Origin of the sequence: Pseudoalteromonas shioyasakiensis, from assembly GCF_024518675.1 — a bacterium.
GTDB classification, from domain to species: domain Bacteria; phylum Pseudomonadota; class Gammaproteobacteria; order Enterobacterales; family Alteromonadaceae; genus Pseudoalteromonas; species Pseudoalteromonas shioyasakiensis_B.
Genome location: NZ_JANIGL010000001.1, coordinates 115,343 through 346,028 on the forward strand (window position 1 = coordinate 115,343; position 230,686 = coordinate 346,028).

The window sequence follows — 230,686 nt, forward strand, 5'->3', positions numbered from 1 at the left end:
AATGAAGGTGCCAGAAGAAGACTTTAACTCATACGCAACACACCGAGGCGATCACTTAACGGCGCAGCGTGCTACGTTTGCAAACCCGAAATTGCTCAACGAAATGGTAATTGAAAACGGCGAAGTTAAACAAGGCTCTTACGCGCGAATTGAGCCGGAAGGTCAAGTGAGCCGAATGTGGGAAGCAATAGAGACTTACATGCAGCGTAAACAGCCACTTATTATTGTAGCGGGGGCTGATTACGGCCAAGGTTCGTCACGAGATTGGGCCGCAAAAGGCGTACGCTTAGCCGGCGTTGAAGTTATCGTAGCTGAAGGTTTTGAGCGCATACACCGCACTAACTTAATTGGCATGGGTGTGTTGCCACTTGAATTTAAAGCAGGCACTACACGTAAAACACTGCAACTTGATGGTAGCGAAAGCTATGATGTTGAAGGTGAGTTATCACCTGGCGGCGAGGTGAACCTTACGATTACGCGTGTAAATGGTGAAGTAGTTACTGTTGCAACTAAGTGCCGAATAGATACACAAGAAGAGCTATCTATTTATTCTGCTGGTGGCGTATTGCAACGCTTTGCCCAAGATTTTTTAGAAGCCAGCCAAAGCGCCTAAGGAGCAATCATGACATTTAAACAACAAATTAAAGTGCCAGCAACCTATATGCGCGGCGGTACAAGTAAAGGGGTATTTTTTAATTTAACGGATTTACCAGAGGCCGCCCAAGTGGCGGGCTCTGCCCGTGACGAGCTATTACTTCGTGTCATTGGCAGCCCAGACCCTTATGGCAAACAAACCGATGGTATGGGTGGGGCGACGTCGAGTACCAGCAAAACGGTTATCTTAAGTAAAAGTGAACAAGCCAATCACGATGTTGATTATTTATTTGGACAAGTAGCTATTGATAAAGCATTTGTCGATTGGAGCGGTAACTGCGGTAATCTCACCTCAGCAGTGGGGGCCTTTGCAATCAGTAACGGCTTAGTTGATAGCGCACGTATTCCACAAAACGGAATAGCGATAGTACGTGTGTGGCAAGCTAATATTAAAAAATCTATTTTAGTTCATGTGCCTATGACCAATGGTGAAGTACAAGAAACCGGTGACTTTGAACTCGATGGGGTGACATTTCCAGCAGCGGAAGTAAAACTGGAGTTTATGGACCCAGCAGATGGAGAGGGGTCGTTATTTCCAACAGGAAATGTCGTTGATGATCTTGAGGTGCCGGAGTTTGGCACACTCAAAGCGACGATGATCAACGCAGGTATTCCTACTGTGTTTGTTAACGCACAGGATATTGGCTACACCGGGACAGAGCTACAGGACGAAATCAACAACGACGAGCAAGCATTAGCAAAGCTTGAGTCTATTCGCGCCCACGGAGCCGTAAAAATGGGGCTTATCAAAAATATTAACGAAGCCGCTGCGCGTCAACACACACCTAAGGTGGCATTTGTGAATAAGCCTACCTCATATACCGCCTCTAGCGGGAAAGTGATTGAAGATAGCAGTATTGATTTGGTTGTACGTGCTATGTCTATGGGAAAGCTTCATCATGCCATGATGGGCACAGCCGCTGTTGCTATTGCATCAGCAGCAGCCGTACCTGGCACTTTGATTAGTAAAGCAGCTACAGAAGCAAAAAACCATATAACATTTGGTCATCCATCTGGTGTATTAACGGTTGGTGCTCAGTCATCTTTTAGTGACAAGGAGGACTGGATAATAGAAGTGGTTTCTATGAGTCGAAGTGCGCGAGTAATTATGGAAGGGTGGGTTCGAATTTAATTTATATTTTATCGATATTAACTAGGTAACTTTTATTATATAAGTAAAGTAAATACAGAAAATTTGTCATAATCCTTGTGTAGTTTAACTGAGCAAAGAACCTTTAAAATTGTGGTTTCTCGATTTAATAAGGTAATTAATAACTTGCTTTTGTTAAGCATACAAGGAGATTTACATGGGAAAAAAAATAATAAAGATTAACCCAATCACTGCTTCGGTTGCGTTAACTCTTAGTCTAACAGGCTGTGGTTCGGATAATGATAACAATGATTATGTTAACCCTGATCCTGCCACAGTGTATAACGCCGAGGTCTCTAGCAACTTTAATACGCAAGTATCTGGTAAAGCGGTTAAAGGTGCTTTAAGTAAAGCACAACTGAGCGTAACAACGCTTAACGATGCTGGCGAAGAAGTCCCTGTCGCGTTTCGTTTAGAAGCCGCTGATGAAAGTTTTACTGCTGAATCAACCACATCTCAAGCTGATGCCGATGCAAGTGCACAAGCTAAAGTTTTAAAATCTAACCCAGAATCGGTGATGACCGGGGTAAATGGTGCGTATAGTATCTTTATCGAAGATGATTTTACCGGACCTCTTACTATCACAGTAACTGCTGCAAAAGAAGGTGATGAAAGTTACGTTAAGTGTGACTCTTTTGTTGGTTGTGGAGATTACGCAGAAGCGCCAGCAGCATCTGAAGAAGCAGGCATGGTAAATAATGGTGATGCAAGCATTGATTTTGGCGAGTGGTATAAAGATAATTTAGCACTGCAAGTTGTTAAATATATTAAAGTGCCAGAAACAGCGACGGCTAGCAATGTACGAAGTGCAAGTTTTGCAGAAGGGGACGCATCAGGCAACTCATATTTTGCAAACGTGACGTTATACACAAGTATTGCTGCGAAAATGCTACTTGACTCAGCAAAAGAAGGAACGGCTGTATCAGATGGCACTATTGCAGCTGCGAGCCTTAAAACCTTAGTGCAAGTACTCGGCCCAGATACGGCAATAAAGGCATCTGCATTACTTGCTGATATTTCACTGGGTGGTGCAGTCGATTTTACTAATATTAGCAAAGGCGATGCGTTAGATGCTGGAACTTTAGCACTTGTTCAGACAGCTGTATCATTGCAGTCACTTGCAGGTGCAGGGGCAAATGGCTCGTTGAGTGATGTTATTGCGAATCTTTCAACAGCGGTGCAAGAAGGTAAAGTAGCAAATAATGATGATGACGCGATAAAACAAATTGCGGCTGAGCTTCAAAAAGCCGTTGAGAATACAAGTTTAATTTTTGCCGCAGTTATTACTGGTGAAGGTGTTGATGAAGCGTTTGCTAAAGTTGCAGAAAATATGGGGATCACTGACCCTGAAGCGATTGCTAAATTGAAAAGCAATGCCACCGCTGCCGTAGAAGAAGTCAAAGCGAAAGCGACTTCGGCGGGCGTAGGCTCAGAGCTTGCTGATACAGCTGAAGAAGTTAAAAGTGCGCTTGAGAAAATCGGTTGTGAAGATAACTGTGATGTAGGCGAAGACTTTGATGCTCAAGTAGCTGACGAAGTAACAGCACAAATTATCGCTACCCAAGATTTTATTGAGTTAGTTGCTCCTCAGGTAGAAGGCGCAGAAACATCATTAGCGAAAGTTGTAGAATTAGGTGATGCAGGCCTTGAAACGTCAGAGCAAGCGTTAACTTTTAACGATGCAGTTTTTGCTTTGTCTTTTAACTTACCACAATATAATGATTGGCAGCTTTTAATTCAAGCAGCTTTAATAAAAGCTTCTGGCTTAGCTAAAACTGCGCAAATCCTTGCGGATAAAAACGATAGCTATGCTCAGCTACTTGCTACCGCACAAAGCCTTGAAACTGATTTAACATCGGGTCTTGCAGAAGTAAACGCGATAATTGCAGGTGTTGAGGCGCAAGTAACTCGTGCCAGCGATGCGGTTAGCGCACAGGGGCTAGAGCTCGATGTAGCTATTGTAAATGCGACTGCCGCATCAACGAGCATCGCTACAACGCAAAGTTCAGTTGAGACTTCTGCTGCTGCATTAGAAACAGCGATGATAGCCGTCGATGCTGCTATGCTAACAAATTCTGAGACATCAGAATCTGCAGTTGAAGTTGCTAACACTGCGATTATAGTGGCGCAACAGCTAGCAGCTGATGCTGAGCAGCTTGAACTTGCTGCTACAGCAGGTTCATCTGCAGCAACTACCTTAGCAGCGCTTGCACAAGAAGATGCAGATAAAACCTTGGCAACAGAGTTACAGGCTGCTGCGTCAAGTGCGATGACTTCTTCCACTGAGTTTACAACTCAAGCTGCAGCTGATTTATCAACTGCTCAGTCATTACTTGATAATGCAGCCATGGCGGTTATCAAGTTTGAGCTCCTAGCTCAAGTTAAAGCGGATACAGCAACTATAAACGACGTTTCACTTGTGACTAAAACAGGTGGTAAAGCTGCATTTGACGTAGGTGAAATAGTATATGACGTTTTAGATGAGGCTTATGACTTAGGTGATGAAGCCACTGATGTTGTATCAACTCGTTACCCACAATGGACATACAGCTTTAATAAGACAAACCAAGGTGAGCAACGCTTGTTCTTATCACTTAGTCACGAAGATGGTGAGCAGTTTGTTGAATTAAAAGGTGAGTATATTTATGACTCAAGTAAAACCGAAGCCCCAGCTCGTTTAGCGTTAGCTTATAATGGTTACCTTGCAGTTGATGTGCTTGATGACAACGATGAAGTTACTCATACAGTAATGGCATCCTTAGGTAATTCAAATGATGACTTATCAATAGTTGCATCAGCGTGCTTAGCCGGTAATGCAGAGCAAGGTGATACCTGTACTATTTTTGATTTCAGTGGTGATGTGTCATTTGATGATATATTCAACAGCTCACTAGTGGGTGTTGAATCACAAAATGAAGTCACTTTCACAGATGGTGACGTAGGCTTTGTTGGCACTGTGACAGCTAGCGGTGATGATATTACTGAAATGGGTAACATTACAGCCACAGGCGTGACTGGAGATTTAGATTTCACCGCTATGGTTTGGTTGGATGACTCTGTTGAAGATGAAGCATATGGCGTCGAAGTGAAGCTTCATAATGAAATTAGCTACAGCATTTCAATGTCGGCTACGGATAGTAATGATGAATTTACTGGGTCTGTAAATGCGACTTATAATGAAATGATGATGCAGTTTGGTACTGTTACTGAAATCACCAATGGAATTTCTGTTGAATACATTGATGGTGAAGTAATCGACTACACTGATATTACATTTTTAGACGAGTCTAAGTAATGTAAAACTAAGAGGGAGAAATGTTCTCCCTCTTAACTACAATAATAACAAGTGATAAAAGTATGAAAAAAAAAATTCTTACGTTAGGATTTTCCACATTACTAATTTCCCCATTTAGCTACGCAGATAGCGATTTCCAAATTTTCTCAACGTTTGATTCTGTAGTTTATACCGAAGCACAACCCGTTAAAGCATTTATTGATGATTTTGATGCACCGTTAACCTCAGGTGATAGCGCATTTACTTATAATATTTTTGAACTTGGTGTTGGTTACGGCAATTTTAAAGTAGGTTATCAAAGCCGTTTTGATTATGTGTTAAGTTTTGATCCAGACACAGCCAATTATCTGCATACAGAAAAGAATGACCTGCCATTTGAAGAGCGCGATTATGTTTATTATTTAGATGGTAAACAATCGACGACCAATGGTTTATTTGTTTCTTATGATTTTAAATTTTTAGAGTCAGATGCGCTTACAATCACCCCTAAACTTACCGTGTTCGCCAGTACTCATTTTCAAGATGCAAATGTCGAGGGCACGGTATACAGTGATGAAATCCAAGGCGCGTTAGAAGTTGATTATTATTTTTCAAAAGATGTGTTATTTAAGCGTTTTACCCCCGATGAAAACCCATCTGGTGTAGGTTACAGCTTTGATTTAGCGGCTGATTGGAAGGTCAATCAAGATTTAACGCTAGGATTCTTAGCGCAAGATCTGTTCTACGAAACAGAGTATGAAGACAGCGGTTTTGTTAATGGTTATACCACAGAGGTACCATTTACCGAGACCTCAGACGGTGGCATTGCTACAGAACCTACCATACGTTTAGCCACATCTGAACTGGGCCACGAAAAAGCACATACATTTGAAATGCCTGTGCGAATAAAAGCCTATGTGGATTACCGTATCAATTCACAGTTCTCTAGTGAAATTATGATAAAGCGTTACGATCAAGATACCTTTTCACAACTGAAAGGACGTTTTCACTTTTGGGATCATTGGGCTTTAATTGGCGGTTATGAAACTAATAGTGAATCATTTTTACTTGGTGTAGAAAATGAGTACTTTGGATTAAATGTACAAACAGATAATCTAAATATTGATAAAGCCTATTATGCCAATTTGAATTGGTATATGAAGTTAGCGTTTTAAGGATCACTTATGTTGAAAAAAATATTGTCAACCTGCTTAATTTTGGCGCTAACTGGTTGTGGTGGTTCTTCTGATGATTCATCTGAGAACGAGTTAACGTCACTTGCGGTTGAAACATCATCGACGGTTAGCTTTTATATTGCTCCGTGGCAAAGCTCGGCAGGTACTTTAATAATAAGTAATGAAGACTCATCACAGGTTCAAACACAGATAGTTGACGACATTAACAGCGTTACCTTGGCATTAGATAGTTTAGACTTTCACCGAGTAGAGTTTATCTCTGAATCAACAAGTTTAACGTGCCCAAGCTTTGATGGTTGTGGCCGTACTCTGCGAGATAACGAAAATGACCTTAACGGAAATCGCTTCATAGACTTTGAAGAAGTTATGCCGTTATCTTTAAATTATAAGGCTGTATTTTTTAGTGCACCTGGGGAGAATAAAGTTTACCTTTCGCCAGTGAGTTCATTGGCTTTTGATGAAAGCTTAGATATGAGCCTTGCAAGCTTGAGTGCAACGCCTTTTTACCATCTAACTCATAGTCAATTGAATGATAACCTGGAAGCTGAAATACTGACTAATGCGCTGACTTTTGGTGTCATTTTGCAAGCAGCAAAAGAGATCGAAGCAAATCTTGGCACAGATATCGAACCGCAAACCACCATTGCGGCTAGTTTAACTGGCATCACAGATTACGCTACTTATGCACAGCAATACGCCAGCGAAAACTTGCTAAATATACAAGGTAACCAGCTGATTCAAGCGGTCATTGGTGATGTCAAACAACGGTTATTTGCAATCGGCCAGATGAAAAGCGCGCAGCCTTTTGCTACCACCGAGCAAGCGCTTGATTCGCGGGTATTGCTTGAAGATGTTCGTGATGTAATCGGTGTTATTCGACTACAAGAAAAAAAATATAGCGATGAGCTTGAAGCAAAATTAACTGAAGTTGAAACTTTATTAGATACTGATTCGCAACAGACAGTGCTGACCCTTAGCAATGTTTTATATGATGTACTTTCTAACTTTTCACCCATATCAAATGAAGATGCGGGAACTTATAGTCTAGGTGACTTAAGCGTTGTGTATACGGATTCTCCTTATATCTGGCAAATCACAGGCACTTATGATGGACAAGACGTTTTTATCGACATGAATGTACCAAAGTGGCAAATAAGCAGTGTACTCGGTAATCAAATCATCGGTGAACTAAATGCAAAAATCAGTAACGAGACGACGGTATTAAGTGTCGATGTAAGTGAGCTGATAATTAGCTTTGACGGTACAGATGATCCATTTGAGCTGGAGCAAGATGAGGTAACGGGTATTGGCACAATCACAACCGATATTTTACTTGAAAAGAATAACGCTCAGCTTGCAGGGACAATAACAGCGTCAATCGATCGATTTGTCAGCCCGTTTGAAGAGTTGTTAACCGTGGTGTCAGGATTTGACTTTGATGGCGAAATTAGTTCAGAGCTACAAAATATAGGGATTATCATTCAGGCTATTGAAACGACACCTTTTATTAATGAAGAGAATGCAAATATCGCTTTTTCATTGCAGTTAGCTATGGCTTTAAATGGGGCTCCAGGATTTAAACTAGCCTATGTTGGCGAGCTTGATGAGCTAGATAATGTAAGTAATGGAGATGTGTTTTTAACGTTGCAAAACAGGGCATTAGATCTCAATATTCGCCAAGTCGGTGAAAATATCAATGCGGTAATAAAAGGCCAATATGGCCGTTGGCTTGATATTAAACAAAAGGGTCGAAATTACAGCGGCGGTTTATATTTCGGTGATACCCAAATTGCTGATGTGACCGCGGTTAGAGGTGTTCCGGGGATTTTATTTCCTGATGGCACTTTTGAATCGTTGTTTTAAACGTGTTTTGGCTGCCTCACTGGGTGAGGTGGCCATAGGCTTTTTAGCAGTTAATTCCTATAACCACTATTCATACCCTAAGCTTATTTTAAAGGCATATTTTAACTCCAACAATAGTTGCTTTTTCGTTTCTGATTAAGGGAAAGTTGTTGTTTTAATGTATATTTTCGGCTTTATTCCCGCATTAAGATTGACAATATCACCGTTGATATTATTATGCTCAATTGCTGAGCAGTTTACTGGTTTTTTATATTCGCTTAATATTAAATTATGACTTGCCGTTGTTAGTATTTTAATTTTATAGGCCACCCATTGATAACCCACCCTAGTACACACAAAGTACAAGCTGGATTTACTCTAGTCGAGATCTTAATTGTTATAGCCATTATTGGTATTTTGTACGCAGTCGCAATGCCGAGCTATTCGTCTTATATTCAGCAAAGTAGACGAGCAGATATTCAGCAAGTGATTTTACAGCAGGCAGCAGTACTCGAGCGGCAATATACACGAGTGGGGGGTTACCCGCACAGTTACACTTTCCCCGATTCAGAGTTTTATCAGTTAAGCTACCAATCAGATGCAACGAGCGGGGAGTCTAATGGTTCCGAGTTTTATATTCAGGCTAAGCCTATAGCATCTCAAACCGCGGATTCATGCGGTAAGCTTGGGTTAGATCATACAGGGACTAAACACTCTGAGGATGTGGGCTGTTGGTAAAAAAACACCTTGGGTTTACGTTATTAGAAGTTTTAATAACCATTACAATTATTAGTATTTTAACTGCTGTTGCAGCGCCATCATTTATTGATTTTATAAAGCGCGACCGATTAGTCACAAGCTCAAATCAGCTACACAGTGTTTATAAACTTGCACGTAGTGAAGCCATTAAGCGCGATCAGAGTGTACAGCTTGAAGCGAGTCAATCACAGTGGTTAGTTAAAACTCAAGTCGGAACATCGCAAGAAACATTAACAACCTTTACTCCCACTCATCAGAGCATCACGGTTGAGCTTACCACCATAACAATTAGTAATACCGGTGAACTAAATAACACCTTTGAATATTTGGTTACAGATAACGACACTTCTACAACAGACTTTAAACTCTGTTTATTGCAAAGTGGGCAAAGTTGGATAGTTGAAGGTGCCCAAACATGCTGAGTAAAGTGAACTCAGGATTCTCTTTATTAGAAGTACTTGTTGCGCTTATTGTAGCAACCGTTGCCTTATTAGGCTTAGCAACCGCGCAACTTAAGTCATTGCAATACGTCACAAATAGTTTTAATTACACAGCATCCATAGTACAAGCAAATAATGTACTTGAGCGTATTTGGCCACGTTTATGTGAATTACAACATACCAACCCCGCACTCTATAATGATGCTGACTTTAGAGCCAGCCTAGCACCACAAATTGATGCTTATACCCTGACACTGCCTGCTAGTTTTTCTAATGATCTATTGGTTGAAATAAGCTGGGAAGATAAACGCTTAACAGATAACCTAGAAAACCGAGTTGCTATTGTTGGCAGTTATCCAACACTACCAGTAGGTTGCACGCCATGAGTTTTACACTACCTAATCAATCCGGTTTTACACTCGTGGAATTAATGGTAGCCCTTGCTGCAAGTATGTTTTTACTAGGCGGGGTTAGCCTGGCTTATTCATCAATTAATAGCAGTACCAATACCGCAAAAGAATTAGAAAACGCCTTGGATGTAATTCGCTTTAGCAGCAAAATGTTTACTCGCAGCCTTAAACAAACGAAAGTACAACCTAGTTTTAATAATGGGGTGCTAACTGTACAGCAACAAGCTGGGGCTAAAGCGTGTACAGGGGATATAAAAGCCGCTGATTTTACCGAGCTTTATAGTGTGACTGACGATGCACTGTTTTGCGATGCTGGTGCAGGAAACGTAAAAGTACTCAATGGTATTCGTGCGATTAACTACACGATTTCAGAGCAGCTAGTTTCGATTGCAGTACAGCCTACAAATTTACCTGCTCAGTTTAATAATCAATTTGTTATTGACGTAGCTATGACACAAATAGCGATGAATAAGGCGTTTCAATAAATGAATAAGAATACAGGCTTTACCTTAGTTACTGTTCTTATACTGACTTCAATGGCAACACTTGTTGTACTGAGTACGTTACGAGATAGCGTTATTCAGGAGCGCCTTAGTGGTAACTTTCAAAAGAAATTAAATGCGCGTTTGATGTCAGAAAAAGGCGTTTACGCCAGTATTGAAAGTTTAACAAGTGATATATTAGCGGATCCAAATACCACAATAGACGATTTAGTGGCTGCAAATAGTGAACTCAGTGGCACCGGTGAATTAGCATCGAGCAGCTATAATGCGTCAATCACCCTTGATGATGAGGGTAACCTAGTGGTCTCAAGCCAAGGCAACCGTTTTGAAGGCGAAGAGCAAATGCAAGCGGTGTTTGAATACGTTCATGGCACCAGTGGTGGCAGTGAGACGTCTGCATTCTCACAGGGAGTAACAGGTTGTGCAGGGGTGGCTGTAACGGGTAGTGGGGTTATTGATAGTTATGATTCATCACTGGGTGATTACGGCGATACCTTGGCTGATGGTAATACCAATATTAGTGATACAGCCTTTGTAAATACTTTGACTGATACTGGGCACATTGTTCTCAGTGGTGGTGGGGCAATTAGTGGAGATGTTTTAGCGTCGGGCGATTTAACCACGCGTGTTGATATCACAGGAAATGTTCATACAAATGGTAACCTGGTTGCATCAAGTAGCGTTGATATCGGTGGCAACGCAAGTGCTTATTTATCTTATACACATCAAAGTTCTGGTACAGTTGCTGGCAGAGTTTCAGCCAATGATACAATTTCCATTAGCCAAGTGCATATTTATGGAGGAGTGCAAACGGTTGGCAATTTTGAGCAAAAAGGGGGCAGTGTAAGTCAAGGTGTTCGGGCTTTAGGGAATGTTTCACTTAACCAGTGGGGTAGTGTAATTGTTGGCGATGATTTGCAATATGCAGGTTCTGGTTCATTTAAAGGTGATACCGAACATTATTATTATGCTCCTTATAAAGTCTCTAGTGCGAGTCTGTCTTGGATCTCGCCTGTCGAAAAAGTGGAATTAGGCAGTGAAGCGCAACAAGGCATGACAACATGTGATCCATTTGACTTAAAACAAGCCATTGATGCAATAAGCCTTAGTACAACAAGTCCTGATTTATTCATTAATAACAATAGTTCAAAAGGCGATCTACTTGAGCTTGAAACCACTCTTGCGACATTTCTAGTAGATTACGGTAGTACGCCAGATGGCGATATTACAGCTCAATCGGCGGTATTTTTAGATTCGGCAACGCAAATTTTATATTTCGATGATGTAACAATTAGTGGCCGGATGACGGTAAAAGAAAACCACAATGCAGTGATGTTTGTTGCTGGCGATTTCACGATGAATGGTGCAAGCTCGCTGACCATCCCTGACAATAGCAGTTTAACCATTATTATTGAGGGTAAGTTAAAAATAAGCTCAGGAGCACAGGTTTATACTCCGGATAATGGCATAACACCCCAAGGCAGACCTGTTTTTAGTATTTATAGTGCTTACGATGGTAGTGGCTCTGGCATTGAGTTCTCTGGTGGCACGCGCGAAGTTTACGCCGTGATTTATGCGCCTTATTCACATGTTGATGTGGCCTCGGCAGTTGGCTTTAAGGGCTCTATCCTTGGTGAAACAGTCAGTGTTAGTGGTGCTGGTGGCATTCACTACGATACAGCTCTGGGTGAAGCCAGCTTTGGTGGTACAACAGGCGGAACTGGCTCATCAGGGCGGTTAATTTTTAAAGAATGGCGGTTTGTAACAGTGGATTCTGAGCCTGAAACATAACGTGGCCTTTGCTTACTTTTGTTTGACTCGAACCACCGACCTCTACCATGTCAAGGTAGCGCTCTAACCAACTGTCGTATAATAGAGTTCTTAAATTAAACTTATTACAGGGAGTATTAAATTTGGTACGACCGAGTGGATTCGAACCACCGACCTCTACCATGTCAAGACGTTAATAAATGAATTGTTATTTTGTTTTTAAAACAGCAATTTCCTATATTTCATATTGTTAAGTGTTGTTTATGTTTTTGATCCGGCGTATTTAGTGAGATTTTTAACGTAGTTAAACTTGATAAAGGCGCTGTTTAGGCACAAACTTAAAAAGTCATTATTACCACTATTGTGTTGATTATCTATGTTGCCGAACAAAATAAAGAAAGCCTATTCAAAAATTAATTTGCTCCTTGGCACGGCCAAGTTAAGTAATGTGGATGTATGCTCGCTCGCCTTAGATAGAACTATCAGTACAATAATTTTAGAAACGAATATAGTGTCTTTTTTAAAATCCAGTCATGATGATAGTTTTGATGATTTAGACTCTTTTTATTTAGATGCATATCAAGCTCCGATGATTTGTTATGAAATCGACGGTCAGTATTATGTTGTATCAGGGCTTTTTACTTACACTAAATTACAGCGAACTAAAATATTAGACGAAAAAAATTTTGTTCCATGCTTGGTTATTTCATCAAGGCCTAAGCCCTCTGAACGTAAACTCATATTCTTAAATGATGTTTTAAGAATTATGCTTAAACAGTATTTTAATGTAAATGGTACAAGTATATCTGCACTACTTAAAAGTCTCTTTTCAGAGGAACCTAGTGTTTTTAAAACTCAATCTTGGAAAATGCTTTTTCCAAAAATTAAAACAAAAACTGAATTGTGTACATGGCTCAAAATTAGTACAAAAGTTGTGAAATTATGAGCTCTTTGAAAAGCGAGATACTAAATCATATTTTTTCGGTTTGTAAGATAAATCAAATAAATTTGGAAAGAGAAGACTTACAAAATGACTTAGATGAGTTTTTACGCAAAATAAAAGCACCAAAAAGTGATTTACAGGGATTATCTTGGGTCTTTTGGTTAGTTGAAGAAATATCAAGGAAACTACCAGGATACTTACCCAAATTACTAAACCTTTTGAACTTAAAGTCATATATTTTTGATGCTGTAAAGCAATATGAAGTCCGCCTTTCAAAGATTAATTCAAACCTATATCACTCAAAATCTTATAAAAAAGGTTGGTGCGAGTTGTATCCGTTTTATGTGTTTTTAATAAAGTCGCATGATTATAAGCATGACGAACAATTTTTGTTTCTTATTTTTCATTTCATAGAGCATTTTTTTGATGTTGAAGATGTCTTAACAGATCCAGATTTAGCAACTAAGTCAGCTACAAGAGAGAATGAAGTCTGCTCAAAGTTTAGGCACTTGATATCTCATAATAATACTAATTTTCATCCAAAACAGAACGCCTTTCTTTTATCTCATTCTAAGCAAACAATCATAGCTAATTTAGAAGAAATACAAAGAGAGAATGAAGATAAAAATACTCGAGCCTATATCAATAGTTTATTACATTTTTATTTTAACGATTGGTCCCCAGCAAAGTCATATAACCGGCATGGAAGAAGAGGTGATTTAAGGTTTAAACGTTATCAGAAGCCAAAGTATGAAAACTTATTAAGCAGTGATAGCATAAAAGTTCTTAAACCTGAAAAGGAGATTCTTCATGACGGTAATGGTATTTTCATTGATGATCTGTATGAACAAATGCCATATGTTTTAGTTAACAATGAAGGTACGCTTGAAAATTTTGAGATTAAAAGTGTCGAAAAAGTATTCAGTAAAGATACACGTTCAAAAAGAAAAGTTGATGTTACAAGCAATGTTATTCGCTCCCATAATATTGCCAAGCAAGATACTCGCTTACTTCGAGAAAAAGATTTAGGGATCTTATTTACTACTTTAAAAGCTATGGCTTTTCAAAAGAAGAATAAACCGTTAGCGATAGCTTGTTGGTGTATGTTCCTATTAAGTAAAAGTTGCGAAGAAGTAATGGAACTAAACTTCTCCTATGAGCTAGAAGATGCACGTACAGGACTTTATGTTGATAAGTATGATGATGCTTGGTGGGTCTTCAATATTAGCCAATCCTTAAAATCTTTGATCGAACATCAAGGTCTTCACACCGTTGAAGACCTTGCTATAACTCGGTGCCCAGATTTTTTAAGAGAGTTGATCCTAGATAATTTGAAGGATAAAACACAACAAAAAATTTTCTCTAATGAAGATATTATAACTTTAAAACATCGACTAATACATAAACTTAAAAAAGTGTCAGAAAAATCAAATTCTTCTCGATTAAGCATTTCAACAATTAGTAACTTCGTTGTTAATTATTTAAATGCAACTGAAGTCATCGACCCTATATACATCGATTTCAGTTACGATGTGCAGCTGTATATGACGCGCGTTGCTAGAAGCTACAGTAATATTGAGGATCATTTGCGTTGTTATATGCTTAAAAGGCTTTGGCAAGAAGTTAAAAATGACTATAAAGCGTATTATAAAGAAGAGTTAGAGCTTAAGCTTTTTGAATTTAAACCGTATAAAAAAGAGCGTGTTTCACTTGGCTCTAAACTGACTGTTAGAAACGAAACACTTTCAACACTCATTAATAAATGTGTGGCTAGAATTGAAGAACTTAGCAAACTGAGCAATAAGCATTCAATTGATTGGTTACTAAATTTTCATAACTCTTATGTACTGTATGTCACATGGATGCTCATGTTTGGTACAGGGTATCGAGCTGTATGGAACCCTTTACCCACATTATCGCTATATGTCCCAAGTCTAAATTTATTAGGAATAAGTGATAAAGATGATAGTGATTTTACCCATTCAAGATTAGTATGTATTCCAAGCAAACTGAAACAACAAATTAATGATTATATAAACCATTTAGAATCCTTACGAGGTCTCATCAGGGCTCAAAATTCAGCGCTAGCATTAAAAATTGATCAATTTACACAGGCACCTTCATCAAGCTTAAATATGAAATTTAATGAATCAGCTTCTTGGTACGCAGACATAAGAAATTCCAGAAAAAATTTTGGCCCCCTTTTTATTTTCGAAAAACAAATAACAGGCTGGAAAGTAAAGCCATTATCTCCACAAAAGCTTATTGATAATTTGCCTAAAGGCATGTCGATTCCATCTAATGCAGGTAGACACTGGCTTAAAAGTCAGCTCTTAATACAGGGAGTGAGAAGTGAGTTAATTAATCTACAAATGGGTCACTGGCAAGTTGGTGAGCTGCCATTAGCTAAATACTCTTCATTACGATACAACAGCGTAATAATGGAGCTATTACCACATTTAGACAGTATTTTTGAGAAGGTAAAATGGCGAAAGGTAAAATCGATTCTTACTTAATAGATTTAAAACAACGAAAGACATTACATCCTTGCTTTGAAGAAATAAGAACAGCTTATTTAAAATATAGTGGTGATTTTGATGAAAGCTATACTGAGGAAGGCCTTACAGACCTTTATAACAAAATATGCGAGTTACTGTATCAACATTTTAAAGGCTGTAAAAATGATTATTCGAAGCATCAATTTAGAAAAATAGAGAAAAAACTTAAAAGTGACTTACCAACTAGACAGTTACAACTTAAAGTAATTGATGCCATTTTTAATTATGGCGAAGAACATTTTAAAATAAAGGCATTACCTGTAACTTCGATCGTAGAATTAAAAAAAGAGAAACCGATTATTGTTCCTACAAGCATTATCAAACTTCCTATAGCGCTAGATTTGTATGAAATTCTACAACAAGAGTTAAAAAATCCAAAAAAAGATCTGGTTGATAATGCTGAATTTGGTCGGCTTATCTTATTATTGTATTTCACAACAGATATACGGTCATTATATGAATTACAGGCAATTATTAATAACCCTAGTAATTTGTTTTATGCAAAAGGGATCAGTTTCTGGTCTGGGGAAATAAAAGGCGAAGTGGAGCGCTACCTCTTATGTGATGCAGCTATTTTGTTGTTATTTAAATTACAAAAAAAAATGAAAACCCGTAGTATTATTTGCTTCAAAAAAGAAAAATTAACCAAATACCTGCAATCATTTTTAAATTGTTATGAAGACCGAGAGGAAAAATGGTCAGGATTAACATTGGCAAAATTACAAAGGTTACGAGAGTTAATTTATGTAATATATCTAAGTCCTTTTTCATATTTAACCTACTTTCAGCCGAACCTGTCGGTAAAGCTACCTGAAGCTTGTTTTTTTAGAATTATTACTGGCAAGGCTATACCACCTGAAGAGCTGCTTGAGCCAGACTTAAAAGAAAATAACTTTTCTGATCGAAGGTTAATTTTAAACGGTGCCATGAAATATTCAGCTCCAAATGAAATTATCGGTGAGCTAGAGACAATTTATGTTGCTTTAAAAAAGAGAGATATACAGAAAGTGCCAAGAAATGAGATTGTAAAATATATGCACAATGTATTGGAGCAATCTAAATGTCAAAATGTATATAAATTATTATTACTAACGTGGATGTATCATCTTTTAAAAAACGGAGGTGTGCATAAGAAGAAGCTAAGGCTTAGAACTGTAATTGATTATGTTAAGAGTATCAGCCATCCTTTTTTGACAGTGTTTACCCTGTGCAACTTTAAAGAGCTCCAAGCACCGGACTGGGAAACTAAATTGAATGAAGCTGCGCAATACTTTACATCAGGGCAAAGAAGGAAATATTTGTATTATTTTGCAGAGTATTTAAAAGAGAGTAGGGCAGTTCAGCAGCTAAATACAGATAATTTAGATATTTCATCAACTAAAACAGAGGTCAGTGCAAATATTATATCCGCGTCTCATACGACTGCAATCCTCGAATATATACAGCAACGCTATTCGGATCTACGTGATAACTCAGATCAACTAGTCGGCTATGAATATCAATATGCTTATTTGTTACTATGCCTTTGCTTTTATAGTGGTTTGCGGAGAAGTGAAGCAGGGAAACTGTATATTAGCGATCTCGATTTTTCTCCTGCATTACCAAAAAGTGACGAATTTGACTGGTGCACATTAAGTATCAGACCAAATAAACTTAGAGCACTGAAATCAGCCTCTGCACGCAGGGATTTACCCCTTGATGGTCTATGGCCTAAAAAGCATTTAAAAGTATTAAGATCGTATTATCAAGAGCAAGATACTAATCATCACAAAAATACATTACTTTTTAATTGCCAAAATTCAGTTGAGCGTGCATTTGATCTGATAACTCGATTGATGCAGTACTACTGTAAAGACCATTCATTAAAAGTACATCATCTCAGGCATAGTTTTGCTAATTGGGCTTGGTGTAAACTGAATACTGAACTGCTTGAAAAAATGAGATTAAGATTTGATTGTGTTGATGATGAGTTGTTTTGCAATGAGCTAAATGAACGGTTATACCATCGATTAAAGTTGAAAAACAACACGCGCTCGAAAATGTATATTTTATCTCATTTATTAGGGCATAAGTCCGTAACAACAACTTCATCTAGTTATCTGCATTTAAGAGATATATGGCTATATACAGAGATAAATAGTCAATATACGGTTAGTAACAAATTGCTTAATGTATGTGTTGGCAGAGCTAAACTTACATCACAAAAACAATGTCTAAGTTTGATAGAACGCATAACATTTTTCACATTACAGCAAGAGTCATCTTGCTGTATTAGGCTTTGGAATAAGCACTTTACTTCCTATATTGAGCAATTCCCAAATCTACACTCATTTGAAGACAGATTTCACCCTATCAAACTAAAAAAATTGTTAGATTATGCAAAAATACTCGCTGCATGTAACTCAAAGAGCCCAAGCGAAATCTCACAGTTATATGGATTATCTGTTGGTTATATAACGATGTTATATGAGAATGCAAAAGCTGTTCATCGATCTTATCCAGAGTTTGGGGATAAATTGCCTGCAGTTCCCCATTTTCCAAGCTTTAAAGGTATTGGACTTAACGATGAGTCAAAAGGAAAAACCTCTCAGGAAGCTTTTAAGTATTTATGCAACAAAGCAGATAGTTTATTACAAACTGGTTATATCAATCTACGTGAAGTTTATGATGCTGTAAAAATACTAAAATATGCAGCCGCAGGTAAAAATTTTGCGATTAGATCACCAGATGTGACTATGAATAAGGACTTCTTAAGATTATGTCGAATGTTAGAGCTGAAAGATAGGCACCTTCATTTTAAATTTCACAGAGGTGAACTTAGTTCTACTGACGCTTTAGAAGCCAAGCAAAAATGGGAAACTTTGATAAAGGATGTGGGCTTTTATAACTCATTAGTGAATGAAGCTCCTGAATCTGAGGGGCGGTTTTTAAGAAACAGTTCAGGGCTAGGATACCTTGAGATATCGGTTTTAATTAGTAAGAGAATGTGCTTCAGACGTGTTCAACGTCATTATAGTTTATTCAGCTTTTTTCATTTGTTATTAATACTCAGCTTTCAAAGCGATTGATATGGATATTTCAAAACCTTAATTTTGCAACATGCAGGGAAGCAATATTATTAAATTTAAATTTATCGATTTTGAAATGTTGGATTAAAAGAACTTGAGAAAATAGGGTCATCAGTATTGGATAAGACATTTGATTTTACTAAATAATAAAGTACAACTTTTTTGAGAAAGTAAGCTTTATCGATTACCCTACAGGGAAAAATCAAGCTGAATTTTTAATCATTGCTCAATTGTCTAAAGTACTAAGGATGATTTCACGCCAAGAAATCAATAAAGTTCAATTTTATTTGTACAGAAATGATGAATGTTGAATTTCAGTGTCAATTAAGCGATGCTGTATTCAAAGTGCTCATGACTAAAGAGAGTGTTGTTCAACTGAAAAAGGTAAAAGCTTACACTTGAGCAATAATTTTTAGATGCATTAAGTTAAGTATACAATTAAGTACACCACAGAATATATTTTTAGCACTGCAAAAGAATAGATAAATTTTATCCAAAAGCAGCCCGGGCAAAGTTTTAACGTACCGGGCAATTGATTCATTCAAATGCTCTTAGATTCATTTGTAACCTTCTCCGCTAATAACAACACCTTCTGAGCCGGGCTGTATTCAGTCTTCTTTGCGCTTTTTAGGGTAAGCATTTGTGTTACATTTCGAAGTAGAGCAGTATCCATTGTCGCAAGTTTAGCCAGAGGCTCTGCAAGTATAGCAAAGTTAAAGTTGGCATCACTTTGGTATTTAGCCGCCTTTTGTTGATTAAAAATTAAGGTGAATATATTACCAATATCTTGAAATAGTGCTGAAATTAAAATTACTTGGCAATCTAGTTCGTTATAGTGAAGGCGGCGAGCGTTACTGTATGCCATTTCAGCCACTTCAATACTGTGTTCTAGCAAACCATGTTGGTACGCATGATGTTCGTCAGCTCCATTTGCTATCAGAAACTTATCTAAAATATTTTGACGTGTGAGTATAAAGTCAGAAAAAGGTGTGAGAGTAGGTAGTGTGATATAGCTTAACAATCTCAAAAACCGTCCAATAAGGTTTGACTTATTTTCAGCCATTTTTAACATCATAGTTTCAAATAATTCTAAATTACAATTTGCATCAATTGTTTTGATACGACAAAGAATGATATTTCCAAATTTATCTTTAGAAAGAGTCGCATAAGCAAGTCCATAAATAAAGTTACTGGCTCTTGCAACCTCTATAGATGTAATGGCATGCACTAGTCTCTGATTAATTATCAATGCATAATGAGCTATCGGCATTGAATCAATAATAGTGATTTTTTGAACCCATACATAATTTGTATCCATCATTTTAAACCTCATTGCTGGTGATATTGACGTTCTGGAGTAGACGGTCGAAAGCACTACCATCTTGTCGAGTGTTATTAGGTACGTAACGGCTATAAACTTCAAAGAGCATTTTAGTTGTACTGTGCCCCATTTGTTTAGCTATCCATTCAGGGTTTTCTCCAGAAGCAAGCCATAAAGTGGCGCATGTATGTCTTGTTTGGTAGGGTCTACGTTTTTTCAGTCCTAATTGCACAAGTGTTGGGTACCACACTCTTTTTGTTATATTGCGATGATCAAGTGGCTTATTTTTTGAATTGCAAAATACGTAAGTATTTTTACCCGTAACCTTATGTTGTTCTTTTAAAGCATCAACTACCACTGATGACAATTGGATGTTTCGATAAGATGCGAGTGTTTTAGGTGTTTCTGTATTTCCATCAACTAAAGTTTCGTGGATTGTTATTTCATTTCTGTCAAAATTAACATACTCCCATTTCAAGCCATCGATTTCTGCGGTGCGGATTGCTGTAAAAAATCGAACAGTGTAATAATTATGAAAGTCAGCTCGAACATGCTTTAAAAAGTGTTGTACTTCTTTTAATGAAAAGGGTTCGATTTTAGTTTTTGGTATTTTTAAAGGTTGAATATTAATAAAAGGTGTTTGAAAGTCATAGCGTAATGAAGCTTCTTTAAGCATTTTTCGCAGTGGGGTCATTATGTGATTGATCCAATCATTACTAAGCTTTCTCTTTACTGATATGTTTCGTTTCGGCTCTAAAATACTCGCACGATATTTAATAATATGCGTTCGATTAATTTCATTTAACCTAAATTGGCCAAACTCTGGGATTAAATAACGTTCGAAAATCATTACAACATTTTTGTAATGGCTAAGCTTCCAGTGTATTTTACTTTCTTCTAGCCACTCGTAAGCAAATTGCTCGAATGTCAGCGTATTAACTACGATCAGATCGCTTTTATTTATCGTGGTCTCTTTTAGTGTCTGTATTTGGTCATCATATTTTTTAAATACAGAGCATCGAGTGCTTTTAGGAAATACATCACGATAGACAAATCTATCAAGCATTATTTGAGCCTCAATATTTTCTAGCACTTTTTCAAGCTTATTTCTGTTTGCTTTAGTATCGAGTAAAAGAGTTTGCTCACGACAGCGAACGCCTTGATAATAAAAATCAAAAAAGAGCTTTCCTGAACGATTGCGAATACTAGCCATTACATACACCTCCTCGGGTTAAGGGAATCACAAATTTTTGCTCCTGAGGACTGCTTGCTTTATACATTTCTTTTAAAACACTCTCTAAAATGTAAAATACTTTGCGTGAGCCAAATGGTTTTATGTAATGTTCGCCTTCATAAAAAACTGTGTCTTTTAACTTACGGTTAATGTAATCTGGGCTGAACTTAATGAAAGTAGAAAGCTCTTTAGCTGTAAGTAAAGTCGAATTTATATCAGTCATATTTGTGTCCTCACAAGAAACTGAATTCATTAGAACATGGGAGAAGTTTCTTGTAAAGAAACTTTAAATACCGATTGGTTATACTAAAATGATTATTTATAATTTAAAAGAATTGATAGACGCTAAGTCAGAAAAAGAAAACCGCAAAATACCTTTAACAGAAGTTGCTGAAGCGGCTGGGGTACAAAAATCCGCAATATCAAAAATGGCAAAAAATTCAAACTACTCAACGACGACAAAAACATTAGATGCTCTTTGTAATTATTTTGATTGCAAAATTGAAGATATTATTACCTACAAAAGTAATTAAGTAAGCCGGCTTTGTGCTTAATGATTGGATTGTTAGTATGTAGCATGAGGGTTACCTCTTTTTATATTTTGATTAGAGATTCGACACCTTTACCAAAACGAGTAGCTCTCACTTTTTCAAGCGAATTGTCAGATCTTGTCTGAACTAATACATATTAAATTGTTAAATTGGGTAAGCTGTTATTGTTCAAATTTTTATTATATTTTTTTAAAGTTTCCTTGGACTATTCGTTTTGGCGTAATCTAATTTTAATATTACGCACCAACTGGCAACTCCTAAGGAAGCTATTTTTCGATTTAACTACTTCATTAAGAAATTTTTTGTGGAAGTGCTCAGTAATACAATGAATTAAATCAGGCAGCCCTTTGCAATTTACATATCTGTATTTATTTCTGCCATTTTAATACATCATGTTCAGTATTTTGAAGGCTACAGCACTGAACATAATGTGTTTTAGTTGTTATAGTCAGTGATGGGATTCGCTAATATTCAAAGGATAAATATTAACATCGTTCATTGTGCCATCACTGGATACAAACGAAGCACGCAATAAGTAAAAATGTCCTTCAGGAAGTTCTGCGCTTGGGATTACTCCATCAAGGGAAAAAGTCATTGAAGATTGTCCAGATTGCGTATTTAAAACGCTTTTATCTGTTAGCACGGTGTCTTTTACTGGGATCCACTTTGATTTGAAGTGCCTTAGCCAAAAGCGAATTCCACCTTCATCTGAGGCTATAACCTGATTATTGCTACCTGCATGGTAATCAACGCGAACCGTTATATCATCACCGACCGTTAAGTTGTTTAACGCTGATTGGTTGGTAATGGTTATATACGGTTTGATCACGGGCTTTATTACAAGTGTATAACTATCCATAACTTGATTGTTACTGCCGCCAAGCGCTGATAGGGTTACCGTGCCAGATTCTAAAGCTTTTATTTGTCCCTTGTTGTTTATAATGGCAATCGCAGGCTTATTACTTTGCCATGTAATTTGTTGGTTATCGGCTATACCAGGTGTTAGCTTGGCACTAAGCTGTAACGATTGGCCGACAAACAATTCATGGGGCAGTGAGCTTTTAGCGTTATTATCATCAGCAGTAATTGTGATTTGTGTAAGTGGTGCAGGTACAAACTCGCTAATATGCAGATTTTTCTCAGCAACTAATTGGTTAGCTGCGCTGGTGACACGAATGGTCGCATACTCAGTGGGTTTTCCCACGGCTTTTACTTGACCGGCTTGGTTTACAGTTAATACAGCTTCATTAGATGACGACCAGTGTAATACTTGACTACTTTGCTTGGGTAAAAATTGCGGTATTAATGTCATTTTTGTGCCAGCGCGAATACTCTCATGAGCGGCTTTTAAAGTAATAGCAGTGGGGTCAAGGCGAGATGTTGAGTACACTTGGTTCGCGGCTTTATCACTAAACTCGACGGTTTCACCATTTCGCCATCTTACCGTTATTTTTTTGATGGTATTTTCTTTAGCTAGACCAAAATGAACGGTGTTAAGTAAGCTTTGTGAAAATACAGCACCCGCTGAGCCAACCCGTTTATGAAAGGTTTGTGTGACGGTTTCAACGGTTACTAATGCCGATGTAGCATCAATATGATTTTTTGGTGAGTAGCCAACGTTAATAAGTACATAATTATTTTCAGATGCTTCGTTTTGGCTATTTGCATATAAATACCACTGGCCGCCTTCACTCCCGTTAAGAAGATCAATGTCGCCATCTAAATCAAAATCAAAAGCCTGACCCATATCACCGTTGCCATGATCGCCCGATGCATTTGCTCCATGTGCTGTAACAGCATGAAACTGTCCATTACCATTATTAACTAACATCAAATCCGCAATGCGTTTTTCAATATCTCCCCAACGATAAATAAACAAATCTTGGTGTGTATCATTATTAAAGTCACCGCGTGTTACTCCCATTGAATTACCTCCTAAAGGGATATTCCATTGCTTAGATACGTCAGTGAATGTGCCATTATCATTACGTAATAATATATCTGCCATGTTGCGGTTTTCAGGAGTAAACGCGGTTTGTACGTTATCAACGCCTTTAAGGCTGAATTTATAACCCCAAAAAATATCATCATTACGTACCAATGCAGCTTGCCATTGGCCGTTACCAATATGGCCAAAATAAACCCCATTTTCTGACATGTCATCTGTAAAGCCTTGTGCTTGCTCTTTAGTAAATGTCAGTTCTCCACCATTTTTAAGCACCACCGGTGTTTTATTCCGACCTAAAAATAAAGGGTAGTCTTTGCCCCTAAATGCGCCCTGGGCCAGATAATAGTAGTTATGAAGCTTTATTTGATTTTCAGCAGTAAAGGTAAACTTATCGATACCCTTGTAGCCTCTGGGTTTAATTGAAAATGTTTTATCAAGAGGGTTGTGATCAACAAACGGTGCCTCACCTTTGCCGGCTTCAAACTCTTTACCCCTCGCTAGGTATAAATCAAGGTCGCCATCGTTATCTATATCAATATCAGTCACGGCCATGATGCTATGCGTATCAATGATTTTTGGAAACTGCGCGGTAACATTAGTAAAAGTAAAATCACCATTACCCTGCCATACAGATAAAGGCCCATACAGAATTATGTCGTCTATGTGATCATTATTTATATCGGTTACTAATGCGCGCGAGGGGTGTTGATCTTCAATACCCTTTACTCTTTTACGAACAAAACCATTTTTTCCGGTGTTTTCATAAAAATAATGTTGTGGTTTAGTGCCCGCTAAGCTGGCTTCATTTATAAGTATTAGATCTAAATCGCCATCTAAATCCATATCAGACCATTTTGCGCCGCGTCCACGACCGCCTTTATCAATATTGACATCACCAGTTGTTAGCACCAAGGTGCTATTGTTATTAGTATAAAAGTTGGCTTTAGAGGGATTTTTTCCATTACCGCCACCTTGTGTTACCACTAAATCAAGGTCGCCGTCATTGTCATAATCACCTACAGCGGTGCCGTGTAAATCATGCATAAACCAACGGGCTAAGTTTTTATCATGTTTTGTTACGGTTCCATCACCATTGTTCCAATAAAGTTTACTGCTTTCTTGGTTATGATTATTTACGATAAAATCATAATCACCATCGTTATCTAAGTCAGCTACGGTCGGTCCACCGTATTTAATTGAGTTCACGCTATCAAGTCCTGCCGCTTTGGTAATGTCTTGATAGGCGGGCAATGTTAAATCTGCAATATCTACAAATGAGACGCTGTGAACCGTGATATCGGTATTGTTGACTTTGAGGGTGAGGATAGTGTCACCATGTTGAGGAAACTCCACTAATGCATTAAACGTGTGTTTACCAGTACCAGCGATGTTGAGGTTCTCAAATAATAAAACATCGTTTGCATACAAATCTAAGGTGGCATAATTGCTAGGATTAGTGATGGTTAAGTTTAATTGCTTGAGCAAACTACCCGTTACTAGGTAGTCAATGTGCAGTGGCTTAGTTGTTTTAATAAGGCTCGTTTTTAAGGTTTGAGGGGAGGTTATATTGACAGTATTTTTCGTACCGTTGCAGCCCGTTATCAGTAACGCGCTTAATATAAGCATTATAAACCGCAGTTTCTCTGTGATTATTAAATTATTGAATACCATAAGATCCCTTGCATTGCTGTTATTTAATTTCGGATTGAGGCACGTGTAATAAATAAGTAAAACAAGGCCTAGTGCAAAGTTGAGCATAACGCAAGCAAGGCATTGTTAAAAGTTTTTTGTTAACAATGTGTTTGTTTTGTTTCTTATTTGTACTAGTCTGTATTGGTCACAGTGTGTGACCAAAATGACAACATTAATTTAAAGAGGCAAAAATGAACAAAACAACATTGTTTATCGGCTGTTTACTCACTACTACCAACTTGTTTGCAAATGATTGGGACTCAATTCCTTTACCGGTTACTCCCGGTGATGGCAAAGTCTGGCAGCTACAAGAAACATACTCAGACTCATTTAATTACACAGGTAAACCTGCTGCATTTACCAGTAAATGGAATGATACTTACTTTAATAGTTGGACAGGTCCAGGTTTGACCTATTGGCAGCAAGATGAGTCATGGGTTTCAGACGGCAACCTTATAATTAGTGCTTCGCGTCGTGCCGGTACAGATAAAGTTAATGCAGGGGTGATCACCTCGAAAACAAAAGTTAGCTTTCCAATCTTTTTAGAGGCAAACATTAAGGTAAGTAATCTGGAATTATCTTCAAATTTTTGGCTGCTAAGTGACAATGACGAACGAGAGATAGATGTGCTCGAGGTATACGGTGGGGCACGTGATGATTGGTTTGCTAAAAATATGTCGACTAACTTTCATGTATTTATTCGTGATCAACAATCTAACCAAATAATTAGTGATTACAATGATCAAACGCATAATACGCCTAGTTGGGGAACGTATTGGCGTGAAGGTTTTCATCGTTTTGGCGTGTATTGGAAAAGCCCAACAGAAGTCACATTTTACATTGATGGCCAGCAAACGCCTGATGGTTCGTGGGCGCAGGTGGTGATGAAAGATAAAGACTATACCGGTGCGACGTTAAACAAGAACACACATAATATGGATCAATCTGCTTATATTATTATTGATACAGAAGATCACGACTGGCGTTCAGAGGCAGGAAATATTGCTACAGATGCCGATTTGGCAGACGGTAGTAAAAATAAAATGTATGTCGATTGGGTGCGAGTTTATAAACCTGTTAATGCGTCCAATACAAACAGTGTTAGTAATGGTGCACAGATCAAAGCTAAGCATAGTCAAAAGTGTATTGATATAACAGCTGGCGCAATGAGTAATGGCTCTTATTATCAGCAATGGGATTGTGGCTCTGATAATGCGAACCAACAATTTAACCTTGTTGAGTTAAGTAATAATGAATATGCAATTAGCTCACAGTTAAGTGGCTTGTGCATGCAGATTGAAAACGCCAGTACAAGTAATGGCGCTAAGTTGGAGCAGTGGGTTTGTGATCATGCAAAAACCAGTCAACGCTTTACTCTCAATAGCACGGGTGATGGCTACTTCGAGCTCAAATCAAGTTTAAGTAATAAATGTGTTGATATCGCAGGTAAACTGCAAACAAATGGTGCTGATATTGTACAGTGGCAGTGTTATAACGGCGACAATCAACGTTTTCAATTTATTGAATAAAACGATTAGTAAAGTTTTTTACATTAATTAAATTGTTAACAATTAATTGTTATTTATTTTGTGTTGTGTAATTATTCAACATAGTACCTAACCGCTTTTTTACAAAAGCGGTTCTTTAATAATAAAAGAATAGGCTTGCTATGAAACACACACATAAAATCATTTATATCCCAATAGCTCTATTGTTAGGCACTGGGCTTGTCGGCTGTACTAATAATCAACCAGAACAAAGCACACAGCTTAGTAATACTACACAAAAAGAACACATGCTGTGGGATTTTGAAAAAGCTGACTACCAACCTTTTTTAAAAAGCCACAATGCCACTACAAGTCTAATTGAACAGCAAGGCAACCATAAATTAAAGGTTACATTTGCTGCAAAAACGCATCACGAAAGTGATATTGAATTTGTAAATAACCAAACTTGGAATTGGCAAGCTTTAGGTAATTTCGCTTTTGCTTTAGATATTGAAAACCCTGATAAAGTGTCTACCCAGTTATATATAAAAACAATTGATAAAACTGGCAAAGCGCAAAGCCGCAGTGTAGTGGTACCCAGCGAATCAACTAATACTTATTATATTGAATTAAAAGGCGCTGATTTAAATATAGAGTCGGGTATACGCTCTAACCCTCCAAGCTGGCAAAGCAGCTACACACCGGTATTGTATCGAGGTGGTGCAAAAAATATTGATGTCAGCGGAGTAACAAAAGTAAGCTTTGGCACAAAGGGCTTATTAGAAGACAAACACTTACTCATTGATAATGTAAGGCTAATAAAACCGACAAACTTTGATACTGAGTACCTAGCAGGCTTAGTGGATAAGTTTGGCCAAAACGCCAAGCGTGACTTTGCCAATAAAGTATCTTCAACTGAGCAGTTAATTGCGGTTTCAAAACAAGAGCAAGCCAACCTTAGCAAAATCCCTTTAGCTGGTCGCTCTAAGTTTGGTGGATGGCAGCAGGGGCCAAAACTTCAGGCTACAGGCTACTTTAGGACCGAAAAGTACAATGGAAAATGGAGCCTAGTTGACCCACAAGGCTATTTATTTTTTTCAACCGGTATCGCCAATGTACGCTTAGCCAATACCACTACCATTACAGGTTACGATTTTGATCAAAAATACATAGTACAAAGAGAGCCCGGTGATTTAACACCTGAAGATTCGATTGGTTTAAACCCTGCGCCGAAATCGGCATGGCCATCACGTTATATTAGCTCAGAATTAAGAGCAAATATGTTTAATTGGCTACCGGCTGTTGATGATCCGCTCGCAGATAATTATGGATATCGCCGTGAAGTTCACAGTGGTGCGTTAAAAAAAGGCGAAACATTCAGTTTTTATAGAGCTAATTTACAACGCAAATATGAAACCCAAAACGAACAGGTATTGATGCAAAAATGGCGAGATACCACCATTGACCGTATGCTCACATGGGGTTTTACCTCGTTCGGTAACTGGATTGATGAGGATTTTTACCAAGAAGATCGCATACCCTATTTTGCGAATGCTTGGATCATTGGTAACTTTAAAACCGTTAGCAGTGGCAACGATTACTGGAGCCCACTACCAGACCCCTTTGATCCCGCCTTTATTAAACGTGCTGATGTGACGTTAGCAACGTTAGCCGCACAAGTTAAAAATAACCCATGGTGTGTTGGTGTTTTTATAGATAACGAAAAGAGCTGGGGCATGATGGGCTCAGTTAATTCACAATATGGTTTAGTGATCAACACATTAACAGTCAATGCAAAACAAAGCCCGACAAAAGCTGAATTTGTGTCCCTAATGAAAGAAAAGTATCAAGACATATCAGCATTAAATGTAAACTGGCAAACTGATATTTCATCTTGGCAGGAATTTGCCTCAGGGGTGGTTATCCAAGATATCAACGAGGCAGTACAAGCCGATTTTTCAGTGATGTTATACCACTACGCAAAACAATACTTTGCCGTTGTTGAGCAAGCGACAGCCAAGCACTTGCCTAATCATCTATACATGGGCGCGCGATTTGCAGATTGGGGCATGACACCTGAGATCCGCCAAGCTGCGAGCGAGCACGCAGATGTAATGAGTTATAATTATTACCGTGAAGGCTTAAATGATGATTTTTGGGATTTTTTAGCCGCACTTGATAAGCCCAGTATTATTGGAGAGTTTCATAATGGGGCGTTAGATTCAGGGCTATTAAACCCTGGCCTTATTCATACTCAGTCACAACATGAGCGTGGCGTTAAATATCAACAATACATGAAGAGTGTGATCGATAACCCATACTTTGTTGGCGCACATTGGTTTCAATATATAGATTCGCCGTTAACTGGGCGCGCTTATGATGGTGAAAACTATAATGTTGGCTTTGTTAATGTCGCAGACATTCCGTATCAGCCGCTTGTCAACGCCGCGAAAGAAGTTAATCAGCAACTATATCAACGCAGGTTTAGTCATGAAGATAACTAAAAGCTTGGCCTTTAGCTTATTTTTAGTGATTACCTTATCTGTATATGCAGAGCAACACGAGGTTAAGCCGCTCATAACGCAAGGCCCCTATGAGATATACAATAAAAAAGCGTTACAGGTTTTAGATTTAGATGCAACGATTGAGACACTCGCATCAGGCTTTGATTGGTTAGAAGGGCCTGTGTGGGTGAATGATGGCCAGTACTTATTGTTTTCAGATATTCCCACGCACCGTGTGTATCGGTATCAAGAAGGCGAAGGAGTGCAGCTATATTTAGCACACAGTGGTTATTCAAATGGTCTATTGCTGAATCAGCAGAACGAGCTGGTGTTGTTGCAATCGCGCTCACGTCAAGTAGTTAAAATGGTCGCGCCATTAACGTCAGCTAAGGCAAACTATCAACAACTTGTTAGCAAATATAAAGGCCAGCGGTTAAATAGCCCTAATGACGGCGTATTTAATCGCCAAGGCCAGTTGTTTTTTACCGACCCTCCTTATGGTTTAGCCAAGCAATTGGACGATCCCGCTAAAGAGCTAAACTTTCAAGGTGTATATAGCCTAACAACGACAGGGCAGTTACAGCTGTTAGACAAGACACTGATTTACCCAAATGGCATTGCGTTATCAAAGGATGAAAGCACCTTGTATGTAGCCGCATCCAATCCGCAAAAGCCTGCATGGTATCAATACAAATTGCATAAAGACGGGACGGTAATAAATAAAACGTTACTGTATCAATTGCCTGCTGTTACATCAGATAGTCATGGTTTGCCAGATGGCTTAAAAATACACGCAGCTAGCGGGATTATTTTTGCAACCGGGCCTAATGGACTTTGGCTATTTGATGAACAAGGCACGTTATTGGCACGGGTAAGGCTGCCTCACATCAGTGCCAATTTAGCCTTTAATGCTCAGCAAAATCGGGTGTATATCACTGCACATCAACACTTGCTGGCGCTCTCATTAAAGAATTAAGCTAGTAAGGTTCACCATTACAACTCATCGAGCAAGTCAAATCAGTTGATTAACTTGCTCGCGCTTTACTTCAAAGCAAATTTCCGCGTTAAGTTATTTTCATTTTATTAACTATATATCCTTTACAATAAATTTGCATTGTTGTAGATTGTTAACAATAGACAGTATCATGTAAACTAATTTGGTGGCTAGATGAGAAATTCATTACTAAAAATAAAAAGCGTAAAGGTGGAGTATTATCAAATTCCTCTGGCTGAGGTGTTAAGTGATGCTAAACATGGAGATCATACCCATTTTGAAGTGATTGCTGTGCGCATCATGACTAACGACGGCTATGAAGGCATGGGTTATACCTACACCGGTGGCAAAGGTGGCCGTGCTATTTATTCATTATTAAATGATGAAATTAAACCAGGCTTAATTGGCGCCGACTCATCAGCCATCATGTCAATTTGGGATAAATTACAGTGGGATCTGCATTATGTTGGTCGCGGTGGTTTATTAAGCTTTGCTATTTCTGCAGTTGATATTGCGCTGTGGGATATCAAATGTAAGCGGTTATCAGCACCACTGTGGCAAGTCGCTGGTGGTCATAGCGATAAAACAGCGTGCTACGCTGGCGGAATCGACCTTAATTTTGATGAGAAAAAGCTGCTGGCGAATATTCAAGGCTATCTAGATCGTGGCTTCAACGCCGTTAAAATTAAAGTTGGTAAAGCAGACTATAAAGAAGACGTTGCTCGTGTTGAAGCTGTCAGGCAGTTGATTGGTGATGACAGAATATTAATGGTCGATGCTAATTACTCAATGAACGTAGAGCATGCAATTCGTTTTGCCAAAGCGATTGAAAAATTTGATATTACGTGGTTTGAAGAACCAACCATCCCTGATGACTACAAAGGTTTTGCTCGTATAGCACAGGCGACATCTATTCCTTTAGCGATGGGCGAAAACCTGCACACTTTACATGAATTTGGCTATGCAATTGATCAAGCCAAATTAGGCTTTTTACAACCTGATGCCTCTAACATTGGCGGTATCACTGGCTGGCTGCACGTAGCAAGCCAAGCTTATACCCACAACTTACCTATTTGTAGCCATGGTATGCATGAATTACATGTATCGCTTCTGGCTTCACAACCTCATGCGGGATTTTTAGAAGTTCACTCGTTCCCGATTGATGAATACACAACGCGACCGTTACAAATTGATGATAACGGTAAAGCCTGCGCCCCAGATATTATCGGTACTGGCGTAGAGTTTGACGCGCAATTAGTTAAACCACATTTAGTAAAACAATCATAAGGTATCACTATGCAAGCAGCAGAATATATTGGTAATAAATCGTTTCGTATCGTTGCAGGTCAAGCGATAAAGCCACAAGCAGATGAAGTTCGTTTAGATGTTGGTTTTGTTGGTATTTGTGGTACCGACATGCACATTTACCACGGTGTAATGGATCAACGTGTAAACCCACCACACACTATAGGACATGAGATTTCAGGTGTTGTCGCTGAGCTTGGCAGTGAGGTTACTAACCTACAAGTAGGTGATCGTGTTGTTGTACGCCCACTTGATTATTGTGGTGACTGCCCAGCCTGTAATGCAGGCCATAGCCACGTGTGCCATAACCTTAAATTTATGGGGATTGATTCAGTTGGCGCATTCCAAAATTCATGGACCGTAAAAGCCCGCACTATCCATAAACTACCAGAGAACGTGTCCCTTGAGCAGGGTGCACTGATTGAACCGTTATCGGTTGCATGCCACGATATTTCTCGTTCTCGTTTAAAAGCAGGCGAAAAAGCCGTAGTCATTGGGGGTGGCCCAATTGGTCAGCTTGTCGCATTAGTGGCAAAAAGTGTGGGTGCAGAGGTATTGATCTCAGAGGTTAATAACGAACGACGTAAATTTTCGTCACGCTACGATATTGAAACAATTAATCCGCTGGAACAAGATTTACAAGAATATGTGTCTAAATGGAGCGATGGAAAAGGCGCTGACGTTGTGTTTGAAGTATCTGGTGTGCAGCCTGCAGTTGAAGCCATGACCCAAATTGCTGCTGTGCGTGGCCGCATCTGTATGGTTGCTATCCACTCACAAAAACCGCCAGTCGATTTATTTCAGTTTTTCTGGCGTGAGTTAGAGCTGGTTGGTGCACGTGTATACGAGGACGCTGACTTTGAAATGGCAATTGATTTGGTAGCCAGTGGCAAGATTGACTTAGCACCATTTATTACTTCTGTGAGTGAACTTGCTGATATTAGCTCTGCATTTGCCAGTATGGATAACAATCCAACGGGTATGAAAGCACTTGTCTCTTGCCAAACTAAGTAATGGAACAAATTATGTTAGATAAATTTAGCCTAAAAGGTAAAACAGCGTTAGTCACAGGGTGTAGTCGTGGTATTGGTAAAGCAATGGCACTGGCATTAGCAGAAGCGGGCGCCGATATCATCGGCGTATCAGCAAGCCTAGCAAAGTCTGGCTCAGATGTTGAAACCCAAGTCTTGGAGCGCGGTCAGCTGTTTCATGCTTATCAATGTGACTTTTCATCACGAGAAAGCTTGTATACTTTTATTGAGCAAGTGAAAAGTGATCACCCTAAAATAGATATTTTGGTTAATAATGCAGGCTCAATCTTGCGCGATCCTGCGGTTGAGCACAGCGATGAATATTGGGATAAAATCATTGAGATTAACTTAAACTCACAATTTATCTTAAGTCGCGAACTAGGAAAAGAAATGGTCTCGCGTGGCCAAGGTAAAATTATCTTTACTGCGTCATTGTTAACCTTTCAGGGCGGGATCACCGTACCTGGCTATGCGGCAAGTAAAGGGGCAATAGGCCAATTAACTAAAGCACTTGCCAATGAGTGGGCGAGTAAAGGTGTTAATGTAAACGCTATTGCACCGGGTTACATTGCAACAGATAATACCGAAGCACTCAGAAATGACCCTGAGCGTGCAAAATCGATTTTAGAGCGTATTCCGCAAGGTCGTTGGGGAACACCAGACGACTTTAAAGGGCCAACTGTATTTTTAGCATCAGACGCCTCAAACTACATGAACGGCAGTGTATTGCTAGTTGATGGCGGCTGGATGGGACGATAAAAAATGACAATTAAAAATAACGTAAACTTTATCAATGGTGAGTATGTAAGCTCATCAAATAGTGACACCATCAGCGTGCTCTCGCCAAGTACCGGCGAGCAGGTGGGTGTTATTCCTAAAGGCAGTGTTGAAGATGCACAAACAGCCCTTGAAACAGCGACGGTTGCACAAACTGCGTGGGCACAAAAAACGCCACGTGAACGTGCCACAATCCTACGTCGTTTTGCACAAGGTATTCGTGATAATAATGAGCGCTTAGCTGAGTTATTAGTACAAGAGCAAGGCAAGCTGATTGATGTGGCCCGTATGGAAGCCAATGTCACTGCAACGTTTATCGAATATGCATGTGATAATGCCTTAACAATCAAAGGGGATATCATTCCTTCTGATCACGAAAACGAAAAAATCTATATTCATAAAGTGCCACGTGGTGTGGTTGTGGCAATCACAGCGTGGAATTTTCCGCTGGCGTTAGCAGGTCGTAAAATTGGCCCTGCATTAATTACCGGTAACTCTATCGTTATTAAGCCAACGCAAGAAACGCCATTAGCAACCATGGAACTCGGTGAAATTGCTAACCAAGCGGGTGTTCCTGCTGGCGTACTTAACATTGTTAATGGTACTGGCTCTGTGGTGGGTCAACATTTATGTGAAAGCCCGCTGACAAAACTGATCACCATGACCGGAAGTACCCGTGCAGGGCAAATTATTCATCAAGCCAGCGGTAAGCATTTAACTCCTGTTATGCTTGAGCTTGGCGGCAAAGCACCGTTTATCGTAATGGAAGATGCAGATCTAGATAAAGCTGTTGACGATGCTGTTACAGCACGCTTTGCAAACTGTGGTCAAGTGTGCACCTGTGCAGAGCGTTTATATGTGCACAGTGATGTATACGACAGCTTTATAGAAAAGTTCATCCCTAAGGTTAAAGCCTTAAAAGTGGGGGATCCGATGGATCCAACATCAGAGATGGGTCCTAAAGTAAATCAGAGTGAAATTAATAATATTCACTCAATTGTTGAAAAAGGCATTGCTCAAGGCGCGAAGCTTGTCACTGGCGGCAAAGTCGCGACGGTGGCAGGATTTGAAGGCGGAAACTGGTATGAACCCACGGTACTTGTGGATGTTGACCAAGATAATATTTTAGTGCACGAAGAAACCTTTGGCCCAATATTACCTATTATTAAAATCAATAGTATTGATGAAGCGATTGCATACACGAATGACAGTGAATACGGTCTATCAGCTTATTTATACACAAAAACATTGGATTACATTCACCGCTCTATTGCTGAAATGGAAGTAGGCGAAGTGTATGTAAACCGTGGTTTAGGTGAGCAGCATCAAGGTTTTCACAATGGTTGGAAACTAAGCGGTATGGGCGGTGAAGACGGCCAGTACGGGTTAGAGCAATACCTTGAGAAGAAAACAGTATATTTAAATGAGAAGTAATTAGGCAGGGTGGATTCTCTCACATTTGCCCACCTAAAGCCGATGCAGTGCATCGGCTTTTTTGTGCTTGTGTGTTTTTTAACAAAACACAAATAGGACATGAAATTACCATTTTTAAGCGTTAGTTGTGTATTTTGAGCAAAAATAACGGACTAGTATGGTTCATCAAATTTATATTTTACGGTGAAGGTACTAAGTCATGACAACAAAAAACACAAAGGTGAGTGAATTTGCCGATGCATTTAAAGGGCAACGTACCGCAACGGGCATAGGCCAAATGGATGACCAAAATGATCCCGTAAAGATGATATTAGGTTTAAAAGAAGTACGAAAAGCCGCGCATAATTGTACCCTGTTTCAATCAGGTGCCAAACCTGGCCGCATTGTTATCCCTTCTGAAGTTGCAATTAGAGAAACCCGGCAAATTCCCTTTGAAGTTGATCCACCTGAGCATGGCGGTTTTCGTGAGTTACTAAACCCGTGGTTCAAACGCCCGCTAGAAGAACAATACCAAGCGCGTTTGCAACAAATCATAGATGACACTATTGAACATGCTCTGAATACCGAGACGATTGAAATTGTCAGTGAATTTGCACTGCCACTGCAATCGAAGGCACTGACATTGTTACTTAATACCCCAATGGATACAGCACAAACGTGGATTGATTGGGGAACACATGTATTTCGCAGTGAAGACAGTAATCTAGATGGTGATAAAGCCAACATTCTGTACGACTACATAGATCATCAAATTGATAAAGCAGTGGCGCAACCTAGTGATGATTTGTACTCAGTATTACTGGCAGCCAAGGTTAATGGTCAAACCATGACCAAGGAGCAAGTCAAAGGGGTTATGATCCTAACTTTTGCAGGCGGCCGCGATACCGTGATCAATGCTATCACCAACTCAATGGCTTACTTTAGCGAACACAGTAGCGATTTACAGCGTATTTGCAATGAACCAGAAATCCTTAATCGTGCGGTGGAGGAGCTGCTTCGTTATTTTTCACCCTTAACGCATATGGGGCGAGTAGCCACACAAGATACACAGGTTTGTGAGCATGCGATAAAAGCCGATAGTCGTATCTCTTTGTGCTGGGCATCAGCAAACCGTGATGAAAACATCTTTAAAAATCCAAACCATGTAGATTTTGACCGTAAAGTAAACCCCCACGTTAGTTTTGGCTTTAGTCACCATACCTGTTTAGGAGCCACTCATGCGCGACAAATATTACGTCAATTGGTGTTATCTCTGGCTAAAAAAGTTGCCAGCATAGAGACAGTTAAAGCCAACGAAAATATTGAACAGCTTGGTGAATTTTCAAGAAAAGTCGGCTTTAACAGCCTTCACGTTCGTTTAACCGCTAAATAATTAATCGATAACAAAGCGCACTGTAGCAAGTGTCAGTAAAAAGTAGAGGAATAATCATGGCTAAAGTAATTTTTATGACCCAAAGTAATGGCGCAATTGCAGTGGAAGGAAGTGGTGGTTCGTTAATGGAACTTGCGGTGGCAAATGGTGTATCAGGCATTGATGGTGATTGTGGTGGTGTGTGCTCTTGTGCAACCTGTCATGTTTATGTTGCCCCTGAAGATTTTGAGAAAGTAGGAGCCGCGGATGAAATTGAAAGCGATATGCTCGAACTTGACGATAACGTGACTGAATATAGTCGATTATGCTGTCAAATTGAGGTTTCTGATGACATAGATGGCATGACATTTGTGGTGGCAAATTAATCGGTAAATTCTTATGCAACATATAAATACAGAGCAAAACGACATTGATTTAAATGTAGTCGTCATAGGTGCCAGCCACGCAGGTGTTAACTTCGCGTTTAATTTACGCCAACAGGGCTGGCTTGGCGCTATTACACTGATTGATAGCGACCCTGAATTACCTTATCACAGACCGCCGTTATCAAAAAAAACCTTGCAAGCAAGTGACACAATTGCCAGCCCATTGAAAGCAGAAAAAGCTTATAAAGATAACAATTTATCGCTGTATTTAGGGCAAACGGTTACAGCCATCAACAGTGAAACAAAAACAATCACATTAGCATGTGGGCGGTTAATTACCTTTGACAAACTTGTTATTGCCACGGGCTGCTCGGCGTTTATTCCTGTGATTAAAGGCTTAAATGAGACTGTTGATGCTCAAGGAAGTCGTCAGTATTTTGCTATGCGAACCTTTGCTGACGCAAAGGCGATAAAAGCTGCGCTTAATAACAGTCGCGATAAACAAGTCGTGATTATTGGCGGCGGGTATATTGGGCTTGAGTCAGCATCGTCATTTGTTGCATTAGGTGCCAATGTCACTGTGATTGAAAAGCAAGACAAAATATTATCCCGGGTGACCTCTGCGGTGATGTCTGACTTTTTAACTGATTTACATCAAAGCAAAGGGGTAAATTTACAAACCAGCAAGGACGTAGTCGAAATAAAGCACCAAAGCAATAAACACATCGTGGTATGCAGCGACGGCAGTCAATACCCCGCTGATTTTATTCTAGTGGGTGTGGGTGTAAAGCTAAATACCCAATTGGCAAGTGCTGCAGGGATAGAGGCCGAGCAGGGAATTAAAGTAAATGAAGCGTGCCAAACATCCCATCCTGATATATTTGCTATCGGTGATTGTACTCGTCATTTTAGCAAAATTTATCAGCGATGGATCCGTTTAGAATCAGTCCAAAATGCGGTTGATCAAGCCAAATCGGCGGCCATGTTTATTGCTAAGCAACAGTACACGCCCGCGGCTGTGCCTTGGTTTTGGTCTGATCAATATCAATACAAGTTACAAATTGTGGGCTTAGCAAATGGATATAATGAGCTAATAGTGCACAAAGAAACAGCAGAGCAGTTTTCTGTTTGGTATTTTCATGATGACACCTTGTTATGTGTTGAAGCTGTTAATAGTAGTAAAGCTTATGTACTTGGGACGCAAGCGCTAAAACAAGGGCTATCAGTCAATAAGGGGTTATTAAGGATCACAACAGGGTTAAGTAAAACCTTATTACAGAGCACATAATTGCGCTTATTAGCGCAGTTGTTGACGATACTGTAGCGGCGTGACTTTGAAGTGAAACTTAAACTGTTTAATGAAGTAGGAGGGACTGGAAAAGCCTAAATCATAAGCAATATCGGTGACTGATATATCAGTTTGACCCAATAATCGCGCAGCGTTATATAACTTATGTTGAATAAGGTAATCGGAGTAGGGAACACGAAAGTGTTTTTTAAAAACCCGAGAAAAATACGACGGCGATAAATGACACATATCAGCGGCTTGCTCTAACGAAACGTTAATACCGTTATGGGTCTTCAATTGTTCAATAATCGGCGTTAACTTTTTAAAGCTTGCTAAACCAGAGCGCGGTTTATTGAGCGTTGCCGCGCCATTTTTACCGTACTCGCAAACGAGTGTTATAAGGCTATTAAACAACTGCTTACAGGTTTTGCTTTTAGGGTTTTGGTTGTATTCGCTTAGCATCCAGGCTAATAAGCAGTGCAGCCTTTGTTGTATTTCGACACAGAAACTAAGGTGCATTCCCGATTTAAGCAGCTCGGTAAATTCGTTTAAAGCCGGGTCATTTAGTTGCTCAGGCATAAATTGCACTATATACCAAGATTTAGACCGCGGGTTTAACTCAAAGTCATGGGTTTCCATAGCTGGTGTAAATACGGCCTCATAATCAGATAGCTTTGACTCGCCCTGATGATAGAAATAAGTGCCATCGATGCGCTCAAAAAAGATGAATTCATGGACCTGATGAAAGTGCATAAAACAGGAATAAGCATCATGCTGCAAGTAACTGACATGATGAATTTCAAAATCGTAGCCATCCTTTATGGTAAATGGCTCGCAATAGATTGCAGGTTTAGACATATGGTTTATTGTTAACAAAACTTAGTTAAAGTGTATCGCGCCTTATTAAAAGCTGCAATGTCTGATAAGCCAAATTGAATATTAGATACCCTAAAGGAGAAAATATGGAATTAAAGTTTTTATGCCCTTACTGGGGTTGTGAAGGAATAGCCGCAGAGCAGTTTGTTGCCCGCGTACTCGCTGCGGGTTTTGATGGGGCTGAAATTAACTTCCCTGATGACGATGAGTTTATTGCAACCATTAAACGTGCAGCTCGTGAAGATAACTTTGTTGTGGTTGCTCAACAGTGGCTGGCTGCTAAAGCAGAATCGTTTGCACAGTACCGAGCTAGGTTTAATGCGCGACTACGCTTTCTTGCTGCACTTAACCCTGTGTTTATAAATTCACATACAGGGAAAGACTTTTATAGTTTTGCGCAAAACAGCTTATTAGTAAAAGATGCGTTAGCGTTAGAACGTACTTTAGCAGTGACCATTACGCACGAGACTCACAGAGGGCGCTTTAACTATGCCGCTTTTGCTACTGAGCCTTACCTTCAACAATTTCCAGAGCTAAAATTAAATGCTGACTTCTCCCATTGGACTAATGTAAGTGAAAGTTTGCTTGAAGAGCAACAAGATGCCCTATTAGCAGCGCAACAGCAGAGCTACTATATTCACGCAAGAGTCGGGCATACTCAATCCGCGCAAGTAAATGATCCCTTTAGTAGCCAATGGCGAGAAACATTAAATCTGTATGTACAATGGTGGCAAACGATTATCGACTTAGCAAAAGCACGAGGTCAGCAAACATTTTATATTTGCCCAGAGTTTGGTCCTTGGCCTTATATGCCGAATGAACTCAATTCTAATAAACCAATAACAGAGCAATGGCAACTGAATGTTGCTATGAAAGATTACCTAAAGCAGCACTTGGTTGTGTAACTAGAGGGTATATTTTATAACCGGCTTTAATTAAAAAAGCCGGTTATATCAGCGTTTGTACTATTTACCGTAGCGTTTTTCGTACATGGTCGATGTGACGTCTTTTACCGCCTCAATCATTTTAGGATAAGGAATATCGGTGCCCGTGACAAAGCCGATATTGGCATTTTCACCATCAAAGGCTCGCCCAGATACCGGTTCATCAACATACTGAAACCAATGCGCGCCTACCATATAAGGTTTTTCGAGAACGCTTTGCATGTATTTTTTATACATGGCTGCACGGTCAGTTTGATTCGCTGCATGGACAATGCCTGGGTTGAACAAGCCAGAGTCGGTTGCAGTTCCGATATGAAACTCGCCAATAACAACGGGTAAATCGACATCTTCTAAAAATTGCCAATAATGATCTTGCATGCCTTCTTCGTAAATATTAAAGCTTAAAACATCTGAGTATTTTACAGAGGCTTTAATAATTTCATCGGGCATACCCCAATTAGCCATACGAGCGCCCATATATAAGTGATTAGGGAGCTTTTTAGCTAAGGTGCCATTAACCACTTTAAAGTATTGCTCGCCGAGCATTTCTAGCATTTTAGAAATATCAGCTATTTGTGCATCGCTGTAAGTGGTAAATGTTACGCCCTTATCGAGCTCATCCCAGTTAGCGATATCACTTTGCCATGCTTTATTTAATGCAGTAATTGAGCTGTATTTTTGTTTAAGGTGCGTAGTAAAAGCATGCTTAGCAGGGCTATTAGCTGCATTTTTAGAAAGTGCATCGAGTATGATCCCATAACGCTTTTCAACACTGCCTTCACGCTCGCCCCAACTTTTCTCGTTATCTATAAAAATACCGATACACCAAGGCGATGCTTTAATTTTTTGTGCTATTGCATCGATTGTTATTTCGGCGCGTTTTTTAAATTCAGGGTCGTATACGTCAGGCATTAAACCCCAGTGGTTGGTGTGGCCAGAAAGGGTTTTAAAATCACCAATAATCCAACCGTTAGCAAAATAGGGCACCGATTCTTTACCATAAAAAGCTGGGTCGACCCAGTTACCAAACGATGTAAACCCCCAATCCTTCATGCGGTCAAGTGTTACATCATGCCATTTATCTATGTACGATTTAGGTGATGTTTCGCCGTAGCGACGTTGTAAATTTGCACGATAAAAGCTATATGTTTCGCCATGTGCCACAGGGCCTTTATGGGTTGAGCGTCGGTAGCTGTAATGCTGGCTCAGTGGCTCATTGTAATCCGGCAGCCATTGGAACATATTATGACGCAGCTCAGAAGTAATAAAGCGGCTCTGGCGAGCTTGCTCTGAGACTTTTACAATGCCCATAGAATCTTCGGGGGTGATTTCATCACTGCTGCGATTACGTACTGAGTCGTCTTTAAAGTCTACCCCGGTAATTGTTGTTAGGTTAGCCATACGGACATTAGCGGGACCATGAGAGAAAAATAAATACCCGTCAGGGTCGACCATCCACCATTTACCGTCTACTTTTTCAGTTCTGAAATAGCCTGTAGCCTCTAACTTAGGACCATTGGCGTAACCACCAAATCGTGAACGGTCGCTCATGCCTTTGGATTTTGCAAGTTCAGCTAGTTCAATATCAGCCAAACGTTTAAGCTGCTCATCTGAGGTGATTGTCAGTGCATTGGTTTGTTTACTGTATTGACCATATTTGTCGATGATATTAACCATCCAATTTGGATCAGACGGTGGGTTTTCTCTTAGTTTGATATCGCCAATTAATATTGACTTATCTTCTAACACGCCGATAGTGAACAGGTTCATTGCGCTAATTTTAGTAAAGTCGCCACCATCATCACGCCAAGAGCGCCACACCATTAAGCGATCTTTTGTTTGCCAAGGTGGCGCATCTCCCCACATACCGGCATTTGTTTGTGCTTCTTTGCCAGCTAAAGGAAAATACACCGTCCCTTGGTAATTAGCAGGTAAACTCACTGAGCGACTTTGTAGTTTACCGTGTGGGTTTTCTAATGACAGGTAAACATGTATAGAGTCTGAGCTGGTGTTTTGTACATCAAATGCCAAATTATAGTTATTATATGCTGACACATCCCACGGGCTCGGTGGAGCTATTTTTAGCTCAGAAATATTTCCCTCAGCTGAAAAATTTAACGCTAATTGTTTATTATTTGCGGACTCAATCAGTTGATGAGATGTATGACTATCAAAAAGCCAACTTTGCTGTTGTTGATCTGAAAAATCAACCAGCTTGGTCAGTGTTTCTACCTCAGTAAATGGGTCTGCTTGTGAGATAACTGATGGCTCTTGCACAGGCGCTTTATGTGTATCGCTGCAACCATTGGCAAACACACAGGCTAAGCTTAGCGCAATTAAATTAAGTGTCATTGAAGGGCGAGGTGTTGTCATTATAGTTTGATCCTGTTGTAAACTAGAATGAATAACATACGATCATTGTTAACAATAAACAATGATCGTATTCATATTTATCACTTTTAATTCTGTTTTATTAACTTCATTGGGTAGCTGTTGGACGAATTCCATTGGCCAACATATAAATTGTCATCTTGATCCACACAAATACAGTGCACATGATTAAATACTTGCCAATCAGTTTGCATCGGTTGTAGTTGACCGTCCTGATAAACAGGTTGTGGTGCACCCACGTTAGCGATGATTTTATTTGTTTCGTCAAAAATACTAATAAAACCTGAATCATCGGCATTGCAATTATCAACGTGTGACCAACACACCGGCGCATAAAAAACGGATCCCTTGAATACGGGACCACCAATGTAGGCGCCATTAGCACTGATTGTTTTAAGGTATTGGCCATCTAAAGAAAATACTTTTAAACATTGCTCAAACCGAGAGCTTACGAGCAAAGTCGGGTTATTTTCATCACGTAAGTCAATTTCAATCCCGTGCGTATTTTGTAAGTTGTAGTGACTATCGCTGTTATCGTGTCCTCCCCAGTGTTTTATATAGCGGCCTTGTTTATCAAAATGAAGTAAAAAGTCGCTACCGTAGCCGTCGGTTACATACAAATCGCCATTCGGGGCAATGGCGATATCAGTAGGGCGAAAAGGTTGCTCAGGTGAATAAGCGCCATAAGTTTGTGGGTGGCCAATTGTGTAAATGAGCTTGCCGTCTAGGGTCATTTTGGCAATAAAACCAGCTTGTGGTATTACATTGTTGGTAGGGCTGTCCCATTGTTCTTTGCTGTGACCATCCCAATGTCGGTTAACGACCCAGCCACTATCGACAACATATAAATACTCTTGCTCGCCTTCTTGCACAATTTTAATGGCATGGCCACCTGGGAACAGGGTACCAAATGCATCCAGTAACTCACCTTGTTGTGAGTAAACTAAAATGTTATTGCGCGTGTTATCAGTGATCATAAAAATACGCCCTTGCGAGTCCATCACCATGGCGTGACAATTTTCGATGGGGTAGTCTTCGGAATCTAATTTACCCCAGTGCGCATCTATCTTGTATTGGTAGTTACCATGACCCACTATTTTGCCATGTGGGTCTTGTCCGTTTTTTGGTATTGCGTGAGCAATTTGTTGTTTTTGTTGTAAAGTTAACTGTTGGATCATTGTAATTTCCAAATAAAAAAACCAACTCAAAGTAAGGGCTAACAATCTTTGAGTTGGTTTGGCTAGAAAAGGGTGGCTATCCTGGGTGATTTAAAATCGCATCATCATCAACCCGATCGAGAGGGTAGTAAATCGCTTCATTTTCTTTAAATGATTGATTGCTGACGGCGTTATAGGCACAAATCATTGACCAACGTGGCTCAGACGCTCTATTTTGGTTAGATTTATGTAGCAAATTACAGTGGAAAAACAACACATCGCCAGGCTCAAGCTCAACGTTAACCAGCTCATGATATTTCATGGCCTCTTCGACAAACTCTAAGCACGCGCCTTTTTGATCGCCAGTTTTACTGTGATCTAAACGCCCTAAATGATGAGAGCCTTTTAAAACTTGTAAGCAGCCATTTTCAATCGTTGCTTTATTAATCGCCACCATACAACTGATAGCTTTAGGGTAAAGCATATAGTTATCACGATGCCAGTAACCAAAGTCTTGGTGCCATTCCCAAGCACCGCCTACAAAGGGTTCTTTCATCATAATTTTGGTGCTGGTATGGTAAACCTCTTCACCGATGAGGGTTTCACAGACATCAACTAAACGACGGCCACGGGAAAACATACTGTAAAAATCATCACCGGTTTTTTGCCACAAACACACTTTACTTACTGCACCATCGGCATCTTTTTTATGCCATGCTCGCTCGTATAGCGAATCATCATTAAAGGCGGTGTGCTGTAAGCGGGCAATTTCTTGTTCGTCGTAATAGCCTTTTGCAATAACGTAGCCGTCTCGATGAAAGTCAGCAATTTGTTGTGGTGTGAGTTGTCTGTTGTTCATAACTGGGTGTCCCGTTAGTGACTATTTGTTGTAAATTGTTGACAATGATGTATCGATTTATTTAACCGGTCAAGCTGTAATTTATATGAAAATATGGTATTTATATATGAATGGCGGTGAAATTAATTAACTAATTGTTTCTACATAAATTCACTGTAAATACAGTAGAAAAATTATTTTTTAATTCATATATGAAGATGGCAAATTGATTCATTCTTGCGCTGATGGTGGCTTATGAACACAAAAGTAAAAAATAAATACGCTGTTCCCGCGTTAGATAAAGGTCTCGATATCCTTGAATATTTGGCGCACAAGGGCAGTGCATGTTCACAAAGTGAAATAGCGGCTGGGCTTGATCGCAGTGCAAATGAAATTTATCGGGTTTTGGTAGGCTTAGAGTCTAGAGGTTATTTAATTCGGGATGAGTTTTCTGGCCGGTATAGCTTATCTTTAAAGCTTTATAACTTATCCCGTTCTATTTCACCTATAGATCAAGTGCGCCAATGTGCTATTCCATATATGGAAGACCTAGCAGTCAGTTTAGGGCAATCATGCTATTTAACTATGCTATATCAAAGCCAAGCTATGACGGTGGTACAAGCTCGCAGTCACAGTGCAATGCACTTAAGCATTGCAGAAGGATCATTATTTAAGCTAAGTAAATCAACGGCGGGTCAATTATTATTAGCAAATAGTAATGAACAAGTTCGTGGCATGTTGATTGAACATGATGCAAGTTATAGTACGTTAAAATCTAAAGCGCTAAGCCAGTTGCAATATGAACTCGATGTTATTTGTACACAAGGCCACCTTGTACAGAGTAACCCTTTGATCACCGGTGTCGATGATTTTTCTGTGCTGATTGGTAAACCACAGGCAAAATTGATAGCTGCACTAACTATTTCATCTTTTGATGCAGAATTAACATCAGCAGTGAATGCCCAAGCAATGGTCGTAGAGCTTAAAAGTACCGCAAGCAAGATCACTGCTTTACTAAACAATTAAACTGATGAGGGAATTTACCGAGTAAATTGCTTGCGCTTTATTCCCCTGCATTCGAAACACCATTAAAAACCATGCTAATTTAGTTAGTTACCAATACTAACTCCCCATTTTTAAATCACCTATACAGTACTGTTAGTTTAAGTTGCCAGCGTAGTTGTAAAATTTTTGTTCGATTTAATTTGACTTAACAAGCTGTGTTCTATTATTGTAAAGTTAATTGTTAACAATATTTTGATAACAATTAGGGCTAACCAAAATAAAATCATTACTGGCAACGTCGGCTAAACACAATATTTAGGTGTAAAAATGATAAATACAAAATTTAAGTTAAACGCAATTTGTATCGCTATGTTGGTGTCAACACCACTGGCTTATGCAGAGCAAGAAAATACAACTGATATAAATAATGATGTAGAAGTTATTCAGGTTACGGGGATCCGTAGTGCATTGAGTAAATCAGCATCCATCAAGCAGGATTCATCAGGGGTAGTTGATGCTATTTCAGCAGAAGACATAGGTAAATTACCAGATACAAATTTAGCTGAGTCATTACAGCGTATCAGTGGCGTATCAATTGATAGAGCCAACAATGAAGGTAACCAAGTGACAGTGCGTGGCTTTGGCCCGAGCTTTAACTTAGTGACGCTAAATGGTCGTCAGATGCCAAATTCTTCAGTCATTCAAGAAAAGGGTGTCTCACGTAGCTTTAACTTTAGAGAGATTGCTGCAGAGAGTGTCTCAGGCGTATCAGTTTATAAAACAGGTAAAGCGAATGTCGCATCTGGTGGCATTGGTGCCACGATTGATATCAACACTGCCAAACCGTTTGACTATGATGGCTTTAAAGCGTTTGCCAATGTAAAAGCAATTAATGATACCAGCTCTGAAAAATCAAGTGTAACACCCGAAGTCTCAGGTATGATCAGCCAAACGTTTGCAGATGATATGTTTGGTGTGCTGTTGTCTGTTTCACATTCTGAGCGTGAAAGTGGTCGTGAACGTGTGGGTACATCACAAGGTTGGGTGAAAAATCGCGCCAACCCTGATGGCGTTGATAGCAGTGCTATTGATACTTCAGTCAACCCTACGGGTACGTACTGGGTGCCGTGGACACCAGAAATGGAGCGTTTTGAAACTGAACGTACCCGTGATAATGCGCAATTAGTGTTACAGTTTGCACCTACAGATAACATTGTTGCCACACTTGATTATACTCTATCGCGCTTTGAAGAGGTCAGTGAAACGAATAAAATGTCTTTTTGGTTTGATAATCCAGGTGGTACGGCAGATCAAAATGGTACTGTGGTCGATATTACTAACCCAAATGATGAATTGAATTTTTGGGCATGGGAATTATACGAGAAAAAAGAAAACGATTCTTTAGGTTTAAATTTAGCTTGGCAAGCAACAGATTCACTAAAATTAAGTTTTGACGCGCACGATTCAACATCACATTCTAATCCTGATGGTAACACGGCTGAAACCATCGCCAACCTGAAAAACATTCCTGGTTCAGTTGCCATGATAGGGGCTAATTTCTCTACCGAAGTACCTAGTATCACCATTGATGATTCGACTTTACCCGGCGGTGCATACGCGCAAGAAAATATTGTATCTGATTTATACCAGCGCCGTGGTTATGAGATGGAAAATAATATCAAGCAATATCATGCCAGCGGTATGTGGGAAAACTTAGAAAGTGGGGCTATATCGGCAATTCATTTTGGCGCAATGTATACCGATTATCAGATTGATACCTATTTGTCTGAGCAATTTTCATTTGTTGATATTCCATTAGATAATTTAGGCATGACATTTGATGATGCGACAGGCTTTGCTGACGAGTTTTCAGGCTCGGACCAATTGTTCCCATATATGCCAAGGTATAGCGCTCAAGACTTTGTTGATATAGTTAGAGGTGAAGGGTTATTTAGAGAGCCAGATATTTCAACCAATGGTGTTCAAGAGCAAACCCTTGCATTTTATGTTTCGTTAGATGTAAACACCGAATTTAATAACATTCCTATCGATATGAATGTGGGTGTTCGTTATGAAAGCACAGATGTAACTGGTTATTCTGTAAAACCGGCAATTATTGCCCTTAATTATCGCCATGCTGAAGAACTTCGTCCTGTATATGCAGCTGAAGCAACACCGCAAGAGCTGGAAGGTGAATATACGCGTATCTTACCTAACCTTGATTTAAGCGCTGATTTAGATAATGGTTACAAAGCACGTTTTTCATATAGCCGAACGCTAGCCCGCGCAGGTATTGACGCTATGTTCCCGTCTACAACGATAAATGCACGCCCTGATGGTCCATACAATGCTTCACAAGGTAACCCAAATTTATTACCAATAACTTCCGATAACTTTGACTTCTCCTTTGAATGGTATGGTAACGATGGCAGTTATGCATCGGTAGGCTACTTTAAAAAGTTTGTTGAAAACTTTATTGGTGCTGGTGTAGTACAAGGTACGTTAGATGATATAAACGGTGATCCGCTGCGCGATCCGAGTGTAAACCCGCGACCTGGTTGTCCAGATAGTTCTGATACACCTAACCCTGCTTGTATGAGCCAGCCGTCAGATCCAATTGTAACATTTGATATTTCTACACCTGATAACTTGCAAAACCGTGAAGTTGATGGTTGGGAGTTAAACGGTCAATACATGATTGAAGATACTGGCTTTGGTGTGGTTGCTAACTATACCTTAGTTAATAGTGATGAAGAGTTTGAACCCTATAACTTTGATCAAACGATTGCTCTGGCGGGCTTGAGTGACTCAGGTAATTTGGTTGGCTTTTATGAGAATGATGATTTTCAAGTTCGTCTTGCATATAACTGGCGCGACGAGTTCTTACTTTCGCTTGGCACAGAGCCTACGTTTACTGAAGCCTATGGTCAGCTAGACTTTAACTTTAATTACACCATTAATGAATCGTACTCAGTTAATTTTGATGCGCTGAACTTGACTGACGAAACAGTTCGTCGCCATGGTCGCTTTAGCGAACAGTTGATCTCTGCTGAGCAATATGGTCCACGTTATAGCATAGGTTTCACTGCTAAGTGGTAATAAGCTAAGTTTAAAGAGCAAGGCACTGCTACTCTTGCTCTTTTTATTGGTTATATAGCAATAATAGAGGTTGCTATGAATGACACATTAAAATCAATTGTAATAGTCGGTGGTGGAACCGCTGGTTGGTTAAGTGCGGGGATTATTGCAGCCTATTTAAAAAAACATCACAGTCTTAATTACCACATTACATTAGTTGAATCAGCTGATATAGCAACGGTTGGCGTTGGTGAGGGCACATGGCCCACCATGCGACGTACATTACAAAATATGGGCGTTGATGAAGCCGATTTTATCAACCAATGTAATGTGTCGTTTAAGCAAGGCGCAAAATTTTCAAAATGGCATACAGGTAAAGAAAACGACTTTTATTACCATCCACTGATGATGCCGCAAGGCTTTAATGACACAGATTTATCCTCTGCGTGGTTTAACTTACACACGCAACCAAATGGGCAACTACAACCCAGCTTTGCCAATTACGTATGCCCCCAACAGGCATTATGCGAACATAATCTCGCACCCAAATTAATTACAACCGCACAATATAGTGCTGTTGCCAATTATGCCTATCATTTAGATGCAGGGCTATTTGCTACTTTCTTAAAAAACCACTGTGTTAATAAACTTAATGTAACGCATGTAGTCAGTACGATTGAAGCGGTAAATAATCATAAAAATGGTGATATAGCCTCATTGAGTTTGGACAACAACACGACGTTGGCTGGTGATCTATTTATTGATTGCAGCGGTTTTAAATCATTACTACTGGGTGATAATCTCAAAGTCGGGTTTAAATCATGTAAAGATGTATTATTTGCTGATAGCGCGCTGGCTGTGCATGTTCCTTATGATGAAAATCAACCCATCAACTCTCATACTATTTCTACTGCACAAAGCGCTGGTTGGATTTGGGACATTGGCCTACAAACGCGCCGTGGAGTAGGACATGTGTATTCCAGCCGTCATATCAGTGAGCAAGAGGCAAAAAACCAGCTATGTGACTATTTAAATATAGCCCAGCAAGATAGAGCTTCACTCGCAGTTAAAAAAATTACTTTTGAGCCAGGACACAGAGAAAAGTTTTGGCACAAAAACTGTGTGGCTATTGGTTTGTCGGCTGGATTTTTAGAGCCATTAGAGGCGTCGGCCTTATTGCTGGTGGAAATATCCGCTAACTTCATTGCTGAGCAATTACCAGCAAACCGGCAAGTTATGGATATCACAGCGGCGCGATTTAATCGTACCTTTAGCTACCGTTGGCAGCGAATTATCGACTTTTTAAAACTGCATTATATGCTCAGCAAACGCACCGACAGCAAGTTTTGGCTGCAACATTGCGCCGCTCAAAGTATTCCAGAAAGTTTGCAAGATAGCCTCGCAATTTGGCAAACACATGTCCCTAATGACAGCCACTTTGACTATTCTGTTGAGGTTTTTCCCGCCGCAAGCTACCAATATGTTTTGTATGGCATGGGCTTTAAAACCGCGATTACACATTATGGTAATAATCCACACTACCATAAAAAAGCGCACAGTTTAGTAATTAAAAATGCCAAAGATACGGCCTTATTAGTTAATAAATTACCGGGTAATCGGACATTATTAGATCAAATAAAACAGTTTGGTTTAGCAGCAATTTAGCGCATTTAAATGAGCAACTTTATGATGACAAACGCAACATTATTAGATAAAAAAACACACGCAAACTTATACATAAACAATGCGCCAAGTGCTGAATTTGGTGACAATATTAATTACATTCCCATAGTGGCTGATGAGCTAAAACAGCTAGTGCTAGATTACCCTGTTTATTTTATGAAAAACCCACAGACAGGCCAGTTTGAACTGTTTGTTTTAACCGGCTTTACAGCAGGAGAGAACCTATTTTTGCAGCAAGGACGTTGGCGAGCACAATACATTCCGCTGCACATTAAGCGCCAACCGTTTAAATTAGGCCTGCGTGATAATTCGCTTACAGAGGCTACAGATAACGATTTAGCTGTTCTGATCGACCAGGAACATCCGCGAGTAAACAGCGACACCGGTGAGCGGATTTTTGATCAGCAAGGAGAGCCCACAGCTTACTTAAATGCTGTTTGTGAGCAGTTAATGACATTAATGCACGGTAATAAGCGCACTAGCGCGTTTATTACAACCTTGCTAGAGCATGAACTGCTAGAAGCCGTACAACTGAGCCTGACTCAACATGGCGAAAAGCAAACGTATAATGGCTTATACGCCATTAACGAACAGGCATTGGCGCAGCTTGATATACAAGCACTTAAGTCATTACACGAAATGAGATATCTCCAAGCCTGTTATATGATCATCGCTTCAACAGGTCATATACAGAAGTTATTAAACTGGAAGAGCGAACTTTAAAATTACAGATGTAATAGGCCGTTTTGAGTGATAACCAGTCATTGAGATTGGATAAATATCATCGTTAATAGATTGGTCAAACTGCTCTTTGCGCATATATTCATGGAAATGAGCGACGCGCGCATATTGTTCTATTTAATAACTTTACTTTAAAGCTTAAAAAAACTTATTGGTAGTAATGCTTTAGGTTATTTGTTAAAACTATATAATAAGGTAGATAAATGAGCGTTAAGTCGGCAGAAATATGCGCGACGAGCGCACTATAAAATTGTTAAATGGCTCAAGAAGCTAAAAAATTATTAATGATTTATCCAGCCGGTAATCAGTATTAATCGGCAGTCAGCCACAGGGATTGTGCGTATTTCAAACGCATCATGTTCGTTCCTGTCGCACTGTCAAAACTCTGGTAATATCGGTTAAATATTATTGCGCTAGCATTGGCTCATTCTAATAGTTTGGCTACGCTTGCGCTTCGCATAGTGGTTGCCGTTGTGTCTGCACGTCGCCACTTAACAAAACCATTAATGCGACCGCCTTACGCTCCGCTTCAGTTGGCGCATTATGGTGGCGTTATGTGTACAAGGACAATTGAGCATTGGAAAACACTCCAGAATATCCTATTTGCATCGTTTATGAGGACGAAACAGAAAATGTTGTGTTAGCTAACGCAATGGAGGTTATGACTCACCTCGAATGGTTTGACTCTGATGATCCTGAATCTTGTGCTCAAGTAACAGATGCAAAAAATAAAGCTGTTAGCCTTAAAGTTGAAGCTCTGGAAATTATAGAGCTAAAGTACACATAACAAGGCAAATTAAAAAGGGCGGACAAAAACCAGTTGGCTTTGTTCGTGCCTCACAAACTATAGCCAACTAATTTTTGCCGTTTATTTGCGGCGTTATACGGCATCAAATCTATACCGAGTTGAATTTCCAAGTTACCTGTAAAGGATTGCAATTGACAAAACAAGAAAAAAAAATAGCTAAGCTGTTGAAAGATATGGAAGAAACGGCTGAGAAAATACGTGTTTTAATAAATGGGATGCCACCAGAAGATCTTCTTGGGTACATATATGCCCAACGTTTGATGACAAGTAACAATACTACTTCGCCGGAACTTGAGTCCGAAATACCTAGAGATGAAATCAATGAAGTCCAATTCTTATTAGAATACGTGCATGCGGTTCTTGCATCAGATGTAGCTCCAGACGACATGGTATTTGATGAAAGTAAATGTGGAGAATTGTATACTCTTAGCCGGAGTTTACGAGAAAAATCCATGTTTTTTGCGATGGCTTCTTCTGCAAATACTCAGAATAAAGACTTCGGTTCTAATACAGCTGATATTGAATTTCATGCCAAATCATCTTGGCTTATGCTCAGAGGAAATCGCTATCAGGTTTTAGAAGGTGAGTTTTATCAATATGTTCTTGCACCACACGATGATGTTTTAAAAGATATTTATGGTGTTGGGGCTATTGATATTGCTGAAGGGTTTCAACAGTTAGCCAATGCAACGCGTGTGGGCCAAGCTAATGCTATTGAAGAAATGATGAAGCAGTTTCAAGCTGCTCAAGATTTCGCTGCAAAGCAGAAAAAACCGCTCGAAGACGTTATGGAAGAATGGGTCGAAGCAAACGCGCAACAAACGAAAAATGCGGGCTTAGCCGTGGATGATATGCTAAGAGGTGGTATATCCAATGTCAGTAGGCATACAAAACTACCTTCAGAATTTTTAGCTGACTTGGCATACCAACGAGGTGAGGAGCTTGATTTCTTCAGTGAAGGTGATTTTTCTGGCACACCATACAGAACATTACCTGCCCGTAAGAAACCTTTAATAAAACTTGGTGAAGACTATTATGCTGTAGATCCCTGTTTTATCCGGGACGCAGGCTATCGTTCGCTTCTTTTTAATTTGTTGCAAAAGAAACCTGATTACAAAGAAGCTTTTAAAGAACGGCAGAAAGTAATGAGTGAAGGTGCTTTTCCCGAAATACTTGCTGAACAACTGAGTGGAGCTGTAGTCTATCAAGAAGTCTATTATAAAGACCCCAAGACTAGACAATGGGCTGAAAATGATACGCTAGTTTTAATTGATGATGTACTTTACCTCGTTGAAGCTAAAGCTGGCGCAGCTGCGACCATTGCTTCACCTGAGCTTGATTTTAAGCGTCATTCACAATCAATAAAAGATTTGATAATAAAGGCTTATAATCAGTGTGAGCGTTTCTTTGAATATTTAAAATCTGCCGACGAAGTCTCACTATTCAACCTCATAAATGGAAAATATGAAGAAGTTGGGAAAATCCGGCATTCAGACTATCGTGTCATGCTCCCAATTGGATTAACAGTCGAGTCATTCTCTCCCTTTTCAGCATTTTCTAAAAACTTACCTCAAGTAAAGCCACTGCTTGGGCAGTATAGTTTTGTATCAATTTCAATTGATGATCTTTTTGTTCTAAGACGTATGCTACCTACTCCCGGAGTATTTGCACACTATATGGAAGTGCGACAGGCAATCGCAGGTATTAAACAAGGGCTTCTTTTCGATGAATTTGATCATCTCGGTGCTTACTTAACTAAAAATCGCTTTGATCTGGATATTATTGACCAGTCTATGGACGAGAATTCTGGTTTAGTAATATGTAATGGCATGAGTGGCATTGTCGACCAAGCTTTCGAAAGTGAACAATGGGAAACCGAGCCAAAACCTACTCAAAAATTTCCTTCTGTAGTTTTAAAGGTACTTTCAGCACTAGATATTTCACGTGAACCAGGTTGGCTCTCTGTGGACAGCCTTATTCGAAATTTTGGCGAGGAAGCACGTAATAATTTTGCAAAATACCTTTCTAGTCTAGACAAAACAATCGAACACCATCCCGCTCGTTATTTCGCATTTGGTGGCGAGGGTGAACCAATTTTTGTTTGGATGCAAAACTCAAAATATGAAGTTGAATGGGAGAAGGTAAATGATAAAGCAAGTGCTGTTGCTTTATCTATTAATGCTGAAAAATTAATGGGGGTGTTGCTTAAAGTTGATAAAAAAGGTGTTTATGAAGCGGCACAACATCTAGAAATTAATGTTCCAGTGGAACAGACTGAAGAAAATATACTCATATTTGAAGATGCGAAACGGATGAGTCAGCAAACAAAATCTAGAGCCGTTCATACCGTTGAGGAAAAATTAGAGCCAAAACAAAAACGAAAAGTCGGCCGTAATGCTCCATGTCCTTGCGGAAGTGGTAAAAAGTACAAAAGATGTCATGGCCGTTAGGTAATTAATTACTTGAATGGGGTGTTTCGGTGCAAATGCCGTATAACACATATGAGCCTTAACTCTGTCAATAGGCAATAGTGTTTTTTTGACCGTTTTTATAAGTTGACGGTCAATTAAAAATCAATAAACAAATTCGTTTACTTCGTCTGTCGATGCGGCTGTTAAGCAAGTAGCTTACGGCAAACACATATAGAGGCTCTCTTATTGCGATCTCATCGCAGCCAGATTTTTCCCATATCCTTTTGGGGTTGCTGGGGCACTAGACATTCATCGGTTAACCTAATCATGGCACTATTCAAGGCGGCTGGTTTCATCATTGTGATCCAGTTAGTTTCAGGCTCAAGTCAGGTGTAAGCGACTTTGTTTATTGTATTAATGCACGCGTACTGAGCGTCTAATCAAGGCAAGTGGCTTTGCTCTGTCGGCATATAATCAGGTAAACCTTGTTGGTTATTAACTCACCCAATTGATTGATGCTCAGCCTTATATCCAGTTAGATGTTCAGCTCACTCAGTACCGTGACTAACTCTTTAAGAATTTTTCTTCATCGAATACCGTCTCTTTTTTAAGCATAAAATAAACACAGCGACCCAGCTTATGCGCAAGCGCTGACAGTGCTTTGGCTTTGCTCATTCGCTTTTGTAGTTTTTCAAGGTATTTGTTGGCGTTGTGATTGTGACGCAGCAGTAATACGGCAGCTTCCGAGAACGCCCATTTTAGATGTGCATTGCCAATTTTATTACCTTGGGTGCCATAGGTTTTGCCAGCAGACTCCGCTTTGCATTTGACTAACCGACTATATGAAGCGAACTTTTGTACGCTTGAAAAGCGATTGATGTCACCAATTTCGTAAATAATGGTGAGTGCAAGAATGCGGCCTATACCATTAATTGTTTGCAAAATATTAAGGTGAACAGGGTTGTGCTGTTTTGCCATTTGTTCAATATAATGCTCTAAAGGCTTAAGCTCTTTGTGATAGCAATCGAGTATGGCCATATTTAAATTGATAGATCGCTGCACAACGGGATCAGGAAAGTAATAGCGCATTTTTTCTCTGTCGCAGACGTTCTTTAAATTCACGTTGTGGGCAGGTAAATTGTACTGGCTTGCAGTATTGGCAACATGGGCTTTTAAATCAGCGCCATGACGAACAATTTTGGTTCTTCGGCGCAATAAATCGCGCGTAGCACGCATATCTTTGTCATAGACATAAGCAAGAGGAAAATTACCACCACGGATGAGTTTAGCAATTTTGTGTGAATCTATTTTATCGTTTTTGGCTTTGCCGCCATGAATCGCTTTCATATACAAAGCATGACCGAGAATAAAGTCGATAGTGTGTTCTTTGCAAAAATCAGCGACCCAATACCAGCAGTGCATGCACTCTACGCCAACCACAATGTCACCGATGTAAGGTTTAAGTAGTTTTAGTAGTGCTTCTGGGTCATCTTTAATTTTCTTGTGAACAAGGATAAGTCCTGTATTATCAATGATACAGACGTAAAGTAATCGCGCGTGTAAATCGATTCCACAATAATATGGATGCATGTTATTGTAAAAGTTCATTGAGCTTTCTCCTGTAAGGTTGGTTGCCTTTTCAGCGTAGCGAATAATCGCGATGCTGGGGAGGAGGCTCAATGAGTATCAAGTCATTTCAGCAGGACAAAAAACAGCTGGTTTTTGCTCGTGCATCGCTAATTTTAACCAGCTATTTTATTGCCTCTGAATGAGGCGTTATATCACTAAGGAAAGTATGTCTGACCGTTCTATTGAATTAGCAAAGCAAAGTTTATCCGGAAGAAGTAAATACGACTATTTTATTGTAGGTATTGCAGCAGCAACTTTTGCTTATTTTGCCAAAGACTTTGAGTTTGATAAATTTGGCAACAATGAAGAATCATTTGTCCTAATTGCATTGCTATTACTTATTATATCAATTATTTCCGGTTTGAAAAAAATCGATGTTAGTAATTTCTTTGTTGAAAAAAATGGTAAACACCTAGATTTTCAAGAGTACCTAGCAAGCTATAAGCAATGCGCTCTTGAATGCAAACCTTTTATAAATATGGAAACAGGAGAAACTTGTACTCCTGAAGAAGCAAAGGTAAAAGCTTCGCGATTACAGGTTACTTTAGATAAATGGGATAAAGTTTTGAAATTTACGGAAACTAAACTTCAAATTTACTATGTCATCAGAGATTACAGCTTAGTCGCATCATATATTCTGCTAGGGCTAAGTAAATTCTACCCTACTTTGTAAACGTGATATAACAAAGCAATAATGAAAGGGACGCAAAAAGCTTGGCTGCGTCACTTCGTTCCTATTATAGCCAAGCTTTTATGCGCCCAATATTGCGGCGTTATGTTTTTCTCAAGTGTTGTGGAATAAATGGATTTAGCTAAATATCAAAAAGTAGAAGTAGCAGTGTTGGGTTTAATAGCTCCTGTATTATTACTCACTTACACTATTTTATTGCTACTCTCCGGTGAAGCTGTTTTTTGGGGGCGTAGTTCAACCGTTATCTATCACTCAAATGATGCATATTTTGTATCACTGCTTTGGTTTGGTGTTGCGGGTAGTATGTTTAGTCATTTCTTCCTCCGCTCATTAAAATTTTTATCGAAAGCTTCGCGTAAGTTAATCTTATATATTTCAATGCTTTTACTTTGTTCTGGTTTATTGTCTGCAATAGTTTTAGTATAAAAAGCATAATCGGGTAGCCGGAGGTCTCTAACCTCCAGCCCCCACACCACCCATCATGCACTTTTTATGAGCAGGAAGTGCAATGGGCGGTTCATCTCCCGTAATAAATATTGATCCAAATATCTCTCAATGACACTAAACCTTGTGACGCTAAGTAGTTATTGCCTAGCGCAATGTTAATTCCTTTTGTTTTTGAGCTTCGACAAGGGCCTTCGCTTCCAAGCGCCTACTTTTGGTACTGGTGATACCACAGGCTATGGCGAGTCGTTCGCTAACACCTAATTTCATTAAACTGCGTACTTTTGTGTGGGCTATTCCTTAATAGAGAGCGCCATTTCGCCAGTAGCACATCCTTATCCTACGGCGGATCCAATGATCTAAATCCACCGTTAGCTATAAAAAATCAAAGTCAAAATAGACAGCCCAATGGGGCGACGACAGTTTTTTACTTAAGGAATAGCAAACGACTAGGCTGTATAGAGCCTGCTTTCCTTTAATAAAAGGCGGAATATAACGGTTAATAAAAGCATGAACAAGTTAACCTTACGCGGACAAACGAAAGTGAATGCATTCACTTTATTCTGCGGCAACTGTATTGCCTTGTTCATAATCTAGAAAAGCTGAGAAACACGATACTTTAATAAAGGTAAGCCCTTATTACCTCAAATAAGCCACTCAAACACCTGTCATACCTTCCAAAACGCCCATTAAAACAACACCAAGTCCTCTTTTTATATTTTTACGTGAAAGTCAGTTGTCGATTGAATCAAAATAGGAACTCGGCTATGGTTAATGCATCAATAAAAATAAATTTAAAACGAGTTATTCTACAGGCTCGTTATATGCCTAGAAAGATGATTGCGAAATTCCAAAACTTGCTCACAGAATTACAAAACTCTTTATCACTGGTTGAGAGTGAAAACGTTAATACCGAAGCGCATGAAAATATGTTCGTTTTTCGCTTTTCTCAGGCTGATGCGAAAGCAATCGGAGTTGGAGGCGTTGAATTACTGTTGTTACAATGTCGGGATATTTACGCATCAAAAATTTCGGATAGTGAAAAACTTTACTATTGCTGGTTAGATGAAATGGCAGGGCAACTACGCATGAGTGCAATATCTCTAGTTCACTCAGAGTTACCATTTCGAGCAAAGATAAATAACTGTTCTGTTACCGAACTTGTGCAAGCAATTGTTGATTACGATAGCGGCACATATACCAAAGGCTGTTTAAACGTTTGGCAGAGCGGCATATAACAAGTCGATGAAGGAAAAGGACATAAAATCATTGGCTTATCGCTCGTCCCTCGCTAAAGTATAACCAATTATTTTACTGCCTCTAATCGAAGCGTTACGAACGTCCGGAAATGGCACAAAGCTGTCTGACTTCAGATCAAGTCTGAGCTAGTACACATTATGTGTATTTGCAGGTTTTCAAACTAAAAAGCCGCTTTGCAGCGGCTTTGATTCAGCATAAAATTTATTTCATTACTTGATATTGTGTTTAATAGCTTTGATTGCGGTGGCGCTGTCTTGCGCTTTTAAGGCTTCAAGAATTGCGCGATGCTCGTTAACGCATTCAGAGCTTGAGGTAATACGTTTGTAATTTAAGCGCATACGCATAACGTAAGGGTACCAAATATTAACCAGCTCTTCGCCACCAGCTTGATAAATTAAGTATTGGTGGAACGATATATCGATTTTTGTGACTTCAGTGTAATCTTCACGTTCAAGGGCATCTTGTAGCGAAGCTAATATATCTTCTAAGTCTGCGATATTCTGGTCTGTTAAGCTACCGTTTAGCTCTGTAACCGCATATTCTTCGATACTTCTACGTAGTTTGATCATTAACTTTTGCAGTTTAGGATCAAGTACGCTGTTTACTGATGCACCACAGTTATTTCGTGAAATCAATAAACCTTCTTTCGTCAATTGCAGTATTACATCACGAATAGGGCCACGTGATAGGCCAAAGCGTTCTGCTAATTCTTTTTCATTTAATTTAGTTTGTGGGGGCATCTCACCAGAAATAATATCTGAACGTAGCTGTTCAGCTATTTGATCTTTTACAGATAAAATTTTTGTTGGTTTAGTTGCGGCCATATTTTTTCCTACGTTTATTTTATGCTTTGTTTTTCTTTACTTAGTGTATATAAAAAAAAGCGAATGGTCTATTGTCAACACATTACAATAGACCACTATTTAAGCTTATTTTTTAAATCGGCGCTCGTACATTTCATTATTCACAGTTTTTGCTGCTTCAACCATTTCAGTATAAGGACGATCTGTGACTGTTATGAAACCAACGTTATAGTTCTCTCCATCATAAGCACGCCCAGTAATAGGCGAGTCTATGTATTGGAACCAATGAGCACCTATAAAGTATGGGTTGTCAAAGACTGAACGCATATAGTCAGTGTACATTTTTGCACGGTCTTGTTGATCAGCGGCATGAATAAGCCCTGGGTGGAACAAGCCAGAATCTAATGCGCCAACATGGAATTCACCAATAATAGTCGGCTTATCAAATTCACTTAAGAATTCCCACTTTTTAGGCTTGATGCCTTCTTTGTATGCATTAAAACTGATCACGTCAACATGCTTTGCTGATGCTCTAACGACTTCAATGGGCATGCCCCAATCAGGAAAACGCGCGCCTAAATACAAGTGATTAGGTAAATGTTTATCCATTGCCGCATCAACTACACTAAAGTATTTGTCGGCGTAGGCGGTTAACATGATTGAAAAGTCAGCAAGTTGATCGTTGTTTTTAACATCTACTTTTACGCCTTTATCAAACTCCTCCCATGAGGCTAAATTTAAATGCCACACTTGATTGAGTTGATTAATATCAGTGTATTTTTGCTTCATTAAGCGAGAAAACTCAGTTTTTGTCGGCACTGTTGCTGCGTCTCTGCCCAGCGTGTTGATCACAATCCCATAATGGCTCTGTACAGAGTCAGGGCGACCAAAGCTTTTTTCGTTATCAATAAACACGCCCACTGCCCAAGGTGAGTTTTTAACCTCTTTTGCGACGTTCTCTACAGTAATATCTGCACGCTCTGCAAAATGGGGGTCAAATACGTCAGGCATTGCTCCCCAAAAATCATTACCACTTGAAACGGTTTTAAAATCACCGATGATCCAGCCATTAGCAAAGTAGGGCACTTGTTGATTATCGTAGTAACTTGGATCTGTCCAATTCCCTAGTGAGGTGAAGCCCCAGGTTATCATGCGTTGCAGAGTAACTTCGCGCCACTTTTGCATAAAGTCGCTATTATTTTGGCCGTATTTACGCTCAAGGTTGGCAGAATAAAAGCTGTAGGTTTCGCCGTGCGCAAGTGGACCCGAATGGGCGCTTTTACGATAGCCATAGTGCTTACCCATTGGCTCATCATAACTTGGTAACCATTCAAACAAATCTTTACGTACTTGTGATGCGACAAAGCGACTTGGTAGTGCTTCTTTGTTAACTCGGTTTAACCCTTTGGAATCTTCAGGTGTTAAGCCCAATTCATTGGCGCTTTTAAAGAGAGACTGATCAAAGTCATAACCTGTTAATGTGGTTGAGTTGGCAAGACGAATAATATCTAAACCGGTTGCCAAATAAAGGTAACCATCTGGGTCGACCAACGACCATTTACCATTGTGTTTTGCTGTTCTAAAGTAGCCTGTGCCCTCTAGTTTTGGCCCTTGTGCCCAACCGCCAAAGCGTGAGCGATCTGCTGGGCGCTGTGAAAGCAGTTGTTGCGCTTCTTGTTTTTTATCTGCGATTAACTCGGCTTCAGAGTCTACTTTGTAGGCAAAGTCTTGTTTTGCATTTTGACCAAATTTATCAACTATGTGGGTTAAAAATTCAGTATCGAACTCAGGGTTGGTACGTAAATCGATTGATTTTATTTGTAAAGCTTTATCATGCAATGCGCTTTGTACACTCAAAGAAATTTTAGTGATCCCTTTGAGGTTTAAGTTCTTTTTACCCCACATTGAGATAAATTGAGTTTCGTCTGATTGCCAGGTAGCAGGGTTCGAGCGTAATCCTGAGGTAAAGTTAAGCTCTACACTTTCATCACCATCAGGAGTTGCTAGGTCATGGCCATCTAGCTTTGCATAATATGTATGAAAGTCACCAATAGGCACATTGACTGTGCGGGTATAATTAGCACCATCAATATCTGAAATATCTAAGTAAATTTGTACTGAATGTTGGCCTGGGTTTGCAAGTTCAAAGGCAATATTGAAATCTTTAAATTGGCTCCAATCCCATGGGGTATCTGGGGTTAATGTGATACCTGAATAGAGGTTTTGCTCTGAATCAAATGCAACATTAATCACATCGGCATCATTGGTGACTCTTGCGCCGCTGGTTTTTATTTGTACGGCGGTGTTAGCAGTATGCTGGGCATCATCTAACAGCTGCAGTAGGGTTTTGCTGGTGTTTGTTGCTTGGGCTGCCACGGGCTCTGACACGCCGTTTGTCTGCTGATTACATCCTGTGAGAGCGAGTAGGAGTGCAGTTACAGCTAGATTTTTGTTATGTTTCATTGTTGTCCAACCTTATTTAACTATTTAACACACCATACACGAAAAATAACAAATTGAAAATTGTTAACAAAGTGCAATTTGTTGTGTCGTCATTATTTTATTCTAATCAATTGATTTTAAATGATTTAAAAGTTTCAAAAAAATATAAGCACAAATCTAATTTGCTAGTTTTTTCAAAATATATGTTGCATACGAGTTAATTATGAAATAACCTCAAATGAATCGCTCATGGTTAATTGTTAACAATTTTAAGGGTGGCATGCTCTGATTGTTAATTTCTCAATTAATACACACACAATGATAACAACAAAATTGGATAAAGATGTATGAATGGTAGCAACCGTAATGTGTTCTTTTTCGCCTTGGTGGTCGCCTTTGGCGGTTTTATTTTTGGCTTAGATGCTGCTTTGATCTCAGGAACGGTTCGTTTTGTCTCTGCTGAGTTTAATTTAACTGATATACAAATAGGCACTGTGGTAAGCGCTCCTGGTTTTGGCGTGTTATTCGCCTTATTGATCACCGGGTATATATGTAACGTATTTGGTCGTAAAAATACACTGATTGGCATTGCATTCATTTATATATTTTCAGCTATTTCTTCGGTATTAGCGCAAAGTTACGAAGCGTTAGTGATTGCACGTTTTATTGGAGGGTTGGCATTTACGTCTTTATCAGTGGCTGCAATGTATATTGGCGAAGTAGCCCCAGCTAAGTATCGTGGCAAGCTGGTTTCTATGATCCAAATAAATATTGTTGTCGGTTTATCAGCAGCCTATTTCGCAAATTACTTACTCGTTGAACTTTCGCAAAGTAGTTATCAATGGGTCAGCACTTATGCAATGCAAGATAACTTATGGCGTTGGATGCTGGGTGTTGAAGTTATTCCTGCTGTTATTTGGTTTTTATTGTTATTTACCATTCCGCAAAGCCCTCGCTGGTTAGTTATGAAAGGCAACGAAACACGTGCAAAAGCGGTGTTATTACGCTTAACCAAATGTAGTACGCTGGCCGCTGAACAAATGCAAACCATAAAGTCGAGTTTAACCGACTACTCAGATAGCGGTAGCTATTTAGCTTCATTCAAACAGTTACTTGATAGTCGTGTTCGTGCCGCTGTGATTATTGCGTTAACAATAGCATTGGTACAGCAAGTCACTGGGATTAACGCCATTATGTTTTATGCGCCAACCGTGTTTGAGCAGTTGGGTGTGGGGACTGATGCGGCATTTTTAAATGCGGTGTTAATTGGTTTGGTTAGTATTGTGTTTACAATGGTGGCTATTGTTTTGATTGATAAGCTTGGCCGTCGACCTTTAGTGATTGGCGGTTTAGCAACAGCAACGTTGAGCTTATTTATGTGTTATATCGGCTTTAGTCAAGCAGAATACAGCTTATCAGCAGAGCATATTGCTGAATTTTCAAGCTTAAATACAGTGACTGGGTTAGAGCAATTAATTGGTCAGGTATATCACAGTGATGTTGAATTTAAACGTGCTTTGGCCACGGTGTTCTCTGCAACCCAATTACAAGGTTTTGAAAGTGATTTAATTCAACGTGCGGCAACAATTAATGCTCCACTTATTTCACTCGGTATTGCCGGTTTTATTGCCGCGTTTCATTTTTCAATCGGGCCTATAATGTGGGTGATTTTTTCTGAAATATTTCCAACCCGTATCCGTGGTGTTGCCATTCCAACGTTTGCCTTTATTGCCAGTGTTGTGAGCTACTTAGTTCAGCAGTTTTTCCCTTGGCAATTAAATAACTTTGGTGCGGCGAATATCTTTTTGTTTTATAGCATTAGTGGCGTGATTGGTTTTGTCTTACTTTATAAAATTATGCCAGAGACGAAAAACAAGTCGATTGAAGAGATTGAAGAGCAATTAGCCGGTGTATCAGCTAAAAAAGTATTGGAGGGGGTGTGAGTACTTTATTAGCGATAGGCGAATGTATGGTGGAGCTGGTTCCTCAAGGGATCAGTGAATGCAAGCAATCGTTTGCCGGAGATACGTATAACGCTTTAGTTTACGCCAAGCGTTTTGCACAGCAGCTAAATTGTGAATTATTTACAGCGGTTGGTGAAGACGTATTAAGTGTCAACATGCTGAAAAAATGGCAACAAGAAGGCATTAGCGCTCAGCAAGTAATAAAAACGGCTACACATAATGTAGGGATCTACGCGATTTCAACAGATCAACAAGGTGAGCGTAGTTTTGATTATTGGCGCAATCAATCTGCTGCTAAACATATGATGCAACTGTTTGCTGCCAAGCCATTTGATTTAGGTTTAGGCGCGAATGATTGGGTTTTTTTTAGTGGTATCAGTTTAGCCATTCTTGATGATGAATCTAAACAAGCATTGCTCGATTTATTAGCTAGTTTAAAACGACAAGGCTGCACCATTGCGTTTGACCCTAATTACCGTGCCCGTATGTGGCAATCAAAAGAGCATGCAATTGACTGGTTAGAGCGCGCATATCAAATCAGTGATCTCGTATTGCCTGGGCTTGATGACCACCACACCTTATTTGGCCACACGGATATTGGCGAAATAGTCCAGTATTGCCAACAATTTGCTGTTAATGAAGTGATAGTAAAAGCCGGTGATAAAGGCATGCAGGTGTTTTGCCAAAATAGCTTAACGGCACAGTGCTCATTTAATCCTGCGCCACAGCAAGTTGACAGCACCGCGGCAGGCGACTCTTTTGCCGGCACTTACTTAGCGGCCAGAATGACTTATCATGAACCACAAGCCGCATTACATATGGCTGATAAAGTTGCCTCACAAGTTGTGCAACATCAAGGCGCCATTTTACCTTTTGACGTTTACCAAGCGCTTAAATTAAGCAGTGCAAAGTAAGGAATAGACATGTCTGATAATCAACAAAAATTAAGTTTAGCGAGCCGCCGAGCAATCGAAAGAGGCTATGACAGCCGAGGTCCTCAATGGTTAACAGAATTTGATGTAACCCCATTAAAAGGTGACTTTGCTTATCAAGAAGGCGTGATCCGCCGTGATCCATCATCAGTTTTGTATATTGAGGGTGTTTATCATTGTTGGTACACCAAAGGCGAAGGAGAAACGTTAGGTTTTAATGCAAATGACCCAGAAGCAAAAGTATTCCCTTGGGATTTGACCGAAGTATGGCATGCCACTTCAAAAGATAGCATTACGTGGCAAGAGCAAGGCGTAGCGATTGCCCGTGGTAAAGCTGGTCAATACGATGATAGAGCTGTATTTACGCCGGAAGTTTTTGCTCATCTAGGTAAGTACTATTTGGTTTATCAAACAGTTGAAACACCTTATACCAACCGCCAATATGAGCATATTGCCATTGCTCAGGCCGATTCTCCTTTTGGCCCATGGCACAAGTCAGCTGCGCCAATCGTCAGTCCAAGTAAAGATGGTGTGTGGTCAGGTGACGAAGATAACCGCTTTGCAGTGAGCAAAAAAGGCAGTTTTGATAGCCATAAAGTGCACGATCCGTGCTTAGTGTTTTTCCAAAATAAATTTTACCTGTATTACAAAGGTGAAACGCAAGGAGAGGGGATGAACTTTGGCGGGCGTGAAATCAAACATGGTGTTGCAATTGCTGATGACGTAATGGGCCCGTATGTAAAATCAGAGTTTAACCCTATCTCGAACAGTGGCCACGAAGTCGTTGTGTGGAATTTTAGAGGCGGTATTGCCAGCTTACTAACGACCGATGGTCCTGAAAAAAATACCATTCAATTTGCTAAAGACGGTATTAATTTTGAAATCATGGCACATATCAAAGGTGGCCCGGAGGCCATTGGTTTATATCGCCCAGTAAAAGGCTTTGATGAAAACCCAGCACCGGGAATAAGTTGGGGACTTTGCCATAAATACGATGCCAGCTGGAACTGGAACTACATTTGCCGATTTACACCACGTAAACAAGTGCTTGATGCGGGCACATTTCAAAATAGTAACTAAGGTTTGCAGTAATGAGTAATCAAAACAATCAATTTGATCCGACAGAACATCCACATCGCCGTTTTAATCCTTTATTGGGCGAGTCGGTGTTGGTATCGCCACACCGTGCTAAACGTCCTTGGCAAGGCCAAGAAGAAAGCGTTGATCATGAAGTAAAACCGGCCTATGACGAAAATTGCTTTTTATGTAAAGGTAACACGCGCATCAATGGTGAAGTAAACCCAGATTATGAGGGAACCTTTGTATTTACTAATGACTTTGCTGCATTGCGTGAAGATGTGCCAAAGGCAAGCAAAAGTGATCCGTTATTTAGCATGCAAACAGAGCGCGGTACAGCACGGGTTATTTGTTTTTCACCGGATCATTCAAAAACCCTGCCTGAGCTCTCGATCAGTGAAATCACTAATGTAGTAGATACTTGGCAGCAGCAATGTGCAGAGCTTTCGCAAACCTACCGGTGGGTTCAAGTGTTTGAGAATAAAGGCGCTGTAATGGGGTGTTCAAATCCGCACCCGCATGGACAAATTTGGGCGCAAGATCAACTCCCTAGTTTAGTTGAGCGTAAACACCATAATTTACAAAAGTACTATCAGCAACATGGCAGTAATTTATTACTGGATTACGCCAACCGCGAGTTTGCATTAGATGAACGTGTTGTCTGTGCTAATGAAGACTGGCTAGTGGTTGTGCCATATTGGGCTGCATGGCCTTTTGAAACCCTATTATTACCGCGTTTTGCAATTACAAGAATGACTCAGTTAACAAGCGCGCAGCAGATCAGCCTTGCTGAGATGATCAAACAAATTACCGTTAAATACGATAATTTATTTCAATGTTCATTCGCCTATTCAATGGGGTGGCATGGTGCGCCATATGATGATCACGATGACTCATTTTGGCAACTGCATGGTCAGTTTTTCCCGCCATTGTTGCGCTCTGCCTCGGTGAAAAAATTTATGGTGGGGTATGAAATGATGGCTGAAGCACAGCGTGATATAACGCCAGAACAAGCGGCCACTATTTTAAAACAACAATCACTCACGCATTATAAAGAGGTGAATGCATGAACATTGAAAGCACTGTGCGCAGCGCATTTTTAAAACACTTTACGCGTGATGCTGACTTTGTTGTGAAGGCACCAGGTCGTGTAAATTTAATTGGTGAACACACCGATTATAACGATGGTTTTGTACTGCCTTGTGCCATTGAATACGCCACTTATATTGCCGTTGCCCCGCGTACTGATTCAACTGTAAATGTATTAGCCCTTGATTGTAATAATGAAGTTGACAGCTTTAGCGTAGGCCAAGAACTCGCTCATCATCAAACTCAAAGCTGGAGTAATTATGTGCGCGGCGTGGTTGATGAATTACAAAAACGCGGGCACCAATTAACGGGCTGCGATATTTGTATTACCGGTAATGTGCCGCAAGGTGCAGGGCTTAGCTCATCGGCTGCACTGGAAGTGGGGATTGCTTACGCGTTTAACCATTTATGCGATTTGTTTATTGAACGTAAAGAAATCGCCAAAATTGGTCAAGCGGCTGAAAACAACTTTGTAGGCTGTAACTGCGGCATTATGGATCAGCTTATTTCTGCGTGCGGTCAACAAGGTCAAGCGCTGGGAATTGATTGCCAGTCTTTAGACTTAATTGAAGTGAGCATTAATGAAGGCATGACCATCATGATGATCAATTCAAATGTAAAACGTGGTTTAGTTGATAGCGAATATAATTTACGCCGTGAGCAATGCTATGCCGGTGCCGAGGCGTTTTCAAAGCCAAGCTTACGTCATGTTTCAATTGAAGAATATGAAGCAAATAAGGCGCAGCTTGACCCCCAAGTTGCGAAGCGCGTTGAGCACATAGTGTATGAAAATGCGCGTACATTAGCTGCGATGCAAGCATTTACTGATAACGATATTGGTCGATTAAGTAAGTTAATGGCACAAAGCCATGCATCGATGCGTGACTTATTTGAGATCACCACAGTGCAAATAGACACGTTAGTTGAAATTATCGATAACGTACTTGGTGATAAAGGTGGTGTGCGTATGACCGGTGGTGGTTTTGGTGGTTGTGTTGTGGCATTTGTACCTAACGTTATGGTGGCAGAAGTAACGGCAGCTATTGAATCTCAGTATCAGCAAAAAACGGGTATAAAAGAAAGTATTTATACCAGCCTACCAGCATCTGGTGTATCAGTAATAAGAGCATAAGGATTATGAAAATGGAAAAAGTACTGGTTACCGGAGGCGCTGGTTATATTGGCAGCCACACAGTGTTGAGCTTGTTACGTAGTGGTTTTGAGGTTGTGGTAATAGATGATTTAAGTAACTCAAGCCGTGAATCATTAGTCAGAGTACAGACACTAGCACAAAAAAATGTAGAGTTTGTTCATGCCAGTTTATTGGATGAAACTAAGCTTAAAGCAACATTCAGCGCTCATAACTTTAGTGCTGTTATTCATTTTGCTGGTTTAAAAGCTGTTGGCGAATCGATGCAAAAACCGCTTAGTTACTATCAGAATAATCTGATCTCAACCCTTAACTTGTGCCAGTGCATGGCTGAATTTAAGGTCAATAAGTTAGTGTTTAGTTCATCAGCAACGGTTTATGGGGAGCATGCAACGCCACCTTATACGGAAGAATTACCGTTGAGCCGCGCATCCAGCCCTTACGGTCAAACCAAAGTAATGATTGAGCAGATGCTGCAAGACATTGTAAAAGCAGGCTCGTTACAAGTTGCAAGTTTACGTTACTTTAATCCAATTGGTGCCGATCAAAGTGGCTTAATTGGTGAAGATCCTTTAGGTATTCCTAATAACTTAATGCCATTTGTAGCACAGGTTGCAGTAGGTAAACGTGACAAACTATCTATTTTCGGTGGCGATTACCCAACTGAAGATGGCACTTGTGAGCGTGATTATATCCATGTGAGTGACTTAGCCAATGGGCATGTTAAAGCACTGCAATGGTTAAGCCTTCAGCAACAATCATTGTACGAGGCATTTAATTTAGGCACAGGCAGCCCATTTTCAGTATTAGCTATTGTGAAGAGCTTTATACGCCATACAGGTGTTGATATTCCATTTGAAGTAGCAGCAAGACGCAGTGGTGACTTACCTGCTTTTTGGGCTGACGCTAGTAAAGCAACCAATATACTCAATTGGCAATGTGAATATACTTTAGCTGATATGATGAAAGATACATGGCATTGGCAAAGTAAAAACCCTCAAGGCTATCAGAGTTAAGTATGGCTGTGCAGACTATCACTTTAACGCAGGCTAATGGTTTGCGGGTGACCTTGAGCAGTTTTGGTGCTGCTATTCAGAGTATCGAAGCGCCAAATGGCGAGCATCTGGCACTGAGCTATCAGCAGCAACAAGACTGGTTAACGAATCCTGCTTATTTAGGTACGACCGTTGGCCGAGTGGCTAATCGCATTGCTAATAGCCAGTTTTTAGATGAGTTTTCCACAGTAAAGTTGACTAACAATGAAGGTCAACACCATTTACATGGTGGTAATAAAGGGCTTAGCCATGTGAATTGGCAGATTGTTGATGTTGATCATATTAATAATCGAGCCGTATTTAGTTATATCAGCATCGATGGCGAGGAAGGTTACCGAGGCAATGTTGAGTTTACCGTGATCTATCAGTTAACCGATAATAAATTGACTATTGATATGCAAGGTATTGCATCACAACTGACGCCAATAAGCATAACCAATCATATTTATTGGAACTTGGGCTCTAAACAGCAATTAGATATAACTGATCATCATATTCAATTACCTGCACGGTTACGATTACTCAAAGATAGCGAAAATATCCCCACTGGTGAATTTGCAAATGTTTATTCGACAGTTTATGACTTTGCGCACTCTAAGCAATTAGATAAGCAACTACCTGATACCGGCTTTGACGATTATTATTTATTAGATCCTGCCGGAGAAGGTAAATTAAAACATCATGGCACTATTGCCCATATTAAAAGTGGTTATCAAGTTGCTGTTTATTCAACAGCCCCGGGTAGTCAATTTTATACCGGTTATTACTTACCTAGTGATTACAACCACATTAATGGTAAAGCCATGGGACCTTATGCTGGGTTATGTATTGAACCTCATGAGTTACCCAATGCAGTAAATCACCATCATTTTTTAAGCTCAATGTATGGTCCTGAGCGCCCATATCAACATCAAATTGAATTTCATATTCAACTTCCAACACAATAAGAATAAGCGAGTAAAAGTATGAAAAGGAGAAGTTTTTTAAAACTATCTGCAGGCTTAGTGGGCACTAGTCTACTGAGCGGGTGTGCTGGGCTTTTTGCCTCGTACCGTAGTGATCTTGCTACAACATCGGCTTTGGATAACGCACAGTTTACACCGCAAGTATGGTTGGGTGAGCAGTTTTGGGGTAATCGTTTACAGGACTGGCAAAGGGTTGGCAATGAATTACAGTGCACTCGTGAAGGGAAAGATTTTGAAGCCCGCACGGTATCATTATTAACACGCCAGCTTAATAACAGTCTACAGAGCGGACGCATTAAAGCCACCGTGCGTAATCTAACCCCAGGTGAGAATGGCTTTTGTGGCTTTTTGTTGGGTGTTGGCAAAGGCGAATTAACTGCTAAAGGCGCTGCATTGGCGCAACGCGCTGGTGGGGTTAATGGCGGTATCATTGCTGCATTTGATAGCGGTGGTAAATTATCATTTCGTCAGTTTGATGATGAAAGTAAAGCGCTAAAGTTTGAAATCATCAATCGAGAATTGTTTAACCTGAAACAGTACCAAGATGGCGCTAAAATTACACTGGATTGTCATTTAGATCCCATAGATAGCGAGCATTTTGATATACGCTTAGTTGCTACTGATGCGGATACTGCTCAAGAGCTCGGCTTTGCGCTATTACACAAAGTACCTGCAGAGCAGTTACAAGGTGGCATCTCTTTACTAAGTTCATCAGAGCCATTAGTTGCAGGTGCGCGTTGGGGGTTTAGTGATATTGAAACCGGTGGTGCGAAAATAACACTGAACAATAGTAATACCCTTGGTCCTGTTGTGGGTTGTATGTACACAGTTAATAAAAACATACTTAAGTTAACCTGCCAACTGATGCCAGTCGATACACAGGTATTAGCAAAACTACGGTTGGAATACCAACGTGAAGGCCAGCAGCAATGGCAATTAGGAGCTACTGCACCGATTGAAGATGGTTTTGTGGCTAGGTTTAGGTTGAGTAACTGGGATTATCTAAATGCTTATAAATACCGGGTTGTGGATCCCAAAAAACCAGATACTGCCTTGTATTCAGGTATCGTCGCGGCAGATCCACAAATCAGCAAAGAATTTATCATCGCGCTGTATTCTTGCATCATTCCGACATCAAAAAGTTTAGATAACACCCATTACACGCCACTTATTGCTAAAGAGCGAGAGATTGGACGTTATACCAAAGATAACATTTTGTTTCCGCATACTGAATTAGTGGAAAATGCGGCATATCATCAACCGGATATGTTTGTGTTTTGTGGTGATCAATATTACGAAACATACCCAACTCGCTATGGGCGTCACACGCCAGATGCAAAACTCGATACCTTATATAAGTGGTATTTGTGGTACTGGGCATTTGCTGACAGCATCAAAGATAAACCAACAATTATTCTGGCCGATGACCATGATGTACTTCAAGGTAACTTATGGGGTGATGGCGGCGAAAATTCAGAATTACCTAAAGAAGAAGATGGCGGTTTTAAATGGGATAAAGACTTGGTCAGAATGGTTTATCGTATTCAACATGGCCATAACCCAGACCCTTATGATCCCACTCCGATTAAATACGACATTCCAGTGGCCTATGCTGCGTTTGAATACGGCGGCATTAGTTTTGCCATTGTCGAAGATCGTAAATTTAAAACACCACCAGATTATAAAGTAAACAAACTTGCGACAACGGGTGAGTTATTAGGGCAACGCCAAGAATCATTTTTAAAAGCGTGGCAAAGTATGCATTCTGGTAAACCTAAGGTGTGTATTACCGCCTCCATGTGGGGCTCGCCACAAACTGATGAAAATGGTGAGGCATTAATTGATTATGATTCAAATGGTTATCCTGCTGATGGTCGAACTCGGGCAGTTAAATTGGTTAGCGAGGCAAATGCTTTAGTCATTGCTGGGGATCAACATCTAGGTTTATTAGCTTACCAAGGTATTAACCGTTTTGATGATGGCAGTTTATTTTTTGCAGGCCCTGCGAGTGCTGCATTTTGGCAGCGTTGGTTTGAGCCTAAAGTGGCACTGACTAATCAACGTAATAACGATATGAATACTGGCGATTTCACCGATTCCTTCGGCAATAAAATGAGAGTGCTTGCCACTGCAAACCCAAAAATAACTCATACAGAGTTTGCCAAGCAGAATAATAGCTGGGGTAAATTTTTAGCTGACCGAGAACTGAAAAGTGAAGGGTACGGCATTATTAAAGTGAACCACCAGGCTAAGCATTACCAATTAGAATGCTGGGAATGGAGCACAAACCCAGCAACAGGTAAGCAGTTTGCTGGCTGGCCTTATATAAAGCCCTTTTAATATACATAGGGTGTTTAACTAACAATTTATAGCACTCATATTTATTGATTTTTAAAAGTGAAACACAGCGTAATTGCGGTTTCACTTTTTTATTAATAAATTATACATTGTTAACAAAATACAGTTGACAATGACTTGTTGTTCATACTATTGTTTACAAAATAATAACGTAACAACATAATAAACCTTCAACGGGGAACACACACATGACAACCATAAAGAAAACATTCAAGTTAAGCGCTTTAACCGTCGCTTTATTTGCAACGCACTTTGCCTATGCCCAGCAAGAAGAAAAGAAAACAGAAGCGGAAGATGATATTGAGATCATTGAAGTTAGCGGCTTAGCGGCAAGTGTTAAAAAATCAATTAACGATAAACGTTTTGCAGAAAATGTTGTTGATTCAATCAACGCAGAAGATATCGGTAAATCGACTGACCAAAACATCGCAGATGCACTATCACGTGTAACCGGTGTTTCAGTGCAGACAGTTGACGGTGAAGGTGCGCGAGTGACTGTACGTGGTGCTAATTCACAACAAAATAACATCAGTATGAATGGTGTTCAGCTTGGCTCAACAGGTTATAGCCAAGGTGTCGATTTATCACAGTACTCTTCAGATATCTTATCTAAAATCGAAGTTGTAAAAACCCCAAGTGCAGATCATGAAGAAGGTGCGTTAGGTGCAAATATTAACCTAAGTACCACTAAGCCACTTGATTTAAATTATGAAATAAACACCATGACACTTGAAGGCCGTTACAACGACCTATCAGAAGAAGATAATTATAAGGTGTCCGGCACTTTTTCTCGTAAGTTTTTTGATGATACGTTTGGTGTGGTTGTTACAGCCGTTAAAGAAACCAATGCTTATCGTAAAGATCAATACTCAGCCACAGAGTGGTATGCTTTACAGTCTCCTTTAGCGAAAGATACAAATGGTAATATTGTTGAAAATGCTGTCGGTATTACACCGCGTACAGTTCAATATCAATATCATGAAAGTCAAAATGATCGGGTTAATTTTAATCTAGGTTTACAGTGGCGAGCGTCAGAAAATACCGAATTTAACTTTAATGCTATTGTTGGTAAGCAAGATATAAATAACTCTATGCATGGCATTAATACTCGCTCAGTAGAGACGAAAAACTTGGTTGAAGGTGAAGACCCTGGCTTGGCAGGTGTAACTGCTGAGTTTACGGATCCTGAGCAAGACTGGCGTACCATTGATTTAGAAACCAATACATTTACTAAGTTTGTTAACCGCTTTGGCAGTGGTGGTTTGGTACAATCTGAAGGGGATTTTGAAAATAACAATCAAATATTTTCTTTAGATATGAAGCATAACTTCAGTGATTCACTAACAATGGATGCGGGTATTGGTTACTCTAAAACTGAGCAAATCCCCAATAACTCTGTGTATGTGGCATTACAAAATTTTGCCAATATTAGTGCGTGGAGCTTAAAAGATGTACCGCCAGAAGATATGGAGCCTGTAGGTTATGATTGCACTAGTGGTCAGTGTAATTTAGTAACCGGTACTGGTTTGATTGACTATGGCGAACATAACACCTTTGGTGATCCAGAAAGCCTGTGGGATAATTACAGCACCACGGGTTTTAATCCGGACGAATTAGATGCTCAGCATTTATCATATATGGGCAGAACCTTAAATACGGTTGAAGATGAGCAAAAATCATTATATGTAGATTTTGACTACGTGCTTGATTCAGATAACTTTCGCTCAATTGAGTTTGGTGCTAAATGGTCTAAACGCACTAAGTATGTTGATGCACAGCAGGGTTCGTTTAACAATGTAGGCGAAGGGGTTGTAATAACAAACCCAAATACAGGTTTACCAGCCGTGTTAGGCAGTGGCTTACGTGATATAACCGGAGCTATGATTACTGATGGCAATGAGTTCCCTGTTGATGATTTTATGGCGGGCCTTGGTTATGGACGCGACAATGTTACTGACGGCTGGAATAGTTTTTCAGCTTTCAAGGCGTTTGAAGTTGCGTTAGGTAGCCCTGAAGTTGCATTTGAAACAGATGACTCAAATACAAGAAATACAGAATTAGACAACCTTGCATTTTATACAAAACTTAACTTTGAGTTACTAGATGGCCGTATAACTGGTGATGTCGGTGTTCGTTATGTCAAAACAACGGTTGAAGTTCAAGGTGCATCAGGTGTGCAATTTGCGTTTGACCCTTCAAATAATGCCCGTTTAATGGACCCTTTCAAGCTTGCTGAACTTCGTGATTCAAGTTTACCGCTGTGCGCAGCAACTTTGTTTTATGGCACGAATTATAATGAAGAAAGTCGTTGGTCTAGAACGGATGGTTTGGGTTATGACACCTTAGGAACCAATGATAAGACTGATGATGTTAGGATCCCAGATCAAGGTCCGTGTCATGATCCTAATGCAATTCAAGGGAACCCAAATGAATCTGAATGGTGGTTATGGCGTCACTCTGATGTGTCTACAGAAAAGCACTGGATTTATGGTGAACGTGTTTATGATGAAGCAGGTAATTTATTACCAACGGAAGACAGAAGCTTGCGCTCTTTTGCTGTTACCGATGAGCATGAGTATGATTTATTTTTACCGAGTTTAAATCTAAATTACTTACACAATGAAGATACTATTATCCGTTTTGCTGCTTCAAAAACCATGGCGCGTCCACAAATTGATTCTCTTCGCCCTGGTTTTAAAGTTAGAGAAACACAATGGGGTGGTGAAAACCGTAATAACTCGATTACATTGACGAATCCTAAACTAGATCCTCTTGAATCATTTAACCTTGATTTATCTTATGAGTGGTACTTTAACAAGTCAGGTTTGTTAGCTGCTACGTTATTTTATAAAGACATGACTAACTTTGAAGAGTCAGAAACAATCGTTACTTACATGGATGATTTACGTGATGTTGGTTTAACTGAGGGGGAAACATATGAACCAAATGATCTCGTACTGATTGCTGGTCAAGATAGCTTAGAAGGGTGTATGCCTAAGCGTTTTCAGGGCGGTCAAGACTATGAGCTAGATTGGATGTACTCAGGTGATTTAGAGCAAATGTGTGCCAAGTTTAATACCACGCGTATTAAAAATGGTAAAGGTGCATCAATCAAAGGTCTTGAATTACAGTACATGCAAACGTATGACTCACTCCCTGGGATCTGGTCTGGTTTAGGCTTGCAGGCAAATTATACCTACCAAGATTCAAAATATGATCAAGAAGTATCTTCAATTGATAGCGATGTGAAAGTACCTTCTCTTGCTGTGGCGTATACCCCTGAGCATAGCTATAACTTGACCGGCTTTTGGGAGAAAAACGGTCACCAGTTACGTTTATCGTATCAAGGTACAACTGATCAGTTAGTTCAACGCTCATGGGAGAATGGTTCGCTTTGGGAAGAAGGTCGGCAAACGCTTGATTTCTCAGCAAGTTATAAAGTGAATGATATGATTTCGGTATCATTTCAAGTGGCGAACTTAACAGATGAAGGTGTACGTCAATATTTCACTAGCCGTTTCTTACAAGCGGGCGGTGTAACCTTTGATGAAGGCAGCCCACTTGAAGGTGATGCCACTAAATCACGTACGGTTTATCAATATCATACCGGACGTACATTTAGACTTAATACCCGTATTAATTTCTAACTATTTTTCCTAAGTACGGAGCCCGCAGTATTGCTGCGGGTTTTTTGGTTTAGTTATAAAAAAATAGGGTTGTAATGTTTTATCAAATGAAATTAATGATGCGCGCGACAATAATGTCGTTTTTCTTTGTCGCGTCGGTTAACGCTCAGATTGAGCAACTGCAAGTTTACGGTAATTTCTATCCCGTACAAGCGAATCAAATGCCGAGTTCACTATTCGTACTCGAAAAGAGCCAAATAGACACTATTGCAGGATGGTCGGCACTCGATATATTAACCTTGGTGCCAGGAATTCGAGTTCAAAAATCAGGTGTAAGCCAAGAGATTTTTTTACGTGGTGCTGAAACAAACTTCGTTATTGTTCAGATAGATGGGGTGCAAATAAATAACCCATTGGACAGGCGTGGCGGCAGTTTTGATTTAGGTACACTATCGAAAGACTTGATTCAACGTGTAGAAGTGATCAAAGGCGCACAATCGTCAATTTATGGTTCTGATGCTATTGCTGGTGTGATCAATTTTATTACCTATGATGCTGATACCAGTAACACTTTGGTTTCGGCCGGTGCCTTTGATAATGGTTCACAAACCGCGACGGCGAAAGTCGCGTTCGATAGCGCAGAAATAGGTGTAACGGCAATCAATAGTGACGACTCGGCTACTGGTGATGAGCAAGAATCTATTGAACTGAATGCACACAGTGTCATTAGATATAATAACGACAGTGAGACTAAGCTGAGTGTTCGTTTCAGCGATTATCAACAAAAAGCGCTTGCAGACCAAAGTGGCGGCATTTTATATGCTCAAGACTCGATAAAAGATGACAAACAAGGCCAAGTATATTCAGGTAGTGTACGTCATAACCAAGTGATTTCACAAAGTCATCAATTAGCATTGCAGGCAGAAGTTTTCAGCTCGTCAGATAGTTTAAAATCACCAGGTATAGCACCTTATTTTTCAGCGCCACCAAGCTACTCTGAGAACGACTACTCGTACTACAAATTACGATTTTTAAATGGGTTGCAGTTTAACCATGCTCTGGTCACTGTGGGTATTGATTTTAAATCAGAATCGGGTGAAACCAACGGCAGTACGCAAATGCATACCTTTACAGATATGGGACAAATGGTAGTGTTTGAACTGCCTACCGAATATGACATAGACAGAGAAAACCTTGCAGGCTTTGTAGATGCCAAGTGGCAAGTGGATAGATTAACGGTTTTCTCAGGTATTAGATACGACAACACCAAAGATTTTGGCAATCAAACGACGTGGAAATTAGGCGCAAATTATGAATTCAATGAGCAAGTGCGAGTGTTTGCCAATACCGGCACCGCTTTTAAATTGCCAAGTTTATATGCACTGAGCAATAACTTGATTGGTAACCCTAATTTGAACCCTGAGGAAGCAACAAACCAAGACATTGGTATTGAGTTTATATTAGAACAAACCAACGTTAGCTTGTCAGTGTTTAACTATGAGTATACCGATCTTGTTGATTTTGATTTCGCCACATTTTCACTGGTAAACCGCTCAAAAATCATTAGCTCAGGTATCGAGCTAATTGTGCAAGGACAGCTGAACGATGATTTTTCATATAATTTCGACCTTACTTACGTCGACCTGCAAAGTAGCGAAAATGAAATTCTAACTGGGCGTCCTGATTGGCAGGGCGGCTTAGGAATTCAATACCAAGTTAATGACAATGTGACCACTTCGCTAAATATGGATTATGTTGGAGAGACCCTTGGAACAAGCCAACATACTGGCGAAAATAGCGTTTACGACTTGGACGCTTACAATAAAATTGATATCACGACACAGTGGCAAATTCGTTCAGACATTAGATTAGACGTCTATGTACAAAACCTTTTTGATAAAAGCTATCAAGTGGCCGTTGGTGTTCCAGGCCAAGAGCTTGGGTTTGGTGCAAACGTTCAATGGACGATTGATTAGTCTTGATTGTGGAGTGTATTGATATGATTAAACGATTTTTTATTGTTGCTCTAATGCTGTTTACGGCTGTTGAGGTTAATTCTGAAGAGCTAGATGAAACACTGATCCAAAGCAGTACTAACCCTGTTGTGTTGCAACAAGGAAAAGTATTGTTTGAGCAGGTTTGTGCGTCTTGTCACAACAAAGATTTGAGTGGCGCAAGCGGATTTAATTTAAAAGATGGCGAATGGGTTCACGGAAAACGACCCTCAGAAATATTAAACAATGTAAAAAACGGTTTTATGAGTGCCGGAATGCCTGGGTTTGCTGATGTCTTCTCTGAACAACAGCTTCGCTCAATAGTTTCATATGTGTTGTCAAAGCGAGAAGGGTGGGATGATCTTCAATATAAGCTCTATCAATTAGACAATGAACATGATCAGGTTGTGAGGGAAGACAAATTGATCAAGTCTGGGCAACTTGCAAAGAACCTTGCTGACTTTGCGATACCTGAGGTGCAAGATTATTTTATTGAGTTTGAAGGCGATTTTTACGCGCCTAAGGATAAAGATGCTCAGCTTTGGTTAGAGTGGGGCGCACCTCATGAAATGGAAGTATTTATAAATGGCAAGCAGGTTCAAAGAGGCGGAACGCCGTGGTTTCCAACCTGGCGACTTAAGCGAGGCAAACAGCGTTTAAAGCTTACTTACCGCTCTGGAAATAGTAAACCTGGGCAAAGAAACTTAACCGTTATCGCTACTAATTTAGACATGACCATTAAGTTATTTGCAGTTTCGAGCCGCGCTAAAGTGATCATGGACGGCAAAAAATTTGAAATCAAAGCGACGTCAGACACCATAGTTCTAAGAAAACGCATCCATAAGCTTCCGCCTTTGAGCATATCTGTAGGAATGCCAACCAAGTTGAACTATGCATTCAATAGCAAAACTTGTTCTATTAATGGGTTATGGCAGGGAGATTTGCTTAATATAGGGCCAAATATATCAGGTCGCGGTGAAGATCCAAGTTTACCGTTGGGTGAGTGGGTATTTAAATCGCCTCAAGGCATAAAACACGCAACCGACGCTCAGCAGGTGTGCAGTTATAAAGGCTATCAACTGGTTAATTCAAACCCTGTTTTCAACTATGCAATTGGGGATACTAATTTTAGTGTCACTGCAATTGCTAAACACAGCAACAAAATAAGCTTTTTGTTCAACTCAAACAACGAAAATAAAACAGCCACTTTACGTTTGCCCGCCTCTGAGAACTTAATTTGGTCGTCCGAGAATGGAAAAATCACTGCAGATAAAGCAGTCATTACTACTAACAGCAAAGGCTCGTTTGAATTGACAGCCTCAATAGAGAAGTGAAACTAGTATGAGAATAATAACTAATTTTTTATCATCGATAATAATGCTGTCCGTTGCTTTGTCAATTAATGCACAACAAGCGCCACAACATGAATATAAACCTGATGGGTATAAAATAATCACTGTGGAAACACCAAAAGATGTTCGTTTTCATGTTACTGGGTTAGACAGTGATAGCGCTGGTGTTATTTGGGTTGCTACTCGTTTTGGTGAGGTTTGGTATCTTAAGCAAGGGCAATGGTCAAAGTTTGCTGAAGGCCTACATGAGCCAACGGGATTAATGGTTGACGACGATGGCTCAATTTTAGTTGCGCAAAAACCAGAACTGACGCGATTAATTGATACTAATAATGATAATAAAGCAGATGCTTATATACCCGTGGCAAATGATTGGGAGTTTCACGACAATTATCATGAGTTTACCTTTGGGCCTGTAAAAGACAATGCGGGCAATTTATTTGGCACTCTTAATTTGAGCCACAATAACCCAGATGCTTTCACTATGGGCGTGATGGGAAGCGCTGGTGGAAATCGCGGTTTTGCCTTTAAAGTAGATGAAAATGGTCGTTACTCTCCTTATGCGTACGGCTTACGTTCTCCTGCCGGGATCGGTGCTAGTCCTAGTGGCGAAATATTTTTTACCGATAACCAAGGGGATTGGGTACCAACCTCAAAGATGCATTTGTTACAGAAAGATAAGTTTTACGGCCACCCTGTATCTTTGATTGAAATTGATGGTTTTACTAAAGAAAAAATAAAAAATTTATCGTTAGACACCTTGGCAGCAATGAGTGAAAAACCAGTGGTTTGGATACCACATGTAGAAGTCGCCAACTCACCCGGCAACCCTGAGTGGAATACCACGCAAGGAAAATTCGGACCATTTGAGGGGCAGATTTTTATAGGCGACCAAACGCAATCAAACGTTTTCCGTGTTTTATTGGACCAAGTGAACGGCAAATACCAAGGTGCGGTTATTAACTTCATGAATAGGTTTCAAAGTGGCAATGTACGTGCAGAATTTGACGTTAACGGCCAACTTTGGATTGGACAAACCGCAAGAGGTTGGGGGGCACAAGGTGGCAAACCATTTGGTTTAGAAAAAGTGGTTTGGGATGGAACCAATCCATTTGAATTATTAGACATTAAACTCACCAAAACAGGCTTCAGATTAACATATACGGATGAGTTGGACGCAGCGTCTGTGAAATTGGACAGTCTGTCGGCGCAATCTTGGCATTATCTTTATTCAGGCAATTATGGTTCGCCGAAAAAAGACTTAACTCAGTTATCAGTTAGTAACATAACGCTAAGCAAAGACAAAAAGTCGATTGATATTGAACTGCCATTAATGGCAGATAAAATTGTGCAAATTGACTTTGCTGGTCTCAAAGATATCAATGGCCGAAGTGTTAGCGTAGAGAAAGTCTATTACACATTAAATGAGCTTATTGAATAGGAATTTCATGATCAAATTACTCATCACGTTATTAACAGTGCTTTTGTGCGGTTGTACATCACTATTTGCCAGTGCTTCATCAATAAAAGTGTTGCTAGTAGACGGTCAAAATAACCATTATGTTTGGCCGAAAACATCGAATATGATGAAAACATTTCTTGAGCAAACAGGTCAGTTTGAGGTTGATATTTATCGAACCGCAAAAACGTGGAATGGTGGCAAGTTGCAGGAGCAATTTCCTGCTAATGATGGAAGAAAGCATCAAGATTTCGAACAGCCTGTAACAGACGAAACATTTTCACCTAACTTTGCTGATTATGATGTGGTGATTTCTAACTTTGGTTGGAAAGCGGCACCTTGGCCGAAACAAACAAGATTAGCGTTCGAAAAATTCATGAAAAATGGCGGTGGCTTTGTATCTGTTCACGCTGCTAACAACTCGTTTCCTGAATGGTTTGAATACAATCAAATGATTGGACTGGGTGGTTGGGGCGGTCGTAACGAAAAGAGTGGCCCTTACATTTATTTTGATGAACAAGGACTATTAAAGCGTGATACATCAAAAGGACAAGGCGGTGGACACGGTAAAGAGCATGCATTTGAAATCGTTTTAAGGCAGCCGCACCCGATCACAAAATTACTTCCTCAAAACTGGACTCATAGCAAAGACGAATTATACAACCGCCTACGCGGCCCAGCACAAAATTTAACTGTGTTAGCAAGTGCATTTGACGATAAAAAATTCAATGGATTTGGACGCCATGAGCCTGTGCTGATGACGGTCGAGTATCATCAAGGTCGAGTGTTTCACACGACGTTAGGGCATGGCATTGAAGTATTCGAAGATGAGCACTTTATAAATGTTATGCGCCGTGGGGTGGAATGGGCAGCGGCAGGCAAGGTAAAAGATTAAACTGAAATATCAGAGTGTTAGCCGACAAATAAGTTATGGGTAGTGAACTGAAAAGTAAATAAGCTCATTTTGAAGTCGTTATCGTCGACTTTAATTGACCTTGTTGTTGGTATTCTTTTGGTGATAACTTAGTGTGTTTTTTAAATACCGTTGAAAAGTACGCTGAGTTATTAAATCCTACTGCGTAGGCTGTTTCGGTGACTGTTTTAGTTGGCAAGAGCAACTTTGCTTGGGTTATTCTTACATCAGCTAGGTATTGATTAATCGTTGTTGCCGTTAGTTGTTTAAACACCTTCATTGTATGTGAGCGGCTCGCACCCACAGCGCTGACAATATCTGCAATGGAGATATCATGGCGGTATTGCTCAAGAATATACGCTTTTACTTTATCAACAAGTTGTTGATCTGGAGTGTTACTGTTTAATTGATCAAGCGCGTAGTTTAATACTGTGATCACGTGATGTAGGGCTGCATCAATATTGACGATAGTGTTAGCATCATCAAGGCGATTGCCGATACTTTCAAGCTCATCAAGTAATACTTTACTATTCCCGCACTGAAAAATAACCCGATCAAACATCATAAATGCGATTTCTTTTGCTCTTATCTGATAACAGCTAAACGAATTGTGGCAATAGCTTTTTAGTTTAACTAATAACTCGTCTAACTTGGTTGCTGTTAAATGTGGGTTAGCAGTACAGATAATCTCAAGTAGCGCTACACGCTCTTTAAGTGGATAGGCTTTGTTTAATTTGTCTGGGTAAAATTGGCTAAAGTTGCGATTATTAGCCGCTGTAAATTGCGCTATAGCCAGTGCATTTTTGTGTTCAGTGTGTTGTTTAATTTTACTATTTGTAAATTGAATATCTTTATAAACTGCCCAGCTCCAAATTAGCGCACTTAAACTTGCCCCAACATAATAAATAACCCACAGCTCAAATGCGTTACCAATGCACATAAAAACACTGAGTGTGAGCGCACCATAAACATGAGTTGCAACATAGGCTTTAAGGTTTTTTTGTAATAGTAGGATGCAAGGGAGTAACAACTGCAAGCAGATCAACAGTAATTGAGAAGAGTAAATATGCTGTGCGTTTATGTTTTCTAACTTAACTAACCAAGGTAGCTCATTGGGACTGTAAAAATATAAAGGGGCTGCACAGAAGAAAAAGCACGACCATGCAATCCCAAGTACAACCGGTGTTATTAATAAGGGTTTGGGTAGCTGCAACTTAGCCTGTGTTAATAATGCAAAAAGTAAACTGGGGGTGCCAATACTAAAGAGCAAAATATTTCTAAAAAGATCATACCACCTTTTCCCTTCATGAAGTGGCATAACATTAATAATCGGGCCGCATAAAAAAAGAATAAAACAGACGATAAAAGCGCAATAAAAAGGGTAGGCAGCACCAATACGTTCGCGCACAAGCGTAAAATAAATGAGTACCATGATGAAAATGTTGGCAGCTGCAAATGGGATCACGGTACGTAAAAATATATCCCAATTTAATTCTGTGTAATACATCGCTAATTTTTATTTTTTATAGGGCAAGAACCAAAACAATAGTGGTGATGAGGGTTACAAGTCAAGTTTGTTAACAATTTACTTTTTTTGTAGTGGGGGGGATGAAATATAACTTATTTTAGTGTGTTGATTAGTAAAGGAAAGACTATTTTATAACTCGTTATAGAGGATATTGAATGCGGTAAAGACGAAAGCTAATTTAAAGTGTCGGCATCATTTTCACATCAATCTAGATATCAGTTTTAAAGGGACATTATGCGTATTCATTTAAAGTATATCTATTGGTTATTGCTGCTAAGTGCATTCAGTAATCTATGTTACGGCGAAGAGCAACCGAATATACTGTTGATTATCGCCGATGATGCGGGTTATCACGACTTCGGTTTTCAAGGCAGTGAAGTAATGCAAACGCCAACAATCGATAAGTTGGCAAGTCAGAGTGTTGTATTTGAGCAAGCCTATGTAACAGCGGCTGTGTGTGGGCCTTCACGCGCGGGGTTGTATACTGGGAAATATCAGCAAAGATTCGGTTTTGAAGAAAACAATGTGCCAGGTTATATGAGTACGTCAGGCTTTACTGGCGACAAAATGGGCTTGCCGCTTACTCAAGTAACGATGGCCGATCACCTCAAAGATCTGGGTTACCAAACTGGATTATTTGGTAAATGGCATCAAGGTAATCATGATGATTATCATCCAACTAAGCGAGGGTTTGATAATTTCTATGGCTTTCGTGAAGGCGCGCGTGGTTATTTTGCATACAGCAAAGCGGAACAACAGGCTTATCCTTCACAAAAGATGGAGCGAGACTTTAAGCACTATGCTGAACACCAAGGGTACTTAACAGATGCACTGGCGACTCAAACCAGTCATTTTATTACTCAATCAGTCGCAAATAAACGTTCCTTCTTTGCTGTATTATCGTTTTCGGCGGTGCATGCGCCGATGCAAGCAACGGATGCTGATTTAGCTCAATTCCCTCATTTAACAGGTGAGAGGAAAATATTAGCTGCGATGAATTTTGCTATGGACCGTGCAATTGCAGTCGTATTAAATAAGCTTAACGCGCTTAGTATTAGTGATAACACTCTAGTGGTGTTTATTAACGATAATGGTGGACCGACTGATCAAAATTATGCCAATAATTATCCATTAAGCGGTACTAAAGCCAATCACCTTGAAGGTGGGGTCCGAGTACCTATGTTATTAAAGTGGCCTAAAAGGCTTTCTAGTAATACCTCGCGCTATACGTATCCGGTGAGTTCACTCGATTTGTTACCGACTTTTATTCATGCTGCTAATGGCAAAGTGACTGCGCAAATGAAGCTCGATGGCGTTGATTTAATGCCATTTTTATTATCAAAAAAGACACAACGACCACACCAAACCTTGTACTGGAAAAAGGAATCCCGAGCTGCTATTCGCGACAAAGACCTAAAGCTACTGCGTTTTCCTGATCGACCCGCTGAACTGTATGACCTTTCTGTCGACGCATCAGAAAACCATAATTTGGCATCGAAGCAGCCAAACCAAGTAGCGCGCTTGATGAAAAAATTATTCCACTGGGAATTAACCTTAGAAAGACCTTTATGGCAATTAAAACGTGTATACGAAGGTCGTGCAATGACACGTATGGATAACTATCGCACACATCAGAAAAATAATTAGAAAGAGGACTAAATAATGAAACGACACTTGTTATTAATACTGATAACTATACTGGTGAGCATCGGCAGTATAAATACTTATGCCAATGAGAAAAAACCAAATATCGTGGTGATCCTCGCCGATGACTTAGGGTATGGCGATTTAGGTTTTACCGGTTCAAAAGAGATCAAAACACCAAATATTGATGCATTAGCTAATAATGGTGTTAGCTTCAAAAACGCGTATGTAACGCATCCATACTGCGGGCCTTCTCGAGTCGGGTTACTAACAGGACGGTATCAAGCACGTTTTGGTATGGAAAATAATGTCAGTTATATGCCTCAAGATAAATACATGGGACTGCCGCTATCAGAAAAAACACTTGCTAATCGTTTACAAGATGTAGGCTATCAAACCGCAGTATTTGGCAAGTGGCACTTGGGTGGCGCACCGCATTTTCAGCCCAATAATCGCGGCTTTGATTATTTCTATGGTTTTTTAGATGGTGGGCATAATTATATGCCTGATCAAGTGACAGTTGGCGGAGATGGTTATTCACTGCCGCTGATGCGCAACAATCAAGTGGCCGAATTTGATGAATACTTAACGACAGCGCTTAGCCGTGATGCCGTGAAGTATATTCACCGACAGCAACAAGAGTCGCCATTTTTTATGTATTTATCTTACAACGCGCCTCACACGCCACTACAAGCACCCGCTGAATATATTGAAAAATATAAGCATATTGAAGATGAAGAGCGACGTATATATGCCGCTATGATCGATGTTATGGATGAAGGCATAGGTATGGTCATTGATGCACTTAAAGAAACCGCGCAATTAGACAATACCTTGATCATCTTTTTATCAGATAATGGTGGCGTATTCCCTGAAAGTTGGCAACCGAACAGCGATTGGGCTGACAACTCTCCTTTTAGACGAGGTAAAGTGGCTTTACTCGAAGGGGGTATTCATGTGCCTTTTATCGCACATTGGCCGGGGGTAATTCCTAAAGGCGAAGAGTTTACTGGTTTAATATCGTCACTTGATATTGCTGCAACCTCAGTGGCACTAGCGGGTGCTGATAATAAGAAATTAGATGGTGTTAATTTACTGCCATTTTTACAAGGCACTAAACAAGGCAGCCCACATCAGGCGTTATTTTGGCGCTTAGAAGAGGCTCCTAATATTTATGCTGTACGTACTGTTGATTATAAATATATGAACCAACCACTACCAAATGTAGGCCGCAGTTTTTTTGATATGAAAGCCGATCCGTATGAGCAATATAATTTGGTTGATACGCTACCCGCTGAACAAGCGAAATTAGCCAAGCTGTGGAATGAGTGGAATAAGCACAATACAAATAATGTGTTGCAACAATCATGGGAATACAAAGCACAAATAGATAAGTTTTTTGAGCAGTTAAATAAGCAGAATATTGAACAGGCAAAGCAAACGCCAAATTATGTTATTAAGTAACCAGAGTTGATTTGGTTAACGAGTATAAAGCCCCAAAATTGGGGCTTTTTATCAGTATTTTATATTACCTATATCGATTAAACGGTCTGCGGGTTGATTACGCAATACTTGATTGCTGCCATCACGCCAAGTGACACTAATCTCCTTGATGTTAGCATCATTACCTAAGCCAAAATGGGCAATGTTCATTAAACTTTGTGAGTGGTTTGCACTGTGCGAACCGACAACTTGATATTGGGTCGTTTGGGCCGTTTTTATTTCAACCTTTGCCCCCATTGCATCAATCCCTGATGGCGAATATCCGATACGCACTAAGCTGTAATGGTTATTAAGCATCGCTGAGGTGTTTTTATACAAGTGCCAACGACCATTGTCGTCATCGCCACTGAGCAGATCAAGCTTACCGTCATGATTGTAATCAAATGCTGCGCCCATATCTCCATGAGAATCTTGATTTAACTCGCTGGTGGCTGAATTTAATAGCTGGCTAGTAAATTGGTTATTGCCTTGGTTAATGAGCATCACATCGGCCACGCGTTGTTTTAAATGGCCAAATCGATACACCACGAAATCAATTAAAGTGTCATTATTAAAATCACCCGGCACCACGCCCCAGTTATTATCAATAGTTTGTTTTGGTAATTGCGCTGATATATCCGTAAGTTGACCTTTATCGTTACGTAGTAAAATATCACTTAATGCCAGATCTTGTGGTGTCCAATCTGTGTTATAGCTAGTGACATTTTTGAACGAAGCGCGCACATCCCATGCTAAATTATCCGCTAAATACCATTCTACCCGCCATTTGTTATTACCTAAATAACCAATATACCAGCCTGTTTTATTGATGTTTTTTGCAAATCCTTGGGCTTGATCTGCAGCGATGCTTTGATCTGAAGTTGGCGTATTGATGGGTACCTGTTCGGCACCTAAAAAGACCGGCATAGCTTTCATTTTTTTGCCCCGAGGAAAATGATAAAAATCACTTAGAATCAAATCCCCCTGTGTTGTTAGGCTCAAGCCATCATGACTTTTATTGCCTTCGTCTCGTAAGTCTAAACGCTTTAGTTGGTCATTGTATGAAATACTATTATTGGCGATGGTGTAATGTAATTTGCCCCTAGCAAGGTAGTAGTCCATATCTCCATCATTATCGATATCGGCATGGGCGAGAGTTAAAGTACCCGTTGTATCGAGTGATTGTGGCAACACCTTAGCTGTGACATCGGTAAAACTAAAATCATTGTTGCCTTGTAAAATTACTAACGGGCTGTAACCATTAAAGCCGAAAATATCAGGAATGTTATCGTTATTAAAATCAGTGATCAGCACGCGCTCGCTATTTAAATTTTCAAAGACGGGGGAAGGGTGATAATCGAATGTACCATTGCCGTTATTTTCAAATAAAATGTTACGGGGGCTCTGCTCTGTCACCATTTTTTCAGCGTTAACTTGCATAAAGTCCAAGTCGCCATCGTTATCTAGATCAATCCACCGCACAGAACGTCCTCGCGCTCCCATTTCTGATAAGCCAGCTTGCGCTGTAACATCAGTAAATTGACCTTGGTTGTTTTGTAATAACCGCTGTGGTTGCGGGCTAAGGCCATTACCGCCGCCTAATGATAATAAAATGTCATTATCGCCATCATTATCGTAATCGCCACTGGCCATGCCGTGTAAGTCAACTCGTGGGTAAATATCAGCTTGCTTGGTAAAACTAAAGTCACTATTTGATAAGAATAACTGAACAGGCGTAGAGTCATGATTAGTTAGTAATAAATCATAGAGGCCATCGTTATTTAAATCAGATAGGGATGGGCCGCCGTACTTCCAATTTTTATCAGTTGTTAATCCCACTTCAACAGAGACATCGTCGAACATTATTTTAGGTTTAGCTTGCATGCTGGTATGTTGATTACTGCAAGCTGTGATACAAAGTGCAATGGAGATAGCACTGAGTTTAAATACTGTATTGCTCATAGAAAATACTCCTTATAAGGTGTTGGTTGTGGGCTTAACCAAAGTAAACTCATTAATGTAGCTTTCTAAGTTTTCAACAATATCAGCTAAGTTATCGACCGTTTGTTGGTTACTTTGGGTAGTACTTGCTACAGATTGAGCGTCAGTATTGATCAAGGTTATTTGCTCATTAATCGAGTTAGACACAGATGTTTGTTCTTCTGTGGCTGTGGCAATTTGCAGGGCCATGTCGATTACTTGATCAAGCTGTTCTTTTAATTGTGTAAAAGCTTGTGTGTTATTGATGACATGATCAATTGCTTGGTTTGATTTTGTTTGTAGCTGCGAAATACTTTGGGTGGCTGTTGTTGCACCACTTTGAAGGGCATTTATTTGTCCTTGAATTTGTTTAGTTGATTGTTGCGTACGACTAGCAAGGTTTCTTACTTCGTCGGCGACAACAGCAAACCCTCTGCCAGTTGTCCCTGCACGGGCGGCTTCAATAGCCGCATTAAGTGCAAGTAAATTAGTTTGCTCTGCAATACCTTCAATCACACTTAAAATATTGCTAATTAGCTGAGCTTGTTCATCTAGCTCTGTCACTATCTCAGTGGTCGTGCTGAGTTCTTCGCTTAGTTGTTGCATCATGGTTTGGCTAATATTGGAGTTTTCTAAATTATTAGTTGAGAGTGTATGAGCTTGCTCTATGGCATGATGAGTGCGATTCGTCATGGACGACACTTCACTGATGGTCGCTGTCATTTGATTAATTGCCACGGAAATACTGTGTGTGGCTAATTGCTGGTTATTGCTCAACGAAGTACTGTCTTGTATTGCGTGGTGGATAGTGTCTGAGCTGTGTGATATTTGTTGCGACTGTTCGGTTATTTTCGTTAATGTGCTATGAAAGCTGGATAGTAATAAGTTAAATGCGTTAGTAAGCTCGGTTAGTTCATCTTGCCCAGTGTGATTAAATCTATATGTAAGATTTTTTGTACGTGCCAATTCACTCACATTCGCCACTATTTCTGATAATGGCTGGGTAATGCTGCGAATAATAAACCATGAAAATAAAGCCAGAAATACAACTTGCAGAACAAGGGTTAAAATATTGTTATAGAGCTTTGTTTGTGCTTGGTCTATTAAACTATTTTTAGTGTCGATCAGCTCTTTAAGTACTATTTCAATGGTGCGCTGCTGTAATGCTGACACACTTTTTACAACCTCTGGCCAATCAGTGCCAGCGATATTTAGCGGTTTGTTGACTGTTTGATAGATATTTGTACGGGCTTGTAGTGCCACTTCTTCAGACTTTAAATAGCCCGCGTTTTGCGTCATTTGAGTAAACGCAGATTGTGCATTTGCAGTGGCAAAATTATAAAATAGGCCATTATAAGTTTGCACTGCGGTCGCGCTTCTGAAAATTTCGCCGTATATGTATACATCCAATTGTGTATTGCTTGCAGTATTTATAAAGCTATCGTGAAATGAGCGTTCGACACTGCTGGCGACTAAGTAATAGTAAGCATTTGACATTTTTCCTAACTGTTGTTCGCTACTGGCGATGACCACAATTTCACTCAATGTCATTAATAATTTGCGGATCAGATCGTTAATTTCATACATCGTGTGAACTTCTCGACCAAATTGCGCTATGTAAGCTTTACTTAGGTGATTTTTTTCATCAGCTACTTGTCTGACTATTTGCAGATCGCTTAATTGTTTATCGATTATTTCAACTTGGTTATTCAAGGTCGGAAATTGCTTAATTGTCTGCTGGTTCTCAGTAATGAATTGTTTAAACTGATTAGCATTTATTAGCGCGTTTTGTCGATAAGCGAGCATCTGTTGCTGTGCTTGTTGCGCACCTGAAGCTGCATCAAGATACAACCTTGTGTAAAACCCTTCTTCTAACAAACTTGAAATCAGTGGGTAAGTAACATTAGCGTAATCGAGTATTTCATCAAGCTTACTTATTGCTTGCTGCTGCGCCAAAGAGGAACGTACTTTTTCAACTGACATAAGCCCTGTAATTAGTAAGGGAATGAGCACTAGCGTTAAAATTCGTGTCTTTATTTTATAGTTATTTAGAAATGACATAATGAATTAAACTCAATGTTAATTGTTAACAATTAACTTAGATTACATTTTTTTGTCATTAAATAGCAACCATTAATTAGCGCAATAATAAAGCAAAGCATAAAGTTGGGGGTTCAGTGTTTAGTTAAATGTTTTATCGTCTTGCGTTAATAAATGACAAACGTGTTAAATATAAGGGATTAAATCAATGTCGAGCCATGTGTTATTGCGGGTGAAATAGGGATCATCAAAACATGTAATCTTACATTTGAATGAAGTTTTTATAATTTCTTAACGTTTTTATGAAAACAAATGCTGATATTTTTAACGAAAACATATATTCTTTGTTTACTGTTAACAATATTCAATGTGTGAGATTGAAAATTATGAATAAAAATATATCTCGTCGCTCAGTTCTCAAAATGTTTGCTGCTGGGGTTGTTGCAACTGGCGTCTCTGGCTGTACTCATCATTTAGGTGCTATGAATTCAACCGTTACTCGCGGTACCAAGGCTCACCGTGATAACTGGTATAAAACGTATAATAGAGTTTGGCTTGGTAAACAGTATTGGGCTAATCCGATGGAAGATTGGCGTGTGAATAACGGTGCGGCTGAATGTATAACTCGAGGGGGGAATCGCAGCGTTCATTCTCTAACACATCAAATAACGAATATTGACCAAGCTTTTTCCATGTCAGTGGAGGTTACGCGTTTAGAGCAAAATAATAACGATGGGGGCGCGGGTATTCGTCTTGGCGCTAAAAGTGAACTCAATGAATACCGTAGTAACTGTTTTGTTCAACAGGGATATGACCTCGGTATTAAAAATAACGATTTAGTGTTAGGTAACAACACTGTGCCTTTAACTAGTCAGATTGAGAATAAAGCCGTTACTTTAACACTTACTGGGACTCCTCAATCAGGTGCTATGGCATTAGAGCTAACGGCTCGTTTAACATCATCCAAAACAATAATCGGTGCGGTTACCCATTTAGTACCTGCATCAGAGCTATTAGGTAATGTCGCGCTAGTGAGTAATTTCTCAATTCCATCTGTTACTTATGAAAATGTGCCAGAAGATAAATTAGGCGCACGTTATAAATTTAGCCACTGGGCTATGCAAGGTGAAGCGTTCTCTGTTACTGATGAACAGTCATTTGGCCCTATTCTTTGGACTATGTATTCGTTAAGCGATACATTAAGCCATGAAGGTTTTGTGATGAAATTGAGTGCTTACACAGGACCAATAGGTGAGCAAGATAATCAACAATTAGAGCTGCAAGTACAACGGGACAATCAATGGATTGCTATCGACTCACAGCGTATTGACCATGATGGCTGGTTGGCGACTTTTCGTATTGCCAATTGGGATGAGAAACAAGATACGCCTTTTCGAGTTGTATATCATGAGAAATTCAGCGATGGTACACACGCGGCCGATCTATATTCAGGGATTATAAAAGCAAACCCAAGCAGTAATTCGTTACGAATGGCTGCGTTGACCTGTCAAAATGATTATGGTTTTCCCTATCAGCCTGTAGCGCAAAATGTTGAAAAACTAAATCCTGATTTGGTGTTTTTCTCTGGCGACCAAATTTATGAAAGCCATGGGGGATTTGGTGTAATTCGCACGCCCGATGATTTGGCAATTTTGAACTATTTACGCAAATTTTATCAATTTGGTTGGGCTTTTAAAGAAGTCATGCGTAATCAACCGACAATTTGTTTACCTGATGATCACGATGTACTGCAAGGGAACTTGTGGGGTGAGGGGGGCACAAAAATGCAAAATATTGCAAAAGACCCTTCAGCAAGTGTTTTAGGTGGTTACATAGATTCTGCGCGGGTGGTTAATATGGTACATAAAACAACGCTTAACCATCACCCTGATCCTCATGATCCTACACCAACGAATGGCATTAGTTCGTATTATGGGGCGATGCTATACGGCGGTGTTGGTTTTGCCATTCTTGCCGATAGGCAATGGAAAAGTGGCCCAGAGCGTATTAATGTTGCGGTAGGAGAAACAGGGCAAGACGAAGATCCGCTTTATTATAACCCGCTATTCAATCCTCCAGGTTTGGATCTGCTAGGAAATCGCCAAGAGAATTTTCTTAAAGCGTGGGGTAATGACTGGCGTGGACATAAATTAAAAGCGGTATTAAGCCAAACCGTATTCGCTGCTATTTCTACTCATCAGCCTTTGCCAGATCGTTTCTTAAAATATGATTTTGACTCAAGTGGTTGGCCTGCCTCTGCGCGTAACCGTGCAATTGATGCAATGCGTGAGTCTATGGCGTTACATATTTGTGGCGATACCCATTTAGGTTCTTTATCGCAATATGGTGTAAATCAACAAAGAGATAGTAATTGGGCTTTTTGTACGCCTGCCATTTCAGCAGGTTGGCCAAGGTGGTGGAAACCTGACTCAATGAATATGCCTTACCAAAACCGTCCTGCACATGGACTTGGCGAAACAGGCGAATATAATGACACTTTTGGTAACAAGATTTATGTCTATGCGGTTGGTAATCCAGAGGTTGGAAAATCAAATAACCGCTATGTGAAAGCACATGAAAAAGGCAGTGGTTTTGGTTTCATTACGTTTGATTGTGACAACCTCACTTACACAATGGATGCCTATCGCTTTTTAGTCGATGTTAACGATGGTAAAGCAAGTAATCAGTTCCCGGGCTGGCCAGTAACAATTCATCAGCAAGAGAACAAAGGTAACAACCTGTTAAGTTAATTCAGGTTAAAATTACTTATGTACTTTTTAAAACGGCGGTTGATATATTCAACCGCCGTTTTTATTTAATGTTTTAATATAAGTTTTATAGATCAATTTACCAAACAATTACAATTTATTGGTTTAGAAAATATCTAGTATGAGGCAAGAGAACTAGCTAACTTTAAGAGCAGCTGTTGCAGTTTTTTGTATAGGTAGTGGTCAAATAAGTTAGTTGAAAAAATTGGTCAACATGGCCTCAAGGCACATGGGCACAGTATTGGGCGCAAAATCAAAAGTCGTTTCAGTTTTAGTTAAAATTTTCTGAGTTTAAATTGTGGCTATCTAAGAAATTAAAAATTTAACATAGCTTTAGTTTATTAGGTAAAATTATTTAGTGCTAATTAACCTAGTTATATTAAAGCTAGATTAGTTTAGTTGTAACTTATTGATTTGGTACGACTGAGTGGATTCGAACCACCGACCTCTACCATGTCAAGGTAGCGCTCTAACCAACTGAGCTACAGTCGTACAAATTGGGGCTCTTAAATATAATTTATTCAAAGAAGTCAGAATAAATTTGGTACGACCGAGTGGATTCGAACCACCGACCCCTACCATGTCAAGGTAGCGCTCTAACCAACTGAGCTACGGTCGTACAATAGAATTCTTAAATTAAACTTATTACAGGAGGTAATAAATTTGGTACGACCGAGTGGATTCGAACCACCGACCTCTACCATGTCAAGGTAGCGCTCTAACCAACTGAGCTACGGTCGTATCATAAATTTAAGCGCTGTTAATTGCTTAACAACGGTCGCTAATATATAGCGTGCGCTTGAGTGAATCAAGCGAGAATAGTGTTTTTTAGTTTGTTTGCCGTTTTTTTATTCATATTGGACTGATTTCGCACGTTTTATAAAACCTTTGCCACCAAATAACATGTTCTTTCGCTGATCGTTTTAAGCCGTTAAGTAAATTGCCAGGGTGCTCAGGTTGTAACATTGGCTTTAAAGCTTTATCAAGGTAGCTGCTTTGTAGCCAAAGTGCTTGATAATGGGGCATCAGCCGCTCAAGAGCGCCTGTCAGCTGCGCTTGGTAGGGTTGCAGTTGTGCTAAGTAGTATTTTTTAAATACATTGCTGACAACCTGTGCTTGGCGCTTATTTTTGATTGGATCACACAGCTGGTTTAATTCTATTTGCGCTAGGTAGGCCGTGGTTTGGTTATTTAAATGGGTTTGCTTTCTTACCGCGGTTATTAATGCCTGATTAAAGTTAAAGCGATTTAACTGCTCTAAACTTTGATAGATAGCTTGAGTATTAATTTGTTGATACTGCTGGGTGCTTATTTGCTTGTGTATATTAGCTAAGCGTTGTAATGCCAGCTCAGTTTCAACAAGGCCATTGAAGTTATTGTCGAGTTCATAATGAGTGAGTTGCCAAGTTTTCTTAAGCTCAGTGTTGGTATATAAAAATTGGGCAAAATAGCTTGCTAACAGGGCTTGTTTTTCGTGCTTTGCTGCCGTTATTTGCTGATAACTATTTGATGTTTTATCAAGTGTCTGTAAACAAGCTGGAGCGGCTTTAATAAATTCAATGTGGTAAATTAATTGGGTTGCTGGCGTCGCGACTTTACCCAATTGTGAATTATGCTGTGCAATTAGCGTACTTAAAGCACATGAATTCAATTGCGCTAATTGTAAAATACTCACGTTAACGGTCGATTGAGTATCAAATGAGCGCGTGTTTAATTTAATGTTACCAAGTTTGCTGGCTTCTGCTGGTGGTGTATCTAGCGCATTAGCTAGGCGTGCTTGGTATTCAGAATAGGTGTCGCTAGGTTGCTCGCTACACGCTGTTAAAAGTAACGCTGCGACACACGTAATTAGGTAAGCAAACGTTTTTAGTTTTTGCTTACCAGCTGTTTTCATTAAATTACTGGAAGAAAGGTTCACGTTTAAAGCGCTTTGCAACAGTTAACATTAATAGAATAGCAGCGACTGTTAAACCAACAATAATCCCTATCCAAAATCCGTGGGGGCCCATGGCTGGCACAATTAAATCTGTGCGGGCTAGCACATAGCCTAAGGCAAAGCCTATTAGCCAGTATGATATAAAAGTGATATATGAAATCGGCGCCGTGTGTTTTAAACCACGTAGTACTCCATTTGCAGCCACTTGCAGGGCATCGGGTAATTGATAAATACAGGCTAACACCATAATCGAGGTGGCAAGGGCGATTACATGTACATCATCAGTATATAGTTGGCTAATCATATGACGGCCGAAATAGGTAATCGTTGCTAATAATAGTGCAATCATTATCGCTAATATATAGCTGGTTGACAGTGCTTTTTTTAATTGCTCAAAATGATGTTGGCCATACAAATTGCCAATACGAATACTAATAGCAATAGACAAGCTCAGTGGCATCATAAACAGCAAGGTGGTGACACTCGCAGCAATTTGGTGTCCGGCCACGGCTACCGCACCTAAATGAGCAATAAACAGCGGGATACAGGCAAATAGCGTGACTTCGAAGAACGTCGCTAAGGAGATTGGAATACCGACTTTAGTAATTGTCCACATAGTGCTAAGTTGTGGTGCTTTAAAGTTAGCTAATAAGTTTTTGGCATAGATTTTGTCACTTAGCTGGCAGTAAATTACTTGAGCTACGGCCATGGCGGTAAACACTAATGCTGTAGCAATACCACAGCCTGCGCCGCCCAACGCGGGCATGCCAAGTTTGCCGTGAATAAAGATGTAATTAGCAGGTATATTTACAGCAAGGCCAATTAAACTAATATAAAAAGCAGGTTTAGTCATACCCATGCCTTCGGTAATATTACGATATACGCTGAACACTAAAAAACCAACAATGCCCCATTTAACAAAGTGAATATAGTCAAAAGCCATGGCTGCAATAGCTGGGCTGGTATCAAGTTTTAAAATCACTAAGTCGGCAAAGTAGGCAATTGAGAAACCAATTACACTTAATATTCCAGCAAGGTACAGACCTTGTTGAAAATAGTGGCCAATCCCTTGTTTGTCATTGGCGCCAGAAAACTGTGCAATAATACCTGTTAAGGCGAGTAATATGCCTTGTAATGCCAACATAGCAGGGTTCCACACACCCGTTGCGATAGATAAAGCCGCGAGATCAACAGGGCTGACTTGGCCTGCCATAATCGTATCGACCACAGACATTAAAACTAAGGTTACTTGTGCTAAAAATACTGGGATCGCAAGAGAAATAAGGCGTTTAGCTTCCCAATTACAAAAAGTCATAGTGCGCGCTAAATAAAAAATAAGTGGCCGCTAGTGTAATGGATTTGCCTTAAAATTAAAGTTATATCGATGATTCACTTAGGCTAAAGTGATAAACTCAACAGTAACTTAGTATAGTGAAAATTTGAAGTCTATGTTTACCGGAATAGTTCAGACGAAAGCGACTGTGTTAACCACGGAGCAGCAGCAAGGAGTTTTGCGTTTAGTGTTATCAGTTGGCCTACAATACATTGATAACTTAGAGATTGGCGCGAGTATTGCCATAAACGGTTGTTGTTTAACTGTGGTGAAATTTAGTGCTGCTGATAACCAATTAGCCCATGTGTATTTTGATGTGATTGATGAAACACTTAAGCTCACTAATTTAGGCCAGTTAGTGGCAACTGATAAAGTTAATTTTGAACGTTCAATGACGTTTGGCTCAGAGTTAGGGGGTCATATAATTTCTGGTCATATTCATTGTACAGCAGAAATAGCAGAGATTATTAATACTCAAGATAATTGCAAAATTAAACTCGTGTTATCCCAGCAATGGCAGAAGTATGTTCTTTACAAAGGGTTTGTTGCCGTCAATGGGGCAAGCCTGACAGTAGGCGAAACAGATACAACCGGCTTTTGGTTACATTTAATTCCTGAAACTTTAGCTATTACCAACCTAGGCACCGCTGCAGTTGGCGATAAGCTAAATATTGAGGTTGATCAACAAACCTTTACCATTATTAATACCGTGGAAAATTACTTAGCAAAACAACCAAGCTAAAAAATTTGTTCATTGTCACTGTCTATGTGTAACTCAATTTTATTGTAGGCATGATCGATATGCATATTAAAATGAATAGGGTTGCAACAGGCGCTACAATCTTCAAAGTAATCTTGGTCGCCTTCACTGGCGTCTAAGGTTATGTGGATATGATGCCCGCAATGGGGGCAGGTTATACGTTGTGAGAGTTGATTTTTCATAAATGCTCCGATTTGGCAGTTGAGCCAAAGGTAACAGTGTACATAGCGTAATTAACGCCTTGCTCACTGCGTGCGTTTGTAAAATCTTACTCTAAATATAGTCTGTATTACTGCTTTATGACATCGGCTTTACAATAAAAAGTCACTTATTTTAACAGTCGCTCAATTTGTTGTTTTGCTTCAGTCAGATAGTGGCCAGCAAAAATATTTGCATGATTTAATATTGGGTAAAGTTGATAGATAATTTTACGGTTTTCATAGCCTGCACTCAATGGGTACTGTTTATTATAAGCGAGATAAAATGCTTCGGGCAGTGGTGCAAATAACTCACTCATGGCAATATCGATTTCCCGATCACCATAATAACAGGCAGGGTCAAAAATACAGGGCACGTTTTGAATAAAGCCCATGTTGCCTCGCCAAAAATCACCGTGGAGCAAAGACGGTTCAACATGATGACTGTGTAGTAAGTCTTTTATAAAGCTGATCAAGTATTCTTTTTCGACTAAATGAATGCCTTTTTCTTCTAGTAATTGTAGTTGCCAGCCGATGCGTTCTTCTGCGTAAAATACATCCCATTTTTTGTGCCAACGATTTGGTTGTACAGTGGGGCCAACAAAATTATCATGGTCAAAACCAAACATCGCCTGTTGATGTTTTTGATGTAGGCGCGCCATATGGTTACCCATACTATGCCACATCGAATGAGGTTGTTGATCAAGGGTTAGCCATTCAAGCACAATAAATGAATACTCGATGCTGGAGCCCGTGGTGATGCAGTCGGGTATCATGAACACGCTTTCTTGGGTGAGCAGTTTTAAGCTATGCGCCTCACATTCAAAGCGTTCTAATTGAGAGTGGTGGGCCACTTTAACGAAGTACGTGTGAGTGCCATCGCTAATTTCAAATAACATATCTTCATTTGCGCTTTGCAATTGGCGTTTAAAGGTATACTTAAAATCAAAATGCATTGCTTGGCTGATCTGCTCATTAACTGTATTCCACATAATATTGCTCACCTTTTATACAGATAATTAAACTATGGCAAAAAGTAGTTAAATAAACAAACTCTTGTATGTAAAATTCAGTAATCAATATTAGGCAATGATCCAGCCATTTATGGAGAATAAAATGAACAAGAGTGTGCTCACTAATTTAACAGCAACCATTTTGGTGTTAGTTGGTTACTTTTTTGACCAAGCGATTGTGCTTTCAATTGGCTTATTTGCTTTATCGGGGGCGTTTACAAATTTATTGGCAGTACACATGTTGTTTGAGAAAGTCCCATTTTTATATGGCTCTGGCGTGATCCAAGTTAAATTTGCTAAGTTTAAAAGCGCCATTAGGGAGCTTGTTATTACGGAGTTTTTCTCGAAAGAAAAAATTGAACAGCTACTTGCGACTAAGCAACCAGAGTTAGATCTGAAGCCTGTTATCGAAGAGGTTGATCTCAACCCTGCGTTTGATAGTTTACTTGAAGTGATTGAGCAATCGCAATTTGGTGCCATGTTGGCAATGTTTGGTGGTACTGAAGCGGTTGAGCCAATGCGAGAGTCATTTATTACAAAAATGAAAAGCGCACTCTCAACAATGAGTGAAACTCAAGAGTTTAAACAACTGGTGAATGACAAACTAATGCAAAAAGCCATGTCGTCGGATAAATTATACGACACTGTGTTAGGCCTAGTCGATGATAGGCTTAATGAGCTTACCCCGGCGATGGTTAAAGACATAATTCAAACTATGATCCGAGAGCATTTAGGTTGGCTGGTTGTTTGGGGTGGGGTATTTGGTGGCATATTTGGCTTAATTGCAGCTATTATTTAATTGCTATGACATCATTAAAGCTAATATTTTAAGCAGGCCAACTACTCGCCTGCTTAAAAATAGGGTGTCAATTCCATTCCCTACTTAGAACCTGATACAACGAGTGTCGTGTCGTTATTTACTTTGGCTAAATCATGAATACTTGTTTTAGTGCTGGTATCAAGGTTTAAGTACTTCGCGCTTTTATTAAAGCCATACATACCTGCAAATTGATCCAGTGCCATATCATTACAACGTAATTTGTTTACTGCAATGCGTTTGCTCATTCGTACATCACGCATGGTTGTTGACAAAGTGATTGGTTTGTTTGAAATAACGGCCATACAAACTTGTGTGCCTGGGCTGTTATCTGCAGCAATAAATTCTGCTGCTTGTGTAGTGGTTGTTGTAAGCGCTGCTGCGCCAATAAGTAACGTTGTGCTAAGTGTAGTTGCTAAAGTTTTCATCTTCATTCTCCAGTGTTGATGTTTGTTGACGAGTTAATTATTGGCTTTATTTTTAAAGATTGCTGTAAATGAAAATCGACAAGATGTAAGCAACTATTTCAGTCATGTATTGGTTGTTCAAGCAGTTGATTTACAATAGTTAAAAGTGTGTTTTTTGACACATTTAAAGTGATTTATTTTTCAGTTTTTTATTTGCTTTTGATTGTTTTTCAAGCTGTTTTCATTGGCTTTACAGACTATTTACTTTAGAGTAAATGCACTTTATGAATTATCGTGGCTGACATATATTTTCAGCCTGTTATCATTCGCGATAATTATTTCTCTCTGGCAATGGAGACTATGTGAGTAGCAAGTTTTCTCAATATTACCAACAAGCTTATGCTTGCGAACAAAAAAATTTTAATCAGTGCTTTTATTGTGGCTGTGAAGCAACAGAACGAGATCATTGTCCGCCATTACACATGCTACAAAGCATTATTGATTTAGGTGAAGATGCAGACTTTATTAGTATTGCAGCCTGTTATGAATGTTATGCATTACTACACAATGAGCGATTACTCACCATTGATGAGCGTTTTACTAAACTAAAGAAAAAACTCGCAACTAAATATGCCAAGCCGCTACGAGTTTATAATATGTGGCATGAAAGCGAGCTCAATGATATGAGCGATGAGTTTGCCCATAGTATAAAAGCAGGTATGGCACTGGGCGAAGAAGCCGCGCAACGTATCGCCTTTACTGGTTTTAGCTATGCTACTGAAGAAGCAAAAGTCACGGTAAGAGAAAAAACGGCCGAGTTTGATGTTGAAGGCACAGTGTTTACAGATTTCAAGCAAGCATTGAATTACTGCATTGACACATTAAAAGTTGAAAAAAGTGACTTTTATAAAATTCTTGTTGAAGATTACCAAGGCGATTTTAATAAAGCGTTGAGTCAGTATCGTCATCGCCATGATAAAGTTACTGCAGCAAAAGATGGCAATTGTTTGATAAAAGAGTTTTCAAAACAGCACAAGCAAAACTCAGATTTTGTAACTAGAACGGTAAAACATTTTATTAATAAAGATCCGAGTTTGACTACCCAAGCTGCACTAGAGCAGCTATATAACAATTATATTAAGAAATAACATAATTATTACATTCACCTTGAATAAATGCAGATCCAGCTTATTTTTTGGCTTTATGCTGTGCATTTATATACATTAATAAAAAAACAACAGAGACTAACATGACGCAAAAATTTGCTCCTTCATTGTTGGTCGTTGCCTTAGGCGTCGCTTTAGCGGGTTGCCAAGATAACGGACCACAAGACGAAAAAGTAACCATTAATAAAAACCCATACCCAAGTACTTATAAGCCTTTAAAATCAACAAGTACCCTGATCACCAATGCGACAGTTTTAACTGGCACGGGTGAGCGTCTAGATGAAGCAGACGTGTTGCTGATTGATGGTAAAGTACAACAAGTGGGTATCGATTTATCGGCCAGTGCAGATCTGACCATTGATGCGCAAGGTAAATGGGTCACGCCTGGTTTAATTGACGTCCATTCACATTTAGGTGCGTATCCAAACCCATCGGTGGAATCACACCAAGACGGTAATGAAATGACTAGCCCTAATACGGCAGAAGTGTGGGTTGAGCACTCAGTGTGGCCACAAGATCCAGGCTTTAATCGTGCTCGTGAAGGCGGCATAACGTCATTACAAATATTACCAGGCTCTGCAAACTTATTCGGTGGCCGAGGTGTCACCCTTAAAAATGTGCCAGCTCATACGATGCAAGGGATGAAATTTCCTGATGCACCTTATGGCCTTAAAATGGCATGTGGCGAAAACCCGAAACGCGTATATGGCCGCAAAGGCGTATTACCGTCAACACGTATGGGTAACATGGCAGGCTATCGCACAGCATGGATTGGTGCGGCTGAATATAAGCGTGAATGGGATAAATACGAAGCAGATTACGCTAATGGCTTAAATCCTGAAGTACCACATCGCGATATTAAGTACGATACATTACGTGGCGTATTAGATGGTGAAGTGATGATCCACAATCACTGTTATAAAGCAGAAGAAATGGCAATGATGATCGACCTATCTAAGGAGTTTGGTTATCACGCAGGTACATTCCATCATGGTATTGAAGCCTATAAAATTGCGGATTTATTAGCTGAGAATAGCTCGTGTGCTGCGCTTTGGCCAGATTGGTGGGGCTTTAAAATGGAAGCCTACGACATGGTTCAAGAAAACGTTGCTATTGTTGATGCAGTTAAAAACTCGTGTGCCGTTGTTCACTCAGATTCAGACACCACCATCCAGCGTCTAAACCAAGAGGCAGGTAAAGTGATGTTCCGTGCAAATGATAATGGTTTTGATATCTCTGAAGAGCATGCTATTAAGTGGATCACGTCAAATGCAGCAAAATCACTGGGTATTGCAGACAAAACAGGTTCATTAGAGCCTGGTAAACAAGGTGATGTCGTTATTTGGAATCAAAGCCCGTTTAGTGTTTATGCTAAAGCTGAACAAGTATTTGTTGATGGTGCAAAAGTGTATGACCGTGATGATGCCACGTTCCAAGCACAAAGCGATTTCATGTTAGGTCAAAAATAAGGAGTAACTAGAATGACAAAATTAACACAATCATTTTCGCTCTCACTAGTTGCTGCTAGTTTATTGGCAAGTACTGCGATTAACGCTGAGTCTTTAGCCATAATTAATGCCACGGTACACACATCAACTGAGCAAGGTGTGTTAAATGGAGCCAGTATCATCATTGATGAAGGTAAAATTACTGCCATTAATCCAGCAAAAGTAGATGCAGATACAATTGTTGATGCAAAAGGCCAAATTGTGACTGCAGGCTTTATCGGTAGCATGAATCAATTGGGTTTAGTTGAAGTTGGTGCGGTTGCAGGCTCGCGTGATGCAGGGGATGACAAAGCCGGTATCGACTTTGATCCAAGCCTAGCCTTTAACCCGCGCTCTAGCCTTATCCCTTATGCACGTAAGGGCGGCATAACACGTGATGTAGTTACCCCGCATGGTGGTGATAGCATTTTCGCAGGTTTGGCCAGTGTTGTTGATTTAAGCGGTGAATTCGACAGCGTAAAACAAACTCAAGTTGCTTTAGTTGTTCACTTGGGCGAAAAGCGTAAAGGCTCTCGTGCTATGTCGCTTAAAACTTTGATTGATAAGCTGACTAGCCATCAGCAAAAATCAACGAAGAAAGATAAAAAAGACGATGGCAAGCCGAGTACTGAAGATACAGTATTAACAAAAGTACTTGCCGGTGAAATGCCACTTTTAGTCAGTGCTTCTCGAGCATCTGATATCATTGAGCTTATAAAACTGAAACAACAGTTTTCATTAAATTTAGTGATTGCAGGCGCACAAGATGCCGTAGTTGTAAAAGAGCAATTAGCACAGGCGCAAGTGCCTGTGATTGTTAGCTCGATGGATAACTTACCAGGTAGCTTTGACTCTTTGCATGCAGGTTTAACAAATGCAGGTGAGCTTGAAAAAGCAGGGGTTAAAGTTTTATTAGCCATTGCAGGTGATGGCAGCCACAATGTTTACCAATTACGTTTTGATGCAGGTAATGCGGTATCATATGGCATGACGCAAGAAGGTGCCTTAAAAGCTATTACAGCGAATGTGGCAGATGTATTCGGTATCAATGCAGGACGTGTTGCGGTCGGTTCAGTTGCTGACTTAGTAATGTGGAATGATGATCCGTTTGAGCTCAACAGTCACGTAACTAAAATGTTTATTAACGGCGAAGAAGTGTCTACTGAAGCACGTCAAGATAAGCTACGTGAGCGTTATACAACTGACTCAGAGATGCCACGCGCATACACTAAGTAGTGTTTAGTTAGTTTATAAAAAGCCGCTGTAGCGGCTTTTTTTATGCCAATCATATTTTTTTATTGCTTGGTATTTTTTGGGAGCTGTAATTCCGCGTCTCATTTAGCACAAATATTAGTTTAAAAAGTATTGCTACTAGTTTTATCTGTTTCAGGCACAAAAAAGGCGCTCACTGAGCGCCTTTTTTACATATTAGCGATTAAACTAGTTTAGCTAGAATATCGTTAAATGTTGCGCTTGGGCGCATTGCTTCGAATGCTGATGCATCGTTAGGTTGGAAATAACCACCTACATTCATTGCAGCACCTTGTGCGTCATTAAGTTCAGATACGATCTGATCTTTTTGTGCTTCTAAGTCACTAGCAATCTGAGTGAACTGAGCTTTAAGCTCTGCATCGTCGTTTTGTTTTGCTAGTTCTTGAGCCCAGAATAAAGATAAGAAGAAGTGAGAACCACGGTTATCAATTTCTTTTACTTTACGTGAAGGCGACTTGTTTTCTGCAAGGAAAGTACCCGTTGCTTTATCAAGTGTATCGGCAAGTACCTGTGCTTTTTTGTTATCTGTATTCACTGCTAAATGTTCAAGTGAAGCAGATAACGCTAAGAACTCACCTAAAGAATCCCAACGTAAGTGGTTTTCTTTTTCGAACTGTTGTACGTGCTTAGGCGCTGAACCACCTGCACCGGTTTCAAATAAACCACCGCCATTCATAAGTGGTACGATTGAAAGCATTTTCGCACTTGTACCAAGCTCAAGAATTGGGAATAAGTCAGTTAGGTAATCACGTAAGACGTTACCTGTTACTGAGATAGTGTCTTTACCTTCTTTAATACGCGCTAGTGAGAACAGAGTAGCTTCAAGCGGTGCTAAAATTTGGATATCAAGACCATCAGTATCGTGGTTTGGTAAATATGCATTTACTTTTTTGATGATTTGCGCATCATGTGCACGGTTTTCATCAAGCCAGAAAATAGCTGGGTTACCTGTTGCTCGAGCACGATTTACGGCAAGTTTAACCCAATCTTGGATTGGTGCATCTTTAACCTGACACATGCGCCAGATATCACCTTGCTCAACGTTGTGCTCAAGTAATGTTGTGCCGTTAGCATCAACAACACGAATTACACCGTTAGCTTTTGCTTCAAATGTTTTGTCGTGTGAACCGTACTCTTCTGCTTTTTGTGCCATCAGGCCAACATTTGGTACGCTACCCATAGTGGTAGGATCAAATGCACCGTGCTCTTTACAGAAATCGATAGTTGCTTGGTAAACACTTGAGTAACAACGATCTGGAATGACAAAGCTAGTGTCTTGTAATTTACCATCGTTATTCCACATTTGACCGCTTGAACGGATAGCAGCTGGCATAGATGCATCGATGATCACATCACTAGGTACATGAAGGTTTGTAATACCACGGTCTGAATCAACCATTGCGATAGCAGGGCGTTGTGAGTATACCGCTTGGATATCAGCTTCAATTTCAGAGCGTTTTGCTTCATCTAAAGATTGGATTTTAGAATATACATCGCCAAGACCGTTATTTACATCAACACCTAGCTCTTCAAATAGCTCACCGTGTTTTGCAAATACGTCTTTGTAGAATACTTTAACAGCGTGACCAAAGATGATTGGATCAGATACTTTCATCATGGTTGCTTTCATATGTAATGAAAACAATACGCCTTTTTCTTTTGCAGCTTGAATTTCAGCTTCTAAGAACGCTTGTAATTTAGCCGCGCTGATTGATGATGCATCAATAACTTCACCCGCTAGCAATGGTGTGCTTGCTTTTAGTACAGATACATCACCATTTTTAGCAACGTGCTCGATGCGTACATCTGTTGCTTGGTCAACTGTTACTGATTGCTCAGAGCCAAAGAAGTCACCTTCGTTCATGCTTGCAACATAAGAAGCCGAATCTTTGCTCCATGCACCCATTGAATGCGGGTTGTTACGTGCATATTCTTTTACTGAGCCAGGTGCACGACGGTCAGAGTTACCTTCACGTAATACAGGGTTTACTGCACTGCCTTTGATTTTGTCGTAAGTTGCTTGAATCGCTTTTTCTTCGTCTGTTTTCGGCTCTGAAGGGTAATCTGGAAGTGCATAGCCTTTTTCTTGTAGTTCTTTGATTACAGCACGTAATTGTGGCACTGACGCACTGATATTTGGTAATTTGATGATGTTAGCTTCAGGTGTCTTAGCAAGCTCACCTAGTTCAGCTAGTGCATCGCCAATGCGTTGCTCTTCGGTTAAATACTCTGGGAAGTTAGCAATAACACGACCAGCTAAAGAGATGTCACGTGTTTCAACTTCAACACCAGCGGCATTTGTATATGCTTGGATGATCGGTAATAAAGAGTAAGTTGCGAGTGCCGGAGCTTCGTCTGTTTTAGTATAGATAATTTTTGATGTCATCATCATTCCTAGATAGTAGGCATAAAGCCATATTCAACAATGCAAGAATACCATCGCCATTGCTGGCAATGATCAGTCTGTTAGGTGTCAATACTGTATTGCAATAACCACACCTGACGAACTGTTATAAATTTAATGTTAAAAACCCGCCAATGGAATTAGCCATTAGCATAGTTTTACCACTTAAAGGGCCATTTTCGGGCTTTTTAAACACAAAGAGTGTAACAAGCTTGGCACAAAAGGGCTAATAACTAATAGAATATTGGGGCATTAAAAAGTAATTTCAAGACTAAGGACAGATTTTGTGCTTTTAAAGTATTTAATTAACAAAACGGAGGGCGGTAAAAAAGGAAGCAGAGAATATTGAAAAAGAAGTTAAGCGAGGATCTTTACAGGTCGCTCGCTTGTAGTGTCGAACTTCTATAACAACTACACTAACTCTTCGTTAGGAGCAATATTAGTCGCATGTAGGCCTTTAGGGCCTTGTTGCAATTCGAATGTTACATCTTGACCAGCTTTAAGTGTTTTATAACCGTCCATTACAATCGTTGAGTAATGGGCGAATATATCATTCTCGCAGCCGTCTTCTACGATGAAACCAAAACCTTTGGCGTTATTGAACCATTTGACTTTACCACAAGCCATACTTCTACATCCTTCTATAAGTTGACTAATTTAGTTATTCTAAACCGTATAATTTGATAGACTGACTAAGGTTTAATCAATCTATAATTGACTGTAGTTTATTTATACGATCAGTCAAGTGTTTTAAACTATTTTTTAACAATTAATTTATTTTTTTATTCAAGTTTGCTTGAGTTCCAAAGACAAGACTATATTTAATTATGAGTGGCATGAAAGATTCAGATGTTTTAGACACGGTTCGCGACAGTGAAAAGCAAAAGCTACAACCACCGCGAAAATATAAAGTCATTTTAAATAATGATGATTACACGCCTATGGACTTTGTGATAGAAGTACTAATGACGTTTTTTAATATGGATAGTGATAGAGCAACAGATGTGATGCTACAAGTTCATCAAAACGGGCGAGCAATATGTGGTGTATACACTGCAGACGTTGCGCAAACCAAAGTTGAGCAAGTAAACCGTTATGCACGTGATAACGAGCATCCACTGCTTTGTAGTTGTGAGCAGGAATAATACCAAGGTAGGGTGATCAAAATACCCATCACAACGGTATATAAATATTATCTCATGTAAGGGGTTGCCAATGCTAAACAAAGATTTAGAACTAACTTTAAACGCGGCGTTTCGTGAAGCGCGTACTCGTCGCCATGAATTTATGACGGTAGAGCATCTATTATTGGCACTACTTGATAACCCTTCTGCAAGCGAGGCGCTAAATGCTTGCGCAATTGATATGGCAGCACTTAAAACAGAGCTATCAGAATTTATTGACGAAACAACACCCGTTATTCCAGATCTTGAGGAAGAGCGCGAAACACAACCAACACTAGGCTTTCAACGCGTATTACAGCGTGCAGTATTCCATGTTCAGTCGTCGGGCAAAAACGAAGTAACTGGTGTGAATGTGCTGGTTGCTATTTTTTCTGAACAAGAAAGCCAAGCCGTTTACTTACTTAAAAAGAATGATATCTCTCGCCTTGATATCGTTAACTTTATTTCGCATGGCATCGCCAAATCTGACGACGATATCGGCGGTGAAGAAAGCGATGATATTCATGAAGAAGTACAAGAAGTGCAAGGTGAAGAACCTTCTAAGCTGGATAACTTCACCACCAACTTAAATACACAAGCGATTGAAGGGAATATTGATCCCCTAGTCGGGCGTGATAACGAAGTTGAGCGTACGGTTCAGGTTTTATGCCGTCGTAAAAAGAACAACCCATTACTAGTAGGTGAAGCCGGGGTTGGTAAAACAGCCATTGCTGAAGGCTTAGCGTATCGTATTGTCAATGAGCAAGTTCCTGATGTAATCGCAGATGCCGTTGTGTACTCACTGGATATGGGCGCGTTATTAGCCGGTACTAAATACCGTGGCGACTTTGAAAAGCGCTTCAAGGCATTGCTTAAAGAGCTTCAGGCGCAACCAGGCGCGATTTTGTTTATTGATGAGATCCATACCATAATTGGTGCAGGTGCGGCCTCTGGTGGCGTTATGGACGCCTCAAATTTACTTAAACCGTTATTATCAAGTGGTAAATTACGTTGCATGGGTTCTACCACTTATAATGAGTACAAAAATATCTTTGAAAAAGACCGTGCATTAGTACGTCGCTTCCAAAAAATTGATGTACTTGAGCCAAGTGTGGCTGATACCACCAAAATTCTTAATGGTCTTAAAGAACGTTATGAAGAGCACCACGGTATTCGTTATACGCAAAAAGCACTTAAAGCAGCCGCCGAGCTGAGCGCGAAATACATTAACGAACGCCATTTACCGGATAAAGCCATTGACGTAATTGATGAAGCGGGCGCAAATCAACGCTTGCAACCAAGCTCAAAACGTAAAAAGACAATTGGTGTTTCAGATATTGAATCCATTGTGGCAAAAATGGCGCGAATTCCACAACAAAGTGTGTCTTCCAGCGATAAAGAAACGCTTAAAAATCTTGATCGTAATCTGAAGATGCTCGTGTTTGGTCAAGACCAATCTATCGATGCGCTTACCTCGGCAATTCGTTTATCTCGTTCTGGTTTGTCAAACGAAGACAAGCCTGTGGGTTCCTTCTTGTTTGCAGGGCCTACCGGTGTGGGTAAAACAGAAGTGACCAAGCAGCTAGCTAAATGCATGGGTGTTGAGTTTATTCGTTTTGATATGTCTGAATACGTTGAGCGTCATGCTGTTAGCCGCTTAATTGGTGCACCGCCTGGTTACGTTGGTTTTGAACAAGGTGGATTACTGACTGAAGCGGTTATTAAAAACCCACATTCTGTGGTGTTGTTAGATGAAATTGAAAAAGCACATTCTGATATCTATAACATTCTGTTGCAGGTGATGGATCATGGTACTTTAACAGATAATAATGGCCGCAAAGCTGATTTTAGAAACGTGGTTGTGGTAATGACGACCAATGCGGGTGTGCAAGAGACAGTACGTAAGTCAATTGGTTTCACTGAGCAAGATCATTCCCATGATGCCATGAGTGAGATCAACAAGGTGTTCTCACCTGAATTTAGAAACCGTTTAGATAACATTATTTGGTTTAACCACCTAGAGCGTGATGTGATCTTATTAGTGGTCGATAAATTTATTGTTGAACTCCAAGCTCAGCTTGATAAGAAGTCGGTTAATCTTGAGTTGACGTCAAAAGCACGGGAGTGGTTAGCAGATCAAGGTTACGATAAAGCAATGGGTGCCCGACCAATGGGCCGTGTTATTCAAGAGCAGCTTAAAAAGCCATTAGCTAATGAGATTTTATTTGGTGAGTTAATCGAAGGGGGCACAGTGAAAGTGTCGCTGAAAGATAAAAAATTGCGTTTTGATTTTGAAACCGATTTAACGCCTGCCTAACACCTTAATGCAAGCAACAAAAAGCCCAGCAAATGCTGGGCTTTTTGTTTATTAAATGTAATGGTCAGCGTAGGGCTTTCAATTACATTTAATAAACGCTTCAAGCTGTTGTAGAAAGTAACTAAGTTACTTAATCAACTTAGCTAAAAACTTGATATTTCGTTAACGCACTAACTTAGCGAGCACGGAATACGATGCGACCTTTTGATAAATCGTATGGGGTCATTTCTACGGTAACTTTATCGCCGGTTAAAATACGGATATAGTTTTTACGCATTTTACCTGAAATGTGAGCCACAACAACGTGACCATTTTCAAGCTCAACTCGGAACATTGTATTTGGTAAAGTATCAAGGACCGTCCCTTGCATTTCGATTACGTCTTCTTTCGCCATGTTTAGCGTAACACCTCTTTAATAGTTAAACGATGCAGATTTTGCCCAAAATACACCAATAAGTAAAGCTACAGCGACTATTTTTGTAAATTAAATAGCCACCCACGTATCATTAACCCTATTTTCGGCAGGTAAAAATTGAGTTTTGTAGCGCATTTTAGCACATTCGTCTATTTGATAACCTAAATACACAAAGTCTTTATTAAACAATTGCGCAAACTTTATTTGTTCTAAAATCATCAATGTGCCCACACTATATTGTTCATAGTCAGGGTCAAAAAAGGTATAAATTGCCGAAATAGCATTGTCCATACAATCAGTTACAGCAACTGCAATTAATTTATCTTGGTGCCATAATTCAATAAATGAAATGGGCAGCCAATGACAAAATAAAAAGCTTTGGTATTGTGATTGTTCTGGCGGGTACATTGAACCATCTTGGTGGCGCTCACTAATGTATTTACTATATAACGGGTAATATTCAGCGCGCTCTTGCTCTGAATATTTTACTTCAAAGACCGTTTTCGCTTTATTAAGTTTACGTTTTTGTGATTTTGATGGCGTAAACTGCTTTGCTAGAACACGAATTGATTTGCATGCACTGCAAGCGGGGCAGTGGGGGCGATAAATTTGGTCACCACTGCGGCGAAAACCTAGGCCAAGCAAGGTTTCAAATTTACTCTTGGTGTAACAACAGGGATCGAGAATAACCAGTAATTGCTCTTGGCGATCGCCCAAATAACTGCAATCAAATTGTTGGCTCAAACCTAAGCGTGCTGGAAGATGATCAGTCATAAATTGCTATAAGCTCCTGAGCTTGCCACATAGTAGCTGGGATTTTGTAACTTGCTGCATTATTAAGTTTAGATAAAAATTCAGCTCTAGGTACAACTTTTTCACCTAAAGACAGCAAATAAGGATTTTCTAGTTGGCAATCAATAAAATGGGCATGATGGCGTTTAAGCCAGTTTACCAATGCCCACATCGCCAACTTTGAGCAGTTTGTTTGATGATGGAACATCGATTCGCCACAGAACACGCCTGTTTGCATGAGGCCGTACAAACCCCCAACCAGTTGGTCGTTACGCCAAACCTCAACGCTATGGGCTAAACCATCGATGTGAGCTTGTTTATAGGCATCAAGCATATCGTCAGTGATCCACGTGCCTTCAACATCTATGCGTTGCTGCTGGCATGATTCAATGACTTCATCAAACGCGGTATTAACGGTTACTTTAACGGGGAATTTACGCAAATGCTTACGTAAACTTTTACTAATGTGAAAATCAGCAAACTCGATAATGCCACGCTCACTCGGTGACCACCACATAATAGGCTCATAGTCGCTAAACCAAGGAAAGATACCTTGGCTATAGGCGCTTTTTAGTCGCGGTAGTGATAAACAACCACCAATGGCAAGTAAGCCATCGGGCTCATCTAAGGCAAGCTCAGGATGCGGAAAAGTAACGTGTTCTTGAGATAATTGATAGAGTTGTTTTGTCATTACACCGTTTCTTATTACTACGCGGTAAGATAAATTGTAACTTGTTGCTTTAAAATCACAAACAACAAATGAAAAACAATTAGCTTAGCTGCTCGAGAGAAGTTGTAGGCATAAAAAAAGCGCGTTATTAAAACGCGCTTTTTTATACTGTTAATGCTAATGAATTAGCTAACAACTTTTACTGGTACAGCTTCACCAGCATTAAATTTAGTTGTCATTTCTTCTTCAACTGGTGTGAACGATGTAAGATCAATGCCTTCAACTGCAGACTTATACTCTTCCATAGTTGGGAAGCGACCAAGTACTGTAGAAAGAACAACCAGTGGTGTAGAACCAAGTAGTGATTCACCTTTTTTCTCTGATGTATCGGCTACTACACGGCCTTGGAAAAGGCGTGTTGACGTTGCGATAACGGTATCACCCGGTTCAGCTTTTTCTTGGTTACCCATACATAGGTTACAACCAGGGCGCTCTAAGTATAAGATGTTGTCATACTTAGTACGAGCCGCTGTTTTAGGCTTAGAATCGTCAAATTCAAAACCAGCGTACTTAGCTAAAATATCCCAATCGCCTTCAGCTTTAAGCTCGTCAACAATGTTATATGTTGGTGGCGCAACAACAAGTGGCGCTTTGAATTCAATTGAACCGTTTTTCTTTTCTAGGTTACGTAGCATGTGAGCAATAATTTTCATATCGCCTTTGTGAACCATACACGAACCAACAAAGCCTAAATCAACTGGTTTGTCATTGTAGAATGAAACAGGGCGGATCACATCGTGCGTATAACGCTTAGATACATCATCGTTATTTACGTCTGGATCGGCAATCATTGGCTCAACGATTTGGTCTAAATCAACTACAACTTCAGCGTGGTATTTAGCGTTGTCATCTGGAGATAGAGCAGGCTCCTCACCAGATTGGATGCCCGCGATACGCTTGTCAGCTAAGTCGATTAGCCCTTGCAGTGTTTTCGCTTCGTTTTCCATGCCTTTGTTGATCATGATTTGAATGCGTGATTTAGCAAGTTCAATTGACTTGATCAGTGTTTCATCGTTTGAAATACAGATTGATGCTTTCGCTTTCATTTCTGCAGTCCAGTCAGTGAAGGTAAACGCTTGGTCAGCCATCAGCGTACCAATATGTACTTCAATGATACGGCCTTGGAACACGTTTTCGCCACCAAATTGCTTCAGCATTTGCGCTTGAGTTGCATGTACCACATCACGGAAATCCATGTGTTTAGCCATTGCGCCTTTAAACGTCACTTTAACTGAATCAGGGATTGGCATTGCTGATTCACCGGTTGCAAGTGCAACGGCAACAGTTCCTGAATCGGCACCGAATGCTACACCTTTTGACATACGTGTATGCGAGTCACCACCGATGATGATCGCGCGGTCGTCAATGGTAATGTCGTTCAATACTTTATGGATAACGTCAGTCATGGCATGGTAAACGCCTTTCGGGTCACGTGCTGTGATAAGACCGAATTTATTCATGAACGCCATTAGTTTTGGAATGTTTGCTTGCGCTTTGCTATCCCATACTGACGCTGTATGACAACCTGACTGGTATGCACCATCGACAAGTGGCGAAATTGTTGAAGCAGCCATTGCTTCTAATTCTTGTGCAGTCATTGGACCGGTTGTATCTTGTGAACCTACGATGTTCACTTTAACGCGAACATTTGAACCTGCGTGAAGTGGCGTATCAGATAGTACACCTACCGCATTACGGTTAAAGATTTTCTCAACCGCAGTTAAACCTTGACCTTCATGTGAAATTTCTTTTGAAGGTGCATAAACAAGTGGTGTATCAATGCCTAGTGTTTCAGCAGCAAATGTTTGGATCTTCTTACCGAATACCACTGCGTAAGAACCACCTGCTCGCATGAATTCAACTTTTTGTGGAGTAAATGCAGATGATACATCAACCAGTTCTTTATCACCGTTATAAAGCTTTTTCTCTTTAGTATCGATTGTTAAAACAGTGCCTGTGGCAACAGAGTATGCTTCTTCAAGAACAGCATCACCATTCTCATCAGTTACTGTGTTACCGTTTGCATCGACTTTTTTCACCCAGTTCTTAAGGTCAAGACCAATACCACCGGTTACATCAACGGTAGTTAAGAAGATTGGCGCGATACCGTTAGTGCCTGCAACAACCGGTGCAATGTTGATGAAAGGAACGTAAGGACTTGCTTGTTTACCAGCCCAAAGTGCCACGTTATTTACGCCTGACATACGAGACGAACCAACACCCATTGTGCCTTTTTCAGCAATCAACATTACTTTAGCATTTGGGTGTTTTTTCTGTAGTGCAACAATTTCTTGCTGTGCTTCAGGTGTGATCATACATTGGCCGTGTAGTTCACGGTCAGCACGAGAGTGAGCTTGATTACCAGGTGATAGTAAATCGGTTGAAATATCACCTTCGCCAGCGATATAAGTTACTACTTCGATTTTTTCTTCAATGTCAGGTAACTTTGTGAAAAACTCTGCTTTTGCAAAGCTTTCTAGCAAATCTTTAGCAATTGCACTGCCTGCTTCATATGCAGCTTTTAAGCGAGCCATATCTGCATCGTATAAGAATACTTGTGTTTTAAGAACTTCAGCAGCTTGGGCTGCAATTGCTGCGTCATCACCAAATGCTAAATCAAGTAGCATTTCAATTGATGGGCCGCCTTTCATGTGTGAAAGAAGCTCAAATGCAAACTCAGGAGTGATTTCTGCAACAGATTCTTCACCAAGAATGATTTCTTTTAAAAACTGTGCTTTAACGCCCGCAGCACTGGTTGTTCCTGGTAATGTATTGTAAATAAAGAAATGTAATGAATCTTTACGGTGCTCGTTATCAGTATCTTTAATTTGAGCAATTAACTCAGATACTAGTTCTGCGCTATCGATAGGTTTTGGGTTTAATCCAAGTTCCGTTTTACGGGTTTGGATTTCTTCCATATATTTTGTATACAAACTCATAGAAAACTCTCGGTATTTTACTTGATATGAAGTTGAGCATTTTAACTTATATTACAGTCTCTCGTCATGCCCAAATGAACAAAGCTTTTATGCCCCAACTATTATTATAGCTAGTTTTACTTGCGTTACTTTGACGATAATCATTGCACGGCTTCAGATCCTACCGCACTTACACCATTAATTGTATATATAAAATGAATCTTCACTATAATTACTGTGAATGTCCTTTGTAAACACAAGACTTTATTTTAGACTTTACTTGAATAACTTTATTTAAGGCATAAAAAAGGGCTGAGAAATCAGCCCTAAATAGAGTAATAAAAAATTATAAATTATCTAAAAAACGCTCAGCGTCTAATGCCGCCATACAGCCTGTACCGGCAGACGTGATTGCTTGACGATAAATGTGATCAGACACATCACCAGCTGCAAATACACCCGGTACACTAGTTTGTGTTGCGTTACCGTTTAAGCCTGATTCAACAACTAAATAGCCGTCTTTCATTTCTAACTGGCCAACAAACATATCAGTATTTGGTTTATGACCAATCGCAATAAACACACCAGCTAAATCCAGCTCTTCAGTTGCATCTGAGTTTGCGTCTTTAATACGGATACCCGTTACACCCATTTGGTCACCCAGTACTTCGTCTAGTGTGCGGTTGTAATGTAGTACAACATTACCGTTTGCCGCTTTTTCAGCTAAACGATCAGCTAGGATTTTTTCACTGCGGAAACTATCACGACGGTGAATTACATGTACTTCATCTGCGATATTTGATAAATAAAGCGCTTCTTCAACCGCAGTATTACCACCGCCAACTACCGCTACTTTTTGGCCTTTATAGAAAAAGCCATCGCAGGTCGCACACGCTGACACACCACGACCTTGGAAGTTAGTTTCCGACTCTAAGCCTAAATATTTAGCAGACGCGCCAGTTGCGATAATTAAAGCATCACATGTGTATGTCCCTTGATCGCCAGTCAATGTAAATGGGCGCTTTGATACATCCACTTTATTAATGTGATCAAACACGATTTCAGTTTCAAAACGCTCGGCATGCTCTTTCATACGATCCATTAGCGCAGGACCTGTTAAACCATGAGCATCGCCTGGCCAGTTTTCAACTTCAGTTGTTGTTGTAAGTTGGCCACCTTGCTGCATACCTGTGATCAATACAGGGTTTAAATTTGCACGCGCTGCGTATACTGCTGCAGTGTAGCCAGCAGGGCCAGAACCTAAAATTAGTAACTTACAATGTTTTGCTTCACTCATGTTTTTATCCTAAACGTTTTAATAGCGTATTAATGTGCACGATTTTAAGAGAAACAAGAGGGAAGTAAATAAAACTATCGATTATTTTTTTTAGCAAATCGCAAAGCTGTCAAATATTGTGTACTAGAATTGCACAAAACAACCGTTCTGTATGATATATGAACTATTAGGCCATTATTAATCTAACTGACACCGTTAATTCATGACCAAGCTCAGTTTTTTTGATATGTTTTAACTAATTTTGATTTGTGACCCTGTAATAGGGTGACCTAAGTGAATAGGCAACTATGTTATTTTGGCAGGAAAAACCCGCATTTGGGTTGACTTCAAAAGACGTTAACGTCTTAACCAATGCAAAACAGTACCACACACAATTACTGGCTTTGATTGCAAGCGCACAAACACGTATTTATATTACCGCGCTGTATTTACAAGACGACGAAGCAGGGCGCGAAATTCTCGAAGCGCTACATCAGGCTTCATTAGCTAATCCAGCGCTGGAAATTAAAGTGTTGGTTGATTTTCATCGTGCTCAACGTGGCTTAATTGGCGCAGCTAAGTCAGATGGCAACGCTAGCTTATATTGTGATTATCAGCAAAAATACCAATCAAACGTTGCAGTTTATGGTGTGCCGGTTAAAGCGAAAGAGTTATTTGGCGTGCTACATTTAAAAGGCTTTGTTATAGATGATACATTGCTTTATAGCGGCGCAAGTTTAAATAATGTGTATTTGCACCATGACGAACGTTATCGTCTTGACCGTTATTTTTTAGTGAATCAGGCATCCTTGTGTAATTCAGTTGTTGATTTTATTGAAGGGCAATTACTAAGCTCTGAGGCAGTTCCTCGTATTGATACGCGTCCACTAACTAAGTTTAATGATATTAAACTGGCACAAAAGCAATTAATGCGTTCATTAAAACAGGCTAATTACGCCCATGCAGTTGATAAAAATAAACAGCCGCTTGGGGTGAGATTGTTTTTAGGTTTGGGCCGTCGTAGCAATGAACTTAATCGACTTATAAAATCATTGTTTGATACCACAGAGCAAGAGCTGGTGTTATATACACCTTACTTTAATTTTCCTGCACCGTTAATGCGCTCCTTAAGGCGTTTGCTTAAACAGGGCAAGCAAGTCACTATTGTGGTAGGTGATAAAACCGCCAATGACTTTTATTTACCGCCGAGCGAGCCATTTAGTAAAATAGGTGCGCTACCATACTTATATGAAACGATTTTGTATAAATTCTTAAAATCGCAAAAACGTCATATAACGAATGGGAACCTAAATGTCTATTTGTGGAAGCACGATAGTAACTCGTTCCATTTAAAAGGCATTTGCTCTGATCGGAAAAACCATTTACTCAGTGGCCATAATTTAAACCCACGTGCATGGGGCCTAGATATTGAAAATGGTATTTTATTAGAAGATCCTGAACAATCATTAATGCCCGCTATCGATAACGAAAAAGCGGAGATCCTTAAGCACTGTAGACGCCTTAATGGACCTGAAGATTTAGAAACCATGGATAACTATCCGCAAGCGGTGAAGAAGTTATTAGGGCAGGCTAAACGGGTTAAAGTTGATTTTATAATTAAACGCTTTATCTAACTTTAAATTACCAATAAAAAAGCAGCTAAATTTAGCTGCTTTTTTCATTTATGCGTGTTGCAAATTATGCATTTTCAACAGCAGTACGTGGGTCTACGTATTCCATGTTGAACGCTTCAGCAACTTCTTTATAAGTAACTTGGCCTTTGATTACGTTTAGACCTTTAAGGAAGTTAGCGTCATCTAGTAGTGCTTTCTTATAACCTTTATTTGCAAGGTTAATGATGAAAGGCAGTGTTGCATTGTTAAGTGCAAACGTAGAAGTACGCGGTACAGCGCCCGGCATGTTAGCAACACAGTAGTGAACAACTTCATCAACGATGTAAGTTGGATCAGCGTGAGTGGTTGCTTTAGAAGTTGCGATACAACCACCTTGGTCGATTGCAACATCAACAATTGCAGCGCCAGGCTTCATTGCTTTAATGTGTTCAGCAGTAACTAGTTTAGGCGCAGCAGCACCTGGGATAAGTACGCCACCAATCACTAAATCAGCTTCAAGTACGTGTTTTTCAAGTGCATCAGCCGTTGAGTAAATCGCTTTTACTTTATTACCAAACTGAGCGTCTAAAGCACGTAATACATCGATGTTACGATCAAGTACGACAACGTCAGCACCTAGGCCTACAGCCATTTGTGCAGCGCTACGACCAACCATGCCGCCGCCAATTACAACTACTTTAGCTGGCTCAACACCTGGTACGCCACCTAATAACATGCCACGACCATGGTTTGACTTTTCAAGTGCTTGTGCGCCAGCTTGAATAGACATACGACCAGCTACTTCACTCATAGGTGCAAGAAGTGGTAAACCGCCGCGAGAATCAGTCACTGTTTCATAAGCGATACAGATTGATTTGCTCTTAACAAGGTCTTCAGTTTGCGGAAGATCCGGTGCAAGGTGAAGGTAAGTGAAAAGAATTTGATCTTCACGTAACATTGCACGCTCAACAGCTTGCGGTTCTTTTACTTTTACAATCATTTCTGCTTTTGCAAATACGTCAGCAGCTGTAGGTAAGATTTCAGCACCTGCAAGGGTGTAATCTTCATTAGTAAAACCAATGCCCATACCTGCATCAGTTTCAACAATCACTTGGTGGCCGTGATTTACTAATTCACGAACACTCGCAGGAACCATACCTACACGGTATTCATGGTTTTTAATTTCTTTAGGTACACCAATAATCATAATTTTTGCCTTGTTGGAACGGGATGAAATTTTTCACTATTATATTCATGACAAGCCAGTGTGTCTCACCTTTTTTAAAGTATTATATAGTGATATAATCTAAAAATGACAAATAAACAGTGTTAAAAACTAGTTGGCGAAATGCATGAATTATTAGACCGAATTGATCGTAAAATATTGATGGAATTACAGCATGATGGCCGTATTTCTAACGTTGAACTGGCCAGACGAGTTGGCCTCAGTGCAACCCCCTGTTTAGAGCGGGTAAAAAAGCTTGAGCGCGAAGGTTACATTGTTGGCTATAAGGCTGTGGTAGACCCCGCTAAGTTAGGGCAGGGCTTATCGGTTTATGTTGAAGTGACCATTACCAAAACATCACCGGATGTATTTGACGAATTTAGCGCGGCGGTAAAAAAACACGATGAAATTATTGAATGTCATTTGGTGTCGGGCAATTTTGACTTTTTACTAAAAACCCGAGTTAATGATATGTCTGAGTATCGCGGGGTTTTAGGCGATATTTTATTAAAGCTGCCAAATGTTAGTGAAAGCCGTACTTATGTGGTGATGGAAGAAGTAAAAGGTGAGCAAGGTGTTATTATTCGACCTTATATCGCGTAAATCATAAAAAGCCGTTCATAATCAGGCCATCAAGGTTAAGATAAAGTGCAACAAAAAGTATTTCCTGCTAAGGTATTCCACTGCTAAGTGTGAGAATAAAGAAAAATGAGGAATAGGGAATTATGCGCCTAAACGGTGTACAAAGACTATTAGAAACTGGACTAATCATTAGTAGCTTCGCGGCAATATTTATTTTGTGTGCGTTAATTAGTTTTGATCCTGCGGATCCTGCATGGTCGCAAACAGGTGAATTTAGAAACGTCAATAATATTACTGGCGCCGCTGGGGCGTGGATTGCTGATATTCTATTGCTAACCTTTGGTTGGTTAGCTTATTTAGTGCCTGCAGCAATTCAAGTATTTGGCTATTTATTATTTAAACAGCCACATAAGATTTTCCAGCTTGATTACACCACACTTGCACTTCGGGTAATTGGTTTTGCTTTATTTATCACTTCAGCCACCGCAATTAGTAGTATCAACTTTGACGATATTTATAACTTTTCATCGGGTGGGGTAGTAGGAGATGTGATTGCTGGAGCAATGATGCCAGCATTTAACTTCACCGGTACATCAATATTGTTACTGTGTTTTTTCTTTGCCGGCCTTACATTACTCACGGGCGTGTCTTGGGTGCAGTTTGTTGACTTTTTAGGTGATTGGGTCGTACGTATATACAAATACATAGTGGCACAATTTAATAGTTGGTTAAATCGAGAGCGCGAAGCGACACGAGAAGAAAAACAATCTATTGCAGATGAGCCAATCACAGAGCCTAGTGCTATTGATTTTAACGACGAGCCAAGCCATAAACAGCCAAGTGAAGGCTTTGCAGCTGAGCAAATGCAGAGCCAGCCACAGCATAATGCTTTTGATGAGCTCGATGATATTCTTGATCAAGAAATCAACTTTAGTGCCATTGACGATGAGCCAATGGATACCGCTGCGGCATTAAACGCATTGGACCAAAGCCATGTAGCTGAGCCTGAAAAACCAGTAACAACGGTTGTTTCACCAGCGAGACCTATGCCTAAGCCAAAAAGCACGTATCAGCCGCCACCTACAGCGAAAGAAAAGTTTGAACAGTTATTAGAAGAGCAGCCACCAAGTGCGCCGCTGCCAACCCTTGATTTACTCGATAGGCCAGATAAAGCGAAAAACCCAATTTCGCCTGAAGAGCTTGAAGCTGTATCTCGTTTAGTTGAAACTAAATTACTTGATTTTAACGTACAAGCAGCGGTTGTCGGGGTATACCCAGGCCCAGTAGTTACCCGTTTTGAACTTGATTTAGCACCGGGTATTAAGGTCTCTAAAATTACCGGCCTTGCTAAAGATTTAGCCCGTTCATTATCAGCGGTGAGCGTACGTGTTGTTGAAGTTATCCCTGGTAAAACCTACGTGGGAATTGAGCTGCCAAATAAACACCGTGAAATAGTGCGTTTATCAGAAGTCATTGACGCGCCAAAGTTTGAGCAAAACCCATCACCGCTTACTATGGTGCTAGGTAAAGACATTGCTGGTGAGCCAATTTGTGCCGACTTAGGCAAAATGCCACATTTACTGGTAGCGGGTACAACGGGTTCAGGTAAGTCAGTGGGCGTTAATGTGATGATATTAAGCTTATTGTATAAATCAGGCCCTGATGACGTACGTATGATCATGATTGACCCGAAAATGTTGGAACTTTCAGTCTACGAAGGTATCCCACATTTATTGTGTGAAGTTGTCACTGATATGAAAGAAGCCGCCAATGCGCTACGTTGGTGTGTGGGCGAGATGGAACGTCGTTACAAGTTAATGTCAGCGTTAGGTGTACGTAACTTAAAAGGTTACAACCAAAAGGTAATGGAAGCTAAAGAAGCGGGTTATCCAATTCTAGACCCATTATTTAAAGACACTGACGGCATGAAAGATGGCCCAGATGAGCTTGATAAACTGCCAAGTATCGTTGTAGTGATTGATGAGTTTGCCGACATGATGATGATTGTTGGTAAAAAAGTTGAAGAGCTGATTGCACGTATTGCACAAAAAGCCCGTGCTGCGGGTATTCACTTAGTATTGGCAACGCAGCGCCCATCGGTTGATGTAATAACTGGTTTAATTAAAGCCAATATACCAACGCGTATGGCGTTTCAGGTATCAAGTAAAATTGACTCGCGTACTATATTAGATCAACAAGGTGCAGAAAACCTACTTGGTATGGGTGACATGTTGTATTTACCGCCAGGAACCAGCGTTCCTGTGCGTGTACACGGCGCATTTGTAGACGACCACGAAGTACATGCGGTGGTTGATGATTGGAAAAAACGTGGCAAACCAAACTACGTAGATGAAATACTTAACGGCGATGCCACAGAAGAAATATTACTGCCGGGCGAAGCCAGTGAAAACGCGGATGAAGAGTCTGATCCGCTTTATGATGAAGCCGTATCATTTGTGATTGAAACCGGTAAAGTGTCGGTTTCTAGTGTACAACGTAAGTTGCGTGTAGGGTATAACCGCGCAGCGCGTTTAGTAGAGCAAATGGAAACGTCGGGTATTGTGAGTGCACCAGGACATAACGGTGCTCGCGATGTTTTAGTGCCCAACAGTGGAGCAAATTAAATGAAAAAATTTAACTATTTAGCACTAGCAGTAAGTTGTGCTTTATCTACTACAGCAATTGCCAGTGACAGCCAAGCGCTACAAGATAAACTTGCCGAATTGAAAAGCTTTCAAGCGCAGTTTGTCCAACAAGTAAACGATGAGCAAGGTCAATCAATCATGCAAGGTAAAGGTAATATTGCCTTACAACAACCTATGATGATCCGCTGGCAACAAGCCAGTCCAGACGATACCTTGTTTATATCAAATGGTGACAAAACCTATTACTTCGACAGTTTTGCTGAGCAAGTAACCATCATGAATACCCATAGCTTGATTGATTCAACTCCGTTTGTGTTATTAACTTCAAAAGACCCTGCGCAATGGCAAAAGTACCAAGTGAAAGCCACTGATACGGGCTTTAGCGTGACACCAAACAAAGGTGTTGAAAGCCAAGTTGAACAGCTCGATATTGTATTTGCACAAGGCGAAACAGGACTTGAAAAATTACTGGTTAAGGACAGTTCAGGGCAATCATCAACCTTTATCTTCAGTGATACCAAGGTAAATGAACAATTAGCCAAGGCAACCTTTGAATTTACCATTCCTGAAAACGTTGAAATAGACGACCAAAGCCAAGGCGAATAATTACAGTGAGTAACTTAGGCTTTAATTTTAGCCCAGATGTGCGCCCGCTTGCGGCGCGTATGAGACCAACGAACCTTGAGCAATACATAGGGCAGCAACACTTATTAAGCCAAGACAAACCACTGTATCAAGCTATTTTAGCAGGGCGCTGTCATAGTCTTATTTTATGGGGCCCTCCGGGGGTGGGTAAAACCACTCTCGCGCAAATTATAGCGAATCACGCTGACGCGTCTTTGATACAAATGTCGGCGGTAACCGCCGGTATTAAAGATATTCGCGATGCAGTGAGTGAAGCGCGTAATAACCTTGAAGGTCGCGGCCAGCGTACCTTGTTATTTGTTGATGAAGTACACCGCTTTAATAAATCTCAGCAAGATGCTTTTTTACCGCATATTGAAGATGGCACCTTTATATTTGTAGGTGCTACCACTGAAAACCCGTCATTCGCGTTAAATAACGCTATTTTATCTCGTGCCCGTGTTTACGTACTTAAATCATTGCAAGAAGCCGATTTACATTTAGTGATAGAGCGCGCCTTGGCAAATGATGACGAGCTCAGCAGCAAAACGATTACAATTGCGGATAATGCAAAAAAAGCATTGTGCCAAGCTAGTGACGGTGATGCCCGAAAAGTCCTTAATTTGCTTGAACAAGCGATTGATTTAACTACACAGAACAACGGCCAATATTTAGTGGATGAACATATCCTGAGCCAAGTTCTGCCAACACATTTAGCTAAATATGATAAAGGCGGCGATGAGTTTTACGATTTGATCTCTGCGTTTCATAAGTCAGTGCGCGGTAGCTCCCCTGATGGTGCCTTATATTGGTATTGTAGAATACTGGCTGGTGGTGGCGATCCGCTTTATGTAGCAAGGCGTTTATTAGCGATTGCCACAGAAGACATAGGTAATGCTGATCCACGTGCAATGGAAGTGGCACTTAATGCGTGGGATATTTTTCAGCGTGTAGGGCCAAGTGAAGGCGAGCGGGCTATTGCCCAAGCGACTTTATACTTAGCCAGTGCGCCAAAAAGTAATGCTGTTTATATGGCGTTTAATCAAGCCAAGGCTGATGCGCAAAATGAACCAAGTTACCCTGTGCCTGAGCATTTACGCAATGCGCCTACCAATCTAATGAAAGACTTAGGCTATGGTGCCGAGTATCGTTATGCACATAATGAAGAAGGTGCATTTGCAGCAGGCGAAAATTATTTTCCCGAGCCAATTGCCGACACTCAGTATTATTTTCCTACCGAGCGTGGCCTTGAGCAAAAAATTAAACAAAAGCTCGATTACTTAAAACAACGTGATCAACAAAGTGAGCTAAAGCGCTATGACAACACTTAAGATTTACCTCATGATTGCAGCGGGTGGGGCATCAGGAGCGTGTTTACGCTACTTTATTAGCGAAACCATGCTAAAACTGCTGGGTAGGGGATTCCCTTTTGGCACGTTGACGGTTAATATTCTTGGTTCATTGTTGATGGGCGTATTATACGGTTTGATAGAGCGCGAAATTATCACCGTCAGCCCCGCTAAATCCCTTATCGGAATTGGCTTTTTAGGTGCATTAACCACCTTTTCTACATTTTCAATGGATTCGTTGTTGCTATTGCAACAAGGCCACTTTTTAAAAATGGCCCTCAATATCGTCTTGAATGTGACGGTGTGTATTTTTATGGCTTGGCTGGGCCTTCAGCTGGTAATGCAAAAAGGTTAAAAACTAACATGTTAGATTCTAAATTATTACGTCAAGATATCGAACAAACAGCGGCGCGCTTAGCTGCACGCGGTTACGAGCTTGATACTGCGACTGTCAGCGCGCTTGAAGAAAAACGTAAAACACTGCAAGTAAAAACACAAGAATTACAAAGTGAGCGTAACAGCCGCTCCAAAGCGATTGGCCAAGCAAAAGCAAAAGGCGAAGACGCACAACCATTACTTGATGCAGTTAGCAGCTTAGGTGCTCAACTAGATAGTGTTAAAGCTGAGCAAGATGCAATTTTAGAACAGTTAAAGCAGATCTCGCTTGCTATTCCTAACTTGCCTGATGAATCAGTACCAGCGGGTGCGGACGAGTCTGAAAATGTTGAAATTTCAACATGGGGTGAGCCGAAAAAATATGATTTTGCAGTGAAAGACCATGTTGATTTAGGACAAGACCTAAACGGCCTAGATTTTGAAATGGGTGTTAAAATCACCGGCTCTCGTTTTACAGTTATGCGCGGTGCGACTGCACGCATGCACCGTGCATTAGTACAATTTATGCTAGACACGCACACTGATAAAAACGGCTACACAGAAATGTACGTACCGTATTTAGTTAACCGCGACAGCCTATATGGTACAGGTCAGCTACCTAAATTCGCTGAAGACTTATTCCACACCAAAGGACTAGTTAACGATGATGGCGAAGAGCAAGAAGGTTTTAGCTTAATTCCAACAGCAGAAGTACCACTTACTAATAGTGCCCGTGATGAAATCTATGACGAAAAAGACTTACCAATTCGTTTAACTGCGCACACGCCGTGTTTTAGAAGTGAAGCGGGCAGTTACGGCCGTGATACCCGTGGCCTTATTCGTCAGCACCAGTTTGATAAAGTAGAGCTTGTACAGCTAGTAAAACCAGAAGATTCAATGCAAGCACTCGAGGAGTTAACAGGTCACGCTGAGCAAATCTTACAAGCATTAGAGTTACCGTACCGTAAAGTGATTTTATGCATGGGCGACATGGGCTTTGGCTCTGCAAAAACCTACGATTTAGAAGTATGGTTACCAGCACAAGACACGTACCGTGAGATCTCATCATGTTCTAACATGGTTGATTTCCAAGCGCGCCGTATGCAAGCACGTTTTCGCCGTACTGGTGAGAAAAAGCCAGAATTACTGCATACATTAAACGGCTCAGGTTTAGCTGTTGGCCGTACGCTAGTTGCAATATTTGAAAACTACCAACAAGCCGACGGCTCAGTGATTGTGCCAGAAGTACTACGCCCGTACATGGGTGGACTTGAAGTGATTAAATAAAGTAATAGCTTTAAGGTTTAAGCCGTAAGTTATAAGAAAATAAGCCGCTGTTTGTAACAAACAGCGGCTTTTTTATTGGTCAAAAAAATCGGCGCTTTAAGCGCCGTTTGATCCGAGTGAAATTAATGATCGATTATATCTGCTAAAATCATGGCTGCGTGGGTTTCAACCGCACCTGAATCGAAACCATACATGTGGCCATATTTGTTCGCTAGTTCGGTATGCACATTGTTAGTGATCTCTTCTTGCCAGCGTTTAAACCAAATGAAGTGGTTACCGTCCCTCAGAATTGGGGTGTAGGGCGCCACTTCCAATTGTTTACCGACTTCAGTTCTAACATCAGCAATGTATTGCAGCAGTTCTTTTACGTCTTTTTTTGAACCGATGTTGCCATGACCGCCATTAATAAAGTCCCAATGCTTACTAAACTGTTTACTCAGAAGATTTTGGAGATCGGTTTCATAACCATTGAAATCTTCTGCTCCCGCAAAATTATAAAATGGCAATTGATCAGGGTTAATCATGTCAGCGAAATGTAGCACGCGATCGTTTCGAATTAGAATCATAGTGTTATCCGGTGTATGACCAGAACCTTTTGGTGCCATCATCTTCAGCTTTATTGAGCCAAATCTGACTATTTGAGGTTTTTTCAAGTCGTACACTTCATTTGGTGCAGGGACTTTAGGGGTTCTTACACCGCTTTCGTCCAGTTCAGCGTGGTGATTGATCTTGTCAGTAACGGCTTGACTAGCAATTACACGGACCTTATCTACCTTTGGATTATTTTTCTTAATTAAGTCAATTAGTTGATTACCACCACCGACATGATCTAGGTGGTAATGAGAGTACATAATAGCTGAGATCGGCTTATTGGTGATGGATTGAATGCCTTGAAAAAGAGCATCAATCCGGCCATCACCAAGAGGATCAATCAGTAACACCGAATCTTTAGAAACCACAACGGTAGCGTTGTAATAATTCACCCCAATCCAGTAGGTGTTTTTGCCCAATTTTTGAATAGTGAATTTACTGTCATCAAACTGGCGTTCATAAAGACTATTGATTTTCTGGCCGATTTTCAGTGATTGGTTGGCTGATGGTTCGACTTCGATTTGAACCGTTTCACCAGGGAATAAAATTGCGCGCTGGTTATTATGGTCATGGCCTTTCGCACTTACATTAAATGTAAACAGTGCAGCAGCAATAGGGGTTAAAGCTAGGATGGATAGTTTCATATTTTCTCTCCTCAATAAGGTTAAGAAAAGATAAATGAAAAACAAACATATCAAAAATGCATGTTTGTTATAATATGTAGATCATTTACGCATAACTATATAAAGTGATGACATGGTTGTACCTGATATTAATCTACGAAGTATTGACCTAAACCTGTTAACGATCTTAGAAAAGGTATTGATTCATAAGCATATTAGTCAAGCAGCTCAAGCATTAAACATGAGTCAGCCAGCAGTGAGCCGTGCCCTGATGCGCTTGCGTGAGCAATTTGGTGATCCATTGTTGGTAAAGGTGAAAAATGAGTACCGTTTAACTGCAAAAGGTGAATACCTTCGTAGCGAATTGGAAGTATTACTCAATACTATTCGGCATATGTTGGTGGATGATGAATTTGACCCTATGCAATACTCAGGCGTGTTCACTATAGGGGCGCTGGATTTCGAAATGATGATGATTGTGCCGAAATTGTTAGCACGTTTTCAACAGCGTGCTCCAAATTTGAAATTACAAATTGTGCCTTACAATTCATTTATACCGCTGCATGACTACTTGGAAAAGGTGGCGGATTTATTGTTGTATTCCACAGATGAAACACCCACTAATGTGTTTAAACAGCGCTTATTTAATGATAATTATGCTGTAGTGATGTGTTGCCAGCATAAATGGGCTAATCAAGCTATGACGTTAGAGTGCTATTGCCAAAGCCGACATTTAATCATTTCTGGTAATGGCTTGTGTAAAACAGATATGGATCATGAGCTGAAAAGGTTGGGTTATCAGCGGGAAGTAGTGGCATCTTTGCCACATTTTTCGATGGTGCCGGAGTTATTAATTAACACAGATCTGATTGCCACCTTACCAAAACGTCTGGTCACTCACTTAGGTAAACGTTATGACATCACGGTGGCCGATTTACCGTTTTACACTGCCGATTTTCAAGTTGAACAATTTTGGCATCTCATTCATCACAATAGCCCAATCCACCAGTGGGTGAGGCAGGAAATAAAAAATATGGTGGATGAAGAAATCGATAAAACGCTGTAAGTTTTAAGCTTTAAGAAGAGAAGCCGCTGTTTGTAACGAACAGCGGCTTTTTTGTTGTTAAGGGTTCAGTTAGCAAGCAGTGAAATTAACTCGGTGTGAAATCGATCACGTAGGAATAGGCTTTAGCCATGATTTTATCAAGTTCACATGAAGGTTAAGCTTTTGGCATTAAAGCTTCAGCTCATCTATAGGGCGTGCTTAAAATTGCTGCTTTATAAGCTGTGTAGTTACTTGTTTACATTGGAGTTGTTTAGTGGAATTATTAAAGGCAGGTTAAATACGCCGTTTGGGAGTGTTATAACCCCCTAAACTTGTGTTCAATAAGCGTTAATTTTTACTCAAGGAGAGAGTGTTATCGAATACGCAGAAGAGTTCTCTAAAGGAGAAAAATTAAGAAGAATACTTTTAGCAATGTTGCTAGGTTTGTTTATTATGATCACTCATAACAAATGGGTTTTTCCTTTTATCTATTGGTATGCTGACAAAGCACATTGTCATTCTCCGCTGGGTTATTCTGGAATTTCAGTATTGTGGTATTCGTTATTTGTAGGTATGCCGCTTTTATGTGCTTTCATAATTGGTGTGGTTACTGTTCCAATTGGCTATAAAGGTATTACTCAAAAACAGTTTCCGCCCAAGGGAATGAAAGTTTACAAACCTACAAAAATTCTCAGAGGCTGGAAAGGTGATTTAAAGTCGGCATTTCATTTATCAATACCAGCCTTGTTAATATTATTGTCTATTTGGGGTTATTTTCAGGTAGATAAAATGCCACATGAAGTAGGCAAAGGTGTCAACTATAGTGTATGTAAAAGCATTGGAGAATAAATGAAAAAAGGTCTTACAGACATATTTGAAGTTGATTCTGTGCTGAAGGTTTTAGTTCTATGCGTACTGACTATAGGTTCATATTTAATATATAAACTTTACTGGTTTTCAAGCCAAATCAACCAGCATACCGAACTTAAAATCTCTAACTTGTTTATTACAACGGCCATTGCTTTATTTACTATTTCATTTGGCAGTTTAATTTATGGTTTAGTTAATTATCATGATCTTTCAATTTTAAAAAGCTCGATGGCTATTCATTTAGCTTCAAGTGTTTTTGATGTAACGTGGATAATTATGGTACGTAATCGTATTAATGTAATTACAGGCTCTAATAGAGGAGACAAACTTTGGTTGAACCCATTTATCACATCAATTTTCCATGTGGTGTACATACAACATAAAATAAATAAAGGTTTAGGTAAAAGCGTAATATAGCAAAAAATTAAAATGACACTGCTCCCAACTAGCTCGCTTTTTAACTTATCCCCAACGATTTACTGTGATTCATAAAATATTATCCTGCCACAGTAAATATGATGAAGAAACTGACCAAGTTAAATCGGTATCGTCTTAATTTAAGTTAATCACTGTGGAGTAATGAATAATAACTTTGCGTCTTTTCCATCGGTTAATACCCCGATATTTCCTTTTGCTGTTACATACACATCCCGCAAACGCCCAGTAATCTCTGGGAATACATGAGATTGGCTAAACTTACCGTTAGCTAAATTGACTGCATAGAGTTTTTTGTCGACTAAAGTGGTGAGTAGTACATGCTTTTGCAGTGCAGGAAAGGCAGATTGCTTCGAGCCGTAATAAGCCATACCTGATGGTGCTATCGAAGGCGTCCAATCTACTGTCGGCTTTTTCATCCCAGCATATTCAGTGAAGGGGGAAATACGTGCTTGCGAATAATCCTTACCATAGGTTATCACTGGCCAACCATAATTGCTGCCTGCAGTTAAGTAGTTAAGTTCGTCGCCGCCAGCTGGGCCATGTTCGTGACTGACTATTTGCTGGGTGTCGTAATCGTACACTAAACCTTGGGGGTTGCGGTGCCCCAGAGAAAAAACAGCTTGAGCAGCAAGGTTCTTATGTTTGATAAATGGGTTGTCGCTTGGCACACTACCATCTAAATTAATGCGTAATGTTTTACCCAGTTGACTGGTGATAACTTGCGCTTGCTCTCGGTGATCAAAGCCATCACCACTAGAAAATAATAAAGTGTTATCGGGTAGTACTAGTGCGCGGCCAGCATAATGCTGAGGGGTGTCTTTATCCGTTGCAACTTGATAAACAACCTTAGGTTGAGAAAAGTCAGAACCATTAAAGGTCGCTTTAGCAATCACCACTCGATTTGCATCTAAATTACCTTGCGCATAAGTGAAAAAAACTTCACTTGATTGGTTAAAATCAGGGGATAGCACAATATCGAGCAGCCCCCCTTGGCCGGCAACGTATATGCCATCAAGGGCCAGCTTAACTCTTGACTGCTTATTATTTTTTATAATAACTACATGGCCGTCACGCTCAGTAATTAACCATGTGCAATTAGGGAGTTTAACCATACTCCAAGGAGAGTTAAGCTCAGTAGCAAGGGGAGCTATGGTGTGTTGTTTTGTGGGTAATGTTGAACCAGCGTGTACTGTAAACGATAAAAGCCAACATAGTGTAATACAACAGATTGATTGTTTACCAGTGACGCCTTTGCTAGTGTAAGTAAAAGGTTTTATTTTAATTTGAGATAACCATGCGCTTTTTAACACGTTTATTGCCTTCATTTTTAACCTCCTGGTTACTAACATTCACCCTTGCTAGCTTGTTTCATAGTCAATACGTTGTCAATCAATTAGTTAATGTAGGTGTTGTGATCGGCTTTAGTGATCGCGTTAATTTAACTCTAGAGGATTGGTTAGGCCTACTACCCACTTATGGCGCAATAATAGCCGTTGCACTAGCTATCGCATTTTCAGTCGCTGGGCTAATTTATAGAAAATACAATAAATACGCCATTCAACTATTTGTTTTATCAGGAATCACCGCTTTTGCTGTGGTTTTAATAGCGATTGAATCAATTATGAATATTACCATTATTGCCGGCGCTAGAGGATGGGGCTTCTATTTACAATTGGTAGCTGGTGCAATCGGTGGCTATGCTTTTGCTATGTTAGCTCACACGGATATAAGTAAAAATGGAGCAAAGTAAAGGTGAGTAGGAGATTAAATGGTCGGTATGGAGAGATTCGAACTCTCGACCCCTGCCACCCCATGACAGTGCGCTACCAAGCTGCGCTACATACCGACGTTTGAAAGCAATATACGTAATATTTTTGAAAAATCAATAAGCTTTTGTTTGTTTGAACGTTTATTGAGCGAGCTAAGGGTAAATACTTAGCTCTAAGGACAATTTTAATCTTTTAACCAATCATTGATCGATTTATACATCTCGTCTCGTAGAATTGGTTGGGCTGTTTTGTTAGGGTGTATATTGTCGTTTTGCATCAAGCTTTTATCTGTTGCGACTTTAAGTACAAAAAACGGCATTAAGTAGCTATTTGTTTCATTAGCTATGGTAGCAAAGCTTTCTGTGAACATGCCTGTATAACGTGGGCCATAGTTAGGAGGAATATGTATTTCCATTATTGCCACCTGTGCACCCGTTTGTTTACTAGTTTGTACGAGAGACGTTAAATTGTCTTGCAGCTTCTTAATCGGGAAGCCACGCAGGCCGTCATTGCCACCAAGCTCAATAAGTACATGGCTAGGCTGAAACTCATTAAGAAGGCTGTTTAAGCGACGTAGAGCACCACCTGTGGTTTCACCACTGATACTGGCATTAACAAGCTGAATATTAACTTGCTCAGCGTCGTATTTATCTTGTAACAATTTAACCCAGCCTTGCTCTTGTTTTAAACCATAGGCGGCACTTAAACTGTCTCCTAAAATTAAAATTTTGTTGTCAGCTGCTGCAGTAAGTGGTTTGATTACTAACAGTAAAACGAAAATAAAACGTAGGATTGAATACATCATATGTCAGCGCTATCTCAATTAAATATTATTCAGGTTAATGGTCTTTCGAAAACAGTATCAACCCTTGAAGGGGATTTGCCCATCCTCAGCGACATCAGCTTTAATGTCAAGTCTGGCGATTCAGTCGCAGTTGTGGGCACTTCTGGGTCTGGTAAATCAACATTATTGAGTTTACTGGCAGGGCTTGACCAATCGAGCGAAGGTGAAATCTTTTTAGATGGCGAGCCACTTCATGCATTAGACGAAGAAGCGCGTGCCGCACTAAGAGCCTCTAAAGTTGGTTTTGTATTTCAATCTTTTATGTTAGTGCAAAGCCTGACTGCCCTTGAGAATGTGATGCTTCCTGCTGAGCTTGCAGGGGAGCAAAATGCAAAGCAACAAGCGCTTGAGTTACTTGAAAAAGTAGGTTTGAGCCACCGTATAGAGCATTATCCGTCTCAGCTGTCAGGGGGGGAGCAGCAACGTGTTGCCATTGCGCGTGCATTTATTGGCACACCTAAAATTTTATTCGCTGATGAGCCATCAGCAAACCTCGATAGCAAAAACGGTAAGATGATTGAATCTCTACTGTTTGAATTAAACCAGTCCCATGGCACAACGCTCATTCTAGTGACCCACGATGATGCGCTCGCCCAAAAATGTCAGCACATTTTGCAAATAGAAGCGGGTAAGCTCGTAAAAGATACCAGTGAGGATGTGGCTAATGTGGGCTAAATTAGCGTTAAAATTATTTAGCCGTGAGTTTCGTCGCGGTGAATTAACAGTGATCTGCGCAGCTATCGCTTTAGCTGTATTGACCGTTTTAACTTTGTCTATGGTAACCGACCGAATCGGTCAAAGTATTGCACAAAAGAGTAGTGCATTTATTGCTGCAGACCGTGTACTGGCAAGTAGCCATGCATTACCTGACGACTACTTAGCCGAAGCAAGTAGCTATAACTTAAAAACAGCCACATTGACTTATTTCGATACCATGCTTTTTGCTAATGATGAAATGCAATTAAGCTCAGTTAAAGCCGTGTCGGAGCATTATCCGTTAAAAGGTGAGCTTAAGGTTAAATCAAGTTTAACTGCAAATGTCGAAGTCGCAACCCAAGGGCCAAGTGTTGGTAATGTTTGGTTTAGTGAGTCTGTTTTTTATGCTTTAAATGTAAAAGTAGGCGATTCAGTTGAGTTGGGAGCTGCGCAATTTACTATCGAAAAAGTATTAGTGGAAGAGCCTGATGCGCCTTTCAATATCTTTTCAAGTAGCCGACGCGTATTACTCAACGAAGCGGATATAGCGAAAACGCAAGTGATCCAACCCGGCAGCCGAGTATATTATCGCCAATTATACGCTGGTGATGAAAGTGACATTAGCGACTTTTATGCTTGGTTAAAACCTCAGATGAAAGAAAATCAGCAATGGTATGGCGTTAAAGATAGGCAGTCGCCAATTGCTAGGAGCTTAAATCGTGCCGAAAGCTTTTTATTATTAGCAGGGTTATTAGGCATAATATTAGCGGCTGTTGCTATTGCAGTATCAGCAAAACGTTATTGTGAACGCCAATATGATCCAGTAGCGATGATGAAAACCCTTGGTGGTAGCCGTGCAACAATCCGTAAAATATACCTTTTACACTTATCTATGGTGTGTGTGTTCTCAGTTTTGATTGGGCTATTAATTGGCTATGCTCTGCAAGGTATTGCTACTGATTATTTAGCTAAATCAATGAATAACACTTTGCCTGATGCGAGCATTAAACCATGGTTAGTCGCTATCGGTACGGGTGTAATTTGTGCGGTGATGTTTTCAATTAAACCGTTACTCGATTTATTCGATATACCGCCATTAAGGGTATTGCGCCGTAATTTAGGCGATAAGTTATTAGTGAGTAAAGTACATTTAGCGATGTCTGGCGTTACGGTGTTTTTGTTAATGTGGCTGTTTAGTAATAACTTAAAGATAACCGCTATTTTATTTGCCTCGACACTTGTATTAATTGGTTTGTTATTTGGCTTGTCGCGGCTCATTTTTGGTGGTGGTCGTAAGCTTGGCCTGCGTCCCGGTAACAGTTGGTCGCTAGCAATTGCATCTATCCAAAAGCGGGCAAATGCCAATGCCGTGCAGTTAATTAGTTTTTCGCTGGCAATCAAATTACTGTTGTTTTTGATTGTTCTTAAAAATGACATGATCTCAGATTGGGAGTCACAACTTCCCAGTGATGCACCCAATGCTTTTTTAGTCAACATAACTGAAACTGAGTTGCCTGAAGTGAATAAGTTCTTAGCGCAAAAAGACATTCTTGTTTCAGAATTTTACCCCACAATACGCGGTCGTGTTAATGCGGTAAATGGCGAGCTTGTTGCTCGCGAAGTCTCACTTGAAGATAACGAGAAAAAAGACGAAGAGGCTCGCTCTGGTATAGGCCGAGAGCTTAATCTAACGTGGCTCGCAGAGCCGCCTGCTCATAATGAAATTATCGACGGGCAGTGGTTTTCTGACGAGGCAATTGCCGAGGCGTCAGTTGAACAATCAATGCTTGATAGACTTGATATTAAGCTTGGCGATACGTTAACGTTTTTAATTGGCGCTCAATCGTTTGACGCTAAAGTCACCAGCGTTCGCAAAGTGAACTGGGCAACATTAAAACCTAACTTTTTTATTATTTTGAGTCCAGATGTATTGGCAGACTTTCCTGCAACCTATATCTCATCGGTACGTATTGAAGCTGAGCAAAAACGTGACTTTAGTGAGCTTTTACGCACATATCCAACAATCAATGCAATAGATGTTGATAGTTTTGTTAAGCAAATACGTTCGACTATATCTCAAGTATCGCTCGCAATCGGGTTTGTATTAGCCATCGTTGTTTTATGTGGTGCACTGGTGCTTATCTCGCAAGTGCAGGCAAGCCTTGGTGAGCGTATGCAAGAAATTGTTATTTTACGAACATTGGGTGCGAAAGGCAGGTTAATAAAAAATGCCACTTTGTATGAGTTTTTACTGCTCGGGGCTACTGCAGGGTTTGTTGCAGCTTTGATAAGCGACGTGGCTCTGTTTATTGTGCAAAGAGAAATGTTTGAACTGGCAGGTAAATTACACCCTCATATTTGGCTAATTGGCCCAATTGCAGGTGGTGTATTTGTAGCGGCGTTAGGTTATTTAATGATTGCCCGTACTATGCGCAAAAACACGCAAGGTTTGCTACGCTCATTAGCGTAAGTTTTAATCGACGTTATCATTAATTTGAAGTACCCGCATTTGCGGGTATTTTTTTGATTTATATAAAGTCAATAATGCACTGGTAATTTATACAGTGCTCTGGCATTATTGCCATATTAACGATTTATAGGTGTAGGTTAGCGTTTGGCTATTATTTTAGGGATCGATCCCGGCTCTCGATTAACGGGTTACGGTGTTATTGAGCATCAAGGCGCTAAATTTAACTATTTAGGTAGTGGCTGTATTAAATTAGCTGAACATGAATTTCCAATACGCTTAAAAATGATTTACCAAGGTGTTAGCCAACTGATAGAGCAGTTTTCGCCAACCACATTTGCAATTGAAAAAGTATTTATGGCCCACAACCCAGATTCAGCATTAAAGCTTGGGCAAGCAAGAGGCGCAGCCATTGTGGGAGCATCAATGGCTGAGCTACCAGTGTTTGAGTATTCGGCGCGGCAGATAAAGCAAGCAGTTGTAGGGCACGGCGGAGCTGATAAATCTCAAGTTCAGCAGATGGTTAAAAATATTTTAAACTTACCTGGTACTCCCCAAGCTGATGCCGCTGATGCGTTGGCTATTGCTATTTGCCATGCACACTCAGAACAAAATTTAATTAAACTAGCGGGCAGTGCATCAAAAACCGTTAGAGGAAGATTAAGGAAATAAATATGATCGGTCGCTTAAACGGTGTGTTAGTTGAAAAACAAGCACCAGAAATACTTATTGAAGTCAGCGGTGTTGGGTACGAAGTAAATATGCCTATGACTTGCTTTTATGATTTACCGAATGTTGGTGAAAACGCAGTTGTATATACACACTTTGTAGTAAGAGAAGATGCGCAACTATTGTTTGGCTTTAATAACAAGGTAGAGCGAGCGTTGTTTCGCGAGTTACTAAAAGCAAATGGTGTAGGGCCAAAGCTTGGGCTTGCAATTTTATCTGGCATGTCGGCACAACAGTTTGTCAGTTGTGTAAATAATGAAGATGCAACCAGCTTAGTAAAATTACCCGGAGTGGGTAAGAAAACCGCAGAGCGCCTTGTACTTGAAATGAAAGACAGACTCAAAGATTGGGGTAATGACTTATTCACTCCATTTAGCGATAATGCCGTTATTGAACCGGTGGCTAATGACACCTTGGTGGCAAATAATGCATCAGACGATGCGGTATCTGCACTCGTCTCTTTAGGCTATAAACTGGCTCAGGCACAAAAAACAGTTAAAGCCGTTGGTAAGCCGGGTATGTCTACAGAGAATCTAATTAAAGAATCTCTAAAATCAATGTTGTGAGTAAACCATGATTGAAGCGGATCGTCTCATAGACGCAAGCGAGCAAAGTAATGAAGATGTTGTTGATCGCGCCATAAGGCCAAAACTACTGGCTGATTACACTGGTCAGCCACATGTTAAACAGCAAATGGAAATATTTATAGAAGCGGCACGCAGCCGAGGTGAAGCACTTGATCATTTACTAATATTTGGCCCACCAGGGCTTGGTAAAACCACGTTAGCTAATATTGTCGCCAATGAACTTAATGTAAATATTAAAACCACATCAGGTCCTGTGCTTGAAAAAGCAGGAGACTTAGCCGCGCTGCTAACTAACCTTGAAGAAGGTGATGTACTGTTTATTGACGAAATTCACCGATTAAGTCCACAAGTTGAAGAAATTCTTTATCCCGCGATGGAGGATTACCAACTTGACTTGATGATTGGTGAAGGGCCCGCGGCACGCTCAATAAAATTAGATTTACCAGCATTTACACTAATAGGTGCAACTACACGAGCTGGGTCGTTAACATCACCGCTACGTGATAGATTTGGTATTGTCCAGCGCTTAGAGTTTTATTCAGTTGCTGACTTATCAACGATTGTGGGCCGTTCTGCCCATTATTTAAATTTAGAAATGTGTGAAGATGGAGCGACTGAAATTGCTAAACGTTCCCGGGGTACGCCGCGTATTGCCAATAGATTATTAAGACGTGTACGTGATTACACACAAGTTAAATCAGACGGCACTGTAAACGCTGATGTAGCAGAGCTGGCACTTAATATGATTGATGTTGATAAAAGTGGTTTTGATTACATGGACCGTAAATACCTACTCGCCATCATTGAAAAATTTATGGGTGGACCGGTCGGACTTGATAACCTTGCAGCTGCCATTGGTGAAGAAAAAGAGACAATCGAAGACGTTATAGAGCCTTTTCTAATTCAACAAGGCTTTATCCAGCGTACTCCACGAGGCCGCATCGTATCTGACAACGCTTACCATCATTTTGGCCTGCAACCAAAAAATACTGATTAGACTCAAATGAACTGTCGTTATGTGCGTGGTTGCTTTTAAAGGATTGTTTCTGTTTGTCAGGCACGTACATTGGTAGTTAATTCATACAAGGCTGAATTTTCCTGCTTAATGGCATGTACCAGTTTTATGGCAATAAAGCTGTGTATTAACAACTTCCATTCGTTTATGGCTAGTTGATTACAACTTATCCTCAATCAGCCCTATGTGACTTATATTTCGGACCTGCCAGCAAAAATTCACATGCTGTTAAGCTAATAACCTCTATCGTATGTTTCTTCTGTTTTTTAGGCAAAAAAAAACCCGCATAAGGATGCGGGTAAACAACAAGTTGAAGGAAATAATCCAGGGTATACGGCCTAAAATTATCATGTTTTATCATGAGTACTTTAGGCGCAGCAATAGGAAAATCAGAAATCATATTGCTAAGAACTGGCATAATAGCATTTGCTATTAGTGGGCTAGCTCGGTATGAGAGAATAATACGTAAAAACGATGTTTTGTTCAAACTAGAAAAATTTAATTTTCGGATAAGAAATACTAATAGCTAAAAAATTTATTCTGTTTTCTTTTTGTTCATTAATTTTATTTATTTTAAATAAGTTGTTGTTATTATGTGTTTTAAATTCGATCTGGTTAAATGTTATAGATTAGTTTATTTTTTACATGCTTTTTGTGTTGTTGGCTTTTTGATTGTTTATGCACTTATAGTGAATAAACGAGCTGTTTTAGTGGGTTTAACTTGATAAATAATCGACTTAGATTGATGTTTTTGAATGTTGTTGTTTCATCGTGGCCAATTATTTTATGTTAGTTGCACAATAAAAAGGCGTTCAGTTGGTTTTTTAACGTTTTTTGCTGCTAATTCGTAGCAAGGACGTTGTCAGTTTACTGCGCAGTAGATACACTAACGAGAACTATTGGCTATTTTATTGGTCATAGTCGCACTTTTATAAAAGTACGACTTTAACAAGAAATTGAATTGGGAGTTTATTGTGGGATCAGGAATTAATTTTGTAGATTTAATCCTCGAAGCAAGTGTATTGGTACAATTAGTTATGCTTGCGTTAGTGGGCATGTCTATTATGTCATGGGCAATTATTTTTCAGCGCAAAAAAGCTATTTCTAATGCGTCTGAAAATGCTAAGCGTTTTGAGCAAAAGTTTTGGTCAGGCATAGATTTAAGTAAGCTTTACAATGAAATTTCATCCCGTAACAGCGTCACGGGTATTGAAGCATTGTTTGTGGCAGGTTTTAAAGAGTTTGCACGCCACAAAAAAAACTCATTTCAAAGTGCCAGTATAGTTATGGAAGGCACTCATCGTTCAATGCGTGTTGCGTTATCTCGTGAAGTCGAAAAATTAGAATCAAGCTTATCGTTTCTTGCAACGGTAGGATCAATTAGCCCGTACATCGGCTTGTTTGGTACGGTATGGGGGATTATGAATGCCTTTATTGCCCTAGGTGAAGTTAAGCAGGCGACATTACAAATGGTTGCGCCAGGTATCGCAGAAGCTCTGATCGCTACTGCAATGGGTTTATTTGCGGCAATTCCTGCGGTAATTGCTTACAACCGCTTTGCTAACAATGTTGAAAAGCTTGAATCAAATTACATTAACTTTATGGAAGAGTTTGCAAATATCTTACACCGTCAAGCAGCTACACAAATAGAGGCAAAAGCGAATGTATCAGCGTAAGAAGCGTCGTCCTGTTGCAGAGATAAACGTAGTTCCTTACATTGATGTTATGTTGGTTCTACTGATTATATTTATGGCAACAGCACCTTTGATCACCCATGGTGTAAAAGTTGATTTGCCTAAAATGGAAGAGTCTGATTTAGTAGATACAAAAGATACACCGCCTATTATTGCGTCAATAGACTCAGCAGGTAAATATTATGTCAGTATTGGTACCGATCCCGAAGAACCGATGGAAGCTCTCGATGTTGCTGCAGTTATTAAATTACAATTAATGAAAGACCCAGAAACACCAGTCATGATTAAAGGTTCAGGAAAAGTATCGTATCAAGAAGTCTTATTATTGATGGATTTTTTAAAAAATGCTGGCGTTCCTTCTGTTGGTTTAATGACAGAATCATTTGAAGGAAGTAAAGGCTAATATGGGTGCTTCAGTAGTAAAGTCAGTATTGTTACATCTTGCAATTATAGGTGTATTATTTGGCACGGCGAACTTTCATACGCCAAGTCCAAAAGTGTTAGAAGTGACGTTAAATTCTAAATCCATGCCAGAGGCTGAAAATGCTGTGGCTGCTGTAACGGTCGATCAAAAAATGGTTGAACAAAAAGTTGCAGAGCTAAAACGCAAAGAAAATGAAAAAAAACGTGCTGAAGATAAACGTATTCGTGATCTAGAGCGTCGAGCGTCTGATGCACGTAAGCAGCGTGAAGCAGAAGCAAGACAAATCAAAAAATTAGAGCAAGAACGCAGAGCGAAAGAAAAAGAAACCGCCCAAGCACAAGCTCAAGCTAAAAAAGCACGGGAAATTGAACAAAAAGAGCGAGCTAAAGCGCAGCAAGCCGAAAAACAAAAGCAAGAAGCAGAGCAAGCTGCTAAAGCAGCGGCTGATAAGCGTAAAGCTGAAGAAGATGCGCTCAAAAAGGCCGAAGAAGAACGCAAACGCCAAGAGTTAGAGGCAAAAAAACGTGCTGAAGCTGCTGAGCAAGCAAGACAAAAAGCATTGCAGGAGCAAATGCTACAAGAACAGTTAGCCAAAGAGCAAGCAGCACGTAATAAAGTACGTCAACAACAGGTCGTTTCTGAAGTTGATAAATATAAAGCCTTGATTATGGCACGTATTCAGCAAAATTTGTTGATTGATGAGAAAATGAAAAATCAACAATGTCGCGTGAATATTCGCTTAGGTTTTAATGGGCTCGTGACACAGGTGAAGTCGTTAGGTGGTGATAAGCTGGTTTGTGAAGCAGCATTGCGTGCGGTTCGCATGGCAGATACTTTACCTGTATCAAAAGATAAAGACGTTTTTGAGCAATTAAAAAATATTAACTTAACAATTAAGCCACAATTTTAAAGGAATGGTATGTTCAACCAGTTAAAAGCAGTTTGTTTAATTTTAGTTATTGGCTATACAAGTGTGGTTAATGCCGCACTTGAAATTGTCATTACAGAAGGCATTGATGGCGCGCGTCCTATTGCTATCGTGCCTTTTCAATACAAGGGAGTAGGTCCAATACCGCAAAAACTCAATGAAGTGATTGCTGCGGACTTAATGCGCAGCGGTAAATTTAAGCCTATTAGCATTAATGATATGCCACAATTACCGAGCAAAGACAGTGATATTGATTATGCAGCTTGGGTCAATTTAGGTGTAGAAGCGATATTAGTCGGAAATGTTGAGCAACAAACGGACGGCCGCTATTTAGTGAGCTATGAACTAGTTGATGTTATTCGCGGCCAAATCACAGGCGGCGAAACACAAATGATGAGCAATGGTAAATTAATAAAAAGTCAGGCTCACATACAAGAAGCTCGCGAAAGTGTGATTTCTGAGTCTGGTTTTAGACGTTATGCTCATCGTATTAGTGATGTGGTTTATGAAAAACTGACGGGCGAGCGCGGTGCATTTTTAACTAAAATTGCTTATGTCATAGTACGAGATGCCGATCCCAAGCCATATCAACTTGTGGTTGCTGATTACGATGGTTTTAATGAGCAAGTATTGTTACGTTCAAAAGAACCATTAATGTCACCGGCATGGTCACCGGATGGAACTAAGCTTGCTTACGTTACGTTTGAAAATCGCCAAAGCCAAATTTATATTCAAGATTTGTATTCTGGCAAACGAGAATTAATTACCAGCCACCAAGGTATCAATGGCGCACCACAATTCTCTCCTGATGGAACAAAGCTATTATTAGTATTATCAAAAGATAGAAATGGTGCAACAGAAGTGTATATGTTAGATATGCAAACGCGTAAAGAAACTCGCCTGACAAATCACCGTAGTATAGATACTGAACCTTCTTGGCACCCAAATGGAAAAGATATTCTGTTTACCTCGGAAAGGGGTGGTAATGCTCAGATTTATAAGTTAAATTTAAAAACTGGTAGGTCACAACGAATGACATTCGATGGTGACATGAACCTTGCAGGTTCAATTACACCAGATGGTAAAGAATTAGTGATGGTAAATCGCACCAATGGGCAGTACCATCTTGCTAAAAAAGAGCTGGCTAGTGGCGCGTTTCAAGTTTTAACACGAACGCGTTTGGATGAATCACCGAGTATAGCACCAAATGGCTCGATGATTATTTATAGCACGCTTCATAATAATAAACAGGTACTGGCGCTGGTATCAATGGACGGTCGCTTTAAAGCACGCTTACCTGTGCTTAACGGACAAGTAAAGGCACCAGCATGGTCGCCATACTTGCAATAATAATTGCTAGTTTACTAAATATAGGAATCTACTCATGCAACTTAATAAAATACTAAAAGGCCTGTTAATCGCTGTGCCAGTAATGACTCTAGCGGCTTGTAGCTCATCTTCAGATTTGGATGAAGGCGCTGCAAATCAATCAAACCAAGGAACTGTTGAACAAACTACGCAAAATGATACTGTTGAAGTTGCAACATTAACTCCTGAACAGCAAGCGCAAGAAGAGCTTCGTGAAAAGTATGAAGCTTTGCGTCAAGAACAAATCATTTACTTTGGCTTTGATACAGCAACAATTCAAGGTCAATACGGTGAGCTATTACGCGCGCATGCTGAGTTTTTAGTTCAGAACCCATCAGTTAAAGTATTGATTGAAGGTCATGCAGATGAACGTGGTACACCAGAGTATAATATTGCACTAGGTGAGAATCGTGGACAAGCCGTAGAAAAATACTTACAAAGTTTAGGTGTTTCAGCTAGTCAAATGTCAGTGGTTAGCTATGGTGAAGAGAAGCCAATGGTTAAGTCACGTACTGAATCAGCTTTCGCTAAAAACCGCCGTGCGGTACTTGTTTACTAAGATTAGAGACATTATGAAGCCGAAAATTATTTTGGCAGCCATGATATTGAGCGGGAGCACCCAAGTTTGGGCTGCTCCCGCTCCTGTTTCAGAAGCTGCAAGTTCACAATCGAGCATTGAGAAACGATTAGCTGCATTAGAAAATATGATGCAGTCGCGAAATCTATTACAAGTTGAATTACAACAACAGCTTAATGTACTGCAAGATGAAGTAAGCCAAGTTCGTGGTATCACCGAAGAACAAAGCTATAAACTTGAAAAAGTACTTCAGCGTCAACGCGAGCTATATCAAGAAATTGAGAATCGTGTTAGCCAAGCATACTCGCAACCGAGCCAGAGCGCTCAGCCAGTTTATACTGAACAGGCATCATCACAGGCTATAAGCTCTGACTTATCAGAGAACGAAGCCTATGAGCGCGCTGTGGCATTGATAATGAAGGATAAGCGTTATGATCAAGCTATTCCTGAATTTCAAACATTTTTAACTACTTACCCTGAGTCAGTGTATGCCTCTAATGCACATTATTGGTTAGGGCAGTTACTGACCATTAAAAATGATCCCGTAAAAGCGTCTGAACATTTTACTGCAGTTGTTAATGAGTTTCCTAACTCTAATAAGCGCCCTGATGCAATGTTAAAGCTAGGTACTTTGTTACAAGAGCAAGGTTTAGCAGAACAAGCGACAAAAACCTTGAATGAACTTATTAACCAGTACCCAAGTACAACCGCTGCAAAATTGGCCACAGAACGCTTAGCAAAAATGTAGAATGAGCCTGATTAGACTGCTTTTTGTCATAAGCGGTCTAAAATTGCTCAACTAGACATAAAAACTTAAAAAAAGAGACATTTTCTGTTGCACTCATTTTTTAAATAAGTATTATAAGCGCCCGCAGCAAACGAATGGTTCAACCACTCAAATTGCGGAAAAAAGAGCGGGTCATTAGCTCAGTTGGTAGAGCAGTGGACTTTTAATCCATTGGTCGATGGTTCAAGTCCATCATGACCCACCATTTTTTAGTTGGCTTTATGTTAACAATTGAATGGTCTTAAATCGGCGGATTCACGTATTATGTTGAGTTACATTAACTTGTAACGCAAGAGCGGGTCATTAGCTCAGTTGGTAGAGCAGTGGACTTTTAATCCATTGGTCGATGGTTCAAGTCCATCATGACCCACCATTCATATGAATGGTTTTAATCGGCGGATTCACGCAGTGCGATATGCGCAACCAGAGCGGGTCATTAGCTCAGTTGGTAGAGCAGTGGACTTTTAATCCATTGGTCGATGGTTCAAGTCCATCATGACCCACCATTCTTATGAATGGTTTCAATCGGCGGATTCACGCAGTGCAATATGCACAACCAGAGCGGGTCATTAGCTCAGTTGGTAGAGCAGTGGACTTTTAATCCATTGGTCGATGGTTCAAGTCCATCATGACCCACCATTCTTTTGAATGGTTTCAATCGGCGGATTCACGCAGTGCAACATGCACAATCAGAGCGGGTCATTAGCTCAGTTGGTAGAGCAGTGGACTTTTAATCCATTGGTCGATGGTTCAAGTCCATCATGACCCACCATTCTTGATATCACTTAATTATCTATTTTATTCCCTCTGAGTTCGTAACGACTACTGTTATTTAGTTTTATATTCTCGTATAATTCGCCCCATAAATGCACTGTAGATTTAAGTGGTCGAGAAATGAGTTTAGCTCAAACTATTATGCCTGAAGGATATATTTTCCCTCCGAAGCCTGCTCCATTAAATGTGGATGAGCAAGCCCAATACAAGGCACGTATAAAACAGTTACTAATAGATAAAAATGCGGTCCTAGTTGCCCACTATTATACTGATCCTGAAATTCAAGCGCTTGCTGAAGAGACTGGCGGTTGTGTTGCTGATTCTTTAGAAATGGCACGGTTTGGCGCAAAGCATGATGCAGATATGATCATTGTTGCTGGAGTTCGTTTTATGGGGGAGACAGCGAAGATCCTAACGCCCAATAAAACCGTGGTTATGCCAACCCTTGAAGCAACTTGCTCACTTGATATTGGTTGTCCTATAGATGACTTTTCAGCGTTTTGTGATCAACACCCAGATCGCAAGGTTGTAGTGTATGCGAATACATCTACTGCTGTTAAAGCGCGTGCAGATTGGATTGTTACCTCATCGTGTGCCCTTGAAATTGTTGAACACCTTGATGAAATGGGTGAAAAGATCATCTGGGGCCCTGATAAGCACCTTGGCGCTTATATTCAAAAGAATACAGGTGCTGACATGATCATGTGGGATGGTGCGTGTATTGTACATGATGAGTTCAAAACCAAAGCGCTAAAAGATATGAAAGCTCTCTATCCAGATGCTGGCGTATTGGTTCACCCAGAGTCACCCGCTGAAATAGTTGCTTTAGCTGATGCAGTTGGCTCAACAAGTCAGTTGATCAAAGCGGCGCAAACAATGGGTAACCAGAAGTTTATAGTGGCCACTGATCGCGGTATTTTTTATAAAATGCAGCAGCTGTGCCCAGATAAAGAATTTGTAGCCGCACCAACAGCAGGTGAAGGTGCAACTTGTAAAAGCTGCGCTCATTGTCCGTGGATGGCCATGAACGGCCTCAAGGCAATTGAGGAAGCATTACTTGATGCATCAGGTAAAGAAGTGTTTGTAGATATGAGCCTTCGTGAAGGCGCTCTCAAGTCGCTTAATCGCATGCTTGATTTTTCAGCCTCATTACAGCGTTAATGTAGCGGATACTATATACAACATTAACAAAAGGCTGTTAATTTAAAAGTTAACAGCCTTAAAGTTTAAATCATAGATCAATTTTATTCTTCTTATTTCTCCATAATCTATATAAATTTTACTAAGAGTAGCTTAAGCCGTCTGATAGTAATATCTAATTATTTTTGCAATGTAGGTTTTTAGTTGCTAAGTGAACATTAAGCTAAAAAGTTTATAACAACTAAGAGCATAAATCAGAGATAGCACCGGCACAGTGAGTAGGTTTACTCGCTTTGAGTTGGTGTAACCACCCATTACAGTCTCTTGATTGACTAACCACACAAGATAGGTGGTTACGATTGGTAGTAATAAGCCATTAGCCGCTTGTGCAAAAATGATGACTGCAATAGGGTCTAAGTTAAATGATGCGACAGCTGCACCAAAGACCAAAATAGTAACGGCAACCAGTTTAAATCGTGTGTTATTCATATTATTTGACCAGCCTAGCATGCCACAAACGGCATAAGCACCCGCCAGTGGGGCTGTGATAGCGCTGGTTAACCCTGCGGCAAATAACCCAATAGCAAAAAAGTAATGTGCAGAATTCCCAAGTAAGGGTTCTAATTGTGTTGCCATATTGGCTGCACTGATTTTGCCAGCATCAGTGCCATAAAAAGCAACCGAGGCAGTTGAGAGAATTGCTAACGTGATTACTCCACCTAAAGTAATGGATAAACCCGTATCTAGGTTAGTTTGTTTGATAATAGTGGCTTTATCTCTATTTTTATCATGTTGTGCAGCAAGCACCCCAGAATGTAAGAATAGGTTATATGGCACTATGGTAGTGCCTATTAATGCAAGTACTGTAGTCATAGAACCGGTAGGAATACGTGGGATAAACCCTTCTAATACCTGCATAACCGGGGGGGCTGCCATAACTAATGTGGAAATAAATACTAAGCTCATTAAAATAACCAACACGATAAGCGCAGACTCAACGACCTTATGTTTACCACTATAGAGTAAAACGGCACTAAAAATGGCAATAAATGGAGTCCAAAGTTGGGTGTGAACGCGTGGGAAGATCTCAACTAACCCCATAGATGCACCACTTAAATTTCCCGCCTCATATGCGGCACTGCCAACTCCAATGGCGCTGATAACTAAAACTGCTGCCAGCTTCTTAAACAAAGGGGTGTGTATATGAGTGCGTAGTGCTTGTGCCAAATCTAAACCTGTAGCAACACCAAGACGCGCAGCCATGGATTGCAAAAGTATGGTTGCAATAACCGAAAATAATAGTGTCCAGATCAGTGTAAAGCCAAAGTTTGCTCCTGCTAAACTGGCACTGGTAATAGTGCCTGGCCCAATAAAAGCGGCGGTGACAAGTAGACCCGGACCTAATCGCATAAGTAACCCTATATAAGTTTGATATTCGTCAGTGGGTTACAGCTTACAAGTAAAACCACACTGTTAAAAGTGCAACAATAAACTTTATTAGCTAGCGTGATTAATCATTACTTTTTAGTATTTAAAATAGCTTTTTATAATACCTGTTTAGACTTGAGTATTATTGCCTTAACGTTAAATTATGGTAACTTACGTCAACTTTTTTATAACAACCCCTCACCCATAATAATTAAAACTGAATTAACCGTTATAAAATGACCGTTTTTAAATTAAACAGGACGTACCGTGTGAAAAACTTACCAAGAGGCTTCAATTTATATAGCTTAATCTTACTACTCTTTTGCTCCCCAGCAATGGCGAGTGAGGCATCATTAAATTTAACAACGTCAGCAGTCGGGCTACTCTGTATTTTTATATTCTGTATAGCCTATACAGTTGTTATGTTAGAAGAAAAACTCCATTTACGAAAATCAAAACCAGTATTGGTTGCTGCGGGACTGATTTGGATTCTGATTGGTGCCTATTATGTCAATAATGATATGCCTGGTATAACAGAGTCTGCATTTAGGCATAATTTATTGGAATTTGCTGAGCTGATGTTGTTTTTGTTGGTGGCAATGACTTATATCAATGCACTAGAAGAGAGACGCGTATTTGATGCATTAAGATCTTGGATGATTCAAAAAGGGTTTAATTACAAAAACCTTTTCTGGATAACAGGGTTTTTAGCGTTTTTTATTTCACCAATAGCAGATAACTTAACAACGGCATTGTTAATGTGTGCAGTAGTAATGAAAGTGGCAGAAGGTGATAAGCCATTTATTAATCTAAGTTGTATTAATATTGTTATTGCAGCCAATGCTGGCGGTGCATTTAGCCCATTTGGTGATATTACCACTTTAATGGTATGGCAAGCTGGGCTCGTTCATTTTAACGAGTTTTTAGTGTTATTTTTACCGTCTTTAGCGAACTATTTAGTACCTGCGGCAATTATGAGCTTTTATGTTGAAGATAAACAGCCTTCAGCGGTCTATGAAGAAATAGAACTAAAAAGGGGCGCACTGCGAATTTTAACACTGTTTTTATTAACCATAGCCACAGCTGTTGCTTGTCATAGCTTTTTACATTTACCACCGGTATTAGGCATGATGATGGGCTTAGGATACCTGCAGTTTTTTGGCTATTTCTTGAGAATGACGTTGCCAGGCTCTTTAGCCCGTAAAAAGGCCCATGCAGAACAAATAGGAGATAATGATCGTTTGGCCAAGCTCGGTAGCGTGGTGCCGTTTGATGTATTTAGTAAAGTATCACGGGCCGAGTGGGACACTTTGTTGTTTTTTTATGGCATTGTTATGTGTGTTGGTGGTTTAGGGTTTTTAGGTTATTTAAATCTGATGTCTGAGATGCTCTATGGTAATTGGTCTGCAACATCGGCTAATATCTTTTTAGGGGTTATTTCTGCTGTGATTGATAATATCCCAGTGATGTTTGCTGTGTTATCTATGCAACCAGATATGTCACATGGTCAATGGTTACTGATCACCTTAACCGCAGGTGTTGGCGGTAGCTTATTATCAATAGGGTCTGCGGCAGGTGTTGCTCTAATGGGGCAGGCCAGAGGGTACTATACATTTTTTGGCCACTTGAAATGGGCACCTGTTATTGCACTTGGTTATGCTGCGAGTATCATGTTGCACTTGTGGTTAAATGCATCACTTTTTTAAATAAATCATAACTTGTTAATAAGCAAAGAAGTTCACTGCTTCTTTGCTTATTAACGTTACAACATGTTTGCTTACATTTTAAAAAGGCGTAGCGCTTTTATAAACAAAGCTATTAATTTAGATTGGTAATTATAATCTAACAATGAGTTTATTATGAAAGTGAAAAAAGTTGCCGCAGTGGCTTTTATTTCGGTCGTTGTACTTATCGCTGTCGCATATACCGCTAAAGCCTATATTAATAATTACATATCAAAATTTGATGACCGTACTATATATTCAACGTTTTTAAAGGAAGACCGCAAAGTATTTATTCGCTTACCAGCAAAGTATGACGCGAATAAAGCCTACCCCTTAATTATTAAAACAGATGGTAATTTTAACCTTTCTCGTTGGCACAACACGTTAACTGAGTATGCCCAGCAAGGGGTTGTTGAAGAGTCTATTTTAGTTGCTATCCCTAATCAGTTTTGGAGCGACACGCGTAACCGAGATTTAGTGCCGCCATATGCGCGTAAAAATGTAAATATTGATGCGCGTCCTGAATCACAAAATAATCCTACTATTTTTGGTCGTGCCGATAAATTCTTAGCATTTATTGAACAAGAGCTACTACCATACCTTGAATCTAACTACCTATTAAATAACAACCGTATATTATCTGGTTTTTCAGCTGGGGGCAGTTTTACACTGTATACCTTAAGTACAAAGCCAGAGCTATTCACTGGATACTTTGTATTTAGCCCGGCTGCTTGGTATGACGATTCCATTGTGGTGACTGAGTTTAAAAAGGCTCTGCGGACTATTAATGGTGAAGGGAAATTCTTATATTTGAGTTTAGGTGCAAATGAAAACCCTATTATCACAAGCTCATTCAAAGGGTTATTGACAGCGCTTGAGCAGCATAAGTTGCATGGGCTTACATGGCAGTTTAGTTATAGTGAAGGGGCTGGTCACAATGAAAACCCCATTATGTCTGTGCCAAAAGCATTAACAGCATACTCTGAGTTTACGAACGCTCAAAAAAATCATGACTTACATTAATGTAGTTTTTATAGGTATTCGGCTTTTTTTACAGACTTGCTGTATGAACGGTTTTAAAACTTACTTTTATTCAATAGGTTATATGCGGCGCAATTTATGCACCTGCAAGACATCTAGACAATAAAAGGAACAATGATGACTGAACTTGCTTTATCTGCCTATTTTGCCCTATATCTATATTTACTTATAGTGTTCACGCAGTGGGCGGTTGCGAGCTCTAGTAAAGCGAGCCAAAAAAATGCAGTACCTGGAAAAATTGACACCAATTTAAGCCATGAAAGCTTTGTTTTCAGAGCGCACCGTACATTTCAAAACACACTTGAAAACAGTGCGTTATTTTTAGGAACCGTTTTATTTTCATTTATAATTGGCTACCACAGTGCGGTATTTGCAATTTGTATTTGGGTTTATGTGATTGCTCGTTTAATTCATATGGTGCTGTATTACGCGATCGCGACAGAAAAAAATCCAAGTCCACGTAGTTACTTCTTTTTAGCAGGGGTAGGGGCTAATGTAGTGATGTTAGTTTTATTAGGGTTACGTTTAGCTGCATATTAAAAGTGTAAAAGTATGAGCAGCAAACGGTTTTTACGTTTTCTGCTCATAAGGTTAATAGCTAAGTTAGTGTCTAAAATCGCTTAGTAAAGCAGGTATACCTGGCAACATACCAACCATTGCCATCACACTGGTTAATAATACAAACATGATTAACGGGATTTTCCAGCGGCTCATCGGGCTCAGCTCTGCACTACGTTCTTTACAGCCAATAAGGCCTAAGTTATCTAGTAACATAGTGAGTGACCAACCAAATGCAGGATTAACTAATGAAGAGGCGAACACGACTATCGCGGCAGATTGAGTTGTTTTACCTTCACGAGTCATTTCCATTCCGGCTTCAAGCAGGGGAATAAAAACCCCGACAATTAGCGCAACACAAAGTACAGGTTGCCAAATAGCTAAATCCATTGGGTAACCCCAAATACCAGCAATGATACAAAAAACAGCAGTTAAAATTGCTCCAGCAGGTATTGGCCGTTTAGCGATAGCGGCGGGAACAATATACGTGCCCCATGATGAGGTAAAGTTTGAGCCGCCCATAAGAGAGCCACAAGTTTGTCTTACAGATGCACTTAACATTGTGTCATCAATATTCATTTGTACTTTCTCAGTACGTTGTGGGTAACTAATTTTTTGAAATACTTGATGGCCGAGAAAGTCAGGGGACCACATAGCCACTGCTAAGACAGCAAAAGGTAAAACCACAACAAAACTCTCAAGGGTTGGTAAACCAAGCATCCAACCGGTGTTTTCTCCCCACCAATACATAGGGTTCATATTAGGTAAACCCGGTGCTGTGTTAAATTCAAACGGGGCACCGAGTGCAAAGGCTGTGAAACCACCGATTAAACAGCTTAATGGGACAGCAAGCCAGCGTTTTTTAAAGTGCTCTAATAATGCATAAAGCAAAATAGTCGCTAAAATAACAATGAAAGCTATATGGCTCATATCAATACTTTCAGCCCATGAAAATAACTTTTTAACCTGGGAGATTGTGCCAATAAAGCCAAGATAGAGTAGTAAACCACCACATACCCCTTTACTGGTCAGCCTTGCTAGCAAACTGCCCCCTTTACTGATGGCGAGAATGAAGCCAAATGCGCCGATTAATAAGCCAAAGGCCATTGGGTGGCCGCCAGCGGCTACAACAATGGGGATCAGTGGGATTAGCGGGCCATGGGTGCCGGCTAAGTTTGCTGTGGGTAAAATGAAGCCAGAAAACAAGATGATAAAAAACGCCACAATAAGTAACTCATAGCGAACGTTTTCAAGTACAAAAGAGTCACTCAAGCCAAGTGGCGCTGCAAAGGTAGCGGCTATCGCACCGACCATAACAACTTTACCTATGGTGCCAGCCATTGCTGGAATGGTGTCTTCAAGCTCAAAGCGATAATCTCTAAACGGAAGGTTGGCTCGCCAACGTTTTGGTTGCATGATTTGAAGTTCATGCTCTAGGTATTCATCTCGGCTGTTAAATGCTGAGCTAGGTTTATGTAGGCTTTCGTAACTACCACTTGCACTTGCTTGGTGTGCATCGGGGTTAGCATTGGATGGATTTTTATCCTGTGATGTTGTTGTCATAACTTCTCCGGCAACATATTTGCTGCTCTGATTCAAAATTAAATACAGCTTTGTTGAAGCAATAAATATTGAGTGCCTAGAGTAAAGCAAGTTTTAGCAAGTTGGGATTAGTCAAAGGTCTAGGATATAACGGTAATTTATTGGGAAATAGGTACGAAATGCTGTTATTACTGAATAGCGATAAGAGATACTTTAGTCGATAAGACTACATTAGTTGATGTTACTGAAGATAGTTATGGCGCTATAGAGGCGTTAAATACACTTCAGTATTCTAAAAACAGAAGTATATTTAACTTTAAATTTGCGCAGTCCAAAGCACCTATTATGCTACGCCTCGCTAACTCGCTAACTCGCTAACTCGCTAACTCGCTAACTCGCTAACTCGCTAGCACCTTCATTCAACACCAATAAAGCCACCGGTTTGGTGCGCCCATAACGCGGCATAAATGCCATTTTGAGATAATAATTGCTCATGACTGCCTTGCTCAACGATACCGCCTTCATCAAGCACTATAAGTCTATCCATTTGAGCGATGGTAGATAGGCGATGTGCTATGGCAATAACGGTCTTGCCTGTCATTAAGTCATCAAGACTTGCTTGAATCGCTGCTTCAACTTCAGAATCAAGAGCGCTGGTTGCTTCATCTAAAATTAAGATAGGGGCATTTTTCAGTAGCACACGTGCAATTGCGATACGTTGACGCTGGCCACCTGAAAGTTTAACGCCGCGTTCACCTACTTGTGCAGCGAAGCCTTTATTGCCTTTACTGTCTTCTAAATCTTCAATGAATTCCATGGCTTTAGCTTGTTTTGTTGCATTTAGCATTTGCTCCTCTGTTGCATCAGGGCGGCCATATAGAATGTTTTCTTTAACAGAACGATGTAGTAAGGACGTGTCTTGGGTTACCATTGCAATGTATTTTCTTAAGCTTTGTTGGCTGACTTTAGCAATATTTTGACCATCGATTTTTATTTCACCACTGTCAACATCATAAAAACGCAGTAATAGATTAACCAGTGTTGATTTGCCTGCACCTGAACGACCCACTAAGCCAATTTTTTCGCCTGGCTTTATGTTTAAATCAAGCCCGTTGATCACCGGGCCACGATTAGTCTCATTGGCTGCTTTACCATAGTTAAAAAATACGTTTGAGAAGTGTATTTCGCCTTTACTGACCTCAAGGGTGTTTGCATCGGGAATATCATCAACATCAATGGGGGTCGATAAGGTTTTCATACCATCGCTCACCGTGCCAATATTTTCAAATAGGCTACTAATTTCCCACATTATCCACTGTGCCATGCCATTTAAACGCAGCGATAAACTAACCGCAATAGCAATGGCGCCGGCACTTATTGCGCTGATTGACCACAAATAAAGAGACAAAGCAGAAACACTAAAAACAAGTAAATAATTAAGGCTATTAATGCAAAAATTTAAGCTGGATACTAACCGCATTTGCTTATAAACTGGTTGTAAAAATACATCCATGCTGTTTTTGGCATACTGTTCTTCACGCTGGGTGTATGAAAACAGTTTAATTGTTGAAATATTAGTATAACTATCAACAATACGGCCTGTCATCTCAGAGCGGGCATCCGCCTGTGAGCTCGCAATACGCTTAAGTTTTGGCACAAAGTACATTTGGATAGCTGCATAAAGTGCAAGCCACACGAGTAATGGCAGCATTAACCGCCAATCAGCCTCTGCAACTAAAAACACCATAGCGCCAAAATAAACCACGATGTACATCAGTACATCAAGTAACTTCATCACGGTTTCACGTACAGCGAGAGATGTTTGCATTACTTTGGTGGCAATACGCCCAGCAAATTCGTTCTGATAAAAGCTAACACTTTGACGCAACAAATAGCGATGTGCTAACCAGCGAATTGACATAGGGTAATTGCCCAGTAGTGCTTGGTGTAAAATGGCGGAATGGAAAAACACCACGACAGGTAAAACAACGAGCAATACCACAGCCATTTTAATGAGTTCGGATTTTTGCTCAACGAAGAGTGTGTCAGGAGTATAAGTGCCTAACCAATCAACGAGTTGACCCATATAGCTAAACAAAGACACTTCTAAAATAGCCAACATGGCAGCACTGAGAGACATAAGAACTAAGGACAGTTCCATCCCTTTTGTGTAATGGCGACAAAAGGCGAATAAGGTTGCTGGTGGCTGAGTCGGCTGTTGTTCTGGGAACGGTTTAGTCATCCGCTCGAATAATCGATACATTTTAATATCTTAAATAGCAAAAATTATCGCTACTATAGCATTAGCAGTAAATTAAAACAGGCGCCTTACCAGTGTATTTTGCCAATCAGTATGTCTTTAAACATAACCCAATCTCCCCATAAACTATAAAAAGGATGTTTAAAGGTCGCAGGGCGATTTTTTTCAAAGAAAAAATGGCCGAGCCAAGCAAAACCATAGCCAATAACAGGGAGTGACCAAAGTGCAATAAAATTAAAGCTGACAGCAACATAGGCTATCACTAATAAAACTAAACTACTGCCAATAAAGTGGAGTCTTCGACAGGTTTTATTGCTGTGCTCAGACAAGTAATAAGGGTAAAAATCTTTAAACGATGTGAATGCTTTTTGTGTTGTCATTTTGCCTCTGTTTATTATTGTATATATTAAATTTACATCTATTTACATTTTCAACATTATCTAATCGCATTATGCTAGACTTATTAACTGTAAATTAATAACGTATAAAAAACTAACTTGCGAGAAAATAATACATGTTAAAAAAATCATTAGCCTGTGCTGTAATTGTAGCACTAAGTGGATGTTCAGAGATGCCAACATCAACTCAAACTGAAGAAGATGTAAAAGTGCAAAGCCAAACTACTGAACAGTTAACTTATCCTGAAACTAAAAAAGGCGCTGTTGTTGATGTGTATTTTGATGAAAAAGTAGCAGATCCATATCGTTGGTTAGAAGATGATATGAGCGAAGAGACGGCGCAATGGGTTAAAACGCAAAACAATTTAACATTCTCATACCTTGATAACATACCTTATCGTGACAAACTAAAAGCCAGCCTTGAAAAGTTAATGAATTATGAAAAAGTCACTGCGCCATTTATTGAAGGTAAATACACCTATTTTTATAAAAATGACGGTCTGCAAAATCAGTATGTTTTGTTTCGTAAACTTGGTGATGGCGAAGCGGAAGTCTTTTTAGACCCTAATACATTTAGTGAAGATGGCACTACGTCGATGTCTGGGCTTACATTTTCAGAAGATGGCTCTTTGGCGGCTTACCAAATCTCTGAGGGCGGCAGTGATTGGCGCAAAATTATTATAATCGACACCGAAACTAAACAGCCTATTGAAGAGAACTTAGTAGATGTTAAGTTTAGTGGTATTTCATGGTTAGCAAATGAAGGCTTTTACTACTCAAGCTACGACAAACCAAAAGGCAGTGAGTTATCTGCAAAAACAGATCAACATAAAGTCTATTTTCATAAATTAGGCACACCTCAAAGCTCAGATGAACTAATTTATGGCGGCACTGATGCACAAAAACATCGTTATATTGGTGCGTCTGTAACTCGTGATAACCGCTATTTACTGATTTCTGCTAGTGTTTCTACATCTGGTAATAAGTTATTTATTAAAGATTTAACAAAAGCTAATAGCGAACTAAAAACAATTTTAGCGCACACAGAATCGGATACTTATTTACTTGATAACGATGGCAGTAAACTATTTTTAGTGACTAACTTAGATGCACCTAATAAAAAACTGGTCACGGTTGATGCCCAAAATCCAACACCTGATAATTGGCAAGATCTGATCCCAGAAACAGACAATGTCTTAAGTATGTCTAAAGGTGGCGGTTACTTTTTTGCAAAATACATGGTTGATGCAATTTCAAAAGTTCAGCAATTTGATAAGTCAGGTGAGTTAGTACGTGAAATTACCTTACCAGGCGTAGGCACTGCACGTGGTTTTAGCGGTAAAAAAGAAAGTGATACACTTTATTATTCATTCGCTAATTACACAACGCCTGGGAATACTTATGCATTTAATGTGAAGTCAGGTGAGTCTGAGGTATACCGCAAGTCTGGTGCGCAATTTGATTCAGAGCAATACACATCAGAGCAGGTATTTTATACTTCAAAAGATGGTACTAAAGTACCGATGATTATATCGTATAAAAAAGATACCCAACTTGATGGTAAAAACCCAACTATTTTATATGGTTATGGTGGTTTCAATGTAAGTTTAACGCCAAGTTTTAGCTCTACAATCGCAGCATGGCTTGAGCAGGGCGGTGTTTATGCGGTAGCGAATATTCGCGGTGGTGGTGAATATGGTAAAGCTTGGCACGATGCAGGTACGCAACTCAAAAAGCAAAATGTGTTTGATGATTTTATTGCTGCTGCTGAATATCTAAATGAGAAAAAATACACATCAAGTGATTACCTTGCTGTTCGTGGTGGTTCAAACGGTGGCTTACTTGTTGGTGCAGTGGCAACACAACGACCTGAATTGTTTAAAGTTGCACTGCCCGCGGTAGGTGTGCTTGATATGCTTCGTTATCATACATTTACAGCCGGTGCAGGTTGGGCGTATGACTATGGCACCAGCGAACAAAATAAAGAAATGTTTGATTACCTAAAAGCGTATTCGCCTGTTCATAACGTGAAGCCAGGGGTTGAATATCCTGCTACATTAGTGACAACGGGCGATCATGATGATCGTGTGGTACCGGCTCATTCATACAAGTTTGCTGCAGAGCTTCAGTCAAAAGGAGCGGGAAGTAATCCGTACTTGATCCGTATTGAAACTAATGCCGGTCATGGTGCTGGTACTCCAACGAGCAAAATCATCGACCAGTATGCAGATATATATGGTTTCACTTTATACAACATGGGTATTAAGTCATTGTAGACTTGTTAATTGAGTAACACTTAAACGCCGAGGTATTAACTTCGGCGTTTTTTGTAAATGAACGAAGGTGTGAATATCGTTTATTTTTAAATTTAAATATATTTAGGTTATGTAAAGAGCTAAGTATACGTAATATTGTTTATATACTAAGCAATTGAAATACAATGCTGAAAAAAATCTTGCACCAATGTGCGCTATTACATACTATTACGACGCGTTATGAAATGACGCTTGCGGTGACGTGTCCGAGTGGCTGAAGGAGCACGCCTGGAAAGTGTGTAAAGGGCAACCTTTCGAGAGTTCGAATCTCTCCGTCACCGCCATTATTCATTAGAAGTATGTATATGTGTTCTTTTTATCCATCCATCAAACGCAAATCTATCATGCTGTCGTTCTGTCAGTTCTGTAAATATCATACTCAAGCGTAAAAAAATTATATTACCTTCTATTAAAATAGCACCACTATTGTATTAAACGCCAAGATTAACTTCTATTCACTGCAAGCCTAGTGTGTGCTTTACGATGCAATTCATTTTTGCAGGAGTATACAATGCTAGAAAACATAGGCTGTAGACAAATAAAAGTGTGAATAAAAAACGCGAGGAACAAAACACTCTGTAAGTTGCTTATTCTCTCGCGTTTAATGTGTAGCTTGGAAAAAGTGTCTAGCTGTTTTTACACGTCATCACTACGGTATGTTTTACGCATAATGTAGACGTATGCGTTGATAAATGCATTTTCTTGGTATTTTTTAAGGCCGGTATCTTCAAAGTCAATCGGTACTGGGTTGCGCTTAAGTTGCTCTTTGATGATTGTAGGGCTAAGCACCTGCACATCAAGGTTGTCGATGAGTTGAATAGCAGTTTCCATTTTGAAGCCTTTTGCGCTACCCGCAAATTTCCCCTTAGGCTGGCGTTCGCGAATGGCAACCGAGTCAATTTGGTAATCTTGCATAAGTTTTGCAAAATCAAACTGGAATTTACGCATAATCTCTGTGTCGTTACCGTTACCTAAGGTAAAACGAGTTTGGCGCACGTCGCGAATATCAAATACGTCGTTATCTTTACTTAAAATACAAAGTAGTACATCACTACCGGTAATTTCTACACCACATGTTCTCATTGGTTTATCTCTAAATATCTAGTTAGTGTCATTATATCAATTAAGCTTATTAAAAGCAGTGCATTTTAAAAACCAATTTCAATAGCCACTCCACCGTGGTCACTGGTGCAAATATCTTCTTCAATTTGGTTTGGCTTCAAGTGATCGTTAAAACTTATATAGTTTAATGTGTCCACTTTTGCGAGCACGCATTGGCTATTAAAGTGCCCCGAAACGAGAATGTAATCTAGTACGTTTGCTCGGCCTTGGTAATAATGGCTCGGTGCCTTGGTTTTGTTTTGTTGGTGTTGTGAACTTAAGTTAAACGCGTCGGTTAAGCCGACAACCGGTTGTGCTAATTCTTTACAGGGTTCACAGCGAGTTGGGTGAAAGCCTTGCGTCATAAATGATAGCGCAGGGCTGTGTATTGAGTCGTTAAAGTCACCCATTACTATGGTTGCGCAATTCTTCTCTCGCTGTGTTTTTAGCGCATCATAATAAACAATCGACGCCTCAAGTGAACGAGATATTTGCGATTGCATCATGCCTACGGTTTGCTGTAATAAATTAAGTAATGGATCATCTTGATTATGAATATTTAACATATGAGCCATGGAGTGGACCCGTTGTGATTTAAAATGCACTACATAACAATATACAGTGCCAAGCTCAGGCAGGGTAAAACTGCATTTTATAGGTGTGCGATTAAACTTAAATTCATTTTGGTTATTGAGGTATTCAAGTAACTCAGTGCATGGTGTAAGTGCTTGGCATTGCATAATTGGTATTTTAGCGGCTATTGCGACAACAGGGTTAAATAATACTTGTGGGTAAAGAGGGTCGTGGCTCGGTACTGCGACAGTTTCAAAATAATCATAACCGTGCTCCTTACATAACACTTCGAGCGTTTTAATACTGAACACTTCTTGAAAGGCAACGATATCAGCTTGGCTATTGATTAAAAAATTACGGATAAAATCTTGTTTTTGTCGCCATTGTGTTGCGTTGTAGCGTTCATGCAATTGGTAAAAAGAATAGGGCGGGGCGGCAAAGTTTAATAGATTTAGGCTGGCAATGCGTATCGGTTTTCGATGACTCATAATTATTTCTCACAGCAAAAATTAAGTTAAGTATGAAATGCGCAGCTTATTTGTCAATTTGTCGTTGTAAATACTTGTATTTCACGGTGTCAGGCGCGACAATACTATTGCACTTATGAAGACTCATCAAGTGCGTTAACCGTCAACGGTTAATCATAACAATGCTTATTCGTAAAAGCGTTGTCGAGTTATTTATTTTTAATTTATTAAATACATGTGATGCATTGTAGGCGTCACCACTGTACAAAGGATTTATAATGCCAGTTATTACCCTCCCTGACGGCAGTCAGCGTAGTTTTGAAAACCCTGTTAGCACTCTTGATGTAGCCAATGATATCGGTCCTGGTCTTGCAAAAGCGACCATTGCTGGTCGTGTTAATGGCGACCGTGTTGATGCATGCGATTTAATTTCTGAAGACGCTCGTTTAGAAATCATCACCGCGAAAGACGATGATGGTTTAGAGATCATTCGTCACTCATGTGCTCACTTAATTGGTCATGCTGTTAAGCAGTTATTCCCAGAAGCGAAAATGGCAATTGGTCCAACTATCGATAATGGTTTTTATTATGATATCGATATGGAACACTCACTAAGCCAAGAAGACTTAGATGCCATTGAAAAGCGCATGCTACAACTTGCAAAAACAAACTACGATGTAGTGAAAAAAACCGTCAGCTGGCAAGAAGCGCGCGATACATTTGCAGCGCGTGGCGAAACGTACAAAATTGAAATCTTAGACGAAAACATCGCTAAAGATGATCGTCCTGGCCTGTATCATCATGAAGAGTATGTTGATATGTGTCGTGGTCCACACGTACCAAATATGAAGTTCTGCCAACACTTTAAAATAATGAAAGTGGCAGGTGCTTACTGGCGTGGCGATTCAGAAAACAAAATGCTGCAACGTATTTATGGCACAGCATGGGGCGATAAAAAGCAACTAAAAGCTTATTTAAAACGTTTGGAAGAAGCTGAAAAACGTGATCACCGTCGTATCGGTAAAGCGCTTGATTTATGGCATTGGCAAGAAGAAGCGCCGGGTATGGTGTTTTGGCACAATGATGGTTGGAGTATTTATCGTGAACTAGAAGATTTTGTTCGCGAAAAATTACGTGAGTACCAATACGAAGAAGTAAAAGGTCCTATGATGATGGATCGTTCGTTATGGGAAAAATCAGGCCATTGGGATAAATATTCAGACGCAATGTTTACCACTGAGTCTGAAAAACGTGAATACGCCATTAAACCAATGAATTGCCCAGGTCACGTACAAATATTTAACCAAGGCTTAAAATCGTACCGTGATTTACCACTGCGTATGGCTGAGTTTGGTTGTTGTCACCGTAACGAGCCATCAGGTGCTTTACATGGCTTAATGCGTGTACGTGGTTTTACCCAAGATGATGCTCACGTGTTCTGTACTGAAGAGCAAGTGATGGAAGAAGTTTCATCATGTATTAAAATGGTTTATGACACTTACGAAACATTTGGCTTTGAAAAAATAGTTGTTAAGCTATCGACTCGTCCTGAAAAGCGTATCGGCGAAGATGAAATTTGGGATAAAGCCGAGCAAGCACTGGCAGATGCACTTAAAGCAAATGACATCGAATTTGATTATTTGCCAGGTGAAGGTGCCTTCTACGGACCGAAAATTGAATTTACTTTGTACGATTGCTTAGACAGAGCGTGGCAATGTGGTACAGTGCAACTCGATTTTGCATTACCGGGTCGTTTAGGTGCAACGTATGTTGCTGAAAACAACGAGCGTCGTACGCCAGTAATGATCCACCGTGCTATTTTAGGTTCTATTGAACGCTTTATTGGTATTTTGACCGAAGAATATGCAGGTTTATTCCCAACGTGGCTTGCGCCTAAGCAAGTGGTGATTATGAATATCACCGATAAACAAGCGGATTATGTGCAAGAAATTGTACAAAAATTAAATAAACTTGGAATTAGAGCCGCTGCTGACTTGAGAAATGAGAAGATTGGCTTTAAAATCCGTGAACATACATTAAAACGTATTCCATACTTACTTGTTGTTGGCGATAAAGAAGTTGAACAACAAGAAGTGGCAGTACGTACCCGCACAGGTGAAGACCTGGGCAAATTTAACGTTGATGATTTCGTCGCTAAAATTAGTGAAGAAATTAAAAATCGACAATAAAAATCTTGCGTGTAGGGCACTAACACAAAAGCTAACTACACGCTTAATATTTGATATTCTTGGAGGAACGTACCATTAGAGGCGGCAAGAAAGGGCAACAAACAGCTCAAAAAAATCGTATCAACGATGAAATTACAGCTAAAGAAGTTCGTTTAATCGACATCGACGGCGAGCAAGCTGGCATTCAAACATTAAGAGATGCGCAAGCTATGGCTGATGAAGCAGGTGTTGATCTAGTAGAGATCAGCCCAAATGCTGAGCCGCCTGTGTGTAAGGTCATGGACTACGGTAAGTTCATCTTTGAAAAAAGCAAAGAACTAAAAGAACAGAAGAAGAAACAAAAGCAAATCCAGATAAAAGAAATCAAATTCCGTCCTGGTACGGATGAAGGTGATTATCAGGTTAAGCTACGTAACTTACGTAAGTTCTTAGAAGCGGGTGATAAAGCTAAAATCACTATCCGTTTCCGTGGCCGTGAAATGGCGCACCAAGAAATTGGTATTGAATTATTAAACCGTATTAAAGCTGATTTAGAAGATCTTGCGCAAGTAGAGTCTTTCCCAAATCGCGTTGAAGGTCGTCAAATGGTTATGATGATGGCCCCTATTGCTAAAAAGTAATAAACGAGCTAGAATACGCACCGAATTTAGCTCAGGTTTGCAAGTAATATGCGAATATTCACCTGAGTTAACCGGTTTTAAAGTAAAACTGCAGCATTTATGTTGAGTTTTCACCGGAATATGGCAGTAAGTTAGGCCTAAAAGTGGAGTTATAGCAATATACCTCACGCCTGCTTACTAATTTTATAGCAATACATTTGGAGTTATTGCAATGGCTTATAAGCTAAAAAGTCACAGAGGCGCAGCTAAGCGTTTCAAGAAAACTGCTTCAGGCGGTTTCAAGCGTAAACAAGCGCATCTTCGTCACATTCTGACTAAGAAAACTTCTAAGCGTAAGTTACACCTACGTCCTAAGATGATGGTTCATAAGAATGACCATGGTCTAGTTTCACGTATGTTACCATTCGCTTAATAGGGGTTTTTAGAAATGGCAAGAGTTAAACGCGGCGTTGTCGCACGTGCACGTCACAAAAAAGTTTTAAAACAAGCAAAAGGTTACTACGGAGCACGTTCACGTGTTTACCGCGTAGCTTTCCAGGCTGTTACTAAAGCGGGTCAATACGCTTACCGTGACCGTCGTGCTAAGAAACGTACTTTCCGTCAATTATGGATCGCACGTATCAATGCTGCTTCACGTCAAAATGGTCTGTCTTACAGCCGTTTTATCAATGGTCTTAAAAAGACTTCTGTAGAAATCGATCGTAAGATCCTTGCAGATATCGCTGTTTATGACCAAGTTGCATTCGCAGCGCTTGTTGCAAAAGCAAAAGAAGGCCTAGCGGCAGCTTAAGCTTTTACAAATAAGTATTGAAAAGGAGCCTGAGGCTCCTTTTTTTGTGCCTGAAAGAAAATAAATTTGCGGTAAGGCTCTTAAAAAGTAAGACAAGAAGTAGTGATCAGCGACTTACTAAACCGATATAATAAATACAAATAATTAAGGTAAAAATAAATTTGAACTGGCAATCCTTAGTTGATAACCGCCAACGCTTCTTTTGGGTTTTACAAGTCGCGGGTTGGATAGGTTACGCACTCGTTAATTATATTGGCTCTAAAGTTTTTGAAATGCGCGACATTTACGTTTTCGTGATCGTGCTAAATGCGTATGCAGGTTGTTTAATGACAGTACCGCTACGTTATATGTATCGCAAAGCTTGGAATGCCTCTCCATGGGTGTTAATGCTGGTTGTATTCAGTGCATCTTATGTGACAGGGACACTCTGGGCTGTGGTGCAAAAGTTTAATCTTTGGGAAATCTATCGTCACGGTTACAGACCAAACGAATGGTTTTATTATTTTCAACAAGGTTTAGACTCCGTTTACATAATTTTGTGTTGGAGTGGTCTGTACTTTGGTATTAAATATTATCAATTACTACAAAGTGAGCGCCAAAAAGCACTAAAAGCGACTACTATGGCGCATGAAGCACAATTAAAAATGCTTCGATATCAACTTAACCCTCACTTTTTGTTTAATACACTCAATGCGATATCCACACTTATTCTGGTAAAAGAAAACAAAGATGCCAACTTAATGGTGTCAAAGTTAAGTGACTTTTTACGTTATACACTCAATACCGATCCGATTAAAAAAGTCCCCCTTGAGCAAGAGCTGCATGCGTTAATGCTGTATCTTGAAATAGAGCGAGTTCGTTTTGATGAGCGCTTAAAAGTAAACGTGGAAGTAAGCGAAGAAGCTAAGCATGCCTTAGTACCAAGCTTAATTTTGCAACCGATCATCGAAAATTCAATTAAATACGCAATCGCCCATTTAGCCGAAGGGGGGGAGATTGATATTAAAGCACAAGTTTTTGCTAATGAACTATTATTGGAAGTAGGCGATAATGGACCAGGTACTGAGTTACAAAATGGTCAATTAGTTAACTCTCAAGGGGTTGGTGTTGCAAATACCAAAGACCGATTGAAAACCTTGTATGAGAATAATTATTCGTTTGTATTATCACATAATACGCCAAGTGGATTAAAAGTGAATCTGCGCGTTCCGTTTGAAAAGGCTGTTAAGAAATGAGCAAGATTAAAACCCTGATTGTCGATGATGAACCGTTAGCACGTAGAGGTTTGGCGGTGCGGCTTGAAGACTTTGACGAAATTGAAATTGTTAAACTGTGTAGTTCAGGCCAAGAAGCAATCGATGCATGCCAAGCAGGGCAAATAGATTTAGTTTTTTTAGATATTCAAATGCCAGGTATGAATGGTTTTGAGGTGGCGCGAGCACTCAGTGAAAGTGTAAGGGCATTACCTGCTATTGTATTTGTTACGGCGTTTGATCAGTTCGCGGTCAAAGCATTTGAAATACATGCTTTAGATTATATTCTTAAACCAGTCGATGACAACAGACTAAAACAGGCGGTAGAAAAAGTGCATACCTACTTAAAAACGCAACAAGATAACGCCCATAAGAAAAAATTAGCGAGTTTTGTCGCGGGCATTACCGGCAATAATTGCGAAGAAATCCTAAAAAAATTAGCCACCGGTGATACTTTATCAGATAAACGATACCCAGAATCATTAGCAGTAAAAGAGCAGGGTGAAATTATACGGGTTCCGGTTGCGACAATTCAGTGGGTTGATGCAGCGGGTGATTATATGTGTTTACATTGCCAAGATGGGCAAACACATATCTTACGTAAAACCATGAAAGAGCTTGAGCAAGAACTTGATCCGCAGTTATTTGTTCGTGTACACCGCAGCGCAATAGTTAATACAAAACAAATAAGCAAATTGGTGACTCAGGTCAGTGGTGAATATTTGCTAGTGCTAGATAATGGCCAGGAGCTAAAGGTAAGCCGTAGCTATCGTGATAAAGTAAAAGCTGCATTAGCAAGTTAATAGTGCTCAGGCCTAGTTAGTTTAACAAGCGCTTTTTAATAAACAAAAAACGCGAGCTTTTGTGTGCTCGCGTTTTTGCTATTTAGTAATTAATGAAGTGGTTAATTAAGCCACTGTCACTATTTTCATGGTGTTAGTTGCACCAACAGTTTCCATTGCATCACCATGTGTGATGATCACTGTGTCACCAGATTGAAGTGAACCAGCTTCAACTAAGGTATTAAGTGCATCTTTTACCATATTATCTTTTTCACATTTGGTCGAATCAAAGAACACAGGGTAAACACCACGGTAAAGGGCTGTTTGTCCTAGCGTACTTGCATGACGAGATAATGAAAAGATTGGTAAACCAGAGCTAATACGCGACATTAACTTAGCTGTGCTGCCTGATTCAGTTAGTGTAACAATTGCTTTTACTGAGTCTAAGTGGTTAGCTGCATACATTGCAGATAGCGCAATTGATTCAGCATTTGATGAAAAACGACTATCTAAACGATGTTTAGAAACATGCGTTTCTTTTTGTGATTCAGCACCTAAACAAACACGTGCCATAGTTGCAACGGTTTCTTCAGGGTAATCACCAGCAGCTGTTTCAGCTGAAAGCATTACCGCATCAGTGCCATCAAGTACCGCGTTGGCTACATCCATAACCTCAGCACGAGTTGGCATTGGGTTATCAATCATTGATTCCATCATCTGTGTTGCTGTAACCACAGTTCTGTTTAACGAACGAGCACGGCGTATAATTAGCTTTTGCTTACCCATTAATGCAGCATCGCCAATTTCTACACCTAAGTCACCACGGGCAACCATTACCGCATCTGAAGCAAGTACGATATCATCAACAGCTTCTACAGTTTCAACTGCTTCAGCACGTTCAATTTTTGCAAGTAATTGTGCTTTAGAACCAGCCGCTTCAGCAAGAGAGCGCACATAACGCATGTCATCGCCACTACGTGGGAATGAAACAGCAATGTAATCCACATCAATTTCAGCGGCAGTAAGTAAATCTTCTTTATCTTTTTCAGTAAATGCAGGAGCTGTTAAACCACCGCCTAAACGGTTGATACCTTTGTTGTTTGATAACACACCGCCCACAGTAACAGTGGTATGAACAAGGTGGCCTTCAACGCTTTCTACTGTTAATTGGATTAAACCATCGTTTAATAGTAGTAAATCACCAGGTGATACATCTTGTGGCAATTCTTTATAGTCGATACCAACGGCGTTAACATCGCCTTGGCCTTTTTCCATTTGCGCATCTAAGATAAACTTAGCACCAACATCAAGTGTTACTTTGCCTTCTTTAAACGTCGACACTCGGATTTTTGGGCCTTGTAGATCAGCCAAAATAGCGACGTGTTTACCTAAGTTTTTAGCGATATCACGAACAGCTTGTGCGCGGTCTTTATGGTCTTGAGCTACGCCATGTGAGAAGTTCAAACGCACTACGTTTGCACCAGCACGGATTATTTTTTCTAAGTTGTTATCTCGATCGGTTGCAGGTCCAAGGGTAGCGACTATTTTTGTGCGTCTAAGCATCAAATTCTCCTGTGGGCTTACTGGGTAAGCAGGTTGACGGTTATATTCGTTTTTAAATATTTATGTTTATACATAAATAGGATGTTTCAGGCAGTGGTAACACACTATATAAACAAAGTGTTATTTAATTGCTGCCAATATTTATACAAAATTAATATTACGACATTATGACACCGGTGTCAGCCTCAGTCAATGTTCAAATTGCTGTTAAATAATCCCTGAACTGACAGTTGTTTGATATAATAAATTAAACGCGTATTTAGTTAACAGGCGTTAACTCAGGCTCGCATTTTTGAGCGGCTTGGGTATAATGCGCGCGGTATTATTTTCATTTACTAACCAATAGTTGTTACCGAGGAGGACACTAAATGCAAGTTGCATTAGTAGGGTTAGGCGTTATGGGTAAAAATCTGGCTCTAAACCTGATAGAAAAAGGGCTGACACTCGTAGCTTATGATAAAAACCCCGATGCGGGCGAAGAATTATTAAGTTGTGCTAAATCTCAAGGCATGGCGGAGCGTCTGCATATTGTGTCTGATTTAAATGACATGGTTAAAAGACTAACAGCACCTCGTTCAATTTTGCTGTTGGTTCCTGCCGGTGAACTAGTTGACAAGGTATGTACTGAACTTGTCGAAGCTGGTGTTGAATGTGACGATATAATTGTAGATTGTGGTAACAGTAACTACAAAGATGGCATTACTCGTAAATTAAAGTATCAAAATAAATTTGAGTTTGCCACTATGGGTATTTCGGGTGGTGCCGAAGGCGCACGCCATGGACCTGCTATGATGGCAAGTGGTTCAGAAGGCGGTTGGGAGCGTGTAGAGCCATGGTTTGAAAAGGTTGCAGCAAGCTACAAAGGCGATTCATGTTTTGCTCGAGTTGGTCAGTCAGCCAGTGGCCATTTTGTGAAAATGGTTCATAACGGTATTGAATATGCGCTGATGCAGCTCATTGCTGAAATGTACCAGTTACTGCGTTTAGGCACAAACCGCTCACCTAAAGAAGTAGCTGTAATATTTGAGCAATGGTCAGAAGGTGACTTAAACAGTTACTTATTATCAATTTCTAGCCATATTTTATCTTTAGAAACAGATAATGATGAGGCTTTAGTCGATTTAATTGATAATAAAGTCGGCGCTAAAGGTACTGGTCTTTGGACTGCACAGAATGCATTAGAGCTAGGTATTGCTGTACCGTCATTAGTTGCTGCTGTGCAAGCTCGTCACTTAACTAATACCTGTGATACTCATGCTGCAAAAGAAATGACTTACGCTGCTAAGTCTACAACCGACGTTGACCTTGACTTAGAAGAGTTAAAAGAAGCGTTTTTACTGGCGAGTTTATTAGCCTATCGCCAAGGCCTTGCGTTAATTAAAGGTGCTTCGAGAGCTCACCAGTGGAAAGTAGATTTAGCTAAAACGCTACAAACATGGCGTGCAGGTTGTATTATCCGTGCTGATTATTTAGATAATATTGCACAAGGTGTTGAGTTTATCGATACACTGGAAAAAGAAGCCATTTCATTGCGTAAGATCACCGGTCAAGCAATGATGACAGGCTTAGCATTCCCTGTGTTAAGTTCAACACAGACTTATTTTGCAACGCTGACAACACCAAGTAATGGTCATTTAGTTCAAGCACAACGTGACTATTTTGGTGAGCATGGTATTAAAACTCATGGCGGTGAAGTATGTCATTTAACTGATTTAGTCGATATAGACGCTAAAGTACGTTAATTACGTTTTAAAGTACCAGTAATAAAAAGCCAGCTAATTTAGCTGGCTTTTTTGATCTTAAAATAATATGTATCTTATTTGGTACAAAGCGAGGGTTTGACTATATTTAAACAAGCAGTTTAGTTAGTTTTATGGCGATTGATCCAAGCTTTACGCACAGAGCGTCGCCAGAGCAAATCGATACCAAAATAACCGAATAGTGAGGCCGCTGTTGCACATATAAACGAGCCAACTAAAAACGCTGGGCCAATCGTGGTTAGGCTTTCAATAAACCATTGCCAACTGGGCTCAAAGGCAAAATGTTGCTCAGGCTGACCTAATGCAATCGTGCCGACTAAATAAGAACAGTAAAATATAGGTGGCATTGTTAATGGGTTAGTGATCCAAACAACAGCCACTGAAATAGGGAGGTTTACTCTTAAGGGAATGGCAAGTGCCGCAGCTAAAACCATTTGAAAGGGAACAGGGATGAAAGCGAAAAATAATCCAACAGAAAATGCACCACGCGCGGAGCGACGATTAAGGTGCCATAAATTGGCATCGTGCAGTAAACGACCAAAAATTTTTAATAATTTATGATCTTTAATCGTATTGTGATCTGGTAAAAACCGTTGGATCGTTTTCTTAGCCATTTAAAGCAACCATTTACATCTGTGTGGTTAAGCATAGGGTTTGTGATTGGTTGTGTGATAACCGTTTTTTATTATCAGACCCTTGTATTTACTCTCTTAACATTATCTATAGTGATAACGAGCGTGTATTTTAAGCCGTTTTTGCCCGTATTGTTAGGTTTTATTTGCGGGATTTTATGTGTTTGGGTACATTTTTCTTGTTTTTATGCCAGTTCACTGCAAAACATGGATGAAAATCAATCAACTCTCGTTACGATTGAAGTTGTTGAAATTATTTCTAACCGAGATAACTATTATCTCAAAGCAAAATTAATCGACAACACACGCAAAATAAACTTCAAAACACCTAATGCGCTTGTCAGCATAAAGAGCCGTAGAAAAATAGCTCCGGGCGATAAAATCACAACTTGGCTAAAGTTTACTCACTATCGCAGCCAAAAAAACATTCATGGTTTTGATAAAGAGTTGTACGCATTTTCACAGCGGCTATTTTATAAAGCAAAACAAACTGGCTCGTCTTTATCTATTCGTAAGCCCAGTAAAGCCACGATCGTTAATAGCTATCGTCATTACATTGGCGAGGTTTATCAGGGTACTAAAATGAACTGGCTTTACTACGCCTTATTAACTGGCGATAGGGGGCTAATGTCTTATGAGCAAAAACAAACATTACAAGAATTTGGACTGAGCCATTTATTAGCAATTTCGGGTTTACATATTGGACTGATGTTCAGTATTGGCTTTTTCATTACTAAGTTGGTTTTGCATTGCTTGATAAGCATGTTCAAGCAGACGATGAATTTATCGCTAATTTATAGTGTGGGTGGCTTTAGCTTAGCTTTCTTTTATGTGATCTTAAGTGATTTTTTGGTTTCAGCCACACGTGCGTTAATTATGTTGGGCAGCTATTTACTTGTTTATTATTATTCTAAGCAAGCATTAAAGTGGCGCAGTATTTTGTTTGCTTTGGTGCTCACCTTATTGATAGACCCATTTAGTTTGCTAAATCCAGGCCTGTATTTCTCATTTACAGCCGTGGCTATTATTTTTTTAATTATAAATAAATTAGCTAGTTTAAACGCTGGGTTTTTTGCATTGCTGAAAAATTTGACGATGATTCAATGCGCACTCTTTGTCGGCCTATTGCCTTTATCTCTCTATTATTTTAATGGGGTTAGCCTCATCGGTCTTGTCGTAAACTTAATCGCTATTCCTTTGTTGAGCTTTGTTATTATGCCGGCTTTAGTGTTACTGACAGCATTGGCGAGTATTGTTAGCCTAGAGCCAGTTATAAATGGGTTAGACCATTTATTAAGTAGCAGTTTTAGCGCATTACTTATTATTCCGTCTGGGTATCGCTGGTTAAGTTTTAGTAATGTAAGCTTGTTTTTTGTGCAATCGTTTTATCTTAGTGCGAGTATCGCTTATCTTCTGCCAGTTAAAAAATTAGTTGCGCTATTTCCTGTCGCGATAGCTTTGCTAGACAGTTTTTTACAGTCGAAGCCACTATGGCAGCTTGATGTATTTGACGTGGGGCACGGGACTATGGTGCTGATCAGCAAAGATAAACAAGGCTTTGTGTATGATTTAGGGCCTATTTACTTTAACCAATACACACGGGTGAACTCAACTCTACTCCCTCACTTGCAAAATAATGATATTACCGTAAAACACACCGTGATCAGCCATATGGATAAAGACCATGCGGGAGGTTTAACTGATTGGCTCGCATTAGGGTATGCAAATACATTGGCGCGTCTTCAACCTAATGGGGCGCAGCAGATATGTATAGCACAGCAGTTTAATTTCCAAGGCTTGGTTTTTAGTGTTAGTAAAAATTCAGGACATTTTAGCTCTGATAATGACAATTCATGTGTAATTCATATCTCTGATGGCAAATTTAGCGTCCTTTTACCGGGTGATATTGCCACGCAACGAGAACGTGATTTAATAAGGCAGGGTGAACTTTATAAAAGTACTATATTGTTGAGCCCCCATCATGGTAGTAAAACATCATCAAGTGAAGAATTTATTAATGCGGTAAGTCCTCAGGTTGTGTTGCATTCAACATCTTACAAAGGGCAGTGGGGTTTACCCCATAAGCAAGTCACTAAGCGCTATCACGATATAAACGCGCGGCAATACTCAACTGCTGAACATGGTCAAATTAGTATCAAGTTTTACCAACACGATTATGAAATAGCCTATGCGCGTTCACAAAGTTATTGGTTTCTAAAAGATTGAGTTTAGTTTTGTGTTGCTGGAGGCTACAATACTCGTAGACTATGAATTAGAGAGTGTTATGGATCAAACTACATCACAAATTTATAAGCGTTTATTAACGTATGTGGGTGATTATAAAAGTATCGCAATTTTAGCGGTAGTTGGCATGATTGGCTATTCTGCTATGGATGCATTATTTATCCAGCTCATGAAGCCTTTTATAGATCAAGGACTTAATGAGCGTAATAACGACGTGTTAAAATATGCGCCTTTTGTTGTTGTGGGGTTAGTGTTTGGCCGTGGTTTTTTCAATTATATGTCTTCATATTGTTTAAGTTATGTTGGCTCGCAAGTAGTGCGCTCATTACGCCAACAATTATTTGAGCATATTCTACATTTACCCGTTTCGTTTCATGATAAAAATTCTACTGGCGATTTAATATCGAAAATCACCTTTGATACTGAACAAGTACAACAAGCGATTACTAAAGCTATGTTAATCGTGGTGCGTGAGGGCGCTTTTGTGGTGTTTTTACTGACGGTTATGTTCTACACCAGTTGGAAGCTGTCTTTAATATTTTTGATCATCATTCCATTAGTGGCAGTTATTGTCAGCGTGGTGTCAAAACGCTTTCGTCATATATCCAAAAACATTCAGTCAGCGATGGGGCAAGTGACCCGCAGCTCTGAACAAATGCTCAGTGGCCATAAAGTGATACATGGCTTTGGTGGCCAAAAGCAAGAGATTGATCAGTTTGCGACTATCAATAATCATAACCGCCAGCAACGTATTAAAATGGATGCGACAAAAGCGCTGAGTGTCTCAGTGATTCAAATTTTAGCAGCCAGTGCCATGGCAGTGATTTTATTTGTTGTTTCTATGCCGTCGATGATCGACACCATAAGCTCAGGCGATTTTGTCGTGCTTATTTCTTCAATGATGATGTTGCTTCGCCCATTGAAACAACTTGCTAACGTTAATAGCGATTTACAACGGGGTATTTCTGCTGCACAAAGTATTTTTTTAGTGCTTGATGAAGAAGTAGAAAAAGACACCGGGACAGTGAGTGTTGAAAAAGTAAAAGGTCAGATTGAAGTTAAAAATGTCACTTTCAACTACCCAACAAAAGAAGAGCCTGTGTTGCGTAATTTATCATTGACTATAAACGCGGGTGAAAGTATCGCGTTAGTTGGCCGTTCAGGCTCTGGTAAGTCAACTATCTCAAATTTATTACCGCGTTATTATGATTTGCAGGCACCCAGTGAAATCTTATTAGATGGTATTGCTCTTAGCGACTACAAACTAACCGATTTACGCAAACAATTTGCGTTAGTATCGCAGCAAGTGGTGTTATTTAACGACACCATTGCTAATAATATCAGCTATGGTATTTCTCGTCAGCTGAGCGATGATGAGCTGCTAGCCGTGGCGAAACAAGCCCATGTATGGGAATTTGTGAAAGACTTACCTGATGGATTAAATACCATGGTAGGAGAAAATGGCGTAATGCTCTCTGGTGGGCAACGCCAACGTATCGCCATTGCTCGGGCAATATTAAAAGATGCCCCTATTTTGATTTTAGACGAAGCAACATCAGCCCTTGATACTGAATCTGAGAAGCTGATCCAACAAGCGCTTGATCATTTAATGAAAGATAAGACATCAATCGTCATTGCCCATCGTTTATCGACCATTGAAAATAGCGACAGAATTTATGTCATTGACAACGGTCAAGTGATTGAGAGTGGCGACCATCACTCTCTACTAGAAAATGACGGTACATATGCTGCGCTTTGTAAAATGCAATTTGGTGAGCAAGGGTGAATAAAGTCGAACAAAGTTGGTATCAAGGGTTCAGTTTTTTAACCTTATTATTATTACCTTTGGCTGGGCTGTTTTGGCTGATTTCAACGCTCCGAAGACTAGGTTACAGACTAGGGTTCACTAAAGCTTATCACAGTGACGTACCTGTTATTGTCGTTGGCAATATCAGTGTCGGGGGGAATGGTAAAACACCATTTGTTATCTGGCTTGCGCAATATTTACAGCAACAGGGCTTAAACGTGGCTGTGATCAGTCGTGGATATGGCGGCTCAGCTGAAGAATATCCTCTTATTGTTGATGGTTCAATTAGTACAAAGCAAGCGGGGGATGAGCCTGTGCTCATTCAGCGCCGTTTAGGCTGTCCGGTTGTTGTTGGGCCTGATCGTAAAGCAAATATCACGCTTTTAAATGCACACTATAATGTCGACGTTATTATTTCTGATGATGGCATGCAGCATTATAAAATGGGTCGGCAAATTGAATGTTGTATCGTCGATAGTCAGCGGCGCTTTGGCAATGGCTTGTTAATACCTGCTGGGCCATTAAGAGAAACTCAAAAACGTTTAAACAGTGTTGATTTAGTAATTGAAAATGGTGGTACTAACCTCTTTAATTATCAGCTACAACCCTCAGCACTATTAAACGTTGCAACGGGTAAAAGCACAGTAAATTCGATAACGCATGGTCATGCAGTGAGTGCTATAGGTAACCCAAAGCGATTTGAAAGCACATTACAAGCAACTGGCATAGAATTACTATCGACGGCACATTTTCGTGATCATTATGCCTACACATTAAGTGATTTTGAAAAATATAACGATGAATTTGTCTTTATGACTGAGAAAGATGCGGTAAAATGCCGTGATTTCGCTAAACCAAATTGGTATTTTCTACCCGTGGATGCTAAGCCATCTGATGCGGTAATTAATAAACTACACCTATTACTCAAAGAAAAAGGGATACTAAATGGCCTTTGATACAAAACTACTAGAAATAATCGCTTGTCCAGTGTGTAAAGGCAAATTGCGTTTAGATAAAGAAAATAACGAATTAATTAGTACCGCAGCAAAATTAGCTTACCCAGTTGTAGATGATATCCCTGTGTTATTAGAAAACGAGGCACGTGAATTGAGTCAAGAAGAGGTTGAAAAGTGGAATTCGTAGTTGTCATTCCAGCTCGCTTTGCATCAACGCGGTTACCGGCAAAGCCTCTTGCGGACATCTGCGGTAAACCGATGATCCAACATGTCTATGAAAAAGCAATTGCCTCAGGGGCAAGCAAAGTCGTTGTTGCAACCGATCATCAAAAAGTGTTTGATGCAGTAAGTGCATTTACCCCCGATGTATTGATGACCCGGGAAGATCACCAGTCTGGAACTGAGCGTCTGGCTGAAGTAATGGATTTATTACAGCTCAGTGATGATACCATTGTTGTCAATGTTCAAGGTGATGAGCCTCTACTAGCAGCAGAAAATGTGTCTCAGGTTGCCGCTTTATTAGCAGATTCTGAAGCCCCCATGGCTACCTTGAGTGTGGCCATAGAAGATAGTGAGGAAGTCTTTAATCCTAATGCTGTTAAAGTGGTGAGTGATGTAAATAAAAATGCGCTTTATTTTTCTCGGGCCAGCATTCCTTTCGATCGCGCTCATATGATGGACTGTGATAATCGCACTTTAGTCGATCACACGTATTATCAACGCCATGTTGGTATTTATGCTTATCGCGTTGGTTTTATAAAACAATACATTGAACTTAGTCCTTCACCGCTGGAGCAATTAGAGTCGCTAGAGCAATTACGTGTGCTATATCATGGCTATCAAATTAAAATAGAGCAAGCCCGTGTCACACCGCATGCTGGCGTTGACACAGCTGAAGATTTAGCACGTGTTGTAAACTATTTAAAAAGTAAATCTGAGTGACGAGCCAACACCCTTTAACGATTGTTGCTGAGCATAATGATTTTTTTGTTATTGAAAAACCGCCAGGACTCAGCTTCCATAGTGAAGAAGGCCCAGGTTTTGTGGTTTTAGCTGAGCAACAATTAAATGAAAAGTTATTTGCCGTACATCGATTAGATAAAGTTACCTCAGGGCTAATTATATTAGCGCGAAGTAGCCAAGCTGCCGCTGAGTTTACTCGACTTTTCACCGCTCATGAGGTTGAAAAGTTTTATTTGGCTTTATCAGACGCGAAGCCAAAGAAAAAGCAAGGCTGGGTAAAAGGGGATATGGCTAAGTCTCGTCGCAGTAGCTTTAAGCTTTTAAAAACCACCCAAAACCCGGCAATTACTCGGTTTTATTCCTTAAGTGTAGCGGCAAATTTACGCGGGTATATTTTAAAGCCTTATTCTGGAAAAACGCACCAATTGCGAGTTGCTTTAAAGAGTTTAGCAGCACCTATTTTAGGCGATGTGCTTTATGGTGGTACGCCTTGCGACCGTACCTATTTGCATGCTTATGCATTGTGCTTCACATGGCAAAGTGAGCGCTTTGAGTTTATTTGCAAGCCAAACAGCAACACGCAGTTTGGTCAACTAATAGAACATGATAACTTTCAATCTTGGCAAACGCCTTGGAACTTGGACTGGTAAATGACAGATTCTGTAATAGATATTCGTTTTGGTGGTATAAAACGTTTATACGGACAACAACAATTTGAATGGCTCCAAAATGCCCATTTTTGTGTAATTGGTATTGGTGGTGTGGGGAGCTGGGCTGCAGAAGCATTAGCACGAACAGGCATTGGTAAACTTACATTAATAGATCTTGATGATATTTGTGCAACTAACGTGAATCGTCAAATTCATGCACTAACAGGTACCGTAGGTGAGGCTAAAGTTGATGCCATGAAAGCACGATGCCAGCTAATTAATCCTGAGTGTGAAATTGAAGTCATTGATGATTTTATTACTTTAGATAACATACGCGAGCATATTCAAGGTTTTGATTATGTCATTGATTGTATTGATGCGGTAAAAGAAAAAGCTGCACTTATTGCTCACTGTAAACGTAATAAACTACCTATTATTACAACCGGTGGCGCTGGTGGACAAACAGATCCGAGCCAAATTACCTTTGGTGATGTGGCAAAGTCTACTCAAGATCCCTTACTCGCTAAAGTACGTTATATTTTACGCAAACAGTACAACTTTAGTAGCAACCCTAAGCGTAAATTTAATATTGACTGTGTGTACTCTACAGAGCAATTAGTTTACCCAGGTTCAGATGGTAGCGTGTGTCATGCAAAACAAAACGCAGATGGCTCTATGAATATGGATTGTAATAACGGTTTTGGCTCAGTAACTATGATCACAGGCAGCTTTGGCTTTTTTGTAGCAGCCAAAGCGGTTCGCAAATATTTAGATAAAAAACAGCGGTTAGCTAAAGCTTAAAGGGATTTTTGTTTAGCCATTGTTTGAATACGTTCGACAATGGCTTTTATGCCATTGCCACGCGATGGGCTTAAGTGAGATATCAAACCTAGTTTTTCAAACTCTGCAAATGCATTAATGGCTAAAACTTGGCTTGGGGTTAAGCCATTATATAATGATAAAATAATCGCAAGCAGGCCTTTTACAATACGTGTATCTGAATCCCCAATTATAACCAAACAGTTTTCCTGTAGATCAAAGTCTAGATACAGCCAAACTTTACTCTCACAACCAGGTACAAGCGCGTCTGGTGTCTTTAAAACCTCTGGCATGGCAGGTAATTGTTTTCCTAAAAGCATAATTTCGCGGTATTTTTGTTGCCAGGCTGGGGAATTATTTAGCGTATCAGCGAGTTCTTTAAACGTTTTATTCATTTCATATCTACTTTTAATCTAATAAAGCGATGGATTCTTGCAGTGCTTTAATAAAAGCATCAATATCTTGGACTGTATTGTAAAAGGCAAAGCTTGCTCTAACGCTGCCATTAATACCCAAATGCGTCATCAATGGTTGAGTACAATGATGGCCGCTGCGAACTGCAACGCCATAGCCATCTAATAATGTTGCTATATCAAACGGATGTTCGTCTTTGTAATTAAAGCAAATTGTGCCTATGTTACTGTCAATATCACTGTAAATTTTTATGCCGTCAATATTGTTAAGTTTACTCATAGCGTAGCTGAACAGCATTTGTTCATGTGCATGTACTGCGACTTTATCTAAGCTATTTAAATAATCAATTGCGGCAGCAAAGCCAAGTACACCGGCGATATTTGGGGTGCCTGCTTCAAATTTACCAGGTGCATCGCGAAATGTACTGTGCGTTAAACTAACACTTTCAATCATTTCTCCACCGGTTTGATTGGGAAGTAGCGAATTTAGTCGTTCATATTTCCCGTAGAGCCCGCCAATACCTGTTGGGCCAAGCATTTTGTGAGCGGAAAACACATAAAAATCACAGTCAAGGCTTTGCAAGTTAGGTTGTAAATGCATTGCGCTTTGCGCACCATCAATCAAAGTAATAGTATTAAACTCATCAACAGTGCGCAGTAATGGGCCCAGATTAGTAATGTTCCCTAAGGCATTGGATGCGTGCGTGATAGCAAAAACAGTAGGTTTAACTGATTTTAAAAATTTAACACAGGCATTAATGTTAATTGTTGCATTACTTTGAATTGGCAGCACATGTAAGGATGCCCCGGTTTTCATGGCGAGTTGTTGCCATGGAACGATGTTAGCGTGATGTTCTAGTGGACTAATTACGATACTTGAATTTTTATCAAGTTGTTGACTAAGTCCATTGGCTACTAGGTTAATCGACTCGGTGGCGCCTTTAGTCCACACAATTTCACGACTTTGGACATTAAAATAACGGGCTATTTTGTCGCGGGCTGCTTCATAGGCACTGGTTGCTTGCTCGCTAAGTGTATGGCGGCCACGATGAACATTGGCATTTTGCTGTGTGTAAAATCGTTCAGTCGCCGTAATTACTGATTGAGGCTTTTGTGATGTTGCAGCAGAATCTAAATAAACTAAGGGTTGGTTGTTTATCTGTTGAGTTAAAATAGGGAAATCAGCACGAATTTTTTCAACAGTAAACATAGAAAAACCAAACAATAAAAAGTAGCGGGAATTGTAATGGCTTTACGATATTTCTCAACCATTAATAATTGAAATAGGAATAAAAAAGGCCGCAAAAGCGGCCTTATAAACGATAATAATTAATTAGCGCTTGTCAGTTGATACGTAATCACGGTGTGTGTGACCAGTATAAAGCTGACGTGGACGGCTGATCTTATGACCAGGTTGAGATAGCATCTCGTCCCAGTGCGTGATCCAACCTACAGTACGTGCCATTGCAAAAATTACAGTGAACATGCTTGTAGGAATACCGATTGCTTTTAAGATGATACCTGAGTAGAAATCTACGTTAGGGTAAAGTTTCTTCTCAACAAAGTATGGGTCTTCAAGGGCAATTTGCTCAAGTTTCATAGCAATATCAAGTAGTGGATCTTGAATGTTAAGCTCTTCTAATACTTCATGACACGTTTGACGCATTACTGTTGCACGTGGATCGAAGTTTTTGTAAACACGGTGACCAAAGCCCATTAAGCGGAACGGATCGGCTTTATCTTTTGCTTTAGCTACGTATTCGTCGATACGATCAACAGAACCGATTTCTTCTAACATGTTTAAACATGCTTCGTTAGCACCGCCGTGCGCAGGGCCCCAAAGTGATGCGATACCTGCCGCGATACATGCATAAGGGTTAGCACCTGAAGAACCAGCAAGACGAACGGTCGAAGTCGATGCGTTTTGCTCGTGATCAGCGTGAAGCATGAAGATTTTATCCATGGCTTTAGCTGTAACAGGGTTAACTTTGTACTCTTCAGCAGGTACTGAGAACATCATGTGTAAGAAGTTTTCTGCGTAGCTTAAGTCGTTACGTGGGTAAACAAATGGTTGACCAATGTTTGTTTTGTAAGCCATAGCAGCAATAGTCGGTAGTTTTGCAACTAACTTAATTGCGCTTGTTTTACGTTGACTTGCATCAGTAATATCAAGATCTTCATGGTAAAAAGAAGATAGCGCACCCACAACACCGCATAGCATAGCCATAGGGTGAGCATCAAAACGGAAACCTTGGAAGAAGTTTGCAATTTTCTCATCAAGCATAGTGCTGTGAGTAATTTGTTTAGCAAATTCAGTGTATTGTTCTTTAGTTGGTAACTCACCATTTAATAGTAAGTAACATAGTTCTATGTAATCTGAACTTTCAGCTAATTGCTCAATTGGGTAACCACGATGAAGTAGGATACCTTTGCCACCATCAATGTATGTGATTGAAGATTCGCAAGAACCAGTCGACATGAAACCTGGGTCATAAGTGAAGTGGCCATGTGAACCTAGGGTACGAACGTCAACGACATCTTGACCTGCGGTACCTTGGTAAATCGGAAGTTCGATTGGATCTAGACCATCAATATGGACTGTGGCTTTTTTATCCGCCATCTATTTATCTCCTATTAAGATAACAACTCTGATTGTTATGTTCTGAATCTGTTTAAGCACATTCTTTTCATTTTAACGTGAAAGAGGGGGTTAAAGTCAATTTTTATAAACATTATGCACAAATGTATAATAAATATTCTCTCAGGTTTAAATATTATACCATTGGCTAATTCGCAAACGTCTATAACTAAACAAGAATTGTAAAAAGACCTTTGGCTATATATACTATCGAAGGTTTTATACCGTATTGTCTGTAGGTAAATGTTATTTTTACATGTAATTTTTGCATAAATGTGAACTTTATTTGTAACAACAGGGTTTACTTAGATAGTTCCATTGAAAAAATCATTTTTTAATGGGTTTTAGAAAAACAAGTAGATGAGCCCCTATGTGGGCAAGATGGGCAAGTAACTGTGAAAAAGCAAAGACCTGTAAATCTAGATCTAACAACTATATCTATGCCGGCAACGGCTAAAGCATCAATTTTTCACCGCGTCACCGGTGTTGCATTATTTTTTGCTTTAACGTTTGTCATTTGGGCTTGGTCTGAGTCTCTTTCTTCTGCTGAAGGTTTTGAATTCGTCAAGGGTCTGTTTAGCGGATTCATTGCCAAATTTATAGCTTGGGGCACCATTTCTGTATTGGCATACCACCTAATTGGCGGTATTCGTCATATCATTATGGATATGGGACATTGGGAAGAACTTGAATCAGGTAACTTCAGCGCTAAAATTGCTATGGCACTTGGCGTTGTTGCTTCTGTACTAGCAGGAGTTTGGATATGGTGTTAAATCAAGCAACTCTTAAACGTGATGGTGTACAAGATTTTGTCTCATTACGTACCACGGCACTAGTAATTACCGCGTACGCGATTTTTATTATCGGCTATTTTTTAGCGACGCCTGAAGTCACTTACGAAGCATGGCAAGGCCTGTTTTCAAACCTAGCAATGAAAGGGTTTACGTTAATTACCCTCGTTTGCATTATGGTTCACACCCGTATTGGCCTTTGGCAAGTACTAACAGACTATGTTAAATGCGCAAAGTTGCGTGCAGTTTTAGGGTTTGTATTAAACCTGATGGCAGCAGCATACGTAGCTATTGGTCTAATCGTTTTATGGGGTGTTTAAGTGAAATATTCTGTTCGTGAATTTGATGCCGTAGTGATTGGCGCAGGTGGTGCGGGTATGCGCGCTGCACTTGCAATCACTGAATCAGGTAAAACCTGTGCACTTATCTCTAAAGTTTTCCCAACGCGTTCTCACACTGTGTCTGCACAAGGTGGTATCACAGTTGCTTTGGGTAACTCACACGAAGATAACTGGGAATGGCACATGTACGATACTGTTAAAGGTTCCGATTTCATCGGTGACCAAGACGCTATCGAATATATGTGTAATACAGGCCCTGAAGCTATTACTGAACTTGAAAATATGGGTCTACCATTTTCTCGTTTTGAAAATGGCCGTGTTTACCAACGTCCTTTCGGTGGTCAATCGAAAAACTTCGGTGGTGAACAAGCTGCACGTACTGCAGCAGCCGCTGACCGTACTGGTCACGCATTATTACACCTTCTTTACCAACAAAATGTTAAAAACAAAACTAACGTATTCTCTGAGTGGTATGCGCTAGATTTAGTTAAAAATGACGAAGGCAATGTTGTTGGTTGTACTGCAATCGAAATAGAGACCGGTGAAGTTGTTTACTTCAAGTCTAAAGCAGTTGTATTAGCTACAGGTGGTGCAGGTCGTATTTTCGCATCAACCACTAATGCACACATTAACACTGGTGACGGTGTTGGTATGGCGACTCGTGCTGGTATTTCTATGCAAGACATGGAAATGTGGCAGTTCCACCCGACGGGTATTGCTGGTGCCGGTACACTTGTAACTGAAGGTTGTCGTGGTGAAGGTGGTTATCTTTTAAATAAAGATGGCGAACGTTTCATGGAACGTTATGCACCGAATGCCAAAGATTTAGCGTCACGTGATGTTGTTGCCCGTTCAATGATGACAGAGATTCGTGAAGGTCGTGGTTGTGATGGTCCTTGGGGTCCTCATATTAAACTTAAGCTTGATCACCTTGGTGAAGAAACGCTTAATCTACGTCTTCCTGGCGTGTGTGATCTTGCTAAAACATTCGCCCACGTTGACCCAGCTAAAGAGCCAATTCCAGTAATTCCTACTTGTCACTATATGATGGGTGGCGTGCCAACTAACGTAAATGGTCAAGCACTACAAATCGATGCTAATGGCAACGAGAAAGTAGTTGAAGGTCTATTTGCCGTTGGTGAGATTGCTTGTGTATCTGTACACGGTGCTAACCGCTTAGGTGGTAACTCATTACTTGATTTAGTGGTATTTGGTCGTGCTGCAGGTAACTTCCTTGGTACTTACCTAAATGATGTTGAAGTATCTAAGAATGCTTCAGAATCTGACCTAGAAGCGTCACTTGCACGCTTTAATCGTTGGGAAAACTCAACGCCAGGTCAAGGTGAAGACCCAGTACAAATTAAGAAAGACCTACAACAATGTATGCAGCTTAACTTCTCGGTATTCCGTGAAGGTGACTCAATGGCGTCAGGTCTACAAGAGCTTAAAGAAATTCGTGAACGTTTACAGCATGCGCGTCTTGATGATAAATCATCAGACTTCAATACTGCACGTATCGAATGTCTAGAGCTTGATAACCTTATGGAAACAGCTTACTCAACTGCAGTAGCTGCAAACTTCCGTACAGAAAGCCGTGGTGCACACTCTCGCTTTGACTTCCCAGATCGTGATGACACGAATTGGTTATGTCACTCAATCTTCAACCCTAATACGGATGAAATGAGCAAGCGTGATGTAAACTATGCGCCAAAACTGCGCGAAGCATTTCCACCTAAAGCACGTACATACTAGGAGCGAGACGATGGCACAAGTACAATTTTCTGTTTATCGTTACAATCCAGATGTTGATAATGCCCCACGTATGCAAGAATATACTTTGCAAACGGAAGAAGGCCACGACATGATGGTATTGGACGCACTTTTATTATTAAAAGAGCAAGATCCAACTTTATCATTCCGTCGTTCATGCCGTGAAGGTGTGTGTGGCTCTGATGGCGTCAACATGAATGGTAAAAATGGTTTAGCATGTATTACTCCTTTATCTACGCTACAAAAAAATGGCAAAGGTAAAATTGTAATTCGTCCGCTTCCAGGTTTACCAGTGGTACGTGACCTTGTTATTGACATGAGTCAGTTCTACACTCAATACGAAAAAGTAAAACCTTATCTAATTAACGACACGCCAGCGGCGGGTGAGCGTCTTCAAACTATCGAAGAACGTGATAAGTTAGATGGTCTTTACGAGTGTATTTTGTGTGCATGTTGTTCAACATCGTGTCCTTCGTTCTGGTGGAATCCAGACAAGTTCATAGGTCCAGCTGGTCTTCTTCATGCTTACCGTTTCTTGGCTGATAGCCGAGATACAGCAACTGAAGAACGTTTAGCAGATTTAGACGATGCGTTCAGCGTGTTCCGTTGTCACAGTATCATGAACTGTGTTAGCGTTTGTCCTAAAGGTCTTAATCCGACTAAAGCAATTGGACAAATCAAATCAATGTTACTAAACCGTTCGGTTTAATAGTATTGTATAAATGTAAGATGGCTAATTCAGATTAGCCATCTTGTTATATAACAATTAATTTCTGCGCTAAAGAAAAGGGCTTATAAATGCACGAAGGTGTGATGAAGGCATGGCTAGAATCTTCACATTTAAACGGCGGTAACGTTGCTTATGTAGAAGAGCTTTATGAAGCGTATTTAGACGATGCGACTTCTGTGCCAGAAGAATGGCGAGAAGTGTTCGAACAATTACCAAAAGTAGATGGTGTGGATGTTGACGTAAAGCATTCAGAAGTTCGTTCACAGTTTGCGGCGCTTGCTAAAAACAAGCATAGAGAAGTAGTGGTAGCAGAAGGTGGAAGCGGTGACCCTAAACAGGTTAAAGTGCTCCAGCTTATAAATGCTTTCCGTTTCCGTGGTCACCAAAACGCTAATCTAGACCCACTAGGTATATGGCAGCGTGAACGCGTTCGAGACTTAGAATTAGAGTACCACGACTTATCTGAAGCTGATTTTGACCGTGAATTTAACGTGGGATCGTTTGCCGTTGGCCGCGATACCATGCCTTTAGGTGAATTATATCAGGCACTAAAAACTACATATTGTGGTTCTGTTGGTGCTGAATATATGCACATCACATCGACTGAAGAAAAGCGTTGGTTACAACAACGTTTAGAGTCAGTGCAATCACGACCAACTTTCAGTAAAGATGAAAAACTGCGTATCCTAAAAGGGCTTACCGCAGCGGATGGTCTTGAAAAGTATTTAGGTGCTAAGTTCCCGGGTGCTAAACGTTTCTCACTTGAAGGTGGTGATGCACTCGTTCCAATGCTAAAAGAACTTATTCACCGTGCCGGTGAAAGTGGCCAACAAGAAGCCGTTATTGGTATGGCTCACCGTGGACGCTTAAATGTGCTTGTTAATGTACTTGGTAAAAACCCATCAGAGTTATTTGATGAGTTTGCCGGTAAACATAAAGACACGCTAGGTTCTGGTGATGTTAAATACCACATGGGTTATTCTTCAGATTTTGCTACAAAAGGTGGCAAAGTTCACATGGCACTTGCCTTTAACCCGTCTCACCTTGAAATTGTTAATCCAGTAGTTATGGGCTCTGTCCGTGCTCGTTTAGACCGCTTGGGTGACAGTTCTGGTATTAAAGCACTGCCAATCACGATTCATGGTGACTCGGCAATTGCAGGCCAAGGTGTAGTACAAGAAACCTTCAACTTATCGCAAACTAATGCGTTTAGTTGTGGTGGTAGTATTCGTATCGTAGTGAACAACCAAGTTGGCTTTACTACTAATAAACAAGACGATGTGCGTTCAACTGATTACTGTACCGACATCGCAAAAATGGTGCAATCGCCAATTTTCCACGTAAATTCTGATGATCCTGAAGCAGTTGCGTTTGTAACGCAAATCGCGCTTGATTTTAGAAATCAATTTAAACGTGATGTAGTTATTGACCTTGTTTGTTATCGCCGTCATGGTCATAACGAAGCGGATGAGCCGAATGCGACTCAACCGATCATGTATCAAAAAATCAAAAAACACCCAGTACCTCGTTTGATCTATGCTGATCAACTGATGGCTGAAGGGTCGTTTACTGAAGATGAAATTAAAGCACTTGCTGATGAATACCGTAATGGTTTAGACGATGGCCATTGTGTCGTTGAAGAGATTCAGCCAGAAACATCACATTCTTCTGATTGGGCTAAATATGTAGGCCATGAATGGAGTGTTGATTATGATGCTAGCGTACCAGTTGAAAAACTAAAAGAACTTGGTGAAAAAGTAGCAAGCTACCCTGCGCAATATAAGGCACAGTCACGCGTTAAAAAGATTTACGATGATCGTAAGTTAATGGCAGCGGGTGAAAAACCGCTTGATTGGGGTATGGCAGAAACATTGGCTTATGCAACAATCGCTAGTGAAGGTACAGACATTCGCCTGACAGGGCAAGATTCAGGACGTGGTACATTCTTCCACCGTCATGCCGTTGTTCACAGCCAATCTGATGGTGCAACGTATACGCCGCTAGAACACATAAGCGAAAAGCAGGGTACATTCCAAGTTTTTGACTCAGTGTTATCTGAAGAAGCAGTTGTCGCGTTTGAATATGGTTATGCAACAGCAGAGCCTACATCACTGGTATTGTGGGAAGCACAATTTGGTGACTTCGCTAACGGTGCGCAAGTTGTATTTGACCAATTCTTAAGTTCGGGTGAGCAAAAATGGGGCCGTTTATGTGGTCTTACAATCTTGCTTCCGCATGGTTATGAAGGTCAAGGTCCAGAGCACAGTTCAGCGCGTTTAGAGCGTTTCTTACAGCTTTGTGCTGATCACAATATGCAAGTATGTGTGCCTTCAACGCCAGCTCAAGTATACGCTATGTTGCGCCGCCAATCAGTTAGACCACTGCGTCGTCCATTGATTGTTATGACACCTAAGTCTTTATTACGTCATCCATTAGCGACTTCTAGCTTAGAAGAGCTGGCTGAAGGCGTATATCATAATATGATTGATGAAATCGATGATATTGATGCTGATAAAGTCGAACGTGTTGTATTTTGTAGTGGTAAAGTTTATTACGAATTACTACAAGAGCGTCGTAAGCAAGAAATTGATAACATTGCCATTGTACGTGTTGAGCAGTTATACCCGTTCCCACATGATGAAATGGATGCGATTATGTCGCGTTACCAACATGTGAAAGATTTTGTTTGGTGTCAGGAAGAGCCGCAAAACCAAGGTGCTTGGTATTGTTCACAACATCACTTTGTAGAAGCGATTCCGCAGGGTGCTAAGCTTAAATACGCAGGGCGTAAAGCGTCAGCATCACCGGCATGTGGTTACATGTCAGTGCATACTAAAGAACAACAAGCGCTCGTTGCAGATGCGCTTACTATTGAAAATAAAGGATAAGCAATGAGCACAGAAATTAAAGTTCCTGTTCTTCCTGAGTCGGTTGCTGATGCTTCCGTTGCAACATGGCATGTAAGTGTTGGCGACAAAGTAAGCCGTGACCAAAACTTAGTAGATATTGAAACAGATAAAGTTGTTTTAGAAGTTGTTGCACCTAATGACGGTGTGATCACTGAAATTTCACAAGAGGAAGGTGCTACCGTACTTGGCGACCAAGTTATCGGTCTAATTGGTGCTGCTGATGCAGCAGCGCCAAGCGACGAAGCTAAAGCCGACGCACCTGCTTCAGATAAACAAGAAAGCGCGCCAGAAGAGGCGCCATCAGCTCCAGCATCAGAAGGTAAAGAAGTGGACATTAAAGTACCTGTACTTCCAGAATCAGTCGCAGACGCGACAGTAGCTACTTGGCACGTTCAACCAGGTGACGCGGTTTCTCGCGACCAAAACTTAGTTGACATTGAAACTGATAAAGTTGTTCTTGAAGTTGTTGCTCAAGAAGACGGTGTTATGGGTGAGATCATCCATGATGAAGGCGATACAGTACTTGGTGAGCAAGTAATTGGTAAAGTTAAAGCCGGTGGTGCACCTGCAGCGCCTGCTGCAAAAGAAGAATCTGCACCTGCTGCTGATTCTAGCGACAGCTCAGATGTATTAACTCCATCTGTTCGTCGTTTAATTGCTGAAAAAGGCTTAGATGCGTCTAAAATCAAAGGCACTGGTAAAAATGGCCGTGTCACTAAAGAAGATGTTGATACCTTCTTAAAAGCACCTGCACCAGCTGCTAAGAAATCTGAAGCTGCTGCTCCAGCTGCACCAATGGGTGACCGTACGCAAAAACGTGTTCCAATGACGCGTTTACGTAAAACCATTGCTAATCGTCTTCTTGAAGCTAAAAACTCTACTGCAATGTTAACGACGTTTAACGAAGTTAATATGAAGCCAATCATGGACCTTCGTAAGCAGTACCAAGAAGTATTCGAGAAGCGCCACGGTATCCGTTTAGGTTTCATGTCTTTCTATGTGAAAGCGGTAACTGAAGCACTTAAGCGTTTCCCTGAAGTAAATGCTTCAATCGATGGTGACGATATCGTATACCATAACTATTTTGATATCAGCATTGCTGTTTCTACGCCGCGTGGCTTAGTAACACCAGTACTTAAAGATTGCGATAAGCTATCTGTTGCTGAAATCGAAAAAGGTATTCGTGAACTAGCACTTAAAGGTCGTGACGGTAAGCTTACGCTTGACGACATGACGGGTGGTAACTTCACAATTACTAACGGTGGTGTATTTGGTTCATTACTTTCTACACCTATTATCAACTTACCACAGTCGTCAATTTTGGGTATGCACAAAATCCAAGATCGTCCAATGGCTGTTAATGGTAAAGTTGAAATTCTTCCTATGATGTATTTGGCGCTTTCTTATGATCACCGTCAAATAGATGGTAAAGAATCTGTTGGTTTCTTAGTGACAATTAAAGAGTTACTTGAAGATCCAACTCGCTTATTGCTAGATGTTTAATCTAGTTGTATAAAATCTAAGCTGTGAATGTAGATTCACAGCTTTTTTTTTGCGCCTTTGGTCTAACTGGGGTTTTCATGTTAAGCCTTGGGATCTATACTAAGTGCGCAATTTGGGATAGCTGTCTATTTGCATAAATATTCAGCTCTTTTAGTATAAAAAATTGGATAAAGCATCATGAATTTGCATGAGTATCAGGCAAAACAACTTTTTGCCGAATATGGTTTACCAGTTTCTCAAGGTTTCGCTTGCGATACACCTGAAGAAGCTGCAGCAGCTGCTGAAAAAATTGGCGGCGATATGTGGGTTGTTAAAACTCAGGTTCACGCAGGTGGACGTGGTAAAGCTGGCGGTGTAAAGCTAGTTAAAACTATCGACGAAGTAAAAGAATTTGCTGCAAACTGGTTAGGTAAAAACTTAGTTACTTACCAAACAGACGAAAATGGTCAGCCTGTTGCTAAAATTTTAGTAGAAAGCTGCACTGATATCGCCAACGAATTGTACCTAGGTGCAGTTGTTGACCGCGCTTCTCGCAAAGTTGTTTTCATGGCGTCTACAGAAGGCGGTGTTGAAATTGAAACTGTTGCAGAAGAAACTCCAGAGCTTATCCACAAAGCTGAGATCGACCCATTAGTTGGTCCTCAAGCTTACCAAGCACGTGAACTAGGTTTCAAATTGGGTCTTAACCCAACACAAATGAAGCAGTTCGTTAAGATCTTTATGGGTCTTGGCAACATGTTCAACGATTTCGATTTCGCATTACTTGAAATCAACCCGTTAGTAATCACAGACGAAGGTAATCTTCACTGTCTTGACGGTAAAATCGGTATCGATGGTAATGCACTTTATCGTCAACCAAAAATCCGTGAGTTCCACGATCCATCTCAAGAAGATGCACGTGAAGCACACGCAGCAAGCTTTGAGCTAAACTACGTAGCCCTAGACGGTAACGTAGGTTGTATGGTTAACGGTGCAGGCCTTGCGATGGGTACTATGGACATCGTAAACCTACACGGTGGCAAGCCAGCTAACTTCCTAGATGTTGGTGGCGGCGCGACTAAAGAGCGTGTTTCTGAAGCATTCAAAATCATTCTTTCTGACGACAATGTTAAAGCTGTTTTAGTTAACATCTTTGGTGGTATCGTACGTTGTGACATGATTGCTGAAGGTATCATTGGCGCAGTTAAAGAAGTAGGCGTTAATGTTCCTGTTGTTGTACGTTTAGAAGGTACTAACGCTGAACTTGGTCGTGACGTTCTTAAGAACTCAGGTCTTGATATCATCGCTGCTGAATCACTAACAGATGCTGCTGAGAAAGTTGTAGCTGCTGCGGAGGGCAAATAATGTCTGTATTAATCAATAAAGATACAAAAGTTATCTGTCAAGGTTTCACTGGTGGCCAAGGTACTTTCCACTCTGAGCAAGCGCTTGAGTATGGTACACAAATGGTTGGTGGTGTAAGCCCAGGTAAAGGCGGTCAAACGCACCTTGGTCTTCCAGTATTTAACACTGTACGTGATGCTGTAGAAGCAACTGGCGCAACTGCATCAGTTATCTATGTACCAGCACCTTTCTGTAAAGATGCAATCTTAGAAGCTATCGATGCTGGCATCGAGCTAATTGTTTGTATCACTGAAGGTATTCCAACGCTTGATATGGTTGACGTTAAAGTTAAGCTTGACGCAACTGGTACGCGTATGATCGGTCCTAACTGCCCAGGTGTTATCACTCCTGGCGAAACTAAGATTGGTATCATGCCTGGTCACATCCACAAGCCTGGTAAAGTAGGTATTGTTTCTCGTTCTGGTACTTTAACGTACGAAGCGGTTAAGCAAACTACAGATGCTGGTTTTGGTCAGTCTACGTGTGTTGGTATTGGTGGCGACCCAATTCCTGGTACTAACTTTATCGACGTTTTAGAAATGTTCGAAAAAGATCCACAAACTGAAGCAATCGTAATGATTGGTGAAATCGGTGGTACTGCAGAAGAAGAAGCTGCAGAGTACATCAAAGCTAACGTAACTAAGCCTGTTGTTTCTTACATTGCTGGTGTAACTGCACCAGAAGGTAAGCGTATGGGTCACGCTGGCGCAATCATCGCAGGCGGTAAAGGTACTGCTGATGAAAAATTTGCTGCATTAGAAGCTGCGGGCGTACAAACTGTACGTTCACTTGCTGATATCGGTAAAGCACTTAAAGAAAAAACAGGTTGGTAATCACCTAGTTATTCTTTAATAAAAGGCTCACAAACTAGTGGGCCTTTTTTAATGCCTTCGTTTTTTCATAATGGTTATTTTCTCCGGTTAGACCTCTTGTTTACTTTCATTTGTTTTCTTTCTACATCAAAACGCTTAGTTAACTATTCAAACAGTTATTAGGCATTCATAGTTAGCGCGTGAAGATGAAATTGATATTCCCAATCAAACCTAACGTCATATTTGGTGTGTACAATTTAGCAAACATAGAATGAGTGTTCTTGGTTGTAAATAACCCCCTTTAAAGTCGTGTACCTTAATAAAATAATTTATTATTTCACCGTGTTGTTTTGCTATTTAATCGTACTAATCTATTTATTGATAACAGAGCTGTTACACTTCATATAATAATGGAAATAATAATTAACTAGGTGATCTTTTGAAATTTCGAGTTCTTTTATTTGGTGTCTTTTGTACTTTTGCTGGCATCAGTACACAAGCAATTAGCGCTAATGTTATTGCTGAGCATGTCACTATGGAGCGGGCAAAAGAGCAAGTACAGGCTGTTGGTAATGCTGAAGCAATTCGTTCGGTTACACTTTATCCTGCGGTGGGGGACAAAGTGACCGCGGTTCATTTTAAGCCTGGCGATAAAGTGACTGCAGGGCAAGTATTACTAGAGTTAGATTCACGTAGACAAAAAGCTGCGTTACAAGAAGCGAGAATAAAATTAGCCGATAGCCAGCGAATTCAAACTCGTTTAATGCAAAGCCATGCAAAGGGGGCTGTACCTCAAAGTGACTTAGATGATGCTAAAACAATCACCGAGCTGGCTAAAGTGACCGTTACTCAAGCCCAAACTGAGTTTGAAGACCGTCAAGTGCGTGCCCCTTTTGATGGCATTATGGGCCTGACTGATATTGAGGTAGGTGATCGGATCACACCGCAAACAGCAATCGCTACTATTGATGATACTCGTGCATTGTATATTAATTTTAATGCACCTGAATCTGCTATTAGCATGTTACGCAACAAGGGCGGTGTACGTGTTTTACCATGGCAAAGTGCTCAGTCAGTCGATGCTGAAATAGCGTACTTAGATTCTCGAATTGACCCACAAACACGTACTCTTCGGGTCAAAGCAAAACTAGATAATTCAAATAATGAGTTTTTACCCGGCATGAGCTTTCGTGTTCACATTGAAGTGCTTGGACAACGTTTTGCTGCTGTGCCAGAAGCCGCTTTATTGTGGGGCGCAACAGGTCCCTATGTATGGACAAGCGTTGATAACAAAGCAACACGGGTAGACGTTAAAATTGAACAACGCCTTGCTGGGCGCTTATTAGTATCAGGGCCACTAGGTAAAGATGATATTTTAGTTGTTGAAGGTGTACAGCGTTTACGAGCACAACAAGCGCTTAGCTTTCAATCACCACTTGCAGGCACTCAGGAGTCGCTATGAAACAGCAACCTATGATGCAAGACTTGCCGTCAATGGCAATACGCCGGCCTGTGCTAATTGTTGTTCTTAACTTATTAATAATAATCGCAGGTATAGCCGCAATTGCAGGTGTTGAAGTCAGGGAGTTACCAGATGTTGATACCCCTAGGATCACCGTTTCTGCTTCGTTTCCTGGTGGCTCACCTGAGACAGTCGATACTGAGGTCACCAGTAAACTTGAAGGCGCTGTTGCCCGCGTTAGTGGGGTTAAAACCATTCGTGCGCAAAGTGAAGAAGGTAATGCCCGCATTGTTGTGGAATTCAGACCAGGTATCAATTTAGATGATGCTGCAAATGAAACGCGTGAGTCTGTAGCACGTGTACAGCGAGAGCTTCCTGAAGAAGTCGAGCGGGTATCGATTATTAAAGCAGATAACGACGCCGAAGCCGTTGTCTCTTTAACTGTATCAAGCGAATCTTTACCTCTTGAAGCTTTAACAGAATTGGTTGAAGTTGATTTAGCACCACAATTTTTAACTATACCAGGTGTAGCTGATGTGCGATTAAATGGTGACCGTCAACGGGTTTTACGTGTTCGCCTTGATCCACTTAAACTCACCAGTTTTAATTTAACCGTGCCTGATGTGGCAGAAGTGCTGCGCCAAGCACCGTTTGATGTACCTGCTGGGAGTTTAAAATCTACGGATCAGCAAGTTATCGTCCGCGCAGATGCAACCTCTATTACAGCTGAGCAAGTGGCAGATATCATAATACGAGAAGATACTCGCATTGGTGACATAGCCGCGGTTTATTTTGGCCCTGCTGATCCACGTTCTATGGTACGTTTAAATGGCAAACCTGTGATCGGTATGGAAGTTATCCGACAGGCGCAATCAAATACTATCGAAATTTCAGATGAAGTCCTTAGGCTGCTTGAAAAAATGAAAGTTCGATTTCCTGAGCTTGAGTTTACTTTAACATCTGATGACGCGCAGTTTATTCGCAGCTCTGTAGACGAAGTGATCAGCTCACTGATTTTAACCATTTTGTTGGTGGTGATTACCTTATGGGTATTCATTGGCTCATGGCGTGCAACCTTAGTGCCTGCTTTTGCCATTCCTGTTGCTTTAGTGGGCTCTTTAGCATTAATTTGGGCGCTTGGTTTTTCAATTAATATTCTTACTTTATTAGCCCTTGTGCTAGCAACCGGGCTGATTGTGGATGATGCCATTGTGGTAAGTGAAAATATTCAGCGTCAGCGAGGGTTAGGCCTTGGCCGTCGTGCAGCGGCCGTGGTGGGAACGCGAGAAGTATTTTTTGCTGTTATAGCAACAACAGCTGTGTTGGCGGCGGTGTTCGTGCCGATTGCGTTTTTACCTTCTACAGCAGGGCGTTTATTTAGAGAGTTTGGTGGTGTGTTAGCCGGCGCAGTGATCATTTCAAGTTTTGTTGCGTTATCTTTAGTGCCTGCGCTGACCTCTAAACTTAAATTAAAACAAGGGGGCTGGCATCCATTTGCAAAACTGGGTCATTGGCTTGCGGGTATATATACTAAAACCATCCATTGGGTGCTTGATCACGCATGGTTAACGTTTGTAGCCTCTTTATTGGTTGCGGCAGGCTCTGGTGCACTTTATTTAAATTTAGACAACGAATTATTGCCAAGTGAAGATCGCGGTAAAATCAGAATTTTCTCGCGAGGTCCTGATGGCGTAGGCCTAAACTTTATGGACCGCCAAGCTATTCAAATGGAGGATATTTTACTTCCTTATGTTGAAAGTGGTGAGATTGAATCTATTTATACCGTAGTGGGGCAATGGGATCCAAATATTGTGTTTATTACGGTGCCATTAAAGCACTGGGATGAGCGTCATTTCACACAGCAAGAAATTATCGATAAAATTCGCGAACCACTCGGGGCTATTCCTGGCGCTGCTGGGCGGCCTAATGGCTCCAATAGTTTAAACCTACGTGGCCAAGGTGGGGGCATTGAGCTGGCTTTACTTGGGCAGGATTACAAACGTATTTTCACTGCCGCACAAAAGTTTGCTGCAGAAGTTGAGCAGGCTATTCCTGGGGTTGGTAATGTCAGAGTGTCTTATCAACCATCTCAACCGCAACTACGGGTGAATATCGATAGACGCCGAGCAGAAGAGCTTGGGGTTGCACTGAGTGATATCGCAATCACATTACGCGCGGCAATTAATGGGGATGACATTGCTGATTTAAATATTGGCGATCAATCTGTGCCTATTATGTTGCAAGCGCAAAACCAGACGATTCGTGATCCAAGTGATTTAGCCAATTTATATATTAGCGCGAAAAACAACCAGTTAGTTCCGTTAAGTAGTGTGGCGCATATAACCGAAGAAGGGGTTGCAGCAGAGCTTGAACGTCATGCTCAACGTCGTGCTATTGAGCTTGATATGGAACTACCAACAGATATGAGTATTGCTGAGCTTGTTACCCAGTTACGTGATATCTCAGAGCAATCATTACCTAGTGGAATTAGTCTTGCGTTCAAAGGTGAAGCATTAACCTTTGAAGAAACGTCTAATGAAGTGCTCATGACCTATGTACTGGCCTTTTTGATTGTATTTTTAGTATTAGCTGCGCAATTTGAAAATGTAAATAGTGCTGTAGTGGTGATGATCACAGTACCATTTGGTATTACGTCGGCGATACTAGCCTTGTATTTAACAGGTACTTCACTCAATATTTATTCTCAAATTGGCTTAGTTATGTTGATAGGGCTTATCGCAAAAAATGCGATTTTACTTGTTGAGTTTGCCGATCAGTTACGGGATCAAGGGATGACAGTGAGAAAGGCAGTAGAGCAGGCTGCATTAGTAAGATTAAGACCAATTACAATGACCTTGATCTCAACATTACTTGGTGCATTACCGCTAATTATGTCTAGCGGCGCAGGTGCCGAAGCTCGTAACGCTATAGGTTGGGTTGTGTTTGGGGGCTTAGCGCTAGCGGTGTTATTTACTTTATATTTAACGCCGGTTATTTACCTTGGATTAGCGCGTTTTACTAAGCCGCGTGGTGATGAAACGAAGCAATTAGCGCAGGAGTTAGAGCAAGCCTAAAAAATTTAAGCTGGCGATCGGCTATTTTTCTTTGAAAAAATAGCCGATTAAGCTCACAATCAAGAAAATGCTTTAATAAACGGACAGTGTAATGCAAGCCGAACATGTTGATATCGCCAGTTTCCTCAGTGAGCATGCCCCCTTTGATGACTTACCAGAAGATGCCCTAAATCACATTGCCTGCCAAGTTGAGGTTTCGTATTATCGTGGGCAAACGACAATCCATGAATATGGCGATGATATAAGTGATTTATACGTAATTCGTAGTGGTTCTGTTGAAACCTATCGTCGCGATGGGGATCTTGATAATCGCCTGACTGTCGGCGGCATATTCGGTCAAATGGGCTTATTAATGAACCGAAAGGTTCGTTATCCTGCTAAAGCGCTCGAAGATACCTTACTGTATTGTATTAATATTGATATTTTTACTGAATACTGTGATAAATATGAAGCATTTGCTGATTACTTTGAGGCTAATGGTACGGTAAGACTTCATCAAGCAATCATTGAACAAGCAGACAGTAATGATTTAACAACAGCTAAGGTTAAATCTTTACTGCATCGAGATGTCGTTACTGTGGCAAAAGATGCCAGCATACAGTATGTCGCCCAAGTAATGACCGATGAGTCGGTTTCTTCTGTACTGGTTACTGATATTGATAAACCGATTAGCGATGATCCAGAAGACGATGATGGCCAAGTGGTTGGCATTATCACTGATCGTGACTTACGCAGTAAAGTACTTGCGCAAGGCTTAGATTACGGCACATCAGCACAACAAATAATGCAAACAGACTTGGTGTTGTTAGATAGCAACGCGTACGTGTTTGAAGCAGTTCTTGCTATGCTAAGGGACAACATCCACCATTTACCTGTGGTCGTAAAGAAAAAGCCGATAGGTGTTATTTCACTGTCTGATATCTTACGCTACGAATCACAAAGCAGCTTATTACTTGTTCGCGGCATTTTAGCGCAACCCTCGGTTGAAGATCTGGCTTACTATGCCCGCCAGCTGCCAAATGTATTTGTCCGTATGGTCAATGAAGATGCAAATTCACATATGATAGGCACGGCAATGGCTGTAATTGGCCGAACCTTCAAACAACGATTATTAACCCTTGCAGAAGAACAACTTGGCCCACCGCCTGTGCCTTATTGCTTTATTGCTTTAGGCTCAATGGCGCGAGATGAGCAGCTCATTGTGACCGATCAAGATAACGCAATTATTCTTGATAATAGCTTTGATGAAGACAAACACGATGACTATTTCCAAAAACTGGCTGATTTAGTGTGTGATGGCCTAGCATTGTGTGGCTATAAATATTGCGATGGCGAAATTATGGCCTCATTTAAAAAGTGGCGCTTAACTCGAGAGCAATGGCAGCAGCAATTTGCAGGGTGGATAGCAGAGCCTAAACCGCAAGCATTATTAAATAGCGCTATATTTTTTGATTTAGATGGTGTCCATGGAAAAGTAAAATGGGCACAAGAACTACAACGCTTTATTGCTAAAGAAGGGCGTAATAATAAACGTTTTTTAGCTAATATGGCCGCTAATGCACGTAATCGCACACCGCCATTAGGCTTTTTTAAAGACTTTGTACTTGAACATAATGGTCAGCATAAGCGTTCGATGAACTTGAAGCGTCGCGGTACAGCGCCGCTGTCGGATGTTATTCGCGTACATGCATTGGCTGTGGGCTCACGTAAACAAAACTCATTTGAACGCTTAGAAGATATAATAGACGCTAAGCTGTTGCCTGAGGGAAAAGCGCAAGATTTACGTGACGCTCTTGAATACATAGCCATGGTCCGTATTCGCCACCAAGCATGGCAAATAGAGCAACTTAATGAGCAACCCGATAATGACTTAGAGCCGCATTTATTATCTCCGTTTGAACAGCGAAATTTAAAAGAAGCCTTTGCAATATTAGATAAAGCGCAAAACTTTCTTAAATTTAAATACTCTGCAAACTCAGGTATCAAATAACATGACTGCAAACAAAGTTGATTGGCGTGAACGCTATTTACAGCTACAAAATGAGGCGCAAAACCGCTGTATTCAAGCTTATTATCAAGAAGTCATTGTTGACGGTTCTAGGCCAATAAGTGAAGTTCCTTTAGTCGCGCTAGACTTTGAGACGACCGGTCTAAACTATGGTTCTGATGATATTGTTAGTGTTGGTTTGATCCCCTTTGATAGTAGACGAATTTACTGTAGAGACAGCCAACATTGGTTAGTCAAGCCACAACAAAAACTAGCCGAAGAGTCTATTGTTATTCACGGTATCACCCATTCAGAATTAACTCACGCCCCTGACTTTTCAGAAATTATTACGCCTTTATTAAATGCACTAAAAGGCAAGGTAATAGTGGTACATTTTGCCCCGATTGAGCGACACTTTTTATACCAAGCACTGAAAGCTCGGTTAGGGGAAGGACTTGAATTTGCGGTGATTGATACACTTGAACTAGAGCGGCGGGCGCTTAAAGCAAGACAGGGGTTAATCGGACGGCTCTTTAATACTAAACTAGACTCTGTTAGGTTGGCTAATTCACGTACGCGCTATTCATTACCTGCGTACCAAAATCACAATGCATTGAATGACGCATTAGCCACCGCCGAATTATTACAAGCACAATTAGCCCATCATTATCGCCAAGACACACCACTTGGTAATTTATGGATATAAAAACGCCGCTAAAAAGCGGCGTTTTTATTTTAATGAACTGTGTTTAGTTTCTAGGCTCTGTTCTGAGCCCAAGCAATAAGCTGACACACATTAATAATAATACAACAGTAAATGGCAAGCCTGTTGAAACAGCTCCAGCTTGCAGTGCTTCCATTGCTTGCGTACCACCTATCCATAATAATGTTGCGGCAATTGCACCTTCAACAGTTGCCCAGAAAATACGTTGCGGCACTGGAGCATCGACTTTACCACCTGCGGTGATTGAATCGATAACCAATGAACCCGAATCAGATGAGGTAATAAAGAACACCAAGACTAACACCACCGCAGTGAAAGAAAGTAGTTTGGCGAGTGGTAGCTCATCAAACATTTCAAACATGGCAAGCGGGACTTGTGTTAAGCCATCGGTGCCAAGTTTACCTACACCACTGACAACTTGATCAATTGCGATGCCACCATATATCGACATCCAAAGTACGGTAACCAGTGTTGGTATTAATAATACCGCGATTAAAAACTCACGAATTGTACGACCTTCTGATACACGCGCAATAAACATACCTACAAACGGTGACCATGAAATCCACCAAGCCCAATAAAATACTGTCCAGCCGTGCATCCAAGTTTCATCTTCACGGCCATGTGGGTTACTCAGTGGAATGATGTTTTCAACATATCCCATAACCGTGGTCGGAATATTACCCATTGCAGCAGCAAAGCCAACTAAACAAACAAATAGCATTAAAGCGAATGCGATTAACATATTAATATTACTTAACAGTTTTACGCCACCATCAATACCGCGTACCACCGAAATGATTGCCAATAAAGTAACCACTGCAATGACTAAAATTTGCAACCCTACACCAGATTCAATACCAAATACATGATTGATGCCAGCAGATGCTTGCTGTGCCCCGAGTCCCAGTGAGGTAGCTAAACCGAATAACGTAGCTAATACCGCTAAAATATCAATAATATGACCAGGCCAGCCCCAGGTTCTATCCCCTAAAATTGGGTAGAATATAGAACGAATTGAAAGTGGTAAGCCTTTGTTATAAGTAAAAAAGGCAAGTGATAATGCAACGACTGCATAGATAGCCCACGGGTGTAGACCCCAGTGAAACATGGTTGCACCCATCGCAAGCTTAGCGGCCTCAGGGGTATTAGGAGTTACATTTAATGGGGTTTCGTACCAACCAGTAAAGTAGGCAACGGGCTCTGCAACCCCCCAAAACATGAGGCCGATACCCATACCTGCAGCAAATAACATTGCCATCCAGGAAAGGCGAGAGTGAGTAGGACGTGCATTTACGCCACCTAAACGAATTTTACCGTAAGGTGAAAAGATAAGACCAATACAGAACAATAAGAAGATGTTAGCTGACCACATTAAAAAGCTATCAAAATTATTTAAAATACTAAATTTGATACCATCTAATGTTGATTTTGCTGACTCCGGATCACTTACTAATACTGCAATTAAAAAAATTAAAATTAAGCCTGCGCTGGTGCCAAAAACAGGGTTGTGAACATCAAAGCCCCATTTTTGAATATTGTCTTGGCCTACCGTGTAGTCCGTATTATCAATACTATATTTGTCATGATTATCACTCATGAAAAACCTCTTTTGTTGTATTTCCGTTTATTTTAATGGTTTATTCAGCTTCGACCCACCAAGATATTATTTCGAAGACTAACTAAAAATTAGTGTTAGGTTACTTGCTAAAGTGTAGAAGCAAACGAAAAATTGTAAATGTAGAGTCGCTAAAGTGCTGAATTATAGCCATTACGGTAATTAATAGCTTACAGGATCAGTATCTGACTGTCATGGCAACGGATAAAAATAAATGTATTTAAATCAATAAACATATAAGTCTAATTAATATTTCATCTAAGTGTCACTTCAATGTGTTTTAACTAAAGTTAGACTATAGTATGTCAATAGGTAAATGAGGGATGATATGACCGCAAACAGTACACAATCATTAATCGCGTACTATAAAAAAGTAAGACAAGATTCTTTATCTCTTATTGCGCCATTGAGTGCGGAGGACTGTCAGCTTCAAGCAATGGGTGATGTTAGCCCTATGAAATGGCACCTTGCTCATACCACGTGGTTTTTCGAAACTTTCTTATTGTTACCACATATGAGCAACTACAAGGTGTTTGATGAGTGTTTTTCGGTGCTATTTAACTCTTATTATAATGGTATTGGTGAGCAATTTAGTCGCGCAAATAGAGGGACTCTTTCTCGGCCAAGTTTAGATACAGTACTTAAATATCGAGCGTATGTTGATGATGCATTACAGACATTATTATCGCTCAATACTTCCCTAAATAAACTACTGGAACTTGGCTTAAACCATGAACAACAGCATCAAGAGTTGATGCTCATGGATATAAAGTATAACTTTTCGATTAATCCATCATTTCCAGCCTATCAACACATCGACAGCAAAATAGCTGAAAGTGCACCTGTAAAAAGCATTCATTATATTGATTTTGAACAAAGTATTAGTGAAATTGGGGCAACACAATGCTGTGGATTTTCCTATGATAATGAACAGCCAACACATCAAGTTTTACTGCAACCATTTAGTGTGGCTAATCGCTTAGTTACTAATGCTGAATATTTAACGTTTATTAATGAACAAGGCTACCAACAGCCGAAATACTGGCTTAGTGATGGATGGGCTTTATTACAAAGCACACGCGCAAGATGCCCTTTATACTGGCATTGTATTGATGACCAGTGGTATGAATTTACTTTGTATGGTTTGCAGCCCTTAGCGATGGATTTACCTGTCAGCCATGTTAGCTTTTATGAAGCGTCAGCATATGCCTGTTTCGCCAACGCAAGATTGCCGACAGAGTTTGAATGGGAGCATGCAGCACAACAACATTGCCCAGAATTAGTTCAATTACATGACAGCTGTTGGCAATGGACAAACAGTGCTTATTTACCTTATCCGGGCTTTAAACCGATTGCTGGAGTTGCCGGTGAGTACAACGGTAAATTTATGAATAATCAAATGGTGCTTAGAGGCGGCTGTGCATTAACTCCCAATGGCCATTTACGCACGACATATAGAAATTTTTATTATCCACACCAAGCGTGGATGCAAAGTGGAATTAGGTTAGCGAGGGATAATGTATGAGCCAGTTAAAGGTCGTTAGCGAACAGCATATAACAGATGAAAGCTTTTTAAATGATGTGTTGGATGGCCTAAGCCAACAACAAAAGACATTGCCGTGTAAATATTTTTATGATGATAGAGGCGCAGCATTATTTGAACAAATAACTACGTTAAGTGAATATTATGTCACCCGTACTGAGCTTGCTATTTTAGAGCAATATTCCCACGACATTGCGAAAATGTTACCAGAAAATTTATCAATTATAGAGCCTGGCTGTGGCTCAGGTAAAAAAGTGGCGTATTTACTTGCCCATCTAGCCAATGTAAAAACGTTCGTTCCGTTTGAAATTTCGAAAGAAATGCTTAACTACTCGCTCGCACATTTATCACCTTTATTTCCTGAATTGGTTATTTCCCCTTTGCTAGGGGATTTTACCCACAGCCAAATGGTTAAGCAGTTAACCAAAGACACTGCTTTAGATAATCAAACCAATCTAGTTTATTTTCCGGGTTCAACACTTGGAAACTTTGCACCTATTAAAGCGATTGAAATTATGAAAAACTTCCATCGTTTATGTGGTGTAAATGGCTATGTGTTAATAGGCATAGATTTAGTTAAAGAGCGTCAAGTGCTGTTAGATGCCTATGATGATAAAGCCGGAGTGACGGCGCAGTTTAATAAAAATTTACTACAACGTATTAATAATGAACTCAATGGCACGTTTAATTTGTCGCTCTTTAATCATCAATCCAGATTTAACGAACAACATAGCCGAATTGAAATGCATTTGGTGAGTCAATGCGAGCAAAGTGTTGTCATCAATAATCATTTGTTTGAATTTGCTCAAGGTGAAAGCATACACACTGAAAATTCACATAAGTACACAGTAGACTCGTTTGCTCAATTAGCCGCACAAGCTAATTTAACACTGGCTCAGACGTGGCAAGACAGCAATAATTATTTTGCATTGTGTTTATTACGACCGCAGAATTAATACAGCAGCACACTTTGACAGGTTAAGTGATAGTTTAACCGTGCGCCATTTTTAGATGCTTGAATGAGGGCGCCATTAGTTTGTGTTGTTAATTGCTTAATGATGGGGGCTATGATGCTAACTGCTGAGCCTGTTGCTTGGTCTTCGTTTATACCGTAATAAGGGGCGAAGTATCTAAAATACCATTGCTGTGTTTTGCTATCTTGTTGCAACACAATGAGAGCCGTTGCAACCGATAACAGTGGTTTGTTTAATATCGAACGTGTACACAATGGCTGGCTGTCATCTAAAACGACGGTGGAGTAGCCACCTTCTTCTGCACTGGCGTAGCTGAGTAAAATAGTACTATCAATTGCCTTTACGACAGCTTTATGCGGGGCAACTTCTTTGCTAGCTATTTGTTCGATACTCAGCCGTAATTGTTTTAATTTATAGGTTATTTTAAAGATTTCACCGCTTAGGCTTATAAATTGGTGAGGGCAATAACCTTGGTACTGCTGCAAAAATAATGCTGCCGCTAACGTCCCATGACCACAGCGTTTAATTTCATTACTTTGATTAAACCAGCGAATAGGGCAAAGTACTTGGGTGCTATATTTTACATTTATAAAAACTGTCGCAGGTTGCTGTGAAGTGCGCGCAATTTGCTGCATCATGAAAGTGCTTAGCCCAGTATGATGTAATACAACCAGTGCAGATGAGCCCATTTTTTTAGTGCTAGGGTGGGTAAAAACAGTTTGTTGCTGAGCCACCAGCACAAAACGCCTTGTTTTGTACTGGTGTAAATTTAATAGACCGTGAGGTTTATTATTTTTGTGTATAGGCATCGTTATGGATACCGGCCGCGCGACCAGATGGATCCGCATTATTTTGAAACGATGCATCCCATGCCAGAGCTTCAGGTGTGGAACACGCAACAGATTTACCATGCGGCACACATTTAGCGGCTGCGTCACCCGGGAAGTGAGACTCAAAAATTGAGCGATAAAAATACGCTTCTTTTGAGTCAGGCGTATTAATAGGGTACTTAAATTTAGCATTAGCTAAATCTTGGTCGCTCACTTGTTCAGCAACATACTCTTTTAATGTATCAATCCAGCTATAGCCTACGCCATCAGAGAATTGCTCTTTTTGACGCCAAAGTACTTCATCAGGTAAATAGCCATCAAAACCTTCACGCAGAATGTGTTTTTCAATTTTACCGTCTTTACACATTTTAGCTTCAGGGTTGATGCGCATGGCCACATCAACAAACTCTTTATCAAGGAAAGGGACACGCGCTTCAACGCCCCAAGCGGCCATTGATTTATTCGCACGTAAACAGTCAAACATATGCAGCTTAGACACTTTACGGTTTAATTCTTCATGAAATTCTTGTGCATTTGGTGCTTTGTGGAAGTATAAGTAGCCACCAAACAACTCATCAGCCCCTTCACCAGAGAGTACCATTTTGATACCCATGGCTTTGATTTGGCGTGCCATTAAGTACATAGGTGTTGATGCACGTATGGTTGTCACATCATAGGTTTCAATGTGATAAATCACTTCTTTTAACGCATCAATACCTTCTTGAATGGTAAAGTGAATAGGGTGGTGAACCGTACCTATCATATCGGCTACTTTTTGTGCCGCAGCTAAGTCAGGCGAACCTTCAAGACCGACTGAAAATGAATGTAGTTTTGGCCACCAAGCATCACTTTCATCATTATCTTCAATACGCTTAGCCGCAAAACGCTGGGTTATTGCAGAAATAACCGATGAATCTAAGCCACCCGATAGTAATACACCATAAGGTACATCACACATAAGCTGACGCTTTACTGCGCCTTCTAATGCATCTTTAACATCTTGTGCCTGTGCACTGTTATCTTTAACAGCGTCATAGGTTTCCCAATCACGTTTATAGTATGGGCGTAATTCGCCGTCTTTACTGTATAAGTAATGGCCCGGTGGAAACTCTTCGATATGTTTACAAATCGGTGAAAGCGCTTTTAACTCAGAAGCTACATAAAAGTTTCCGTGCTCATCGTGACCGGTATAAAGCGGGATGATACCGATATGATCACGACCAATCAGGTACGCATCTTGCTCTTCATCGTATAAACAAAATGCAAAAATACCATTTAAATCGTCTAAGAATTCAGGGCCTTTTTGCTTATACAGTGCCAAAATGACTTCACAATCAGACTGGGTTTGAAAGGTGAAATCTGTTTCTAAACTGGCAGCTAATTCTTTGTGATTATAAATCTCACCATTAACCGCTAAAATATGAGTTTTCTCAGGGTTATACAATGGCTGTGCACCGCTTGATACGCCAACGATGGCTAAGCGTTCGTGCACTAAAATTGCTTTTTCAGATGAATATACACCAGACCAATCTGGCCCACGGTGACGTAATAACTTTGACATTTCAATTGCTTGACTTCGCAATTGAGTGGCATCAGACTTTATGTCTAATACACCAAAAATTGAACACATAGTAACTCCTCATTCCTATCATGTGTGCTTTTAGGCAAGCTTTGCCTAACTGCGAACCTTTGTTTTAACAGAAAAATTTAACTAAGTCACATAGCTTTTACAATATTTTTAGAATAATTTATGCACCAGTATATTTTTCATTGCACCAACTTGGTTGTTGGCAAGAGAGTTTGAATACTTTTAGCTCAAATAGAACACAGAAACCCTCATAAATTGAGGGTTTTATACATATTGAAGTAATAGAAAACTAACTGTTGCACCATGATTGTGCGTTAACAAGCTGCATCTTTAAGTGCAATAGCCAATTGCGCAAAGTGCGCATCTAATTTTGCTTGTGCGTTATTAGCCGTGGCACTATCTACGTATTCAAAGCGAATGCTATCGCCTGGTTTTAATTGTGCAAATTGAGGAAGATCAGCTGCAATAACAGTGCCTAGCAGAGGATAACCACCGGTTGTTTGACCATCATTTAGCAAAACTATAGGCTCACCGCTGGGTGGCAACTGTATTGAACCAGGGCTCACCGCTAAAGATGGCAATGAGTGACTGTGGCTTAATGGCTGTGATTGGTTACTAAGTCGTACACCCATACGATTACTTTGTGTCGTAACATGCCACGTTTGAGCACAAAACTGCTTGATGACGGATTGAGTTAATAAATCTTGATGTATACTTGGGTGTATTCGGATCACTTCACGTTTTGCAGGAAGAAATGCGCCTAATTTAGGCCAGTGTTCAGTGAATGGTTCAATAGCGAGGGTGTCGTGCTCTTTTAGCGCATAACCTGTTGAACCACCAAACCCTGCAGCTAAATCCGTTGAGCGAGAGTTCATTACTTTTTCACACTGAATCCCACCTTTGCAGGCTAAGTAGGCTCTAAAGCCATTTCTGGCTGCTGCAAATCGAATCGTTTGACCTTTTTTTACAGTGTAAGTCCAACCAGGATATATAGCAGTTTCATCTAAGTGAGCTTTCATATCTGTGCCAATCAACGCAATAACGGTATCACACTCGAATTTTAGTTGAGCCAGTCCGAGTGTAATTTCAATTACTGCATCGTTATCAGCATTATTAAGTAAGCGATTTGCAATAATCATCGCATTGCTATCAATCGCACCCGATTGAGCTACTCCTAAATGACGAAAGCCAGTACGCCCTATATCTTGAATGCTCATTAATGGGCCGGGTTTCAAAACAGTGATCATGATAAAGCCTCCGCACTAACAAACGTTAATGTATCACCGGGTTGTATAACACTGGGTGGCTCACTTAGGTGATTAAACAAGTTAAAATCAGTATGGCCTATTATATGCCAGCCACCGGGTGAGTCAGCAGGGTAAATACCTGTTTGCTCTGCGCCTATTGCGACAGAACCTTTAGGTACTTTGGTACGGGGGGTATTTCTTCGCGGAGTGTGCAATTGTTCAGTTAAGCCATGTAAATACACAAAGCCGGGTTGAAAGCCTAAAAACAGCACTTGATATTGAGTGTTGCTGTGCAGCTGTATAACTTCATCGGTCGTTAAATCATGTGACTTGGCAACAAAATCAAGGTCTGGTCCATAGTTGCCACCGTAATGAGTGATTATGTTATGGTGTGTGCCTTGATGCTTTAACTCATCAACGTCTTGCCACCAGTTCGTTAGTTCATTTTGCCAATGCTCTAATTCATTGCTGTTGTGTAAATACATGCACAGGGAATTCATTGCAGGTACTATATCTATAAACGCATTGCTTGCTTTACACTTAGTAACTAATGCCCAGATTTTTTTTTGTGTCGTTAGCGTATCTTCAGTCAGATGTGTTGCGTCTAAAAATAGGCTATTGCTACTGAGGATCTCAACTGATGCCGTTTTTTTTAAGTCCATTGACGATTGTTATTGTTAATTATTAATAACGTCAAACTAACACACTCACCTAAAAATGTTTACAGCTATGCGATTAGAATGTGGCTTTTACATTCAAGAAAAAAGTATAGCTAGGCGCATAAATAACGATTGTGCTTATGCGCCCTATATTAATGATATCTTTAAAAGGTTAATTACTTAATAGCCATTCACTTAACAGTCGTACGCCAAAGCCTGTACCGCCTGGTGAAATTTCATCTTTGCCTTTAGTCGCAAGTGCATTGCCTGCAATGTCAATATGTACCCAACGGGTTTCACCAGCAAAGTGCTCTAAAAAGCTAGCTGCCGTTGTTGCACCCGGTCCTGTTGAACCTAAGTTTTTCAAATCGGCAATATCCGAGCTTAATGTACTTTTATACCCTAATGGTAAGCGCCATAGATTTTCGTTTACTTGTTTTCCAGCAAAAGTCAGCTCCTTGATTAAGGCATCATCTTTTGAAAATACAGCAGCGTAGTCATTACCGACGGCTTTAATTTTAGAACCCGTTAGTGTTGCTACATCAATCATTATTTCTGGCTTAAAGTGCTCACGGGCATACCACATGGCATCACTTAACACTAAACGACCTTCGGCATCTGTATTGACTATTTCAACACTGAGGCCTTCTGCGGTGCGTACTACATCACCTGGAGCGACAGCAAATTGTGACACCATATTAGCCGCCATGCCCATGACGGCCACAACATTCTTGTCAGCTTTGGCTAACGCCATCGCTTTTACTGTGCCAAGTACCGCAGCAGCACCTGCCATATCAGATTTCATTCGGGCAATTGATGCGCCTGTTTTGATACTATATCCGCCCGAATCAAAAGTAATACCTTTACCAACAAGGGCAATAGGGGTGTCGTTAGCGCCTTTATAATGTGCCACCACCAGTCGGGCACCTTGCTCACTGCCACGGCCAACTGCTTCAAGGGCGCCCATACCTAATTCTTTTAATTGTTTAGGCGCTAACACTGTGATTTCTACGCCTAATGATTCAAGCTCCTTAGCGGCATTGGCAAAATCTAACGGAGTCATTTGTGTTGCCACTTCAGAGGTCAAGTCGCGGGCTAGGAATACCCCTTGCTCTATACTGTGTAATATTGAGTAGGTGTTACGTGTTTGTTTAACATGCTCCACATCAAAATGATAGCTCACTGTAGCGGTGCTTGGTTTTTGTTTGTATTTTTCAAAGCGATGATCACGTAAGTTTGCACCATGGGCAAAGTTAGCTGCAAGTTCAGCATTGCTAATAGCTCCTTTTACACTATCAAATACTACGCTGGCTGTGGTGATATCATTACTGATTAACCTTGCATGTAAATTACCGCCAAGCTTTGCAATTGCCGATTTATCAAGCTGCTGTTCTTTGCCGGTCCCAACAATGATAACTTGTTGTGGTTGCGAATCGGTTGTTGAAATTACTTCAAGCATCTCACCAAATTTACCGTCAAAGCGTTTAATATCAATGGTATGTGTTAGTTGGTTGTTATATTGAGAATCGAGTTTAGTAAACGCTTCGCTTGGCGTTCCTTGGCTATAAAACACCACTAAGGCGTGTGCTTTATTATTTATTTTTGTGGAAAAGTTAAACTCAGCCGCATTGACTTGCGTACTTAATGATAGCGCAATTGCCATTGCTGAAGCTTTGATAGCATTTTTCATGTTGGCACCTAATGAATATAAAAAAGGCTTTTTACCTTATTTAGGCTCAAAGCGTAAGGGCAACACGATAAAAACTCAATTTAAAGCGTTAAAATTGAAATTTAAAAAACAAATCTTAGGTCTAGTTAATTAATACCGCATTTTAGGAGTTTTGTATGTTCAAGTCATCGTTGGCGACACTATTAACTATTGCACTGGTGAGTGTAAGCATTGGTGTCTATGCTTTAACAGCTGAGCAAAAACAGCAAACGCAAACTGTACAGGCGAGTATGCATGTGCAAACTTTGGTATTAGGCTCGGGTTGTTTCTGGGGCGCTGAAAAACGTTATGAGGTAATGCCTGGAGTTATAGATGCTGTATCAGGCTATGCAGATGGGCGAGGTTTTAAAGCCAGTTATAGAAACATAACGGCACCGTCTAAGCGTTTTGATGAAAATAACTATGCAGAAGTTGTTAAAGTCACCTATAACAGTAATCTACTATCAACCGAGGCATTGCTTAAGCGTTACTTTGAAAGCCATGATCCTACTTTACTTAATCGTCAAGGGAATGATATTGGCACGCAATACCGCTCTATTATTTTGACCAGCTCACCTTTACAGCTAAAACAAGCGAACCAGATTAAATCAGAATATCAAGATAAGCTGACAGCGGCAGGCTATGGCCAAATTAAAACGGCTATCAAGCCACTTCAGACATTTTATAAGGCTGAGGAATACCACCAAGATTATATTGCTAAAAACCCAAATGGTTATTGCCCAGACCATTCAACGGGAGTGGTGTTTTCTGAAGAATCAACCAATGATGTTGATAATACCGCTTTGTTGGCAGGCAAGCAGATTGTGATTATAGACTCACATGATTACTGTCCATACTGCGAAAAATTGAAAAAAGAAGTGACCAATGATTATAAAGGCACAATTGCCCTTAGTTACAGAAAAGCAGATGAACTTGATGGGCTAACCATAAAGTCACCCACGTGGGCAACACCCACAATATTATTTTTAGACAATGGTAAAGAAGTGTATGCGCGCCAAGGTTATGTCACTAATAAGGAGTTTTATAAAGCCTTGGGGGCTTTTAAATTAGGTGACAGCGAAGCGTATAGTGTGGCCTTTAATGCCCGTACAGATAGCCCGTTTTGTAAACAATATGACATCTTCAAAAATACCCCCGATGGTCAGTTTGTTGACAAACTCAGCGGTGAACCATTATTTGATACGCGTGATAGATTTAACTCAGGTACAGGCTGGCTGTCATTTACTCATCCAATTAAGGGCACTGTGACTGAACATGAAGATAACAGCTATGGCATGCAACGTATCGAAATAAAGTCAAAATCGACAGGAATTCACTTAGGACATATGTTTGTAGGTGAGGGGCCTAATGGCCAAGATAGATATTGTATTAATGCAACAGTATTAGAGTTTGTTCCTCGCATTGACAGTTAACAAATTAAACGGCACACAATCACTCTTCAGTGTGCCGTATTAAAAACAACGCATTTATAACGCTAAGTTTTGTTTAGCACGATTTAAGTTATGATCCACTAAATCGTTGTTCGACATTTTATGCGCTTCATAGAAATCAGAAATCGCAGCGGTTTCTTTATTTGACATAATACGCGCTACACCACGGTTACTTAATGCAAATGAAGTCAGCTCATTACGCTTATAGCTAGGTACTTTACTTGATTTAAGTAAGGTTATTGCTTGAGTGCAGAGTGCTTCAGCATCAGCGTAGTTATTTAGCTTCACATTAGCAGCACAACTATTAAAAGGAACTTCATAAGAACGGTTAGGATCCGCTTTAATGCGTGCGTCATCTTTGGTTAGGGCTGTTAATTCACCGCTTGAAAGTGCATCAGTCGATATTTCATTATTAATAACCATTAATTTGTAATCAGTTTGTTCAGCCAAAGCCACTGATGATGAAGTTAATAGGGTTGCAAGTAAAAATCGCTTAGTTAGTTTATTTAACATGATAATGTCCTCTGGATTAGGTAATTGTTCGTAATGAACAATTAAACTTTAGTAATTTAAACCCAGAGGTACAAACGATAAAAAAACACGCAACAGATGAATAAAATTTAATTATAAATGACTTTCAACTGAATGTAGGGGCACATAGTAGTAACGATACAATACTACCGCGAAACTCATTTTAAATGTTTATAAGTATCAAGTAGCCATTTTATGAAGAGTTCTAAAGCCGCGTTGGATTCACTCGGTTCATGATGGACTAGATAATATTTATCTTTAGTTTTAAGCGGTAAATCGGTGAAATTAAACAGCCATTGCTCTTCAAACCAAGTTTGACTTATTGGTAAAGGGATTAAGGCTATTCCCATGCCCTGTTGGGCAGCGCGCGCAACACCAAACATACTGTCGACTTGAATAATTTGTTTAGGTGCAAAGTCATCTATGCCAGCATGCTCTGCCCATTGGTGCCATGCCCAAGGACGTGCTTTATGCAAAATAAGTGGTACTTCGTTTAAGGCTTTAAGGGGCTCGTCTTGCCAAGTTTCCCAGTTCTTCTTATTACAAGCGGGAGAGTAAGATAAAGAAAACAGTTCATGAACCACGCCTTCTATTGGTTTAGAAGAAGATAAAACAATCGATAAGTCACTTTGTTTGGTCAGCTCCTTACGTGTTTTCATAGTGTTAAGCTGTAAATTAGTGTTTGGATGCTCTGTGGTCCATTCACTGAGTTTTGGCATTAACAACTCACTGGCGAAAAACTCAGGCAACGTAATACTAATATTCACATTTTCTTGTAATTGGCTAAATTCAGTGATGGTTTTTTCAAGGGCTTTTATAAGAGGCGATACCGAATCATAAAAATTTTTGCCTGCAGATGTTAAGCGAATCGAGCGCGTTTGGCGCTCAAATAATTCAATGCCTAATTGCTCTTCTAATTGTTTGATCTGATGGCTTACAGCAGATGGAGTTAAATAGAGCTGATTAGCGGCTTCTTTAAAGCTTAACGTTCTTGCCGCAAAACAAAATGAACGTAATCCTCGAATAGGTGTTTGCATAGTCGATGTTAGTAATTCTCAATAAGGTTAGTTAAGCAATAAATAACCCAATTTGCAAAGACTTAGCTAAAATAGTTTATGAACTAGCTAAGTTTTGCTTTTATTAATAAAAAATAAACATATATCGCTTATAAAAATTACAAAATTTAAGTTTTTTGATTAATCATTGTTTTGTTTGTTTAATTTAAAAAATGACGTAATTACTAAGGGCTGAGCGTAACTAACTATAATGGGGCAATCTTAATTAAGATGCTTTAAAGTGGTGCAGGTGCTACAAGGCAAAAAAAATCCCTCTTGCGAGGGATTTTGGGTAACTCAGCGCCATTGGCACTGGGAATGAGGTCGGTACAAGGTGACTGAGAAGGGAAAATTAAAACACCATCTCGGGAACGTCACCATTAACAAGCAATTTACCTGCCGTTTTACTAATTATTTCATCTACTGACACGCCTGGTGCGCGCTCTAATAAATGAAATGCGCCGTCTTTAACTTCTAACACGGCTAAGTCTGTCACTATTTTCTTTACACAGTTAACACCAGTTAAAGGTAAAGTACAACTCTCAAGTAATTTGGAGTCGCCATGTTTACTCGCATGGGTCATAGTAACAATAATATTCTTCGCACCAGCAACAAGGTCCATCGCACCACCCATGCCTTTAATCAGCTTTTTGGGTATCATCCACGAGGCGATGTTTCCGTTCTGGTCAACTTCAAATGCACCTAAGACTGTTAAGTCTACATGACCACCACGGATCATTGCAAAACTATCTGCACTATTAAATATTGCTGCACCTGTCGCTGCTGTCACGGTTTCTTTACCCGCGTTGATCATATCAGCATCAAGTTCAGCTTTTGTTGGGTAGGGACCCATGCCCAATAAGCCGTTTTCTGACTGTAGCATAACTTCAATACCATCAGGTACATAGTTTGCGACTAGGGTTGGAATACCGATCCCCAAATTAACGTAGTAACCATCTTCTAGTTCTTGCGCAACACGAATTGCGACTTGTTCACGTGATAATGCCATGCTGAATGCTCCTAATCGCGAGTGGTTGTGCGTTCAATGCGTTTTTCAAAGCTGCCTTTAATAACGCGATTAACAAAAATACCAGGGGTATGAATTTGGCTTGGTTCAAGTTCACCTGGCTCAACAATTTCTTCCACTTCAGCAACAGTGATTTTACCCGCAGTGGCGGCCATAGGGTTAAAGTTCATGGCAGTATGGCGAAATACGAGGTTACCGTAGCGATCGGCTTTCCACGCTTTGACAATAGCAAACTCGCCTGTGATCGATTCTTCTAAAATATAAGGTCGACCATTGAATTCTTTCACTTCTTTACCCTCGGCTACGGGAGTTCCGTATCCCGTTGCGGTATAAAAAGCAGGAATACCGGCACCACCTGCACGCATTTTTTCAGCGAGCGTGCCTTGTGGTGTAAGTACTACATCAATTTCATCACTTAAGAGCTGTTGCTCGAACAGGGCGTTTTCACCAACATATGAGGCGATAATTTTTTTAATTTGTTTATCATGCAGTAAAATACCTAAACCAAAGTCATCTACACCACAGTTATTTGATACTAGGGTAAGATCTTTTGTTTGCTTTCGTTTAATTTCGCTAATGAGGCCTTCAGGGATACCACATAGACCAAAACCACCAGCAATAATGGTATCGCCGTCTTTTAAACCTTCCATTGCGGCTTCATAGCTTGAAACCACCTTATCGAAACCGGCCATGGGCCCACTCCTTAATTATAATTGTGTGCAATCATTCAATAGTAAATATAGCCTATTGCGTTGCTATTTGATTTTTAAGAGCTAAGGAAACCTTGCTCACAGGTTGTTTATTTAATGCCGTGCAAATTGCCCAACCAGCGTTAGCCAGTCTTTCTAAATCAATTCCATGCTCTATGCCAAGTCCTTGTAGCAAGTAAACGACATCTTCAGTGGCAACATTTCCTGACGCCCCCTTTGCATAAGGGCACCCACCGAGGCCTGCCACCGCACTGTCAACCGTTGCTATGCCTCGGTTTAGAGCTGTGTAAATATTTGTGAGCGCTTGCCCATATGTGTCATGAAAATGAACTGCCAACAATGACTTATCAATATGAGGTAACAGTACATCAAATAAATCATCAACTTTTTTAGCTGTGCCTACACCAATGGTGTCACCGAGGCTTATTTCATAGCAGCCAAGGTCTAACAACATTTGACTCACTTCTAATACGCGTTGAGGGTTGATATCCCCTTCATAGGGGCAACCTAATACGCAGCTAACGTAACCCCGTACGCGAATATTATGACTTTTGGCAAACGCCATCACTTCACTAAAGCGCGCAATACTTTGCTCTATAGAGCAATTAATATTTTTTTGACAAAAAGATTCGCTGGCTGCGGTAAATATTGCAAACTCTTTAATACCGACGGCGTGAGCGGCATGTGCACCTTTTAAATTTGGCGTGAGTGCAGTTAAGTTTGTATCAGGTAAATTTAAAGCGCTGATCACGTCACTGGAGTCGGCCATTTGTGGCACCCATTTAGGGGAAACAAATGCGCCAGCTTCAATATCTTTAATTCCTGCGTCAGCTAATGAGTTGATCAGTTTTATTTTGTCTTGGCTTGAGACGGCTGTTTCATTTTGCAAGCCATCTCTAGCACCAACCTCGACAATACGCACTGATGTGGGTAAATCGTTCATTGTGCCTCCGACTCATCAACAATGGCCAGCATATCACCATGACTGACTAATTCACCTTCTGCAAAGCAATAGCTAATTAGCACACCATCATGGGGGGCATTCAAGGTATATTCCATTTTCATGGCTTCGATAATAACTACAGCATCACCTTTATTGATATTATCACCTACTTTAACCAAGTGCTTAACCACAGTGCCATTAAGCGGGGCTGCAAGAGGTAAAGCATCACTCTCATGCTCGCTTATGTAGTGTTTATCAATAAGCTCATACTGTGTTTGTTGTGCTTTATACATTACTGTTATGGTGTTTTGTGCATTCACAACATGGCAGCTATGTTTACTGCTATTAATGAACATTTCACAGTGGTTATTTTCAATCGTGCCTGTGGTTGTATAGTCAACCCCATTAAGGTGAATGCAAAAGCCGTTTGGCAGCTTAGTCGCAACGATAGAACCGTCACTGAAAGGCACAACAATATTGGCAGCTTGGTTTAAAACAAACCCTGTAAGTGAGCTCCAAGGGTCAGTTTTAGCTTGGCTTAAACTGCTAAGGTGACTAAAAGCAGCAATAACTTTGCTAATCGTCCCTATGGCCGGATCGACTGCGATTAGTGCATCGCCTTGCTCTTCAATAAAGTGCGTGTCAGGTGCACCTTGTTTAAAGGTTTGATGATTGGCTAGGTTATGTAAAAAGCTAACGTTACAGCTAAATCCAGATAAATGAAATTGCTCAAGGGCAGTACTTAAACGCGAAAGCGCTGCATCTCGGCTGTCATCATGAACAATGAGTTTTGCGATCATTGGGTCATAAAATGGGCTTATTTCATCTCCTTGTTTAATACCTGTGTCAATGCGAACGAATTCTGAAGTAGCTGGTATATACAAGCCATCAACAGTGCCTGAGCAGGGAATAAAATCGTTACTTGGATCTTCTGCATATATACGGGCTTCAAAACTGTGGCCTTGCAGCACGATATCTGCTTGTGTTAGAGGGAGTGCTACACCCGCAGCTACATTGATTTGCCAATTGACTAAATCAACACCAGTGACCATTTCTGTCACTGGGTGTTCTACCTGTAGTCGAGTGTTCATTTCCATAAAGAAAAATTCATCGTCACACAGTAAAAACTCTACTGTACCAGCACCGCGATAATTGATAGCTAATGCACAACGCACTGCTGCTTCCCCCATTTCTTTACGAAGTTCATCGCTGAGGCCTGGGGCAGGGGCTTCTTCAATTACTTTTTGATGTCGACGTTGCAATGAGCAATCGCGATCGCCTAAATACACACAGTTGCCGTGATTATCTGCAAATACTTGAACTTCAACGTGACGTGGTTTATTGACATAGCGCTCTAGTAACACTAAGTCGTTACCAAAGCCTGCAATGGCTTCGCGTTGTGCTCCCTGTAATGCAGTTAAAAAGTCTTTAGCGTGTTCAACAATCCGCATGCCTTTACCACCTCCACCGAATGCGGCTTTGATAAGCACTGGATACCCGATTTTTTCTGCTTCTGCTTGTAAGAAGGTAGGGTCTTGATTATCGCCATAATAACCTGGCACTAAAGGCACATTTGCCTTAGCCATAATTTCTTTAGCACGGGTTTTTGAACCCATGGCTTCAATGCTACTGGCTGGTGGGCCGATAAATGCGATATTATTTTGTTCACAGGCATTAGCAAACTCACTGTTTTCAGATAAAAAACCATAGCCTGGGTGAATGCAATCAACATTTGTATCAAGCGCAACTTTTAGAATCTTATCGGCCACTAAATATGAGTCTTTACTCGGTGCAGGGCCAATGTGGTAGGCTTCGTCAGCTAATTTTACGTGTTGAGCGTTTTTATCTGCATCAGAATATACTGCAACAGTGCTCAAGCCCATGTGTTTTGCTGTACGCATAACCCGGCATGCAATTTCACCGCGATTAGCAATAAGAATTTTCTTTAATGATTGTGTGCTCATGGTGATCCCTATGCTTGCCAACTAGGTGGACGTTTATCAAAAAATGCAGCTAAACCTTCTTGGCCTTCTTCGGATACGCGAATGTGGGCAATACGCTCAGCAGTTAGATTTATTATTTGCCCGTTTACTTCATGACCTGCAACATCGTTAATAAGTTGCTTTGCGGCTTTAACCGCCACAGGGCCATTGTTAAGTAAGGTTTCAAGGACTTGATCAAGCGCGCAGTCAAGCTTACCTGTTACTTGATGGACTAAACCAAGTTGCTTTGCGGTATGGGCATCAAAAATTTCAGCTGTTAAAAAATATCTGCGTGCTGCACGCTCACCGATAGCTTTAATAATGTAAGGGCTAATCACCGCTGGAATGAGTCCAAGTTTTACTTCACTTAGGCAAAACTGGGCGTTGTCTTGGCAAATAGCAATGTCACAGCAGGCAATTAACCCCAAAGCGCCACCAAAGGCTGCACCTTGCACAGCACAGATTGTTGGTAATGGGCTCGTTGCCAATACATGCATCAACTTTGCAAGTTGCTTTGAATCAGCGAGGTTTTCGCTAAAATCATTGCCTGCCATTGATTTCATCCATTTTAGATCGGCACCAGCGGAAAAGTGCTCACCTTCAGTTTTTAAAACCAAAGCGCGAACATCTAACGTGTTCGCATGTTCGATACATTGGATCAGTTGTTGTATTACGTGCTCGTTAAAGGCGTTTCGTTTTTCTGGGCGACTTAAAACGAGTACAGCCACATTTGATTTAGTTATTTGTAGTGTTACTGACATACTCACTTCCTTACATTCTAAAGACGCCGAATTGCGAATCTTGTTTTGGTGCGTTAGCTGCTGCACTTAGCGCTAAACCGAGCACATTACGGGTATCGGCGGGGTCGATAATACCGTCATCCCATAAACGGGCACTGGCATAGTAAGGGTGACCTTGTTGCTCATACTGATCAATAATCGGTTTTTTAAATTCAGTAATTTGCTCATCAGTCATACTTTGGCCTTTGCGTGCTAAGCCATCTTGTTTAACTTGTGCTAATACACCTGCGGCTTGCTCTCCGCCCATCACTGAAATACGGGCATTGGGCCACATCCACATCATGGTCGGCTCAAATGCACGGCCGCACATCCCGTAGTTACCCGCGCCATATGAGCCACCGATTAATACGGTAAACTTTGTTACATCAGCACAAGAGACGGCCATTACCATCTTAGCGCCGTGTTTTGCGATGCCTTCAGCTTCGTACTTTTTCCCTACCATAAAACCAGTAATATTTTGTAAAAATACTAAAGGAATATTGCGCTGGGCACATAATTGAATAAAGTGCGCGCCTTTTTGTGCTGACTCGCTAAATAAAATGCCATTGTTGGCAACGATGCCTACCGGGTGCCCATAGATTTTCGCAAAGCCAGTAACTAAGGTATCGCCAAAGTAGCGTTTGAATTCGTCAAACGATGAATCATCCACGGTGCGGGCAATGACCTCACGCACATCAAATGGTTTTTTCAGATCTGTGCCGACAATGCCGTACAACTCATTGATGTCATAACGAGGCGCTTTTACTTCATCAAGTATAGGTTGAGTAGGGCGCTGGTAATTAATGCGCTCAATACATTGGCGTGCAATTGATAATGCGTGGGTATCATTTTCTGCGTAATGATCAGCCACACCTGAGGTTTTACAATGTACGTCTGCACCGCCTAGCTCTTCGGCGGTTACTTCTTCCCCTGTTGCCGCTTTAACCAAAGGGGGGCCAGCTAAAAATATGGTACCTTGCTCTTTTACGATAATGCTTTCATCAGCCATAGCGGGAACATAGGCACCACCTGCAGTACATAAGCCCATTACCACAGCGATTTGTGGAATACCTTTACCTGACATGCGAGCTTGATTATAAAAGATACGGCCAAAATGCAGTTTATCTGGGAATACATCATCTTGTTCAGGCAGGTTTGCGCCGCCTGAGTCAACTAAATAGATGCAAGGCAGATGACAACGCTCAGCGATGTCTTGTGCACGTAGATGCTTTTTAACTGTAAGAGGGAAGTAAGTTCCCCCTTTAACTGTCGCGTCATTAGCAATGATCATACACTCAACGTCTTTTACGCGGCCAATACCAGCCACCACACCGGCGCACGGAATTGCTTGCTCATAAACCCCATGCGCTGCAAATTGTGAAATCTCTAAAAATGGCGAACCCTCATCGAGTAGGGTACTGATACGATCACGAACAAACAGTTTGCCTCGGCCTTGGTGACGCTCGATTAATGCAGCGCCGCCACCTTGGCTTATTTCAGATACTTTTTCACGTAGATCATCAACCAACGCAGCCATGTTTTGCTGATTTTGTAAAAACTGCGGATCATGGGGATTAACGCTTGATTTTAATATAGTCATGGCGTGTGTCCTTATCGGCTTTCAGTAAATAATTCACGACCAATTAGCATGCGGCGAATTTCTGAGGTGCCAGCACCAATTTCATACAGTTTTGCGTCACGTAATAGGCGTCCCGTTGCGTATTCATTGATGTAGCCATTACCACCGAGTATTTGAATGGCATCAAGTGATAACTTAGTGGCAAGCTCTGCTGCATATAAAATGGCACCTGCAGCATCTTTACGGGTTGTCTCGCCTCGGTCGCACGCTTTGGCAACGGTATAAACATATGAACGAGCTGCATTCATTTGCGTATACATATCAGCAATTTTACCTTGAATAAGTTGGAACTGACCGATTGGGCTGTCAAATTGCTTACGCTCATGAATGTATGGCACGACAATATCCATACACGCTTGCATAATACCCAGTGGCCCACCAGCAAGTACCACACGCTCGTAGTCTAAGCCACTCATTAGTACTTTTACGCCTTCGTTTAAGTTGCCAAGAATATTCTCCTCAGGTACTTCACAGTTTTCAAATACCAGCTCACAGGTGTTTGAACCGCGCATGCCGAGCTTATCGAGCTTCTGTGCCGTAGAAAAACCGGCAAAGCTGCTTTCAACGATAAAAGCGGTGATCCCTTTAGCGCCGGCATTTAAATCTGTTTTCGCGTAAATAACCAGGGTGTCAGCATCAGGCCCATTGGTGATCCACATTTTATTGCCATTAAGAATGTACTTATCGCCTTTCTTCTCGGCTTTTAGTTTCATTGATACGACATCTGAGCCTGCGTTAGGCTCGCTCATAGCCAGTGCACCTATGTGTTCACCGGTGATAAGCTTTGGTAGGTATTTCTCTTTTTGCGCTTGGTTACCATTGCGATTAATTTGATTAACACATAAGTTTGAATGAGCACCATAGCTTAGGCCAATAGACGCACTGGCTCGGCTTATTTCTTCCATGGCGATAACATGCTCTAGGTAACCTAGGCCTGCACCACCGAGCTCCTCAGCTACTGTCATGCCGAGCAAGCCCATTTCACCAAGTTGCGGCCACAGTTGGTTAGGGAACGCGTTATCAAGGTCGGTTTTTTCAGCTAATGGGGCGATTTCTTGGCTAGCAAAGCTATTTACATGATCACGGATCATATCTGCCGTTTCGCCTAGGCCAAAGTTCATTTCTTTATATAGTGAAATAGTGCTCATGATTCATTCCTGTGTGAGAGTCTGTTAATGAATGTATTTATTATTTATTCGTCTAATTGATTTAAGGTATCGCGGCAACGTCGCTCCGCGGTAACAAGTTCCATCAAAACAACTTTAATATCGTCCATTTGTTGACTGAGATCGGCTTTTTTTTCTGCGATCAAATCAAGCATAGTGACTAGCTGTTTCGCGCTAGATTTATCTGCATCATAAAGTTCAAACAAACGCCCGGTCTCAGCTAAAGTGAAGCCTAAACGTTTTCCACGCAGAATAAGTTTAAGGCGTACTTTGTCGCGTTTAGAGTAAATACGAGTTTGGCCGTTACGATCTGGGGAGATTAACCCTTGATCTTCATAAAAGCGGATAGAGCGGGTAGTAATGTCAAATTCTTTAGCCAATTCACTAATACTAAATGTTTGTTCATTACTGGCGGGCTCAGTAGAAGAGCTCGCAAAGTTTGTTTGATTATCTTGATTCATAGTGTTTTTACCTCATTCGAATAACTCCAATATAAGTGAAGTTTACGTAAAGGTAAAGTGGATTGTGTGGGTTATACTTTAGACGTATGTATTTAACTGGCATTAAAGGAAGGTTTATATGTATATCATGGCCTGTAGCGAAGTTGTTGTATTTTCACTACAGCAAAATAAAGATAAGTTTACACTTTTTATAGTGTGAAAAATCTTGATTTTAGATTTACGTTGGCGTAAACGTAAATATTATGTATGCTCATATACAGATTAATAAACATATTGTTTGGCGTATCTTAACACACAGTGAGAGTGCCAATGACCAAATGGAGCCTTTTTTATGACTACCGAAGCCGTTGTTATTGTAGCAGCAAAACGCACCCCAATGGGTGGTTTTATGGGAGCACTCAGTGGTGCAGATGCCACTGAACTAGGTGCAACAGCAATTGCCAGCGCATTAGCCGACGCCGGTTTAAATGAGAGCGCAATTGATGAAGTGATTATGGGCTGTGTGTTGCCAGCGGGTCTAGGTCAAGCACCTGCACGTCAAGCAATGCTTAAAGCAGGACTTGCTCGTGCAACCGGTGCGACAACAATTAATAAAGTGTGTGGCTCGGGTTTAAAGGCAACAATGCTTGCTCATGATTTAATTAAAGCTGGCTCTATTAATACTGCGGTTGCTGGTGGTATGGAAAGCATGACTAATTCTCCTTACTTTATTCCAAAAGCGCGTGGTGGCATGCGAATGGGTCATGGGGAAATTAAAGATCACATGATGAGTGATGGTCTTGAAGACGCTTACGATAATAAAGCCATGGGCTGTTTTGCTCAGGATACCGCGGATGAGTATGGCATTAAACGTGAGCAAATGGATACATTTGCACTTAGTTCGTTAAGTAAAGCGAATGAGGCTATCGAGAAAGGTCATTTTACAGCCGAAATTGCGCCACATACTATTAATACTCGTAAAGGGGATGTCACAGTCAGTGTTGATGAACAACCCGGTAATGCCCGTCCAGAGAAAATACCTAGTCTACGTGCTGCATTTAAAAAAGACGGCACGATTACAGCTGCTAATTCATCGTCAATTTCTGATGGCGGCGCGGCGCTTATTCTAATGAGCGAGTCTCACGCAAAGGCACAAGGCTTAACGCCACTTTGTCGCATTGTTGCCCATAGTACTCATTCACAAAAACCAAGTGAGTTTACCCTTGCCCCTGTTGGCGCAATGAATAGCTTACTTGAGAAAGCCGGTTGGACAACCGCTGATGTTGACCTATGGGAAATCAATGAAGCTTTTGCCATGGTGACGATGTTGGCAATTAATGAGTTAAAGCTAGATGAAAGCAAAGTGAATGTTAATGGCGGTGCGTGTGCGCTTGGTCACCCAATTGGTGCCAGTGGTGCGCGTATTTTAGTTACCCTGATCCACGCGCTAAAAAACAGAGGCCTAAAAAAAGGTGTTGCCTCACTGTGTATTGGTGGTGGTGAAGCGGTGGCCCTTGCTGTTGAAGCAGTTTAGGTATTTACAACAACGATTAAATCTCTCACAGCCGTAGGCAATATTAATAATAACTAACCTTAAATTGGGTTAACTACTGCGGCTTAATTTACAAACCTCTGGGGAGGAGTGTGTCATGCACCAAGTACCATTATTTATCAACGGCGAATTTATTCAATCAACATCAGATCAACTTATTGATGTTATTAACCCTGCAAACCAAGATGTACTTGCTAAAGTCCCTTGTAGTACTGATGCTGAAATGGATGCGGCTATAGCATCAGCACGCGAAACATTTAAAACTTGGAAAGACGTTCCAATCACTGAGCGTGCTCGCATAATGATGAAGTACGCAGCGCTACTCAAAGAAAATCATGATGAGTTAGCCACTATTATATGCCATGAACTAGGTAAAACGTTTGAAGATGCTAAAGGTGACGTATGGCGTGGTATTGAAGTGGTTGAGCAAGCAGCAAACGCTCCTTCATTAATGATGGGCGAAACCATGGAAAACGTTGCCCGTAAAATTGATACCTACTCATATATGCAGCCATTAGGAGTGTGTGCAGGTATTACGCCATTTAACTTTCCCGCAATGATCCCACTGTGGATGTTTCCACTGGCTATCGTATGTGGCAATACATTTATTTTAAAACCATCTGAGCAAGATCCATTAACACCAATGCGTTTAGTTGAACTATTTGTAGAAGCGGGTGCACCAAAAGGCGTTTTACAGGTTGTTCATGGCACTAAACCTCAAGTAGACCGGTTATTAGAAGATCCTGCCGTTCGTGCTATTTCGTTTGTCGGTTCTTGTGGCGTTGGTGAATATATTTATTCAAAGGGCACTGCCAATTTAAAACGAGTTCAAGCGTGTGTAGGTGCTAAAAACCACATGGTTATTATGCCAGACGCAAGTCGCTCTCATGTTGTTAATAACCTTGTGGGTGCATCGGTTGGTGCTGCTGGTCAACGTTGTATGGGTATTTCAGTTGCAGTGTTTGTTGGTCAAGCAAAATATTGGGTTGATGATATTAAAGCCGGGTTTGCTAATGTGCGCCCAGGTGTGTGGGATGATAAAGATGCGGCATATGGCCCACAAACATCAGCGGCAGCCAAAGCACGTATTTTATCTTTAATTGAAAGTGGTAAAGCACAAGGTGCTACCTGCTTAATTGATGGCTCTGACTTTACCGTTGAAGGGTATGAAAAAGGCAATTGGGTTGGTCCTACTTTGTTTAGTGATGTCACAACCGAGATGGACTTATACAAAGAAGAGATATTTGGCCCTGTTTTGGCGTGTATGTTTGTTGATTCACTTGATGAAGCTATCGCACTTATCAATAACTCACCATATGGGAATGGTACGTCTTTATTTACATCAAGTGGTGCTGCGGCACGTAAATTCCAACACGAAATTGAAGTAGGGCAAGTGGGTATTAACGTACCAATCCCTGTTCCGCTGCCATTTTTTTCGTTCACTGGCTGGAAAGGCTCTTTTTACGGTGATACTCATACTTATGGTAAGCAAGGTATTCGCTTTTATACAGAAACAAAAACAATTACATCACGTTGGTTTGAAGATGATATCGCATCAGGCCCCAATATGAGTATTAACTTAAAATAATAAGAAAAAAGAAGGGCTCGAAGGTCACTTCACACACACAATGATGCCTTCGTAGCCCTTCACTAATTTTGACAACACACAATTATAAAGAGGTCTCTTATGGACTTTAACCTAACTGAAGATCAACAAGCATTTGCTGATACCGCACGCCAATTTGCGCAATCAGAGCTTGCTCCCCATGCAGCCAAGTGGGATCGCGAACATATTTTTCCAAAAGACACAATTAAAGCCGCAGGGGAACTTGGTTTTTGCGGTTTATACACCCCCGAGGAAGCTGGTGGCTTAGGTTTATCACGACTTGATTCAAGCATTATTTTTGAACAACTTGCAATGGGCTGTACAGCAACGACAGCGATGTTAACTATTCATAATATGGCCACCTGGATGATTGCAAGTTTTGGTACTGAGCAAACCAAACAGCAATATTGTGGGCAATTAGTGATGGGCGAATTACTTGCCTCATATTGTTTAACGGAGCCAGGCTCTGGATCTGATGCTGCATCACTTAAAAGCAAAGCTGTCCGAGAGGGTGATGAGTATATAATTAATGGCTCAAAAATGTTTATCTCCGGTGCAGGTGAGACCGAAGTACTTGTGGTTATGGCTCGTACTGGTGGCGAAGGCGCTGCGGGTATTTCAGCATTTGTGGTACCCGCTGATGCCAAGGGCATTGAATACGGCAAAGCTGAAGAAAAAATGGGATGGAATGCCCAGCCAACGCGGTTAATTAGTTTTGAAGATGTACGTATTCCTGCGCATAACTTACTCGGTGCTGAGGGAGAAGGATTTAAATTTGCAATGCAAGGCTTAGATGGCGGGCGTATTAATATTGCTACTTGCTCTCTAGGTACAGCACAAGCTGCATTAGAAACAGCCCGCGAATACCTACAAGAACGCGAACAATTTGGTAAGCCACTTGCGGCTTTTCAGGCGCTGCAATTTAAAATTGCAGATATGAACACTGAACTGGTGGCTGCACGGCAAATGGTACGTTTAGCCGCATTTAAACTCGATAATGGCGACAGTGAAAAAACCACTTATTGTGCAATGGCAAAACGTTTTGCAACAGATGTTGGTTTTACTGTGTGTAATGAGGCTCTGCAAATTCATGGGGGCTATGGTTACATAAAAGAATACCCACTAGAGCGTCATGTTCGTGATGTTCGCGTGCATCAAATTTTAGAAGGCACGAATGAAATTATGCGAGTGATCATCGCTCGTCGAATTCTAGCAAACTCAGCAGCCGATATTTTATAAGGAGCATGTCATGTCTCAACCAAGTATTGATTTAACGATTGAAGGTCACGTTGCGATTTTAACTATGTCTAATCCGCCAGCAAACACCTGGACTCAAGACACCTTGATGGCTCTAAAAAACACGGTCAATGAGTTAAATGACAACAAAAATATTTATTCATTAGTCCTAACCGGTGAAGGCGAAAAATTCTTTAGCGCGGGTGCCGATTTAAATGTGTTTGCTGAAGGTGATAAAGGCGTTGCTGCGACTATGTCACAGGTTTTTGGTGAAGCATTTGAAGCATTAACGGCTTTTAGAGGTGTGTCGATTGCCGCAATTAATGGCTATGCCATGGGCGGTGGTTTAGAAGTGGCACTCGCTTGTGATATTCGTATTGCAGAAGAACAAGCACAGATGGCGTTACCCGAAGCGAAAGTAGGCTTATTACCATGTGCTGGTGGCACGCAAAATCTTGCATGGTTAGTCGGTGAAGGCTGGGCTAAGCGTATGATTTTATGTGGTGAACGCTTAAAAGCCGATAAAGCACTGCAAATTGGCTTAGTAGAAGAGGTGGTAGGGCAAGGTGAAAGCTTTGCCGCAGCGTTAAAGCTTGCTAATCAAGTTGCTGATCAAAGCCCTGTTGCAGTGACTGCTTGTAAGTCACTTATTCAAAAAGGCCGTTCGCAACCTATGGCGCATTCCTTACCTCTTGAACGCGAACTATTTGTAGCGCTATTTGATTCTGAGGATCAACGTGAAGGGGTCAATGCCTTTTTAGAAAAGCGTAAAGCAAATTGGGTGAACGGCTAATGGTTGCACAAACACAACTTAATAGTATTCATGCGCCTGTATTGTTTGAAACCGCGATGACCAGTGATGGTTTATCAATCGGTATAGCGACACTCAACGCCCCTAAATCATTAAATGCACTGAATTTTGACATGATCAAATTGCTAGCTCCGCAATTGCAGGCATGGGCTGATGACAGTGCGATTGCTATGGTGATAATTAAAGGCGCGGGTGAAAAAGCATTTTGTGCCGGTGGCGATGTAGTGAGTCTTCATACGGCGATGAAATGTGGCGAACCGGCAAATTTAATTGAAGACTTTTTTACTCAAGAATACCGTTTAGATCATTTAATCCACTGCTATGAAAAACCAATTTTAGTTTGGGGCAACGGTATTGTTATGGGGGGCGGCCTCGGTTTAATGGCGGGAGCGAGTCACCGAGTAGTAACAGAAACGTCACGCATTGCCATGCCTGAACTGACCATAGGTTTATATCCAGACGTTGGAGGCAGCTATTTTTTACATAAAATGCCAGAGCAAGTGGGTCTGTTTTTAGGGTTAACTGCGGCTTCAATGAATTGTGATGATGTATTGTTTGTATCGCTTGCGGATCACTTTATTAAAGCTGATAAGTTTGACACTTTACTAGCACAATTAGTTGAATGTAAATGGGGTAAAACGGCGTCACTTAACCATGAGAAACTAACGCGGTTACTGACCGATTTAAATAACCTTTCAGGGCGCATGCCAAATGGTAATATTAAAGCGCACTTAGCGGCTATTCAAAAACTAGGTCAATGCACCTCACTGCAAGCCAAAGTAGATTACATTTTAGGACTCGAGACAGAAGATAAGTGGTTAATACGTGCTAAAAAATCTTTACAGCATGGTTGCCCATTAAGTTGTGCTTTGGTTGAACGACAGCTCGCCACATCAAAAGGGAAAAGTCTTGGCGAATGTTTTCAGATGGAATTAGCTATGTCAGTTCGTTGTGGCGAAGTAGGTGAATTCCAAGAAGGTGTCAGAGCTTTGCTGATTGATAAAGATGGCGCACCGAATTGGCAATTCCAATCAATTGCTGAAATTCCTGCGCAGCTGATTGCAAGCTTTTTCACCCCCCGTTGGACTGCTCAAACACATCCATTAAAACAACTCACACAAGGATAATACTATGTCACTCACAATAGGTTTTATCGGTTTAGGGAATATGGGCGGACCAATGGCGGCGAACCTTGTTAAAGCAGGCCATACAGTCAACGTGTTTGATTTAAACCAGTCGGTCGTAAATCAGCTGGTTGAACAAGGTGCGGTTGCCACAACAGAGGCTAAACATTGTGCCACAGGGGTTGATATATTAATCAGTATGCTGCCGGCGAGCAAACATGTTAAATCATTGTATTTAGGTGATGCTGGACTAATTCATGCTTTATCAACATCCACCTTAGTTATTGATTGTTCAACCATAGATGCCGCTTCAGCCCGCGATGTTGGTGCTGAATTAGCTGCAAAAGGAATTGCTTTTGTTGATGCGCCTGTATCAGGTGGCGTCGCAGGAGCAACAGCAGGCACTTTGACGTTTATTGTTGGTGGTGCGCAAATTGACTTTGACAAAGCGCAACCTGTGTTGGCTGATATGGGAAAAAATATCTTTCATGCCGGTGATGTCGGCGCTGGGCAAGTTGCAAAAATTTGTAACAATATGCTGTTGAGTATTTTAATGGCTGGCACCAGCGAAGCACTGCAAATGGGGATCAATAATGGCTTAGATGCGAAGGTGCTTAGCGAGATCATGACAGCAAGTTCAGGGCGAAATTGGACCCTTGAATTATATAACCCATGCCCAGGTGTCATGGCCACAGCCCCAGCGAGTAATGACTATAAACCTGGCTTTATGGTTGATCTGATGGCTAAAGACTTAGGACTTGCCATGGAAGCCGCTGAGCAAAGTAACTCATCAACCCCTATGGGCTCAATGGCTAAAAACTTGTACACCATGTTGCAAGAGCAAGGGGCTGGCAGCGACGATTTTAGTGCAGTATTTAAATTATTCTCGAAGGAGTAACAGGTGGAAATTAAAAATAATACAGTGGTGATCACCGGTGGAGCTCAAGGTTTAGGTTTTGCTATGGCCCATAAATTAGCGCAACTTGGTGCCAATATCGTGTTAATTGACATGCAACAAGCGCTGTTAGACGCCGCAGTGAAAGAGTTAGCCAATTATGGAGTTACAGTAAAAGGCTATGTCGCTAACGTAACTGATGAGCAGGCCGTTGAAGACACATTTAACACCATTAATAGTGACTTTGGTCATATTGGTATTTTGATAAACAACGCAGGTATTTTACGCGATGGTATGTTTATCAAAGCCAAAGAAGGCAAAGTGGTGGCTAAAATGGCACTCGACCAATTTAAATCAGTGATTGATGTTAATTTAACGGGTGTATTTTTAGCAGGGCGAGAAGCCGCAGCACATATGATTGAATCCGGCAAAGGCGGGGTGATCATTAATATGTCGAGTGTTGCCCGTGCCGGTAATATTGGCCAAACCAACTATGCAGCATCTAAAGCGGGTGTGGTCGCTATGACCACTGGCTGGGCAAAAGAGCTAGGGCGCTTTGGTATTCGTGTAGGCGCTATTGCCCCGGGTGTTATTCGAACTAACATGACCGATGCGATGAAACCCGAAGCCAAACAACGCATGCTTGCAGTCACCCCTGTTGGCCGTTTCGGTGAAGCTGATGAAATTGCTCACACTGCACAGTATATTATTGAAAATGACTTCTTCACAGGCCGTGTGGTTGAGATAGACGGCGGTATTCGCTTATAAACAGTTTCTGAAATAGTTAGAAAACCCCGGTGCTGTATATAAATACAGTGTCGGGGTTTTTCTATCCATATAGTCATTTTCTTTTATTATAAAGCATGCTAAATATAGCCTTACTATTAGGTTATATGTTGATATTAAAGGAAATAAGATGACTGAGAATGAAAATGTAGAAGTTTCAATGAAAAAAGGGATGTTATTTAAGTTTCATTATAAAAATAAACTGATCACGTATGATTGCTCTCCTTTGTCTGGCAAGGAAATAGTAAAAGTTGATGGCGATATTGTCAGTGAATCAAAAAACTATAAAATGTCGTCCAGTCATGAGTTTTCTATTGATGGTAAGCCCGCTAAAATAGATTTGACGCTAAAAGGCTTCACTAAAAACATTACTATCTGTGAGTTTTTCGTCGAAGCGCAACGAATTAATGCTTATAAATTAACCTATGGTACAAAAGGGAAAATACCTTTAATGGCGCAATTTATTACCCTCGCAGTTGCTATGATGATAGGCTGGTTTTTTGCTGCACAAGCCATTGATGAATGGCTTGCATTTACCATAGCCATGATTCTTGGGGTTGCGGTAATGTTTAAATTTGAAAAACCCAATTGGACCTGTGAAGATTTATTAGACCCTAAATAGCACATGTTTTTTGATTATTAATCAAACGGTTGGTGTATGCTTAAAGGTGTTACCAGCCGTTTTTATTTAAACCTCAGTGAGTATGCAGTGACCGCCAAAGAAATCCGCAATTTTTACATCAATGAAGAGCAATCTGTGTATTTGCTTTCGCATCATGATGCGAAAAAACATCGCCAATGGCTAAATATCTGTATAAAAAAACTAACCAACTTAGGTTACACAGAAGTTGAGATGATTGGCTCAGGTGCCTTTGGGTTTGTTTTTGCGGGACTTGATGAGCATCAACAACCGTGGGTGTTTAAATTCTCGCGGATCACTTTAGCCCAAAGCGTCCGCGATAGACTTGAAGATGAAGCTTATATGTTATCTCAAGTCGATAATCCCTTAGTGCCTAAGTTTTATGCCTTTGAACGAATAAAAAAACAGGGCATTTTAATGATGGCCCGTGCTTTAGGTGAAGACCTCGAAAAGGTATCGCTTAAAAAGGGGCGCTTTAGCGCTTCGGAAATTACCGATTTAGCTCTTAAGCTACGCAATGTGTTAATTGATTTTTGTAATCATAAAAATGGGATCAGCCCACAACCGATAGTGCATGGCGATATTAAACCATCAAATTTGGTGTGGGATGAAGCAACTCAAGGGCTATCTTTAGTTGATTGGGGCAGCTCGGTATACGCTCAAATTGACAGCCATGGCGACCCCGTTACTAGTAATTTTATGGATTTGATGTCCGGAGATTTAAGCTCAACTAATGCGCGTATGGGGGATGTTTATTTTATTGGTGATGAGCAAATGTCTGGGGCTAAATCGTCTCCGCGATTTGATGAGCAAGGAGTGGCTTCAACGCTTTATGCCCTTGCTTCGGCGCAGTCATGCCGTTTTGGTGCTCAAGTGATCCCTGCAAGTTCATTAGGTTTACCAATGGAGTTGGCTAAAGTCATCGATGGTATGTTGTCTAAAGATAAGCGTATTCGCGACGGTGCTGGAGATTATTTTATCCGTAATATGCCGAGCATGGCGAAAGCGTATTTGCCGCAAATAAACATTCACAGTAATGTTAAAGCGCATATTCCGTTTTGGTTTGGTAATGACATTGAATTGCCAGATACCGTTGTCTATAGCTCGCGTAAACAGTTTTTACGACAAGCGGATCACAAACAACAACTACTTGATGTGAATGATGCCCAGCTCGACCGCTATTATAAAGAGTTTCTATTTGATACAGGCGATACTGAAAAAGCGTTTTTGGCCTCTATTAGTCGGCTTGCGAAATACCCGGTAGTTGGTGGCCTAAGTTTTCATTGGAAAGAAGAATCTTTATATGTTGAATCATCATTAATTATGCATGATGAAAGTTTAGCTGATGCCTTTACTCAAGCGGTAAATAATACGGTGATGTTAGCACAAGGTATTCATCAAAAAGGCTTGTTTAAATGTTGTTTGTTTGATGCTCGTAAAACAATACAATTAGAGCGTGACGGCACAGGCGCATTTAAATTTGAGCAACTTCCCGAACTTGATTATGAAGTAATGAACTTAAAAAGCAGTGATGTCACTCGACCGCACTCGTATTTTGAAGACGGTAAGGACCCTGACGAGCAACTGCAACTACCAAAGAAAGTAATTAAGTGTGTGTTTGAACTTAACCAAATACACCACACCGGCTGTATTATTTTTGAAGCGCTGCCAGATAGAATGAAAATTCACCATTACTACCGTTTACTAGATGCAAGTAAAGAAGCTGAGTTTAAACGTTTACTAAATAAGCTGATGCAGTACGCTGTGAGTATTACCGATGTTGGGGTGGCAGGCTTTATGAAATTACCGTACAAAAACACCCGTGAATTTAGTTTATGTGAAAAACAAGCTGACTTTTTCTACCCAAAAGATCCTAAACGTTTCCAGTCTTTCAATTAAGTATTTTATGGCTAAATCAAAACCTACCACAACAATACAAAGCTATGGCATTTACAGCCAGTGGGACTCATCATCTAAGGAGCTACCTCAGATACAGTCATTCACCACCAAAGTACCAGCAAAACTTGATATCGAGTTTGGCTTTATCATCAGTATCAAAAAAGCAAAAGGCGAAAAACTGCATTATTGTATTTATCATCCAGATATTACTGATAGTCATGGCGAGATAATGGCTCCTTTTGACGGCTTTGAATACGTTAAAGATAATGACTGGCAGTTTTATCTCGGAGATACACTTTGGCAGCCCATTAACAATAAAATAGGGGAGTGGCGTATGGTATTGCAGTTACAAGGCCAAATCATTGCCGAAAAAACTTTTACCGTGTTTGAAGAAGAAGCCATGTCAGAAGTGGAGTTTTGGCAAAAGCGTGGGTATTAGATTTAAATACTTTTAAGTCAGTTAATGCGTTGAGTAAAAACCAAAGGAGAGGGTAAGCTCTCCATTGCATAGATTACGTTCACTTTCTCTATTTGCTGACTTGAAAGCGCGAAATTAACTGCTCTAGTTCTGTGGCGCTTCGGTCAACAGAGCTTGTGCTTAATCGCACTTCAGATAATGACTTATGTAATAATGCGCTTATATCGTTTACCTGTTTCGCGCTTTGTAGTTGAGCATTCCCCTCAATATTTATCCCTGATAGGGTATCTATCATATGAGCTAAAGTACTATTTACCTCTGTATCATCATCGATAATTTCGGATGTTGAAAGCATATCTTGTTCAACACTTTGCATACTGGTTTGCATGATTTGCACTGATTGTTCTGCACTAATTTGTATTTGGCTGATCAACTGACTGATCTCTGTAGTTGCTTCCCCAGTTCTGGCAGCTAAGTTTCTAACTTCATCGGCTACAACAGCAAATCCTCGTCCTTGCTCTCCAGCGCGGGCAGCTTCAATAGCCGCATTGAGCGCAAGTAGGTTAGTTTGATCTGCAACTTGACTAATTAAGCCAACCACTGAGCCCACGTTATTTACATGCTGATGTAAGCCTTTAATAGTCTTTGATGAACTATCCATAGATTTATGGATACCTTGGGTTTGCTCTGTGATAGTTTCAAATTGAGCAGCACTTTTATTGGCGGCAGCTTGTAAACTTAGCCTGATTGCTTCAACATCATTGGTTGCCTCATCAATGGTATTGAGCTGTAGCTCAATTCGGTCAAGTAAATGTTGTGTTTCGCTCAGCACCGTATTCGCATTATCACTAAATTCGTGCTGTTTTTTTATTAGTATATTTTTTGCAGATTGCACTTCGTTGGATACGTTTATCACTTTACCGACAGTACTATCTAAACTATCGATGAAACTATTGATCCACCGACCTAATTCGCCGGTCTCGTCGTTAGGTAATTGCTTGACGTTAAGCCGTTGTTGTAAATTTCCGCCACCTTCTGCGATACCGCGTATGACATCTGTCATTTGTTGTAGTCTAGTTGCTACATTGTTCGCTCCTGTTTTGGCAAATATCATACTCGATAATATTAATGCGATAAAAGTAAGCATAATTGAAAGCGACCAGTCAAGACCAAGCATTTCATGACAAGCAGGGGCAATGCAGGCAACTAAGCCATTGATTAGGGTTTGTTGCCTAACTAGGTTAAAGCTTATAGAACGATTACGATAGACTTCTTCTAAATCGCCTTCACACATCATACCCCATGTATCTTTTGAGCCGGGTAGAGTAAAAGTGATCCCTTTACCTATAACGGGAATGTGGCGATAGTCTGAATAGCCGGGGTATTCTACAAATAAATTGTCACCGTTTTTAATGGTTTCGCGTATTCCTGGATGGAGTTGATTGGTGGCAGGATCAGTAAATTTAAGCTCTAGCTCAGTATGTTCTTTAACTTTAAGTGTACCCCAGTCAGTTTTTACGCCTTCTTTTAAATTGTCACCTAAAGAAAATGTACGATCTTCGAAGCGCGAACGCGATAATGCGGTTCCTGGTTCGATTGTTTTATCAAAGTTGGCTTTAACCATAAACAGGTAATTATCACCTGAATCTTGATATATATGACCTGCTTCACGTTGGATCAAATCACCTATTACGTCATTCGATACTCGAGCACATAAACAAGTGCGCATGTTGGCCTGCGTTTCAATAGGTAAATAAAACATCAATGTAACTGCATCATGGAATTTTGAAGATGTTGCGCCAAGTTGTTTTGTTTGTTGATCAATGTAAGGGCCATGAAGAAATGGTTGTTTAAAACCTTCATTAACTGCGGATGTAGCAAGCTCAGCGTGCCTAATGTGTGCAACATAACTCGATGCCAATACTTCACCATTGTTAGCAATAGTGAATAGTTCGGATATATCATTGGAGTGCTTAAGCTTATCTTGTAGTACTTTGTTATAGTCTTGAAAATCTGTTTGCTTTAACTCATTTGCAATACTTTGCAGAAATTGCCACTGGCTGTTGGTCCAGTCTTGTAAAATAGTTAAGCGAGTATTTGAAATACCTTCGAACGTTTTTTTGATAAATGAAACACGGTGACGATTAAAAAAATAAGCTGATCCTAAAGCGAATTTTCCATTACTACCAAAATACGGTAACCAAGACAGCTCTTTTTTACTTAAATACATTGGTTTACTTCTCACTCATTGCTCCTTTATATGTTAGTGCGAGAGTAAGAAAGCAAAAAGCTGACCATGACGAATTGAAAGCGTAATCAATGCGTTAATTTATTTTTTAACGCATTTTATAGATCTATAGTTTTTATATAGAGACTCAATTATAAACATAAATTTAAATTAACAAACACGTTGCACACAGGTGAAACGTGCTTGCACCAAACTGGAAATAGTAGGGCGATTGAATGTGATTTTTTTAATGAGGAATAAAGCTATTTTTGCCATTAAAAAAGCCAGCATAAGCTGGCTTTATATAAACAAAAAATTGTGTTCAGTTGCCCCAAGGATTCGTTGAGCTGGAGCGCTGCTTACGAGTGCGGGCACGATCTTTAGCTTCTTTTTTAGCTTGAATACGCTTAGCGTCGCTAAAACTTAGTTCGCAGGGCTCGCCGGGCTTATGATCTTCCGGGATAACACGGTCTCGAGGTGGCAATTGATATTGCACATCATCAGGTTTAGGTAAGTTCTTTAAACGATAAAGGTAAAAGTTTTCAACTTTATCTTGAGCCCATTGAGTTTTACGTAAGAATTTGACCGCAGACTTAAGATCTGGATTATTTTTAAAGCAGTTTAGTTGTAAATACGCATGCAACAACTCCCAGCCATATTGATCAACTAACTCTGACACTACTTGCTCAAGCTTAACACCTTGTAATGGGTTATT

182 protein-coding genes, 10 tRNA genes and 2 pseudogenes (2 of these 194 cut by a window edge) are annotated in these 230,686 nt (G+C 40.3%); 130 read left to right on the forward strand and 64 right to left on the reverse strand.

The annotated features are described in order from the left end of the window. The 13 genes from acnD to NQT69_RS00590 all read left to right on the forward strand — a co-directional run. On the forward strand, positions 1–613 hold the end of the coding sequence (gene acnD / locus NQT69_RS00530) for a Fe/S-dependent 2-methylisocitrate dehydratase AcnD (protein WP_256825782.1). It extends 1,994 nt beyond the left edge of the window; the window shows 613 of its 2,607 coding nt (coding positions 1,995–2,607); its start codon lies beyond the left edge, outside the window; it ends in the stop codon at positions 611–613. A 9-nt stretch (positions 614–622) separates the two neighbouring features. Then, entirely contained in the window at positions 623–1,786 is a 1,164-nt protein-coding gene (prpF, locus tag NQT69_RS00535) for a 2-methylaconitate cis-trans isomerase PrpF (RefSeq protein ID WP_256825783.1), read from the forward strand. A 175-nt stretch (positions 1,787–1,961) separates the two neighbouring features. Beyond that, positions 1,962–5,099, forward strand: coding sequence for a hypothetical protein (locus tag NQT69_RS00540; protein ID WP_256825784.1), 3,138 nt, complete (start codon positions 1,962–1,964; stop codon positions 5,097–5,099). Positions 5,100–5,161: 62 nt separating this feature from the next. Continuing rightward, positions 5,162–6,253 carry a hypothetical protein gene (locus tag NQT69_RS00545; protein WP_256825785.1) on the forward strand — a complete coding sequence of 364 codons (1,092 nt, stop codon included), beginning with the start codon at positions 5,162–5,164 and terminating at the stop codon, positions 6,251–6,253. A 9-nt stretch (positions 6,254–6,262) separates the two neighbouring features. Next, complete coding sequence (locus tag NQT69_RS00550; RefSeq protein WP_256825786.1) at positions 6,263–8,137, forward strand: hypothetical protein; 1,875 nt, start codon at positions 6,263–6,265, stop codon at positions 8,135–8,137. A gap of 312 nt (positions 8,138–8,449) precedes the next feature. Then, on the forward strand, positions 8,450–8,854 hold the full coding sequence (locus NQT69_RS00555) for a type IV pilin protein (protein ID WP_306173935.1): 405 nt from the start codon (positions 8,450–8,452) through the stop codon (positions 8,852–8,854). Further along, positions 8,848–9,297: a GspH/FimT family pseudopilin gene (locus NQT69_RS00560; protein WP_256825787.1), complete on the forward strand. Its 450-nt coding sequence runs from the start codon at positions 8,848–8,850 to the stop codon at positions 9,295–9,297. Before NQT69_RS00555 ends, NQT69_RS00560 begins: the two co-directional genes overlap by 7 nt. After that, the gene (locus tag NQT69_RS00565) at positions 9,291–9,701 is read left to right on the forward strand and encodes a type IV pilus modification PilV family protein (RefSeq protein WP_256825788.1); all 411 of its coding nucleotides are present in this window, start codon (positions 9,291–9,293) and stop codon (positions 9,699–9,701) included. The genes NQT69_RS00560 and NQT69_RS00565 overlap by 7 nt, the downstream gene beginning before the upstream one ends. Continuing rightward, positions 9,698–10,210, forward strand: a complete 513-nt coding sequence (locus NQT69_RS00570; protein ID WP_256825789.1) for a PilW family protein — start codon at positions 9,698–9,700, stop codon at positions 10,208–10,210. The genes NQT69_RS00565 and NQT69_RS00570 overlap by 4 nt, the downstream gene beginning before the upstream one ends. Beyond that, complete coding sequence (locus NQT69_RS00575) at positions 10,211–12,019, forward strand: pilus assembly PilX N-terminal domain-containing protein (protein WP_256825790.1); 1,809 nt, start codon at positions 10,211–10,213, stop codon at positions 12,017–12,019. A 490-nt stretch (positions 12,020–12,509) separates the two neighbouring features. Further along, positions 12,510–12,944, forward strand: a complete 435-nt coding sequence (locus NQT69_RS00580) for a hypothetical protein (protein WP_256825791.1) — start codon at positions 12,510–12,512, stop codon at positions 12,942–12,944. Beyond that, a complete protein-coding gene (locus NQT69_RS00585; protein WP_256825792.1) occupies positions 12,941–15,457 on the forward strand; it encodes a hypothetical protein in 2,517 nt (838 codons plus the stop codon). The genes NQT69_RS00580 and NQT69_RS00585 overlap by 4 nt, the downstream gene beginning before the upstream one ends. After that, positions 15,427–18,567, forward strand: coding sequence for a site-specific integrase (locus NQT69_RS00590; protein ID WP_256825793.1), 3,141 nt, complete (start codon positions 15,427–15,429; stop codon positions 18,565–18,567). Before NQT69_RS00585 ends, NQT69_RS00590 begins: the two co-directional genes overlap by 31 nt. 541 nt (positions 18,568–19,108) lie before the next feature. Here the strand turns inward: NQT69_RS00590 and NQT69_RS00595 are convergent. Genes NQT69_RS00595 through NQT69_RS00605 form a run of 3 tightly spaced genes read right to left on the reverse strand, consistent with a single transcriptional unit; the run spans position 19,109 to position 21,345 of the window. Continuing rightward, positions 19,109–19,888 carry an HD domain-containing protein gene (locus tag NQT69_RS00595; RefSeq protein WP_256825794.1) on the reverse strand — a complete coding sequence of 260 codons (780 nt, stop codon included), beginning with the start codon at positions 19,886–19,888 and terminating at the stop codon, positions 19,109–19,111. Position 19,889: 1 nt separating this feature from the next. Next, complete coding sequence (locus NQT69_RS00600; RefSeq protein WP_256825795.1) at positions 19,890–21,101, reverse strand: Arm DNA-binding domain-containing protein; 1,212 nt, start codon at positions 21,099–21,101, stop codon at positions 19,890–19,892. Then, positions 21,094–21,345, reverse strand: a complete 252-nt coding sequence (locus NQT69_RS00605; protein ID WP_256825796.1) for a hypothetical protein — start codon at positions 21,343–21,345, stop codon at positions 21,094–21,096. The genes NQT69_RS00600 and NQT69_RS00605 overlap by 8 nt, the downstream gene beginning before the upstream one ends. 88 nt (positions 21,346–21,433) lie before the next feature. Between NQT69_RS00605 and NQT69_RS00610 the strand changes: the two genes are divergently transcribed. After that, entirely contained in the window at positions 21,434–21,655 is a 222-nt protein-coding gene (locus NQT69_RS00610; protein ID WP_256825797.1) for a helix-turn-helix domain-containing protein, read from the forward strand. Positions 21,656–22,121: 466 nt separating this feature from the next. On the opposite strand, the gene NQT69_RS00615 is transcribed toward NQT69_RS00610, so the two are convergent. After that, positions 22,122–25,247, reverse strand: coding sequence for an FG-GAP-like repeat-containing protein (locus NQT69_RS00615; protein WP_256825798.1), 3,126 nt, complete (start codon positions 25,245–25,247; stop codon positions 22,122–22,124). A 257-nt stretch (positions 25,248–25,504) separates the two neighbouring features. On the opposite strand from NQT69_RS00615, the gene NQT69_RS00620 reads away from it, so the two are divergent. The 10 genes from NQT69_RS00620 (at position 25,505) to NQT69_RS00665 (ending at position 37,870) form a co-directional block, all read left to right on the forward strand. Continuing rightward, a complete protein-coding gene (locus NQT69_RS00620) occupies positions 25,505–26,842 on the forward strand; it encodes an RICIN domain-containing protein (protein ID WP_256825799.1) in 1,338 nt (445 codons plus the stop codon). A gap of 140 nt (positions 26,843–26,982) precedes the next feature. After that, the gene (locus NQT69_RS00625) at positions 26,983–29,304 is read left to right on the forward strand and encodes an agarase (protein WP_256825800.1); all 2,322 of its coding nucleotides are present in this window, start codon (positions 26,983–26,985) and stop codon (positions 29,302–29,304) included. Then, a complete protein-coding gene (locus NQT69_RS00630; protein WP_256825801.1) occupies positions 29,291–30,280 on the forward strand; it encodes an SMP-30/gluconolactonase/LRE family protein in 990 nt (329 codons plus the stop codon). Before NQT69_RS00625 ends, NQT69_RS00630 begins: the two co-directional genes overlap by 14 nt. Before the next feature lie 192 nt (positions 30,281–30,472). Beyond that, complete coding sequence (locus NQT69_RS00635; RefSeq protein WP_256825802.1) at positions 30,473–31,585, forward strand: mandelate racemase/muconate lactonizing enzyme family protein; 1,113 nt, start codon at positions 30,473–30,475, stop codon at positions 31,583–31,585. Positions 31,586–31,594: 9 nt separating this feature from the next. Continuing rightward, positions 31,595–32,617: a zinc-dependent alcohol dehydrogenase gene (locus tag NQT69_RS00640; protein ID WP_096739506.1), complete on the forward strand. Its 1,023-nt coding sequence runs from the start codon at positions 31,595–31,597 to the stop codon at positions 32,615–32,617. 11 nt (positions 32,618–32,628) lie between these two features. Then, positions 32,629–33,393, forward strand: coding sequence for an SDR family oxidoreductase (locus NQT69_RS00645; RefSeq protein WP_064385154.1), 765 nt, complete (start codon positions 32,629–32,631; stop codon positions 33,391–33,393). 3 nt (positions 33,394–33,396) lie between these two features. Continuing rightward, positions 33,397–34,845 carry an aldehyde dehydrogenase gene (aldA, locus tag NQT69_RS00650; protein WP_256825803.1) on the forward strand — a complete coding sequence of 483 codons (1,449 nt, stop codon included), beginning with the start codon at positions 33,397–33,399 and terminating at the stop codon, positions 34,843–34,845. Between the two features lie 199 nt (positions 34,846–35,044). Then, the gene (locus tag NQT69_RS00655; protein WP_256825804.1) at positions 35,045–36,217 is read left to right on the forward strand and encodes a cytochrome P450; all 1,173 of its coding nucleotides are present in this window, start codon (positions 35,045–35,047) and stop codon (positions 36,215–36,217) included. A gap of 56 nt (positions 36,218–36,273) precedes the next feature. Then, a complete protein-coding gene (locus NQT69_RS00660; protein WP_096739509.1) occupies positions 36,274–36,582 on the forward strand; it encodes a 2Fe-2S iron-sulfur cluster-binding protein in 309 nt (102 codons plus the stop codon). Between the two features lie 13 nt (positions 36,583–36,595). Then, positions 36,596–37,870: an NAD(P)/FAD-dependent oxidoreductase gene (locus NQT69_RS00665; RefSeq protein ID WP_256825805.1), complete on the forward strand. Its 1,275-nt coding sequence runs from the start codon at positions 36,596–36,598 to the stop codon at positions 37,868–37,870. Positions 37,871–37,879: 9 nt separating this feature from the next. On the opposite strand, the gene NQT69_RS00670 is transcribed toward NQT69_RS00665, so the two are convergent. Then, the gene (locus NQT69_RS00670) at positions 37,880–38,728 is read right to left on the reverse strand and encodes a helix-turn-helix transcriptional regulator (RefSeq protein WP_248442144.1); all 849 of its coding nucleotides are present in this window, start codon (positions 38,726–38,728) and stop codon (positions 37,880–37,882) included. A 104-nt stretch (positions 38,729–38,832) separates the two neighbouring features. Between NQT69_RS00670 and NQT69_RS00675 the strand changes: the two genes are divergently transcribed. Continuing rightward, the gene (locus NQT69_RS00675; RefSeq protein WP_256825806.1) at positions 38,833–39,651 is read left to right on the forward strand and encodes a hypothetical protein; all 819 of its coding nucleotides are present in this window, start codon (positions 38,833–38,835) and stop codon (positions 39,649–39,651) included. Between the two features lie 60 nt (positions 39,652–39,711). On the opposite strand, the gene NQT69_RS00680 is transcribed toward NQT69_RS00675, so the two are convergent. The 3 genes from NQT69_RS00680 to NQT69_RS00690 all read right to left on the reverse strand — a co-directional run bounded on the left by NQT69_RS00680 (position 39,712) and on the right by NQT69_RS00690 (position 44,097). Next, positions 39,712–42,063, reverse strand: a complete 2,352-nt coding sequence (locus NQT69_RS00680; RefSeq protein WP_256825807.1) for a beta-galactosidase — start codon at positions 42,061–42,063, stop codon at positions 39,712–39,714. A gap of 86 nt (positions 42,064–42,149) precedes the next feature. Further along, positions 42,150–43,259, reverse strand: a complete 1,110-nt coding sequence (locus NQT69_RS00685) for a 6-bladed beta-propeller (protein ID WP_256825808.1) — start codon at positions 43,257–43,259, stop codon at positions 42,150–42,152. A 76-nt stretch (positions 43,260–43,335) separates the two neighbouring features. Next, positions 43,336–44,097 (reverse strand): phytanoyl-CoA dioxygenase family protein, encoded by a 762-nt coding sequence (locus tag NQT69_RS00690; protein ID WP_256825809.1) that lies wholly within the window; start codon positions 44,095–44,097, stop codon positions 43,336–43,338. A gap of 234 nt (positions 44,098–44,331) precedes the next feature. Between NQT69_RS00690 and NQT69_RS00695 the strand changes: the two genes are divergently transcribed. The 6 genes from NQT69_RS00695 to NQT69_RS00720 all read left to right on the forward strand — a co-directional run bounded on the left by NQT69_RS00695 (position 44,332) and on the right by NQT69_RS00720 (position 53,841). After that, a complete protein-coding gene (locus tag NQT69_RS00695; protein ID WP_256825810.1) occupies positions 44,332–45,102 on the forward strand; it encodes an IclR family transcriptional regulator in 771 nt (256 codons plus the stop codon). 306 nt (positions 45,103–45,408) lie between these two features. Next, complete coding sequence (locus NQT69_RS00700) at positions 45,409–48,180, forward strand: TonB-dependent receptor (RefSeq protein WP_256825811.1); 2,772 nt, start codon at positions 45,409–45,411, stop codon at positions 48,178–48,180. A gap of 75 nt (positions 48,181–48,255) precedes the next feature. Beyond that, entirely contained in the window at positions 48,256–49,824 is a 1,569-nt protein-coding gene (locus tag NQT69_RS00705; protein WP_256825812.1) for a tryptophan halogenase family protein, read from the forward strand. 21 nt (positions 49,825–49,845) lie between these two features. Continuing rightward, a complete protein-coding gene (locus NQT69_RS00710; protein ID WP_256825813.1) occupies positions 49,846–50,565 on the forward strand; it encodes a SapC family protein in 720 nt (239 codons plus the stop codon). Positions 50,566–51,160: 595 nt separating this feature from the next. Beyond that, positions 51,161–51,370, forward strand: a complete 210-nt coding sequence (locus NQT69_RS00715; protein ID WP_004586969.1) for a hypothetical protein — start codon at positions 51,161–51,163, stop codon at positions 51,368–51,370. 152 nt (positions 51,371–51,522) lie between these two features. Continuing rightward, positions 51,523–53,841 carry an SEC-C metal-binding domain-containing protein gene (locus NQT69_RS00720; RefSeq protein WP_256825814.1) on the forward strand — a complete coding sequence of 773 codons (2,319 nt, stop codon included), beginning with the start codon at positions 51,523–51,525 and terminating at the stop codon, positions 53,839–53,841. Positions 53,842–54,366: 525 nt separating this feature from the next. Here NQT69_RS00720 and NQT69_RS00725 read toward each other — a convergent pair. Beyond that, the gene (locus tag NQT69_RS00725; protein ID WP_256825815.1) at positions 54,367–55,410 is read right to left on the reverse strand and encodes an IS110 family transposase; all 1,044 of its coding nucleotides are present in this window, start codon (positions 55,408–55,410) and stop codon (positions 54,367–54,369) included. 187 nt (positions 55,411–55,597) lie between these two features. On the opposite strand from NQT69_RS00725, the gene NQT69_RS00730 reads away from it, so the two are divergent. Together NQT69_RS00730 and NQT69_RS00735 are read left to right on the forward strand one after the other, a co-directional pair. Further along, positions 55,598–56,104, forward strand: coding sequence for a hypothetical protein (locus tag NQT69_RS00730; RefSeq protein ID WP_256825816.1), 507 nt, complete (start codon positions 55,598–55,600; stop codon positions 56,102–56,104). Positions 56,105–56,233: 129 nt separating this feature from the next. Further along, complete coding sequence (locus NQT69_RS00735; protein WP_256825817.1) at positions 56,234–56,548, forward strand: hypothetical protein; 315 nt, start codon at positions 56,234–56,236, stop codon at positions 56,546–56,548. Positions 56,549–56,639: 91 nt separating this feature from the next. On the opposite strand, the pseudogene NQT69_RS00740 reads toward NQT69_RS00735, so the two are convergent. Continuing rightward, positions 56,640–56,935, reverse strand: a pseudogene (locus tag NQT69_RS00740) (hypothetical protein); the annotation flags it as partial. Between the two features lie 12 nt (positions 56,936–56,947). On the opposite strand from NQT69_RS00740, the pseudogene NQT69_RS19605 reads away from it, so the two are divergent. After that, positions 56,948–57,189: pseudogene (locus NQT69_RS19605) on the forward strand (hypothetical protein); the annotation flags it as partial. A gap of 144 nt (positions 57,190–57,333) precedes the next feature. Continuing rightward, positions 57,334–57,804, forward strand: a complete 471-nt coding sequence (locus NQT69_RS00745; RefSeq protein ID WP_256825818.1) for a hypothetical protein — start codon at positions 57,334–57,336, stop codon at positions 57,802–57,804. A gap of 231 nt (positions 57,805–58,035) precedes the next feature. On the opposite strand, the gene NQT69_RS00750 is transcribed toward NQT69_RS00745, so the two are convergent. Beyond that, positions 58,036–58,650, reverse strand: a complete 615-nt coding sequence (locus NQT69_RS00750) for a GntR family transcriptional regulator (protein WP_256825819.1) — start codon at positions 58,648–58,650, stop codon at positions 58,036–58,038. A 105-nt stretch (positions 58,651–58,755) separates the two neighbouring features. Next, entirely contained in the window at positions 58,756–61,092 is a 2,337-nt protein-coding gene (locus tag NQT69_RS00755; RefSeq protein WP_256825820.1) for a beta-galactosidase, read from the reverse strand. 326 nt (positions 61,093–61,418) lie between these two features. On the opposite strand from NQT69_RS00755, the gene NQT69_RS00760 reads away from it, so the two are divergent. The 13 genes from NQT69_RS00760 to NQT69_RS00820 all read left to right on the forward strand — a co-directional run bounded on the left by NQT69_RS00760 (position 61,419) and on the right by NQT69_RS00820 (position 80,987). Further along, a complete protein-coding gene (locus NQT69_RS00760; protein ID WP_256825821.1) occupies positions 61,419–63,014 on the forward strand; it encodes an MFS transporter in 1,596 nt (531 codons plus the stop codon). After that, entirely contained in the window at positions 63,011–63,949 is a 939-nt protein-coding gene (locus NQT69_RS00765; RefSeq protein WP_256825822.1) for a sugar kinase, read from the forward strand. Before NQT69_RS00760 ends, NQT69_RS00765 begins: the two co-directional genes overlap by 4 nt. Before the next feature lie 9 nt (positions 63,950–63,958). Further along, the gene (locus NQT69_RS00770) at positions 63,959–65,047 is read left to right on the forward strand and encodes a glycoside hydrolase family 117 protein (RefSeq protein ID WP_256825823.1); all 1,089 of its coding nucleotides are present in this window, start codon (positions 63,959–63,961) and stop codon (positions 65,045–65,047) included. 11 nt (positions 65,048–65,058) lie between these two features. Further along, on the forward strand, positions 65,059–66,114 hold the full coding sequence (locus tag NQT69_RS00775) for a UDP-glucose--hexose-1-phosphate uridylyltransferase (protein WP_256825824.1): 1,056 nt from the start codon (positions 65,059–65,061) through the stop codon (positions 66,112–66,114). Further along, positions 66,111–67,265, forward strand: coding sequence for a galactokinase (gene galK, locus NQT69_RS00780; protein ID WP_016709245.1), 1,155 nt, complete (start codon positions 66,111–66,113; stop codon positions 67,263–67,265). The genes NQT69_RS00775 and galK overlap by 4 nt, the downstream gene beginning before the upstream one ends. 11 nt (positions 67,266–67,276) lie before the next feature. Continuing rightward, positions 67,277–68,299, forward strand: a complete 1,023-nt coding sequence (gene galE / locus NQT69_RS00785) for a UDP-glucose 4-epimerase GalE (RefSeq protein WP_256825825.1) — start codon at positions 67,277–67,279, stop codon at positions 68,297–68,299. Positions 68,300–68,301: 2 nt separating this feature from the next. Next, positions 68,302–69,285: an aldose epimerase family protein gene (locus tag NQT69_RS00790; RefSeq protein WP_256825826.1), complete on the forward strand. Its 984-nt coding sequence runs from the start codon at positions 68,302–68,304 to the stop codon at positions 69,283–69,285. An 18-nt stretch (positions 69,286–69,303) separates the two neighbouring features. Next, positions 69,304–71,643, forward strand: a complete 2,340-nt coding sequence (locus NQT69_RS00795; RefSeq protein ID WP_256825827.1) for an alkaline phosphatase D family protein — start codon at positions 69,304–69,306, stop codon at positions 71,641–71,643. Positions 71,644–71,849: 206 nt separating this feature from the next. After that, on the forward strand, positions 71,850–75,308 hold the full coding sequence (locus tag NQT69_RS00800; RefSeq protein WP_256825828.1) for a TonB-dependent receptor: 3,459 nt from the start codon (positions 71,850–71,852) through the stop codon (positions 75,306–75,308). Positions 75,309–75,394: 86 nt separating this feature from the next. Then, the gene (locus NQT69_RS00805) at positions 75,395–77,263 is read left to right on the forward strand and encodes a TonB-dependent receptor plug domain-containing protein (RefSeq protein ID WP_256825829.1); all 1,869 of its coding nucleotides are present in this window, start codon (positions 75,395–75,397) and stop codon (positions 77,261–77,263) included. 23 nt (positions 77,264–77,286) lie between these two features. After that, the gene (locus tag NQT69_RS00810) at positions 77,287–78,615 is read left to right on the forward strand and encodes a c-type cytochrome (protein ID WP_256825830.1); all 1,329 of its coding nucleotides are present in this window, start codon (positions 77,287–77,289) and stop codon (positions 78,613–78,615) included. Between the two features lie 7 nt (positions 78,616–78,622). Beyond that, the gene (locus NQT69_RS00815; protein WP_256825831.1) at positions 78,623–80,074 is read left to right on the forward strand and encodes a DUF7133 domain-containing protein; all 1,452 of its coding nucleotides are present in this window, start codon (positions 78,623–78,625) and stop codon (positions 80,072–80,074) included. 7 nt (positions 80,075–80,081) lie between these two features. After that, entirely contained in the window at positions 80,082–80,987 is a 906-nt protein-coding gene (locus tag NQT69_RS00820; protein WP_256825832.1) for a ThuA domain-containing protein, read from the forward strand. A 64-nt stretch (positions 80,988–81,051) separates the two neighbouring features. On the opposite strand, the gene NQT69_RS00825 is transcribed toward NQT69_RS00820, so the two are convergent. After that, a complete protein-coding gene (locus NQT69_RS00825; protein ID WP_256825833.1) occupies positions 81,052–82,512 on the reverse strand; it encodes a helix-turn-helix transcriptional regulator in 1,461 nt (486 codons plus the stop codon). A gap of 255 nt (positions 82,513–82,767) precedes the next feature. Between NQT69_RS00825 and NQT69_RS00830 the strand changes: the two genes are divergently transcribed. After that, positions 82,768–84,180: a sulfatase-like hydrolase/transferase gene (locus NQT69_RS00830; RefSeq protein ID WP_256825834.1), complete on the forward strand. Its 1,413-nt coding sequence runs from the start codon at positions 82,768–82,770 to the stop codon at positions 84,178–84,180. Between the two features lie 15 nt (positions 84,181–84,195). Then, a complete protein-coding gene (locus NQT69_RS00835) occupies positions 84,196–85,641 on the forward strand; it encodes a sulfatase family protein (RefSeq protein ID WP_256825835.1) in 1,446 nt (481 codons plus the stop codon). Positions 85,642–85,692: 51 nt separating this feature from the next. On the opposite strand, the gene NQT69_RS00840 is transcribed toward NQT69_RS00835, so the two are convergent. Together NQT69_RS00840 and NQT69_RS00845 are read right to left on the reverse strand one after the other, a co-directional pair. Next, positions 85,693–87,621, reverse strand: a complete 1,929-nt coding sequence (locus NQT69_RS00840; protein ID WP_256825836.1) for a CRTAC1 family protein — start codon at positions 87,619–87,621, stop codon at positions 85,693–85,695. A 12-nt stretch (positions 87,622–87,633) separates the two neighbouring features. Then, positions 87,634–89,622: a methyl-accepting chemotaxis protein gene (locus NQT69_RS00845; RefSeq protein ID WP_256825837.1), complete on the reverse strand. Its 1,989-nt coding sequence runs from the start codon at positions 89,620–89,622 to the stop codon at positions 87,634–87,636. A 443-nt stretch (positions 89,623–90,065) separates the two neighbouring features. On the opposite strand from NQT69_RS00845, the gene NQT69_RS00850 reads away from it, so the two are divergent. Next, a complete protein-coding gene (locus NQT69_RS00850) occupies positions 90,066–92,429 on the forward strand; it encodes an alkaline phosphatase D family protein (protein ID WP_256825838.1) in 2,364 nt (787 codons plus the stop codon). A 433-nt stretch (positions 92,430–92,862) separates the two neighbouring features. Here the strand turns inward: NQT69_RS00850 and NQT69_RS00855 are convergent. From NQT69_RS00855 to NQT69_RS00875, 5 genes are all read right to left on the reverse strand, one after another. Beyond that, a tRNA-Val gene (locus NQT69_RS00855) sits at positions 92,863–92,939 on the reverse strand. Positions 92,940–92,989: 50 nt separating this feature from the next. Next, positions 92,990–93,066 (reverse strand) — tRNA-Val (locus NQT69_RS00860). Between the two features lie 45 nt (positions 93,067–93,111). Beyond that, a tRNA-Val gene (locus tag NQT69_RS00865) sits at positions 93,112–93,188 on the reverse strand. A gap of 111 nt (positions 93,189–93,299) precedes the next feature. Further along, complete coding sequence (locus NQT69_RS00870) at positions 93,300–94,364, reverse strand: DUF3080 family protein (RefSeq protein WP_256825839.1); 1,065 nt, start codon at positions 94,362–94,364, stop codon at positions 93,300–93,302. After that, a complete protein-coding gene (locus tag NQT69_RS00875; protein ID WP_256825840.1) occupies positions 94,345–95,697 on the reverse strand; it encodes an MATE family efflux transporter in 1,353 nt (450 codons plus the stop codon). The genes NQT69_RS00870 and NQT69_RS00875 overlap by 20 nt, the downstream gene beginning before the upstream one ends. Positions 95,698–95,830: 133 nt before the next feature. Between NQT69_RS00875 and NQT69_RS00880 the strand changes: the two genes are divergently transcribed. After that, positions 95,831–96,457, forward strand: a complete 627-nt coding sequence (locus NQT69_RS00880; RefSeq protein ID WP_256825841.1) for a riboflavin synthase subunit alpha — start codon at positions 95,831–95,833, stop codon at positions 96,455–96,457. Here NQT69_RS00880 and NQT69_RS00885 read toward each other — a convergent pair. Continuing rightward, positions 96,454–96,657, reverse strand: a complete 204-nt coding sequence (locus NQT69_RS00885) for a CPXCG motif-containing cysteine-rich protein (protein WP_256825842.1) — start codon at positions 96,655–96,657, stop codon at positions 96,454–96,456. The genes NQT69_RS00880 and NQT69_RS00885 overlap by 4 nt on opposite strands. A 146-nt stretch (positions 96,658–96,803) precedes the next feature. Continuing rightward, the gene (locus NQT69_RS00890) at positions 96,804–97,664 is read right to left on the reverse strand and encodes a fructosamine kinase family protein (protein WP_256825843.1); all 861 of its coding nucleotides are present in this window, start codon (positions 97,662–97,664) and stop codon (positions 96,804–96,806) included. A gap of 124 nt (positions 97,665–97,788) precedes the next feature. Here NQT69_RS00890 and NQT69_RS00895 point away from each other — a divergent pair, with 124 nt between their 5' ends. After that, positions 97,789–98,484: a DUF445 domain-containing protein gene (locus NQT69_RS00895; RefSeq protein ID WP_256825844.1), complete on the forward strand. Its 696-nt coding sequence runs from the start codon at positions 97,789–97,791 to the stop codon at positions 98,482–98,484. An 80-nt stretch (positions 98,485–98,564) separates the two neighbouring features. On the opposite strand, the gene NQT69_RS00900 is transcribed toward NQT69_RS00895, so the two are convergent. Beyond that, positions 98,565–98,930, reverse strand: coding sequence for a DUF3718 domain-containing protein (locus NQT69_RS00900; protein WP_256825845.1), 366 nt, complete (start codon positions 98,928–98,930; stop codon positions 98,565–98,567). A 341-nt stretch (positions 98,931–99,271) separates the two neighbouring features. Here NQT69_RS00900 and NQT69_RS00905 point away from each other — a divergent pair, with 341 nt between their 5' ends. The 3 genes from NQT69_RS00905 to NQT69_RS00915 all read left to right on the forward strand — a co-directional run bounded on the left by NQT69_RS00905 (position 99,272) and on the right by NQT69_RS00915 (position 102,798). Continuing rightward, positions 99,272–100,057, forward strand: coding sequence for a hypothetical protein (locus NQT69_RS00905; protein ID WP_256825846.1), 786 nt, complete (start codon positions 99,272–99,274; stop codon positions 100,055–100,057). Positions 100,058–100,158: 101 nt separating this feature from the next. Further along, positions 100,159–101,544, forward strand: coding sequence for an amidohydrolase (locus NQT69_RS00910; protein ID WP_256825847.1), 1,386 nt, complete (start codon positions 100,159–100,161; stop codon positions 101,542–101,544). A gap of 12 nt (positions 101,545–101,556) precedes the next feature. Then, the gene (locus NQT69_RS00915) at positions 101,557–102,798 is read left to right on the forward strand and encodes an amidohydrolase family protein (protein WP_256825848.1); all 1,242 of its coding nucleotides are present in this window, start codon (positions 101,557–101,559) and stop codon (positions 102,796–102,798) included. 199 nt (positions 102,799–102,997) lie between these two features. On the opposite strand, the gene NQT69_RS00920 is transcribed toward NQT69_RS00915, so the two are convergent. Beyond that, positions 102,998–105,220, reverse strand: coding sequence for an NADP-dependent isocitrate dehydrogenase (locus tag NQT69_RS00920; protein ID WP_256825849.1), 2,223 nt, complete (start codon positions 105,218–105,220; stop codon positions 102,998–103,000). Between the two features lie 429 nt (positions 105,221–105,649). After that, positions 105,650–105,865, reverse strand: coding sequence for a cold shock domain-containing protein CspD (gene cspD / locus NQT69_RS00925; RefSeq protein WP_058558936.1), 216 nt, complete (start codon positions 105,863–105,865; stop codon positions 105,650–105,652). Positions 105,866–106,074: 209 nt separating this feature from the next. On the opposite strand from cspD, the gene clpS reads away from it, so the two are divergent. After that, positions 106,075–106,383 (forward strand): ATP-dependent Clp protease adapter ClpS, encoded by a 309-nt coding sequence (clpS, locus tag NQT69_RS00930; RefSeq protein WP_256825850.1) that lies wholly within the window; start codon positions 106,075–106,077, stop codon positions 106,381–106,383. A 70-nt stretch (positions 106,384–106,453) separates the two neighbouring features. Beyond that, entirely contained in the window at positions 106,454–108,718 is a 2,265-nt protein-coding gene (gene clpA / locus NQT69_RS00935; protein ID WP_256825851.1) for an ATP-dependent Clp protease ATP-binding subunit ClpA, read from the forward strand. Between the two features lie 175 nt (positions 108,719–108,893). On the opposite strand, the gene infA is transcribed toward clpA, so the two are convergent. The 5 genes from infA to trxB all read right to left on the reverse strand — a co-directional run bounded on the left by infA (position 108,894) and on the right by trxB (position 114,870). Beyond that, entirely contained in the window at positions 108,894–109,112 is a 219-nt protein-coding gene (gene infA / locus NQT69_RS00940) for a translation initiation factor IF-1 (RefSeq protein ID WP_002962494.1), read from the reverse strand. A gap of 90 nt (positions 109,113–109,202) precedes the next feature. After that, entirely contained in the window at positions 109,203–109,907 is a 705-nt protein-coding gene (locus tag NQT69_RS00945; protein ID WP_256825852.1) for an arginyltransferase, read from the reverse strand. Next, positions 109,900–110,616: a leucyl/phenylalanyl-tRNA--protein transferase gene (gene aat, locus NQT69_RS00950; RefSeq protein ID WP_256825853.1), complete on the reverse strand. Its 717-nt coding sequence runs from the start codon at positions 110,614–110,616 to the stop codon at positions 109,900–109,902. The genes NQT69_RS00945 and aat overlap by 8 nt, the downstream gene beginning before the upstream one ends. 164 nt (positions 110,617–110,780) lie before the next feature. Beyond that, entirely contained in the window at positions 110,781–113,594 is a 2,814-nt protein-coding gene (locus NQT69_RS00955; protein WP_256825854.1) for a bifunctional aconitate hydratase 2/2-methylisocitrate dehydratase, read from the reverse strand. Positions 113,595–113,919: 325 nt separating this feature from the next. Next, positions 113,920–114,870: a thioredoxin-disulfide reductase gene (trxB, locus tag NQT69_RS00960; protein WP_138554966.1), complete on the reverse strand. Its 951-nt coding sequence runs from the start codon at positions 114,868–114,870 to the stop codon at positions 113,920–113,922. Positions 114,871–115,157: 287 nt separating this feature from the next. Here trxB and pssA point away from each other — a divergent pair, with 287 nt between their 5' ends. Then, positions 115,158–116,483, forward strand: a complete 1,326-nt coding sequence (pssA, locus tag NQT69_RS00965; RefSeq protein ID WP_256825855.1) for a CDP-diacylglycerol--serine O-phosphatidyltransferase — start codon at positions 115,158–115,160, stop codon at positions 116,481–116,483. A gap of 64 nt (positions 116,484–116,547) precedes the next feature. Here the strand turns inward: pssA and ald are convergent, their stop codons facing one another. Further along, positions 116,548–117,669 carry an alanine dehydrogenase gene (ald, locus tag NQT69_RS00970; RefSeq protein ID WP_256825856.1) on the reverse strand — a complete coding sequence of 374 codons (1,122 nt, stop codon included), beginning with the start codon at positions 117,667–117,669 and terminating at the stop codon, positions 116,548–116,550. Positions 117,670–117,810: 141 nt separating this feature from the next. Between ald and lrp the strand changes: the two genes are divergently transcribed. From lrp to serS, 6 genes are all read left to right on the forward strand, one after another. After that, entirely contained in the window at positions 117,811–118,290 is a 480-nt protein-coding gene (gene lrp, locus NQT69_RS00975) for a leucine-responsive transcriptional regulator Lrp (RefSeq protein ID WP_058558927.1), read from the forward strand. Between the two features lie 122 nt (positions 118,291–118,412). Continuing rightward, complete coding sequence (locus NQT69_RS00980) at positions 118,413–120,893, forward strand: DNA translocase FtsK (protein ID WP_256825857.1); 2,481 nt, start codon at positions 118,413–118,415, stop codon at positions 120,891–120,893. Beyond that, positions 120,894–121,520, forward strand: coding sequence for an outer membrane lipoprotein chaperone LolA (gene lolA, locus NQT69_RS00985; RefSeq protein ID WP_256825858.1), 627 nt, complete (start codon positions 120,894–120,896; stop codon positions 121,518–121,520). Between the two features lie 5 nt (positions 121,521–121,525). Next, positions 121,526–122,869 carry a replication-associated recombination protein A gene (locus NQT69_RS00990; protein WP_256825859.1) on the forward strand — a complete coding sequence of 448 codons (1,344 nt, stop codon included), beginning with the start codon at positions 121,526–121,528 and terminating at the stop codon, positions 122,867–122,869. Between the two features lie 10 nt (positions 122,870–122,879). Further along, complete coding sequence (gene crcB / locus NQT69_RS00995; protein WP_372822830.1) at positions 122,880–123,242, forward strand: fluoride efflux transporter CrcB; 363 nt, start codon at positions 122,880–122,882, stop codon at positions 123,240–123,242. A gap of 8 nt (positions 123,243–123,250) precedes the next feature. Beyond that, entirely contained in the window at positions 123,251–124,549 is a 1,299-nt protein-coding gene (gene serS / locus NQT69_RS01000) for a serine--tRNA ligase (protein WP_256825861.1), read from the forward strand. A 122-nt stretch (positions 124,550–124,671) separates the two neighbouring features. On the opposite strand, the gene NQT69_RS01005 is transcribed toward serS, so the two are convergent. After that, positions 124,672–125,784: a VarG family subclass B1-like metallo-beta-lactamase gene (locus NQT69_RS01005; RefSeq protein ID WP_256825862.1), complete on the reverse strand. Its 1,113-nt coding sequence runs from the start codon at positions 125,782–125,784 to the stop codon at positions 124,672–124,674. A 112-nt stretch (positions 125,785–125,896) separates the two neighbouring features. Here NQT69_RS01005 and NQT69_RS01010 point away from each other — a divergent pair, with 112 nt between their 5' ends. From NQT69_RS01010 to NQT69_RS01020, 3 genes are all read left to right on the forward strand, one after another. After that, positions 125,897–126,829 carry a LysR family transcriptional regulator gene (locus NQT69_RS01010; RefSeq protein ID WP_256825863.1) on the forward strand — a complete coding sequence of 311 codons (933 nt, stop codon included), beginning with the start codon at positions 125,897–125,899 and terminating at the stop codon, positions 126,827–126,829. Positions 126,830–127,261: 432 nt separating this feature from the next. Continuing rightward, a complete protein-coding gene (locus NQT69_RS01015) occupies positions 127,262–127,657 on the forward strand; it encodes a hypothetical protein (protein ID WP_256825864.1) in 396 nt (131 codons plus the stop codon). Next, on the forward strand, positions 127,658–128,095 hold the full coding sequence (locus NQT69_RS01020; RefSeq protein ID WP_256825865.1) for a hypothetical protein: 438 nt from the start codon (positions 127,658–127,660) through the stop codon (positions 128,093–128,095). A gap of 149 nt (positions 128,096–128,244) precedes the next feature. Here NQT69_RS01020 and NQT69_RS01025 read toward each other — a convergent pair whose 3' ends face one another. After that, positions 128,245–129,426, reverse strand: coding sequence for a PQQ-dependent sugar dehydrogenase (locus NQT69_RS01025; RefSeq protein ID WP_256826709.1), 1,182 nt, complete (start codon positions 129,424–129,426; stop codon positions 128,245–128,247). Between NQT69_RS01025 and NQT69_RS01030 the strand changes: the two genes are divergently transcribed. Next, on the forward strand, positions 129,411–129,866 hold the full coding sequence (locus NQT69_RS01030) for a hypothetical protein (RefSeq protein ID WP_256825866.1): 456 nt from the start codon (positions 129,411–129,413) through the stop codon (positions 129,864–129,866). The two genes, NQT69_RS01025 and NQT69_RS01030, sit on opposite strands and share 16 nt — an antisense overlap. A 19-nt stretch (positions 129,867–129,885) precedes the next feature. Here the strand turns inward: NQT69_RS01030 and NQT69_RS01035 are convergent. Beyond that, positions 129,886–129,962, reverse strand: a tRNA-Pro gene (locus NQT69_RS01035). A 107-nt stretch (positions 129,963–130,069) separates the two neighbouring features. Beyond that, positions 130,070–130,690: an arylesterase gene (locus NQT69_RS01040; protein WP_256825867.1), complete on the reverse strand. Its 621-nt coding sequence runs from the start codon at positions 130,688–130,690 to the stop codon at positions 130,070–130,072. On the opposite strand from NQT69_RS01040, the gene NQT69_RS01045 reads away from it, so the two are divergent. From NQT69_RS01045 to nadA, 17 genes are all read left to right on the forward strand, one after another. Then, positions 130,691–131,404: an ABC transporter ATP-binding protein gene (locus NQT69_RS01045; RefSeq protein ID WP_256825868.1), complete on the forward strand. Its 714-nt coding sequence runs from the start codon at positions 130,691–130,693 to the stop codon at positions 131,402–131,404. Further along, positions 131,394–133,895, forward strand: a complete 2,502-nt coding sequence (locus tag NQT69_RS01050; RefSeq protein WP_256825869.1) for an ABC transporter permease — start codon at positions 131,394–131,396, stop codon at positions 133,893–133,895. The genes NQT69_RS01045 and NQT69_RS01050 overlap by 11 nt, the downstream gene beginning before the upstream one ends. A gap of 144 nt (positions 133,896–134,039) precedes the next feature. After that, a complete protein-coding gene (gene ruvC, locus NQT69_RS01055; protein WP_256825870.1) occupies positions 134,040–134,564 on the forward strand; it encodes a crossover junction endodeoxyribonuclease RuvC in 525 nt (174 codons plus the stop codon). 2 nt (positions 134,565–134,566) lie between these two features. Continuing rightward, positions 134,567–135,187 carry a Holliday junction branch migration protein RuvA gene (gene ruvA, locus NQT69_RS01060; RefSeq protein WP_256825871.1) on the forward strand — a complete coding sequence of 207 codons (621 nt, stop codon included), beginning with the start codon at positions 134,567–134,569 and terminating at the stop codon, positions 135,185–135,187. Between the two features lie 7 nt (positions 135,188–135,194). Continuing rightward, positions 135,195–136,205 carry a Holliday junction branch migration DNA helicase RuvB gene (ruvB, locus tag NQT69_RS01065; RefSeq protein WP_256825872.1) on the forward strand — a complete coding sequence of 337 codons (1,011 nt, stop codon included), beginning with the start codon at positions 135,195–135,197 and terminating at the stop codon, positions 136,203–136,205. Positions 136,206–137,197: 992 nt separating this feature from the next. Then, the gene (gene tolQ, locus NQT69_RS01070; protein WP_256825873.1) at positions 137,198–137,899 is read left to right on the forward strand and encodes a protein TolQ; all 702 of its coding nucleotides are present in this window, start codon (positions 137,198–137,200) and stop codon (positions 137,897–137,899) included. Next, on the forward strand, positions 137,886–138,320 hold the full coding sequence (tolR, locus tag NQT69_RS01075) for a protein TolR (RefSeq protein ID WP_256825874.1): 435 nt from the start codon (positions 137,886–137,888) through the stop codon (positions 138,318–138,320). The genes tolQ and tolR overlap by 14 nt, the downstream gene beginning before the upstream one ends. Before the next feature lies 1 nt (position 138,321). Continuing rightward, the gene (gene tolA, locus NQT69_RS01080; RefSeq protein ID WP_256825875.1) at positions 138,322–139,251 is read left to right on the forward strand and encodes a cell envelope integrity protein TolA; all 930 of its coding nucleotides are present in this window, start codon (positions 138,322–138,324) and stop codon (positions 139,249–139,251) included. A gap of 9 nt (positions 139,252–139,260) precedes the next feature. Further along, a complete protein-coding gene (gene tolB / locus NQT69_RS01085; protein WP_256825876.1) occupies positions 139,261–140,619 on the forward strand; it encodes a Tol-Pal system beta propeller repeat protein TolB in 1,359 nt (452 codons plus the stop codon). A gap of 34 nt (positions 140,620–140,653) precedes the next feature. Next, positions 140,654–141,196, forward strand: a complete 543-nt coding sequence (gene pal, locus NQT69_RS01090; RefSeq protein ID WP_256825877.1) for a peptidoglycan-associated lipoprotein Pal — start codon at positions 140,654–140,656, stop codon at positions 141,194–141,196. 13 nt (positions 141,197–141,209) lie between these two features. After that, positions 141,210–141,962 carry a tol-pal system protein YbgF gene (gene ybgF / locus NQT69_RS01095; RefSeq protein ID WP_256825878.1) on the forward strand — a complete coding sequence of 251 codons (753 nt, stop codon included), beginning with the start codon at positions 141,210–141,212 and terminating at the stop codon, positions 141,960–141,962. Positions 141,963–142,130: 168 nt separating this feature from the next. Next, a tRNA-Lys gene (locus NQT69_RS01100) sits at positions 142,131–142,206 on the forward strand. A 92-nt stretch (positions 142,207–142,298) separates the two neighbouring features. Continuing rightward, positions 142,299–142,374: transfer RNA gene (locus NQT69_RS01105), tRNA-Lys, on the forward strand. A gap of 57 nt (positions 142,375–142,431) precedes the next feature. Continuing rightward, positions 142,432–142,507: transfer RNA gene (locus tag NQT69_RS01110), tRNA-Lys, on the forward strand. Positions 142,508–142,564: 57 nt separating this feature from the next. Beyond that, positions 142,565–142,640: transfer RNA gene (locus NQT69_RS01115), tRNA-Lys, on the forward strand. A gap of 57 nt (positions 142,641–142,697) precedes the next feature. Then, a tRNA-Lys gene (locus tag NQT69_RS01120) sits at positions 142,698–142,773 on the forward strand. Between the two features lie 122 nt (positions 142,774–142,895). Then, positions 142,896–143,936, forward strand: coding sequence for a quinolinate synthase NadA (gene nadA, locus NQT69_RS01125; protein WP_256825879.1), 1,041 nt, complete (start codon positions 142,896–142,898; stop codon positions 143,934–143,936). 186 nt (positions 143,937–144,122) lie between these two features. On the opposite strand, the gene NQT69_RS01130 is transcribed toward nadA, so the two are convergent. Next, positions 144,123–145,325 carry an Nramp family divalent metal transporter gene (locus NQT69_RS01130; protein ID WP_256825880.1) on the reverse strand — a complete coding sequence of 401 codons (1,203 nt, stop codon included), beginning with the start codon at positions 145,323–145,325 and terminating at the stop codon, positions 144,123–144,125. Between the two features lie 353 nt (positions 145,326–145,678). On the opposite strand from NQT69_RS01130, the gene nhaD reads away from it, so the two are divergent. The 3 genes from nhaD to NQT69_RS01145 all read left to right on the forward strand — a co-directional run bounded on the left by nhaD (position 145,679) and on the right by NQT69_RS01145 (position 148,648). Next, positions 145,679–147,049: a sodium:proton antiporter NhaD gene (nhaD, locus tag NQT69_RS01135; RefSeq protein WP_256826710.1), complete on the forward strand. Its 1,371-nt coding sequence runs from the start codon at positions 145,679–145,681 to the stop codon at positions 147,047–147,049. Positions 147,050–147,202: 153 nt separating this feature from the next. Beyond that, positions 147,203–148,090, forward strand: a complete 888-nt coding sequence (locus NQT69_RS01140) for an alpha/beta hydrolase (protein WP_256825881.1) — start codon at positions 147,203–147,205, stop codon at positions 148,088–148,090. 135 nt (positions 148,091–148,225) lie between these two features. Beyond that, on the forward strand, positions 148,226–148,648 hold the full coding sequence (locus NQT69_RS01145; protein WP_256826711.1) for an MAPEG family protein: 423 nt from the start codon (positions 148,226–148,228) through the stop codon (positions 148,646–148,648). A gap of 63 nt (positions 148,649–148,711) precedes the next feature. On the opposite strand, the gene NQT69_RS01150 is transcribed toward NQT69_RS01145, so the two are convergent. The 3 genes from NQT69_RS01150 to NQT69_RS01160 all read right to left on the reverse strand — a co-directional run bounded on the left by NQT69_RS01150 (position 148,712) and on the right by NQT69_RS01160 (position 152,848). Beyond that, the gene (locus NQT69_RS01150; RefSeq protein ID WP_256825882.1) at positions 148,712–150,229 is read right to left on the reverse strand and encodes a DUF3360 family protein; all 1,518 of its coding nucleotides are present in this window, start codon (positions 150,227–150,229) and stop codon (positions 148,712–148,714) included. A 394-nt stretch (positions 150,230–150,623) separates the two neighbouring features. Continuing rightward, positions 150,624–152,471 carry an ABC transporter ATP-binding protein gene (locus NQT69_RS01155; protein ID WP_256825883.1) on the reverse strand — a complete coding sequence of 616 codons (1,848 nt, stop codon included), beginning with the start codon at positions 152,469–152,471 and terminating at the stop codon, positions 150,624–150,626. A 65-nt stretch (positions 152,472–152,536) separates the two neighbouring features. Beyond that, positions 152,537–152,848 carry a DUF962 domain-containing protein gene (locus tag NQT69_RS01160; protein ID WP_256825884.1) on the reverse strand — a complete coding sequence of 104 codons (312 nt, stop codon included), beginning with the start codon at positions 152,846–152,848 and terminating at the stop codon, positions 152,537–152,539. Positions 152,849–152,982: 134 nt separating this feature from the next. Here NQT69_RS01160 and NQT69_RS01165 point away from each other — a divergent pair, with 134 nt between their 5' ends. Beyond that, positions 152,983–155,142 (forward strand): prolyl oligopeptidase family serine peptidase, encoded by a 2,160-nt coding sequence (locus tag NQT69_RS01165; RefSeq protein WP_256825885.1) that lies wholly within the window; start codon positions 152,983–152,985, stop codon positions 155,140–155,142. 235 nt (positions 155,143–155,377) lie between these two features. Continuing rightward, positions 155,378–155,465: transfer RNA gene (locus tag NQT69_RS01170), tRNA-Ser, on the forward strand. A gap of 352 nt (positions 155,466–155,817) precedes the next feature. Here NQT69_RS01170 and NQT69_RS01175 read toward each other — a convergent pair. Both NQT69_RS01175 and NQT69_RS01180 read right to left on the reverse strand, forming a co-directional pair. Beyond that, entirely contained in the window at positions 155,818–156,264 is a 447-nt protein-coding gene (locus NQT69_RS01175) for a DUF3010 family protein (protein ID WP_256825886.1), read from the reverse strand. 65 nt (positions 156,265–156,329) lie between these two features. Further along, on the reverse strand, positions 156,330–157,343 hold the full coding sequence (locus NQT69_RS01180) for an endonuclease/exonuclease/phosphatase family protein (protein ID WP_256825887.1): 1,014 nt from the start codon (positions 157,341–157,343) through the stop codon (positions 156,330–156,332). Positions 157,344–157,600: 257 nt separating this feature from the next. On the opposite strand from NQT69_RS01180, the gene thrS reads away from it, so the two are divergent. The 6 genes from thrS (at position 157,601) to NQT69_RS01210 (ending at position 162,977) form a co-directional block, all read left to right on the forward strand. Beyond that, a complete protein-coding gene (gene thrS, locus NQT69_RS01185; RefSeq protein ID WP_256825888.1) occupies positions 157,601–159,511 on the forward strand; it encodes a threonine--tRNA ligase in 1,911 nt (636 codons plus the stop codon). A 59-nt stretch (positions 159,512–159,570) separates the two neighbouring features. Next, positions 159,571–160,131 (forward strand): translation initiation factor IF-3, encoded by a 561-nt coding sequence (infC, locus tag NQT69_RS01190; RefSeq protein ID WP_256825889.1) that lies wholly within the window; start codon positions 159,571–159,573, stop codon positions 160,129–160,131. A 211-nt stretch (positions 160,132–160,342) separates the two neighbouring features. Continuing rightward, on the forward strand, positions 160,343–160,543 hold the full coding sequence (rpmI, locus tag NQT69_RS01195; RefSeq protein ID WP_004587840.1) for a 50S ribosomal protein L35: 201 nt from the start codon (positions 160,343–160,345) through the stop codon (positions 160,541–160,543). Between the two features lie 15 nt (positions 160,544–160,558). Next, entirely contained in the window at positions 160,559–160,921 is a 363-nt protein-coding gene (rplT, locus tag NQT69_RS01200) for a 50S ribosomal protein L20 (RefSeq protein WP_008110477.1), read from the forward strand. A gap of 161 nt (positions 160,922–161,082) precedes the next feature. Further along, positions 161,083–162,156: a sensor histidine kinase gene (locus tag NQT69_RS01205; protein ID WP_256825890.1), complete on the forward strand. Its 1,074-nt coding sequence runs from the start codon at positions 161,083–161,085 to the stop codon at positions 162,154–162,156. Next, complete coding sequence (locus NQT69_RS01210; RefSeq protein ID WP_256825891.1) at positions 162,153–162,977, forward strand: LytR/AlgR family response regulator transcription factor; 825 nt, start codon at positions 162,153–162,155, stop codon at positions 162,975–162,977. The genes NQT69_RS01205 and NQT69_RS01210 overlap by 4 nt, the downstream gene beginning before the upstream one ends. A 105-nt stretch (positions 162,978–163,082) precedes the next feature. Here NQT69_RS01210 and pyk read toward each other — a convergent pair whose 3' ends face one another. Beyond that, positions 163,083–164,519 carry a pyruvate kinase gene (gene pyk / locus NQT69_RS01215; protein ID WP_256825892.1) on the reverse strand — a complete coding sequence of 479 codons (1,437 nt, stop codon included), beginning with the start codon at positions 164,517–164,519 and terminating at the stop codon, positions 163,083–163,085. 368 nt (positions 164,520–164,887) lie between these two features. On the opposite strand from pyk, the gene gndA reads away from it, so the two are divergent. Then, a complete protein-coding gene (gndA, locus tag NQT69_RS01220; protein WP_256825893.1) occupies positions 164,888–166,261 on the forward strand; it encodes an NADP-dependent phosphogluconate dehydrogenase in 1,374 nt (457 codons plus the stop codon). Positions 166,262–166,380: 119 nt separating this feature from the next. Here gndA and NQT69_RS01225 read toward each other — a convergent pair whose 3' ends face one another. After that, positions 166,381–166,893 carry a DUF2062 domain-containing protein gene (locus NQT69_RS01225; protein WP_256825894.1) on the reverse strand — a complete coding sequence of 171 codons (513 nt, stop codon included), beginning with the start codon at positions 166,891–166,893 and terminating at the stop codon, positions 166,381–166,383. 21 nt (positions 166,894–166,914) lie between these two features. Between NQT69_RS01225 and NQT69_RS01230 the strand changes: the two genes are divergently transcribed. From NQT69_RS01230 to tcdA, 7 genes are read left to right on the forward strand one after another with little or no spacing between them, the layout of a single operon-like run. Then, the gene (locus tag NQT69_RS01230) at positions 166,915–169,137 is read left to right on the forward strand and encodes a DNA internalization-related competence protein ComEC/Rec2 (RefSeq protein WP_372822928.1); all 2,223 of its coding nucleotides are present in this window, start codon (positions 166,915–166,917) and stop codon (positions 169,135–169,137) included. A 58-nt stretch (positions 169,138–169,195) separates the two neighbouring features. Then, entirely contained in the window at positions 169,196–170,941 is a 1,746-nt protein-coding gene (gene msbA, locus NQT69_RS01235; RefSeq protein ID WP_256825896.1) for a lipid A export permease/ATP-binding protein MsbA, read from the forward strand. Beyond that, on the forward strand, positions 170,938–171,918 hold the full coding sequence (lpxK, locus tag NQT69_RS01240; RefSeq protein WP_256825897.1) for a tetraacyldisaccharide 4'-kinase: 981 nt from the start codon (positions 170,938–170,940) through the stop codon (positions 171,916–171,918). Before msbA ends, lpxK begins: the two co-directional genes overlap by 4 nt. Then, positions 171,908–172,105, forward strand: a complete 198-nt coding sequence (locus NQT69_RS01245) for a Trm112 family protein (protein WP_087534164.1) — start codon at positions 171,908–171,910, stop codon at positions 172,103–172,105. The genes lpxK and NQT69_RS01245 overlap by 11 nt, the downstream gene beginning before the upstream one ends. Then, the gene (kdsB, locus tag NQT69_RS01250; protein ID WP_256825898.1) at positions 172,093–172,860 is read left to right on the forward strand and encodes a 3-deoxy-manno-octulosonate cytidylyltransferase; all 768 of its coding nucleotides are present in this window, start codon (positions 172,093–172,095) and stop codon (positions 172,858–172,860) included. Before NQT69_RS01245 ends, kdsB begins: the two co-directional genes overlap by 13 nt. After that, positions 172,857–173,531 (forward strand): TIGR01621 family pseudouridine synthase, encoded by a 675-nt coding sequence (locus tag NQT69_RS01255; protein WP_256825899.1) that lies wholly within the window; start codon positions 172,857–172,859, stop codon positions 173,529–173,531. The genes kdsB and NQT69_RS01255 overlap by 4 nt, the downstream gene beginning before the upstream one ends. Continuing rightward, the gene (gene tcdA, locus NQT69_RS01260) at positions 173,532–174,332 is read left to right on the forward strand and encodes a tRNA cyclic N6-threonylcarbamoyladenosine(37) synthase TcdA (protein ID WP_256825900.1); all 801 of its coding nucleotides are present in this window, start codon (positions 173,532–173,534) and stop codon (positions 174,330–174,332) included. On the opposite strand, the gene NQT69_RS01265 is transcribed toward tcdA, so the two are convergent. The 3 genes from NQT69_RS01265 to NQT69_RS01275 form a co-directional block, all read right to left on the reverse strand. After that, positions 174,329–174,745 (reverse strand): SufE family protein, encoded by a 417-nt coding sequence (locus NQT69_RS01265; RefSeq protein WP_256825901.1) that lies wholly within the window; start codon positions 174,743–174,745, stop codon positions 174,329–174,331. The two genes, tcdA and NQT69_RS01265, sit on opposite strands and share 4 nt — an antisense overlap. Positions 174,746–174,758: 13 nt before the next feature. Further along, entirely contained in the window at positions 174,759–175,973 is a 1,215-nt protein-coding gene (locus tag NQT69_RS01270) for an aminotransferase class V-fold PLP-dependent enzyme (protein ID WP_256825902.1), read from the reverse strand. A 123-nt stretch (positions 175,974–176,096) separates the two neighbouring features. After that, a complete protein-coding gene (locus tag NQT69_RS01275) occupies positions 176,097–177,383 on the reverse strand; it encodes a citrate synthase (RefSeq protein WP_256825903.1) in 1,287 nt (428 codons plus the stop codon). Positions 177,384–177,796: 413 nt separating this feature from the next. On the opposite strand from NQT69_RS01275, the gene sdhC reads away from it, so the two are divergent. From sdhC to NQT69_RS01335, 12 genes are all read left to right on the forward strand, one after another. Beyond that, complete coding sequence (sdhC, locus tag NQT69_RS01280) at positions 177,797–178,174, forward strand: succinate dehydrogenase, cytochrome b556 subunit (protein ID WP_256825904.1); 378 nt, start codon at positions 177,797–177,799, stop codon at positions 178,172–178,174. Continuing rightward, positions 178,165–178,512 (forward strand): succinate dehydrogenase, hydrophobic membrane anchor protein, encoded by a 348-nt coding sequence (sdhD, locus tag NQT69_RS01285; RefSeq protein WP_256825905.1) that lies wholly within the window; start codon positions 178,165–178,167, stop codon positions 178,510–178,512. The genes sdhC and sdhD overlap by 10 nt, the downstream gene beginning before the upstream one ends. Then, entirely contained in the window at positions 178,513–180,285 is a 1,773-nt protein-coding gene (gene sdhA / locus NQT69_RS01290) for a succinate dehydrogenase flavoprotein subunit (protein ID WP_256825906.1), read from the forward strand. Positions 180,286–180,295: 10 nt separating this feature from the next. Next, the gene (locus NQT69_RS01295) at positions 180,296–181,012 is read left to right on the forward strand and encodes a succinate dehydrogenase iron-sulfur subunit (RefSeq protein WP_087534154.1); all 717 of its coding nucleotides are present in this window, start codon (positions 180,296–180,298) and stop codon (positions 181,010–181,012) included. A gap of 89 nt (positions 181,013–181,101) precedes the next feature. Continuing rightward, positions 181,102–183,921, forward strand: a complete 2,820-nt coding sequence (locus NQT69_RS01300; protein ID WP_256825907.1) for a 2-oxoglutarate dehydrogenase E1 component — start codon at positions 181,102–181,104, stop codon at positions 183,919–183,921. A gap of 3 nt (positions 183,922–183,924) precedes the next feature. Next, entirely contained in the window at positions 183,925–185,445 is a 1,521-nt protein-coding gene (gene odhB, locus NQT69_RS01305; protein ID WP_256825908.1) for a 2-oxoglutarate dehydrogenase complex dihydrolipoyllysine-residue succinyltransferase, read from the forward strand. 177 nt (positions 185,446–185,622) lie between these two features. After that, on the forward strand, positions 185,623–186,789 hold the full coding sequence (gene sucC / locus NQT69_RS01310; RefSeq protein WP_087534151.1) for an ADP-forming succinate--CoA ligase subunit beta: 1,167 nt from the start codon (positions 185,623–185,625) through the stop codon (positions 186,787–186,789). Next, on the forward strand, positions 186,789–187,661 hold the full coding sequence (gene sucD, locus NQT69_RS01315; protein WP_256825909.1) for a succinate--CoA ligase subunit alpha: 873 nt from the start codon (positions 186,789–186,791) through the stop codon (positions 187,659–187,661). The genes sucC and sucD overlap by 1 nt, the downstream gene beginning before the upstream one ends. 418 nt (positions 187,662–188,079) lie before the next feature. Further along, positions 188,080–189,102 (forward strand): efflux RND transporter periplasmic adaptor subunit, encoded by a 1,023-nt coding sequence (locus tag NQT69_RS01320; protein WP_306173938.1) that lies wholly within the window; start codon positions 188,080–188,082, stop codon positions 189,100–189,102. After that, positions 189,099–192,176, forward strand: a complete 3,078-nt coding sequence (locus NQT69_RS01325) for an efflux RND transporter permease subunit (protein WP_256825910.1) — start codon at positions 189,099–189,101, stop codon at positions 192,174–192,176. Before NQT69_RS01320 ends, NQT69_RS01325 begins: the two co-directional genes overlap by 4 nt. A 91-nt stretch (positions 192,177–192,267) precedes the next feature. After that, positions 192,268–194,166: a DUF294 nucleotidyltransferase-like domain-containing protein gene (locus tag NQT69_RS01330; RefSeq protein ID WP_256825911.1), complete on the forward strand. Its 1,899-nt coding sequence runs from the start codon at positions 192,268–192,270 to the stop codon at positions 194,164–194,166. A 1-nt stretch (position 194,167) separates the two neighbouring features. Beyond that, on the forward strand, positions 194,168–194,869 hold the full coding sequence (locus NQT69_RS01335) for a 3'-5' exonuclease (protein WP_256825912.1): 702 nt from the start codon (positions 194,168–194,170) through the stop codon (positions 194,867–194,869). Between the two features lie 43 nt (positions 194,870–194,912). Here NQT69_RS01335 and NQT69_RS01340 read toward each other — a convergent pair whose 3' ends face one another. Further along, positions 194,913–196,487, reverse strand: a complete 1,575-nt coding sequence (locus NQT69_RS01340) for a BCCT family transporter (protein ID WP_256825913.1) — start codon at positions 196,485–196,487, stop codon at positions 194,913–194,915. A gap of 334 nt (positions 196,488–196,821) precedes the next feature. Between NQT69_RS01340 and egtB the strand changes: the two genes are divergently transcribed. Together egtB and egtD are read left to right on the forward strand one after the other, a co-directional pair. Further along, on the forward strand, positions 196,822–198,030 hold the full coding sequence (egtB, locus tag NQT69_RS01345) for an ergothioneine biosynthesis protein EgtB (protein ID WP_256825914.1): 1,209 nt from the start codon (positions 196,822–196,824) through the stop codon (positions 198,028–198,030). Further along, positions 198,027–199,004, forward strand: a complete 978-nt coding sequence (gene egtD / locus NQT69_RS01350) for an L-histidine N(alpha)-methyltransferase (protein WP_256825915.1) — start codon at positions 198,027–198,029, stop codon at positions 199,002–199,004. Before egtB ends, egtD begins: the two co-directional genes overlap by 4 nt. Here the strand turns inward: egtD and NQT69_RS01355 are convergent. From NQT69_RS01355 to NQT69_RS01375, 5 genes are all read right to left on the reverse strand, one after another. Next, positions 199,001–199,756 carry a PhzF family phenazine biosynthesis protein gene (locus NQT69_RS01355; protein WP_256825916.1) on the reverse strand — a complete coding sequence of 252 codons (756 nt, stop codon included), beginning with the start codon at positions 199,754–199,756 and terminating at the stop codon, positions 199,001–199,003. The two genes, egtD and NQT69_RS01355, sit on opposite strands and share 4 nt — an antisense overlap. 55 nt (positions 199,757–199,811) lie before the next feature. Continuing rightward, entirely contained in the window at positions 199,812–201,482 is a 1,671-nt protein-coding gene (gene asnB, locus NQT69_RS01360) for an asparagine synthase B (RefSeq protein ID WP_256825917.1), read from the reverse strand. A gap of 272 nt (positions 201,483–201,754) precedes the next feature. Continuing rightward, complete coding sequence (locus NQT69_RS01365) at positions 201,755–202,687, reverse strand: biotin-dependent carboxyltransferase family protein (RefSeq protein ID WP_256825918.1); 933 nt, start codon at positions 202,685–202,687, stop codon at positions 201,755–201,757. Further along, on the reverse strand, positions 202,684–203,349 hold the full coding sequence (gene pxpB, locus NQT69_RS01370) for a 5-oxoprolinase subunit PxpB (RefSeq protein WP_256825919.1): 666 nt from the start codon (positions 203,347–203,349) through the stop codon (positions 202,684–202,686). The genes NQT69_RS01365 and pxpB overlap by 4 nt, the downstream gene beginning before the upstream one ends. 169 nt (positions 203,350–203,518) lie before the next feature. Then, the gene (locus NQT69_RS01375; protein ID WP_256825920.1) at positions 203,519–205,036 is read right to left on the reverse strand and encodes a leucyl aminopeptidase; all 1,518 of its coding nucleotides are present in this window, start codon (positions 205,034–205,036) and stop codon (positions 203,519–203,521) included. Between the two features lie 155 nt (positions 205,037–205,191). Here NQT69_RS01375 and msrA point away from each other — a divergent pair, with 155 nt between their 5' ends. After that, positions 205,192–206,487: a peptide-methionine (S)-S-oxide reductase MsrA gene (gene msrA, locus NQT69_RS01380; RefSeq protein WP_256825921.1), complete on the forward strand. Its 1,296-nt coding sequence runs from the start codon at positions 205,192–205,194 to the stop codon at positions 206,485–206,487. A 54-nt stretch (positions 206,488–206,541) separates the two neighbouring features. Here the strand turns inward: msrA and NQT69_RS01385 are convergent, their stop codons facing one another. From NQT69_RS01385 to NQT69_RS01430, 10 genes are all read right to left on the reverse strand, one after another. Further along, positions 206,542–207,018 (reverse strand): hypothetical protein, encoded by a 477-nt coding sequence (locus tag NQT69_RS01385; protein ID WP_256825922.1) that lies wholly within the window; start codon positions 207,016–207,018, stop codon positions 206,542–206,544. A 176-nt stretch (positions 207,019–207,194) separates the two neighbouring features. Further along, positions 207,195–208,073, reverse strand: coding sequence for a LysR family transcriptional regulator (locus NQT69_RS01390; protein WP_256825923.1), 879 nt, complete (start codon positions 208,071–208,073; stop codon positions 207,195–207,197). Positions 208,074–208,443: 370 nt separating this feature from the next. Beyond that, complete coding sequence (locus NQT69_RS01395; RefSeq protein WP_256825924.1) at positions 208,444–209,100, reverse strand: CoA transferase subunit B; 657 nt, start codon at positions 209,098–209,100, stop codon at positions 208,444–208,446. Positions 209,101–209,111: 11 nt separating this feature from the next. Next, positions 209,112–209,810: a CoA transferase subunit A gene (locus tag NQT69_RS01400; protein ID WP_256825925.1), complete on the reverse strand. Its 699-nt coding sequence runs from the start codon at positions 209,808–209,810 to the stop codon at positions 209,112–209,114. Positions 209,811–209,862: 52 nt separating this feature from the next. Continuing rightward, entirely contained in the window at positions 209,863–210,771 is a 909-nt protein-coding gene (locus tag NQT69_RS01405) for a hydroxymethylglutaryl-CoA lyase (protein ID WP_256825926.1), read from the reverse strand. Beyond that, positions 210,768–212,735, reverse strand: coding sequence for an acetyl/propionyl/methylcrotonyl-CoA carboxylase subunit alpha (locus tag NQT69_RS01410; RefSeq protein WP_256825927.1), 1,968 nt, complete (start codon positions 212,733–212,735; stop codon positions 210,768–210,770). The genes NQT69_RS01405 and NQT69_RS01410 overlap by 4 nt, the downstream gene beginning before the upstream one ends. Before the next feature lie 8 nt (positions 212,736–212,743). Further along, on the reverse strand, positions 212,744–213,514 hold the full coding sequence (locus NQT69_RS01415; protein WP_256825928.1) for an enoyl-CoA hydratase/isomerase family protein: 771 nt from the start codon (positions 213,512–213,514) through the stop codon (positions 212,744–212,746). 10 nt (positions 213,515–213,524) lie between these two features. After that, a complete protein-coding gene (locus NQT69_RS01420) occupies positions 213,525–215,132 on the reverse strand; it encodes a carboxyl transferase domain-containing protein (protein WP_256825929.1) in 1,608 nt (535 codons plus the stop codon). Between the two features lie 11 nt (positions 215,133–215,143). Then, on the reverse strand, positions 215,144–216,319 hold the full coding sequence (locus tag NQT69_RS01425; protein WP_256825930.1) for an isovaleryl-CoA dehydrogenase: 1,176 nt from the start codon (positions 216,317–216,319) through the stop codon (positions 215,144–215,146). A gap of 44 nt (positions 216,320–216,363) precedes the next feature. After that, positions 216,364–216,798 (reverse strand): MerR family transcriptional regulator, encoded by a 435-nt coding sequence (locus tag NQT69_RS01430; RefSeq protein WP_256825931.1) that lies wholly within the window; start codon positions 216,796–216,798, stop codon positions 216,364–216,366. 331 nt (positions 216,799–217,129) lie between these two features. Here NQT69_RS01430 and NQT69_RS01435 point away from each other — a divergent pair, with 331 nt between their 5' ends. The 10 genes from NQT69_RS01435 (at position 217,130) to NQT69_RS01480 (ending at position 227,765) form a co-directional block, all read left to right on the forward strand. Further along, positions 217,130–218,311, forward strand: coding sequence for a thiolase family protein (locus NQT69_RS01435; protein ID WP_256825932.1), 1,182 nt, complete (start codon positions 217,130–217,132; stop codon positions 218,309–218,311). 115 nt (positions 218,312–218,426) lie between these two features. After that, positions 218,427–219,917 carry a CoA-acylating methylmalonate-semialdehyde dehydrogenase gene (locus NQT69_RS01440; RefSeq protein WP_256825933.1) on the forward strand — a complete coding sequence of 497 codons (1,491 nt, stop codon included), beginning with the start codon at positions 218,427–218,429 and terminating at the stop codon, positions 219,915–219,917. 99 nt (positions 219,918–220,016) lie between these two features. Next, the gene (locus NQT69_RS01445) at positions 220,017–221,174 is read left to right on the forward strand and encodes an acyl-CoA dehydrogenase family protein (RefSeq protein WP_256825934.1); all 1,158 of its coding nucleotides are present in this window, start codon (positions 220,017–220,019) and stop codon (positions 221,172–221,174) included. A gap of 10 nt (positions 221,175–221,184) precedes the next feature. Beyond that, positions 221,185–221,964, forward strand: a complete 780-nt coding sequence (locus NQT69_RS01450) for an enoyl-CoA hydratase (protein ID WP_256825935.1) — start codon at positions 221,185–221,187, stop codon at positions 221,962–221,964. Continuing rightward, the gene (locus NQT69_RS01455) at positions 221,964–223,109 is read left to right on the forward strand and encodes an enoyl-CoA hydratase/isomerase family protein (RefSeq protein WP_256825936.1); all 1,146 of its coding nucleotides are present in this window, start codon (positions 221,964–221,966) and stop codon (positions 223,107–223,109) included. The genes NQT69_RS01450 and NQT69_RS01455 overlap by 1 nt, the downstream gene beginning before the upstream one ends. Before the next feature lie 4 nt (positions 223,110–223,113). Beyond that, positions 223,114–224,004, forward strand: a complete 891-nt coding sequence (gene mmsB, locus NQT69_RS01460; protein WP_256825937.1) for a 3-hydroxyisobutyrate dehydrogenase — start codon at positions 223,114–223,116, stop codon at positions 224,002–224,004. A gap of 3 nt (positions 224,005–224,007) precedes the next feature. Then, positions 224,008–224,769, forward strand: coding sequence for an SDR family oxidoreductase (locus NQT69_RS01465; protein WP_256825938.1), 762 nt, complete (start codon positions 224,008–224,010; stop codon positions 224,767–224,769). Between the two features lie 148 nt (positions 224,770–224,917). Then, a complete protein-coding gene (locus tag NQT69_RS01470) occupies positions 224,918–225,409 on the forward strand; it encodes a hypothetical protein (protein ID WP_256825939.1) in 492 nt (163 codons plus the stop codon). 87 nt (positions 225,410–225,496) lie between these two features. Beyond that, positions 225,497–227,326: a protein kinase domain-containing protein gene (locus NQT69_RS01475; RefSeq protein ID WP_256826713.1), complete on the forward strand. Its 1,830-nt coding sequence runs from the start codon at positions 225,497–225,499 to the stop codon at positions 227,324–227,326. Positions 227,327–227,333: 7 nt separating this feature from the next. Beyond that, on the forward strand, positions 227,334–227,765 hold the full coding sequence (locus NQT69_RS01480; RefSeq protein WP_256825940.1) for a DUF3859 domain-containing protein: 432 nt from the start codon (positions 227,334–227,336) through the stop codon (positions 227,763–227,765). Positions 227,766–227,853: 88 nt separating this feature from the next. Here the strand turns inward: NQT69_RS01480 and NQT69_RS01485 are convergent, their stop codons facing one another. Beyond that, positions 227,854–229,989: a methyl-accepting chemotaxis protein gene (locus tag NQT69_RS01485; RefSeq protein ID WP_256825941.1), complete on the reverse strand. Its 2,136-nt coding sequence runs from the start codon at positions 229,987–229,989 to the stop codon at positions 227,854–227,856. Positions 229,990–230,293: 304 nt separating this feature from the next. Further along, positions 230,294–230,686, reverse strand: partial view of a VF530 family protein gene (locus NQT69_RS01490; RefSeq protein ID WP_256825942.1) — the 3' portion only. It continues 24 nt past the right edge of the window; only the last 393 of its 417 coding nucleotides appear in the window; its start codon lies beyond the right edge, outside the window; the stop codon is at positions 230,294–230,296.

What these genes read in the sequence shown, in the direction of transcription:
- prpF (WP_256825783.1), top strand. Translation starts at nt 623, where the DNA reads ATGACATTTAAACAACAAATTAAAGTGCCAGCAACCTATATGCGCGGC.
- NQT69_RS00540 (WP_256825784.1), top strand. Translation starts at nt 1,962, where the DNA reads ATGGGAAAAAAAATAATAAAGATTAACCCAATCACTGCTTCGGTTGCG.
- NQT69_RS00545 (WP_256825785.1), top strand. Translation starts at nt 5,162, where the DNA reads ATGAAAAAAAAAATTCTTACGTTAGGATTTTCCACATTACTAATTTCC.
- NQT69_RS00550 (WP_256825786.1), top strand. Translation starts at nt 6,263, where the DNA reads ATGTTGAAAAAAATATTGTCAACCTGCTTAATTTTGGCGCTAACTGGT.
- NQT69_RS00565 (WP_256825788.1), top strand. Translation starts at nt 9,291, where the DNA reads ATGCTGAGTAAAGTGAACTCAGGATTCTCTTTATTAGAAGTACTTGTT.
- NQT69_RS00570 (WP_256825789.1), top strand. Translation starts at nt 9,698, where the DNA reads ATGAGTTTTACACTACCTAATCAATCCGGTTTTACACTCGTGGAATTA.
- NQT69_RS00575 (WP_256825790.1), top strand. Translation starts at nt 10,211, where the DNA reads ATGAATAAGAATACAGGCTTTACCTTAGTTACTGTTCTTATACTGACT.
- NQT69_RS00585 (WP_256825792.1), top strand. Translation starts at nt 12,941, where the DNA reads ATGAGCTCTTTGAAAAGCGAGATACTAAATCATATTTTTTCGGTTTGT.
- NQT69_RS00590 (WP_256825793.1), top strand. Translation starts at nt 15,427, where the DNA reads ATGGCGAAAGGTAAAATCGATTCTTACTTAATAGATTTAAAACAACGA.
- NQT69_RS00595 (WP_256825794.1), bottom strand. Translation starts at nt 19,888, where the DNA reads ATGATGGATACAAATTATGTATGGGTTCAAAAAATCACTATTATTGAT.
- NQT69_RS00600 (WP_256825795.1), bottom strand. Translation starts at nt 21,101, where the DNA reads ATGGCTAGTATTCGCAATCGTTCAGGAAAGCTCTTTTTTGATTTTTAT.
- NQT69_RS00605 (WP_256825796.1), bottom strand. Translation starts at nt 21,345, where the DNA reads ATGACTGATATAAATTCGACTTTACTTACAGCTAAAGAGCTTTCTACT.
- NQT69_RS00610 (WP_256825797.1), top strand. Translation starts at nt 21,434, where the DNA reads ATGATTATTTATAATTTAAAAGAATTGATAGACGCTAAGTCAGAAAAA.
- NQT69_RS00615 (WP_256825798.1), bottom strand. Translation starts at nt 25,247, where the DNA reads ATGCTTATATTAAGCGCGTTACTGATAACGGGCTGCAACGGTACGAAA.
- NQT69_RS00620 (WP_256825799.1), top strand. Translation starts at nt 25,505, where the DNA reads ATGAACAAAACAACATTGTTTATCGGCTGTTTACTCACTACTACCAAC.
- NQT69_RS00625 (WP_256825800.1), top strand. Translation starts at nt 26,983, where the DNA reads ATGAAACACACACATAAAATCATTTATATCCCAATAGCTCTATTGTTA.
- NQT69_RS00630 (WP_256825801.1), top strand. Translation starts at nt 29,291, where the DNA reads ATGAAGATAACTAAAAGCTTGGCCTTTAGCTTATTTTTAGTGATTACC.
- NQT69_RS00635 (WP_256825802.1), top strand. Translation starts at nt 30,473, where the DNA reads ATGAGAAATTCATTACTAAAAATAAAAAGCGTAAAGGTGGAGTATTAT.
- NQT69_RS00640 (WP_096739506.1), top strand. Translation starts at nt 31,595, where the DNA reads ATGCAAGCAGCAGAATATATTGGTAATAAATCGTTTCGTATCGTTGCA.
- NQT69_RS00645 (WP_064385154.1), top strand. Translation starts at nt 32,629, where the DNA reads ATGTTAGATAAATTTAGCCTAAAAGGTAAAACAGCGTTAGTCACAGGG.
- aldA (WP_256825803.1), top strand. Translation starts at nt 33,397, where the DNA reads ATGACAATTAAAAATAACGTAAACTTTATCAATGGTGAGTATGTAAGC.
- NQT69_RS00655 (WP_256825804.1), top strand. Translation starts at nt 35,045, where the DNA reads ATGACAACAAAAAACACAAAGGTGAGTGAATTTGCCGATGCATTTAAA.
- NQT69_RS00660 (WP_096739509.1), top strand. Translation starts at nt 36,274, where the DNA reads ATGGCTAAAGTAATTTTTATGACCCAAAGTAATGGCGCAATTGCAGTG.
- NQT69_RS00665 (WP_256825805.1), top strand. Translation starts at nt 36,596, where the DNA reads ATGCAACATATAAATACAGAGCAAAACGACATTGATTTAAATGTAGTC.
- NQT69_RS00670 (WP_248442144.1), bottom strand. Translation starts at nt 38,728, where the DNA reads ATGTCTAAACCTGCAATCTATTGCGAGCCATTTACCATAAAGGATGGC.
- NQT69_RS00675 (WP_256825806.1), top strand. Translation starts at nt 38,833, where the DNA reads ATGGAATTAAAGTTTTTATGCCCTTACTGGGGTTGTGAAGGAATAGCC.
- NQT69_RS00680 (WP_256825807.1), bottom strand. Translation starts at nt 42,063, where the DNA reads ATGACAACACCTCGCCCTTCAATGACACTTAATTTAATTGCGCTAAGC.
- NQT69_RS00685 (WP_256825808.1), bottom strand. Translation starts at nt 43,259, where the DNA reads ATGATCCAACAGTTAACTTTACAACAAAAACAACAAATTGCTCACGCA.
- NQT69_RS00690 (WP_256825809.1), bottom strand. Translation starts at nt 44,097, where the DNA reads ATGAACAACAGACAACTCACACCACAACAAATTGCTGACTTTCATCGA.
- NQT69_RS00695 (WP_256825810.1), top strand. Translation starts at nt 44,332, where the DNA reads ATGAACACAAAAGTAAAAAATAAATACGCTGTTCCCGCGTTAGATAAA.
- NQT69_RS00700 (WP_256825811.1), top strand. Translation starts at nt 45,409, where the DNA reads ATGATAAATACAAAATTTAAGTTAAACGCAATTTGTATCGCTATGTTG.
- NQT69_RS00705 (WP_256825812.1), top strand. Translation starts at nt 48,256, where the DNA reads ATGAATGACACATTAAAATCAATTGTAATAGTCGGTGGTGGAACCGCT.
- NQT69_RS00710 (WP_256825813.1), top strand. Translation starts at nt 49,846, where the DNA reads ATGATGACAAACGCAACATTATTAGATAAAAAAACACACGCAAACTTA.
- NQT69_RS00725 (WP_256825815.1), bottom strand. Translation starts at nt 55,410, where the DNA reads ATGAACTTTTACAATAACATGCATCCATATTATTGTGGAATCGATTTA.
- NQT69_RS00730 (WP_256825816.1), top strand. Translation starts at nt 55,598, where the DNA reads ATGTCTGACCGTTCTATTGAATTAGCAAAGCAAAGTTTATCCGGAAGA.
- NQT69_RS00735 (WP_256825817.1), top strand. Translation starts at nt 56,234, where the DNA reads ATGGATTTAGCTAAATATCAAAAAGTAGAAGTAGCAGTGTTGGGTTTA.
- NQT69_RS00745 (WP_256825818.1), top strand. Translation starts at nt 57,334, where the DNA reads ATGGTTAATGCATCAATAAAAATAAATTTAAAACGAGTTATTCTACAG.
- NQT69_RS00750 (WP_256825819.1), bottom strand. Translation starts at nt 58,650, where the DNA reads ATGGCCGCAACTAAACCAACAAAAATTTTATCTGTAAAAGATCAAATA.
- NQT69_RS00755 (WP_256825820.1), bottom strand. Translation starts at nt 61,092, where the DNA reads ATGAAACATAACAAAAATCTAGCTGTAACTGCACTCCTACTCGCTCTC.
- NQT69_RS00760 (WP_256825821.1), top strand. Translation starts at nt 61,419, where the DNA reads ATGAATGGTAGCAACCGTAATGTGTTCTTTTTCGCCTTGGTGGTCGCC.
- NQT69_RS00770 (WP_256825823.1), top strand. Translation starts at nt 63,959, where the DNA reads ATGTCTGATAATCAACAAAAATTAAGTTTAGCGAGCCGCCGAGCAATC.
- NQT69_RS00775 (WP_256825824.1), top strand. Translation starts at nt 65,059, where the DNA reads ATGAGTAATCAAAACAATCAATTTGATCCGACAGAACATCCACATCGC.
- galK (WP_016709245.1), top strand. Translation starts at nt 66,111, where the DNA reads ATGAACATTGAAAGCACTGTGCGCAGCGCATTTTTAAAACACTTTACG.
- galE (WP_256825825.1), top strand. Translation starts at nt 67,277, where the DNA reads ATGGAAAAAGTACTGGTTACCGGAGGCGCTGGTTATATTGGCAGCCAC.
- NQT69_RS00790 (WP_256825826.1), top strand. Translation starts at nt 68,302, where the DNA reads ATGGCTGTGCAGACTATCACTTTAACGCAGGCTAATGGTTTGCGGGTG.
- NQT69_RS00795 (WP_256825827.1), top strand. Translation starts at nt 69,304, where the DNA reads ATGAAAAGGAGAAGTTTTTTAAAACTATCTGCAGGCTTAGTGGGCACT.
- NQT69_RS00800 (WP_256825828.1), top strand. Translation starts at nt 71,850, where the DNA reads ATGACAACCATAAAGAAAACATTCAAGTTAAGCGCTTTAACCGTCGCT.
- NQT69_RS00805 (WP_256825829.1), top strand. Translation starts at nt 75,395, where the DNA reads ATGAAATTAATGATGCGCGCGACAATAATGTCGTTTTTCTTTGTCGCG.
- NQT69_RS00810 (WP_256825830.1), top strand. Translation starts at nt 77,287, where the DNA reads ATGATTAAACGATTTTTTATTGTTGCTCTAATGCTGTTTACGGCTGTT.
- NQT69_RS00815 (WP_256825831.1), top strand. Translation starts at nt 78,623, where the DNA reads ATGAGAATAATAACTAATTTTTTATCATCGATAATAATGCTGTCCGTT.
- NQT69_RS00820 (WP_256825832.1), top strand. Translation starts at nt 80,082, where the DNA reads ATGATCAAATTACTCATCACGTTATTAACAGTGCTTTTGTGCGGTTGT.
- NQT69_RS00825 (WP_256825833.1), bottom strand. Translation starts at nt 82,512, where the DNA reads ATGTATTACACAGAATTAAATTGGGATATATTTTTACGTACCGTGATC.
- NQT69_RS00830 (WP_256825834.1), top strand. Translation starts at nt 82,768, where the DNA reads ATGCGTATTCATTTAAAGTATATCTATTGGTTATTGCTGCTAAGTGCA.
- NQT69_RS00835 (WP_256825835.1), top strand. Translation starts at nt 84,196, where the DNA reads ATGAAACGACACTTGTTATTAATACTGATAACTATACTGGTGAGCATC.
- NQT69_RS00840 (WP_256825836.1), bottom strand. Translation starts at nt 87,621, where the DNA reads ATGAGCAATACAGTATTTAAACTCAGTGCTATCTCCATTGCACTTTGT.
- NQT69_RS00845 (WP_256825837.1), bottom strand. Translation starts at nt 89,622, where the DNA reads ATGTCAGTTGAAAAAGTACGTTCCTCTTTGGCGCAGCAGCAAGCAATA.
- NQT69_RS00850 (WP_256825838.1), top strand. Translation starts at nt 90,066, where the DNA reads ATGAATAAAAATATATCTCGTCGCTCAGTTCTCAAAATGTTTGCTGCT.
- NQT69_RS00875 (WP_256825840.1), bottom strand. Translation starts at nt 95,697, where the DNA reads ATGACTTTTTGTAATTGGGAAGCTAAACGCCTTATTTCTCTTGCGATC.
- NQT69_RS00880 (WP_256825841.1), top strand. Translation starts at nt 95,831, where the DNA reads ATGTTTACCGGAATAGTTCAGACGAAAGCGACTGTGTTAACCACGGAG.
- NQT69_RS00885 (WP_256825842.1), bottom strand. Translation starts at nt 96,657, where the DNA reads ATGAAAAATCAACTCTCACAACGTATAACCTGCCCCCATTGCGGGCAT.
- NQT69_RS00890 (WP_256825843.1), bottom strand. Translation starts at nt 97,664, where the DNA reads ATGTGGAATACAGTTAATGAGCAGATCAGCCAAGCAATGCATTTTGAT.
- NQT69_RS00895 (WP_256825844.1), top strand. Translation starts at nt 97,789, where the DNA reads ATGAACAAGAGTGTGCTCACTAATTTAACAGCAACCATTTTGGTGTTA.
- NQT69_RS00900 (WP_256825845.1), bottom strand. Translation starts at nt 98,930, where the DNA reads ATGAAAACTTTAGCAACTACACTTAGCACAACGTTACTTATTGGCGCA.
- NQT69_RS00910 (WP_256825847.1), top strand. Translation starts at nt 100,159, where the DNA reads ATGACGCAAAAATTTGCTCCTTCATTGTTGGTCGTTGCCTTAGGCGTC.
- NQT69_RS00915 (WP_256825848.1), top strand. Translation starts at nt 101,557, where the DNA reads ATGACAAAATTAACACAATCATTTTCGCTCTCACTAGTTGCTGCTAGT.
- NQT69_RS00920 (WP_256825849.1), bottom strand. Translation starts at nt 105,220, where the DNA reads ATGACATCAAAAATTATCTATACTAAAACAGACGAAGCTCCGGCACTC.
- cspD (WP_058558936.1), bottom strand. Translation starts at nt 105,865, where the DNA reads ATGGCTTGTGGTAAAGTCAAATGGTTCAATAACGCCAAAGGTTTTGGT.
- clpS (WP_256825850.1), top strand. Translation starts at nt 106,075, where the DNA reads ATGAAAGATTCAGATGTTTTAGACACGGTTCGCGACAGTGAAAAGCAA.
- clpA (WP_256825851.1), top strand. Translation starts at nt 106,454, where the DNA reads ATGCTAAACAAAGATTTAGAACTAACTTTAAACGCGGCGTTTCGTGAA.
- infA (WP_002962494.1), bottom strand. Translation starts at nt 109,112, where the DNA reads ATGGCGAAAGAAGACGTAATCGAAATGCAAGGGACGGTCCTTGATACT.
- NQT69_RS00945 (WP_256825852.1), bottom strand. Translation starts at nt 109,907, where the DNA reads ATGACTGATCATCTTCCAGCACGCTTAGGTTTGAGCCAACAATTTGAT.
- aat (WP_256825853.1), bottom strand. Translation starts at nt 110,616, where the DNA reads ATGACAAAACAACTCTATCAATTATCTCAAGAACACGTTACTTTTCCG.
- NQT69_RS00955 (WP_256825854.1), bottom strand. Translation starts at nt 113,594, where the DNA reads ATGAGTTTGTATACAAAATATATGGAAGAAATCCAAACCCGTAAAACG.
- trxB (WP_138554966.1), bottom strand. Translation starts at nt 114,870, where the DNA reads ATGAGTGAAGCAAAACATTGTAAGTTACTAATTTTAGGTTCTGGCCCT.
- pssA (WP_256825855.1), top strand. Translation starts at nt 115,158, where the DNA reads ATGTTATTTTGGCAGGAAAAACCCGCATTTGGGTTGACTTCAAAAGAC.
- ald (WP_256825856.1), bottom strand. Translation starts at nt 117,669, where the DNA reads ATGATTATTGGTGTACCTAAAGAAATTAAAAACCATGAATACCGTGTA.
- lrp (WP_058558927.1), top strand. Translation starts at nt 117,811, where the DNA reads ATGCATGAATTATTAGACCGAATTGATCGTAAAATATTGATGGAATTA.
- NQT69_RS00980 (WP_256825857.1), top strand. Translation starts at nt 118,413, where the DNA reads ATGCGCCTAAACGGTGTACAAAGACTATTAGAAACTGGACTAATCATT.
- lolA (WP_256825858.1), top strand. Translation starts at nt 120,894, where the DNA reads ATGAAAAAATTTAACTATTTAGCACTAGCAGTAAGTTGTGCTTTATCT.
- crcB (WP_372822830.1), top strand. Translation starts at nt 122,880, where the DNA reads ATGATTGCAGCGGGTGGGGCATCAGGAGCGTGTTTACGCTACTTTATT.
- serS (WP_256825861.1), top strand. Translation starts at nt 123,251, where the DNA reads ATGTTAGATTCTAAATTATTACGTCAAGATATCGAACAAACAGCGGCG.
- NQT69_RS01005 (WP_256825862.1), bottom strand. Translation starts at nt 125,784, where the DNA reads ATGAAACTATCCATCCTAGCTTTAACCCCTATTGCTGCTGCACTGTTT.
- NQT69_RS01010 (WP_256825863.1), top strand. Translation starts at nt 125,897, where the DNA reads ATGGTTGTACCTGATATTAATCTACGAAGTATTGACCTAAACCTGTTA.
- NQT69_RS01015 (WP_256825864.1), top strand. Translation starts at nt 127,262, where the DNA reads ATGATCACTCATAACAAATGGGTTTTTCCTTTTATCTATTGGTATGCT.
- NQT69_RS01020 (WP_256825865.1), top strand. Translation starts at nt 127,658, where the DNA reads ATGAAAAAAGGTCTTACAGACATATTTGAAGTTGATTCTGTGCTGAAG.
- NQT69_RS01030 (WP_256825866.1), top strand. Translation starts at nt 129,411, where the DNA reads ATGCGCTTTTTAACACGTTTATTGCCTTCATTTTTAACCTCCTGGTTA.
- NQT69_RS01040 (WP_256825867.1), bottom strand. Translation starts at nt 130,690, where the DNA reads ATGATGTATTCAATCCTACGTTTTATTTTCGTTTTACTGTTAGTAATC.
- NQT69_RS01045 (WP_256825868.1), top strand. Translation starts at nt 130,691, where the DNA reads ATGTCAGCGCTATCTCAATTAAATATTATTCAGGTTAATGGTCTTTCG.
- NQT69_RS01050 (WP_256825869.1), top strand. Translation starts at nt 131,394, where the DNA reads ATGTGGGCTAAATTAGCGTTAAAATTATTTAGCCGTGAGTTTCGTCGC.
- ruvA (WP_256825871.1), top strand. Translation starts at nt 134,567, where the DNA reads ATGATCGGTCGCTTAAACGGTGTGTTAGTTGAAAAACAAGCACCAGAA.
- ruvB (WP_256825872.1), top strand. Translation starts at nt 135,195, where the DNA reads ATGATTGAAGCGGATCGTCTCATAGACGCAAGCGAGCAAAGTAATGAA.
- tolR (WP_256825874.1), top strand. Translation starts at nt 137,886, where the DNA reads ATGTATCAGCGTAAGAAGCGTCGTCCTGTTGCAGAGATAAACGTAGTT.
- tolA (WP_256825875.1), top strand. Translation starts at nt 138,322, where the DNA reads ATGGGTGCTTCAGTAGTAAAGTCAGTATTGTTACATCTTGCAATTATA.
- tolB (WP_256825876.1), top strand. Translation starts at nt 139,261, where the DNA reads ATGTTCAACCAGTTAAAAGCAGTTTGTTTAATTTTAGTTATTGGCTAT.
- pal (WP_256825877.1), top strand. Translation starts at nt 140,654, where the DNA reads ATGCAACTTAATAAAATACTAAAAGGCCTGTTAATCGCTGTGCCAGTA.
- ybgF (WP_256825878.1), top strand. Translation starts at nt 141,210, where the DNA reads ATGAAGCCGAAAATTATTTTGGCAGCCATGATATTGAGCGGGAGCACC.
- nadA (WP_256825879.1), top strand. Translation starts at nt 142,896, where the DNA reads ATGAGTTTAGCTCAAACTATTATGCCTGAAGGATATATTTTCCCTCCG.
- NQT69_RS01130 (WP_256825880.1), bottom strand. Translation starts at nt 145,325, where the DNA reads ATGCGATTAGGTCCGGGTCTACTTGTCACCGCCGCTTTTATTGGGCCA.
- nhaD (WP_256826710.1), top strand. Translation starts at nt 145,679, where the DNA reads ATGGCGAGTGAGGCATCATTAAATTTAACAACGTCAGCAGTCGGGCTA.
- NQT69_RS01140 (WP_256825881.1), top strand. Translation starts at nt 147,203, where the DNA reads ATGAAAGTGAAAAAAGTTGCCGCAGTGGCTTTTATTTCGGTCGTTGTA.
- NQT69_RS01145 (WP_256826711.1), top strand. Translation starts at nt 148,226, where the DNA reads ATGACTGAACTTGCTTTATCTGCCTATTTTGCCCTATATCTATATTTA.
- NQT69_RS01150 (WP_256825882.1), bottom strand. Translation starts at nt 150,229, where the DNA reads ATGACAACAACATCACAGGATAAAAATCCATCCAATGCTAACCCCGAT.
- NQT69_RS01155 (WP_256825883.1), bottom strand. Translation starts at nt 152,471, where the DNA reads ATGTATCGATTATTCGAGCGGATGACTAAACCGTTCCCAGAACAACAG.
- NQT69_RS01160 (WP_256825884.1), bottom strand. Translation starts at nt 152,848, where the DNA reads ATGACAACACAAAAAGCATTCACATCGTTTAAAGATTTTTACCCTTAT.
- NQT69_RS01165 (WP_256825885.1), top strand. Translation starts at nt 152,983, where the DNA reads ATGTTAAAAAAATCATTAGCCTGTGCTGTAATTGTAGCACTAAGTGGA.
- NQT69_RS01175 (WP_256825886.1), bottom strand. Translation starts at nt 156,264, where the DNA reads ATGAGAACATGTGGTGTAGAAATTACCGGTAGTGATGTACTACTTTGT.
- NQT69_RS01180 (WP_256825887.1), bottom strand. Translation starts at nt 157,343, where the DNA reads ATGAGTCATCGAAAACCGATACGCATTGCCAGCCTAAATCTATTAAAC.
- thrS (WP_256825888.1), top strand. Translation starts at nt 157,601, where the DNA reads ATGCCAGTTATTACCCTCCCTGACGGCAGTCAGCGTAGTTTTGAAAAC.
- rpmI (WP_004587840.1), top strand. Translation starts at nt 160,343, where the DNA reads ATGGCTTATAAGCTAAAAAGTCACAGAGGCGCAGCTAAGCGTTTCAAG.
- rplT (WP_008110477.1), top strand. Translation starts at nt 160,559, where the DNA reads ATGGCAAGAGTTAAACGCGGCGTTGTCGCACGTGCACGTCACAAAAAA.
- NQT69_RS01210 (WP_256825891.1), top strand. Translation starts at nt 162,153, where the DNA reads ATGAGCAAGATTAAAACCCTGATTGTCGATGATGAACCGTTAGCACGT.
- pyk (WP_256825892.1), bottom strand. Translation starts at nt 164,519, where the DNA reads ATGCTTAGACGCACAAAAATAGTCGCTACCCTTGGACCTGCAACCGAT.
- gndA (WP_256825893.1), top strand. Translation starts at nt 164,888, where the DNA reads ATGCAAGTTGCATTAGTAGGGTTAGGCGTTATGGGTAAAAATCTGGCT.
- NQT69_RS01225 (WP_256825894.1), bottom strand. Translation starts at nt 166,893, where the DNA reads ATGGCTAAGAAAACGATCCAACGGTTTTTACCAGATCACAATACGATT.
- msbA (WP_256825896.1), top strand. Translation starts at nt 169,196, where the DNA reads ATGGATCAAACTACATCACAAATTTATAAGCGTTTATTAACGTATGTG.
- NQT69_RS01245 (WP_087534164.1), top strand. Translation starts at nt 171,908, where the DNA reads ATGGCCTTTGATACAAAACTACTAGAAATAATCGCTTGTCCAGTGTGT.
- tcdA (WP_256825900.1), top strand. Translation starts at nt 173,532, where the DNA reads ATGACAGATTCTGTAATAGATATTCGTTTTGGTGGTATAAAACGTTTA.
- NQT69_RS01265 (WP_256825901.1), bottom strand. Translation starts at nt 174,745, where the DNA reads ATGAATAAAACGTTTAAAGAACTCGCTGATACGCTAAATAATTCCCCA.
- NQT69_RS01270 (WP_256825902.1), bottom strand. Translation starts at nt 175,973, where the DNA reads ATGTTTACTGTTGAAAAAATTCGTGCTGATTTCCCTATTTTAACTCAA.
- NQT69_RS01275 (WP_256825903.1), bottom strand. Translation starts at nt 177,383, where the DNA reads ATGGCGGATAAAAAAGCCACAGTCCATATTGATGGTCTAGATCCAATC.
- sdhD (WP_256825905.1), top strand. Translation starts at nt 178,165, where the DNA reads ATGGTGTTAAATCAAGCAACTCTTAAACGTGATGGTGTACAAGATTTT.
- NQT69_RS01295 (WP_087534154.1), top strand. Translation starts at nt 180,296, where the DNA reads ATGGCACAAGTACAATTTTCTGTTTATCGTTACAATCCAGATGTTGAT.
- NQT69_RS01300 (WP_256825907.1), top strand. Translation starts at nt 181,102, where the DNA reads ATGCACGAAGGTGTGATGAAGGCATGGCTAGAATCTTCACATTTAAAC.
- odhB (WP_256825908.1), top strand. Translation starts at nt 183,925, where the DNA reads ATGAGCACAGAAATTAAAGTTCCTGTTCTTCCTGAGTCGGTTGCTGAT.
- sucC (WP_087534151.1), top strand. Translation starts at nt 185,623, where the DNA reads ATGAATTTGCATGAGTATCAGGCAAAACAACTTTTTGCCGAATATGGT.
- sucD (WP_256825909.1), top strand. Translation starts at nt 186,789, where the DNA reads ATGTCTGTATTAATCAATAAAGATACAAAAGTTATCTGTCAAGGTTTC.
- NQT69_RS01325 (WP_256825910.1), top strand. Translation starts at nt 189,099, where the DNA reads ATGAAACAGCAACCTATGATGCAAGACTTGCCGTCAATGGCAATACGC.
- NQT69_RS01330 (WP_256825911.1), top strand. Translation starts at nt 192,268, where the DNA reads ATGCAAGCCGAACATGTTGATATCGCCAGTTTCCTCAGTGAGCATGCC.
- NQT69_RS01335 (WP_256825912.1), top strand. Translation starts at nt 194,168, where the DNA reads ATGACTGCAAACAAAGTTGATTGGCGTGAACGCTATTTACAGCTACAA.
- NQT69_RS01340 (WP_256825913.1), bottom strand. Translation starts at nt 196,487, where the DNA reads ATGAGTGATAATCATGACAAATATAGTATTGATAATACGGACTACACG.
- egtB (WP_256825914.1), top strand. Translation starts at nt 196,822, where the DNA reads ATGAGGGATGATATGACCGCAAACAGTACACAATCATTAATCGCGTAC.
- egtD (WP_256825915.1), top strand. Translation starts at nt 198,027, where the DNA reads ATGAGCCAGTTAAAGGTCGTTAGCGAACAGCATATAACAGATGAAAGC.
- asnB (WP_256825917.1), bottom strand. Translation starts at nt 201,482, where the DNA reads ATGTGTTCAATTTTTGGTGTATTAGACATAAAGTCTGATGCCACTCAA.
- NQT69_RS01365 (WP_256825918.1), bottom strand. Translation starts at nt 202,687, where the DNA reads ATGATCACTGTTTTGAAACCCGGCCCATTAATGAGCATTCAAGATATA.
- pxpB (WP_256825919.1), bottom strand. Translation starts at nt 203,349, where the DNA reads ATGGACTTAAAAAAAACGGCATCAGTTGAGATCCTCAGTAGCAATAGC.
- NQT69_RS01375 (WP_256825920.1), bottom strand. Translation starts at nt 205,036, where the DNA reads ATGAAAAATGCTATCAAAGCTTCAGCAATGGCAATTGCGCTATCATTA.
- msrA (WP_256825921.1), top strand. Translation starts at nt 205,192, where the DNA reads ATGTTCAAGTCATCGTTGGCGACACTATTAACTATTGCACTGGTGAGT.
- NQT69_RS01385 (WP_256825922.1), bottom strand. Translation starts at nt 207,018, where the DNA reads ATGTTAAATAAACTAACTAAGCGATTTTTACTTGCAACCCTATTAACT.
- NQT69_RS01390 (WP_256825923.1), bottom strand. Translation starts at nt 208,073, where the DNA reads ATGCAAACACCTATTCGAGGATTACGTTCATTTTGTTTTGCGGCAAGA.
- NQT69_RS01395 (WP_256825924.1), bottom strand. Translation starts at nt 209,100, where the DNA reads ATGGCATTATCACGTGAACAAGTCGCAATTCGTGTTGCGCAAGAACTA.
- NQT69_RS01400 (WP_256825925.1), bottom strand. Translation starts at nt 209,810, where the DNA reads ATGGCCGGTTTCGATAAGGTGGTTTCAAGCTATGAAGCCGCAATGGAA.
- NQT69_RS01405 (WP_256825926.1), bottom strand. Translation starts at nt 210,771, where the DNA reads ATGAACGATTTACCCACATCAGTGCGTATTGTCGAGGTTGGTGCTAGA.
- NQT69_RS01410 (WP_256825927.1), bottom strand. Translation starts at nt 212,735, where the DNA reads ATGAGCACACAATCATTAAAGAAAATTCTTATTGCTAATCGCGGTGAA.
- NQT69_RS01415 (WP_256825928.1), bottom strand. Translation starts at nt 213,514, where the DNA reads ATGTCAGTAACACTACAAATAACTAAATCAAATGTGGCTGTACTCGTT.
- NQT69_RS01420 (WP_256825929.1), bottom strand. Translation starts at nt 215,132, where the DNA reads ATGACTATATTAAAATCAAGCGTTAATCCCCATGATCCGCAGTTTTTA.
- NQT69_RS01425 (WP_256825930.1), bottom strand. Translation starts at nt 216,319, where the DNA reads ATGAGCACTATTTCACTATATAAAGAAATGAACTTTGGCCTAGGCGAA.
- NQT69_RS01430 (WP_256825931.1), bottom strand. Translation starts at nt 216,798, where the DNA reads ATGAATCAAGATAATCAAACAAACTTTGCGAGCTCTTCTACTGAGCCC.
- NQT69_RS01435 (WP_256825932.1), top strand. Translation starts at nt 217,130, where the DNA reads ATGACTACCGAAGCCGTTGTTATTGTAGCAGCAAAACGCACCCCAATG.
- NQT69_RS01440 (WP_256825933.1), top strand. Translation starts at nt 218,427, where the DNA reads ATGCACCAAGTACCATTATTTATCAACGGCGAATTTATTCAATCAACA.
- NQT69_RS01445 (WP_256825934.1), top strand. Translation starts at nt 220,017, where the DNA reads ATGGACTTTAACCTAACTGAAGATCAACAAGCATTTGCTGATACCGCA.
- NQT69_RS01450 (WP_256825935.1), top strand. Translation starts at nt 221,185, where the DNA reads ATGTCTCAACCAAGTATTGATTTAACGATTGAAGGTCACGTTGCGATT.
- NQT69_RS01455 (WP_256825936.1), top strand. Translation starts at nt 221,964, where the DNA reads ATGGTTGCACAAACACAACTTAATAGTATTCATGCGCCTGTATTGTTT.
- mmsB (WP_256825937.1), top strand. Translation starts at nt 223,114, where the DNA reads ATGTCACTCACAATAGGTTTTATCGGTTTAGGGAATATGGGCGGACCA.
- NQT69_RS01470 (WP_256825939.1), top strand. Translation starts at nt 224,918, where the DNA reads ATGACTGAGAATGAAAATGTAGAAGTTTCAATGAAAAAAGGGATGTTA.
- NQT69_RS01480 (WP_256825940.1), top strand. Translation starts at nt 227,334, where the DNA reads ATGGCTAAATCAAAACCTACCACAACAATACAAAGCTATGGCATTTAC.